Genomic DNA, 226,819 nt, shown 5'->3' with positions numbered 1-226,819 from the left:
CATCAACCCCATGGAGCCCACGATGGCTGAGGACGTGCTCGCGTCCAATGCCAGCGACGGCGAGTGGTGGTACTGGCTGTCCTGGGCCGGCCGGATCGGGCACGCCTCCGACGTGGTCACCGCCGCCGAGCGCATCGCCAGCGTCCTCCACGTCATCCGCCGCTGAATCTAGAACCGCCTTCCCGGCCGGCCGGCACGGGTCAGGCGAACATGGACTTCGGGCGGTCCTGGAGGACACCGTCGACGTACACGTCCACCTTCTCGTCGTAGAAGGCGACCAGCCCGGCGATCTTCTGGGACTCCGGGAGCGGGGTGGGGTACGACCAGACGAGATCCTTGCCCGACTCGTCCTCGCCGACCGACCAGTACACCGCACTCCCCTTGTACGGGCAGTGCGTCACGGTCTCGGACGGGCGCAGCAGGTCCAGCCGCACGTCGGTCTTCGGCAGGTAGTAGCGCGGCGGCAGGCCGGTCTCGAACAGGATGCGCGGGCTGCGCGAGTCGGCGACGGTGACGCCGCCCACCTCCACCCGGACGTGGCGCGAACTGGCCAGGACGTCCACCCGCGTGTACGGGTCGCGGGCGTGCACGAAGACCTCCTCGTCCTCCTCGAACCAGTTGTCCATCGCGTTCCAGTCGAACCGGACGTGACCCCGGATCTGCTCCATCGGCGCGTCGTCCCCGTAGACGAGGGCGGCGCCCGCCCGGCCGGCCACGTCGTGGACCGCCGCGTCGCCCCTGCTCGGCGAGTGCCGCGTCTCGCCGGTGGCCTTCAGCTCCTCGGTGCGGACGTCGTCCGCCGGGAAGTAGTACGTCGGGTAGTAGGGGACCTCCCAGACCAGCAGGGCCCGGGTGGTGTCGGCCACCGCCCGGCCCTCGACGTAGACACGCACGCGCTTGGCCGTCGTCTCCACCCGGACGCGGCCCCGTTTCGTCGGCTCCATGCCTGCGCCAACCAGCGGGCGGATCGTCCTTATTCCCCGGCCTCACAATCGCCATTTCCCGGTGTGCGGGGCGGGGCCGGCCCGCGCTATCGACAGCGAGCGGATAAGTCGCTTACCCTCGGCTAGGTGGGTCTTCGCCTTTACGATACGCATCGCCGCGCCGTCCGCGATTTCGTCCCCCGAATTCCCGGAATGGTGTCGATTTATATCTGCGGTCCCACCGTCGTCGTTCCGCCGCACGTGGGGCAGCTCAGATCGCAGGTGAATTTCGACATCCTGCACCGCTGGCTGAAAATCAGCGGATACGAGGTCCTGCTCTGCCGGAACGTCACCGACATCGAGGACAAGATAATTCACCGGGCCGTTTCCGAGGGGGTTCCCTGGTGGCGGATCACCGATCCCGTCCACCGTGTCTTCGTCCGCACGTACACCGCCCTGGGATGCCTTCCGCCCAGCGTGGAGCCGCGGGCGACGGGACACATCCCGGAGATGATCGAGATGGTCGAGCAGCTCGTCGCGTCCGGGCACGCCTACGAGTCCGACGGCAACGTCTATTTCTCGGTCGGCTCCTACCCGCATTACGGATCCCTCTCGCGGCAGCAGGCCAGGCATCTGCGGACGGCCGAGGAAAACGAGCACGGAAAACGCGATCCGCGCGATTTCGCGCTGTGGAAGAGTGCCAAACCCGGTGAGCCGGTGTGGCACTCACCCTGGGGCGAGGGGCGCCCGGGGTGGCACCTGGAATGTTCCGCGATGGCCCGCAGATATCTGGGCGGGGAATTCGACATCCACGGCGGCGGGGCCAATCTCATATTTCCGCACCACGAGAACGAGATGGCCCAGTCGCGGGCCGCCGGGGATTCGTTCGCACGATTCTGGCTGCACAACGGGCCGGTGACGCACCGGGGCGAGAAGATACGCAAGCACCTGCGCAATCCGCTGGCCGTCCCCGCCCTGCTCGACCGCGTACGACCGGCCGAACTCCGCTATTACCTGGCGGCGGCCCATTACCGGTCGCCGGTGGAATTCAGCCCCGACGCCCTGGACGAGGCGGCGGCGGCCTACCGGCGGGTGGAGAGGTTCGTGCTGCGGGTGGCCGCCGACGCCGCCGCGTCCCTTCCCTCGCAGTTCAGCGAGGCCATGGACAACGACCTGAACGTGCCGCAGGCCCTCGCAGCCGTCCACGGCGCGGTGGCCGAGGGCAACGCCGCGCTGGCGTCCGGAGATCGCGAGCGGGCGGCCGGGAAATGCCGGTCGGTCCGGGCCATGCTGAATGTGCTCGGCCTCGATCCCCTCAGCGATACCTGGCATCGGGAAACGCATCTGCAGGAAGTCGCGGGGGCCGTACTCCGGGTCGTCCGTAATCTCGCCGCCGCCAGCGCCCGGCAGGGAGATCACGAACGCGCGCGGATCATGGAGCAGCACATCGAGAGGGCGCTCGCTAAACGGCGCCAAATCGAGCATGCCGCGCTTATCAGATAGATCTTGATCACCCCGGCCGGGGAGGTGAACGCTCACATCCCGGCCGGGTCCGGCCTCGCCGGCATCCCGGCCTTGGACCGTTCCCAAATCCGCCGCGCCGTCTATTGACCCGTCTCACGATGCGTACAACCCTGGGGTTCACTTTGCCCCGGTTCGTGAAGGGACTCCCGATGACCAGCCATCCATTTGCACGCCGACGGCTGCTCGTGGCGCCGGCGGCGGTGCTGACGCTCGCCTTCCCCCTGGCCGGCGCCGCGGCGGCCGATCCCGCCTACGTCGGCACGTGCACGGTCTCCCAGACGACGCTCGTCTACACGGCGGCACCGGGGGTGGCCAACGAGGTGACCGTTCAGGCTCCCGGGCTCGCCGGTTACTCCCTGGCGGTTCAGGACGAGGCGGGCCCGATCAAGGGCTGCAGCCCCGATCCCCGCAACGGGGAGGCCGTCCTGGTGGGCAACGTGATCAAGAAGATCAAGGTGGTGGCCGGCGACGAGGACGACGTCGTCGTCATCGCGGCGGACATCAACGTCCCCCTGCCCAGCGTGGTGTACGGCGGCGCCGGCGACGACGAGCTCAGGGGCGGGCGCGGCAGGGACGACCTGCGCGGCGGCGACGGCGACGACGACCTGCGCGGCGGGGACGGCAACGACCGCCTGCGCGGTGAGGCCGGCGACGACGTGGTGCGCGGCGGGAACGACGACGACACCCTCGACGGCGGGAAGGGCGCCGACGACCTGAGCGGCAACGCCGGAAACGACGAGGTCGACGGCGGCGCCGGGGACGACGAACTGCGCGGGGGCGCGGGCGACGACGAGCTCAACGGCGGCGCGGGCGCCGACGACCTGAGCGGCAACGCGGGTAACGACGAGCTGAACGGCGGCAGCGGCGGCGACGGCCTCAACGGCGGGGCCGGCACCGACGACTGCAACGGCGGCCCCGGCACGGACACGACCACGGCCTGCGAGTAGCCCGCCTGGCCGTCCTGCGACGCCCGGATGACCGAAGGGCGCACGTTACAAGAACAAGAACTGACGCGCGGAGGATAATCTCGGCCATTTCATGGGAATCATGACGGCACCAACTTACGGACACCGCCGAAAGGAGGGCCCCGATGAAGAAGGTGCAGATCGTGCCGCGACCGCGGCCGCCGAGAACTCCCGCCCCGGTCGACCTGCGCACCCCCTCGGGAAGGGTCCTCCCCTACTAGACCCGCAGTGGCCCCGGGTCAGCTTCTGGCCAGCTCGTAGCAGTGGGCGAAGCCCTCCAGCACGGCGGGCCAGGAGCACCGGACCGGCTCCGTCTCCCTGTTGTGCTCGGCGATCGACTGACGCAGGGCGGGATCGCGGGCCAGCCGTGCGACCGAGGCGACGAGGTCGTCGAACGTGCGGCCCAGCAGGCCCTCCTTGCCCGGCCTGACGAAGTCGGCCACGCCGCTCTGCGCCCGCGCCACCACCGGCACGCCGGCCGCGCGGGCCTCCAGCGCGGCCAGGCCGAACGACTCGCGCGGAGCCGGGGCCACGAACACGTCGGCCGCGGCCAGCAGGTCCTTGATCTGCTCCCGGCTGTACCTGCCCGGCAGCGACACCCAGCCCATCCGGCGCGCCCGCAGGTAGCGCTCCATGCGCCCGCGGGCCGGGCCGTCGCCCACGATCGTCGCGCGCATCGCGATGTCCCTCGGCACGCGGTTGCGCACCGTCTCCAGCAGCTTGAGCAGCCGCAGCGGCTGCTTGCGCGGCGCCAGCCTGCCGACCGCCACCACGTGGACGACGTCGTCCGACGGCCCGTCCCCGGCATCCGGTACTGGACTGTGCCGTACTGAACCGGGCTCGGGCCGCCACGAGGTCACGTCCAGGCCGTTCGACACGACCTGCACGGGCACGCGGGGCCCGGCCACGGCGCGGATGGGGCGCGCGGCGGCCTCGCTGACGGCGGTGAGGACCAGGCCCCAGCGCCGCCACTCGAAGGCCGCCTGCAGGGCCCGGTAGACGCCCCGGGTGACCGGATCCCACATGCTGTGGACGGTCGCGACCACCGGCAGCCCGGCCCGGACCGCCGCGCGCACTCCCATCCACGCGAACGGCGAGACCGCCCCCGTGTGGACGTGCACCACGTCGAACCGTCCGCTCTTCATGATCCGGAGAAGGTGGGCCGTGCCGCGCGGATGGACCGGCAGGTCGAACGGGAGGTTCGCGACCACCCGGTGCACCCCGGGCAGCTGCTCCCCCGGCGTCGCCGTCACCACCTCGACCGTGTGGCCCGCCTCGCGCTGAGCCCTGACGAGGTCGGCGACCTGCACCTCGATCCCCCCGAGCCGGGGCAGATAGCAGTCGCTGACGTGAAGAATCCTCACCGGGTCAGCGTGGCAGAGCACGCCACGCCCATCAAACCGCACGCCATTCGAACCGCTCACGGGGAGGGCAGACGTCACGCGACCCCGGCCACGTGGGATCATGGGCGGAACCGGCCGCGACGGCAGCCGCGGCGGCGCTGACGAGTGGAGCACGCGATGACGACGTTCCGTGGGGCGCGATGAGGACGGCGGTGTTCTTCCACGCCCATCCCGACGACGAGGCGCTGCTGACCGCCGGGACCATGGCCATGCTGGCCAACGAGGGGCACCGCGTGGTGCTCGTCGTCGCGACGGCCGGCGAGCGCGGCCTCGCCGACCTCCCCCACGGCGAGGAGCTGGGCAGAGCCCGCATGGACGAGCTGCACCGCTCGGCCGCGGCCCTGGGCTGCGCCCGGGTCGTGCTGCTCGGCTACGGCGACTCAGGACTGGCGATCGACGGCGGCGTGGCCGACGACCGGCCGGACAACGCGTTCATCGACGCCGACATCGAGGACGCGGCGCAGCGGCTGGCCTCCGTGCTCAAGGAGGAGACGGCCGACCTGCTCACGATCTACGACCCGGCCGGCGGCTACGGCCACCCCGACCACGTGCAGGTCTACCGGGTCGGAAGCCGGGCCGCCGAGATCGCCGGGACGCCCATCGTGCTGGAGGCCACGGTCGACCGCGACCTGCTGCTCAAGGGCGTACGGCTGGCCTCCCGGTTCTACCCCGCGATCGACGTGCGGAGCTTCGAGCGGGCCTACTCGCCCCGCGACGCGATCACCCACCGGGTCAACGTGCGCAAGTACGCCAAGGCCAAGCGGGCGGCGATGGCGGCCCACGCCAGCCAGGCCACCGGCGGCGACGGCGACCGCACGCTGGGCGCGATGCTGAAGATCCCCGGGTTCGCCTACCGCTTCGTCTTCGGCACCGAGTGGTACGTACGCCGCGGGCTGCCCCGCGGCACCCGCCTGCGGCATCCGTTCGACGGCAGCCCGCAGGCCGCCCCCTAAGGGTCGTGATCCTCCGCCAGGAGGAGTCGACCGCCTCCGGGGCCCGGCAGACTGGAGGGGACCGACACCGGACTGGGGGCGTACGCGGGTGAACAGGAAGTGGCTGCAGATCGCGCTGTCTGTGGTGTCGCTCGGGCTCGCCGCGGCGCTGGTGCTCTATCTCCCGGAGATCGTGCACACGCTGACCGGCGCCACCGTGAGCTGGACGGAGATCGGCCACCAGTTCGGCGGTCTCGGGTGGCAGACGATCGCGCTGATGACCGCCTTGTGGCTGGCGAGCCTGTGGGCGTACACGTTCGTGATGACCTCCGCGCTGCCCGGCCTCACGCACATGCAGGCGCTCACGCTCAACGCGGCGGGAAGCGCGGTCAGCAACCTGCTGCCGTTCGGCGGGGCGGCGGGCGTGGCCCTGACGTTCGGCATGACCCGCGGCTGGGGCTTCGCCAACCGGCCGATCGTCGTCTACACGCTGGTCACCGGCATCTGGAACTCGCTGTTCCGGTTCATCCTGCCCGCGGTGGGGATCGTGTGCCTGCTGATGGCGGGCAAGGCCACCAATCCCACGGTCGCCAAGGCGGGCTGGGCCGGGGCCGTCTCGATCCTCGTCCTCGTCGCCGTCGTCGCCACCGCGCTGTACTGGGACCGCGCGGCCGCCGTCCTCGGCCGCGTCCTCGACGGGATCGTACGGCTCGCGCCCCCGCGGTTCCGCCCCGCCGAGCACGCCGCGTCGGCGGCGATCGAACGGCTGCGCAGGGACACGGCCGACATCATCCACAGCCGGTGGGCGGGCCTGTCGCTCGGGATGGTCGCCTTCCTCGCCCTGCAGTGCCTGATCATGGCCGCCTGCCTGGTCGCCACCGACTCCTACCCGGGACCGGCCGAGACCGTCGCCGTCTTCGCGCTGAGCCGCGTCCTCACCACCGCCCTCGTCACGCCCAGCGGAGCGGGGATCATGGAGGGGGGCGTCGCCACGCTGCTGATCGGGGCGTTCGGCCAGCCCGCCGGCGGGGCCACCGCGGCCGCCGTGCTGTTCGGCTTCTGGACCTACACCATCGAGATCCCGTGGGGAGGGCTCGCGCTCGGCGGCTGGGCCCTGCTGCGCAGGCGGGAGTCCCGCGCCGCGAACGCCGAGGCGGGGTCGACCGCCTCCCCACGCGGCACCCGCGTCCGCTGATCAACTGCGGGTCGCCCGCGGATCTCCTAAACTCGCGGGGCGAGAAGGTGAGGGTGTCCGGGTTGGTGAATGCCTTGTGCCCCTACGCGGGCGCGCATACGGTGACGCCTGAGATGGGACGACCAGCAGCGGCCGGCAGGCACGACGCACGACAGCGGAGGAGCGCCCGATGAGCCCCCCGACGAGCCCGGTGACGTTCCGGGTCCTCGGACCGGTGGGGGCGCACGACGGCACCGACGAGCTCGACCTCGGCGGGCTGCGGCAGCGCGCGGTGCTGGCCCGCCTGCTCGTGGCGCGCGGCCAGGTCGTGCCCGTGGACACCCTGCTGTTCGACCTGTGGGACGACGACACCGCCAAGGGCGCCCAGTCGGGGTTGCAGGTCTACATCTCCCGGCTGCGCCGCGTGCTGGAGCCCAACCGTCCGCGCGGCGGGCCCAACCGCCTGCTCGTGACCGTCGCGTCGGGGTACGCCCTGCGCGCCGCCCCGGAGCAGGTGGACGCGCTGCGCTTCGAGGCCGTGGTCCGCTCGGCCGGCGAGCGGATGGAGGACAGCCCCCAGGCCGCCCGGGCCCGGCTGGACTCGGCGCTCGCGCTGTGGCAGGGCACGCCGTACTCGGACTTCGCCGACCAGTCCTGGGCGGAGGCGGAGGTGGCGCGGCTGAGCGAGCTGCGCCTGGTGGCCAGGGAGCGGCATGCCGACGCCGGGCTGCGGATGGGCCTGCACGCCGAGACCGTGCCCGACCTGGAGGCGCTGACCACCGAGCACGCCCTGCGCGAGGAGGGCTGGCGGCTGCTCGCGCTCGGGCTGTACCGGTGCGGGCGGCAGGGCGACGCGCTCGCCGCGCTGCGCCGGGCCCGCACGATCCTGTCCGACGAGCTGGGCATCGACCCTGGGCCGGCGCTGCGGAAGCTGGAGTCGGACATCCTGGCCCAGGACCCCGGGCTCGACCTCGTGCTCCCCGCGCCCCGGCGGCCCGCCGAGATCACCGCGACCTGGCCGCCCCGGCCGGTCGCCACCGGCGACGCCCCGCCGCTGGAGCCCGAACCGTTCGTCGGGCGCGACGCCGAACTGGCCGCGCTCGCCGCCGCCGCGCCCCGCGCCCAGGCGGGCCGGTTCACGGTCACCGTGGTCAGCGGCGATCCCGGCGCGGGAAAGACCACACTGGTGCGGCGGCTGTTCGAACGGCTGGAGGGCGACGGCTGGATCGGGGCGACCGGTGGCTGCCCCGACAGCACGGCGACCCCGCCCGGCTGGGCCTGGGTCGAGGTGCTGCGCGCCCTGGTCGCCCGCAGGGGTGCGGGCGAGTACGCCGCGCTGCTGGCGCCGCTGCTCGACGACGCCGCTCCCGACATCGCCGACGACGAGGCGTCGGGCGGCTTCCGGCTGCACCGGGCCGTCGGCGGCTACCTGTCGGCCGTGGCGCGCGAGGCCCCGCTGCTGATCCTCCTGGAGGACCTGCACTGGGCCGACGACCAGACCCTCGCGCTGCTGCGCGCGCTGCCCAGCCTGCTCGCGGCCAGCCGCGTGCTCGTGGTCGTGACCTGCCGCGACGGCGAGCTGAACGACCAGCAGCAGGACGTGCTGGCCGCGCTGGCCCGGCTCGACCCCGTACGCGTGGGGCTCGGCGGTCTCGACGACGCCGCGGTGGCGGAGCTCGTCCGGGCGACCTGCGTGCACGAGGTGGACGACGAGGTCGTCAGCACGATCGTCGAGCGGGCGGGCGGCAACCCGTTCTTCGTCAAGGAGACGGCGCGGCTGTTCGAGGCCGAGGCCGACATCTCCGAGGTGCCCTCGGGCGTGCGCGACGTGTTGCGGCGGCGGATCGCCCGGCTGCCGGAGCGGGCCCAGCAGGTGTTGCTGCAGGCCGCCGTGATCGGCCGTGACGTGGACGTGGACGTCCTGGTCGACGTGTCGGGCGACGAGGACGCCGTGGTGGACGCGGTCGAGGCGGCCCTGCTCGCCGGGCTGGTGACCGAGCCGGGCCCCGGCCTGCTCAGGTTCGACCACGACCTGGTCAGGGACACGATCTACTCGGACGCCTCCCGGCTGCGCCGCTCGCGCCTGCACGCCGCGGTCGCCTCGGTGATCGAGCAGCGCAGCCCGAACGACGTGGCCGCGCTGGCCCACCACTACGACGCGGCGGGCACAGTGGAGACCGCCGCGAAAGCCGTTCGGTACGCCGGGCTGGCGGCCGAGCAGGCCGAGCGCAGGTTCGCCCACAGAGAGGCCGCCACGCTCTGGCAGCAGGCCATCGCCGCCTTCGACCGTGCGCAGACAGGCCGGGCCCAGGCGGGCCGTGGATCGGTGCGCGACCGGCTGGAGCTTCAGCTGCGGATGATCAGGGCGCTGGCGCTGTGCGGGGACATGACCGCCGCCCGCGCGCACCGGGGGGAGGCGATGTCGGTCGCGCTGCCCCTCGGCGATCTGGAGCTGACCGCCCGGGTCGCGGCGGCGCTCGCGGTGCCGCACAAGGGCATCGCCCGCGACTTCACGCGCACGGCCTGGGAGATCGTCGACGTCACCGAGAAGGCGCTGGTCGAGCTGCCGGAGGGCGAGCAGTCGCTGCGGGCCAGCCTGCTCGCGACGCTGGCCCTGGAGCTGGAGGGGTCGGCCACCGAGCGCGGCTACCAGGCGTCGCTGGAGGCCGAGGAGCTGGCCAGGTCGAGCGGCGACCCCGCGCTGCTGGCGATGGCGCTGAGCGGGCGGCTGCGGCAGTCGTACACGCTGACGCAGGTCGACGAGCGCGAGACCATCGGCCGTGAGCTGCTGCTGGTCGGGGCGGAGTCGGGCCAGATCGCGGTGCAGACCTTGGCGCACCTCGTGCTGCTGGAGTGCGCGGCGGCCCGCGGCGACTTCGCCGAGGCCGACGAGCACCTCGCGCAGGCCGAACGCCTCGGTCGCCAGTACGCCCTACCCGCCCCGGCGGCCGTCGGCGCGTGGTACGCCGGGCAGCGGCTGATGATCACCGGTGACTACGCCGGGGCCGAGCGGGCCTACCGGAACGCGGCGCGGCTGACCGCGCGGGCCGGCATGCTCGAAGGCCGCCAGGACCTGCCGCTGATCGCCACGTTCTGCCTGCACCTGGTGGACGGGCGGGCCGCCGAGATGGCCGAGCCGCTGGGCGAGGCCCACCAGCGCGGCGCGAAGTGGACGCTCGACGCCTACGCCGTGGCGCTCGCCTCGGCCGGACACGTCAGGGACGCGCGGGTGGTGGCCGCGAGCCGGGAACCGGTCCGCACCGACTTTCTCTACGAGCTCGCCCTCATCTGGCGGGCGCTCGCCGGGATGCTGCTGGACGACGAGGGCCGGATGCGGGAGGCGTACGAGAAGCTGGCGCCGTTCCGCGACCGCATCGCCGGGGCCGGCACCGGCGTGGTCGCCCTGTGGCCGGTGGCGAAGACCCTCGGCGACCTCGCCGTACGGCTCGGCCTGCCGGCCCGCGACCACTACGAGAAGGCGCTGGCCGTGGCGGAGCGGGTGGGCGTGCCCCGATGGGTCGCCGAGGCCCGGGGGGCGCTCGCGAACAGGTGAGCAAGCAGGGGAGCGAGCGGGCGAGGCGGAGCTCGCGAAGGCCCCTGTCGCATCGCGAACCCGTCGCCTCTCGTCCTCTCAGGTGTACAGAGGACGGATTGATCACCGGTTGACAATCGGTTGCAATCGGTGCGATGCGGAGCGCTAAGGTGAGGCTTGCCTAATGACTGCCCACCATGACCGGCGGTGAGAGCACGTGCGGATTCCAGACCCCACGGCCGCCTCCGTGTTCGGCCTCCCTCTGTGGCTGGTCGTCGCGGTCGGCGCGGTCGCCCTGTTCGGCGCGTTCCAGGTGTACTACTGGGTCGGCCGCAGGCTCGGCGAGGCGCTCTACCGCTCGCGCGTGGGCCGCAGGGTCGGCCGGGAGCGCATCGAGCGCGTGGAGAACGTGGTGCGCCGGTGGGGTGCGCTCGCCGTGTACGGCTGCTTCTGGGTGCCGGGCCTGCGGCACACGCTGCCGTGGGTCGCGGGGGCGCTGCGGGTGGACTACCGCTGGTATGTGGTGGCCAGCGCGCTCGGCTGCCTGACCTGGGTGCCGGTGACCTCCTTCGGCCTCTACTCGCTCCTGTGGGCCTGGCTGTCGCTGGCGGCCCGGTCCCCCGCGCTGGCCGCCGCCGTCGTCGCCGTCGTGGCCCTGGCCGTCGCCCTCCTCGTACGGCGCCGCAGGAGGAAGGGCAGGGACGGGGACGCGCCCGCCGCGTCCGAAGCCGTGCGATCATGTCGGGATGCGTAACGGGGTACTCATCGCGCTGGCCGCCGCCTTCGTCACGGCAGGGACCGCGGCCGCGCCCGCTCAGGCCGCACCCGCCAGAACCACGCAGGCTCCGCCGGTCACCGCCAGGGAGGCCTACCTGGTGGACACCACGGAGGGAACGGTCCAGTTCGCCAAGCGCGAGACCCGCCGGGTGCCGATCGCGAGCCTGACCAAGGTCATGACCGCCTACGTGGTCCGGCGGCAGGCCCGGCTGGACGACGTGCTGACCATCACCAAGGCCGACGTACGGCACGCGGCGGCCGGCGGGGCCACGACGGCGGGCCTGCGGGCGGGCGAACGGCTCACGGTGCGCGACCTGCTCTACGGGCTCATGCTCCCCTCGGGAGCGGACGCCGCCCACGCCCTGGCCGAGCGGTACGGCCCGGGGACGGCGAGGTTCGTCGCCAAGATGAACGACGCGGCGCGGGCGCTCGGCCTGCGCGACACCCGCTACGCCAACCCGGACGGGCTGCCGTCCAAGGGGTACTCCACCGCCCGCGACCAGGCGGCGCTGGCCGTGGCGGCACTGCGCGACCCCGTGATCGCGTCCGTCGCCAAGACGCCCAAGCGGGTGGTCGGGAAGTCGTCCCTTCACCGGGCACACGTGTGGCGCAACACCAACGACCTGCTGGACGACGGCGCGGTGGGGCTGAAGACCGGCTTCACCAACCAGGCCGGCTACTGCCTGTCGTTCGCCGCCGTCCGGGACGGGCGCACCTACGTGGGGGTCGTGCTGGGCGAGCGCAGCGACAAGGCGAGGTTCGCGACGGCACGCAAGCTGCTCGACCTGGCCGGCCAGAACACCGGCCAGGACGCCGGCGAGGGACCCCTGGCGGGGGCGGGGGTCACGCTCCCCTGAGCAGGCCGTGGCAGGCGATGGCCGCGGCGGCCACCACGTTCAGGGAGTCGACGCCGAGGTCCATCGCCCGTGAGCTCATCGGGATGCAGACGGGCTGGTCGGCCTCGTGCAGCCAGTGGGACGACAGCCCGTCGCCCTCCGAGCCGAGCATCAGCGCGACCCGGCCGGACAGCGGGGCCTTGTCCAGCGGCACGGCCGACTGATCGGGCGTGAGCGCCAGCAGGCGGAACCCGGCCGCCCTGAGCTCCGCCAGGCCGCCGTGCCAGTCGGCCATCCGGGCGTACGGGATCGCGAACACCGCTCCCATCGACACCTTGACGGCCCTGCGGTAGAGGGGGTCGGCGCAGCGCGGCGACAGCACGATCGCACCGACGCCGAGCGCCGCCGCGCAGCGGAAGATCGCCCCCACGTTGCCGTGGTCGACCAGATCCTCCAGGACGAGGATCCGCGGCCCCGCGTCCGCGAGAAGTTCGCCGACCGGGGGAAGCGGGGTGCGCTCCATCGCGGCGAGCGCGCCCCGGTGCACCTGGAAGCCGGTGATGCCCTCCATCACCCGGTCGGAGACCACGTAGACGGTGGCTTCCCCGACCACGTCGGCCAGCGCGTCGAGCCACTTGGCCGTGGTCAGCACCGAGCGCACCGGATGGCCCGCGCCGATCGCCCGCCTGATGACCTTCTCGCCCTCGGCGACGAACAGCCCGCGCTCGCTCTCGACGCTCTTGCGCAGATCGACGTCGCGCAGCCGCACGTAGTCCGACAGGCGCGGATCGGCGGCGTCCTCCACCGGGATGACCACGGGCCTCAGCGTACGGCCAGGTAGAACACTCACGCACACTCGGCGCAAGATGTGGCTTTTGCCAGTATCGTTCCCTAAACCTGTTACGGCCAGTCGATACCGGAGAGAGCACCGTGGGCGGACGGCACCGCACAGACGAACTCGATGGCGGCTTCGACCCCCAGTACGAGCCCCCGCCGCCGCCGCGGCGGCGGGCCGGACGGGGGACGGTGTTCGTCCCGCTGGCCGGAGCGGTCGCTCTGGCCGTGCTCCTCGGCGTCGCCGCGTACGTCGTGGTGAACAAGAGCCCGGGCTGCGCCGGCGAGAAGGTGAAGCTCTCGGTCGTCGCCTCGCCCGACATCCAGCCCGCCGTACAGAAGATCGCCACCAGGTTCGGCAAGTCGGGCAGGGCCGTCGACGGCAAGTGCGTCGCCGTCACGGTCAAGGCCGCCGAGCCGGCCGACGTCGCCAACGCGATGGCGGGCACCGGGCCCACCAGCGGCAAGCTGAACCCCGATCTGTGGATCCCCGACTCCAGCCTGTGGCTGAGCGGCGTCAAGAACGCGCCCGAGCCCGCCGGGAACGCCGCGAGCACCCCCGTCGTGCTGGCCGCGTCCAAGACCGGCGCGGACAAGCTCCAGTCGGCCTTCAGCCCGAGCTGGACCGGGCTGATGAGCGCGGCGAACGCCGCCAACCCCGACGGCCTGGCGCGGAAGGTGCGCGTGCTCGCGCTCGACCCCACGCAGAACGCCGCCGGCCTCGGCGCGCTGCTGGCCGGGGCCGCCGTGCTCCAGCAGGGAGGCGGCAGCGAGGAGACGCTCGTCGGCGTGCTGCGCCAGTTGTCGGAGTCCACCGTGTCGACGCCCGACAGCATGTTCGCCACGCTGACCAAGGCCGCGGCCCGCATCCCGGTCGGCGTGACGTCCGAGCAGGCCGTGTGGTCGTACAACACGACGACGACCCCATCGAACCCGGCGGTCGCGCTCTATCCGGCCGAGGGCACGATCAGCCTCGACTACCCGATCATCGTCACGGCGAAGGACGCCGCGACGCGCAAGGCGGCGCAGGCCCTGGCGAACGAGGTGACCTCGCCCAGCGGCAGGAAGACCGTCCAGGACTACGGCTTCCGCGCGCCCGACGGCAAGGGCGGCAGCCTGCTGAAGCCCGACAACGGCGTGAACGCCAAGAAGCCGGCCGCGATCCCGCTGCCGGACGCCGCGACCGTCACCCGCCTCTCGCAGGCGTGGCACCAGATCAAGCTCGGCACCAGACTGCTCTCCCTCATCGACATCTCCGGGACCATGGCGCTGCCCGCCGACAAGACCGGCGTCACCCGGATGCGCGCGATCGCCGGCCTCACCGTCGAGGGCCTGAAGCTCTTCCCGGACAAGGCCGAGGTGGGCATCTGGGCCTTCTCCGACAACCTGCGCGGCGAGGGCGTCGACTGGAAGCCCGTCGTGCAGATCGGGCCGCTGGCCCAGCAGATCAACGGGGTGACCCGCCGCGAGGTGATCACTCAGGCCATGCGCCAGGCGAAGGCCATCCCCACGGGCAACACCGGCCTGAACGACACCCTGTGGGCCGCCTACCAGAAGATGACCAAGGAGTACGAGCCCGACAAGGTCAACACGATCCTGCTGTTCACCGACGGCGTCGGCAACGACGACCCGAACGGCGGCATCTCCAACGACGAGATCCTGCGGAAGCTGAAGGACGCCTACGACCCCAAGCGGCCGGTGAGCATCCTGATCATCTCGTTCAACACCCAGAAGGACGAGGACCGGACGCAGATGACCTCCATCGCCAAGGCGACCGGCGGCGCCGCCTACTTCCCGCAGACGGTCCTGGAGATCCGCAACATCTTCCTCAAGGGCATCGCACGCCGCCTGAAGTAACAGCGGTATCTGTTTTCCCAGGTCATGCCGGTTGGGCATGACTGCCGGGCATGACCGTGTGAGCCGTAAACGACGCCAGAGGGGACGGCGTCCCACTCGTGTGGGGACCGGCGAGACCAGGTTCCGTCACACGGGGAGGAATGTTCGTTGCCCGCATGGCCCGGCGTCGGGCGAGCCGACGACCACCGACTGCTGGAGGCGCTGCGCCGCGGGGGCGGCGCGGACGCCCAGGCCCCGGCCGCGCTGTACGACGCCTACGCCGACCGGCTGAGCGACTACGCGTACACGCTGGTGCGCGACCTCGACGCGGCGGAGCGTGCGGTGCACGACGCGCTCGTCGCCGCGTCCTGCTGCGCCGGCCGGTTGAAGGAACCGGCCCGGCTGCGGGCCTGGCTGTACGCGCTGACCCGGTTCCACAGCGCCACCCGAAGAGGGGCCGGGCCCCTCACCGGCCCCGTCATGGAGGTGGAGGAGTCCGCCGATCCCCCGCTCGCCACGCTCGTGCGGGAGGCGCTGGGGGAACTCGGCGACCACGAGCGCGAGGTGCTCGAACTCGCCGTACGGCACGGCCTGACGGCGGCCGAGATCGGATCTGTCCTCGGGCTCGCCTCCCGGCAGGTGTCGGCGCGGCTCACCCGGGCCCGCGACCACCTGGAGAACGCCGCCGCGGCCCTCGTGCTGGCCAGGGTCGGCCGGGCCCACTGCCCGGAGCTGTCGGCCCTGGTCGACCACGGCGTGGGCGCCGCCTGGCAGGACGGCCCCCTCGGCCCTCCCCTGCGCAAGCGGTTGAGCAAGCACATCGCGGCCTGTGAGATCTGCCGCGAAGGCCGGGGCAGGCACGTGTCGGCCGCGCGGCTGCTCGACATGATCCCCGTCGCCTTCCCCCCGCTCTCGCTGCGCAGCCGGGTGATCGAGTCCGCGCTCCACGCCGACCGGCGCGACGCGGCCACGACCTCCGCCATCGCCACCGCCACCGCCGAGCTCGACGGGCGCGGTTTCCCGGCGACCACCGGCAGGCGGGCAGAGCGCGGGCGGACAGAGCGCGGGCGGACAGAGCGGGGACGGGCAGAGCGGGCACGGGCAGGGCGCGGGCGGGTCCGCTCCCGCCCGCTGCGGACCGCCCCCGTCATGCTCGCCGCCGTCTGCGTGTTCGGCGCGGCTGGCGGGCTCGCGCTGGTCTCCGGCCAGGCTCCGGCCGAGCGGCTCGAGACGATACGCGTATCCCCGACGGCTGCCCCCCAAGACCCTGCCCCTGAAGACCCTGCCTCCGAAGAGCCTGTGCTGGGCCCGGAGGAGGGCGACCCGCCCACGGCGACGCCTGCCGCATCCGGAGACGAGACACCTCCACCGGACGGTTCCCCCCAATCGGCCGCGACCGCCCCGCCCCACACCCCCGCACCCTCGGGGCGGTCGCGGCCGACTCCCCCGCGTACGCAACGCGCGCCCAGGCCGGCGCTGACGGCGCTGTGCCCCGGAGACCTGGGCGGGGCCGCGGGCGCGTCGATCACGCTGGCCGCGCGCAACGCCGTGGTCGAGTGGACGGCCGTCACCTCGGGCGGGATCGCGGTCTCGCCCCGGCACGGCAGGCTCCGCGCGGGCGCGAGCGGCCGGGTCACGCTCGCCGTCGTCGATCCCGGCGTCGCGGGCAAAGGCGTGGTGACCTTCGAGTCCTCAGCCGGCCGGCCCTCGTGCCGCGTGGCCTGGGACGGCCAGGAGGGGGGCGACGACGCCGACCCGGTGCCGGAGCCGACCTCCGGCCCCACCACGGGTCCGACGACCCGCCCCACGACCGGCTCCTCCTCACAGCCGACGGGCGAGTCGGGCGACGGCCCGCCTCCGGCCGGCGAGGCCGCCGCCACTCCCACTGCCTGACGCATGCGTCACAGGATCACCAGTTGTTACACACTCGGTGGAAGATTGGCACCCGCCAGTAACAATCAGGAGTCGCGAGGTGTCAGCGGAAGTTTGAAAGGGGAAAAACGACGCGACCGAGGATTTGAGGGGGCATTGTGGCCCAAGCATGGCTGCCCGGCGCAAGCCGACTTCCCTCCCCCGGGGACTCCGGAGCGATGCTCGGAGGAGCCCCGAGGACCGTCTGGTTCATCTGGCCCGCCGACCCCCAAGGGGTCTCGGCCAGGTCCGTCGCCCAGCGGCTGATCCAGCTCCGCCGGCCCTCCCACCTGGTGTGGAACCCGGTGACCGGGGAGATCGTCCAGTTGCTCCCGCCCACCAGGGCGGGCGGCGGGCTCGCCGCGGACCGCGGCAGGAACGGACGGATCTGCGTGCAGATCCAAGTCATCGGCTCGGCGAGGGAACCGTTCACCGACACCAAGCTCGACGGCCTGGACGACATCCTGGCCTGGCTCGACTCCTGGGAGGTGCCGCGCCGCTGGCCGGCCGGTCCTCCACTGCCCTATCCGCACTCCCTGGTCGCCGAGCGCAGCAAACGGCTGTGGGCGCGGGGCGGCCACTTCGGCCACTCGCAGGTGCCGGGCACCAGGGAGGGCGACCCGGGATCGATCGACATCGCCCGCATCATCGGCGAGGAGGCGCTCAACCTGGAGGTCCCCCTGTCCAGAGGCGAGCTCAGGCTTCTTCAGCGGGTATGAGCTCCCGGATCACCGCGCACCCACGCCGCACGTCGGCCCGGGACGCGGAGCCGTAACCCAGCACGAGGCCGTGCACCCGAGGCGGCCCGAGGTGGTGCGGTTCGGCCGTGTCCAGGAGCACGCCGCGTTCCCCGGCCCGGCGTACGAGGCCGGGGACCACGCCGGCGGGCAGGGTGACCATGACGTGGAGCCCGGCCGTGTCGCCCCGCACGTACGGCCCGAGCGCCTCGACGATGGCCGCCCTCCGGCGGGCGTACTCCAGCCGCATCCTGCGCAGGTGCCGGTCGAGGTCGCCGCGTTCCAGCAGCGTCGCCACGGCCTGCTGGACCGGCCCCGACGTGCGGTCGGCGAGGTGCATCCGGCGCTCGGCCACGGCGTCGAGCAGGCCGGCGGGGGCGACCAGCCAGCCGAGCCCGACGTCGGGACCGAGCGACTTCGACAGCGTGCCGAGCAGCACCACCCGCCCGGGGTCGAGCCCGTAGAGCGCGGGCAGCGGCGCGACGTCGTAGCGGAACTCGGCGTCGTAGTCGTCCTCGACGACGATCGCGCCGGTCCTGCGCGCCCAGGCGAGCAGCTTCTCCCTGCGCGGGATCGGCAGCCTGCCGCCGACCGGGAACTGGTGCGCGGGCGTGGTGTAGAGCACCCGCAGGTCGTCGGGGAGCGCCTCGACGATCACGCCCTGCTCGTCCACGGGGCAGGGCACGACCTCCGCGCCCCTGGAGGCGAAGATGCGCCGGGCGGCCCGCCACCCGGGCTCCTCCACCCCGGCCCGGGTCCCCGGCCCGAGCAGCGTGGCGGCGATCAGGTCGAGGCCGTTGCCGGTGCCCCTGGTGACCATGACGTTCCCGGCGCCCACCGGCACGGCCCTGGCCCTGCGCAGGTGGTCGGCCAGCAGTTCGCGCAGCTCCGGGTGGCCGTAGGGGTCGGGGAACGCGTTCAGCGCGAGCTCGCCGGCCGAGCGCCAGGCCCGCCGCCACGCCGCCGTGTCGTACCCGAGCACCCACGGCCGCCCGGGACGCAGGTCCACCACTCCCGGGGGCGCCGGCTCGCGGCGGACGGCCCCGCGGGCCTCGGCCGCCTGCGCGACAGGCTTGTCGTACGGCAGGGTGTCATCGGCCACGTAGGTGCCCGAGCCGTGCCGCCCGTCCAGCCACCCCTCGGCATACAACTGCTGGTACGCGTCGGTCGCGACGGTCCTGCTGACCCCCAGCAGGGCGGCGAGGGCACGGGTGGACGGCAGCCGCTCCCCCGCCCTCAGCCGGCCGCCGCGCATGGCCTCCCGCAGCTGGCCGGCCACCTGCACGGCGAGCGGCACCGGGGACTCGCGGTCCACCGCCAGCGGCACATCGATCGTCAGGCGCACAGTGCTCTCCGCAGAAGTGGTCTCTCCGTATCGGCCCAGAGTGGACGTATTCCGCCGGTCCACTTCGCCCTAACGTAACGGACATGCTCTCCACAACCGCCCGTACCACCCTCAGGCGGTCGAAAGACCGCGCCCGGACCGACCGCGCCGACCTGTACGCGATCCTGGACGCCGGCCTCATCTGTCACCTCGGCGTGCTGGCCGACGGGTCCCCCATGGTGATCCCCACCGGCTACGGACGTATCGGCGGCACCCTCTATCTGCACGGCTCCACCGGCGCGACCTCGCTGCGGGCCGCGCTCGGCAACCCGGTCTGCGTCACCGTGACCCACCTCGACGGCGTCGTGCTGGCGCGCTCCGCCTTCCACCACTCCGTGAACTACCGGTCCGCCATGGTCTACGGCCTCGCCCGGTTGGTGGACGACCCCGAGGAACGGCTCGCCGGCCTGCGGGCCATCACCGAGCAGCTCGCCCCCGGTCAGTGGGACGTCGTACGCCTGCCGGACCGCAAGGAGACGGCCGCCACGGCCGTGGTCGCCCTGTCCCTGGAGGAGGCCTCGGTGAAGGTCCGTCAGGGGCCGCCGAAGGACGACGAGGAGGACTACGACCTGCCCGTCTGGGCGGGCGTGCTGCCGCTGGCCGTGTCGTGGGGCACGCCCGAGCCCGACCCGCGCCTCGCGCCCGGCATCCCGGTCCCCCCGCACGTCGCGAACCGTCAGCCGCGGCTGTAAGCGGATTGCAAGCGGTTTCACCGAAACTGCGGCCGACCGTTCGTCGGCAAGGGAGGCCGCATGAGTTCCGCCGAGCACTGGGATGTGCCCGGTTACAGGGTGACGCGGGAGCTGGGCGCCGGAGGCGGCGGCCGCGTCGTCCTCGCCGTCCACGAGGGGTCCGGCGCGCCGGTGGCGATCAAGTACCTGTCCGAGGACCTGCGCCGGGACGAGGGATTCGTCGCCCGCTTCCGGCAGGAGGCCCGCCTGCTCGTCGAGCTGGACGACCCGCACGTGGTGCGGCTCTACGAGTACCTGGAGACCGGGCGGGGCGCCGCGATCGTCATGGAACTGGTCGACGGGCCCACCCTGCGGGCGCTGCTGCGCGAGCAGGGCCCTACGGGTCCCGAGGCCGCGCTCGCGGTCCTCAAGGGCTCCCTGCTCGGCCTGGCCGCGGCGCACGCGACCGGCGTCGTCCACCGCGACTACAAGCCCGAGAACGTGCTGGTCGCCGCCGACGGGACGAGCAAGCTCGCCGACTTCGGCATCGCCGTCCGGGCCGGCGGAGCTCCCGATTCCCCGGCCGGCACCCCGCCGTACATGGCTCCCGAGCAGTGGACGGGCACGGCCGCCTCGCCGGCGTCCGACGTGTACGCCGCGACCGCGGTCTTCTTCGAGTGCCTGACCGGGCACCGGCCATACCGGGCGACCGAGCAGTCCGTGCTCCGGCACTTGCACCGCACGATGCCCGTGCCGGTCGAGGAGGTCCCCGAGCCGCTGCGGCACCTGGTCGCGCGGGGCATGGCGAAGGACCCCGCGGTGCGGCCGGCCAGCGCGACCGCGTTCGTCTCCGAGCTGGAGCACGCGGCGGTCGCGGCGTACGGCCCGGCGTGGGAGGAGCGGGGCCGCCGCAGGCTGGCCGCGCTCGCCGCCACCCTGGCCGCGACGTTCCCGCTGAACCGGACGCGTCCCGCCGAGACCGGCACCTCGCTGTTCACCACGAGGCTGCGGTCGCTCAGGAGCAGGGGTCTCCTGCTCACCGCCGGGGCCGTGCTGGTGGTGGTCGCGGGCGGCGGCATCGGCGCGTACGCCCTCGGCTCGGCCGGGACGCGCACCGTCGCGGCGTCGCAGGACACGAGCCCGGGGAACACGGGCGCGGGGAACACGGGCGGGGGCGACACGGGCGTGCCTGCCACGGCGTCCGCGTCGCCGGTCGTTTCCGAGGAAACACCCGAGGAAACACCCGAGGAGACGCCTCATGAGACTCCGCACGAGACCCCGCACGAGACCTTCTCCGAATCTCCCTCGGCGGCGCCTGCGCGGACGCCCGTGCGGAGCCCGTCTCCGGTGACGACGAGACCCTCCCCGAGACCCTCCCCGACGCCCTCTGCGACGCCCTCTGCGACACCCTCGGTGAAGCCGTCGCCCTCCCCCTCGCTCACCAAGGTCGCCGGCCTGGATGTCGGCGGGTTGTCGTACCAGGCCGGCGCAGGCAAGGACGGCGCGACCGGCACCGGAACGGTCACCGTCAGGACCAGCGGTCCCGGCAAGGTGACCCTGACCGTGCGCTTCACCGCGAACGGCACGGTGACCGCCACCCGCACACTCACCCTCAGCGGCGCGACGTCCTACACCCGCACCGTCTCCGGCGACCTCGGCCACGTCTGCTCGGGCACCTGGGGCATGAGCGCGACCACCGGCCCGGCCGCGCCGGGCGGCGCCCGCGAGGCCACGGCGAAGGCGCCGCCGTGCCCGACCGCCGTCACCGCGCTGAGGGTCGGCACACCGGTCGTGTCCTCGGCCGGGGTCGCGACGGCCACCGTGACGGTGACCACCGACGGCACCGGCCCGGTGGACCTGACTGGCCGGTTCTCCGGGTCCTCCTCGGGCGGCGGCACGAAGACGGTCCGCCTGTCCGGAGCGAGGACCTACACGCGGACGCTGTCGTACGCCTTCTCCCGCCGTCCCTGCGGCGAGACCGTCACGTTCAGTGCCTCGACCGATCCCGCGGCCCCGGGCGGCGCCGCCTCGCGTTCGGCCGCGGTGACCTGCCCCGCCTCGGTCAGCCAGGTACGCGTGCAGAGCCTGGCGATCAGCGGGACGACGGCCACCGCCACCATCGCCGTCACCGCGGGCAACACCTCCGCCGTGCGGCTGGACCTCACCTGGACGACCGGCGGCTCCACGGCGGCCATCCGGACCTTCAACCTGTCGGGCAAGACGAGCTACACCGTCACGGCCTCGTACACCTACTCCCGATGGCCCTGCGACTCCTATGCGGTGACCGCGTCGACCTCCCCGGCCGCGGCGGGCGGCGCCTCCGCGATCACCCGGCAGACGGATTCGTGCATCAAATAGCCTCAGACGATTATTGACAACTCATTCTGACTAAATCGTGACTTTTCATCGCAGTCGCAAGGTCGTCACTAAGCTACGGTCTCGTCATTTGGCGGGGGCCCCAGGCGATGAGGAGACAGACCGTTATGCACGGCCAGACGGGCGCCTGGCGCGTCCCCGGCTATACGGAGATACGTGAACTCGGCACGGGGGGCGCCGGGCGAGTGATACTCGCGCGGCACGACGCCGACGACATCCCTGTGGCGATCAAGTACCTGTCCGACGAGATGATGGCGGACCTCCACTTCGTCGCCCGGTTCCGGCACGAGGCCCGCCTGCTCGCCGCGATGGATCCCAACCCCCACGCGGCGCGCTTCTACGAGTACGTCGAGACCGCGCGCGGCGCCGCCATCGTCATGGAGCTCATCGACGGCGTCTCGCTGCGCGCGATGCTCCGCTCGGAGGGCCCGACCGGTCCCGAGGCCGCGCTCACCGTGCTCAAGGGCTCGCTGCTCGGCCTGGCCGCGGCGCACTCCATCGGTGTCGTCCACCGCGACTACAAGCCCGAGAACGTCATGGTCGAGGCCGACGGCACCAGCAAGCTCGTCGACTTCGGCATCGCGGCGCAGGCCGGCGAGGGGGTCAGTGCGGCCGGGACGCCGCCGTACATGGCCCCGGAGCAGTGGTCGGGCGGCAAGGCCGGACCGGCGAGCGACGTCTACGCCGCCACGGTCGTCTTCTTCGAGTGCCTCACCGGCGGCCGGCCGTTCCGGGCGCAGAACATGGCCGCGCTGGCCCGCCAGCACCAGGCGACCCCTCCTCCGGTCGACGAGGTGCCGCCCCCGCTGCGCGACCTCGTGGAGCGCGGCATGGCCAAGCGGCCGGAGGACCGGTTCGCGTCGGCCGAGGAGTTCGTGCGGGAGCTCGAGGCCGTCGCCTCCGGCGCCTACGGCCCGGCCTGGGAGGAGCGCGGACGGCGCCGGCTCGCGGCGCTCGCCGGGCTGCTCGTGCCGTTCTTCCCGCTGAGGGAGAACGCCCCCGAGGCCGGCACCGCACTGGCCGAGACGAGGCTCGGCGGCCTGCTGAGCCAGACCCGTATGAAGATCGGCCTGACCCTGGCCGGGATGGTCGTGATCGCGGGCGGAACGGTGGCGCTCGTCCAGACCATGAGCAGCGGCACCACCCTGCAGGCCGGGACGACGATCGAGACGTCGAGCCCGCCCGCGGTCGATCCCTCGTCGATCGAGGTGGAGGACGACTCCGGCGACGAGCCCACGGAGGAGCCCGAGGACGCCACCCCCACCCCGGCGGCCACGAGCCCCGAGCCGAGCGTTCCGCCGACGCCGGCCGTGCGGCCCAGCGCGACCGAGCGGACGACCCCCAGGCCCAGCCCCTCGGCGAGCGCGAAGCCGCCGAAGCCCACGCCGACCGTCAGGCGCACCCCGAAGCCGAGGCCTTCGCCCAAGCCCGTGCCCTCGGACGACTCGGTCACGGTGGATCCGCGCGGCAACCCGCAGACGACCACGCGGCCCAGCCCCGTCCAGACCAGCAGGCCGCCCACGACGCGGCCCACCACCCGGCCCACGACGCAGCCCTCCACCAGCCAGCCCTCGCCGACGCAGCCTTCCACGCCGCCCAGCAGCCCCGACGACCCGCCCGTGCTGACGCTTTCGCCCGCTCCTCCTCCGGAGACTCCGACGGGTGGGCTCGCCGCCGCCCTGGTGACGACCGGCCTCGTTCCCGCCACACTGGCCATGGGACGCGTGCGGGGACGGCACCGAAGGCGGCGGTAGATGCGAGAAGGCGTGACGGTCGCGGGACACCGGCTCACCGGCCGCACCCGGCCAAGCGAGGTCGGCACCTGGGCGGACGCCGTCTCCCCCGACGGACGGCCGTCCGGTGTCCTGCGGTTCGATCCCCGGGCCGTCGCGACGGCCGAGGCACGCGAACGGCTCGTCGCGGCGGTCGGCGCCGACGTGCGTCTCCAGGGAGGCGGCCCGATCGGGCTGCTGCCCGTGATCGACCTGGTGGCGGCCCGTGACGAGGTCTGGCTGATCACCGCACGGGCGACGCCGTCCGTCGCCGACCTCATGGCGGCCGGCCGCCTGGACCCGGGCGGCGCGGCGACCGTTCTCCTGGAGACCGCGCAGGCGCTGCTCGCCGTGCACGCCGCCGGGCCGGCCCACGGAGCCCACGGCGCGCTGCACGCCGGGACCGTCGTGATCGGGGAGGACGGCTCGGTGCTGCTCGCCGAACGCGGCCTGCTGCGGGCGCTGCGGGGCGAGCACGCGTCCGCGGAGCAGGACGTCGCGGCCTGGGCCGCGCTCGCCGGCGCGCTGGCCGCCAACTGCGCCCAGGGACACGCCGCGGCGGCGCTGCGACGCGCGTCCGCCGCCGCGACGGCCCACGGGCTGGCCGCCGCGCGAGACACCCTGCTCGCCGAGCGCGACGCGTTCCCCGGCATAGGCAGGGAGCGGCTGGCCCAGGCGGCACACGGCCTCTCCGCGCCCGCGTCCCCCGAACCTCCCGTCGGCGCGGCGGCCGGCTCTTCCGGCGGGGAGGCGGTGACCCTGCTCGACCTCCCGGATGCGGCGGACGGCCCCGGCGACGTGATGATGCGGTTCGGGCCCGGGGTCCCGACCGAGACCACGGCCGCGCAGATCTGGCGGGCCGGGCAGACGTCCGACGCCGTCACGGCCACCCACCCTGGCGGTCCGGCTCCCCGGCGGCGCAGGAGGCGTTCGACGGCGTGGGCGGGGACGTTGCTGCTGGCGATCCTGATCGCGGCGGTGATCCTGTGGCTGCGCCAGGCGCCCGGCGCGCCGCTCGCGGTGAACGACGTCGACGTCAAGGCGCCCAAGAAGACGGTGCGCTGCGACGGCAGAGCCGATTTCGTGGGCGTCGTCACGACCAACGGCGAGGCCGGGACGATCCGCTACCTCTGGATTCGCAGCGACGACCGCAAGCCGCTTGAGCAGGAGCAGCGGGTCTCCTCGGGAGACACGTCGGTGAACCTCCCCCTGCACTGGAAGGTGACCGGATCGGGATCGTTCAAGGGCACGGCCACGCTCCGCGTCCTGTCCCCGACGACGACCGGAAAGGCGATCCAGGACAAGGCAAGTTTCACCTACAAATGCTGATTTCATTAGTGTGGCGCGCATGACGACGACCCCCGCCGGCTGGTATCCGGACCCGTACGGCTCCCCTCTCCTGCGTTGGTGGGACGGCACCCAGTGGACCGACGCCACCCACGCTCCCGGGCAGGAGGCCGGGGCGCCGCCCCAGGCCCCGCAGCAGGCCCCTCAGCAAGCCCCGCAGCAGGCTCAGCAGGCCCCGCAGTGGGCACAGCCCCAGTGGGGACCTGCGAACCAGACGGCGCAGCTTCCGATACCCGAGTTCGGCGCGCCGAGGCGTACGGCGCCGGTCTGGCCGTGGATCGTGGGCGGCGTCGCTGCGGTGGTCGTGCTCGCGCTGGTCATCGGCGGTGCGGTCATCGTCCTGCGCGATCGCGCCGGCACGGCCCTCGCCCGGCCGGACACCACCGCGACGGCCCCGCAGCTCGACCAGACCGTGCCGCCCGAGCAGGAACCGCAGCAGTCCACCCCGCCGCTGCCCCAGCTCCCCCAGCCGTCCGGTGACCGCATCAAGGACCCGGTGACCGGCCTGTCGTACGCGTACCCGGGCGACAAGTGGCAGGTGCCGGAGTCGAAGAACATCAACGACCCCGCCGACCAGAGGATGCCGCTGTGGACGAGCGGCTGCCAGGCGACCTCCCAGGCGAACTACGACGGCAGGGGCGGCGACTGGGTGGGCAGCGTCTACACGGCCGAGGTGCCCCAGATCTTCCCCTACAGCGGCCCGCAGGGTTTGGGGCAGCTGTCCCAGGCGCTGCTGCTCACCTACGACCAGGTCTTCTACGGCATCCAGCACGAGCGCAAGATCCTGCGCAACGAGGCGCTGACCGTGAGCGGCAAGCAGGGCTGGGTCATCGAGTTCGAGATGGACTTCACCAAGGTCGCCGAGGCCAACAAGCTGCAGTGGAAGAAGGAGAAGGGCGCGATCGTCCTCGTCGACCGCGGTCAGAACGCCCGTCCCGCGATGCTGTACGTCTCGGTGCCGGACAACCTGGACCAGTCGGTCATCAAGCGCGTGGAGGACTCGCTTCAGTCTCAGTGACGTCCGCATTACCCTTCAGCATTACTCTTGAGCCATGACTGACCCGCTGGTCTGGATCGACTGTGAGATGACCGGGCTCGACCTCGGCCGTGACGCGCTGATCGAGGTGGCCTGTATCGTCACCGACAGCGAGCTGAACCAGCTGGATGAGGGCGTGGACGTCGTCATCAAGCCCCCCGCCGAGACGCTGGAGCAGATGTCCGAGGTCGTGCGGGAGATGCATACGGCCTCGGGACTGCTGCGGGCGCTCGCGACGGGGGTGACCCTGGCGGAGGCCGAGGCCGTCGTGCTCGACTACATCCGCTCCCACGTGCCCGAGGCCAAGAAGGCGCCGCTGTGCGGCAACTCGATCGCGACCGACCGCGCCTTCATCGCCCGGGACATGCCGCTGGTGGACACGTTCCTGCACTACCGGATGGTCGACGTCTCGTCGATCAAGGAGCTGGCCCGTCGCTGGTATCCCCGGGTCTACTTCGCCTCCCCCGAGAAGCAGGGCGGGCACCGCGCACTGGCCGACATCACCGAGAGCATCCGGGAGCTGCGCTACTACCGCGCCGCGGTCTTCGTGCCGCAGCCCGGCCCCGACTCCGCCACCGCCCGCGAGGTCGCGGAGGCCGTCTCCGGGCCCTGACCCGGAGGGCGAGCGGTATTGAGGGCGCGGAGGACTCCGAAATACCGCTACACTTTCTTCGTACGCCTCGAACGGCGGACATGGTGGGTGTAGCTCAGCTGGCAGAGCGCCAGGTTGTGGTCCTGGATGTCGTGGGTTCAAGTCCCATCACTCACCCCAACGCGAACGGCCGGTCCGTACGGACCGGCCGTTCGTTTTTTTATGAGCCCTTATTCCCCGCGTATATACACTCGGCGTATAGAGTGCGGGCATGACCGTTCCCCTCGCGTTGCTCGGCCTGCTGGAGCGGGAGCCGAGCCACGGATACGACCTGAAACGCGACTACGACACCTTCTTCGGCCGGGGCAGGCCGCTGCCCTTCGGGCAGGTGTACTCCACGCTCGGCCGCCTGGCCAGGGACGGCAAGGTCACCGGGCAGAGCGAACCGGGCGACGGGCCCGACCGCAAGCGCTACGCCATCACCCCCCTGGGCAGGCAGGAGGTCGTCACGTGGCTGGCCGAGCCGGTCGCGGCCGAGCCCTACCTGCAGACGGTGCTGTTCACCAAGGTCGTGCTGGCGCTGATGCTGGGCCGTGACGCCGCCGGTTACCTGGATGCGCAGCGCGCCACGCACATGCGGCGCATGCGGGAACTGACGGAGGTCAAGCGCGGCGGCTCCCTGACCGACGCCCTGCTGGCCGACCACGCCATGTTCCACCTGGAGGCGGACCTGCGGTGGATCGACGTCACCCAGGCCCGGCTGGGGGCTCTGGCCGAGATGGTGCGTGCGTCGTGATCATCGAGGCCCGTGGGGTCAGCCGCTCCTACGGCAGCACGCCCGCACTGCGGGAGGCGAACCTGTCGGTGGCCGCGGGCGAGGTCGTGGCGATCATGGGTCCCAGCGGTTCCGGAAAGTCGACGCTGCTGCACTGCCTGGCCGGCATCTTCACGCCCGACAGCGGCGAGGTCCGGTTCGACGGACGCCGCCTCGACACCTTGGACGACGGCCGACGCAGCGAGCTGCGGCGCACCGCCTTCGGCTTCGTCTTCCAGTTCGGCCAGCTCGTGCCGGAGCTGACCGCGGCCGACAACGTGATGCTGCCGCTGCTGCTGGGCCGTACCAAGAGAAGGCACGCCGAGCGGCGGGCGGCCGAATGGCTGGAGCGGCTGGAGCTGGCCGACCTGGGCGGCCGGCGCACCGGGGAGCTGTCCGGCGGGCAGGTGCAGCGCGTCGCGATCGCCAGGGCGCTGGTCACCCGGCCGCGGGTCGTGTTCGCCGACGAGCCGACCGGCGCGCTGGACACGCTCACCGGCGAGCACGTGATGGACCTGCTGGTGGGCCTGGCCCGCGAGGAGGGCGCCACCGTGATCGTGGTGACCCACGACGCCCGGGTGGCCGCCTGCGCCGACCGGGAGGTCGTGGTGCGCGACGGCCGTGTCTGCGACCCGTACACGACCGGGGCCGTCCGATGATCCGGCTGGGCCTGCGGCTGTCGCTGAGCAGCGGCAGGGAGGCGGCGGCCAGACTGGCGCTGATCGTCGTCGGGGTGGCGGCCGGCGTCGCGGTGCTGCTGGCCACACTGTCGCTGTTCAACGCCTTCCAGGCCACCGACGACCGCCCCTGCTGGGAGTGCACGACCGGCTCCGCGCCCAGCGGCTGGGCCCTCGACGCGACGGCCGACGGCGCGCTGTGGAACTACCACGAGGACTTCTACGCGGGCCGCACGATCAAGAGGCTCGACGCCGCCGCGCTCGGCACGCGGGCGCCGGTCGTCCCCGGCCTGTCCCATATGCCCGGCCCGGGGCAGTATTACGCCTCGCCCGCGCTCGCCGCGCTGCTGGACGCGGCGCCGCGTGAGGAGCTGGCCGCCCGCTTCCCCGGCACGCGCGCCGGTCTGATCGGCGACGCGGCGCTGTCCGGCCCCGACGAGCTGGTCATCGTGGTCGGACGGACGCCGGACCAGGTCGCCGCCATGCCCGGCGCCAGGCAGGTCGACATGGTCTCCGCGGTCTCCACCCTGCCCGCGGTCGACGACAGCGGGGACGTCTACCGGTTCGGCTTCGGCGTCGCCGCCGTCGGGCTGATCGTCCCGCTGCTGGTGCTCGTGGGCACCGCCACCCGGCTGGCCGCGGCGCGCCGCGAGACCCGCTTCGCCGCGATCCGCCTGGTCGGCGCCACCACGCGGCAGGTCAACGTGCTCGCGGCGGTGGACGCCGCGCTGGGCGCGCTGGCCGGCGCACTGGCCGGCCTCGCGATCTTCCAGCTCGTACGGCCGGCCGTGGCCGGGGTGCGGATCACCGGCGCCCGGTTCTTCCCCGAGCTGGTCGCCCCGCACCTCTGGCAGTACGCGGCCGTGCTCGGCGGCGTGCCGGTCGTGGCGGCCGGCGCCGCGCTGTGGTCGCTGCGCCGGGTGCGCATCTCGCCGCTCGGCGTGGCGCGGAAGACCGCCGCGTCCCCGCCGCGAGCGTGGCGGGTGATCCCGCTGCTGGCGGGGCTGGGGATGTTCGCGGGCCCGGTGTACCGGAACGGCAAGCCCGACGACCTGCTGGCAGTCCTCGCGCTCGCGCTGGTCATGGGCGGGCTGATGCTGGCCGGCCCCTGGCTGACCATGGTCGCCGCACGCCTGGCCGCCCGGCTGACCCGGGGCGGGGCGACGCTGCTGGCCGCGCGACGCCTGGCCGCCGATCCGAAGACCGCCTTCAGATCGGTGAGCGGACTGGTGCTGGCGGTGTTCATCGGGACGACGATCGCGGCCCTCGTGCCGGCGGTGGTCGCCGGCCAGCAGAAGGTGGCCGGGGGCGCGCTCAACGACGTCCTCGGCGCCAGGTTCTCCCGGCCCGGCGTCTCCGGCCTGTCACCGCGGGCGGGGACGGAGCTGCTCGCCCGGCTGCGCGCCCGCCCGGGGGTGGACGTGCTGCCGATCTATGCCAGGGCGGACATGGACGTCGTCCCCCCGCGGCCCGACGGCCCGCCGCCCGCGCCGTACGTCGTCGAGTGCTCCGATCTGGCCCGCTTCCCCGTGCTCGGCCGATGCCCTGTGAACATCGACGGCAGGGGCGCCCGGGCGGTGGCGGGCAACTTCGCCCGCATCGTGGGCGCCGACAACCCCCTCACCGTCGACAGACTCCTTCCGCTGGCGGGCCCGGCCAGCCCGGCCGTCTCCGCCGACGGGCTCGACCTGGCGGCCGTCATGATCACCCCGCCCGATCCGGCGACACTGGAGCGGCTGCGCACCCTGCTGGCCGACTACACCGTCGAGGCGCCGATGACCTTCGCCGAGGTCGCCGAGGTCAGGGCGGACCTGTACACCAGGGCGGAGAACGTCGCGCTGGCCATGGTCGGGCTCACCCTGGTCGCCGGCGCCTGCGGCCTGGTGGTGGCGGCCGGCGGCGGGCTGGTGGAGCGCAGGCAGCCGTTCACCCTGCTGCGGCTGGCGGGCACGCCCACGCGCACCCTGGCCGCGGTGGTGCTGCTGGAGTCGGCGCTGCCGCTCGTGCTGGCCGCCGCGCTCGCCGCCGGCGCCGGCTTCGGCGTCGCCGAGCCGCTCATCGACGCCCTCGCGATGAAGAGCGCGTCGATCGCGATGCCGGGACCCGTCTACTTCGCCTCTCTCGGCGGTGGTCTGGCCGCCTCCCTCCTGGTGATCCTCACGACGCTGCCGCTGCTGCGGCGCATGACCACACCCGACAACGCGCGTTTCGAATAGGAGATCGATGAAGATCAGGCCACTGGTGATCGCGCTGGCCTTACTCGCCCCCGCCGTGTCCCCCATGCCCGCCGCGGCCGCCGCTGAGGGCTATTCGGCCACGATCCGGCGCACCGAGTACGGCATCCCGCACATCACCGCCAAGGACTACGGCGGCCTCGGATTCGGGTACGGCTACGCCTTCGCCCAGGACAACCTGTGCACGCTGGCCTCCTGGGTGGTGACGCTGCGCGGCGAGCGCTCCCGCTACTTCGGCCCGAAGGCCGAGTCGGACGACCCGGCCAAGCCGGTCGCCAACCTCGCCAGCGACGTCTACTACAAGAGCGTCGCCGGCTCGGGCGTCGTACGGCGTCTGCTGGCCCGGCCCGCGCCGGTCGGCCCGAGCGACGAGCTGCGCCGCCTGGTCGACGGCTACGTCGCCGGATACAACCGCTACCTGGAGGACACCGGGGTGGCGAACCTGCCCGACCCCAGGTGCCGGGGCAAGGCGTGGGTCGGCCCGATCACCGCCACCGATATGTGGAACAACCTGCTCGACCTCGACCGCATGGTCTCGAGCTCCAGCCTGAAGGAGGCGATAACCGGGATAGCCGAATCCGAAGGACCGAAGCCCAAGCCGGCCGCGGGCAGCAACGGCTGGGCCCTGGGCCGACAGGCCACGCGCGGGAACGGCGGCATGGTGCTGGCCGACCCGCACTTTCCCTGGCAGGGGATCCGGCGTTTCTACCAGGTCCAGCTCACCATCCCCGGCGTGCTCGACGTCTCCGGCGGCAGCCTGTACGGCACCCCGGTCGTCCAGATCGGCCACAACGCCAAGGTCGCCTGGACCCACACCGTCTCCCACGCCCAGCACTTCACCGTCTACCGCCTGAAACTCGCGGACGGCCACAGCTATGTGGTGGACGGCCGTGCGGAGCCGATGGGCGAGCAGGAGGTGGAGGTCACGATGCCGGAGGGCACCGTCTCCGGCCACACGCTCCTCACCTCGCGCTACGGCCCGGTGCTCGCGGTCGGGCAGACCGACGAGGCCGCGTACGCGCTGGCCGACGCCAACGCGGCCAACCTGCGGGCGGCCGACGAATGGCTGGCGATGGCCAGGGCGGGCAGCCTCGACGAACTGCGCAAGGCCCAGCGGACCTACCAGGGGATGCCGTTCGTCCACACCCTCGCCACCGACGCGAGCGGGACCGCCTACTTCGCCGACACCTCGGTCGTCCCCCACGTCACCGACGCCGAGGCGAAGCGCTGTGCCGTGCCGTCGCCCGTTCCCGGCCTCGAGGAGTACATCCTGGACGGCTCGACCTCCGCGTGCCTGTGGGGCAGGGACGGCGACGCCGTCGTGCCGGGCATCTTCGGGCCGGGCAGCCAGCCGAAGCTGACGCGCGCCGACTACGTGGCCAACTCCAACAACACCTACTGGATGACGAACCCGGACAAGCCGCTCACCGGCTTTCCCAAGGCGTACGGCGAGACGGGCACCGACCTGGAGCCGCGCCCCCGGGTCGGCCTCGACATGATCGCCCAGCGGCTGTCCGGGACCGACGGGCTCGGCGCGCCCGGCTTCACCCTGGAGACGCTGCAGGCCACGGTGCGCGGCAAGCGCAACCTCACCTTCGAGCTCATGCGCGACGACCTGCTGAAGCTGTGCCGCACCCACCGCTCTTCTTCGGGCCCTGAGACGGACGTGCGCGAGGCCTGCCGGACGCTGGAGAAGTGGAACGGACGGGCCACCCTGGACGGCGAGGGCGCCGTTCTGTGGCGCGAGTTCTTCATCCGGCTGGGCCGTCCCACCCGACCGGGAGAGCCGGTCTTCAGCCCGTGGCGGGTGCCGTTCGACCCCGCCCGCCCGCTGACCACCCCGCGCGGGCTGAAGATCGACGACCCGGCCGTACGGCAGGCACTCGCCGACGCCGTGCTGTTCTTCCGGTCCAACCGGATCCCGCTGACGCTCACCCCCGGGCAGGCGCAGAGCTACTCCTCGATCCCGATTCCCGGCTGCACCGAAGGGGAGGGCTGCTTCGACCGGGTGCGCACGGGCGGACCGCTGGGCACGGACGGACGCTACCCGGAGGTGAACACCGGATCCAGCTTCATGATGGCCGTCGCGCTCACTCCCGGCGGCCCCCGCACGCGTACCGTCCTCACCTACTCCCTGTCCGCCGACCCCTCCTCGCCCCACCACACCGACCAGACGGCCCTGTTCTCGCGCGGCGGGTGGGTGACCGAGCGCTTCACGGCGGCCGAGATCGCCGCCGATCCGCACCTCGAAACCGTCACCGTCCATGGGGGGCATTGACCCGGGCAAGTCAGTGCACTTTTCCCCAAACGTGGACGTTGCGGGTTATGCTGCCTCACAACCGCCGTGCGGGGGCCTCGGCGATCTCTGATCGTCTTCTACGGAGGCCGGATGAGAATCGACGACCGCACCGCAATGGGGCTGAGCAAGCGGGAAGCCGAGGTCATGGAGCTGATCGCGACCGGTCACTCCAACGGCGAGATCGCACGGCTGCTGTTCCTGAGCGAGAAGACCGTGAAGAACCACGTCAACCGCATCTACGCGAAGCTGGGCGTGGACTCGAGGATGACGGCCATCTGCCGCTGGCGCGGCGAACCCGCGCCACCGGCGCCGTCAGCCCCCGGCCAGATCCCCGGCGAGGACGGCGCGCAGCCCGGCCAGGCCGTACTCAAGCTCGTCCGGCTGGACGGACAGGGCAGGGCGTAGCCGTACGGACCGCTCGCCGCACCGCAGGGCCAGGATCGCCCGTTCCTCCCGGAGCCGGGCGACCAGCCCGCCGGGGTCGGGGACGTCGAAGGCGCACATCAGCCCGCGTCCACGCGCGTTGGCGACCAGCCCCTCGGCCTCCAGACCCTGGAGGGCGCCCAGCAGCTTCTCGCCCAGGATGGCCGCCCTCGGGATCAGGGCGTCCCGCTCGATGATCTCCAGCATCCGGCGGGAACGCACCATGTCGACCAGGCCGCCGCCCCAGGTGGAGTTGATCCTGCCGCTGACCCGGAACACGTTGTCGGGCACGAGGTCCACCCTGCGGCCCGCCATGATGCCGCCCACCTGGACCTTCTTCGCGAAGGCCACGATGTCGGGGGCCAGGCCGAGCTGCTGGTAGGCCCAGGGGGTGCCGGTCAGGCCGACGCCGGTCTGCACCTCGTCCACGACGAACAGGGCCTCGTACTCGTGGCAGAGCGCCTGCATCGCCTGGAGGAACTCGGGGCGCATGTGGTTGTCGCCGCCCTCGCCCTGGATCGGCTCGGCGATGAAGCAGGCGATGTCGTGGCGGAACCGCTCGAACGCCTCCCTGGCCTGTGCCAGCGCCCGTTCCTCCGCCCGCTCGACGTCCCCGAAGTGGACGGCGGGGACGTCGATGCGTGGCCAGCAGAACCGGGGGAACCTGTCGGTCTTGACGGGGTCGGTGTTGGTGAGCGAGAGCGTGTAGCCGCCGCGGCCGTGGAAGGCCCGGGTGAGGTGGAGGACCCGGGTGCCGAGGCCGGGGTGGCGGCCGTGGGCCTCGTTCCAGCGGCTCTTCCAGTCGAAGGCGCACTTGAGCGCGTTCTCCACGGCCGCCGACCCGCCCTCGACGAAGAACAGGTGCGGCAGCTCGGGGTCGCCGAGCACCCGCCGGAACGTCTCCACGAACTCGGCGAGGTGGACGGTGTACATGTCGGAGTTGGCCGGCTTGTTGGCGGCCACCCGGCCGAGCAGTGCGACGAACTCCGGGTCGCCGGCGAACGGGTTCACCCCGAGCGGCGACGACGCGAAGAACGTGTAGAAGTCGAGGTACTTCCGGCCGTCGCGGGCGTCGACCAGCCAGGAGCCGGCGCTCCTGTCCAGGTCGAGCACGAGACGGTAGCCGTCCACGAGCAGGTGCCGTGCGAGGGCGTCGTGCACAGTGGTGGGGTCCATTTCGCCTCCGCGTCACGCTGGGAAACGAGATGATTCCCTCATATCCGGCCGTTCATGTGAAGAGTTTTCGCTCTAATAGCACCCCAAGAGGACATTTTTCAGGCCGTAAGGGTAGGTTCCGCGTCCGAGAAGCTCATCACGGGCGGCCTGCGGCTGAACATCCTCGTCAGCGCGAGCAGATAGACGAAGCCCGCCGCCATCCAGATCAGGCCGACCGTGAACGTGACGCCCGAGAGGCTGGTCCACAGCCAGATCGTCAGCGCGAAGCCCACCAGCGGGACCAGGCCGTACCGGACCAGGTCGGCGGCCGAGCGGCGGCCCCCGTCGAACAGGTAGTGCTTGACGACCGTGAGGTTGACCATGGAGAAGGCGATGAGCGCGCCGAAGTTGACCATGACCACGGCGTTGTCCAGGCTGATGAACAGCGCGACGAGCGAGACCGCCGACACCACGGCCGTCGCGACGATCGGGGTGCGGAAGCGCGGGTGCAGCCGGGCGAAGGCCGCGCGAGGCAGCACGCCGTCGCGGCCCATCGAGTAGAGGATGCGCGAGACGCTCGCCTGGGTGGTCATGGCCGACCCGAAGGCGCCGACCACGTAGATCCCGACGAAGATCGTCTCGAACGCGGCGCCGCCGAGCGCGGACATGATGTCCACACCGGCCGTGTCCGCATCGGCGAAGTCGTCGTACCCGGGGTGGACGAGGCTCCCCATCCACGCGACCAGGACGAACAGCAGGCCGCCGATGAGCGTGGTGAGCACGATGGCGCGCGGGATCGCCCGGCGGGGCTCCTTCGCCTCCTCCGACAAGGTCGAGACGGCGTCGAACCCGAGGAAGCTCAGCGCCAGGATCGCCGCGCCCGCGAACACGCCCGGCCCCGGGGTGAAGGGGGCGAAGGGGGACGGCGCGGGGTGCCCGGCCAGGTGCTTCAGCGACAGCGCGGCGAACACCGCGATCAGCACCACCGACAGCCCGACGACCAGGACGTTGACCCGGTTCATCACCGTGATGCCGACGACGTTGAGCACGAGCACCAGCAGCAGCGCCGCCAGGGTGAAGATCCACTGGGGCACCTCGGGGAACTGGCTGTTGAGGTAGATCCCGATGAGCAGGAAATTGATCATCGGGAGGAACAGGTAGTCCAGCATCAGCGTCCACCCGGTCATGAAGCCGATGTGGCCGCCGAAGGTCTGCTGGGTGTAGGTGTAGGCGGACCCGGCGGTGGGGAACGCCCTGGCCATCCTGCCGTAGCTGAACGCCGTGAACAGCATGACCACGAGGGCGACCACGTAGGCCGCCGGCAGGTGGCCCTCGGTGACCTGGGTGACGGCGCCGTAGGTGGTGAAGACGGCGACCGGGGCGAGGTAGGTCAGCCCGAACAAGGTCAGTCCGGGGACGCCGAGGACGCGCTTCAGTCCGGCGGGTTCGGTCATGCGCCACTCCTGTTGGCTGGGGGGAAGATTCTCACGCCGGCCGCCCACGTGCCGAGGACGGTCGTCGTCTCCGCGATGTCATGGGGGTCCGTCCGCCGGACGTCGCCATCCAGCCAGACCAGGTCGGCCGCCTTGCCGGGGGCCAGGGTGCCGCGCTCCTCCTCGGCGAACGCCTGGTGGGCCACCCCCGCGGTGTACGCCGACAGCGCCTCCTCGATGCCGATGCGCTCCTCGGGCAACCAGCCGCCTGACGGCTCGCGCTCGGCGTTCTCCCGCGTCACCGCGACCGGCAGCCCGGCCAGCGGGCGGTGGTCGCTCACCGGCCAGTCGCTGCCGAAGGACACGCGCACCCCGGCCCGCAGCATCGAGCCGATGAGGTACTGCCGCCGGGCCCGCTCCGGTCCGATCCTGGGAAAGGTCAGCGTCCTCATCGGGGGGTCGGTGCGCGCCCACAGGGGCTGGAGGTTGGCGATCACGCCGAGCCGGGCGAACCGCGGCAGGTCCTCCTCCGCCAGCACCTGCACATGGGCGATCACCGGCCTGCGGTCGCGCGGGCCGTTCACCCGCGTCACGTGCTCGATCGCGTCGAGCGCGGTGCGGATGCCCGCGTCGCCGATCGCGTGCAGGTGCGCCTGCAGGCCCATCGCGTCCACGGCCGTCAGGGCCTCCAGCAGGTCGCCGTACGGCCAGACGGGCATGCCCCGGGTGCAGGGATCGTCGCTGTACGGCGCCAGCAGCGACGCCGTGCGGTTCTCCAGGATGCCGTCCACGAAGAACTTCACCGTGCCGGCCGTCAGCCCCTCGTGCCCGAGCGCCCGCACCCGCTCCCGGTCGGCGGCGAACTCGGCGAGTTGCTCGCGCCACCGCACCGGATCGGCGCGGAAGGCGAGGTTGACCCGGGTCGCCAGCAGCCCGCGGCGGGCCGCCTCCACGTAGGCCTCGACCGTGCCGTGCTCCACCCACGCGTCCTGGATCCACGTGACCCCGGCCTCGGCGTACGCCTCGGTGGCGGTGGCGAGCGCGGTGACGAGATCCTCGGTCGTGCGGGCGGGAGCGGCGGCGAGGACCGCGTCCACCGCGTCCCACTCGATCATGGTTCCGAGCAGCCCACCGTCCGGACGGCGGGCGAACCGGCCGTGGGGCGTGTCGGGCGTCGAGGCGTCCAGACCGGCCCGCCGCATGGCCTCGGAGTTGCACCACAACGTGTGGTAGTCCCAGGCCCGCAGCGCGACCGGGCGGTCGGGCACCGCCTCGTCCAGCCATCGGGCGTCGAACAGGCCGTCCGGGACGATCGTGGCGTCATAGCCGCCACCGATGATCCACTCGCTCTCCGAATGCGCGTCGGCGTGGCGGCGGACCTCCTCGACGATCTCCTCGACCGTGCCCAGCCCTCTGACCCGCGGGCCCATCGCCTCGAACCCGGCGTGGTCGGGATGGCAGTGGCCGTCGCCGAAGGCCGGCAACAGCATCCCGCCGCCCAGGTCTACGCGCAGGTCGACCCGATCGTCATGGCTTCCAGCCAGGGCGGCGGCTCCGAGTGCCTCGATCCGGCCGTCCCGTACGGACAGGGCATCAGTCGTCGTGCCGGTGCCCGTCCAGATGGTGCCGCCGTGGAAGAGGGTGCGGCGAAACAGGGTGCGCGACATGGGCGTCCCGATAAATCGAATGACGTTCGTTTAGTGGGATGAGGATAGGTTGTCGAGAGGCAAAGCGGAAGGGGCTGCGGGCCGAATGCGGCGGCGGGTGGGACGGCCGGTGAAGCCGGTCTTGAGCAGGGAGGCCATCGCGCGGGCCGCGCTGGCCCTCATCGACGACGCCGGAGCCGAGGGTTTCTCCATGGCGGCCCTCGCCGGACGGCTGGGCGTGCGGCCGTCCTCGCTCTACAACCACGTGAGCGGCAAGGACGACATCCTGGCCGCGGTCCGCGAGATCGTCTCCGACGCCATCGACGCCTCGATGTTCGCCGAGCGGCCGTGGGACGAGGCGCTGGTGTCGTGGGCCCACGGTTACCGCGACGCGTTCGCCGCGCACCCGCCCGCGATCTCGCTGCTGGCCACGCTGCCGATCACCGGAGCCCTGCGGACGCTGCGGATGTACGAGGAGGTCGTCGCCGGCCTGCGGCGCGGCGGCTGGCCCGAGGCGACGGTCATCCCGGTCATGGTGGCCGTGGAGTCCTTCATCCTCGGCTCGGCGCTCGACCTGGTGGCGCCGCCCGACATGTTCGACGCCGGGCCGCTGGCCGCGCAGGTCCCGGTCTTCGCCGCCACGGTGCGCGCCCGCGACGACGCCGCGGCCGCGAGCGGACGCCCGCCGGCGGACCTGTCCTTCGAGGTCGGGCTGGCCGCGATCGTGGAGGGGTTGCGGCGGACACTGGACGCCATAGGTGACGAATAAGACGTCCTTGTGTACTTTTGCTTCAGATTCCGTTGTGAGGGCGGATTTCAGCGATCTTTTCTGAGGCAGGGATGATGATCGACCGTACTCGCCTGGCCCGGCTGCTCGACCGCGAGCGCGACGCGTTCCGGCAGCGCAACCCGCGCTCGGCCGCCGCGTACGAGCAGGCGAGAGGCCACCTGTTCGGCGGCGTGCCGATGACGTGGATGAACAAGACGGCCGCGGGCTTCCCGCTCTACCTGGCCGAGGCCCGCGGCGCCCGCGTCACCGACCTGGACGGCCACGAGTACGTCGACCTCTGCCTCGGCGACACCGGCGCGATGGCCGGGCACTCCCCTCAGGCGACCGTGGACGCCGTCGCCGACCGCTTCGGCCGCCGGGGCGGCGCCACCGTGATGATGCCGACCGAGGACGCCGCCTGGGTCGGCGCCGAGCTGGGCCGCCGGTTCGGCGTGCCCTACTGGAGCTTCTCCCTGACGGCCACGGATGCCAACCGGTGGGCGATCCGGCTGGCCAGGGCGATCACCGGAAGGCCCAAGATCCTCGTGAACAGCTACTGCTACCACGGCAGCGTGGACGAGGTGCTGCTCGTGGTCGGCCCGGACGGCGAGCAGGTCTCCCGCGAGGGCAACGTCGGCGCTCCGGTCGATCCCACCGTCACCTCGCGCGTCGTGGAGTTCAACGACCTGCCCTCGCTGGAGCGCGAGCTGGCGTACGGCGACGTCGCGGCGGTCCTCATGGAGCCCGCCCTCACCAACATCGGCATCGTGCTGCCCGAGCCGGGCTACCTGGAGGGCGTCAGGGAGCTGACCCGGCGGTACGGCAGCCTGCTGATCAACGACGAGACGCACACGTTCTCGGCGGGCCCGGGCGGCTGCACGAAGGCGTGGGACCTGCACCCCGACATCGTGACGATCGGCAAGGCCGTCGGCGGCGGCATCCCGAGCGGCGGCTACGGCCTGTCCGCGGAGGTCGCCGCGCGCGTCGAGGCGATGGACGGGCTCGACCTGGTCGACATGGGCGGCGTCGGCGGCACGCTGGCCGGCAACGCCCTGTCGGTCGCCGCGATGCGCGCCACGCTGGAACACGTGCTCACCGACGACGCGTTCGCCGCCATGACCGAGCTGGCGACCCGCTTCACCAAGGGCGTCCAGGAGGTGATCGACGCGCACGCCCTGCCGTGGTCGGTCACGCAGCTCGGGGCGCGCGCCGAGTATCGCTTCGCCAGCCCGGCCCCGCGCAACGGCGGCGAGTCGAACGCGGCGGGCGACCCCGACTTGGACGACTACCTGCACGTCTACCTGGCCAACCGGGGCGTGCTGCTCACGCCGTTCCACAACATGGCGCTGATGTCCCCCGCCACCACCGAGGCCGACGTGGACCTGCACCACGAGGTGTTCGCCGCGGCCGTGGCGGACCTGGTCTCGTGACGGCCGCCGGATGAACGTGGACGAGGTCGACCGGGTCCTGCTGCGCGAGCTGCAGCGGGACGGCCGGGCCTCCTACACCGCGCTCGCCGAGGCCACCGGCCTGTCGGCTCCCGCCGTACGGCAACGGGTGCAGCGGCTGCGCGACGAGGGGGTCGTGCAGATCGTCGGGGTCACCGACCCGATGGCGCTGGGCCTGCCGGTCATGGCGCTGATCGGCGTCCGCGTCGACAGCGACGTGCACGAGGTCGCCGACCGGATCAGCGAGCTGCCCGGGGTGATCTACGTGGTGCTCACGGCGGGCTCGTTCGACCTGTTCGCCGAGGTGGTGTGCCGGGAGCCGGCCGAGCTGCTCGGCGTGCTCAACGACCACGTCAAGCGGGTGCCGGGCGTCACCAGGGCCGAGGTGTTCACCTACTTCGGGATTCACACGCACCGGTTCGCCTGGCCCGGTGTCTGAGGTTCACAGCGTCTGAGGGTCCTACAGCGCCCTCAGGAAGCGGGCGGCGATGGGCACGGCGGCGCCACGGCCGGTGCCGCCGTGCTCCACGAACACGGCGAAGGCGAGGTCGCCCCGGTAGCCGATGAACCAGGCGTGGTCCTGCCCGCCCTGCCCGTCCTCGGCGGTGCCGGTCTTGCCCGCGACCCCCTGCGGCAGCTCCGACCCGGCGGCGGTCCCCTCGACGGTGACCGCGCTCATCAGCGAGCGCAGCCCCTCGGCCACGTTGGACGGCAGGGGCACGCTCTGCCGCAGCTCGCCCTGCGGCGCCTCGTCCGCCAGCGGGCGGGCCGGCCGCCACTCCCCGCTCTCCACGGCGGCGGCGACCAGCGCCATGCACAGCGGGGTCGCCTCGACCGTGCCCTGTCCGAAGGAGTCCTCGGCGAGCGCGTCGGGGATCTCCGGCCGCTGCAGGCTGCCGCACGTCCACGTGTCACCGCTGTCCCCCTGCGCGCGGAAGCCGAACGCCCTGGCCTGATCGACCAGCGTGTCACCGTTCAACCGCTCGATCGTCAGCCGGGCGAACGTGGTGTTGCACGACAGGGCGAACGCCTGCCGCAGGGTGACCGTCCCGTGGTTCTCGTCCTTGTAGTTGTGGATCGGCCGGTTGAAGGGGATCTGGTAGACCGCCGGGCAGTCCACCGTGCTGTCGGGAGACAGCCCGTTGTTGAGCAGCGCCGCCGCCGTGATCGTCTTGAACGTCGAACCGGGAGGGTACTTGAGATCGAACGCCCCCTTGCCGCCCAGCCGGTCCGCGACCGCGAGGATCTCCCCCGTGGACGGCCGTACGGCCACGATGGCGGCTCGCTGCACGCCGTCGAGCGCCCGGGCCGCGGCGGCTTGCACCCCGTAGTCGATCGTGGTGCGTACGCCCACCGGCCGCTTCTCGGGCTTGTAGGAAAGGACGGTCTTCGCCGGCATGCCCGGGTTGTCGACCTCCAGCGCCCATCCCACCGCCACGCCCGTCGTGGGCGCCACCCCCTGGTCCACCAGGTTGTCGAGGTACGCCTCGGCGCCCGAGTTCTGCGGGAACTCCCGCCCTTCCCTCGTCACCGGCCGCAGCGGCCCGGCATCCGGCTCGGTCCTGACGAGACTCCCGCCGGGCTGGATCTCCGGATGCAGGACGGACGGCGTCCAGACGACCTTCCAGGTGAGGTCCCGCACGGCCAGGTGCAGGCTGGAGTCGAAGCGCCAGGTGCCGGCGTCCTGCTCGTCCCGCTCCTGGGTGAAGGGGATCTCGGCTGTGTCGTTCCCGGTGCGTACGAGATTGCCGACCGTGATCCGCAGCGACTTGGAGAGGGCGGCGTCCTCGAACTCGCGGTGCTGGTCCGCGAAGTCGTCCGGGGGTTCGTCCACCAGCTCGCGCATGGCGTCGTAGTCGCTCTTGACCCAGGCCTGGAAGTAGGCGGCGGCCGTCTCGTCGGGAGAGCCCTCCGGGGAGCTCGCGGGAGACGGCTCGGGAGATGTGTCGGGGCGGAGCTGGAGCGTCTGCGGGCCGCCGGGTGCGGGCGTCCCCCGCGGCGCGGCGACGAAGTCCGAGACCGGCTCCTGCCTACCGGACACAATGAGTCCGGCAACGCCGAAGACGAAGATGGCCGCGGCGACCATGACGAGGGCGAGCAGGGCCCTGTTCCGCATACGGTTCTCATATCACGCGAAAGGAGCCATAGGTGGCAAGGAGCAGAGAACCGTTGCCAGGCCGCTATCCGGTGACCTTCGGCGAGGTGGAGCTCCTGCACGACCTCGACCGGCCGGACGGGTGGATGCTGCTCAGGGACGGCGTCCCCCAGTCGTTCGTGGACCTGGCCGATCCCACCTATCTGGACTTCTCGTACACGCAGCTCATGGCCAGCGTGATCGACTGCCTGCCCGACGGCCCGCTCGACGCCGTCCACATCGGCGGCGGAGCGTGCACGATCCCGCGCTACATCTCCGCACGGCGGCCCGGCTCCCGGCACATCGTCGTGGAACCGGACGCCGGGCTGGTCCAGCTCGTACGCGACCAGCTCAACCTCAAGTCGGTGCCCCGGCTGAAGGTCCGGGTGATGGACGGCCGCGCGGCGACGACGGACCTCAGGGACGACTCGGCCGACCTGTTCGTGCTCGACGCGTTCTCGGGCGCGACGATGCCGGTCGAGCTGGCGACCGTCCAGTACATGGCGGAGATCGCCCGCGTCCTGCGTCCCTCCGGCATGGCGCTGATCAACGTGGCGGACGGCAAGGGCCTGCCCTTCGTGAAGCGGGTCGCCTCCACGGTGAGCCGTGTCTTCCCGCATGCCGCACTGCTGGCCGAGCCTGGCATCCTGAGAGGGCGCAGGTTCGGCAACGTCGTCCTGGCGGCCTCGCCCGGCGACCTGCCGATCGAGGCACTCACCAGGAGTGCGGCGGGCGGCCTCACCCAGGCGCGATGCCTGGCGGACGAGGACCTGACCCGCCTGGTCGCGGGGGCCGCGCCCATCCGCGACGGCGACGCCGTCCTCGCCCCCGTTCCCCCGCCAGGGCTGTTCGACTAGTGGGCTTCCCACAAAGCTGACCAGACCGGCCTTCCGGACCTTGGCCGGGTCAGCCTTATGGACGGCGCACTGGCGACCCCCGGATCGTCTGGTCGTCATTCCCGCAGCCGCCGAGCTCTGGTGCGCGCCGGGTGGTAGGTGAAGGCCCAGCGGTCGGTGCCTACCTTGCGGCGGGTGTAGCGGTCGGGGTGGCGGTAGCGGTCGCGGTTGTGGAACTGGCAGGCGGGACCGAGCAGTTTCAGGTCGGTGAGGCCGCCGGTGCTCCAGTTGTCGGCGTGGTCGATCTGGCACATCGTTGCCGGGAGTGGGCAGCCGTCGATCCAGCAGGTGGCGTAGCGGGCGAACACGGCCCTGCGTTGGGCGGGGGTGGCCAGGCGGACCTTGCGGCCCATGTCGAGCACCTGCCCGTCGGCGTCCATCACCAGTCGCATCAGGGTGCTGGTGCGGGCGAGGCGGTGCACGCTGGTGACCGGCAGCATCTGCCCGGTCGCCAGCAACAACCCCGGTGCCGTCCCCAGCCACAGCCCTGGTCCCTGGCACTGCTCACCGCGCACGCCGGCCTGGTCCAAAGGGGTGCCCTGCCCATGCCTGCAGTCCCCCGCAGGCCGATACCCGGCGTAGGCGTGATGCGCGGCAGTGTCCTCGGGAGGAGGATCCGGCTGCGCTGTCGGCAGAGGCGCTGTGGCCGGGGAAGCTGTGTGCGGGGGCACTGTGGACGGCGGCGCTGTCCGCGGAGGCGCTGTGGGCGAATGCGCGCTACCACCGCATGCGGGCCATGCTGCTGCGCGCCTCGGGTGCGTTGCTCCAACGTGGGCCGCACCACGGTCGCAGTCCCCGCCCTTGGCGCGCCCGATGTCGTCGCCCTCGACAGTGTCACCATCCTTGGCAACGGCGGCGCTGTCGACACCAGCACCCGCGGCTGCACCGGCATCTGCCTCGGCAGTGCTGTAATCGGCAAGACGGCAGGGGCCCTCATCCTGGGCAGGGTCGACGGCGTCGGTGCCGGCCACATCGTCGGCACCTCCGGCGTCGCGGGAGGCACAGGCGCTGGGGGCACGGTCGGCGGTGTCGTCGCCCTCGCCAGGAGCGTCAGTGCTTCCGCTGCCGCTGCCGGCATGGGTGCTGGGGGCGCGATCGCCGGTGTCGTCGGCGTCGGCAGGGGCGTCAGCGCTTCCGGCCTCCTCGGCCTCGCCGGGCTCGGCGGCTTCGGGGTGATCGGCGGCGTCGGGACGGGCGGGGTGGGAGTGGGCCGCGTCCTCGGGATCGGTGGGCAGGGATTCGGCGGTGACCAGGACCAGCAGCTCAGTGGCGATCTTCTCCTCCAGCAGCGCGATGAACGCATCCGCGTTACGCACGCTCGGCGGGCGGTCATCACCCTCCGCCCGCGGCTTGGCGTAGGCATCCAGCAGGGCCCGCAGCCGGGCGGCCGCCTCACGCGGCAGGCAGAACTCCCCCTCCAGCCCGCCGCTGCGGGTCGGGCGGACCCGCAAGAACCGCCGCGTGTAGCCGGCCTGCTCATCGCGGTCTTCCCCGTCGGGGTCGAGCACCGCGCGCAGATAACGCCCGGCTTTGGCCACCTCCGCCTTGCCCGCCAGCTCCAGCAAGATCGGCTCAGCCAGGGCGGCCTGCTCATCGTTCAACTGGGCGGTGGCCGCGCAGATCGCCTCCACCACCCCCGCCGCCAACCCCCCAGCGACGAACCTCTCCCGCACCCGCGGCAGACGCGCCAACTCCACGCCCAGGGTGAGCAGGCGGCCCGCCCCGCCACGGTCATTCCTCCGGCCGTGCGCAGCCAACTACGGGTGGAGGCATGCCCATGCTCCTTAGGCCGCCCCACCCCATGCACCCGCCCCACCCGACCAGCAAGAGCACACGTGATCCGATCCCGGACGAACATCAACTCCTCAGCCTCAGCCAGGCACACGTCCACGTCGTCGGGAAGCGGCGCCAGCGCCAACGCCTGCGCCGACTCACGCAGACCACCCACCAACACCCACGACGACCGCACTCGGCGATCACCCGCACCGGCGGCATCCACACCCGGGCTGCCGTCCTGGCTCGCGTCCTGCGGCACCTCGGGGTCGGCGATCGGGAAATGCTCACGGACGGCCGAGCCCTCCGACGACCACAACGGCGAACCAGAGGTCAACCGGTCCCACCAACCGTCAGCGCTGTCAGAGCTATTCGAACGACGAAGGTGCTCAGAATCAGAGTCGAACAGATCCATCACACCTCCAATCAAGAATTCGAAAACCTGTATGAATTCTTTCACTCTGCGTGACCATACGGCAAGTCCACGAGCCGACAAGCTGGAATCACAGGCAGGGCAGGACTAGATCCATTACTCCGCGTCACCGGTGACAGCTCGCTCGTACGCCCGGAGCGTTTCGACGAACATGCGTCGCTGCTCACTCGTCAGCGGTTGCAGTGCGCTGCGCCAGGCATGGGCGCCGCGGGCGAGCCAGGCGTCGACCGCCTCCCGGTTGGCCTCGGCGATGCTCACGATCGTGCGGCGGCGGTCCGCGTCGTCCTCGCGCCGCTCCACGACGCCCTTACGGCTGAGGTCGCCGACCATCAGGCTCACGGTGGCCGGGGCGACCTCCAGCCGCGCGGCGAGTTCGTTCACCGTGAGCGGGCCGTCGAACAGCAGATAGGACAGCAGCGACAGGTGCCGCGGCGCCAGGTCGAGCGTCCGGAGCGACTCGGGGACCGGCATGCGCTTGGCACGGCCCACCAGACGCGGCATCAGCAGCAGGAGGGTTCGGACCCCCTCATCCAGGCTCAGCCCCTCATCCGTTGACATATGTTGATCTCCAAAATAGCTTTGCTATTAAAGCAAATACATTCAAGGTTCAGGAGCCATCGTCGCATGTCCGAATGGAACGACAAGATCATCGAAGAGTTCCGGGCGAACGCCGGCACGGTCGGCGGGCCGTTCGAGGGGACGCCGCTGATCCTGCTGACGACCACCGGCGCCAAGACGGGCGCCGCCCGGACGAACCCGGTCGCATACCTACGTGACGGGGACAGGATTCTCGTGTTCGCGTCCTACGCGGGCGCGCCACGCCACCCGGACTGGTATCACAACCTGCTGGCCGATCCCACGGTGACCGTCGAGGTGGGAGACGGGACGGCGATCGAGACGTTCACCGCCACGGCCGTACCGCTGTCGGGCGAGGAGCGCGACCGCATGTACGCCCGGCAGGCCGAGCTGGCGCCGGTCTTCGCCGACTACCAGGCTCGCACCTCCCGCGTCATCCCCGTCGTCGCCCTCTACAGGCGAGACCACGAGCGCGCCCGGGCGCTCGGCGACGAGCTGGTGCGGATCCACGACGGACTGCGGGCGGAGATGGCCGCGCTGCTCGCCGCGGCCGAGGACGGGCTGACCACGGGCACACCGGCGAACCTGCCGGGGCGTGGCCTGGAGGGAGCGCTGCGGGAGCGCTGCCTGTCCTTCTGCACGGCCTTCCACGAGCACCACGTCAACGAGAACGAGCGGGGCTTCCCCCTGCTGGAGCGGGCCTTCCCGGGGCTGGCCACGACCCTCGACCGCCTGCGCGAAGAGCACGTGCGGCTGGCCCGGATCAGGGAGGACGTGCGCGCAGCGGTCGGCGAGGCGGGCTCCGGCGACCCCGCCGTCCTCAAGGACAGGCTCACGCGCCTGTCGGCCGAGCTGGAGGCTCACTTCGCCCGTGAGGAGGAACAGCTCCTCGCCGCGCTGAACGTGCTCTAGGACCGCCCCAGGACGGCCCCAGGACGGCCGCCCTAGGACCGTGGCGATCCGGCCTCGTGGTCGGCCACGATGGCGTCGATGCGGGCGGCGAGCTTGTAGTCGAGGTCGGTCAGGCCGCCGGCGTCGTGGGTGGTCAGCGCCAGGTGGAGGGTGCGCCATCGGATGTCGATGTCGGGATGGTGGTTCAGGGCCTCGGCCTGCTCGGCGATGTCGTTCACGATCGCGATGGCCGTACGGAAGTCTCGGGCGACCACGGTCCTGCGGATCGTGTCCGCCTCGCGGCGCCACTCGGAAGCCTCGTACATGGAATCAGGACATCACGAAACACGGCTGATTGTGTAGATTCGCCGCGTGAACGAGCAGGTGGACGAGCGGGTGGACGAGCTGCGGCGTGAGCTGTGCGAGTACGGCCGGCGGGCGGCGGCCCTCGGCCTGGTGATCGGGACCTCGGGCAACCTGAGCGCCAGGGAGGGCGATCTGGTCGTCGTCACGCCCTCGGGTGTGGCGCTCGACCGGCTGCGCCCGGAGGACTGCCCGGTGGTCGGCCTCGAAGGGCGGGTCGTGGAGGGCGAGCGCAAGCCCTCCTCCGAGACGCCGATGCATCTCGCGCTGTACCGGGCGACGGGAGCCCGGGCGGTGGTGCACACCCACTCGGTCTTCGCGACCGTGGTCGCCTCGACCATGACCGAGCTGCCGCCGATCCACTACAACGCCCTGCTGCTCGGCGGCGCCGTCCGGGTCGCCCCTTACGCGACGTACGGCACGCCGGAGCTGGCCCGCAACGTCATCGCCGCTATCGAGGGCAGACAGGCCGCCCTGATGGCCAGCCACGGCGCGGTGACGATCGGCGCCGGCCTGGAGCAGGCGTTCGAGGCGACCCGCCTGCTGGAGTGGCTGTGCGAGGTCTACGTCCGCGCCCTCGGCGTGGGCCGGCCCGCGGTGCTCACCGAGGACCAGCTCACCGCCGTCATCGAGCGCGCGTTCAGCGGCTAACCGAGGACCACTTTCCTGGCGAGGCCGAGCGGGAGCCCGCCGGATCCCGCGATCGTGTCGTGGAAGGTCCGCAGATCGCCTTCGTAGTCCGCCCGGATGCGCTCGATCTCCAGCGCGCCCGTGAGATAGGAGGGCGCCTGCGTGGGCCAGGCGCAGTAGCGGCTGACCTCACCGGCGGCGGTGCCCGGCGACAGCGACGCCTTCGTGGTGAGGAACTCCTCCGCCTGCTCGATCGTCATGTCGTCGCAGTGCAGCGCCGTGTCCACCACGATCCGGGCGGCCCGCCAGATGCGGCAGTCGAGGTGGGCGAGCTCGGTCTCCGGCGTGTCGAAGTAGCCCTGCTCGTGCATGAGCTTCTCGACGTAGAGGCCCCAGCCCTCCACGAAGTAGGGCGTACGGAAGATCTTGCGGGCGCGGTGCGGGTTGCCGGCCATCCAGGACAGGTGCCAGTGGTGGCCGGGGTAGGCCTCGTGCACGCTGATCGAGGGCATCTGCGGGCGGGAGTTGGTCCGCAGCCGCTGCCGCACCTGCTCCTCGGTGAAGCCGTCCGGCGTGTACGGCACGAAGAACACGCCGTCACGAGAGGACGACAGCGGCGGCGGGGCGAGGTAGCTGGCCACGGCGATGATGGGCCGCTGGAACTCCGGCGAGGGCTCGACCCGGCACACCTCCCCCTCGGGGAAGGTCACCAGCCCGCGCTCGCGGACGAACTCGCGTGCCCGCAGCGTCTCGGCCTCATACTCGGCGCGCATGGCCTCCAGGGTCGGCGGATGGTCGTCCATGAGCGACTCCATCGCCTCCCGCCAGCTGCCGGAGCCGAGGCGCGCGGCGACCTCCGTCATCCGCGTGTCCAGCTCGGCCCAGGCCTGGCGGCCCTTCTCGTGCAGCTCGGCGGCGCCGTACCCGAGCATCTCCCGCTCGCGCAGCAGCGCGGAGTAGAGCTCCTCGCCCATCCGCCAGGTGCCGCGGGCCTCGAAGCCCTCCAGGAAGCGGACCAGCCCGTCGAAGGCGTCGGCGGCGGGCTCGGCGGCCCGCGCCAGCCGCGCCCGCAGCTGCGGGTCGCCGACCAGCGCGGGCAGCGTCTGGGTCAGGAAGCGGCGTCCCGTACGGGCCTGGTCGAGGCCGCGCTTGACGAGCAGGTCGGCGGCGAGCTCGGGATCCAGGTTGGCCTGACAGGCGGCGAGCACGGCCGGCACCTCCGCCAGCCGCGCGACGGCGGCGTCGACCAGCTCGGCCTCCGGCTTGAGGCGCTGCTGGAACGGCGTGAACATCGACGCGAAGACCCAGCTGAGGTAGGCGGCCGGTTCGCGCCGCCACTCCGGCCAGCGGGCCTGCGCCACGGCGCCGCGCAGATTGGCGGCGACCAGGTCGCGGTCGATCTCGTCCCCCGGGTCCTCGGGAGTCGCCTCCGACAGCTTGCGCAGCCATTCCTCGGCCGCCCGCTCCCGTCCTGTGAAGGCGGCCTCGCTGAAGTCGCCCAGCGTGCGGTCGTACCCGTCGGCCCCGAGCAGGGTCGCCATGACCGGGTTCTCGGCCAGGTACCAATCGATGAACTCGTCCACCAGCGTCATAGCGCCCGACTCTATCCGCGACACTTGGGTAGAAGCCCCCAGATAAGGAGCAATTGGTGCCCCTGCAGATCACCGGCGCCCCCAGCGACCCCGACCTGATCCGCCTGCCGTGGGACGTCCCCCTCGAAGAGTGGCCCGTCCACCACCTGGTGACGCTGCCCCGCGGCATCTCCCGCCACGTGGTGCGCTTCGCCCGGCTGAGCGGCCGGGTGTACGCGATCAAGGAGATCAGCACCAGGTTCGCCAAGCGGGAGTACCAGCTGCTGTGGGACCTGGCGCGGCACGACGCCCCCGCCGTCGAGCCGGTCGCCATCGTCACCGGCAGGACCGCCCCGGACGGCTCCGAGCTGGACTCCGCCCTGATCACGCGGCACCTGCAGTTCTCGCTGCCCTACCGTGCCGTGCTGTCGGGCTCGGTGCGGCCCGACACGCTGATCCGCCTGCTCGACGCGCTCGCGGTCCTGCTCGTACGGCTCCACCTGACCGGCTTCTACTGGGGCGACTGCTCGCTGTCGAACACCCTGTTCCGCCGGGACGCCGGTGCGTTCGCGGCCTACCTGGTGGACGCCGAGACCGGTGAGCTCCACCCGGCGATCAGCGAGGGCCAGCGGGCCCACGACATCGACGTGGCGCACGTCAACATCTATGGCGAGATGCTCGACCTGGAGGCGGGCGGGCTGCTCCACCCGACCATCGACCCGCTGGCCTTCGCCGAGCAGCTCGTCGAGCGCTACCACCGGCTGTGGGACGAGCTGACCGAGGACGAGATCATCGAGGAGGTCGACTGGCACCGCGTGGACCAGCGGGTGCGCCGCCTCAACTCGCTCGGCTTCGACGTCGCGGAGATGATGGTGCGCCGCAAGGCCGGCACCTCCCGCCTGATCGTCCGGCCGAAGGTCGTGGACGCCGGGCACCACCAGCGCCGGCTGCTGCGCCTGACCGGCCTCGACGTGGAGGAGAACCAGGCCAGGCGGCTGCTCAACGACCTCGACTCGTTCCGGGTGTCCACGGGCCTGCGGCACGAGGACGAGGCGATCGTGGCCCACCGATGGCTGGCCGAGGTGTTCCAACCGGTGGTGAACGCGATCCCGGCCGACCTGCGGCGCAAGCTGGAGCCGGCCCAGCTCTTCCACGAGGTGCTCGACCACCGCTGGTACATGTCGGAGGCCGCGGGCAAGGACGTCGGCCTCGAGGCGGCGGTGCGGTCCTACGTGGACAACGTCCTGGTGCACAAGCCCGACGAGAAGGCCGTGATCGTCACCTCGGACCCGCTGTCTCCGTAAGAGAGTCCAGGTAGCGCGCGGCCTCGGGGATCCGGTCCTCGCCGAAGACGCGTATGCCGTTCAGCTCCAGCAGCGCGGTCGTCACGCCCTGCCCGGGAGTGGTCCTCCCCCGGTGGCTGCCGTCGTAGATCCGCAGCGACCCGCACGACGGGCTGCCCTCCTTCAGGATCGCGACCCGTACGCCGAAGGACCGGGCGACGGCGAGGGCCTGCTGCGCTCCGGACAGGAACGCGGCGGTCACGTCGTCGCCCTCCGGCGTCAGGATCCGGGCCGCGCCCGCCAGGACGGCCGCGCCGCCCGCGCCGCCCTCGATCTCGGCGGGCGGCCGGGGGACGGGCAGCCCGCCCTCGACCTCGGGGCAGAACCGCACCAGCCGCCCCTCGGCGCGCCAGCGGGCCAGCAGTTCGTCGTCGCTGGTCTTGGCCCCGCCGTCGTACCGCACCCGGCTGCCGAGCAGGCATGCGCTGACGAGAATCCGCTCCACGCCTCCCATTCTGGCCGCCGTGCGGCGGTACGCGCGCCATCCCCGATACGAGGAAATTTCACGAAAATCGGGATTACCCTTCCGGGGAGAAGAATTCTTATTCTTCGGGTCTAATCCGTTCATCCCCGCCGTTTCCGGCTCGGATGCCCCGTCCACCTGCTCCTCTAGTGTTGGCCGCGCTGTAACGGGCGAGGCGAGGAGTTACGAGTTGATCGGGATAGAGGACTGCCTCTCCGAGGCCATGTCGATCCCGGGCGCGCTCGGCGCCATTCTCGTGGACCACACCAGCGGCATGGCCGTCGCGGGAAAGGGGATTCCCGATCCCGGCAGGGCGGCCGCGGGGCTCAGCGAGGCATACCGCGCCACGCTCGACGGGATCGCGATGGCCTCCCAGGAGACGGGTTTCCGGATCGAGGACGTGATCGTCACCACGGGCTCCGCCTACCACCTGGTGCGACCCATGGAGATGATGTTCGACGGCCCGCTGCTGCTGTGCGTACGCCTGGACGTCGAGCGGTCGAACCTCGCCCTGGCACGCCGGCGGCTGCGCACGATCACGGACGAGCTGGTCGCCTCCTGATGGGAGCCTGACCGGTGGCCGCCCCGACTCTCGACGCCGTGCTCACCGGCCTCGCCCAGAACGAGGCCACCGGCTCACTGCGGGTGGGCAAGGAGGGCACGGTCTACTACGTCCGCGGCCGGGTCTCGTACGTGGAGTGCGCGGCCACGCCCGGTGTGGAGGAGTTGCTCGGCGCGTCGGGCCGGATCAGCGCGAACGGGGTGCGGCACGCGCGGCAGGAGGCCGGTCCCGGCGGCGACGGCGGCGCCCTGCTGGTGGACAGAGGGGTGCTCAGCCGGGGCGAGCTGGAGTTCTGCATGCTGTCCGCCACGCTCGACGCGGCGTTCTTCCTGCTCACGTCGAGGACGGTACGGACCAGGTTCAAGGAGAGCGACGCGCACTGGCTCGGGGTCCACTGGTTCTTCGACGTGCCGGGGCTGCTGCGCGAGTGCGCCAGGCGCCGGGCCCGGCTGGAGCGGGCCTGGCCGTCGGCCGAGCTGGACGCGCGTCCGGTGACGCCCCTGCGGCGGATCCCGGGCACGCACGCGCTGCTCACCCGGCTGCAGTGGGAGCTGCTGCTCGCCGCGGACTCCACCGCCACACCGGTCGAGCTGGCCCGCCGCCTCGGGCGCCCGGCCTACTCCACGCTGCTCGCCGTACGGGAGCTCGCCGCGGCCGGCCTGGTGATGACGGGCGAGACGGCGGCGCTGCCCAAGCGCACGCCCAAGTCGGCCACACCGCCGCCCGCACCGCCGAGGGAGCCGGGGCGTGCCGGCTCGGGAGTCCCCCAGGTCAACGGCGACGCGACCGACGTGAACCTGCTGCTCAGACTGCGTGACGCGCTGGAGGCGCTGTAGTGATCGGGTGGCTCAAGCGGGCCGGAAGGAGTGTCTCGGTGGATCTGCGCCACGACATACACGAGGAACTGATCGTCCTGCGCCGGCGGGCGCCCGAGATCACCGGAGCGCTCACCTGCACGATCGACGGCATGCTCGTGACGACGGACCTGGCCGCCGACACCGAGCAGACGGCGGCGCTCACGTCGGCGCTGCTGTCGCTGAGCCGGAAGATGACCGACCTCGCCAGGATCGGACGGCTGGAGGAGACGCTGATCTCCGGCACCCAGGGACACACCGCGTGCTACGCCGCGGGCCCCACGCTCGTCCTCACCGTTCTCGCAGGCCAGGGAGCCAATCTCGGCCTGCTCCGGATCGAGGGACGCAGGGCGGCGACCAAGATCGCCGCCATCGTCGAACGCGGATGACAATCCAGAACAGGAGAAGAGACATGGCGAACATGGACGTCTCGCTGAAGGAGATGCTGACCATCGACGGCGCGGTCGGCGCGGCGGTGGCCGACTACGGGAGCGGGATGGCGCTGGGCACGCTCGGCGGTTCCAAGGAGCTCGACCTCCAGGTGGCCGCCGCGGCCAACACCGAGGTGGTCAAGGCCAAGCTCCGCGCGATCGACGCGCTCCAGCTCAACGACGCGATCGAGGACATCCTCATCACGCTGGGCACGCAATATCACATCATCCGGCCGCTGACCGGCCGCGGCGGCAAGGGGTTATTCCTCTACCTCGCCCTCGACCGCAACCGGGCCAACCTCGCGATGGCCCGGCACCAGCTCCGCGCGATCGAGGACAAGCTCGAGATCTGAGCCCGCCCTGTCAGCCCCGCCTGTCAGCCCCGTCCGGTCAGCTCCGTGATCGCCTCCGCGATGACGGGCCAGAGCGGGCGGGGCAGGTCGTGGCCCATCCCCGGGAAGGTCAGCAGCTTCGCGCCGGGGATGGCGTCCGCGGTCGCGGTCCCGCCTTCGAGGGTGACCAGCGGGTCGTCCTCGCCGTGGATCACCAGCGCGGGCACCGAGAGCTCGCGCAGTCCCTCCGTACGGTCGCCGGAGATCCGGATGGCGGTGAACTGCCGTGCGGTGCCCGCGGGGTCGAACGCCCGGTCGTAGGCCTCCGCGGCCACCTGGGTGACGCGCTCGACGTCCATCTCGTAGCCGGGGGAGCCGACGACCCGCGCGGTCGCGACGGCGCGGGCGATCGCCTCGTCGCGGTCCCGCGGGGCGGGCGCTATCAGCGCGGTCATGGCCGCCTCGGTCGCCCGCCCGACGCGGGGCCCGGGCGTGGACATGATCGAGGTCAGCGTGCGCACCCGGGCGGGGTGGCGGATGGCGAGGGCCTGGGCGATCATGCCGCCCATCGACGCGCCCACCACGTGGGCGCTCTCCCAGCCCAGCACGTCCATCAGGCCGGCCGTGTCGTCGGCCATGTCGTCCAGCGTGTACGACGGGGCGGGCGCCTGGGCGTCCGCCGGAGTGAAGTGGGTGGACAGGCCCACGTCCCGGTTGTCGAACCGGACGACCCGGTGGCCGGACTCCACCAGCAGCTCGATCAGCCCCTCCGGCCAGCTGATCATCTGCGCTCCGAGTCCCATGATGAGGACGACCGGACGTCCCCCGGGCTCGCCGAACACCTCGTAGCAGATCTCGATGCCGTTCGCCGTCGCACGCATGGGAGGAGAATTTCATTCGGTTTGCCCGGTCGCAAGCGTCGCATGACCGGATCTGTACGGTTGTGTGGTGTGGTGTCGCAAATGACCCGCCGACGGCGGATACTCGTTCTTCTCATCTGCTGCATGAGCCTGCTGATCGTGTCGCTCGACAACACGATCGTCAACGTCGCCCTGCCGTCGCTCGGGCACGATCTGCACGCGCCGGTCTCCGGCCTCCAGTGGACGGTGGACGCCTACACCCTGACGCTCGCGAGCCTGCTGATGCTGGCCGGCTCGACCGCCGACCGTATCGGCCGCCGCCGCACGTTCCAGACCGGCCTGGTGGTCTTCACGGCCGGATCGCTGCTGTGCAGCCTCGCCCCGAGCCTGGGCTGGCTGGTGGCCGCCCGGATCGTCCAGGCCGTCGGCGGGTCGATGCTCAACCCGGTGGCCATGTCGATCATCACGAACACGTTCACCGACCGCAGGGAGCGGGCTCAGGCGATCGGCGTGTGGGGCGGCGTGGTCGGCGTCAGCATGGCGCTCGGACCGGTCGTCGGCGGCCTGCTCACCGACACGGTCGACTGGCGGGCCATCTTCTGGATCAACGTGCCCATCGGCCTGCTCGCGCTGTTCCTGACCTGGCGCTTCGTCCCGGAGTCCAAGGCGCCCTCGGCGCGGAGGATCGACCCGGCCGGGCAGGTGCTGGTCATCGTCCTGCTCGGCACGCTCACGTACGGGATCATCGAGGGCCGGGCCGCGGGTCCCGCCGTGAGCACCGTCTGCTTCGTCGTCGCGGCGGCGGCCCTGGCCGCGCTGGTCGTCTGCGAGCTGCGCAGAGACGAACCCCTCATCGACATGCGGTTCTTCCGCAGCGCGCCGTTCTCGGGTGCGGCCGTCCTGGCACTGTCGGGATTCGCCGGCCTGGGGGCCTTCCTGTTCCTCAACACGCTCTATCTGCAGAGTCATCGCGGGCTGTCCGCCCTCGCCGCGGGGCTGTGCACGCTGCCCGTCGCGGTGACCACGACGATCGTGGGGCCGCTGTCGGGCCGGCTCGTCGGCACCCGCGGCCCGCGCGTGCCGTCCGTCGTCGCGGGTGTGTGCCTGGCCGCCGCAGGGGCGCTGCTGTCGCAGGTGACGCTCACCACGCCGCTCCCCCTGCTGCTCGGGATCTACGTGGTCTTCGGCGTCGGGTTCGGCATGCTCAACCCCCCGATCACCAACACCGCGGTCTCCGGGATGCCGCTCGCGCAGGCGGGCGTGGCCGCCGCGGTCGCCTCGACCAGCAGGCAGGTCGGCCAGTCCCTCGGCGTGGCCATCGCGGGGTCCATGGTCTCCAGCGCTGCGGCTTATCGCGTCAACGCCCTGTACGGGCTGATCGTCCTGGCGGTCGCCCTCCTGACGACCGGCCGCTGGGCCAGGGCCACGGCCGAGCGTACGGCGGCCAGGCTCGCGGAAGGCCCGCAGGTCACCCTGTCACGGGGGTGAAGCCGGCCCTCGAGAGGACCCTGCGGCCCTCGTCGGACAGGACGAGGTCGACGAACTCCCGGGTCAGCGCGAGACGCATGGTCCCGGGGACGGTCGCGATGAGGTAGTCCTCGGCCACCCTGGCCGCCTCGGGGAAGTCCACGCCCTCCACCGCTCCCGCCGCCGCCCTGACGTCCGTACGGTGGACCAGCGCCGCGTCCGCCTCGCCGAGCCGCACCTCGGCCAGCGCCTTGACGGCGTCCTGCTCCTCGGCGGCGGGCGCGACGGTGACTCCGGCGGCGGCGAGCGCGGCGCGGGCGCCCGCTCCGCACGGCGCCGATGCGGCGCACAGGGCCACTCTGACGCCGGGAGCGGCCAGGTCCTTCAGGCCCGCGACATGGGCCGGGTTGCCCTTCGGCACGGCGATCTGGAGGCTGTCGCGCGCGAAGACCCGCGGGCCGGGCGCACCCGACCGGCGCATGGCCGCCGTGCCGGCCGCGGCGAACACGTCGGCCGGAGCTCCACGGACGATCCGCTGCGCCAGCGCGGAGCTGCCGCCGAAGTCGAACCGGACGGCGACGCCGGGGTGGGCGGTCTCGAACGCCTTGCCGAGCGAGCCGAACGTCCCGGTGAGCGAGGTGTCGGCGAACACGGTGAGCGTCTGTCGTCCGCCGCCCCCGCAACCGGTCACCGCGAGCAGCACCAGCGCGAGCGCCACGCGGGCCGGCGGTGTGACATGGTTCACCTTGGGATATATGCCCCAGGCAGGCGTTTAGGGGTCATATCTGGCGAAAGACTCACTATTGGACATAAACCGACCGAGTGAGGAGAGACATCTTGAGCGTCAACCCTTCCTCCAGAATGCGTGAGAGCAGCCAGCCCTGGCTGCACCAGAGGGGCACCGAGATTCAGTCGTTCGGGACCGTGCGGGACTTCCCGGTCGGGCTCCCCAGGGAGACGCGGGAGTACTCCTGTCAGCGGCTCAACCAGATCCTGGCCGACACGCAGATCCTCTACAACCTGTACAAGAAGCACCACTGGCTCATGCGTGGGCCGACCTTCTACCAGTTGCACCTGCTTCTCGACAAGCATGCGAGCGAGCAGCTGCCGATCATCGACGCGGTCGCCGAACGCATCCAGACCCTCGGCGGCGTCGCGGTCGGCGATCCGCGCCAGGTGGCGGAGATGACCGTGATCCCACGGCCGCCGGACGGCGTGGAGGAGGTGCCCGCCATGCTCTCCCGGCTCCTGGAGGCGCACGAGACGATCCTGGTCGCCGCGCACGACGCCGCCTCCCGGGCTGCCGAGATGGGCGACGACGGCACCAACGACCTGCTCGTCTCCGAGGTCATCCGCACGGGCGAGCTGCAGGCGTGGTTCCTCGCCGAGCACCTCGTGGACACGCCGCTCGTCCGCGCCTGACCCGCGTCTGATTCGCGCCTGTGCCCGCCCCGCCCGGGTGTCACCCCGTGACGCTCGGGCGGCCGTTCTCGATGTGTCCCATCAGCCGCCGGGCGAACCCGTCGTGCCCCGCCACCCCGATCGTCAGGTCGTACCACCCGGTGGGCGCGGGCCACTCGACGCGGGCGGTGTCTCCCGGCGCGAGCCGGACCGTACGGGCCGCGCCGCCGTAGGCCAGCGGGGTGACCGACACCTCGGCGGGGAAGGCGCCCGGGTTCGCCAGGGCGATCACGACGGCCCGGGCCGCGGCGTCGATCGCGCCGGTCACCTCGACCGGGTCGGCCGTCCCGCCGCGGAACTCCCTGCGGAAACCGTTCGGCCCGACGAGCACCAGGTCGTACGACGGGCAGGGAAAGTAGACCACCTCCTCCGCCGCGCCGAGCACGTCGAAGTGCATCGGCTTGGCGACTTCGCCCAGGTGGCCGTAGAGGATGAAGTGGGCGGAGGCCGCGCCGGAGTTGCGCATCACGATCTCCACCGACCGCCCGCGCACGACCGCCTCGGCGTCCGGCTGGTACGGCAGCGCGCGGGCGGGCTTGACCCCCGGCTCCTGGACCGGCATCCGCTGCTCGGCCGGCACCTGCGGATACCACCGGTCCCCGGCCGGAGACGGCCGCGGGCCGGCCACGGTCTCCACGGGAGGCGAGGCCGTGGGCGCGGTGAAGTCGAAGGCGGAGGTGAGGTCGCCCGCCACCCGGCGCCGCCACTCGCCGATGGGCGCCGCGATCCCGAACCGGCGCTCCAGGAACCGCACGGTCGAGGTGTGGTCGAACGTCTCGGAGCAGACGTGGCCGCCCACGCTCCACGGTGACACGACGATCATGGGGACGCGGACGCCGAGGCCCATCGGCCGCCCGCCGACGAACTCCTCGGGGGTGCCGTCGGGCGGGACCGGCGGCGGCACGTGGTCGAAGAAGCCGTCGTTCTCGTCATAGGTGATGAACACGGCGGTACGCGCCCAGACCTCTGGGTGGGACCCCAGCGCGTCGAGCAGCCGGTAGACGACCCGTCCGCCCTCCACGGCCGACGACCCCTCGGGGTGCTCGGAGTCGGCCAGCGAGGGCACGACGTACGACACCGCGGGCAGGCGCCCGGCGGCCACGTCGGCGGCGAACCACTCCGCCAGGCCGCCCGCGGGGGCGCGGCGCAGCGCCCGGTCGTAGAGGTCGCGGTCGGCCGGCTCCAGGGCGGCCACCCGCTCCGCCAGCTCCGCGAGCAACGGCGCCGGGTCATCCGCCGCCCGGACCTTCTCGTAGAACGAGCGCATACCGCCCAGCCCGATCCGGTCCGCCACGGCCACGAACGGCCGGAAGAACTCCAGGTTGTTGCACTCGTAGTTGTCCCACTCCTGGTACACCTGCCAGGTGTGCCCGGCCCTCGTCAGCAGCTCGGGCACGGTGACCCAGTCGTAGCCCGGATGCCCCTCCGCCCCCTCGGACGCGACGTTGTCCAGCGCGCGCTGCCGGGTGCCCGGCTCGTAGCCCGTGTATCCCGAGACGTGGTAGTTGCGGTTGGGCGTCGTCGACGTCAGCAGGGAGCAGTGATAGGCGTCGCAGATCGTGAACGTGTCGGCCAGTTCGTAGTGGAAGGGCAGGTCGCGCCGGTCGTAGTAGGCCATCGAGCCGGGCCCCTTGCTGGGCACCCAGGCGTCGTTCCAGCCAATGGCCCAGGCGTTCTGGGTGCCGAGCCAGGTGTGGTCGTGCGTGTCGAGCAGCATCGGGTCGGCCCCCGCCCGCTCGGCCGCCTCCCGTACGGAGAAGGGCAGCACGCCGTCCTGCTCGAAGACCGGCCGCCAGGCGCGGGTGGACACCGCGTTGCGGTCCCCGAACCCCCGCACCCCGCGCATGCGGCCGAAGTAGTGGTCGAACGAGCGGTTCTCCAGCATGACGAAGACCACGTGCTCGACGTCGGCCAGGCTGCCCGGCGGGACCGGCCGGGCCAGCGCCCGGAGCAGGGAGGGCGGCAACGAGGATCCGGCCGGCATGGGCGCCCCTTCAGAGAAATCAGGCGAAACGCCCACAACCTAACAAGGCCTCCCCCGCCCATGCGATTCAGCCCTGACAGGGAAGGATCACTAGAGTCTGCTCGCCATGCATCGACGTAAATTCCTCACGATCGCAGCCCTGTCAGGCCTGGTGCCGGCCTGCGGCTCCGGTTCGGACTCCGCCTCCAGGTCCTCCCAGGCCGCGCTCGATTTTCGCAACCCCCTGCGGGTGCCCCCGCTGCTCCACCCCAAGCCCGGCAAGGACGGTGTACGCCGCTTCGAGCTGTCCATGCAGGCGGGCCGGACGCGGATCCTGCCCGGCAGGCAGACGCCCACCTGGGGCTTCAACGGGGGCTTCCTCGGCCCGACGCTGCGCGCCGGTCGCGGCGACAAGGTCCAGATGGCCGTGCACAACCGGCTCCCCGAGGTCAGCACGGTGCACTGGCACGGCATGCGCCTGCCGGCCCGGATGGACGGCGGTCCGCACCAGCCCATCGAGCCCGGCGCCGTCTGGACGCCGCACTGGACGATCGACCAGCCCGCCGCCACCTCGTGGTATCACCCGCATCCCCACGGCACCACGGCTCAGCACGTCTACCGGGGCCTTGCCGGGATGTTCATCCTCGACGAGGACCTCGATCTCGACCTGCCCGGCGACTACGGCGTCGACGACTTCCCGCTGATCCTGCAGGACAAGAGGTTCGCCGCCGACGGCTCCTTCGACGGCGACCCGCTGAAGGGCACCTTCGGCATTCTGGGCGACCACGTCCTCGTCAACGGCACCTACAACCCTCACCTGAGCGTCACCACCGAGCGGGTGCGTTTCCGCGTGCTCAACGGTTCCAACGCCCGGATGTACACCCTGGTCTTCGCCGACAAGCGCCGCTTCCACGTCATCGCGAACGACGGGGGCCTGCTCGGCGCCCCGGTCGAGGTCGAAGCGATCTCCCTCACCCCCGGCGAACGCGCGGAGATCGTCGTGGCCTTCGCGCCCGGCGAGCAGGTCGTGTTGCGCACGGCCGACAACGGCGTCGACATCGGCGAGGGCGACTTCGACCTGCTGAAGCTCGTCGCGGCCGGCACTCTCAAGCCGGCTCCCGGCGTCCCCGCCCGCCTCGCGCCCCTGACGCCCATCACCGCGCCCGCAGGCGCCACGGTGCGCCGCTTCAAGCTCAGCGGTCATGACGCCATCAACGGCAGGGGAATGGACATGACGCGCATCGACGAGGTCGTACCCGCCGGGGCCGTCGAGATCTGGGAAATCGAGAACAACGTCTACTCCCACAACTTCCACATCCACGAGGTCGCCTTCCAGGTGCTGGACGTGGACGGCTCCGCGCCGCCGGCCTACGCCACCGGCTACAAGGACACGGTCTACGTGCCGGCCAAGAGCGTCGTGCGGCTCGCGGTCAGGTTCGGCGGCTACAGCGACCCCGCCTCGCCGTACATGTACCACTGCCACATCCTCCGGCACGAGGACTCCGGCATGATGGGGCAGTTCGTGATCGTCGAACCGGGCACGGAAAGCCAGGTGAACCGCACCATCCCCGCCCGCTCGGGCCACACCGGCCACTCCGGCCACTGAGGCCGGTCAGACGAGAGCGTGCCTGCGCGCTTCGGCGGTGGGCGGCAGGTGGACGCGGCCCAGCTCCCGCAGGGCCCGGGCGGCCCCGGCACGGCGGGCCAGCGCGAGTGCCTGCCGGGCGAGGTCGGCCGCCGGGTCCCGCTCGTGCGCCTCGGCGTACGCGTGCGCCTTGCGGGCCAGCACGTACGCCGCGAGGTACGCGGGCGCTGCCGGGCCCGGCTCGCCCTCCAGCATCTCGATGGCGCCGCCCGGCCGGCCGAGGTCGACCAGGCAGCCCGCGCACAGCTCCGCGCGCGTCTCGCCCGACTCCTCGATGTATTCCTCGAGGCAGCGGTGGCACAGCTCCACCTCGCCCGCCAGCGCGTGCGCCCGGGCCTCGTGCCGCCGCGACAGCGTCCCGACCTCGGCCGGGACCCCCGGGCGCTCCCGGGCGGCCACGGCCGCCTCGACGATCTCGCGAGGCTCGGCGGCGTCGACCAGCTCGGCCCGCTGGACCAGCGCGGAGACCTCGATGAGCGTGTCGCCGGTCTCGCGCGCCTCGCGGATCGCCCGGTCGGACCAGGCCCGAGCTCCCGGCGCATCGCCCGCCTCGTGCTCCATCCCGCTGATCAGCTCCGCATCCCGGGTGGCGAGCGCGAGCAGCGGCCCCCGCGCGGACGGCCGGGCGTCCCGGCGGAACGCCTCGATGCCCGCGAAGACGGGCCGCAGCGCCGCCGCGAGATCGGCGGGCCGCGCGTGCGGCGCGGCGCAGGCGCCGAGCATCCGCTCGAAGTACCCGACCGTGCCGGCGTCCGCGCGCCAGGGACGCTCGATGGCCCGGCCGACCCGCTCCTCCTCCTCTTCGGAGACGAGGCCCGGCATCAGCGGAATGCCGGTCAGGTGGTGCCACAGGGTGGTTCCCGGCCCCGGCCCGACGAACAGGTCCGCCTCGTCCACGCCGAACGCGCGGCACAGCAGCTCCGCGTGGCCGGGGTCCGGCCGCCGCTCCCCCGCCTCCCATGCGCGCACCGCGTCGGCGGGCAGCCCGGGCTCGGTCTCCCCTGCGGCTTCGGTCAGCCGTTCTTCCAGGTCCCTGCGGCTCCACAGCCGGCCGCGGCGCAGCGCCCGCAGCCGGGCGGCCCACAGTGGGACGTCGATAGTGATCATCAGCGGCACCCCCCGGTTCTGTCGGTGCCGGGCGTTATGTTTGCGGCGTGCTGACCCGACGTATGCTCAACCGCGCGCTGCTCGACCGTCAGATGCTGCTGCGCCGCCACGACGCCAAGGCTCTGGCCGCGATCGAGCATCTGGTGGGCATGCAGTCGCAGGCTCCTCTCCCAGCCTACGTCGGCCTGTGGACCCGCCTGCTGGACTTCCGGCACGAGGACCTGGCCGCGCTGCTCACCGACCGCACGGCCGTGCGGATCGCGCTGATGCGCGGCACCATCCACCTCGTCAGCGCCGACGACTGCCTCGCCCTGCGCCCGGTCATGCAGCCGCTCCTCGACCGGTCGCTGCGCACCTCATACGGCAAACGGCTGGACGGGGTGGATCTCGGCGAGGTGGCGGCCGCCGCCCGCGCCCTGATGGAGGAGCGGCCGCTGAGCTTCGCGGAGCTGGAGGAGCTGCTCGGGCAGCGCTGGCCGGGTCGCGACGCGTTGGCCCAGGCCGTACGCGCGGTCGTGCCGCTGGTCCAGGTCCCGCCGCGCGGCGTGTGGGGCGCCTCGGGCCAGGCACGGCACGTCCCCGCCGAGGCGTGGCTGGGCCGCCCGCTCGGCGACGGCTCGGCCGCCGGCGACATGGTCCTGCGCTACCTGCGCGCCTTCGGACCGGCGTCGGTGAAGGACATGCAGACCTGGTCGGGCCTGACCAGGTTGCGCTCGCTGGTGAAGGACCTCGACCTGGTCGCCTATCGGGACGAGAACGGGGTGGAGCTGTTCGATCTGCCCGGGGCGCCGCTGCCCGGTCCGGACACCGAGGCACCGGTGCGGTTCCTGCCCGAGTTCGACAACCTGCTGCTCTCGCACGCCGACCGGACGCGGGTGATGGCTGAGGAGCACCGCCTGCGGGTCTTCACGGTCAACGGGATCATCCGCGCGACGATCCTGGTGGACGGTTTCGTCGCAGGCCTGTGGCGGATCGAACGGGGGCGCGGGCAGGCCGCGGCGACGGCGGTCCTGGAGATCGAGCCGTTCGAGCCGCTCGGCGCCGCCACCCGCGACGCGCTGGCGGCCGAGGGTGAGGGCCTGCTGGAGTTCGCGGCCGGTGACGCCGCCGTGCGCGACATCCGCTTCCTGGGGTAGGACGCGTCCCCGGGGTAGGACCTACGGGGTGGAGACCCTCTCGGTGGCGGTGGACGCGCAGGCGAGCCCGGAGCGGGTCTTCGCCGTGCTGACCGACTGGCCCCGGCAGCACGAATGGATGGTGCTGACCCGGGCCTGGGTGGTGGCCGGTGACGGGCACAGCAGGGGCAGCAGGCTCGCGGCGGCCACCGGGGTCGGCCCGCTGTCCTTCGTCGACACGATGGACGTCACCGGCTGGCGCCCGCCGCACGAGGTGGAGGTTCGCCACACCGGCCGCCTCGTACGCGGCGTCGGGCGCTTCCACGTGCTGCCCCGCCCGGGCGGCGGGAGCAGGATCGTCTGGGAGGAGAACCTCCACGTGCCCCTCGGCCTGGCCGGGCGGATCGGCTGGCGGGTCGCCGGGCCGGTGAGCGCGGTCTTCCTGCGCGTGTCCCTGCGCCGCCTCACCGCCCTCGCCCTGCGTGCCTAGCCGAGCGCCATGTCGAAGAAGCGGCGCTCCAGGGTGGTGGCCCGGCGGAAGACCTCGAGCACCCGGGCCCGGCCGTTCTCGTCGAGGCCGGGGCCGAGCCGGTCGAGCTCGCCGCGCAGGAAGCCCACCCACGCCTCGAACTCCGGCCCGCTGTGCAGGTCGATCCACTCCCGGTGGACGAAGCCCTCCGGGAGCCCGATGGTCCGGGAGGCCCAGCCGAGGTAGGTCCACTCGGCCACGCACAGCACCGCCAGGATCAGCGGATAGTCCTGGCTGAGGCGCACCTCGTCCATCAGGGCCCGGAACTCGATGGTCACCGGCTCCAGCGTGGCCGGGGCCTGCTCGCCCCCGAGCTCGGCGAGCGCGCGGTGGAAGTAGCTGTGCTCGGTGTCGGCGACGGTCTGCCCGAGGAAGCGGCCCACGGCCACTCGCGCCTCGAAGGTGTCGGCCGCGGCGACCGCGGCGCCGAGCAGCGCCGTGAAGGCGTCCACGAACTGGAAGTCCTGCTCCAGGTAGCGGCGCATGTCGGCGGTGCCGCTGTGGATCGCAGCCGCGAAGGGGTGCGTGACCACCGCCGTCCAGTCGGGCTCGCTCTGCGCCCTCAACCACGCGCTGAACGGCGTCCGCGGCTCCGCTTCCTCACTCATCCGCCATTCCTCCCCGAACGATCCGGCCTGAACGTTTCACGATGATCTCAAAGACCCGCCGTCCGCCTCCACCTGCCCAGCCGGGGTGAGCGACGGAGCGGGCCCGAACCTGTGCGGACGCATCCGTTGACCGGCGGTTGACCGGTCCGTAATTTGATGCGTGGTGTTCCTCCCCATGAATGTCGTTCGCATTCATGAACCCTCCTGTGGGACCAGGAGTCGCCCCCTCGGTCAGGGGTCCTGCACGACATGCAAGGAGCTCGGCTTTGAGAACCAGAACCAGAACCGGAGTCGGGGTGGTCGGCACCCTCGCCGCAGCCGCCGCCCTGGTCGGCGGCGTCTTCGTCGGCGTCTCCAACGCGGCGCCCAGTGCGGGACCCAGTGCGGGCGCCTACCGGATCGTCAACGGCGCCAGCGGCCTGTGCCTCACCGTTCCCGGCGGCAGCACCGCCGACGGCGTGCAGCTCACCGTCTCCACCTGCACCGGCGCGAGCGACCAGACCTGGAACCTGTCGGCCCAGGGCAGCGGCTTCCGCCTGGCCGCCGGCAACAGCGGCAAATGCGCCGGCGTCGCCGGGGCCTCCACCTCCGCGGGCAAGGCCGTCCAGCAGGAGTCCTGCACCGCAGCCTCCTCCCAGACCTGGGAGCTCACCGCCTCGGGCTCCGGCTACGGCCTCATCAACGCCAACAGCGACAAGTGCCTGAACACCAAGGACAACTCCACCTCCTCCGGCGCACCGGTGCAGCAGAACTCCTGCGACTCGGTGTCCACCAAGCAGTGGACCCTCCAACCCGCCGGATCCCAGCCGTCGTCCACCCCCACCGTCACGCCGACGAAGAGCCCGACGCCCACGCCGAGCACCACGCCCACGGGCGGCCCGACCACCCCGCCCACCACCGGACTGGTCGGCTGGGCGACCCAGGGCGGCGGCACGACAGGCGGCGCGGGCGGCGCCACGACGACGGTCACCTCCCTGACCGCGCTCACCGCCGCCGTGAAGGGCGACACCGCGAAGATCGTCCAGGTGAACGGCAACTTCAGCTGCTCCGAGGACGTGCGGGTGGGCGGCAACACCACCGTCCTCGGCGTCGGCGCGAACTCCGGGCTGACCGGCTGCGGCCTGAACATCCGTGACGTCAGCAACGTCATCGTGCGCAACATGAAGATCTCGAAGGTCCAGGCCGGCAACGGCAACGGCGACGCGATCCACCTCGACAACGCCACGCGGGTGTGGCTCGACCACAACGACCTGTCGAGCGACACCAGCCACGGCACGGACTACTACGACGGCCTGCTGGACATCACGCACGGCTCCGATTACGTCACCGTCTCCTGGAGCAAGCTGCACGACCACGTCAAGTGCTCGCTCGTCGGCCACAGCGACGGCAACAGCTCCGAGGACTCCGGGCATCTGCGCGTGACGTACCACCACAACGCGTTCCAGACCTGCGCCCAGCGCAACCCCCGGGTGCGCTTCGGCAACCCGGTCCACGTGTTCAACAACTACTACTACAAGGACCCCTCCTACACCGACTACAGCTACGGCATCGCCTCCACCTGCGGCGCCGGGGTGCTCGTCGAGGGCAATTACTTCGAGAACATCGCCGAGCCCACCCACACCGCCGAAGGCTCGTCGCCGGGCGGGTCGATCGTCGCCCGCAACAACTACTTCGTGAACTCGGGCACGCCGCAGACCTCGGGCAGCGTCGCCTCCATCCCCTACTCGTACACGGTGGACAACCCCAGCGGCGTTAAGGCGAACGTCGTCGCCAACGCGGGCACCGGCAAGATCTAGTTCCAGACGCACAGGTACCGGCACGTCCCTGTGAAGTCCCGGAGGCCGCGGCCGCCCCGCCGCGGCCTCTTTTTCTTTTCCGACGGCACGGCCATAAATGCCGTTGCCGAGAAAGTTTGGCCGGTTTATACGGAAAAGGGCGTTGAAAACGTGACCGATCGCATGATCTCACCAACCAGCCCGGAACTGCGGTTTCGTAACGACGATCGGCGTGACGGCGATTCTCGGTAGGCCGCCAGGCCCGCAACCGCCACGACATTCTGGAGCCCGCATGCCCATTACCGGCGATTCGTCCCGCCCGCTTTCCCGCGTCGCTCTGGAAGGAGGAATACGCGCCGCCCATGGCCGCGGAAGCCTTTTACCGGGCTGGCTGGGGCGCCTGTTCTCGGCGTACTTCGAGGTCGACTTCTCGGCGGTCCGATACCACGCCGATCCCCTCGCCGATCGGCTCACGGCCGCGGCGCGGGCGCGGGCCTTCACCGCCGGGGGCGAGATGTACTTCCGGTCCGGGGCCTTCGACCCCGGCATCCTGGACGGGCTCAGGCTGCTGTGCCACGAGGCGACGCACGTCGCGCAGCAGCACTCCGGCGCACGCGCACTCCAGGCGGGGCGCGGGCTCGTCATCGGCCGCCCGGACGACCCGGACGAGGCGATGGCCGACATCTGCGCCGAAGAACTGGTCGCCCTCGTCCGAGGCGAGCGGTCCGGTCTCGGCACCGGCCGGGCGCGCCTGGCGCACCGGGCCGCCGACCGGCTCCGGGGCCGCGGCGCCCTCGTCCTGCAGCGGGCGATCGGCCTGGAGATCGAGGTGCCCATCCCCATCGACAAACTCACCCCTGCCGAGGTGGCGCAGATCAAGGCCGAGGTCGCCAAGGAGTACGTCGCGGGGCTGCCGAAGAAACAGGGGCACCGCATCGCCGCGGTCGGCATGCGGGACATGAACGGCACGGTCACCTACGGCACCATCCGCAACCCCGCGAACGGCTTCCGGGTGGACGCCGACCACGACGACCGCGTGCTGCCGCCGAACCCGTTGGGAACGGGGTGGCCGATCCGCCAGGGCAGCCGCGACTCGATCATCGAGATCGTCATGGATCCCCCGGCGGTCAGCCAGGCCCAGCTCACCGCGGCCATGAACAACATCGACGCCTTCATCACCACCATCGACGCCCAGACGAACGGGCTCACCACCCGCTGGGTCGGCGCGTTCCCCGCGCTCGGCGGCGCGATGCCCCTTCCGGTCAGCGTGGGGCCCTTCGACTACACCGACACCGGCGCCTACCCGGCGATCCGGCTTCCGGAGCACAACCTTCAGGGCAGCGTCCAGGTCAACATCGGCATCGACCTGCGCGAATACCACAGCCTGCTGAAGTGGTACTCCGACTCGGAGTACGCCGCCGCGTCCCGGGTGACGAACCCGGCCGAGCAGAGCATCTACCGCGACATCAAGACCCACATCCGGGAGGCGGTCGACATCGGGCGGAATCTGGCCGACCAGGCGTACAACGGCGCCACCGCGACACAACGCCAGCAGGCGGGCAACTTCCGCGGGCTGCGCGGCTGGCTCACCCACCTGGCGCTCTACCTCCGCCGTGGCACGCTGACACTGGGGCAGATCGGAGGCTCCGCCAAGAACATCGTGCCCGCTCTCGTCAAGAGCCCGAACAGCGTCCTCACGACCTACGGGATGACCGCCGCGGAGCAGGCGTATTTCACGGCCAACCAGGCCGCCCTGATGAACTCGCTCCTCAACGCCACGGGAAGAGCCGCCGACGTCGGCACGCCCCTCGCGGGTGTCGACGTCTTCGCCGCGGCCCCCGGCGACACCGACGCCGCCACGTTGTCGAACATGGCGGCCGGCGTCGGAAGTGTCGCCCTGGCCGGCGGACCCATCGCCAACCCCACCGGAGTCGGCGCCAGGCGCACGGGCAACGCCGCCGTCCAGGGGCTGCCCACCGTCCCGGCCGGCAACGTGGGCGGCGGCGCGAACACGCGCGGCGGCCTGGTCGTCGAGTTCCGGACCCTGCCCGGCTTCTACGACGGCACGGCCCAGTGGCGAGCCCTCGCGCAGGCGTTCTTCGACGCGGCGGAGACCCGCAACGCCCGCGACGGGATCTCCGACAACTGACCGTACCCCCACCAAGACCGAGCGAACAGAGCGACCCCGGGGCCGACGCTCCGGGGTCGCGCACGCCGTACGCCGAGAGGCGCGTCACGCGTCGAGAGCGGCGCGTTCCGCGTCGGTGAGCAGGCGGGACCGGATCAGGAAACGCACGCCCTCGGGCGCCTCCAGGGAGAAGCCGCTGCCCCGGCCGGGGACGACGTCCACGGTCAGGTGGGTGTGCCGCCAGCGCTCGAACTGGCTCGCCGACATCCAGAACGTGACCGGCTCGTCGACGCCCTCGACCGTCAGCGAGGCGAGCAGCACGTCCGAGGAGCCGGTGCGGAACTCGCCCTCCAAGTAGCACATCGGGGCGCTGCCGTCGCAGCAGCCGCCGGACTGGTGGAACATCAGCGGGCCGTGGGCCGCCCGCAGCCGCCGGATGAGGTCGGCGGCCGCGGGGGTGAGGTCCACACGGGACACCTCGGGCATCAGAAGAAGCCGAGCTTCGAGGGCGAGTAGCTGACCAGCAGGTTCTTGGTCTGCTGGTAGTGGTCGAGCATCATCTTGTGCGTCTCCCTGCCGATGCCCGACTGCTTGTAGCCGCCGAAGGCGGCGTGGGCGGGATAGGCGTGGTAGCAGTTCGTCCACACCCGCCCGGCCTGGATGGCCCGGCCGGCCCGGTACGCCTTGTTGACGTCCCTGGTCCACACGCCCGCCCCGAGGCCGTACAGCGTGTCATTGGCGATCTTGACGGCGTCGTCGAAGTCGGTGAACGAGGTCACCGAGACGACCGGTCCGAAGATCTCCTCCTGGAACACCCGCATGTGGTTGGCGCCTTCGAAGATCGTCGGCTCGACGTAGTAGCCGCCCGACAGCTCGCCGCCGAGGTCGGCGCGGTGCCCGCCGGTGAGCACCTTGGCGCCCTCCTGCCGGCCGATGTCGAGGTAGGACAGGATCTTCTCCAGCTGGTCGTTGGACGCCTGGGCGCCGACCATGGTGGCCAGGTCCAGCGGGTGCCCGCGGACGATCTTCTCCGTACGCTCGACCGCGGCCTCGAGGAAGCGCTGGTAGTGGCCCTGCTGGATGAGCGCCCTGGAGGGGCAGGTGCACACCTCCCCCTGGTTGAGCGCGAACATCGTGAAGCCCTCCAGCGCCTTGTCGAAGAACTCGTCGTCGGCGGAGGACACGTCGTCGAAGAAGACGTTCGGGCTCTTGCCGCCGAGCTCCAGCGTGACCGGCTTGATGTTCTCGCTGGCGTACTGCATGATCAGCCGCCCGGTGGTGGTCTCCCCGGTGAACGCCACCTTCGCGACCCGCGCGCTGGAGGCCAGCGGCTTGCCCGCCTCGACGCCGAACCCGTTGACGATGTTGAGAACGCCCGGCGGGAGGAGGTCGGCGACCAGGCTCATCCAGTAGTGGATCGACGCCGGGGTCTGCTCGGCCGGCTTGAGGACCACGGCGTTGCCGGCGGCCAGCGCCGGCGCGAGCTTCCAGGCGGCCATCAGGATCGGGAAGTTCCACGGGATGATCTGCGCGACGACGCCGAGCGGCTCGTGGAAGTGGTAGGCGACGGTGTCCGCGTCGAGCTCCGACAGGCTGCCCTCCTGGGCCCTGATCGCTCCCGCGAAGTAGCGGAAGTGGTCGATGGCCAGCGGGATGTCGGCGGCCAGCGTCTCCCGGATCGGCTTGCCGTTCTCCCAGGTCTCGGCGACGGCGAGCCGCTCCAGGTTCTGCTCCATGCGGTCGGCGATCCGGTTGAGGATGTTCGCCCGCTCGGCCGCGGGCGTGCGCCCCCAGGCGGGGGCGGCGCCGTGCGCGGCGTCCAGCGCGCGCTCGACGTCCTCGGCCGTGCCGCGCGCGACCTCGGTGAAGGTCTGACCGGTCACCGGCGTGGGGTTCTCGAAGTACTGCCCCCGCTGCGGCGGGACGTACTCGCCGCCGATCCAGTGGTCGTAACGCTGCTCGTACGCCATGAGGGCGTCCGGCTGTCCCGGCGCGGCGTGACGGGTCATGGGATGGACCTCCCGGACAGGATGTGGGGTCTGACGCCCCGGACGTTAGTCGCGGGCACGTTGCCGACACGTTGCGTCCGTGTTCCGGGCCGTTCGGAGGCGTCCTTCCGCACTCAGCCTCCGCGCGGCGCGGTCAGGGCCGTGGTCATGCCCGGTCAAATCTCCCCTAAGATCAGCCGTCATGATTTCGGAAACGTTTACCGCCTCCCGCAGGAACGCCCTGCGCCTGCTGGCGGGCGGCGCCGCCGCGGCGGGGCTGGCCGCCGGACTGCCCGCGTCACCGGCGCGCGCGGCGGCCCGCGTGTGGAGCGTCACCGGCCGCAGCGCGACGTCGCTCAAGTCCTTCGACGACACGCTGAAGCGCTTCATGCAGGCACGGGCGATCCCGCACGCGTCCCTCGCCGTCGTCCGCAAGGGCAAGCTCGTGCTCGCCCGGGGCTACAACTGGACGGCGGACACGTCGTTCGCGGCCGGGCCCACCTCGTTGTTCCGCGTCGCGAGCCTGAGCAAGCCGGTCACCGCCGCCGCGGTCCTGAAGCTGGCGCAGGACGGCAAGCTCAGCCTCTCGGCCAAGGTCGCGCCGCTGCTGGGGCTGAGCACGACCGCCGACCCGCGCCTCGCCTCCGTCACCGTGACCCACCTGCTGCAGCACCTCGGCGGGTGGGATTCCGAGGTCTCGGGCGACCCGATGTTCAAGGACCGGGTCATCGCGACGGCGCTCGGCGTCCCGCTGCCGATCACGCAGGCGCAGATCATCAAGCACACGTCCGGCCTCAAGCTCGACCACGCCCCCGGCACGACGTACGCGTACTCGAACTACGGATACCTCCTCCTGCAGAAGATCATCGAGAAGGCGAGCGGGGTCTCGTACGCGAGCTACGTCCAGAGCAAGGTGCTGACACCGCTCAAGATCAAGCGGATGGTGCTCGGCAGGACCGCGAAGAGTCTCCGCAAATCGGGCGAGGTGCCGTACTTCTCGCAGTACACGGGCAAGAGCGTGATCGACACCTCGAACTCCGTGGTGCCCTTCCCGTACGGCGGGTTCAACCTCGAGAACATGGCCGCGCACGGCGGCTGGCTCGCCACGGCCGTCGACCTGGCCAAGTTCACCACCCTCTTCGACGCGGCCGGCGTGCTGACCTCGGCGTCGATCTCCAAGGCGTTCGCCAAGCCGTCGATCGGCGTCAACTCCGACGGCTGGTACTACGGCCTCGGCTGGCAGGTCCGCCCGGTCACCGGGGGCCGCAACACCTGGCACACGGGGTCGCTGGCCGGCACCTCCACGCTCATGGTCCGGCGCTACGACGGGCTGAGCTGGGTGGTGCTGTTCGACCAGCGCGACGACGCCTCCGGGCTGAACTACGGGGACATCGACTCCCTTCTCCACACCGCCGCGAACTCGGTGACGTCGTGGCCCACCACCAACCTCTTCTCCACGTACGGTCTGTAAATGTGGACCATGTCTGGGACCTGGTGGTCGTCGGCGCCGGGCCGGCGGGCTCGGCCGCCGCGCTGCGGGCCAGGCAGCTCGACCCCGGCTGCCGGGTGCTGCTGCTCGACCGGGCGGCCTTCCCGCGTGACAAGGCCTGCGGCGACGGCATCGCGGCGCACGCGCGGCAGGAGCTCGCGCTGCTCGGGCTGCCCGGCCTGCTCGACGACCACCGGCCCACGCCGCGCCTGTCGGTGACGTCCCCCGGCGGAGCCCGCGTCTCGGCCGTCGTCGCGCGGCCCAACCACGTGGTTCCCCGCCGGGTCTTCGACGCCCGGCTGGTCGAGGCGGCGCGGGCGCGCGGCGTCGAGGTCCGCCGCCACCGGGTGCGTACGCTGACCGCCCTCGGCGAGCACGTCGTGGTCGACGGCCACCTGGTCGCCCGGGCGGTCGTCGCCGCCGACGGCGCCAACTCGGCCGTGCGGCGGCTGATCGGCGTCCCGCCGAGCCCGGACCGGCACACCGCCATCGCGGTGCGCGGATACGCCGACGTGCCGCCGGACGACGACGTGCAGGTCATCGTCATGCAGAGCGAGGCCTGGCCGGCCTACGCCTGGTCGTTCCCGGTGGGCGACGGCACGGCCAACGTCGGATACGGCCTGCTGGTGCCGACGCTCAGACAGACCGCGCTGACAGGGACAGGCCGGCCCGGGCGCGAGATCCTGCACGGGCGGCTGGCCCGGCTCCTGCCCCTGCTGGGCGAGATCAGGTCGCCCGTCCGCGACCTGCGCGCCCATCACCTGCCGCTGTCGACCGGACGGCCGGTGCCGGGGGCGGGCCGGGTGCTGCTGGCCGGCGACGCGGCGAGCCTCGTCAACCCGCTGACCGGCGAGGGCATCTACTACGCGCTGCTGTCGGGGCGGCTGGCCGCCGAGGCCGCGATCGGTTCGCCGGGCGATCCGCTGCGGGCCTACCGGCGCGGGCTGCGCCGGGCGCTCGGACGGCACCTGCGCACCACCGACGCCCTCGCCCTGGCCGCCCGCTCCCCCGGCTTCATCGACGCGGCGATCGCCGTCGCCGCCCGCCGCACCGAGGTGTTCGACCTGCTCGTCGACGTCGGGCTCGGGGCGGGCACCGTACCGCCTCGCCTGGCGGCGGCCGTCGCCCTCCGCTGGCTCAAGAACCTCACCTGAACGGCAGGCCGTACTCCGCGTCGAGATCCCGCACCCGCCGGGCGGCCCGGGCCCGGGCCGGGGATCCGGCGGGCAGCGCGGCGAGCAGCGCCTGCCAGGCGACGATGTCGTCCCTCCCCCACGGCGCGCGCGTCCACCGTTCGAGCAGCGCGGGGTCGCGCCGGGCCGTCAGCAGGTCGCGTACGCCGTCGTCCAGCAGGCGGCGCTGCCACACGACGCCGGGCGCGTCCGAGCCGGGCAGGAGCGGCCCCCGATAGGCCCGCAGCGCGGCGTCGGCGTCGGCGGCCGCCAGGTGCTCGGCGAGCGCCTGGAAGTCGGCCCGCACCGGCACCCGCAGCCGGTAGGGGCGGGAGCCGAGCAGCGGGCCGAGCCGGTGGCGCAGCCGGGACAGCTCCGCGCGGAGCGTGACGGGGTTCAGCATGCGGTCGCCGTACAGCTCCGCGCTGAGCTGCTCGCTGCTCAGTCCCTCGGGGTGGCAGGCGAGCAGCACGACGATCTCGCTGTGCCGGGGGCCGAGCCTGATGCGGCGCTGGCCCTCGGTGAGCACGGCGTCGTCCCGGCCCAGGGCCGTGAGCGTCACGGCGGGCGCGAGCGCCGGAGCCGGGAGCGTCGCCAGATGGGCCTGCGCAGCGCGGGCCGCCGCCTGCACGAGGGCCAGGCTGTAGGGGCTGGCCAGGTTGTCGCCACCGGTGACGTCGACCGCGCCGAGCAGGCGGCCGGTGTGCGGGTCGTGGATCGGCGCGGCGGCGCAGGTCCACGGCTGCACCGGTACGGCGAAGTGCTCGGCCGCGAAGATCTGCACCGGATGGCCGACCGTGATCGCGACGCCGGGGGCGTTGGTGCCCGCGTGGGACTCGTCCCACCGGGCCCCGGCGACGAAGTTCATCCGCTCGGCCCGCGCCCGCGCCCCGCGATGCCCCTCGACCCACAGCAGCCGGCCTGCCGCGTCGCACACCGCGAGCAGGTGCCGCCCGTCGTCGGCGATGCCGCCCAGCAGGTCGCGGAACAGCGGCAGCACCTGGGCCAGCGGGTGCGCGTCGCGATACTCCTCGAGCTCGGCGTCGGTGAGCTCCAGCGGCGCGAGCGCGTCCGGATCGACCGCCCGCGCCGAGCGCCGCCACGAGTCGGCGACCACGGAGCGCACCGGGCCGTCGATCGGGCCGTCGATCGCCCCGGCCGACAGGAAGCGCTCATGGGCGCGGCGCAGCTCGCCGGTGCGCTCCGCCGCGTCGGCCCCGGGCTCAAGCGCGAGCCATGGATTGGTCACGGCGCCCTCACTCTCCGCGTCTTCAGGCGCCATCGTCACCCACGCCCGGGTCATGCGACAAGGCCCGTCAGGCGGATGCCCAGATGTCCTTGTCGATGTCGCCGGCGGCCTGCGGGCCCATCAGGCCGAGCCCGCCGTCCACGAACAGCGACGCCCCGGTGACGTACGACGCGGCCGGCCCGGCCAGGAAGGCGATGACGGCGGCGACCTCGCGGGCGTCGCCGGGACGGCCGAGCGGGTAGCCGGGCCGGGTGTCCGGCCGGGGCGGCCGGTCCTCCTGCCCGGTCATGGGAGTCGCGATCTCCCCGGGGGCCACGGTGTTGACGGTGATGCCGTGCCTGGCCAGCTCCAGCGCGAGCGTGCGGCTGAGCATCCGCAGGCCGCCCTTGGCCGCGCAGTAGGGCCCGGCGCCGAGGCGGGGGTAGTCCTCGTGGACGCTGGTCACGTTGACGATCCGGCCGCCCGCGCCGCGCTCGATCATCCGGCGGGCCGCCCGCTGCGAGCACAGGAACGGCCCGTCGAGGTCGACCGCGAGGACCGACCGCCACCGGTCGTAACCGATCTCCAGCAGCGGCTCGGCCGTGCCGGTGCCGGCGTTGTTCACCAGCACGCCGAGGCCGCCCAGCTCGTCGGCGAGCTCGTCGATCACGGCCGCCGCGGCCACCGGGTCGGTCAGGTCGTGCTGCCGCACGGCGGCCCGGCGCCCCTGCTCTTCGATCTGCTCGGCGGTCTCCCGCGCGCCCTTCTCGTCCTGGTGATAGGTGACGCCGACGTCGAACCCGTGCGCGGCGAGCGTCACCGCGGTCGCCTGCCCGATCCCCGAGTCGGCCCCGGTGACGATCGCCACCTTGTCGTAGTCGAAGCGCGAGATCGGCGCGACCGTTTCCACCATGGGCCCGGCGTACCCGGGAGGCCCTTCTTCACACGCCCCGGCGGGCGCGCGCCATGGCGGCCAGGCGCGTGCGCTGCTCCGGGGTGAGACGCGCCAGCCGCTCGCGCGGATCCGGCCGCGTCATGACCGCGTCGGTGCCGATCAGCGCCTCGGCGTGCTCGGCCACGACGCGCACGGCGTCCTGTGACGCGGCGTCGGCCGCGAGCGGCGCGATCCGCTCCCGGTATCCACCGTCGGCCGCGGAGTCCAGGGCCCGGGCCAGCAGGTCGGCCGCCCGGTCCTCGGTCCAGTGCGTCACGGGCAGCCAGGTCGCCACCCCGGCGCGCTCCAGCCGCTCGGCGTTGTCCGGACGGTCGACGCCGTGGGCGAGCAGCACCTGCGGGGTCGCCGACGACAGCGCCCGGGCGAGCGTGCCGATTCCGCCGTGATGAACGACCGCGGCGACATGGGGCATGACCGTGGCGAACGGCGCAGAGGGCACCCACTCCACCCCCTCGGGCAGCGACTCGGGCTGGAACGACGGGTGCCGGTTCACCAGCAGGGCCCTCCTCCCGATCCGCCGGCACGCCCGCGCCGCCACGTCGTAGAACCGATCGTGCAGGACCTGCCCGGTGCCACCGGTGATCAGCACGGGCGGCTCGGCCCAGTCCGGAACCGGCCCCTCCGCCGTGTCGCCGAGCACGAAGCCGCAGCGGACGACGCCCTCCGGCGCCGGCTGGCCCGCGGCGTCGAACCATTCCGGCCACAGCGCGAGCTGGGTCTTGGCGCTCGTCAGATAGGCGACCCAGTCGCGGACCGGCCGCAGGCCGAACGCCTGGAAGACGTCGTCGTACCCCTGCCCGAGCACCCGCCGGAAGAGGTTCCCGAGCACCGGCAGCGAGACGTACTGGTGGGGCGTGACGGACACCAGCGCCACCGGCACCCCGCGAAGCTCGGCGGCCATCAGCGCGGCGATGCCCGAGGTGTGCCGGGCGACCACCACGGTCTCCCCCGGCCGGTAGTGCGCCTCGATCATGCGGACCTCGTCGGCCAGCAGCTCGAACAGGCCGTTTCGCCGATAGAGCGCGAGCACTCCGTCGGGGTCTTTCAACGGATCGAGCATGTAGCGCCGGGCGTCGTCCAGGTGCCGGTCGTAGCCCTCCGACGTGTCGATCGGCAGGTGCCGGAGACCCGCGGCCGCGATCCGGTCGGCGAACCAGGAGTGCGTCATCACGACGACGTCGTGGCCGCGCTCCGCCAGCTCGCGCCCGATCCGTACGAACGGGAGCACGTCGCCGTTGGTGCCGTGGGTGCTCAGCAGCATCGTGGCCATGCGGATCAGCCGTTCCCCGAGTCGAGCAGGGCGTCGATCTCCTCGTCCGACAGGCCCGCGAGCTCGTCGAGCAGCCCGGCCAGCTCCTCGTCGTCGGTGTCGGCGAGCTGCCGCTCCTCGATCGCCTTGGCGACCTCGGCGACGGTGAACGAGGTGGTGTAGAGCGTGTCGAAGGGCAGCTCGACGCCGAATTCGGCACGCACCCGCGCCATGAACTGCACCAGCCGCAACGAGTGGCCGCCCAGTTGGAAGAAGCCGTCGCTCACCGAGGCCGGCGCCACGTCGAGCAGTTCGGCCCACATCCGCATGACGGTCGCCTCGACGGGACTCGCTCCGGCCACCTCCGTCACGGGACGGGCGGCCCGCATGGCGTCGAGGATCGCGTCGGCGCCGGTCAGCCGGGTCGCGATCCGTTCGACGGCCGCCCAGCCGGCGGGAGCGGCGGTCTCGGCGGCCCGAACGGTCCCGACGGTCCCGGCGGGCCCCGCTGCCCTCTCCTCAGCAGGGCCCGGCACGTGGACGACGGCCGCCGCGTCGGCCGCGTCGAGGACGTACCAGGCCGCCTCCTCGCCGTACGGCTCCACCCTCGCCGGCAGAGCGGCGAGGAAGTCCCTGGCCGGTCGGTTGCGCTCGGTCGCCCGGAAGGCCAGGGCCACCCGGGCCAGCCCGCGCTCCAGAGCGAGCGCCCCCAGGTGTGCGAGCATGCGGTGCTCCACCCCGCGCCCGAGCGCCCGGCAGCTGAGCAGGAACGCGCCGGCGCGCAGCGTGTCCCCCTCCGTCCGCACGTCGGTGAGACCGACGACGCCGTAGTCCCCGAAGCGGTCGCGCACGTCCACGACGAACTTCTCGTCGCCGTCCAGGCGGCGCGCCCCCGAGAGATTGAACTGGTTGGTCCGCTCGGCGAGCTGAGCGGCCCGGGCCTCGTGCTCGGAACCGGCCGGGGTGATGGTCACCCGCAGGTCGAGCGTGGCGAAGAAGTCGGCGAGGGACATCTCGTCCCTGGCCTGCTCGCGCTGCCGTTCCTCCTGGTAGCGGCGAGTGCGCTCGCGGTCGGCCTCGGTGACCGCGGCCAGGTCGAGCGGCCAGCAGTGCCGCAGGAAGGCCGCCGCCTCCGCGGCGCCGGCCGGGAGCCGGAGGGTCAGCACCTCGGGGCAGCCGGCCCGGACCTCGGCGCACTCGACCGGGCTGTCGTCGAGGAAGACGAAGGAGTCGAGCCCGAGGTCGAGCTCGGCGGCGAGCGAGCGCAGCGCCTGGGACTTGGCCTCCCACCCGACGCGCATCGCGGCGACGTCGTCCAGGCCGACCGGCAGCTCAGGATGCCGGGCGAACACCTCGCGGACGTCCTTCTCCTCGTTCTTGCTGCACAGGCACAGCAGCCTGCCCGCGGCGACCTGGCGGGCCAGCTCCCGCCAGATCTCCATGCGCTCCGGGCCGATGACCACGCCGTCGGGGCCGTCCTCGCCGACCACGCCGTCCCAGAGCGTGCCGTCGCAGTCCACGGCGACGACCTTGGGACGCGGGGTGGTCATGGCGTGCAGGCGGCGGACCGCCGCGGCGGCCAGCGCGGCGAAGTAGCGGTCGGTGTAGGGGACGTTGCCGGTCCGGTCGGCGAAGGCGTCGTGGACGGCCTCCGGCTCCGGCTCGTACGGCTCCGCGGAGGTGAGCACGGAGACGGCCCGGTCGCCCTCGAACGCCCGGGCCAGACCGGAGGCGAGGCGCGCGTGCGCCTCGGGCGAGCCGTGCTCGGGCGAGGGAGGACAGACGACGAGCACGTGGGGCGTGCCGGACGCGCGCGCCGAGGTCCGCAGCGCGGCGGCGAGGTCGGTGGCCACGGCCTCCACCTCGTCGAGCCCGTCCTGCTCGGCCATCAGATCCCCGGCGACCAGATCCTCCGCCCGGACCAGCACGACGGCGGCGCCGGCCCGGCCGAGCACGCTGCCCGAGTCGAGGAGCGAGGGGAAGACCTGGTCGTACGGAGCGAAGGCGATGTCCTCCTCGGCGTCCCCCTCGACGTCGAGTTCGGCGAGCCAGAACCGCAGGGCGTCCCCGAGCGGCTCGGCGGTGAAGGTCGCGGCGACCCCAAGCCCGATCTTGTTCACTGCGGTGTCCCTTTCGAGAGCGCGGTCAGTCGCACATGGCGACGAGGATGCGGCGGGAGCCGGTGAAGGGCCTGCGGCCGTGCCCGACCAGCACGTTGTCGATCAGCAGCAGGTCGCCCTCCCGCCAGTCGACGTCCACCGCGTTGTCCAGGCCCCGGTCGCGCACCTGGATCACGTACTCGCCGGGGATCGGGGCGCCGTCGGGGAAGGTCACCGACTGGGGCAGCTCCTCCGGAGGCATGAGCTCGGCGAGCATGGCGGCGGCCTCGTCGCCCAGCGAGGCGGGGTGCCACTGGTCGGCCTGGTTGAACCACACCTCGGCGCCGGTCACGGGGTGCCGGGTGGTGGCCGGCCTGACCTGGGAGACCCGCACGCCGCCGTCGGGCCGCCACTGCCAGTCCGCGCCGATGCGGTCGAGGAATCCGGCCACCTCGTCGCGGTCGTCGGTCTCGAACGTCTCCTGCCAGCTCTTGCCGAGCCCCCGGCCGGCGTGCAGGTTCTGGGTGTAGCGCACGCCCTTGGCGAAGGCCTCCCTGACCTCGTCGTCGAGCGACTCCAGCCAGCGCACGCCGTCCACGACGGGGGTGGCCCCGCCGGTCTCGGCCGCCTTCTCGCAGTAGAACAGCAGCCGGGAGGGCCAGGTGGCGGAGTACGACAGCTCGTTGTGCATGGAGATCGTGTACTCGGGCGGGTACTCGGTCGAGGTGTAGACGTTGCCGCCCACCTTGGTGCGGGGCGAGTTGCCGTGGACGTACGCCAGCCGGTTGGGCAGCAGCATGTCCATGACGCGGTCGAGGGTCTCGGGCGTGACGCCGAACCCCCGGAAGACGAGCGCCTTCTCACGGACCAGCAGGTCGCCCACGCTCAATTCGCGCAGCCGTTCCACCAGCCCCTCGGGCGTGGCGGCGGAGCCGTCCGGAGTTATTTCCAGGGGCTTCCAGAAGTCGTCCATGCGTCCTCCTTCTGCGCGGGATCCGGCCGCGGCCGAGCACGGGGAAAAGTCGAATTAAGGAGGCAGGCGGGCCCTCGAATAGGCGGCGCCCCTGCGGAAAGAGATTCCGGCGGCCAACATAGAACCCGGATCGGGTCACGCGCAAGAAACATGTTTCATCCGGTGTACTCGACGGCGTGAGTCAAATTATCCGACATTCGTCTGTGTCCGCCGGCAATGCCGACGAGCACTCATGTTCTGCCATCCACAGACGATGACGGAAGGTCGATTTCCCAATACTCTTCGCACCTGATCGCAGGTCGAAGCGAGGCTTGCCTTACCCAGCATGCATCCCGTATCGTGAAATAATCACTTTCGTGGGAGCGCTCCCACGCATCTCGGCTCGAAACGCGGCGAGATACGCGGCGAGGTCCTGCGGAATCGACGATCAAGCGTTTTCTGGTTCAACCACTTTTCTGCGTGGTCAGCTGGTCCTGCGCATTATCTGCGCAGAGAGGAGAACGCTCGGTGACGATATCGCCGACGACTGACAACGAGCATCTAATAGCGTCGCTTTCCCCACGCAGGCAGGAGGCCCTACGCCGGCTCCTCGCCGCCAGGGCCGCCAAGGCCGCCGCCGCGAACGCGATCGCCCCGCGCGGCGGGGGACCCGCCCCCTGCTCCTACGAGCAGACCCAGATGTGGCTCGGCGCCCGCTTCGCCGAGGGCGCTCCGGCGCCGAACGCCACGATCGGCCTGCGGCTCACCGGCCCCCTCGACACCGGGGCCCTGACCATCGCCCTGGACAGCCTCGTCGAACGCCACGAGATCCTGCGTACGGTCTACGAGGGCGACGGGCACGAGCCCCGGCAGATCGTCCTCGACCCCGGGCCGGCGCCGCTCGACGTCGTCGACCTGCGGGACCTGCCGGAGTCCGAGCGGGAGGCCCGGGCCCGGGAGATCACGTCCAGGGCCGCCGTCGAACGCTTCGACCTGGAGACCGGGCCGGTCCACCGTACGACGCTGGTCCGGCTGGGCGACGAGGACCACGTGCTGATGTTCGTCTGCCACCACATCGCGTGCGACGGGTGGTCGGTCGGCATCATCGTGGACGAGCTCACCAGCGTCTACGCGTCCGCCCACGAGGGCCGTCCCGCCGAGGTGGCCACGCCCCCGCTCCAGTACGCCGACTACGCGGCCTGGTCGCGGCGTGAGCTGACCGGCGAGCAGCGCGAGGGCCGGCTCGCCTACTGGCGCGACCGGCTCGACGGCGCGAGCGCGCTGGAGCTGCCCATCGCGCGGGACGGCCAGGCCGTCATCGAGGGCAACCGGAGCGACTGCCACCTGTTCACGCTGCCCGACGAGGTCCTGCGGGCGCTGCGGGAAGCCGGCGGCCCCGGAACCACCCCGTTCGTGGCCCTGCTCACGGTCTTCTCGATGCTGCTCGCGCGCTACACCGGGCAGGGCGACCTGACGATCGCCACGGTGGACGGCGGCCGGCGCCGGGTGGAGCTGGAGCCCGTGCTGGGCTGCTTCGTCAACGCCCTGCCGCTGCGCGCCGACCTGTCGGGCAACCCCTCGTTCCGTGAGGCGGCGGCCGGGGTGCGGCGCAGGCTGGGCGAGGCGCTCACCAACCACCTGCCGTTCTCCGAGCTGGCCGGGGCGCTGAGCGACCGGGACGCCCGCAACTTCTCGCTGTCGACCGTCGGCTTCTCGCTGCGCGTCTTCCGCGACCAGCGCGGGCGCTGGCCCGGGCTGGAGGCGTCGGTCTGGGAGCACGAGGTCGACGACTTCACCTACGACCTCGCGCTGCTCGTGCACCTCAACGGCGCCGGCGACCCCGAGCTCTACCTGACCTATCAGAAGGACCGGTTCGACGCGGACGCCGTGGCACGGATGGCCGGGCACTACCGGGCGCTGGCCGAGCGGATCGCCGCCGCCCCGCAGACCCCGCTGGCCGACCTGGAGCTGCTCACCGACGCCGAGCGCGACGTGGTCCTGGGCGCCTGGAACGACTCGGCCCGGCCGTACCCGGACGTGGCCCTGCCCGAACTGCTGGAGCGCCACGCGGACTCCGACGCGGTGGCGGTCTCCTTCGAGGGCCGCACGACCACGTACGCCGAGCTGCACGCCCGCGCCAACCAGGTCGCCCACCTGCTGCGCGAGCGGGGCATCGGCCCGGAGGACACGGTGGGCGTGCTGCTCGACCGGAGCCCGGACCTCATCGCCTGCCTGCTGGGCGTGTGGAAGGCGGGCGCGGCCTACCTGCCGATGGATCCCAAGTTCCCCGCGCAGCGCGTCCGCGACATGCTGTCGATCGCCGCGACCCCGCTGGTCCTGACCTCAGCGGGCTACACCCACCTGTTCGACGGCACCGACGTCGTGGACGTCGGGAGCGGGGTGCTGGACGGCCGGCCCGGCGATCCGGCCGGCGTGCCGTACGACATCGACCGGCTGGCCTATGTGATCTTCACCTCGGGCTCCACCGGCAAACCGAAGGGCGTGCAGGTCACCCACCGCGGGCTGGTGAACCACGTGTGGTGGGCCGTCGAGGACCTGGCGTCCCAGGCCGACGGCGGCGCGCCGCTGTTCGGATCGGTCGCGTTCGACCTCGTGGTGCCCAACCTGTGGGCGCCGCTCGTCGTGGGCCGGCGGGTCACCGTGCTGGCGCAGGACTTCGACATGGGCGAGCTGGGCTCGCTGCTGGTGGCGGGCGGGCCGTACGCCTTCATCAAGTGCACCCCCGGCCATCTGGAGGTGCTCGGTCACCAGATCGACGCCCGGCAGGCCGCCGCGCTCGCCGGGAAGATCGTCGTGGCGGGCGAGGCGCTGCCCGGCTCGATGGCCAACCGGTGGCTGGAGATGCTCGGCCCGGGCCGGCTGATCAACGAGTACGGCCCCACCGAGGCGTCGGTCGGCACGTGCATCTATCCCGTGCGGGACGCCCAGCTCGTGGAGGTCGTCCCGATCGGACGCCCGCTGCCCAACATGCGGATGTACGTGCTGGACGCCAACCGGCGGCTGCAGCCGGTCGGCGTGCCGGGCGAGCTGTACGTCGGCGGCGTGGGCGTGACCCGCGGCTACATGAACCGGCCGGACCTGACCGAGGAGCGGTTCCTGCCGGATCCCTTCCATGAGGGCGGCCGGATGTACCGCACCGGCGACCGGGTGACCTGGACCCGCGACGGGAACGTGGCCTTCCTCGGCCGGTTCGACGACCAGGTCAAGATCCGCGGCTACCGCATCGAGCTGGACGAGGTGCGGGCGGCCGTCCTCGACCACCCCGGCGTGCGCGACGCGGTCGTCACCGTGCACGCGTTCACGCCCGAGGACAAGCGGCTCGTCGCCTACTACGTCCCCACGGGTCCGGAGTTGTCCGAGCTGGCGGACCACTGCGCGGAACGACTGCCGGAATACATGGTCCCGTCGGTGTTCGTGCCGCTGGAGACCATCCCGCTCAACGCCAACGGCAAGGTGGACCGCAAGGCGCTGCCCGATCCGGTGGTCCGGGTGGGCGAGGACCTGGCCGAGCCGACGACCGAGACCGAGATCGTGGTGGCCGGGGTCTGGCGTGAGGTCCTCGGCATCGAGGCCGTCTCGATCGACAGCGACTTCAACGCGCTCGGCGGCCACTCGCTGCTGCTCATCCGCATGGTCGCCAAGCTGCGCCAGGCGCTGCCCGCCGACGGCTACCAGGTGACCGTGCTCGACGCGATCGCCAACCGCACCGTGCGGGAGCTGGCGGCGCTGATCGACGCGGCCCGGCAGGGGCCCGAGGAGCCCGAGAACGGGCCGCGCGGCCTGCTGGTCGAGCTCACCCGGCCGGTCAAGGCGCCGGCACTGTCGCTCGTCTGCATCCCGTACGGCGGGGCCAGCGCGATGGTCTACCAGCCGCTGGCCGACGCGCTGCCGGACGGGCACTCGCTGTTCGCGGTCGCCCTGCCCGGCCACGAGCTGGGCGTCGAGGAGAGCACGATCCCGTTCCACGAGGCCGCGCAGCGGGTCTGCGACGAGGTGATCGACCGCGTGCGCGGCCCGGTCGCGTTGTACGGCCACTGCGTCGGCAGCGCGCTGACCGCCGAGATCGCGCGGCGGCTGGAGGCGGCCGGGCGGCGCGTGGAGGCCGTCTACATGGGCGGCAGCTTCCCGTTCGCCACCCCCACCAAGGGCCTGAACGGCCTGCTCGGGCGCGTCTTCCGCAGTAAGGCGCTGGACAACGCCAACGCGCACGCGAACTGGCTGCGCGCGATGGGCGCCGACCTGCAGGACCTCGACCCCGAGCAGGTCGACCACATCATCCGCACGATGCGGGTGGACGCGCGGGCCGGTGAGGACTACTTCAGCGAGCTCGTGGAGCGGCAGAGCCCGCAGCTGCGCGCCCCGGTGATCTCGATCGTCGGCGACCGCGACGCGCTGACCGACTTCTACCAGGAGCGCTACCGCGACTGGCACTGCGTCTCCGAGACCACGGCGCTCGTCGTGATGGCCGAGGCCGGCCACTACTTCCTCCGATACCGCACCGAGGAGCTGGCCGCGATCGTCACGGGCACCCACGCCGCCCTCGAGAGTCCCGGGGAGTGGCGGCCGCGTCCGCCCGACGATCCCGCGACCTGGTGGCGGCAGGCGCTGTCCACCGACCGGCGGGCCGACGTCGCCGGGCCGCAGCCCAGCCTGGGCCGGTTCTTCACGGTGGCGACCGGTCAGATCGTCTCCATGATCGGCGCCGTGATGACCGAGTTCGCCGTGCCGATCTGGGCGTACCTGAAGAGCGGCTCGCTGGTGCAGTTCGGCCTGTTCGCCATCATCGGGCTGGTGCCGGGGCTCGTCCTCGCGCCGCTGATCGGCGCGCTCGTCGACCGGTACGACCGCAAGCGGGCGATGCTGGCGGCCGACGGCATGTCGCTGGCCGTGCAGGCCGCGCTGCTCGCGCTGATGGCGAGCGACGTGCTGAGCATGCCCCTGCTGTACGGCCTGCTGGTGGTGCTGTCGATATCGGTGACTCTCCAACGGGTGGCCTGGCAGTCGGCGGGTCCGCAGCTCGCGCCCAAGCACTACCTGCACCACGTCGGCGGCGTCGTCCAGCTCGGCAACGCCGTGGCCCAGCTCATGGTCCCGCTGTTCTCCGTGGCCGTGCTGGCGTTGATCGGCATCGAGGGCATCCTGACCGCCAACGTGATCTGCTACGCGATCGCGTTCGCCGTGACCCTGCTCGTGCGCTTCCCGGCCACGATGGCCTGGCGGCGCCGCGAGACGGTCTCCGCCGAGATCCGCAACGGCTTCCGCTACCTGCTGCGGCGGCGGGGCCTGCGGGCCATGGCCTTCACCATGTTCATCGTGAACTTCTTCCTGTTCACCGGGTTCATCATGATCTCGCCGCTGGTGCTGTCGGTCGGGGAGCTGGCCGACACCGGGCGGGTGGCGCTGCTCGCCGGGATCGGGGCGGTCTGCGGCGGTCTGATCATCACGCTGTGGGGCGGCCCGCGCGACCGCAGGATGTTCGGCATGCTGTCGGCCGCCGGCGTGCTCGGGATCTTCTGCGCGATCGCCGGTCTGCGCCCGTCGCTCGTCCTGATCACGGTCGGGGCCTTCGGCATGTCGCTGATGATGACGATCAGCGACGGCATCTGGCTGACGATCATCCACTCGAAGGTGCCCCAGCGCTACCACGCCCGGGTCATCGCGATCAACCGGATGCTCGCGCTGTCGACCCAGCCGGTCGGCCTGGCCGTACAGGCCTGGCTGGTGGGGCTGGTCTTCGAGCCGCTGATGCGGCCGGACGGCCCGCTGGCCGGCACGGTCGGCAGGGTGATCGGGGTCGGCGAGGGCCGCGGCATCGGCCTGCTGTACGTGGTGTGCGGCCTGGCCATCGCACTCACGATCACGCTGGCCCTGCGGCATCCGGCCCTGGCGAGGTTCGACCAGGAGACCCCGGACGCCGAGCCGGACGACCTGGTCGGCCTGGAGGCGCTGCGCAGCCGCCAGGAGGCGAGTGTTCCGGCGCAGCGGGTCCCGGCCGAGCTCTGAGGTGCTCTGACGGATGAATGGCATACGGGCCGCCGGGTACGGCGGCCCGTATGGACGAGAAGAAGATGAACCCGAAGCAGCTCGCCGAGGAGCTGGCGACCAACGCGCAGGACGACCCGCGGTTCAAGAACCGGACGCCCGGCATCCGGGCCACCCGGAAGGGGTCGGTGGAGCAGGCGGACCTCGACGCCGCCGGCATCGTCGGCGGCAAGGGAATCTCGGGCGGCGGCGCCTCCGGAGGAGGCACGCTCGGACAGCCGCCGACCGGGCGGCTCGACGACGACCAGCTCGCCGACACGGTGGCGGGCACCGGCCTGCCGCCCGACGAGGAGGAGGGCGAGGGCGACCAGTGAGTCCCGGCCGGTGAGTTTCAGCTCAGGCGGAAGGTCGGGCGGCCGCCGGGACCCGTCTCGGCGTCCAGCGTCTTGCCGCCGACGGCCTGGGCGACCTGGGCGTCGAGGAAGACGCGCACGTCCGCCCTCTTGATCACCTCGTCGCCCGAGAAGGGCGCGCTCACCAGCGAGAGCTCCAGCGAGGCGGGCTCGCCCGGCTTGGCCGCGATGCGCAGGCCCGCCTCCTCGGGGAGGTACTCCCCCACCATCAGATCGCGGATCGCCTGAACGGCGTGGTCGGTGACTGTCAGCACGACGCGCCTCCTGTGTGTCTGCTCACGCGTCCTCGGGCTTGCGCCGCCGGTTCATGGCGAGCCATCCGGCGTCCCAGGCGGCGTACCTGCGGCGGTCGAGACGGCGGCGGACGAGGGCGAGGCACCCCAGCAGGGCCGTCAGCGACAGCGCCGCCGTGGCCGTCCCCGACGCGACGCCGTCGGCGACCGTGTCGATCCGGCTGCGCGGGCCGTCGCCCGGCCTGCCCTCGCGGTCCAGCCAGATCCGTACGGACGTGCCGGCCTTGGCCGCCGAGGGAACCGGCGCCTGCCCGGTCACCGTGCGGCCGTCGGCGGCCGTCCAGGCGACGCCCGTGCGCAGCCGCGCGGCGGTGCCCTCCACCGCGACCCAGGTGGCCGCCGGCGCGTCCCGCGTGACGGTGGCCGTCACCCACCGGCCGGACTGCTCTTCGGCCAGGCCGCCGCGGTAGACGGCGGTGCCCACGGCGAACGCCGCGACGAGGCTCAGCGCGGCCAGGATCAGGGAGACCAGGACGGCCGCGGACTCGACGCGGTCGGTTCCGCGCCGTAACGGATTGCCGTCGGGCAGGTAGCGCCGCACCCGCATCGTCACCGGGCCAGATCGCATCGCGTCACCCCTCCTTCTCGTGCGCCTTCTCGGACGCCCTCTTGCGCGCCTCGGTGTGCGCCTCGGTGTGCGCGGGGCGTCTCACTCGCCCGGCTCCCGGAACCGCGGCGCGTCGGGCGGAGGGCCGGAGGACTCCTGGATCAGCGCGTTCAACGTGGTGTCGTCGGCGATGGCGTGCTCGGCCTCGGCCGTGTCCTCCAGCGCGGTGATCCGCTCGGGTCGCCGCGCCTCCCGCTCCGCCTCGTCCCGGTCCCGTACGGCCCCCTCGATCGCCTCCAGCATCTCCCGCCGGCTGTAGGAGCCCTCGGGGATCTCGTTCAGGAGGGCGAGGGTCTCGGCCGGCACGTGGATGTCCGCGGCGGCGGCGGAGTAGAGGTCGCGGCGCGTCGCGCGGAGGCGGTCGTGGAAGACCTCGTCCACGACCTGGCGCAGCCGCTCCGTCTCCGCAGGGTCAGGCATGCCTTCTCCTTCCGCTCTGTCCTTACCCCCCGCGGTGCGGATCCCACGCCCTTACGGCCCTTCCCCTTGCAGATCGGCGGCGAGGTCGACGAACTCCTGGATGAGCCGGCCGCGGCGGTCGGCGTCCCACGCGAGGCAGACCTCGTTGGGCGGCAGGTCCCGGACGGGCACGTGCGCCACGTCGGAACGGGTGTAGAAGGTCGCGGCGGACAGCGGAAGGATCACGACGCCACGCTCCGCCGCCACGTGTTCCAGCTTCTCCTCGACGGTGCGCACCGCGGGTTCCGTCCGGGGAGCGTCGCCGGGCCACTCCGGCACCGTGGCGGGGTTCTGCAGCAGGCACTCGCCCGCCAGGTCGGCGACGTCGACGGCGTCCTTGCCCGCCAGCGGATGGCCCGCCGGCAGGACCACGACGCGCGGCTCGGCGAACAGCGGCCGCAACCGCAGCCCGCGCCGGTCCACCGGCAGCCGGACGTAGCCGACGTCGGCCCGCCCGTCCCGGATGACGTCGATCTGGTCGTCCCAGCTCGTACGGAGCACCTCGACGGTGAGTTCGGGGTGCCGGGCGGACAGGGCGCGCACGGCCGGGGTGACGATGAGGCCGGGCATGAAGGCCACGGTGAAGGTCCGGGGGCCGCGGGCGGCCCGGCCGACCCGCCGCCGCAACGCCTCGGCGGCGGCGAGCAGCGGCCGGGCGTCCTCCAGGAGTTGCTCGCCGGCGGGCGTCAGCTCGGTGCCCCGCCTGGTGCGGACGAACAGCTGGGCCCTGAGCTCGCCCTCCAACGCCCTGATCTGCCGGGACAGCACGGGCTGCGCGATGTGCAGCGCCTCGGCCGCCCGCCCGAAGTGCAGCCGCTCCGCGACCGCCACGAAGTAACGCAGCTTGCGCAGGTCCACGTCCACCGGCGCCTCCTCGCAGGACTGATGCCCTGAGGGTATTACAGGCGCCCGGACAGGTCTTGGACGCCCGCCCACGTGCGATCGCAAAGTGGAGACACCTCCGATTCTGGCGAAAGGTCACCACCATGAAGCTTCACGGGCAGCGCGTCGTCGTCCTCGGCGGCACCTCGGGCATCGGACTGGCCACGGCACGCGCCGCGGCCGAGGAGGGGGCCGAGGTCCTCGTGGCCTCCAGCACTGCGGCGGGCGTCGACCGCGCCCTGGCGGCACTGCCGGCCGGCGCCCAGGGCCGGGTCGCCGACCTCTCCCGGACCGAACGCGTCCGCTCCCTGTTCGAGGACCTCGGCGAGATCCACCACCTCGTCTACACGGCGGGCGAACCGCTGGAGCTGACCCCGCTCGCGACGCTCGACCCCGAGCAGGCGAAGTCGTTCTTCACCGTACGATTCTTCGGCGCGCTCGCGGCCGTGCGTGCGGCGGCCCCGCACCTGCGCCCGGGCGGCTCGGTGACGTTGACCACCGGGATCGCCAAGGACCGGCCGGGCCCCGGCTGGGCGGTCGCGGCCGCGGTCTGCGGCGCGATGGAGTCCCTCACCAGGGCGCTCGCCGTCGAACTCGCCCCGATCCGGGTCAACGCGATCTCACCCGGCGTGGTGCGCTCCCCGCTGTGGGACCGGATGGACGAGGCCGACCGCGAGCGGATGTACCGGGAGACCGCCGCCGCCGTCCCCGTCGGCCGGGTCGGCGAGACCGACGAGGTCGCCCAGGCCTACCTGTTCGCCATGACCCAGCCGTTCGCCACCGGCACCGTCATCACGGTCGACGGAGGCGCGATCTTGGTCTGAGTGCCGGTGTGAACGGTCATGATCCTCGGTGTCCGCGCGGACCGTTCACGTACCGGCCGGAGCCGATCAGTATGACGGGAGGAACCCGATTCCGATCACGGGAGGCCCGGCATGTCCGACGCGCTGCTTCGCGACCCCTACCCCGTCTACGCGAAGGCCCGCGAGACCCCCGGGCTGACCTTCCTCCCCGAGATGAACGCCTGGCTGGTCGCCAGGGACGCCGACGTGCGCGAGGTGCTGCGCAGTCCGGAGGTCTTCTCCTCGGCCAACGCGCTGCGCGGCGACTTCGTCCCCGAGCCGTCCGTGCTCGCCGAGCTCGGCAAGGGCGTCGGCGGCGCGCCCATCGTGGTCACCTCCGACGGGGCGGCGCACCAGCGCTACCGGGCCCCGCTCGTCCGGGGGCTGTCACCCGCCCGGATCGCCGCGGTCGTACCGTTCATCCGGGAACGTGCCGAGTCACTCGTGGACGCCTTCGCCTCGGCGGGCCGGGCTTCCGCCCAAATGAGCAGGGTCGAACTGGTCCGCGCGTACGCCAGGAGGCTGCCCGGCGAGGTGATCGGGCGCCTGCTGGGCCTCGACCCCGAGCACGTGACCTTGGCGGTCGAGACCGGCTACCGCGCCGAGGAGCTGTTCTTCCTCCCGGTCGGGGAGGAGGGGCGGATCGCCGCGGCCCGTGAGGTCGTCGCCCTGCAGCATCTGCTCGACGAGTACGCGCGAAGCCGCCGGGAGGACCCCCGCGACGACCTGTGCACCGAGATGGTCCGCGCGCTCGCGCCGGGCGCCGGGCCGTTGACGCGGGAGCAGCGGGCGGAGCTGGTGTCGAACCTGCAGAACCTGCTGATCGCCGGTCACCTGACCACGACGGCCCTCATCTGCACCGCGGTGCTGCATCTGCTGCGGCATCCGGCGCAGTGGGAGCTGCTGTGCGCCCGGCCCGGCCTGATCCCCGACGCCGTCGAGGAGGCCGCCCGGCACGACGCCCCCGTCCAGGCCTTCCGCCGCGTCACGACCCGGCCGGTGACGCTCGCGGGCACCGACCTGCCCGAAGGCGCCGCCGTCCTGGTCGCGTACGGCTCCGCCAACAGGGACGAGGCCAGGCACGACCGGCCCGGCGACTTCGACGTCACCCGGCGCGCCCGGCGTCACCTCGCCTTCGGGCACGGCGTGCACTCCTGTCCGGGGGCTCAGCTCGCCCGCGAACAGGTGCGGATCACCCTGGAGATCCTGACCCGGCGGCTGCCCGGGCTGCGGCTCGCGGAGGACCGGCCGGTCGTCATGGCCCCCACGCTCATCCACAGGGGCCCGGAGGAGCTGTGGCTCACCTGGTGAGGCCGGTCAGGCGAGCCAGTCCAGCCACTCGCCGTGCGGCCCGGCCATCGCGAGCGGCTCGCCGTCGAGCGCGGGCAGGAAGGCCAGCCGCCTTTCCGGCAGGTCGGCCGTCAGCTTCGGAAGAAGCGAGGGCAGCCGGGGCGAGCCCTCGTTGGAGATCCACCGCACCGGCAGGCCCCCTGCCCGCAGACTCCGTACGAGCGCCACGAAGCGGTCCCGCGCCTCGGCGTCCAGGTAGGGCATGACCGCGCTGTGGAAGACGACGACCGTCGCCCCGGCGGGCGCGGCGGCGACGAGATCGGGCAGGGCCGCCGCGGCGTCCCCGCGCACCAGGCGCGGCGGGTCTTCCCGCGCCATCCGCACCGCCCCGCGCAGCCGCGCGAGCCGATCCTCCTGTTCCGGCCAGACCAGGCACTCCAGCCAGCGCGTCGCCTCGTCGTCGCGTACGTCGATGGGATTGAGATCCAGCCCCGCCCGCCACACGACCTCGGGGAGGCGCTCCGGCACCGGCACCTTCCCGTTCGTCCGGCAGGAGAGCAGGACCGGGCTTTCCGCCGGCCCGATCTCGGGCCCGTCGTCGTAGCGGTAGCGGTAGCGATCGGGGTAGAGGCACAGCCCCGCAGAGGCGCCGACCTCCACGAGAGCGAGCGGCTGCGGCAGCGTCGCCAGCACCGGCAGCAGGCTCGCGCACCGGCCCGCCTCGTTCGTCTGCGTCCGCCGGGTGAGCATCGTCTCCCGCACCTCGGCCCAGTGGCTCACGGTCCACTCCCGGAAGCGGCCGAACTCGTCGTACGGCCCGCCGAGGAAGCGCACGGCGGCCAGCAGCAGGTTGGGCTGCCGCTTCGGCTCCGGCAGGCCGTCGATCAGTTCGAGCAGCCCGGGATCGGCGGCGACGCCGAGAGCGAGCGCCTCGTAGGCGGGACTGTGCCCCCTGACCTCCCGCTCCGCGAAGTACCGATACCACTCCGCCGTGTCCATGCCCGCCTCCACGAGGAACGCCGAAGAATCCATGAAACCAGGGCGAACCCCGCCCGCGCCGGGGACCCCGCTCCCGGTGCCGTTTCCGGCGCGAACTCACCGAGACGAACGCGTCGCGGTCAGCGTCCGCCCATCGGGTGACGGCGTCACCCAGGCGATCGCCTGCCAGTGCGCTCCGCGGACATTCGCCGTCATGGCGAGCGCCACGAATACCAGCAAGGCGGACACGGCTATGACACCGGGCTTCTTGAGGCTGTGTGACAAGCAGCGGTCCGCGAAACAGGTCACCTGGCGCTGCGCTCCCATGCCCACACGCGCTCGCCGTCCTCGACCTGGTCGGTGGGCAGCAGGCCGATCCGGCCGGCCACCGTCATGGACGCGTGGTGATCGGGGTGGATGTGGGCCTCGATGCGGGCGACACCGCGCGCCCGCAGCCACCCGGCCAGGGCGGCCGCCGCCTCCGAGGCGTACCCCCGGCCCTGCCAGGGGGTCCCCACGACCCACGCCACCTCGGCCCGCCGCCCCTCGTCCACTACGGTCGCCTGGACGTAGCCGACCGCCCGCCTGTCGGTGTCGCGACGGATGATCCAGTTGAGCCACTCCTGCCGCCCGTCCGGGGACCGGCCGGCTTCGAGCGCGGCATACCGGGCGCGCAGCTCGGCCGGGGTGGGCGCGGCGCCGCCGATGAAGGCGTACAGGTCCTCCCCCGCCAGCACCTCCGCCATCTCGTCGGCGTCCTGCACTGTCAGCGGCCGAAGGGTGAGCCGTCCCGCCGCGATGGTTTCCATGCGCCGAAGTCTCCCCCGTCCCGGCCCCGTACGCCCAAGCGGTTTTCCTGACGGCCGTCCGAAGGAATAGTGGGAGCCGGTCGACGCCCAGGCGGAGGATGGGATCACCCCTCCGTCACGGTGACCGCGGTGGTCACGCGTAACGGCGCCGGCCCGGCCGCCAGTCCGGCCACGTCGGGCACCGCGCCCTCCGCCGCACGGCCCGTGCAATGGAGCGGAAAGGCCCAGCTCACTTACGACGCCTTGGACCTCGATCTGGTGCCTCCGGAAGGTGGAGCGATTCGATCCCACCGGGGATTTCACGCTCGTCGGTTACTATCCGCCGAATCTGGACGCCTCGGTCAAATCACTGGCCACGTGGAACAAGAAGGACGATCCCTCGCCCGCCGACTGCGAATCAGGGCTCGCGCTGCACGAGCTCACCGATCAGGGCTCCCTGCCTCTCACCGCGGGCGGCGGCTTCTGTTTCAGGACGAAGGACAACCAGGGCGGGCACCTGGGTTTCCTGCGCATCCTCACGGCGAAGAACGCGGACAAGAACGGCGCCCAGGTGAGCGCCGTCGTCTGGGGCCCGGCCGACGGCGACTGAAGCCGCGCGCCCTCGGGCAGGAGCCAGGACGACGGCCGGTGAGGCGGTCGCCGCCTTCCTCGCCCGCTGCGCCCGGGCTTCCAGTGAGGAGCACTTGTGCAGCGCCTTGAAGAACAGCGAGAAGTCCCGGGTCGCGGTTAGCGGCGCTCATCCCAGGCGGGCGGCGATCCCGTCGAGGACGAAGTCGAGCCCGATCGCGAAGCGTTCCTCGGGCGGGGGACCGGCCGGGTGGGTGAGCCATTCCGTGAGGTGAGGCAGGCCGCCGTCGGCGGCGGCCAGGTCGCGGAGCGTCGCGATGGCGGCGTACCGCCGGGCGTCGTCGTCCAGGCCGTGACGCCGCTCCAGGCGAGCCTCCTCACTCTCCTGGAGGGCGCTGCCGAGAACGTGCCGGTCGATCAGCGCCGCGTAGGTCATCGCATCGCCGACGGTCGCGCCCTGCCGTACGAGGACGGTGAGCATGAACTCCAGCCGGCGCATCATGTGCGGGCCGGCCGGAGGGCGGGCGTGGACCAGCACGGCGAACCAGGGGTGCCGCGACGTCATCCGCCGGGTCTCCAGCGCGAGCGTGCGCAGGTCGCCGCGCCAGTCGCCGCCGGGTTCCGCGGGAAGCGGGATCTCGGCCGTGGCCGCGTCGAGCATGAGGTCGAACAGGCTCTCCTTGCTCTGCACGTGCCGATAGAGCGCCATCGGCGAGTACGGCCCGAGGCGGGCGGCGACCGCCTTCATCGTCAGGCCGTCCAGTCCTGCCTCGTCGGCCACCCCGATCGCCGCCGCCGTGATCTTCTCCCGGTCGAGCCCGCGCCGCCGCGTCGGCGGCTGGGTCCAGATCAGCGGGAACCCGTTCGTCTCTCCCTCGCTCACATCGTTAGTTTACGCTATACATTTGAGTGTACGGCATAAACTCTCCAGAATCGGAGGCACTGATGACGCAGACGGCGACCGACGCGTACGACCCGCCGGGGATCCGGCTCGGCATCGTGAGGGGCGTCAGCTACGGCCTGTTCGGCCCACCCGGCACGTTCGTCCCCCAGGCCCGATCGCTGGGGGCCGGGATCGTGCGGGCGTACGTGTACTGGAGCCAGATCGAGCCAGAGCCGGGCCGCTACCGCTGGGACGTGGTCGACGCGTTGCTCGGCCAGCTCGACGGCAACGAAGAGGTGTGGATCACGCTGTGCTCCAGCTCCCCGTGGGCGACCCGGACGCCGACCGACTTCCTGCCGCCTTCCCCCGCGCACGACCTGAACGCCTACGCGGAGTTCGTACGCCGGGTGGTGGGCCGCTGCGCCGGCCGGGTGCGCTACTGGCAGTGCGACAACGAGCCGAGCAACACCGACCTGCTGTGGGCCGGGACCGCCGACGAGTACGTCGCGCAGCTCAGAGTCATGTACGCCGCGGTCAAGGAGGCCGACCCCGCGGCCGCCGTGGTGCTCGGCGGGTGCGGCTACGACGTGCTCTCCGGCGAAACGGGAAGCGAGCCGTGGCGCTTCTTCGAGCAGGTGGTCTCCGCCGGCCGTGACGCCTTCGACCTGTTCGACGTGCACCTGTACGGCGACGCCGCCGCGGTCCCCGCCCACATCGAGGCCGTGCGGGAGCTGATGCGGGCACACGACTGCCTCCGGCCGGTGGTGGTGGGCGAGTATGCCGCGCCCGTGCCGTTCGAGTTCCCCGACGCCCAGGCCGCCATGTACGAAGTGCTCGCCGAGGCCTTCGCCGGGGGCGCACAGGTGCAAAGCACCGAAGAACTATCCGCCAGGGCCCGGCAGGACACTCCCGAACGACGGGCCATGGCCGCGTTGTACGCGCGGATGCCGCAACTGCCGGCCCGGCTGCGGATGTTCATGGAGGGATGCCCGCCCGAGCTCGAGGCCAGACGACACCGGATCAACTGCCGCCAGCTCGTCGCATGCACCCTGCAGGCGCTCGCCGCCGGAGTTCACCGCACCCTCTACTGGAACCTCGCACCCGAGGCCCCAGGACCGGCCGACCCGCTGCAGATCATGCATCTGATGTTCGGCAAGCTCGCCATGCTCGGCTACCGGGACGGCGAACTCGCCGTCCGGCATCCGGCGGCGGACACCTTCGCCCTGCTCGCCGCGCAGCTGGAGGGGGCCCAGCGGGTGACCCGCGTGCGGCCCGCCGATCCGCCCGGCCTGTACGCGTTCGAGGTCGAACGCGCCGGACGGGGGCCGCTACTGGTGCTGTGGGACCGGCGCGACATGGTCGACGGGGAGGACCAGCCGCCCGTCCCCGTCTCCTGGCCCTGGGCCGCCTCCACCGCGACCGCCGTGGACGCGTTCGGCGAGCCTCACGCCGTCGAGGTCCGCGACCGGCGGCTGCGCGTGGCCGTCTCCGACACGCCGGTGTTCGTCGGCCCCGCAGACCACCTCTGTCACACAGCAGGATCAAGGTGATGTCGATCACATAAAGGGATCTTGTCGGCATTCGGGCACGCATGGAGATTTGCGGAGGATTCCACACCCCCTCTGGAGGCTCTCCGTGCTGTTACGAGCAGCCATCGCCGCGGTCGCCGTGACCGCGATCGGCGCGGTCCCGGCCCACGCGGCCGCCGGGCCGGCCATCACCGTCGACCAGGGACGGACCCAGCCGGTCTTCTCCTACGCCGACGCCGTCCGCGAGCACGTCTACGTCGAGTCGAGCGTCGACAGCGACTCCGACGGCCGCCTCGACCGGGTCAGGGTCGACATCATCAGGCCCAGGGAGTCGGGGCCGGGGCTCAAGGTGCCGTCGATCATCGACGAGAGCCCCTACTACGACAACTCCGGGCGCGGCAACGAGTCCGAGCGCAAGGTGTACGACGCGGCGGGCGAGCCCGCCAAGTTCCCGCTGTTCTACGACAACTACTTCGTGCCGCGCGGGTACGCCGTCCTCAACGTCGACATGGCCGGCACCACCAAGTCCGACGGCTGCCCGGACGTGGGCGGCAAGGCCGACGTGCTGGGCGGCAAGGCGGTCGTCGACTGGCTGAACGGCCGCGCCCCCGCCTACCACGACGACGGCTCCCCCGCCGTCGCCGACTGGAGCACCGGCAAGGCCGGCATGATCGGCAAGTCGTACGACGGCACACTGGCCAACGCGGTCGCGGCGACCGGGGTCGAGGGCCTGGAGACGATCGTCCCGATCTCCGCCATCAGCTCCTGGTACAAGTACCAGCGCTCCAACGGCGTCATCTACAACTACAACTACATGTCGTACCTGTCCCGGGTGATCGACACCGACCCGGCCGCCAAGTGCGCGGCGAAGCGGGCTCAACTGGACGTCGACGCCGACGACGCGACGGGGAACTACAACGGCTTCTGGGCCGAGCGCGACTACGTCGCCGGGTCGCTTGGCGACGCGTCGAAGGTGCACGCCAGCGTCTTCGTCGTGCACACGGTCAACGACCTGAACGTCAAGCCCGACAACTTCTCGGTGTGGTGGCAGGCGCTCGCCGACCGGAACGTGCCGCGCAAGATCTGGGTCGGCCAGTATCAGCACGTGGACCCCTTCGACTTCGAGGGGCGCCGCGACCTGTGGGTCGACACGCTGCACCGCTGGTTCGACCGCTGGCTGCTCGGCGTGGAGAACGGGATCATGCGGGAGCCGCGCGCCGACGTGCAGGTCGGCCCGGCCGAGTGGATCACGCAGCGCGACTGGCCGGCGCCGGCCGCCTCGACCCACTTCCTCCGCCCGTCCGCCGATGGTTCGCTGAGCCTCAACCCGGGCAAGAACGGCGAGACCGCGAGCTTCACCGACATCCGCCAGTCGGAAGACGCGATGGTCGCCGACGCCGGCACGGCCAAGCCCGGACGCATCTCCTTCACCACCGGTGAGCTGCCGCGCGACCTGCGCATGTCGGGTACGCCCGAGGTGGACCTGCGGGTCTCGCTCGACAAGCCGACCTCGAACCTGACCGCGCTTCTCGTCGACTTCGGCGAGGACACCCGGGTCGACTGGCGCCGTGGACAGGGCATCACCACCCTCGCCGAGGAGGACTGCCACGGCGACAGCACCGCCTCCGACGACGCCTGCTACAAGAAGGTCGTCACCAACCTGGCCACCAGGCCCCTGGAGGTCGTGGCCCGCGGCTGGATCGACGCGCAGAACCGCGACTCGCTCTCCGAGTCGTCGCCGCTGACGCCCGGTGCGTACGCGCAGGTCACGTGGAAGACGCTGCCGCAGGAGTACACGTTCAAGAAGGGCCACAGGATCGGCCTGGTCATCGCCGGGACCGACTCGAACTACAGCGGCGAGCGGGCCACCGGCACGACCGTCACCGTCGACCTGCACAAGAGCCGGGTGGAGATTCCGCTCGTGCTCGGCGTCGGCCAGGCGCTGAACGGCGGCGACATTCCCACGGACAAGGGCACCTGGCACGGCCCCCAGCAGATCGACCTGCCGGTGCCGGACAACAAGCTCTACTGATCCCCTGACCGTCCTCCGGCGCCGGGACCCCCGTCCCGGCGCCGCACGGCGGGTGTTTGGACCTCTCCTGACCGGCAAGCGGGTAGATCCAGGGTCAAGCCGACGGGAGAGGTCACCGTGCGTTTCCACGCCGACCTGCACATGCACTCCAAGTACGCCTACGCCTGCAGCAAGAACAGCGACCTGGAGCAGCTCACCTGGTGGGCCCGGCGCAAGGGCGTCACGCTCATGGGCACGGGCGACTTCACCCATCCGGCCTGGCTGGACAGGCTGCGTACGGCCCTGGTGCCGGCCGAGCCGGGGCTGTTCCGGCTGCGCGACGACCTCGACCGCGCGGTCGCGGCGACGCTGCCGGGCAGCGTGGCCGCCGCCCCCGTGCGGTACATGCTGTCGGTGGAGATCTCCACCGTCTACTCCCAGGGCGGCCGCTCCCGGAAGATCCACCACCTCGTCTACCTGCCGGGATTCGACCAGGCCGAGGAGTTCGACCGCAGCCTCGCCAAGGTCGCCGACCTCGGCGTGGACGGCCGGCCCACCGTACGCATGAGCTCCCGCGACCTGATGGAGGCCGTCCTGGCCTGCGGCGAGGGCGCCTACCTGGTGCCGGCGCACGTCTGGACGCCGTGGTTCGGCGTGCTCGGCTCGAGATCGGGGTTCGACAGCCTCGAGGAGTGCTTCGGCGACCTCACCGAGCACGTCTTCGCGCTGGAGACCGGGCTGTCCGCCGACCCCGCGATGATGTGGCAGGTCTCCGGCCTCGACGGGTATCGGCTGGTCAGCTACTCGGACGCCCACTCGCCGCCCATCGTCGGCCGGGAGACCACGATCTTCGAGACCGACCTGGACTACTTCGCGATCGAGCGGGCTCTGCGCACCGGCGACGGCCTGTGCGGCACGACCGAGTTCTTCCCTGAGGCGGGCAAATACCACGTCGACGGCCACCGCAAGTGCGGCGTGCGGCTCGACCCGGACAAGACGCGCAAGCTCGGCGGCCTCTGCCCGATCTGTGGCAGGAAGCTCACGGTCGGCGTGCTGAGCAGGGTCGAGGACCTCGCGGACCGCCCGGCGGGCGGGAGCCCGCGCGGCGCGGCGGGCTTCCGCAACCTCGTCCCGCTCCCGGATCTCGTGGCCGAGACCCTGGGGGTGGGCCCGAAGAGCAAGAAGGTGGGCGTGGAGACCGACAGGCTCGTGGCCGCGCTCGGGCCCGAGCTCGCGATACTCGGCGACCTCCCCCTCCATGACATCGCCGCCTGCTCGCCGCGGCTCGCCGCGGCCGTCGGCCGCCTGCGGAACGGTGAAGTGACCAAGGACCCCGGCTACGACGGCGAGTTCGGCACGATCCGCACCCTCGACCCGACGGCCTCGCGATCCTGACGCCAGGCCCAGAGAGGCCCACACGCTCCCAGATGACCTGTGCGCTGCCAGGGGCTCGAACTTGGTTCAACTATGCGGCGTGGGCCTCGAACCACAGCGAGCCCACGTCGTGACCGGGGGTCAGACGGACGTCGGCCTCAAGAGCGGCGGCCAGAAGCCGGAGTAGCGGCACCGTCGGCGCCGTTTGATCGCGCACACCTTCTGCGCCCGGACCGCCCGATCGATCTGCCGCTGATCATGCTGTCTCGTCTTATGAAAGACAGTGAGCAACACGATGGTCCTTCGTGAAGTACACCGCGTTACCCGTGCCGCAACGTCCCGAAGACGAACGCGCAGTTCCCAGACAGGACCCTCCAGGTGATCCGACCAAGGCCCGCCGAGCTCCGTGCCCTTCTCCGCGAGCAGACCGGCCACCTCGTCGACCCGCTTGAAATCGCTGTCGCTGAGGTTGTCGAGCCACTGCCGGACTTCTGGCTCGATCTCGAAGCCGTACAGCTCACGCACCGCTGGAGGACCTCCTCTACAGATGGCGCCGAGCGTAGCCAGGCCGCTTATGTCGATTGCCGGATTCCGATTTCTCGACCCGGCCGATCGCCAGAATTGCGGTGGCCTGCGAAGAAAGTGATCCGCACCCTCGGCGACCCAGTGCGTCAGGTTAGAGGTAGGTGACGCCGGTCAGCGCCTCGGCGGCGGTCCACAGGCGCCGCCCGACACTCGGGTCGGCCGCCTCCGTGCTGGGGCGGACCTCCACGACCCGGCCGCGCGTCTCCCAGAGGCCGGACGGTCCGAAGAACTGACCGCCGCGCACGCCGGGCGCGGTCGCGGCGAAGAGCTGGGGCAGGGCCCCCCGCTCGGCCGGCTGCGTCACCAGCAGCCCGATTCTGGCGAAGATCCGCCCGGCCCGGGGGCGGTACTCCCAGGCCCGGGGGGTGAGATTGCTTCGGGACAGCCCGGGGTGGGCGACGACGCTGACGACGGGCGAGCCCGCGGCGCGCAGGCGGCGGTCGAGTTCGAGGCCGAAGACGGTGGTGGCGAGCTTGGAGCGGCCGTACGCGCGACTGGCGTTGAAGTCGCGCCGCGACATCAGGTCGTCGAAGTCGAGGTGGGCGTTCTTGTGGGTGATCGAGCTGAGGCTGACCACCCGTGCGGCGTCCGCCCGGCCGAGGCTGTCGAGCAGCAGGCCGGTGAGGGCGAAGTGGCCCAGCATGTTGGTGCCGAGCTGAAGCTCGAACCCGTCGGCCGTCGTGCGGGCGGGGCCGAGGAGGACCACGCCGGCGTTGTTGACCAGCAGATCGATCGCCGGGAAGCCGGCGGTCAGGTCCTTCGCGAACGCGTGCACGGACGCGAGCGAGGCCAGGTCGAGCTCCCGCACCTCGATCTCGGCCCGGGGCGCGGAGCGCCGGATCGCCTCGGCCTCCCGCTCGGCGGCGACGGTGTTGCGCACGGCCATCACGACGTGCGCCCCGTGCCGGGCGAGTTCGGTCGCGGTGACCAGGCCGAGTCCCGAGTTCGCGCCGGTGACGACGGCGACCCGGCCGTGCTGATCGGGGATGTGACTGGCGTTCCATTCGGTCATGGCGACGACGCTAGGCCGCGGCCGCCGCAGTTCGGTCGTACGCGTCTGCCTGGGAACGGCAGACCTACCTTCGGCGCGGACCGCACCGGCAGACTGTCGTCATGGCCGTCGACCATCCCTACGCCCGTGAACTCGGCGACTTCCTGCGTGCCCGGCGCGGCCGGTTGCGCCCGCAGGACGTCGGCCTGGAGCCGGGACCCCGGCGCAAGGTGACCGGCCTGCGGCGCGAGGAGGTCGCGCTGCTGGCCGGGCTGAGCACCGATTACTACCAGCGCATGGAGCAGGGCCGTGAGGTGCGGCCCTCCGACGAGGTGCTCGACGGCCTCGCCTCCGCGCTCGACCTCGACGACGAGGAGCGGCGGCATCTGTTCACCCTCGCGCGGGCGGCACGGCGGCCGGCGGCGGTCCGCACGCGCCGCGCCCCGGAACGCGTCCCGGACAGCACGCGGCGCCTGCTGCACGTCATGGGCACTCCCGCGGTCGTGCTCGGCCGGCACCTCGACGTGCTCGCGTGGAACACGCTCGCCGAGGCGCTGCTCGGCGATCCGGACACCCTGCCGCCGGGGCGGCGGAACATGCTCATGGCGCTGTTCGAGGATCCCGGGACCCGTGCGCGCTGCCCCGACTGGGAGGCCACCGCCCTGCAGTACATCGGCATGTTGCGGGCCGCCGTCGCGACCGATCCGACCCACCCGCGCGCCACGACGATCATCGGCGAGCTGAGCATCCGCAGCGCGGACTTCCGCCGGCTCTGGGCCCGGCACGAGGTGCGTGAGACGGTTCACGGGACGAAGCTGTTCCGGCACCCCCAGGTGGGCGAGGTCACCCTCGACTGGGACGTCTATCCCCTGCCCGGCAGTCCGGGGCCGGTCCTGCTCGTCTACACGGCCGAGCCCGGCTCCTCCGACGACGAACGCCTCCGGCTGCTCGCGTCCCTGCACGCCACCCGGGAATCGCGCAAAGCCCAGGCCGGACGGCCCGGGCTTCCCGAGGTGCGCGCCGCCAGGGACTCGAACCCCGGAGCCGGCCGTTCCTATCGGCAGGTCTTCGTCTCCGGCGAGCAGAACCCGACCTCGGGGTAGCGCATCGAGGGCCGGTCCAGCAGGGGCTGCGGCCTACCGCCCAGGTGCAGGTCGAAGAAGGCTCGGACGTACCTGCGGGTGATGTCCACCGAGCGGCTTCCAGCGAGCTCGCTGCCGAGGTCGACGCCGATCTGCTGGGCCAGCAGGTCGTAGTCGCTGAAGGACGGGTGCACCGCTCCGGCCACCACCAGCCAGCGCTTCCATCCGGTCAGGTGCGCCCAGTCGCGGTCCCAGGTGGCGTCCTCGCCACCCGGTCTGTGTAGCGGCTGACCCAGGAACAGGAACGGGCGCGCCACCCCGCTCGCCGGGATCGGGGCGAACATGAGGCCGTCCATGTTGATTCCGGCGCGCACCCGGGAGTCCTTCAGCATCGTCTCGGCGGCGCTCGCGCCTCCGAGGGACGTGCCCGCCATCGCGATCCGGGACGCGTCGATCAGGGAGGCGCCCTTCCACCTGGCGTGTGGACCGGTCAGCCGATCGATCACGAAGGAGACGTCGACCGCCCGGTTCTCCACCGCCTTCTCACCGAAGTCGTCGATGCCGTCGAGTTCGCATGCCGCGCAGGTGGCCAGCCGCCCGTCGGGGAACGTGGTGGCGAAGGTCTCGTACGTGTGGTCGATGCCGGCCACCACGTAGCCTCTGCTCGCCAGTTCCTCGGCCAGGGCGGTGAGCGAGCTCCGGGGGTCGGTGAAGCCGGGAGACAGCACGACAAGGGGCAGGGTGTGTGCCCGTCCCGCCGGTTCTGCGCCGCTGAACGCGTGGGTCCGCGTTCTGCTCAGCACGTCGGACGGCACGCCCGTCACCCCCTTGCCCTTCAGGATGAGCTCCGACTCCTTGGGCGTCACGTAGGGCGCACGCCGTCCGTTCCGGGACCTCGCCGGATACCAGAGGGAGACCATGAGCTCCCTCGACTTGGCCGAAGGGACCCAGGGGTCGGGGCGCGAGGTGTCCTTCAGCCACAGGGACGTCGTGCCGACCGGATGGGGACCGGTCGGCTCGGGCAGATACGGCGTGCTGCGCGGCGTGACCGACGAGCCGACGGAGGCGTATCCGGGAGAGGCGGACGCCGGCGTCCAGGAGGCGGGGACCGCCAGGGTGAGCAGTCCTGCGACCGCGGCCAGGCCGGCCCGCAGGATCGGAGTCCGGAGCGTCGGCTTTCCACTGCTCCGACGGCTGGTGGGGGCCCCGGCTCTCGGCGCGGCATGCGGGTTTCTGTATGGCATGGTCTGATCCTGCGAGGCCCGCGCCTGGCGCGGCATCGGCCGAAGGTGCGGTCGGCGCCGCTCGACTAGCACTTTCGGCCGGTTCGGAGCCCCGGCCGCCGCCGGCACGATCAGCGAATGACGAAAGCCCAGGCCGGATGTACCGGCCTGGGCTATCGACAGGGTGCGCCGCCAGGGACTCGAACCCCGGACCCGCTGATTAAGAGTCAGCTGCTCTAACCAACTGAGCTAGCGGCGCAGAGCTCTTAGAGGTTATCGCAGCCCTCACAGCACTCCAAATCAGAGCAGGACAGTCCAAATCAGAGCCGTCGAAATCGGGCTAGAGTAGAACAACATTCGGTATCAGCGGTTGGGAGCGCACATGTGGTTCGCCTCGCCTGACGAGGTCCGGGAGCGGCTGACGGCCGTCGACTACCTTGCCGACGACGGCATCGCGACATCGGTGTTCCTGGCCGGGGCGCTGGGCAAGCCGCTGCTGGCCGAGGGACCGGCGGGAGTGGGCAAGACCCAGCTGGCCAAGGCCGTGGCGGAGGCCACCGGCGCGCGGCTGATCCGGCTGCAGTGCTACGAGGGCCTGGACGAGGCCCGGGCGCTGTACGAGTGGAACTACAAGAAGCAACTGCTGCGCATCCAGGCCGACGACGGGGCCTGGGACGACATCTTCTCCGAGGAGTTCCTGCTCGAACGCCCGCTCCTGAAGGCGATCAGGAGCGAGGAGCCCACCGTGCTGCTCATCGACGAGACCGACAAGGCCGACGTCGAGGTCGAGGGGCTGCTGCTGGAGATCCTCTCCGACTACCAGATCACGATCCCCGAGCTGGGCACGATCACCGCCGCGCGCCGGCCCTACGTCGTGCTGACCTCGAACGCGACCCGCGAGCTGTCGGAGGCGCTCAAGCGGCGCTGCCTCTATCTCCACCTCGACTACCCCACGCCGGAGCGGGAGCGCGACATCCTGCTCGCGCAGGTCCCCGGGCTGCCCGCGAGCATCGCCGACCAGCTCGCCCGCACGGTGGCCACGCTTCGGGCGCTGGAGCTGAAGAAGTCGCCGTCGATCGCGGAGACCGTCGACTGGGCGCACACCCTGCTCGCGCTGGGCCGTACGGAGCTGGACGAGGCGCTGATCGGCGAGACGCTGGGCGTGGTGCTCAAGCACAACTCCGACCAGGTGCGGGCCGCCAAGGAGCTCGGCCTGCCGTCCCGGTCATGACGGCTCCGGCGTCCCTCGTGGACCGGCACGTGGGGTTCGTCCACGCCCTGCGGGAGGCCGGGCTGCCGGTCTCCCCGGCCGAGGGGCTGGACGCGGCCCACGCGCTCATGGTCATCGACCTGACCGAGAGGGAGACGCTGCGTGAGGCGTACGCCGCCACGCTGGTGAAGCGGCCCGCGCACCGGCCGGGGTTCGACCTGCTCTTCGACCTGTGGTTCCCGCCGGTGGCCGGTCGGACCGAGAACGACCCCGCCGTGGAGGACGCCGCGCTGCCCGAGCTTCGCGAGCGGCTGGCGGAGCTGCTGACGGGCGATCCGGCCGACCCGGCGTTCCGGGAGTTCGCCCGGGCGATGGTCGGGCGGTTCGGGCAGGTCCAGGCGGCCCCCGGCAGGCAGTCGTGGTTCTCCTTCCCGGTGCTGCGCGCGCTATCGCCCGAGACGCTGGTGGCCCGGATGCTGAACGCCATGCTCGACGAGCGGGGCGGCCTGCCGGAGAAGGTCGCCCGGCAGCACATCGCGCGGACCATCGAGGCGTTCACAGAGGCCGTCGCCTCCGACGTACGCCGCAGGATCGCCGAGGAGTCGGGCATCGAGAAGATCGCCAGGTCGGCGGCCCGGCCGCCGATCGACCGGGTCGACTTCCTGCGCGCGACCAAGGAGGAGCTGGCCCGGCTCCGCCGGGAGGTCTACCCTCTCGCCCGCCGCCTGGCCACCCGGCTGTCGATCAGGCAGAAGCGGGGCCGGCGCGGGCGGCTCGACTTCCGGCGCACCGTGCGGGCCTCGCTGTCCACGGGCGGGGTGCCGCTCACCACCCACCTGCGCCCGCCCCGGCCGCACCGGCCCGAGCTGGTCGTGCTGTGCGACGCCAGCGACTCGGTCTCGACGTTCTCCCACTTCACCCTGTTGCTGACGTTCGCGCTCCGGGAGCAGTTCACCAAGGTGCGGGCGTTCGCGTTCGTGGACACGGTGGACGAGATCACCGGCCTGTTCGCCCCGGGCGCGGACGTGCTGGACGCCATCGGCCGGCTCACCGAGGAGGCCGACATCGTCAGGTTCGGCCGCACCGACTACGGCCACGTGTTCGAGCGCTTCGCCGAACGCTTCCCCGACGCCGTGGGCCCCCGGACGTCGCTGCTGATCCTGGGCGACGCCAGGTCCAACTACCAGGTCCCGGCGCTGGGCACGCTGAAGCGGCTGGCCGGGCAGGCCAGGCACGCCCACTGGCTCAATCCCGAGCCCCGGGCCCAGTGGGACACCGGGGACTCGCTCGCCACGTCGTACGGCTCGGTCGTCCCCATGCACGAGTGCCGCAACGTCGCCCAGCTCGCCGCGTTCGTCGAGACGCTGGCCTGAATCGAGACCCTTCGCCCGAATCGATTCCGGCCCGTGTCCGCGTGCTCGGCTCACGCGTGCTCGGCTCGTGCGTGCTCAGCTCATGCGGCGCAGGATGCGGGCCGCCGTACGGGCCAGCAGGTCGATCTGCTCCTCGGTCAGCTCCATGGAACCGTGGGTGCGGATCCAGCGGGCCACCCTGCCCGGGTAGGCGACGGTGAGCCCCTCCCCGTGCAGCACGCCTCCCCTGGCCTTGATCTTCCCGCCGTGCACGGCGAGCACCGGGGCGATGGAGAGCTCGATGCCGGTCTCCTTGGTCAGCAGCGCGGCCATCGATCCGGCGGCGGAGATGAGGCCCTTGGCGACCGAGGTGCCGAACTTCTCGTCGAAGAACAACCGCTCGCCGTACCGCGCGATCAGGGTGTCGGGCGACCACGCCTCGTTGTCCACGATCCACAGGCCGCCCGGCCCGATGACAAGGTGGTCGATCGACGCCTCCCCGGGCACGGCCCGGCCGTCCATCACCCGGTAGCCGTGGCGGCGCAGCCCGAGCCGCAGCAGCCGCCCGGTGCGCACCTCGCCGCGGCGCTTGCCCCGCCACACCGCCGTACGCTCGTGCAGACGCCAGGCGATGAACAGGTCGGTGCCGCCCGCGAGGGCCGCCAGCCCGAGGCCGGCGGCGAACATGTTCAGCCCGAGCCGCGGGCCCACCAGGTTGCCGACGACGAACCCCGCGAGGGTGATCGCGGCCCGCACCCGGATCCGGTTCTTGCGTCCGGCGAACCAGAACGTCTCGTACAGGTTCTGCGGCGAGGCGCCGGTGAACTTCTCGTCCTTCGGGACGTAAATTGACCCATTCGGCACGCGAACCCCCCACACTAGGCATGCGGCTTTCTCCGGGATACCCGAGCGGGAATCCCAACCCTCCTAAGGTGAGGGAAGTAGCGCAGTTACGCCAGTGCCGACACTTGACCGACCAGTCGGTATGCTTGAGCCGAGAGACGAAGGAGGTCGGCATGGCCCGCCGCGCAGCTGGAGAGCACCGCGTAACGGGGGATCGCGTGAACGGGGAGCGCCCCGCCGGCGGATCCCTGGAGGAGCCGGTGCGGCAGCGCCTGCTCGCCGAGGCCACCCGGCTGTTCGCCGAGCGGGGTTTCGAGAGCACGTCGGTGCAGGAGATCGTCGCGGCGGCCGGCGTCACCAAGGGCGCGATGTACCACTACTTCGATTCCAAGGACGACCTGCTCCACGAGATCTACGCCCGGGTGCTGCGCCTGCAGATGGAGCGCCTCAACCGGTTCGCCGACGCGGAGGGCCCGGTGGCCGACCGGCTGCACGCGGCGGCGACCGACGTGGTGGTGACCACGGTCGACAACCTGGACGACTCGAAGATCTTCTTCAGGTCGATGCACCAGCTCGCGCCGGAGACGTACAAGAGCGTGCGGGCCGAGCGGCGGCGCTACCACGAGCGGTTCCGCGACCTCGTCGTCGAGGGGCAGCGCGACGGCGTCTTCCGCGACGACATCCCCGCCGAGATGGTCGTCGACTTCTTCTTCGGCTCGGTCCACCACCTCGGCACCTGGTATCACCCCGAGGGGCCGCTGACCGGCCAGGAGGTCGGCCGCCACTTCGCCGACCTCCTGCTCAACTCGCTTCGACCCTGATCACGCGGGCGCCGGGAGGTCCGCAGGACCGGCCAGCGCCTCACGGTGGTCGCCCGGCGTGCCCAGCGCGATCTGATCGGCCTTGGCCCGCTTGAGGTACAGGTGCGCCGGGTGCTCCCAGGTCATCCCGATGCCGCCGTGGAGCTGCACGCACTCCTCGGCGGCGTGCACCGCCACCGCTCCGCAGTGGGCCTGCGCCACCGCGACGGCCACCGCCGCGTCGTCGCCGAGCGGGCCCGCCGCGGGCGCCTCCGCCAGCCGTGCGGCCGCGTTGCGGGCCGCCGCCCTGGCCCCCACGATCTCCAGCCACAGATCGGCGAGCCGGTGCTTGACCGCCTGGAACGACCCCACCGGCCGGGCGAACTGCCTGCGTTCCTTCACGTACGCGACCGTCGTGGTCAGGCACCACTCGGCGACGCCGAGCTGTTCGGAGGCGAGGAGCCCGGCGCCCCGCACCAGGGCCTCCCACACCCACGGCACCCCGAGCCCGTCGGCCCGCGCGACGACCCGCGCCGGCGCCGACGCGAACGACACGGTCGCGATGGGCCGGGTCAGGTCGAGCGAGGTGACCGTCGTCACCCGGACGGCCCCTCGGACGGCTGAGGACGCCTCCACCGCGCACAGCCCCACGCCCTGCGAGAGCCGTACCGGGACGAGCAGGACGTCGGCGACCTCCGCGCCGATCACCCCGGTGACCGTGCCGGTCACCGTGCCGTCCTCGCCGAGGGCCGGCCCGTCTCCATGGCCCGGGGCCGGCGGCGCGTACGGCGAGGCGGCGAACGACACCGCGAGCGCGGCCGTCGCCTCCCCGGCGGCCAGGCGCCTCAGCAGTTCGCCGGCCACCTCTCCCCCTGCCACCAGCAGGGCCTGGGTGGCGAGGACGGCGCTGCTGAGGAACGGCACCGGAGCCACGGCGCGGCCCAGCTCCTCCAGCACGACGGCGGCCTCGCGGGCCGACGCCCCGCCGTGCCGGGAGGCGGCGCCGCCGAACTCCTCGGGGATCAGCAGCCCGGCCACGCCGATGTCGCGGGCCAGCGCCTTCCACAGCTCCGCGTCGTACGGCGTGCCGGACTCCACACGGTCGAGCACGGCGGACGGGGAGCACTTGTCGGCGAGCAGGCCGCGCACGGCGGTCCGCAGCTCCTCCTCCACCTCCGTGTACAGCAGCGTCATCGGGGGAGGTCCTTCCATGCGACGTCCTTGTCGGCGCGTGGCTCGGCGGGCAGGCCGAGGACGCGTTCGGCGATGATGTTGCGCAGGATCTCGGAGGTGCCGCCCTCGATCGAGTTGCCCTTGGCGCGCAGGTAGCGGTAGCCCGCCTCGCGGCCGATGAAGTCGACCTTGTCGGGGCGGCGGAACGTCCAGTCGTCGTAGGCCAGGCCGTCCTCGCGCAGCATCTCGACCTCGATGCCGGACAGCTCCTGGTGCAGCCGGGCGAAGGCCAGCTTCATGCCCGACCCCTCCGGTCCCGGGTGCCCGGCGGCGAGCTGCTCGCGCAGCCGCACGGCCGTCAGGCGCATGACCTCCGAGTCGACCCAGAGCTTGAGCAGCCGCTGGTGCAGGTCGTGGGTGCGCAGCTCGGGCCGGGAGCGCCAGGTCTCGGCGACGACGCCCATCATCGTGCGCCGGGCGGGGGCGCCGCCGATCGCCACCCGCTCGTTCATCAGCGTGGTCTGCGCGACCCGCCAGCCGTCGCCCACCTCGCCCAGCCGCAGCGAGTCGGGCAGCCGCACCCCGGTGAGGAAGACCTCGTTGAACTCGGCCTCACCGGTGATCTGGCGCAGCGGGCGCACCTCGACGCCGGGGGCGTGCATGTCGCACACGAAGTAGGTCAGCCCCCGGTGCTTTGGCACTCCCGGGTCGGTGCGGGCCACGAGGATGCCCCAGCGGGCGGTGTGCGCGCTCGACGTCCACACCTTCTGGCCGTCCACCACCCACTCGTCGCCCTCGCGTACGGCGCGGGTGGCCAGCGTGGCGAGGTCGGAACCGGCGCCGGGCTCGCTGAACAGCTGGCACCACACCTCCTCGCCCGTCCACAGCGGCCGCAGGAAGCGCTTCTTCTGCTCCTCGGTGCCGAAGGCGAGGATCGTCGGGGCGGCCATGCCGAGGCCGATGCCGATCCGGCCCGGCTGGTTGTCGGGCGTGCCCTTCAACTCCCGGTCGGCCACGGCCTGCAGTTCCCGGGGCGCGCCGAGCCCGCCGAGGCCCTGGGGGAAGTGCACCCAGGCCAGCCCGGCGTCGAACCGGGCGCGCAGGAACTCCAGGCGGTCCATGGCCGCCGGGTCGTGCTCCCCGAGGAAGGCTCTGGCGCGCTCGGCGACCGACGCCTCATCCCATGCCACGACACATCACCCCATGTATTTCTTGAGCTCGCGGTAGGCCAGCGACCGCTTGTGGACCTCGTCGGGGCCGTCGGCGAACCGCAGCGAGCGCGCGCCCGCCCACAGCGCCGCCAGCGGGAAGTCCTGGCTGATCCCGCCGGCGCCGTGCGCCTGGATGGCCTTGTCCAGGATCCACTCCACGGTCGCCGGACCGGCGATCTTGATGGCCTGGATCTCGGTGTGCGCGCCCTTGTTGCCGACCGTGTCCATCAGCCAGGCCGTCTTCAGCACCAGCAGGCGCAGTTGCTCGATGCGCACCCGCGACTCGGCGATCCAGTCCTGGATCACGCCCTGCCGGGCCAGCGGCTTGCCGAACGCCTCCCGCGTCAGCACCCGGCGGCACATCAGCTCCACGGCCCGCTCGGCCATGCCGATGAGCCGCATGCAGTGGTGGATGCGGCCCGGCCCGAGCCGGGCCTGGGCGATGGCGAACCCGCCGCCCTCCTCGCCGATCAGGTTGTCCACCGGCACGCGTACGTCCTCGAACACCACCTCGGCGTGGCCGCCGTGGTCGGCGTCGTCGTAGCCGAAGACCGTCATGCCGCGCCGTACGGTGAGACCGGGGGTGTCGCGCGGGACGAGCACCATGCTCTGCTGACGGTGCTTGGGCGCCTCGGGGTCGGTCTTGCCCATCACGATGAAGACCCGGCAGCCGGGGTTCATCGCGCCGGTGATGAACCACTTGCGGCCGTTGACGACGTACTCCCCACCGTCCCTCCTGATGGAGGTCGCGATGTTCGTCGCGTCGGAGGAGGCGACGTCGGGCTCGGTCATCGCGAAGGCCGACCTGATCTCGCCGGCCAGCAGCGGCTCCAGGTACTCCTTGCGCTGCCACTCGCTGCCGAACTCCGCCAGCACCTCCATGTTGCCGGTGTCGGGGGCGGCGCAGTTGGTGGCGGGCGGCGCGATGGCGGGCGACCTGCCCATGACCTCCGCGAGCGGCGCGTACTGCAGGTTGGTCAGTCCCGCGCCGTGCTCTCCGGGCAGGAAGAGGTTCCACAGGCCGCGCGAGCGGGCCTCGGCCTTGAGGTCCTCCAGCAGGGGCGGCGGGCTCCACCCACTGGCGGCCGCCTGTTCGTGGAAGGCGTGCTCGGCGGGATAGACGCACTCGTCCATGAACTCCAGCAGCCGCTCACGGTAGCGGTTCGTGGTCGCGTCGAACCCGAAGTCCATCAGACCTCCATGAGCCCGCGGGCGACGATCGGGGCGACCTGATCGCCGACCTCGGCGAAGCCCTCCCCCACCGTAAGCCCCTTCGTGTATCGGAAATGGATGCCCTCGGCGATCACCGCGAGCTTGAAGCAGGCGAGGCCGACGTACCAGCCGAGGCGGGACAGGTCGCGGCCGGACGCCTCCCCGTAGTGGGCGGCCAGCTCTGAGCTGGGCGGCACCTCCCCGGCCGTGCCCCGGTCGAGCGAGGCGACCTCGCCGTACAGGAGGAACAGCGCCAGGTCGGTGAGCGGGTCGCCCAGCGTGGACATCTCCCAGTCGAGCACGGCCCGCACCTCGCCGTCGGCGATGAGGGTGTTGCCCAGTTTGAAGTCACCGTGGACGATCGCCGGCCTGCCCGACGCGGGCACGTCGCGGGCGAGCCGCTCGTAGAGGTCGTCGATGCCGGGCACCTCCCGGCTGCGCGAGGCGTCGAGCTGCCGCTTCCACCGGGCGACCTGCCGCTCCAGGAAGCCGTCGGGCCTGCCGAAGTCGCCGAGGCCGACGCTCTCGGGGGTGATCGAGTGCAGCGCGGCCAGCACGTCCACCAGCCCGTGGGCGAGCGCCGGGGTGAGCGGCGGCTGCCCGCCCTGGACGTGCTCCATCACGTAGAAGGGCGCGCCGACGATCTCGGGGTCCCGGCACAGGTGGTAGGTGCGCGGCACCGGAACGCCGGTGTCCTGGAGCGCGCTCATGACCCGGTATTCGCGGCCCATGTCGTGCGCCGTCGCCAGGACGTGCCCGAGCGGCGGCCGCCGCACGACGTAGGTGCTCATGCCGTCCCTGACGACGTACGTCAGATTGGACTTGCCGCCCACGATCAGCTCCGCGGTGAGCGGCCCCGCGGTCAGGCCCTCGCGCCGGAGGTGCTCGGCGAGGCGGGTGAGGTCGAGGCCGGGCGGGTCAGCGTTCACGCCGTCAGCGTACCGACCAGACGGTATGTATGTCGACACGGTCACGGCGAAGTGGTCGCGGTGAAGTGGTCCTCGCCCTTTCGCCCCAAGTGGCCATCCGCTCGCGGCGCAGGCCGGCGATAACGTCGGGCGCATGACCGCGAAGATGCCCGCGCCGGCCGTGCTCGACGGCCGCGTCGTACGCCTTGAGCCGCTCACCCCCGGCCACGTGCCCGACCTGTTTCTCGCAGCGCAGGACGAGGAGGTCTGGCGGCACCGGTCGGAACCCGTGCCGCAGGCCGAGGAGGACATGCGCCACCTGGTGGGCACACTGCTCGCCGACCCGCGCACCACCCAGTTCGCGGTGGTCTTCAAGGAGAGCGGCCGGGCGATCGGCTCGACCGGCTACTGGGACGTCGGCGGCTTCGACGAGAGCGTGGAGATCGGCTCCACCTGGTATGGCAGGGCCTACTGGCGCACCGCCGTCAACACCGAGTGCAAGGTCCTGCTGCTCGACCACGCCTTCGCTCTGGGGTTCGTCCGCGTGGTGCTGAAGACCGACATCCGCAACCTGCGGTCGCAGGCGGCCATCGAGCGCATCGGCGGCGTGCGTGAGGGCGTGCTCCGGCGGCAGTACCGCCGCCAGGACGGCACCTGGCGGGACAGCCCTCTTTATTCGATCCTCGACGACGAGTGGCCGGCCCACCGCGCCCGCCTGCTGGCCGCCCGGCAGTAGTAGCACCCCGGCGCCTGTCGATCCGGGGGCCTGTCGTTCGTGTAGGGGGTGAGACCGAACGGACGACCGTGGAGGAGACACGACATGGGCCAGGTCATCGCGATCGAACACCTGACGCTTGACGGTGTGATGCAGGCGCCCGGAAACCCCGAGGAGGACCCGCGCGAAGGCTTCCGGCACGGCGGCTGGGCGAACCGGAGCCAGGACCCGGCCATGCAGGAGGTCATGGGCCGCCACATGTCGAGCGCGTGGTCCCTGCTGGCCGGCCGGACGACCTACGAGCAGTTCGCGGGCTACTGGCCCAAGCAGCCGCCGAACCCGTTCAGCGAGGCTCTCGGCCGCGCCCGCAAGTACGTGGCGTCCACCACCCTGGCCGAACCCCTCGCCTGGGAGAACTCCGTGCTCCTCAGAGGTGACGCCGCTGACGCGGTGAGCCGCCTGAAGGAGGAGCTGCGGGAGAACCTGGTGGTGTTCGGCAGCGGGGTCCTGGTCCGGTCGCTGCTGTCGCGCGGCCTCGTCGACACACTGGTTCTTCTGGTCCACCCGCTTGTGCTCGGCTCCGGCCGCCGGCTGTTCCCGGGCTCGGGCTCGGACCTGTCGGCCTTCCGGCTGGTCGAGTCTGCGGCGACCGAGACCGGAGTGGTCATCACCGTGTACCGGCCCGCTGGACGGTGACTTCGGGCATCCACGCGATCACCCCGGGACGAGCGGCGACCTGACGCCCCTACGAGGCTGCGGTGGGCTCACCTTCCCGAGGCGATGCGGAGCAGCTCGCGGAAGGCGGCGTCGAGCTCTTCGAGGGCCGGCACGCCCCCCGCCCCGACGACCGCGTCGAACAGCAGCCCTTCGACGTAGGCGACCATCTGCCGGCCGTGCCGCACCGGATCGGGCGAGCCGGCGGCGGCCAGCACCGCGACGGCCTGCTCCCGGAACCGGCGCCCCACCTCGTCGTATATCTTGCGCAGTTCGGGGCGCCGGCTCGCCTCCAGCGCCAGCTCGTATCGCGCGATCGTGGTCTCCCGGTGCACGGTGATCGCCGCGTGCGTCGTCCGCGCCAGGAGATCCGCCAGCCGGGCCACCTCGCCCGCGCCCTCGGGCATCCCGCCGCCGGGCGCCGTCGCGGCGGTGAACACGGCCTCCTCGCGCTCGGCGAGCCGGGCCAGCGTGAGCTCCAGCAGCGCCGCCCGCGTGCGCGCGTGGTTCGAGGTGGAGCCCGGCGGCAGCCCCGCGGCCTCGTCCACGGCTCGGTGGGTGAGGCCGCGCATCCCCCGCTCGGCCAGGATCGCGATGGCCGCGTCCGCCACGACGACCGCACGCTGACTGCTCACCCGCTCATCGTAGAGGCGGACTACAGGTGTAGTACGCTCACTACAGATGTAGTGACGAGGAGGCGGGCATGGCGCACGCGGTGGTGATCGGGGCGGGCATCGGCGGGCTGACGGCGGCCCTCGCCCTGGCGCGCAAGGACTGGGCGGTGACGGTCCTGGAACAGGCGGCCTCGATCGAGCCGGTGGGCGCCGGGCTCGCGGTCGCGCCCAACGCGCTCCGGGCGCTCGACGTGATCGGGGTCGGGGACGAGGTCAGGAAGCTCGCCGCCATTCAGGGCCAGAGCGGCATCCGGGTGCCGGACGGCCGATGGCTGGCGCGGACCACCGCCGAGGACGCCGCCGCCCGCTATGGCGACCCCATCGTGCTGCTCACCCGCGCGGCGCTGGTCGGCATCCTCGCCGGACGCCTGCCGCAGGGCGCCCTGCGGGTGGACACGCGGGTCGAGTCCGTCGACCCCGCGACCGGCCGCGTCACCGTGTCGGGGACGGCGGAGACGATCGAGGCCGACCTCGTCGTGGCGGCCGACGGGATCCGGTCGCGGACCCGCTCGACTCTGTTCCCCGGGCATCCCGCACCGGTCTACGCCGGCGTGACGAGCTGGCGGGCGATCGTGCCGCTGCCCGGCGTGACCGGCGCATCGGAGACCTGGGGACCAGGGGTGGTCTTCGGGGTCATGCCGCTGGCGGGCGGTCAGGTGTACTGCTACGCCACCGCGGCGGTCCCGGCCGGCCTGCGTACGGCGGACGAGAGGGACGAACTGCTCCGGTTGTTCGGCCGCTGGCACGACCCGATCCCGGCGCTGCTGGCCGCCGCCGGCCCCGCGGCCGTGCTCCGTCACGACATCCACTGCCTCGACACCCCGCTGCCCGCCTTCCACGCGGGACGGGTCGCGCTGCTGGGCGACGCGGCCCACCCCATGACACCCAACCTCGGGCAGGGAGCCTGCCAGGCCATGGAGGACGCCGTCGTGCTCGCCGAGCGCGTCTCACCCGACGGTGATCATGCTGCGGGGCTGGCCGTCTACAGCAGGGAGCGGACAGCGCGGACGGCGCCGATCGTGCGGCGGTCGCGGGCGATCGGCCGGCTCACGCGGTGGCGCAACCCGCTGGCCGTGGCCCTGCGCGACGGCGCGATGCGCGCTGCGGGCCGGTTCGGGCCCGGCGTCGCGTTGCGGCAGGGCGACCAGATCTTCGCCTGGTCGCCCTGACCCGCCGAGAGGACCTGAGCCGCCGTGGAGACCTGAGCCGCCGAGGAGATGGGCGGCCGCGCAGGTCAGGCCGCCTCGGACGCGACCACCGGGTCGCCGATCCTGTCCGGCCCGGCCGGTACGGCGGCGGGCTTGGAATGGTCGGGGGCGAGGCGGCCGAGCGTGATCGTCCCGGCGATCAGCAGGCCGGCCGCGAGCAAGGCGGGGATCACCTTGTCCACCTCGGTGGGCAGCGACTCGCCCAGCAGCACCGCCCCGGCGGTGACCGAGGTGATGGGGTCGACGACCTGGACCCCGGCGTAGGCGATGCCGAAGTAGCCCACGGCGTACGACTTCTGCAGCAGCACCACGGCGCAGACCAGCAGCACCGGGATGGCGAGGGTGAACCAGTGGAGCAGGTGGCCGAGGTCTCCTTCGAGCCCGCCGCCGACGACCCGGACGAACGTGGACACGGTCGCGGTGACCGCTCCGGCGCCGACCGCCATCAGCAGCGCCTTAGCCGGGCCCCTCAGCCGGCGGGCGGCGGTGAACGTGACGGCGACCACCAGGGCGACGCAGCCGATCAGCTCCAGGGCGTGCGCGTCCGACAGGACGGGAGTCACGTTGTGCGCCGGGACCAGCAGCATCAGGCCGAGCAGGCCGACCGCCACCGCGATCGACCCGGCGATCTCGGCCCGGCGCGGGCGTCTGCCGTGCAGCGTCGCGGCGAGCGGCACCGCGAACACGAGGGTCGCCACACTCACGGGCTGGACGACGACCAGCGGAGCCAGGCTGAGCGCCACCGCGTGCAGGGACGCCCCGGTGAAACCGATGACCCCGCCGATCCACCAGCGGGGCCTTCTGACCAGAGCGAGGGTCGCCCCCTCGCTCACCGCTTCGAACTGCTGCAGCGCCGCGCCCAGGGCGTATCCCAGCGCGCCGACGAGGGCGATGACCACTCCCATCCAGGTCATGCGCGCCCGCCGGTGTGTCGAGAAATCACCACGCAAGCTTAGTGGGACTCGGCACGCGCCACGGGAGCCCGCGACACAAGTGGGGCCTTACGGGCAGATCCCGGGATCCGCGCGCGGCACGGATCCCGGGAACGAGCGGTGTGCGGCTCAGTCGACGCCGCTGGACAGGGCGATGTCGATGACCCCGGTGTTCTCGGTCACCCAGGTGGCGGACAGGCCGCCCTCCTTCACCAGAGCCTCGCCGGTGACCTTGAGCACGCCGATCCGCTTGCCGGCGAGGGCGAGTTCGAGGACGTTCAGGTTCTCGGTCACCCAGGACGCCGACAGACCCCCCTCCTTCACGAACGCCGCCCCTCCGCCCCGGACGACCCCGATGCGGTCGCCGGCCAGGACGAGCTGCTTCACGGCCGTGTTCTCGGTCACCCAGGTGGCCGACAGCCCGCCCTCCTTGACCAGCGCGACGCCGTCCGCCCGGACCACGCCGATGCGGTCGCCGGCCAGCGCGAGCTGCTTGGCGCTGTCGTGTTCCAGCACCCAGTTGGCGGACAGGCCCCCCTCCTTGACCCAGGCCCTGCCGTCGGCCGTCAGCACCCCGATGCGGTCACCGGACAAAGCGAGCTGCTTGACCCTGCCGTCGTGCTCCAGGACCCAGGTGGCCGACAGGCCCCCCTCCTTGACCCAGGCCCTGCCGTCGGCCGTCAGCACCCCGATGCGGTCACCCGACAGAGCGAGCTGCTTGACGCCGCCGTCGTGCTCCAGGACCCAGTTGGCGGACAGGCCCCCCTCCTTGACCCAGGCCCTGCCGTCCCCGGTGAGGACGCCGATGCGGTCACCCGCGAGCGCGATCTGGATGACCCCGTCGTGTTCCAGCACCCAGCTCGCCGACAGCCCGCCCTCCTTCACCAGGGCGTCGCCGCCGACCTTGAGCACGCCGATCCGGGGCGGAGCGACGGCGGCCTGCCCGGTCCCCCGCGTCTGCGACTGTGCGCTCGACTGTGCATTCGCCGAGGCCGTGCCCAGTCCGGCCGGCAGCAGGCCTGCCGCGCAGGCGAGTCCCGCTCCGAGGAGAACCAGGCCGGGACGGGTCGCCGATCGAGTCGTCATGAGTGCCTCCGCGTCGCATCGGGCGGGCCCCCTGCCCGCCGGAATCGATCACGGAGAGACTAGATCCGATCACGCGATGTAATCACGCTTCTTGCATCGTCAGGAGAGTCAGCCACACTGTGCCCACTTCAGGACCACTGGGCCCGCTTCAGGAGCACCGCGCCTGCTTCAGGATCTCTCCGGACACACACAGAAAAGGTGGCCCTCCGGGTCGGCGAGCACCACCCAGTCGCCCGGCTGGAACGCGGGCTTGGTCGCGCCGAGCGCGATGTACTCCTCCACCGCCTTGGCCACGTCGGGCACCCGGAAGTCGAGGTGGAACTGCTTGTCGGGGCCGGGCCAGGAGGGGGCCTTCCGGTCGGGCACGCGCTGGAAGTAGATGCTCGTCGTGCCGTCGCCGATCCCCGCGTACTCCTCCTCGGCGTACTGCACGGGGAAACCGGTGATCTGGGAGTAGAACTCGGCGAGCTTCTTCGGCTCGGCGCAGTCGATGGTCACGGCGACGAGCTTCGCGGTCGTTGTCATGGCGCCCATCCTGTCGCGTATACCTGTCAGGGAGTGTCAGGTAGCCGGGCCGCGGAAATCGGCACCGATAGTGGGACCATGAACCGGGCATGTGGAACCAGTCCGGCAAGCGAGTCGTTGGAGCGGATGTGGCACGGGTAGGCGAATGGATCAGGCGGTTCCTGGACAAACCAGGAAGCGTCGATCTGGCCCCCTTCCAGCGGATCGTGGCCGAGGCGGGCGAGCTGGAGGGCGAGGTCACCCGGCGCGCCGATCTGCGCCCCGCGGCCGTCGATCCCGGCTGGGTCGGCTCCGCCGACTTCTGCGCGGTGATGCGGGAGGCCGCCCGCCGGGCGCTCGGCCAGCGGCCGTACGACGTGCAGCTCGTGGGCATGCTCGCCATGCTGGACGGCCACGTCGTGCAGATGGCCACCGGCGAGGGCAAGACGCTCGTCGGCGCGCTGACGGCGGCCGGGTTCGCGTTGCGCGGCGTCCGGGTCCACGCGGTCTCGGTCAACGACTACCTCGCCCGCCGCGACGCCGAGTGGATGGGCCCGCTGTACGAGACGCTCGGCCTCACGGCCGGGTGGATCGCCGAGACCTCCACCTCCGAGGAGCGCCGGGCGGCGTACGGCTGCGACGTCACGTACGGAGCCGTCAGCGAGCTGGGGTTCGACGTGCTGCGCGACCGCCTGTGCACGGATCCGGCCGAAATGGTCGTGCCCGCCCCCGAGGTGGCGCTGGTGGACGAGGCCGACTCGGTCCTGGTGGACGAGGCCCGCGTGCCGCTGGTGCTGGCCGGCGCGGCCGACCCCGGCACGGCGCTGCCCGAGATGGCGGCCCTCGTGCGGCGGCTGTCGCGCGGCTACCACTACACGATCGACGAGGAGGGGCGCAGCGTCTTCCTCACCCCCAAGGGCACCGACACGGTCGAGAAGGCCCTCGGGATCGACCTCTACGAGCACCCCGGCGTGGTGACGCAGGTCAACCTCGCCCTGCACGCCCACGCGCTGCTGACCAGGGACGTCGACTACATCGTCAGGGACGGCCGGGTCCATCTGATCAACACCTCGCGCGGCCGGGTCGCCGTGCTGCAGCGCTGGCCGGACGGGCTGCAGGCGGCCGTGGAGGCCAAGGAGCACCTGCCGGCGTCGGAGACGGGCGAGATCCTCGACTCGCTCACCGTGCAGAGCCTCATCCGCCGCTATCCGCGGGTGTGCGGCATGACCGGCACCGCGATCGCCGTGGCCGAGCAGCTGCGGGAGTTCTACGACCTCAGGGTCGCGGTCATCCCGCCCAACAGGCCGTGCGTACGGGTGGACGAGCCCGACCGGATCTTCGCGACGCTGGAGGACAAGGAGCGGGCGCTGCTGGAGGAGATCGAGACCCGGCACGCGACCGGACAGCCGATCCTCGTCGGCACGCTCGACGTCGCCGAGTCCGAGCGCCTGGCCGGCGCCCTGGAGTCCAGGGGGCTGAGCGCGGCCGTGCTCAACGCGAAGAACGACGCCGAGGAGGCGCAGATCATCGCGAAGGCGGGCCGGCGCGGCGCGATCACGGTCTCCACGCAGATGGCCGGGCGCGGCACCGACATCCGGCTCGGCGCGGGCGACCCGGACGAGGAGCAGGAGGTCGCCGCGCTCGGCGGGCTCTACGTCATCGGCACCGGCAGGCACGAGAGCAGCAGGCTGGACGACCAGCTGCGGGGCCGCGCCGGACGGCAGGGCGACCCCGGCGGCTCGGTGTTCTTCGTCAGCGGCGAGGACACGATCCTCACCGCGTACGCGCCGGACCAGTCGCTGCCCGCGGCCGGCCGCGACGGCGTCGTGCGGGACGCGAACGCCGCCGAGCTGGTGGCGCACGCCCAGCGCGTGGCGGAGGGCGTCAACCTGGAGATCCACCGCAACACCTGGCGCTACACGCGGCTGCAGGAGCGCCAGCGGGCCGAGGTGCTGGAGCAGCGCGACCGCGTCCTGCACGGCGACACCGGGGCGCGGGCCCTGGAACAGTCCTGCCCCGAGCGCTACCGCGAGCTGTGCGAGACGGCGGGCGAGGAGGCCGTCGAGGAGGCCGCGCGGCAGATCGTGCTGTACCACCTCGACCGCTGCTGGACCGAGCACCTCGGCTTCCTCGCCGACCTCCGCGAGGGCATCCACCTGCGGGCCCTCGGACGGCTGAACCCGCTCGACGAGTTCAACCGCGAGGCCGTTCCGGCCTACCGGGCGATGCTCGACGAGGTCGAGCGGCGTTCCAAGGAGACCTTCGAGAAGGCCGACGTCACCCGGGACCTCGCGGAGCAGGGCCTCAAGCGGCCCACGGCCACCTGGACCTACCTGGTGCAGGACAACCCGTTCGGCTCGGAGTGGGACCGCGTGCTCAAGCGCGTGGCCGGAGCGCTCAAGCGCCGCAAACGGTAGAGAACCGCGGGCCGCCGCACAGCTGTCACTTGCGGTGACGGCCCGGATCGTGCGGGGTGGTGTGGGCGGAACGGCTCAGCGCGGCCTTGGCGCCCACGGCGACGAGCGCGCACACCACGATCGCGACCGAGAAGGCGGGAACGGCCGCCTCTTCCAGCTGCCCGTCCACGGCCGACGCGGGAGTGAAGGCCGGGGAGACCGTCACCTCGCCGGCCCTCGCCCCCTTCACGGTCTGCGTGGCGGCCTTGGCGGTGGTCGCCTCTGCGGTCTTCGGAGCGGTCTTCTGCGTGGTCTTCCCGGCCGCGTCCGCGGGGGCGTTCGCGTCTGTCACTCGGGGAAGCGGGAGCATCTCCGCCGCGGCCGCCCCGGCCTGCGTGTCCGGCGCGGCGGGCGCCGCGGACGGGGAGGTCACAGACGGGGCCACGGGGGCCGGGCTCTCCTTGGCCCCGGGAGTGGACGCGGGAGCGGAGTCCTGCGGCGCGGCGGGAGAGGCGGAGGGCGTGGGAGCCGCGGTCGGGCAGGGCGGCGGCGGCTTCGGGTGGTCCTTGACCCCGTAGGCGCCGGTGGAGAACGGCTTGGGCGCGCCCGTCTTGCCGAGGCCCTTGCCCCACTGGGTGATCACGTACTTCACGGGGATGTGGCCGAGCCCGCCCGCGTCCTCGACGGTGAGCGAGTCGGTGTCCCAGGTGCCGCCGGTCAGGTCGGCGAACGTCTTGCCGTCGAGGTCGAGCATGACCCCGCTGCTGGAGGGAACGCCGGGGCCGCGGTCGCCGACGAAGAACTCGGCCTTCTTCCCCTCGTAGACCACGTAGCCCTTGGTGCCCATCGGCCAGCTCGGGCTGGCGGCCAGGCCCTTCTGCATCGGCTCGCCCGACGCGGGGGCGCCGGTGTCGCCGTTGACGCCCGACCCGTCGTCCCAGAAGTACGACGCGGTCGTCTTGCCGGTGTACAGGACGGTCTGCCCTTCGGCGGTCGGGCAGCCGACCTCGGGAATGGCGGGCGCGGTGGCCGCGTTGGCGCCGTCGGTGGGGGTGTGCTGGGGGCCCGCCGGGGCGGGGCGGGCGGGGGCGTCCTGCCGGTGCGCGGGCACGGCGGTCGTCTGGTGCGTCTCGCCCTTCGCCGGGCTCATCTGCTCCCGGAGGGCGTGGGGGTCCGCGTAGCTGGAAATGGGGGATCTCCTGACTGGTCACGGTTGGGTAACCGGACACTAAGCCAAGAAGACCCCAAATCTCGACATCTCGGGCGAAAGTTTTACTTTCTGGACGAACCTCCCATGAAGTGGCAAAGTCAGATGTGACGCGCCCCCCTTCCCGGGGGGCTGGAGGGAAGGAGGGCACGCCACGTATCGGGATCAGGACGACAGCAGGCGAGCCCGGAGCCCGGCCCCGAAGGCGGTCGCGGTGCCGTTGTAGTCGCTGATCAGGGACGGGCCGGTGGAGCAGTCCCAGGTGTTCCAGGTCCAGCCGAGGTAGGACAGGCCCTTGGTGTCGAACCAGTTCATGACCTGGTCGATGAACCCGTGCGAGCAGGTGTTCTCACCGATCTCCCCGGCCACCAGCGGGACCTGGGCGGCCACCGGCGCGAGCTGGCCGTCCCAGCACGAGGTGCTGACGCAGGAGTTGAAGTTGTACACGTGCCACGCGGCGACCAGGTTGCCGCGCGAGTCCGTGGGCTTGTACTGCAGCCACTGCGACAGGTCGTTGGAGTAGGCCAGGCCGCCGAGCATGATGATGTTGGTCGCGCCGGTGGCCCGCACCGCGTTCACCAACGACTGGAAGCCCGCTACCTGGTAAGGGATGCCGGAGCAGGTGCCGCCGTCGCGCCAGCAGGCCCACCCGGAGGCGGCGCTGCCGGTCGCGCGCTCCGGATAGGGCTCGTTGAACAGGTCGAACACGACCTCGTCGCGGCCCTTGAACGCGTTCGCCACCCCCGTCCAGAACTGCGGGGCGTACTGCGCGTCCGGCATCGGCTTCTGGCAGGAGGCGTGCACGTCGGAGCAGCCCGAGGAGTTGCCGGTGTACTGACCGTAGTTCCAGTGCATCTCGACGATCGGCGTGATGCCCTTGGCGACCAGCCGGTCGACGTACGCCTTGACCTCGTTCTGGTAGGCGGCGCCGCCGTAGGAGGACTGGATGTTGCTCAGGCCGAGCCAGCACTCCTCGTTCAGCGGGACGCGGACCGCCCGGACGTTCCACGTCTTCATCGCGTCGATGGCCGCGTTGTCGACCGGGCCGTCCCAGATGCCGCGGCCCTGGACGCACATGAACTCGCCGCCGGACCGGTTGACCCCCAGCAGCCGGTACGGCGTGCCGGTCGCGGCGTTCACGATCTTGTTGCCCGACACCTTCAGCTTCGGCGCCGCCCCAGTGGAGGGGCTGGGCGACATCGAGGGCGACGGGCTCGGCGACGGGCTCGGCGAGGGACTCGGCGACGGACGGGGAGAGGGAGAGGACGAGGGCGAGGCCGACGGGGACGGCGACGGCGACGGCGACGGCGACTGCGGAGTGCCGTTGCAGGCGACGCCGTTCAGTCTGAAGTCGGTCGGCACCGGGTTGCTCCCCGACCAGGTCCCGTTGAAGCCGATGCTCGTCGAGCCGCCGGTGGACAGGGACGTGTTCCAGTCCAGGGCGGTCGCGGTCACGGTGCTGCCCGACTGGCTCCAGGTGGCCGACCACCCCTGGGTGACCTTCTGACCGCTGTCGGGGAACGTGAACGTGAGCGTCCAGCCGTTGAGGGCGTCGCCCAGGTTCTGGATGCTCAGGTTGGCGGACATGCCGCCCTGCCACTGGCCGGCCGTGTAGGTGACCTTGCACGCCACGGCGGCCTGGGCCGACGGCGTGTTGCCCAGAGCGAGTCCGCCCGCGGCGATCAGCCCCAGTGCGGTGAGGATCGCGCCTCTCCGTCGCATGCTCCGTCCTTCCATAGAAGACCGGAGCGAAGCGTCGTGAACTAGACCGGTTCAGTCAAAGGCGCCGCCCGCGGCCCTCCACCGAGCTGGGCATACGTGCCGCGAACAGGTGAAATTTTCAGCCGGGATCCGGCCCGGCGCGCCGCCTCCGGGCGTCGGCCGCCGGCCGCCGTCAGGGCGCCCCGGCAGCGCTCGACTCTCTGACGAAGTGCCCGCGGCAATGGGTGCAGCAGAAGCCGTGGGTCTGCCCGTCGCGCTCCAGGATCACCGCCTCTTCCAGCGGCACGGTGGCGCCGCAGACCGGGTCGACGACCATGCCGTCCGGCACGTGCGCGGCCGTTCCGGTCTTGGCCTCCTCGATCAGGGCGAGGAAGTCCGAGGAACGCCGCACCCGCCCCGCCAGGCCGTAGCCGCCCTCCGGAAGACTGATGACGTTCACCACGGCACGCGGCTCGGGGCGCCCCTCCGCCTCCGCGAGTTCGGCGGTGATCCGGGAGATGAGGTGTTCGCTCATCTCCTTGCCCCACAGTCCGACGATGACGTTCACCACGTACCAGGGGTCCTGCGAGCCGTCGAGCAGGTTCCCGCCCGCGATCCAGACCTCCTCCTCACGGACCACCACGTGGGAGAGCGAGTCGAACAGATCCATGACACCGGGGTCCGCGGCGGGCGTCGTGCCGTCCCCGGCCGACAGCAGACGCCGCGCCGTGAGCCGCCCGGCGAGCACTCGGAGCTCCCACCCGTCGAACACGCCTTTGGGCACCAACAGCTCGACAAACAACATCGTCGCTCCGTCCTTCCCGAAAAGGGTCGATCGGTGGCGATCTTGCCGCGGCGAATCCTCACTGTCGTCGCCCCGGGGAGGAGTCTCCCGACTACCGCGCCGGACGCAGTGGGCGGGCGCGCTACGCCGTACGGAGTAGTCCGCTCCAACTCGTCCGGCACCTACGAGCGCGCGGCTACGCCTGCTCGCCGCGAAGGACGGCGGCGGGGATCGGGATGGCCGGGAACGGGTTGTCCGGCAGGAGGATCAACCGGCGCGGCGTGCCACCGCGCTCGGCGGCGTCCAAGTGCAGCAGGGCCGTCCCGATGCCCGCCGCTCCCACCATGTATCCCGTGTCGGCCGTGACCTCTCCGGGCCGCAGCCGCCGATATGCCTGGTACCAGCGGAAGCCGGCCTCGTCGCCCGCGGTCGCGCGCCCGATCAGGTCGATCGCAAGCGTGCGTGCGAAGTCGAGGTACGGCTCGCGCCCCGTGGCCGCGTACAGGCCCACGAAGCACTCGATCAGCCCGGCCGTGCCGCAGCACAGGCAGGCCACGTCCCAGTGACCCGAGGGACGGGACGCGGGCACCCCGCTCTGCACGATCCCGTGCGCGAGCCGTTCCACCCAGTCGAGATCGCCCGGGTCGCCGGTGACCCGATGCAGCTCGTGGAACATGCGGGCCACCCCGGCGGACCCCGAGCAGAAGCCGAGGTAGTGGAGCCGGCGCCCCTGCGGGAGATGATGCGGCACGAGCGCGCATCTGTCGGTGACCACGCTGACCGTGCGGACGAAGTCGGCGCCCCTGCGGGCCGCCGCCAGGAACCGCTCGTCGCGGGTCACGCCGTACAGGCGGGCGAGCAGGAACGCCGTGCCCGCCGTGCCGGACAGGAAACCCGGGGTGACGGCGTCCACAGGCAGGTCGGGGGCGGTGTCGTCGCCGAAGCGGTGCCCGGGGACGGCGCGTCCGGCGATGCGCTCCCCCGCCTCGATCGCCACCTCCTCGTACGCCGGGACGCCGAGGATGCCGGCCGCGTGCAGCAGCGCGAGCACGATCCCCCCGTCACCGCGCTGCGCCGGGTCACCGGTCCAGCCGATGCCGTCGCCGAACGGGCGGGCGTCGCGGACGAGGCGGTCGGCGGCGGCGCGGGCCGCCCCGAAGATCTCCTCGTCCCCCGTCGCCCACCCCGTCTCCGCCATCGCGAAGACCAGACCGGCGAGCCCGTGGTAGAAGGTCGGGTCGCGCTGCTCGGGCCAGGTGACGGCGAGCCTGCGGGCTCCCGCGAGCGCGTCCTCCAGGTACGCCTCGTGCCCGGTGGCGGCGGCGAGTTCGAGGAAGAACAGCACGACGCCGGCCGCACCGGCGTAGAGGGACGAGACGTCGCCGGCCCCGGCCGACCGCCCCCGGGGATCGGGGTTGGCCCGCCATCGCCGTCCGAGGTCGTCGTCGACCGCCGCCGACCGCACCCAGCGCGCGGCCGCGACGGCGGCGGTGGCAGGTGTCTCGCGGGGCCAGGCGCTCATCACCCCAGTCTCCCACAAAGCTGGTAGGAAATTAAGGCTATTGTTCTTCCACTGGGAAGCCTACGGGGAGTCTCCCGCCGATCACACCGTCGGCGCGGAAACGTCCGGGTGGCCTGTCGCGAGGACCGGGGTCGGCGGCGGTACGGGCGGGAGTCCGAGCAGCGTCCTGGCGTGGGCGATCGCGGCCGGCGTGTCCGGGAAGACGAGCCCGTCGCGGCGCAGGTGGGCGGCCACCCCGAGCCCGCCGAGGACCTCGTCGTGGCCCGGCCGGATGCCCGACAGCAGCACGGTGATCCCCTTTCCTTCGAGCCGCGTGATCACGTCGCCGAGGACGCCCGCGCCCGTGGCGTCGATCGTGGACACGCGCGACATGCGCAAGATGACCACCCGCACGTCGGCGACCTCCGACAGCTCCAGCAGGAAGCGGTGGGCGGCGCCGAAGAACAGCGGGCCGTCGAACCGGTAGGCCACGATGTGCTCGGCCAGCAGGCGCCGTTCCTCGTCGCCGTGGTCGCCGGTCTCCAGCGGGACCTGCTCGATCTGCGCGCTGCGCGCGACGGCCCGCAGGGCGAGCACGATCGCGACGCCGACACCGACCGCGACGGCGGTGACGAGGTCGAAGACGACGGTGATGGCGAAGGTGAGGACCATCACCGCGGCGTCGCCCCGGGTGGAGCGGGCGATGGCGCGCAGCGACCCGACCTCGACCATGCGGACCGTCGTGGCCAGCAGCACCCCGGCCAGCGCGGCCAGCGGGATGCGCCCGACGAGGCCGCCCGCGCTGAACACGATGACGGCGAGCACGACGGCGTGGGTGAGCGCGGCCAGGCGCGAGCGGGCGCCCGAGCGGACGTTGACCGCCGTACGGGCGATCGCGGCGGTGGCGGGGATGCCGCCGAAGAGCGGGGAGACGACGTTCGCCAGGCCCTGCCCGAACAGCTCGCGGTCGGGGTCGTGCCGCTCCCCCACGCTCATGGCGTCGGCGACCGAGGCGCACAGCAGGCTCTCCAGCGCCCCGAGGGCGGCCACGGCGAGGGCCGCGGGGAGCAGCGAGGTGACGGCGCCCGGATCGAGGAAGCCCGTCGACGGCGCGGGCAGCCCGGCCGGCAGGGTTCCGATGCGGGCGACGTCCAGCCCGGCGAGTTCGGCCACGACCGTTGCGGCCACGACCGTGAGGAAGGAGAACGGCACGGCGGGCCGCCACCGCGACCCCAGCAGCATGACCCCGGCGACCGCGAGCGCCATCGCGATCGGCGCCGGACGGGGGTCGCGTGCGAACTTCGCCAGCGCGTCGCCGGCCGCCTGCCACACCCGCTCCCCCTCGCCGGTCACGCCGAGCGCCGCGGGCACCTGCTGGAGCGCGATGACGACGGCGATGCCCGCCGTGAAGCCCTCGATGACGGGGGTCGGCATGTAGCGGGCGAACCTGCCGACCCGGGCCAGCGCGAGGACGACGAGCACGATCCCGGCGAGCAGGCCGACCGCGAGCACCCCGCCCGGGCCGTGGCTGTGCACGATCGGCACGAGGACCACGGTCATGGCCCCCGTGGGCCCCGACACCTGGAGGTTGCTGCCGCCGAAGACGGCGGCGATCGCGCCCGCGACGACGGCGGTCGCCAGGCCGGCCTGCGCGCCCAGCCCGGAGCCGACCCCGAACGCCAGCGCGAGCGGCAGGGCCACCACGGCGACCGTGAGCCCGGCGATCAGGTCGCGGCCCGGACTGCGGCGGGCCGGTCGCCAGTCGGCGGGCGAGGGCAGCAGCCCCGCGACCCGGCCGTACAGCCGCCTGGCCGTGCCGGTCACTCGGCCGCCTCCGCCCGGAGCTCGGCGAGCAGCTCTCCCTGACCGGTGATCATGTCAGTGAGGATCCGCCGGGCCGCCGCGAGCAGGTCCACCACGTCGGGAGTGGCCAGCGAGTAGACCACCGTGCCGCCCTCCCTGACCGCGCCGACCAGGCCGGTACGCCGCAGCACGGCGAGCTGCTGGGACAGGTTCGACGGCTCCACCTCGATCTCGTTGAGTAACTCGCGGACCGGGCGGGGGCCGTCCCGCAGGAGTTCGAGCACGCGGATGCGCACCGGATGACCCAGGGTGCGGAAGAAGTCCGCCTTGGCCTGGTAGAGCGGGACGGGCATCGGGCTCACTCCGCCTCTCCCGCCGCCTCCGGGCTGATCCCGTGGTCGGCGGCCAGGCGGTTCAGGTTGTCGAGACGGCCCGAGGCGATCTGGACGCCGTGCTCGTCGCCGCTCTCCCGTGCCCGCCGCAGTTCCTCGCGCGCCTCGGCGAGCCTGGCGCGCAGCTCCGCCGTGAACTCGTGCATGTGGTCCTCTCCTCCGTCGGCGGAGCCAGCATATTCGCGATATGAAGAATTCTTCAATTCAACAGCACCGCAGCCGCTTGCGCCGCGGCCGGAGACGGGCTCAGGCGGGGCGCGGTGTGAAGGAGCGGTGGTCGCGCCGGAGCGGATGGCCCTCGGGGATCTCGACCAGCACGATCGGCAGGCCGTCGGGGTCCTCGATCCACATCTCCACCAGCCCCCACGGCTCCAGCCGGGGCGGGCGGGACACCCGTACCCCGGCCTCCACCAGCCGGTCGTGCTCCCTTTGGACGTCGCGCACCTGCAACCAGATCGCCGCGCCCTCCTGTTCGGCGCCGGAGGCGCGCGGGGAGACCTCGAGGAGCCCCTGCCCCAGGAAGAACACCACCCCGGGGTCCTCGGCCGGCCCGAACTCCCGGTTGACGGCCAGGCCCAGGAGGTCCCGGTAGAAGCGGCGGCTCGCGGTCCGGTCGGCCGATCGCAGGAGTATGCGGCTGCTCAGCACTTCCATGTGACCGTGGTGCCCATCCGGGGCATGCGGTTAAAGGATGGATTACGGCAAGCGGCGGCCAAGGCTTCCCGGGCCCTTCGTCCCTCCGTCGAATGACGGACGTCGGTGCCGCCGGAGGGACGCGGACGGCAGGCTGGTCGCCGGCGCCCGTTGAGATCATTGTGGAGGTCCAGATGACTGAAGACACCGCTCCCGCCGGCATGCCGCGGCTGGACAAGCTCGACCGCGAAGAGTGCCTGCGCCTGATCTCTCCGGGCGGCGTGGGCAGGGTCGCCTTCAACAACCCGACCGGGCCCGTGATCCTGCCGGTCAACTACACGATCGAGCAGGGCGCCGTCTTGTTCCGCACCGCTCTCGGCGGCCCGATGGACGCCGACCTGCGCACGGGGATCGAGGGGGCCGACTTCATGGTGGCCTTCGAGGTGGACCACATCGACGAGAGCACCCGGGAGGGCTGGAGCGTGCTCGTCCGCGGCGGGGCCCACCACATCACCGGCGACGTGAACAAGAACGCCGTGGAGTCGTGGGCGGGCGGCGACCGTCCGCTCTACATCCGGATCTCGCCCAACGAGGTCAGCGGCCGCCGCATCCAGCACGCGTGATGGACGCCTGGGTCGTGGCCCGGCCGGGGCCCGTCGCGACGCGGCCGCTGGAGCGGGCCGTGCTGCCGGACCCCGTGCCCGGGCCCGGAGAGCTGCTGGTCCGCGTCGAGGCCTGCGCGGTCTGCCGCACCGACCTGCACCTCGCCGAGGGCGATCTCCCCCCGAGACGCCCCCGTACGGTTCCCGGGCACGAGGTCGTGGGACGGGTGGCGGGGCTCGGCCCGGACACTGCGGGGCCGCCGGTCGGCGCCCGCGTGGGGGTGGCGTGGCTGCGCTCGACCTGCGGCCGGTGCCGCTACTGCCTGCGCGGCGCGGAGAACCTGTGCCCCGCGTCCACCTACACGGGCTGGGACGACGACGGCGGCTACGCGGAACTGCTGACCGCCCCCGCGGCGTACGTCTACCCGCTGCCCGAGGACACCCCGGCGGAGACGCTCGCCCCGCTGCTGTGCGCGGGGATCATCGGATACCGCGCGCTGGTCCGCGCCGACCTGCCTCCGGGCGGGCGGCTCGGCATCTACGGGTTCGGCGCCTCGGCCCATCTGACCGCCCAGATCGCGATCGCCGAGGGCGCGACCGTGCACGTGATGACGAGGTCGGCGGCGGCCGGGGAGCTGGCGCTCCGGCTGGGCGCGGCCTCCGCTGCGGGCAGCGCCGACCCGCCGCCCGAACCCCTGGACGCGGCCATCCTGTTCGCCCCGGCCGGCGACCTGGTGCCGGTCGCGCTGGCCGCGCTCGACCGGGGCGGCACGCTCGCGGTGGCGGGGATCCACCTCACCGACATCCCGGTCCTGAACTACCAGCGCCACCTGTTCCAGGAGCGGACGCTGCGCAGCGTCACGGCCAACACCCGCGACGACGGGCGCGAGTTCCTGCGGCTGGCGGCCCTCCACCACCCGCGGGTCACGACGACCCCCTACCCCTTCGCCGCCGCCGACCAGGCCCTGGCCGACCTGGCCGCCGACCGCGTCGAGGGGGCCGCCGTCCTGCTCATGGACAGGTGACGGGCGGCACCGGCTCCAGGCGGAACAGGCCGCCCTTCACGTCTGTGGGGTCGCCGGCCGGACGCGCCGTCCTGCCGGCCAGCGCCATCAGCACGTCGGTGGTGGTGACCAGGCCCCGCAGGACGTCGTCCGGCCCGAGCACGGGGACCGCGCCGCGGTCGGCGTCGACCATCAGCGCGGCGACCTCGGACAGCGGCGCGTCCGGGGCGACCCGCGGACAGCGCCGCCCCTGCACGAGCGTGCGCACCGCCGTCATGGACTGCTCGGCGGGGCCGCCCGACCAGTGCGCGGCGACGTCCTCCCGCCCGAGCACGCCGACGAGCCGGCAGCAGGCGTCCACGACCGGGAGATGGTGGACGCCGGCCCGCCACATGAGCTCCCAGGCCATCAGCGGTGACTCCTCCGGCTCCACCGTGACGAGCGTCCGGGTCATCACCTCGGACGCGGTCATGGTCTCGACGCTCATCGATCCTTCCCGCCTTCCGCCGGGCCGGCCCGCCGGGGCGCGCCCGCGGGGACGACCCGGTCCACGTCGTCGGTCTCGTACGTGATGGAGGAGTCGACGTCCACCACGCCGTCCACCTGCCAGACCTCCTCTACCAGGGCGCAGAGCTGGGAACGCCGCTCCACGCCGCCGTCGAGGTGGACGATCCCGTCCTCGACCCGTACGGCGCAGTCCCGGGAGTAGCGCGACACCACCTCGATGACGTCGTCGCGGAGTTCCTCTGCAGGCCGGCAGAACGCTCTGATCAGGTCGGACTGTTTGACCAGCCCGGTGATGCGGCCGGTCTGCCCGTCCACGACCGGCAGCTCCTTGATCCTGTTGCGGTGCATCAGACAGGCGGCCCGCCGCAGCGGGACGTCCTCGGTGACCGTGATCGCGGGGCTGCTCATGATCTGGGCGGCCGTGCGGCCCCTCGCCTTCCTGCGCTCCCTGCGGCGGGACGGCCCCTCGATGATCAGGTCGCCGGGCCGCCTGTCGAGGTCCTTGAGCAGCAGGTCGTCGTCGCTCACCATCCCGATCACGCGCCGGTCGCCGTCCACGACCGGGACGGCCCCGACGTGGAACCGGCACATCGCGGTGACCACGTCGGCGAACGAGGCCGTCGCCTCGACGGCGACGACGAACCTGTTCATGACGTCGCGGACGGTCATCGGCATGGCGCCCTCCTTCGTCTCCCCCAGCCTTCGCCAGGAACGACGGCGGGGCGACCGGCGAACGTCCCCCTACCGTGGGACCTATGTCCCGGGGGTGCCGTTCAGCGAAGTTCCGCCAGTACCGTGTGAGATGTGCAGAATGCCGCGATCCTCACCGTCGATGACGACCCTTCCGTCTCCCGGGCTGTGGCTCGTGACGTACGCCGCCGATACGGCGACCGCTACCGGGTGATCCGGGCCGAGTCCGGACCCAGCGCGCTCGACGCGCTGCGCGAGATCAAGCTGCGCGGCGAGCAGGTCGCCGTCATCCTGGCCGACTACCGGATGCCCCAGATGAACGGCATCGAGTTCCTCGAGGCGGCCATGGACGTCTTCCCGCTGGCGCGCAGGGTGCTGCTGACCGCCTACGCGGACACCGACGCGGCCATCAGCGCGATCAATATCGTCGATCTCGACCACTACCTGCTCAAGCCGTGGAACCCGCCGGAGGAGAAGCTCTACCCGGTGCTGGACGCGCTGCTGGAGGCATGGCTCGCCACCCCCGCCGTGACCATGCCGGAGACCAAGGTCGTGGGTCACCGCTGGTCGGCGCACTCGTTCACGGTGCGCGACTTCCTCGCCCGCAACCTCGTGCCGTACCGCTGGCTGCGGGCCGACGAGGCCGAGGGCATGCGCCTGCTGGCCGCCGCCGGGATGAGCGAGGCGGACGTGCCGGTGGTGATCACCACGGACGGCAAGGCCCTGGCGCGGCCCTCGGAGGCCGATCTCGCCGCGCACGTCGGCATGGCCACCACACCGGCTCGGGACGTCTACGACCTCGCCGTGATCGGCGCGGGCCCGGCCGGCCTCGGCGCCGCGGTGTACGGCGCGTCCGAGGGGCTGCGCACCCTGCTCGTGGAGCAGCGGGCCACCGGCGGCCAGGCCGGGCAGAGCAGCCGGATCGAGAACTACCTGGGTTTCCCCGACGGTGTCTCCGGCGCCCAGCTCACCGACCGCGCCCGCAGGCAGGCGCTGAAGTTCAACACCGAACTGCTGACCACCCGGGAGGTCGTCGGCCTCGAACGGAGCGGTTCGGCCACCCTGCTGAGCTTCGGCGACGGCAGCGCCGTGACGGCGCACACGGTCGTGCTGGCGACCGGCGTGTCCTATCGGCTCCTGGACGCGCCCGGCCTGGCCGACCTGACCGGCCGGGGCGTGTTCTACGGCGCCGCCGCCACCGAGGCCCCGAGCTGCGCCGGGGAAGAGGTCTACATCGTCGGCGGGGCGAACTCGGCCGGCCAGGCGGCGGTGTACTTCTCCCGATACGCCCGCAAGGTGCACATCCTCATCCGAGGTGAGGACCTCACCCGGTCGATGTCGCGGTATTTGATCGATCAGATCGAGGCCATTCCGTCGATCGAGGTCCATCCGCGCACGCAGGTGGTCGGCGGCGAGGGGTACGACCACCTGGAGCGGCTGATCCTGTGCGACGGGCGGACCGGCCGGACGACCACCGTGCCGGCGTCGTGGCTGTTCGTCTTCATCGGGGCGGAACCGCGCACCGACTGGCTGGGCGACGTGGTCGCCCGCGACGCGGGCGGCTACGTGCTGACCGGTTCCGACCTGCTCGCGGACGGCCGCCGACCGGCCGGGTGGGCACTGTCCAGGGACCCCTATCACCTGGAGTCGAGCATGCCCGGCGTCTTCGCGGCGGGCGACGTGCGGGCCGGATCGGTCAAGCGCGTCGCCTCGGCCGTGGGCGAGGGCGCCATGGCGGTCTCGCTCGTCCACCGTTATCTGGAGGCTCCATGACCGACCACCCGAGCGAGCCGACGCTGTCGCCTGACGAGTTGCGCACGCTGTTCCTGTTCGAGGCGCTGGACGACGCGCAGCTCGCCCGGTTGTCGGAGGCGGGCCGGGTGGAGCGGCGGCTCGCCGGGACCCGCGTCTACCAGGAGGGCGAGCCCGCCACCTGCTTCTTCGTGCTGCTGAGCGGCACCGTCGCGATGAGCAGGCGGGTGCAGGGCGACGAGGTCGAGGTGAGCCGCACCGGCCAGCGCGGCGTGTACGGCGGTTCCACCCAGGCGTACATCACGGGAGACTTCGCCCAGCTCTACCTGAACACGCTGACCGCGATCACCGACGCCGAGTTCTTCGTACTGCCCGCCGAGGTGATCGGGGCCTGCGTACGCGAGTGGTTCCCGATGGCGATGCACCTGCTCGAGGGGCTGTTCCTCGGCATGCGCGCCACGCAGACGATCGTCGGCGAACGGGAACGGCTGCTCGCGCTCGGCTCGCTGTCGGCCGGCCTGACGCACGAGCTGAACAACCCGGCGGCCGCGGCCGTACGGGCGACGTCGGCGCTGCGCGAGCGGGTGGCGGGCATGCGGCACAAGCTCGCCATGATCGCCGACGGGCGGCTGGACGGCAGCCAGCTGCACGACCTGGTGGAGCTCCAGGAGGACGCGGTCAAGCGGTCGGCCTCCGCCCCCGACCTCACGCCGCTCGCGCGCTCCGACGCCGAGGACGCGGTCGCCGACTGGCTGGACGACCACGACATCGTCGGCGGCTGGGACCTGGCGGCGACGCTGGTGGCCGGCGGCCTCGACGCGGCCTGGCTCGACCAGATCGCCGGAGCGGTGGGCGAGGAGAACCTGGAGGCCGCGGTCCGGTGGCTCACCTACACGGTGGACACCGAGCTGCTGATGTGCGAGATCGACGACGCGGTCAACCGGATCTCCGGCCTGGTCGCCGCCGCCAAGCAGTACTCCCAGCTCGACCGCGCCCCCTACCAGGTCGTCGATGTGCACGACCTGCTCGACGCCACGCTGACCATGCTGCACGGCAAGATCCCCGAGGGCGTCCGCACGGTCAAGGAGTACGACCGGTCGCTGCCGCTCATCCCCGCGTACGCGGCCGAGCTGAACCAGGTGTGGACCAACCTCATCGACAACGCGCTCGGCGCGATGGACGGCACGGGCACGCTGACCTTGCGCACCCGGCGCAAGGACGGCCACCTGATCGTCGAGGTCGGCGACACCGGCCCCGGCATCCCGCCCGAGGTCCGGCCCCGCATCTTCGAGCCGTTCTTCACCACCAAGCCCGTCGGCGAGGGCACCGGCCTGGGCCTGGACATCTCCTATCGGATCGTGGTCAACAAGCACCACGGGGACATCAGAGTGGACACGCGTCCCGGGGACACCCGGTTCCGGGTCTACCTGCCGGTGGACCAGGCGGCCCCGGAGCCCGTTCGATAGGGCCGCCCGTGCGGCCGGGCCGTACAGTGTGGGCATGGGCATGGTCAGCACCGTGGGTCTCGTCCTGCACCCGCAACGCGATTCCAAAGAGGCGATCGACACGATCGTCGAGTGGGCGCGCAAGCGGGACTGCACGGTGCTCGGGCTGCCCGACGAGGTCGGGCGCATCGACTGCAGCGCCATCGCGGTGGACGCCCCGACCCTGGTCAGGCGGTCCGACCTCCTCGTCAGCCTCGGCGGCGACGGCACGATGCTGCGCACGATGCGCCTGATCGCCGGGCGCCCGACCCCCGTCCTCGGGGTCAACCTGGGACGGCTCGGCTTCCTCGCCGAGATCGACGTGGACGAGCTGGCGTTCGCGCTGTCCGCGATCGACGAGCACAGATACACGGTCGAGCCGCGCATGGCGGTCCGGGCGACCAGCCACGACGGCCGGATGGTGACCGCGTTCAACGACATCGCCCTCGTCCGCATCCCTGGCGACGGGCTCGCGGCCGTGTCCGTCTCGGTCTACGGCGAACCGTTCGTCCGGTACGCCGCCGACGCCGTGATCGTCTCCACCTCCACCGGGTCCACCGCGTACAGCTTCTCTGCGGGCGGCCCGATCGTCTCCCCCACCGTCGAGGGCTTCCTCGTCGTCCCGGCCGCCGCCCACTCGGCGTTCAACCGGGCGCTGGTCCTGTCGGCCGACGAGGAGGTGACGCTCGACGTGCTCCCGAGCAGCGGGCAGCTCGCGCTGGAGGTCGACGGCACGATCGGCGGCCACCTGTGTCCCGGCGACCGGCTGACGGTGACCGCGCTGCGCGCCGCCGCCCGCGTGGTGCGGCTCGGGACGACGACCTTCTACGAGCGGGCCCGCCGCAAGCTCCGCGTGAACGGCAGCGCCGAGGCCGACTGACCGGCCGCCCGCAACGCCGCGCGAGCTTATAGACGCGTTCTCCTGACGCGGACGGCCGGGGCGCGGCGCGTGCGTGCCGGCCCCGGAACCGCGTGCGCGCGGCTACAGCAGGCTGTCGATCGCGGACAGCTCCTCGGCGGTGAGCGCCGGCGCCTCCAGGGCGGCGACGTTCTGTTCGAGCTGCCCGACCGAGCTCGCCCCTATCAGCACGGACGTGACCCTCCGGTCGCGCAGGATCCACGCCAGCGCGAGCTGGGCGAGGGACTGGCCGCGCTCCTGGGCGATCTTGTCGAGGCCGCGCAGGGTCTCCAGCAGCTCGGGGGTGAGCCGGTCGCGCTTCAGGAAGTGGCCGATCGCCATCCGCGAGTCGACCGGCACCTCGCCGTCGAGATAGCGCCCGGTGAGCAGGCCCTGCGCCAGCGGCGAGTAGGCGATGCACCCCGCTCCGGCCCGCTCCAGCGTGTCCAGCAGGCCGTCCTCCACCCAGCGGTCGAGCATGGAGTAGCGCGGCTGGTGGATCAGGAGCGGCGTGCCCAGCTCGCGCAGCACGGCGGCGGCCCGCTCGGTCTGCTCGGCGGAGTAGTTCGAGATGCCCACATAGAGTGCCTTGCCCGAGCGCACCGCCGTGTCGAGGGCGCCCATCGTCTCCTCGATCGGGGTGTCCGGGTCGGGCCGGTGGGAGTAGAAGACGTCGACGTAGTCGAGCCCCATCCGGCTCAGCGACCGGTCGAGGCTCGCCAGCAGATACTTGCGCGACCCCCACTCGCCGTACGGCCCGGGCCACATGTCGTAACCCGCCTTCGTCGAGATGAACAACTCGTCGCGGTAGGGCCGGAAGTCGGCGCGCAGGTGGCGGCCGAAGTTCTCCTCCGCCGAGCCGTACGGCGGGCCGTAGTTGTTGGCCAGGTCGAAGTGGGTGATGCCGAGGTCGAAGGCCCGGCGCAGGACGGCGCGCTGCACGTCGTGCGGGTGCCCGTCGCCGAAGTTGTGCCACAGCCCGAGGGAGATCTCGGGAAGCAGCACGCCACTCCTTCCGCTGCGCCGGTACCGCATGTCGTCGTATCGAGCGGGGGCGGGGACGTAGGGGTGCGGGATCATCCGTGGCCTTTCTTGCGCGACTGGGCCGGTCCTTGCCGCGGCCTTACTCAAGGACTACCAGCAAACCGCACATGTCAACGGCTCGCCCACCGCCCTCGGCCCGGTGCGCGCTCGAGGCTGGAGAGCTCAGCGAACGCCTCTCGGGCGGAACTGGACGCTGATGCGGGCTCCGACCACCTTGGCCGACTTCGGGATCGCGTGCTCCCAGGTGCGCTGGCAGCTCCCGCCCATGACGATGAGGTCGCCGTGGCCCAGCTCGTGCCGCACCCTCGGGCCTCCCCCGCCGCGGGGGCGCAGCAGCAGCGGGCGCGGGGTGCCGACCGACACGATCGCGACCATGGTGTCCTGCGTGCTCCCCCGCCCGATGGTGTCGCCGTGCCAGGCGACGCTGTCCCTGCCGTCGCGGTAGAGGCACATCCCGGCCGTGCGGAACGGCTCGCCGAGCTCCTCCTCGTAGTGGGCGTTGAGCGCGTCCCTCGCCTGGGCCAGCACAGGATCGGGAAGCTCCTCGTCCTCCTCGTAGAACTTCAGCAGGCGCGGCACGTCCACGACCCGGTCGTACATGTGCCTGCGCTCGGCGTGCCAGGGCACCGCCTCCAGCAGGCGTTCGAAGAGCGCGTCGGCCCCCTCGATCCAGTGCGGCCGTACGTCGATCCAGGCGCCGCGCTCCAGGGGAGTGCGCCGCACCGACGAACCGAGCGGGCCGACGTGGACGTCTTCGTCCCAGTCCAGCAGCGAAGCCTGAAAAGCCGTCATGACCTCCATCATATTAGAACACCCATTCGATCATGCTGCGGGCGAGAAGGAGTGCCGTCCCAGCCGCCACAGCGCCACGGTCAGCCACACCGCGCCGAGTGCGATCAGCACGCCATGGGCGACGCGGATCGCGGGAGTGCCGAAGAACTGGGGGATGAAGAGCAGGAACCCCGCGGCGAGCGGAGCGGCGCTCCACCGGGGGAGCATCCCCGACCGCGCGGCGGCGATCGCGGCCAGCACCGTGCCGGCCCCGAGCAGCGCGAGCCCGCCCAGGAACATCGCGCCCGCCACCGGGCCGTACCGGAACTCGTCGGCCAGCGCCAGCAGTGACGCGTCGCCGTCCCGCACCGCCCTCGCGGCGATGACGTTCAGCCCGAAGACCTCCGCACCGTAATACGGCAGGGTCAGCCCGGCGCCGATCCACGTCACCACGGCGGCACGCAGAGCGAGCGGACGGTCCAGCACCGGGTCCAGCAGCAGGTGCAGCCCGAGCACTCCCAGCGCGAGCAGGACGAACCCGGCCACCGCGAACAGGTGCGCCGCCACCCAGGCCGGTGACGCCATCGCGGCGGCCCCGGACAGCGAGGTCTCGTCGGAGTACGGCCGGACCACGGGATACAGGACGAACAAGATCCCGGCCCCGAGAAAGGACAGGCCGGTCAGCCGGGCACGGGCAGGCAGGACGGAGGTCATGGCGGCTCCCATCGTCGGAACACGACGAACGGAGCCGTTTCATCGCTCCGCTTCGAGAGCAATGCTCTCTTCACAGAACAACGATGTCAACATGAACCCCTGCTTTCGCCCCTATCAGCAGGGCGAAAGCAGGAGATCCAGGCCGTTCGGATCGACCGAGCTCGTCACAGCACGTCGAGGTCGAGGCCCGGCGGCAGGCCGGTGACGGTGGCGCGGCCCGCCGCGTCCACCGCGACGCTCACCTCCGCGCCCGCCACCCGCAGCCCCCGGGCCGACAGCGCCCCGAGCGGCGCCCCGGCCATGGGCCGCAGCAGCACCCGCCCCGCCGGCACGTCGGGATACAGGCCCAGCGCGGCGTGCGCGATCGTCACCGCCGCGGCGGCCGACCACGCCTGGGGACGGCACGCCGCCGGGTAGGGCATGGGCCTGCCGAGGCCGGGGCGCGGACCCGCGCCGTCCCCGGCGTACAGCTCGGGCAGCCGGTAGCCGAACGCCTCCCCCGCCGCGAGCAGCCCTTCGGCCAGCCCGGCCGCCTGCGGGGCGAACCCGGCCCTGGCCAGCCCGGCGAGCACGATGGCGGTGTCGTGCGCCCAGATCGAGCCGCAGTGGTAGGACAGCGGGCTGAAACCGCCGTCGCCCGACGACATCGTGCGCAGCCCGTAGCCGCCGCTCATCATCGGGGCGGCCAGCAAGCTCGCGACCTGGGCCGACTCCTCCTCCGACAGCAGGCCGGTGCCGAGCAGGTGGCCGATGTTGCTGGTCAGCGCGTCCACCGGCCGCTTGTCGGTGTCGAGCGCGAGCGCGGGGAAACGCCCGTGCGGGCCGTCCACCCAGAACCGGGCGCGGAAGCGCTCGGACAGCGCGTCGGCGTGCTCGTTCCACCGGTCGGCGCCGGGACGGCCGAACGCCTCGAGCAGCGACGCCGCCTTCCTGGCCGCCTCGTACGCGTACCCCTGCACCTCGACGAGCGCGATCGGCGGCTTGGCCTGGCTGCCGTCGCGGAACCGGATGGAGTCGCCGGAGTCCTTCCAGCCCTGGTTGGCCAGGCCGCGGGCGGAGGTGTCGATGTACTCCACGAACCCGTCGCCGTCGGGGTCGGCGAAGTCGGCGAGCCAGCCGAGCGCGGCCTCCATGGCCGGCAGCAGCGCCGCCACCTCGCGCTCGGGCATCCCCCAGCGCCAGGCGTCGTGCAGGAGGCTGATCCACAGAGGGGTGGCGTCGATCGTGCCGTAGTAGGCCGCGGGCAGCCGCAGGCCGTTGCCCTCGACGGTGAACTCGTGCCGCCGCAGCTCGTGCATGATCTTCCCCGGCGCCTCGCCCGAGGCCGGATCCACCCGCCTGCCCTGCCGGCGCGCGAGCACCCGCAGCGTGCCGGCGGCGAGGTCGGTGCCGAGCGGCAGCAGCATCCGGGCGGCCCACAGGCTGTCACGCCCGAAGAGCGTGAGGAACCAGGGCACGCCCGCGCCGAGGAAGGTGTCCTCGGGAGCGCCGGTCTCCGCCAGCCGCAGCGACCGCAGGTCTTCCAGCGACTGGTGCAGCAGCCGGGTCAGCCGCCGGTCGGCGGCGGTGACCTCGGGTCTGCTCCACTCCAGCGCCCTGGCCGGCGCGACGACGACGGCGGCGGGGTCGTCCACGACGACCTCCCAGCGCAGCGTCGCCGACCCGCCAGGGGGCAGGCTCAGCTCCCAGCGCAGCCGGCCGCCGCCGCCGGTCTCCGCGCGGGCGTCCTCGCCCGCGGCCGTGACCCGGATCGCACCGCTCCGCCACGACAGACCCATAGGTCCCGGATCGGGGTGGTCGGGCTCCGGGCCGTCGGGCTCGGCCGGCACGGTGTCGCCGCCCGACTTGACCACCTCGATCGGCGCGAAGTCGCAGCCGAGCTCCACGGTGACCGATGCGGTCACGGCCACCGAGGCGGTGGAGGTGATCTCCACGCGCTCGCTCATCCCGCGTGCGCCGACCTCGCGGACGCGTTCGAGCCGCACGGTGGGATCGGGGTGAGGGTCGCCGAGCCAGCGGGCGAGCGAGACGAACCGGGTGCGCCCGGCCTCCTCGTGGACGTGGCCGATGGCCTCGGGCTCGCGGCCGTCCACCAGCAGCGTCGCCTGCGACAGCGCCCGGTGATCGGCGTGGAAGAGCCCCTGGACGCCGAAGGGGCGGATCTGGCCGTCAGCGCCGCTCAGCGCCCCGGTCGGCGCCATGACGGTGCTGACCAGCTCGTGCAGTGGCGGTTGCAGGCGGTACGCCGCGCCGGCGGCGAACTCGCCGCCCGGACCGGGCGTGGCTCCGACGAGCACCGATGGGCCCTCCTGGATCGAATCGCCCCGGCTTTGACCTTGACATACGGTCGCGGGGGGTGCACATTGCGAAACATTCAGTTTATTTTGATCGATCTAATCATGCCTTACTCCGCCTTGAACGTTCAAACCCCCAGAAGGGCAGACCATGACCGAAAAGGTGACGATCGCCGACGTGGCCCGGCTCGCCGGCGTGTCACGGCAGACGGTCTCGAACGCCCTGAACAGCCCCGGCGTCGTCCGCGAGGAGACCAGGCAGCGGGTGCTCCGGGCGGTTGAGGAGCTGGGCTACCGGGTCAACCAGGCCGCCCGCCAGATGCGCACCGGCCGGTCCCGGCTGATCGCCATCCGGATCGAGCCCGACCGCGACGGCATCAACGGCTCGGTGCTCGACCGCTTCCTGCACGGCCTGACCGAGTCGGCCGCGCGGTCCGGCTACCGGGTGCTGCTCTACACGGCCGACGACGACCAGGCCGAGGTGGACACGTTCGAGGACCTGCTCGGCGCGTACGAGCCGGACGCGTTCGTGCTGACCAGCACCCACCACGGCGACCTGCGCACGGCTTGGCTGCTGGACCACAAGGTGCCGTTCGTCACCTTCGGACGCCCCTGGAGCGCGGATTCCGCGGCCGCGTCCCACGCGTGGGTGGACGTGGACGGAGCGGCCGGCACCGCCGCGGCCACCCGCCACCTGCTCGACGCCGGCCATCGCGTGATCGGCTTCCTCGGCTGGCCGTCCGGCTCCGGGGTCGGCGACGACCGCCGCGAGGGCTGGGCGCGCACGCTCGCCGGGGCGGGCGTGGACCCCGCCGGCCTGAGCCGGGCCACCAGCGACGGCGTCGCGGACGGCGAGAAGGCCGCCCACGACCTGCTGCGGTCGGACCTCGGGGTGACCGCGCTCGTCTGCGCCAGCGACTCGCTCGCGCTCGGCGCGCTGCACGCCGCCCGATCCCCCGGCCTCGCCTGGCGGCCCGGCGGCGGAACGGCGGAACGGCCGGTCGCGGTGATCGGCTTCGACGACACGCCGGTGGCGAAGGCCGTCGGCCTGACCAGCCTGAGCCAGCCGCTGGGGCAGGCGGCCGCGCACTGCGTGGCTCTGCTCACCACACTTCTCGACGGCGAGACGGACCCCGGCGAACCGCCGGCGAACGTGCTGCTCGAACCCTCGCTGGTCGTCCGCCAATCGGCGTGAACCGGCGCGTCCCCCTCAACGAAGATCGGGAATGCTCATGAAGAACAGAACCGTACGGACGGCGGTGCTCGGCGCCGCCTGCGCCGCTCTCCTTTCCTCGGCCGCCTGCGGCAGCGGTTTCGACGACGACAAGGCGGCCGCGCCCGCCCAGCAGAGCGGCGGCCCGGCCGACCTGCAGATCCTCATCGGCTCCTCGGGCGACGCGGAGACCACCGCGGTGAAGGACGCCGCCGCGGCCTGGGCGAAGAAGTCGGGCTCGACGGCGACCGTGACCCCGGCGCAGGACCTCGCCCAGCAGCTCGGCCAGGCGTTCGCGGGCGACAACCCGCCCGACGTGTTCTACGTGGACGCCTCCCGCTTCGCCGACTACGCGAGCGTGGGCGCGCTGGAGCCGTACGCCGACAAGCTGTCCGGGGCCTCGGACTTCTACCCGAGCCTGCGCACCACGTTCACCTACGACGGGAAGTTCTACTGCGCGCCGAAGGACTTCTCCACCCTCGCCCTGGTGATCAACGACGACCTGTGGGCCAAGGCCGGGCTGGGCGAGGGCGACGTGCCCACCACCTGGGACCAGCTCACGGCGGTGAGCGAGAAGCTCAAGGCCAAGGGCGTCACGCCGCTCGCGATCGGCGACACGCGCGACCGGGTCGGGGCGTTCATGGTGCAGGCGGGCGGCTGGATCACCAGCCCCGACGGCAAGCAGGCGACGGCGGACACGCCGGAGAACCTCAAGGCCCTCGAGTACGTCCAGTCGCTGCTCAAGGACAAGCTCGCCCAGTTCCCCAGCCAGCTCGACGCGGGCTGGGGCGGTGAGGCGTTCGGCAAGGCCAAGGCCGCGATGACGATCGAGGGCAACTGGATCAAGGGCGCCCTGAAGGCCGACTTCCCCGACGTGAAGTACAGCGTGCACGAGCTTCCGGCCGGGCCCAAGGGCAAGGGCACGCTGTCGTTCACCAACTGCTGGGGCATCTCCGCGAAGAGCAGGTACAAGCAGCAGGCGATCGACTTCGTCGAGGCGATGACCACCGTCGACCAGCAGATGGCCTTCGCCAGGGCCTTCGGCGTCATGCCCTCGCGGCAGTCGGCGAAGGACGCCTACACCAAGGAGTTCCCCGCCGACGGCCCGTTCGTGAACGGCGCCGACTACGCCCAGGGCCCGGTCAACGCGCCGAAGATGGACAGCGTCCTGGCCGACTTCGACACCGGCATCCAGAAGCTCACCGCCAGCGACCCGAAGGCGCTGCTGGAGCGCCTGCAGAAGAACACCCAGGCCGCCCTCGGCTGACGCGAGACGGAGCGGGCCCCGGCCGGTCACGGCCGGGGCTCCGCCGACCGGAAGGAGTGACCGTGGCCGACACCGCACCCGCGCGGGCCACGCGGCCCGGGCCCCGGGTGAGCGCCTCCGTGCGGGAGAACATCGCGGGCTGGCTGTTCGTGGCGCCGGTGGTGGTGATCCTGGGCCTGTTCCTGCTGCTGCCGATCCTGATGGCGATGTGGGTCAGCCTCACCGACTGGAACGGCCAGGGCAGCCCGTTCCGCTCGGGGGTGCCGTTCGTCGGGGCGGAGAACTACACCCGGCTGTTCACCGAGGACGGCCTGGCCCGCCAGGACTTCATGACCAGCGTGCGGAACAACTTCTACTACGTGGCGATCGTCGTGCCGGCGCAGACGGTGCTGGCGCTGGGCCTCGCCCTGATCGTGAACAGCAGGATGCTGAAGGGGAAGACGTTCTTCCGCGCCGCGTTCTTCTTCCCCTCGGTCACCAGCTCCGTGGCGATCAGCGTGGTGTTCCTGTTCATCTTCGCCAACTCGGGCGCCGTGACCAGCCTGCTGAAGGTGTTCGGCATCGACGGCCCGCAGTGGTTCTCCGACTCCCGGGGCGTGCTCCACCTGCTGCTCGGGGGGCTCGGCCTGGTCGACCCGGCCGCTCCGCCGGCGGCGCTGACCGGCGGCGGGCCGTTCGGGCTGTCGTGGTGGGAGTGGCTGTCCGGGCCGAGCGTGGCCATGTGCACGATCATCATGCTGGTCGTCTGGACGACGTCTGGAACGTTCATGTTGATGTTCCTGGCCGCGCTCCAGGACATCCCGGTGACGCTGGAGGAGGCCGGCATGCTCGACGGGGCCGGGCGCTGGCAGCGGTTCCGGCACATCACGCTCCCGCTGCTGAAGCCCACGCTGTTCCTGGTGCTGACGCTCGGCCTCATCGCGACCTGGCAGGTCTTCGACCAGGTCTACGTGATGAGCCAGGGCAACCCGGCCAAGACCACGCTCACCCCGGCCTTCCTGTCCTACCAGACGGCCTTCCGGAGCTTCGAGTACGGCTCGGGGACGGCCATCTCGTTCGTGTTGTTCGCCATCATCGTCGTGCTCGCGCTGGTCCAGCGGTGGATCATGCGCGACCGCGACCCCGCCCGCCGTACGAGGAGGTCGTGACCGTGAGACGCCGGGACGCCCGCTCGCTCGCCTCCACCTTCGCGGGCTACTTCGTGCTGGTCTTCTTCGCGCTGGTCTTCCTCTACCCGTTCGTGATCCAGGTCGCGAACTCGTTCAAGACCGAGCCGGACGCCGCCGCGAACGCGCTGTCGCCCATCCCCCACCCCTTCTCGGCCGGCGGCTACGAGAAGGTCTTCCTCAACACCGACCTGCCGCTCTGGCTGGGCAACTCGATGCTGGTGACGATCCTGGTCACCGCCGGCCGGGTGCTGTTGTGCTCGATGGCCGGATACGCGCTGGCGCGGATCCGCTTCCGCGGCCGCAAGGCGCTGTTCTCCGCGGTCATCGGAGTGATGGCCGTGCCGCCCGTGGTGCTGTTCGTGCCGAAGTTCCTGGTGCTCAACCAGTTCGGCCTGTACGACAGCTACACGGCGCTGATCCTGCCCCTGATCGTGGACGCCGCGGGCGTCTTCATCATGAAGCAGTTCTTCGAGTCGGTCCCGGTGAGCGTGGAGGAGGCCGCCCGCATCGACGGCGCGGGCGTGTGGCGGACGTTCTGGTCGGTGGTGCTGCCGATGGCGCGACCGGCCCTGATCACCCTGACGATCATCTCCTTCCAGGGCAGCTGGAACGAGTTCGCGCACACGCTCGTGGCGGTGCAGAGCCCGGAGCTGTTCACGCTGCCGCGAGGAATCGCCGACCTGGTCAGCGGCTCGCTCGGCAAGGGCACGCAGTATCCGCTCAAGCTGGGCGCCGCCGTGCTCGCCACGATCCCGGTGGCGGTCATCTTCGTGGTGTTCCAGCGCTACTTCGTACGCGGCGCCAACGAGGGCGCGGAGAAGGGCTGAGGCCCTGCCGGCGTCCCCGGACCGGCCCCCGCCGGGCCGGTCCGGGACCTGTTTCAGCGGCCGCCCAGCAGGCGGACCGGGCAGCCCAGCTCGGCGCCGACCCGGTCGAGCAGTACGGCGAAGCCGTCGGGCGTCCGCGGCCGGAGCCGCCGGAAGAACCCGTTGGCGAGCGGCACTCCCCAGCGAAGGCGCTCGGCCACGTTGCGGACCTGGTAGACCAGCAGCGTGCCGGCCGGATCGGGCGCGAGGCGGTACTCGCCCCGATACCACCAGCCGCCCTGCACGGCCAGCAGGTCCTGGCCCACCTCGACCGTCATCGTGTAACCGGGCGCGGCGAGCACGAACCGGTCCGGCCCGCCCGTGAGCGTTCCGCCGTGCTCCGCCAGCGGAAAGCAGTTGTCACGCCCCACCGGCCCCGGCCGTACGCGCAGGAGCAGGCCGGACACGCGCGCGACCGGCGCCTCGACGACGCCGCGCACCTCGCACAGGAGGGTCCCGGGGGACGTCACGGCGTGCCGATCCGCGTGTTCTGGAACGACGCGAAGCGCCAGCCGTCGCCCTCCCTGACCGCGGTGAAGGTCATGATCGAGTCGCGGCCCGCATCGGCCGCGCCGTCCGGCAGGGCCGAGCCCCCGGTGGTCACGACCAGCGCCGCGTCCGGGCTCAGGAAGCGGATCTTCCGCAGCGGCGGCGCGGCTGCGGGCCCGCCCAGCCGGGACCCCTTCAGCGGGCCCTCGAACAGCGCCCGGTGGCTGTCCTCGATCGCCCGGCGGCCCTCCATGTGGAGGCCGAAGAACGTCACGTAGTCGGCGTCCTCGGTGAACAGCCCGGCGAAGGCGGCGGCGTCCGCGTCGTTCCAGGCCGCGGTCAGCGCGTCGAGCAGGCGGTGGATGTCGTCGGACATGGTCACGGCTCCTCTCGGATGACCGCGAAGCCGCCTATCCTCTGGGGTGCGAGTCCTGATCGGCCGCTTCGCGGTGGTCGGGTCCGGCGCCGGCCGGATGTTGGCGCATCCGGCCGGCGCATCACTGTGGGTCGAGCTGCCCGGTGTTCGAATCGGCGCTCCAGGAGACCCGGCCGGACCGGATCTCGGCGAGGGTCGCGCGGACCCACTCCAGCTCGGCGGCCTTCATCGCCCGGTCGTACTCCACCTCCAGGAGCAGCACGCGCGGCAGGCCCGAGCCGGTGAGCGCCTCGATGTGCGCGTCCGCGGAGACGATCGCGCCCTCCAGCGTGGCGGCCCGGGTGCCCAGCGCCCGCTCCGCCTCGGAGACCGGAAGGCATCCCATCAGCGACACCGCGGCCACGAAGACCTTGGTGTCGCCGTCCGGCTGTTCCAGGAGACGGCGCAGCCGGGTGCCCAGCTCGGCCCGCCCCTCCTCGGTCACCCGGTAGACCGTGCGCTCCGGCCGGCGGCCCTCCCTGCTGGTCTCCACAGGAGCGATGAGCTCCTCGCGGGCCAGCCGGTCGACCGCGTGGTAGAGGCTGCGCGGCAGGCCGCCGATGTAGTCCTTGTGCGTGTCGACGACGAACCGGTGCAGCTCGTAGGGGTGGGCGGGCCGTACGGACAGCAGGGCGAGCACCGTCAGCCCGACCAGGTCCCTGTCCGCTCGTCCTCGCGCCATCACTCCCCCATTGCCTTATTGCAATCCGCACTATAGCGAGACGCACCTCAGGCGGGAAGCCCCTACGCAGGCCGCGCACGCCGACGGAGGCGTCCGACGAGGCGTCGCACCTCCGCCCCACGCACCGGAGACTCGGGACCGAGGCCGCTCCCGCGTTCAGGAGAGACATTTCCCAATAAAACACCATTCGGCAGAACAGTCAGCATTGCCATTTGTTGCCGAACAGATATTCACGGCGGTAACCATTCGGGAGGGAAAACGCGTCCAACACCGTTACACCCGTGACCGCGAAACGGCCCGAGCCGCAGCGAGGAGAAGGTGCACCCGATGAGCGATCAGACGTCCGAGACCCTTGTCGCACCCGACGCGACCCAAGCCGCCACCAGGCACGAGGGCGACGCACGCGCGGCCCGGAAGGCGTCCGCACCCCGAACGATGCCGAAATGGGAATCCGAGGCGCGCAATCGTATTCGCACGGCGATCCGCCGGTACGGCAAGCCGCTCAGCGACCTCGTCGCCCGCGACGCCAACGAGGGCGACACCCGTCTGCTCGTCACCGATTTCCTCTGCGAAGGACTGGGATACGACAAATACGAAGACCTTACGACCGAATACCAGGTCAAAGGGGAATTCGCCGACTACGGCATACGCGTGGACAAGCAGCTCGCCGCGTTCATCGAGGTCAAGCGGTGCACCCAGAAACTGGGCGTCAAGCACCTGCGGCAGGTGCAGATGTACGCGGTGAACGAGGGCGTCGAGTGGATGGTGCTGACGAACGGCCAGGTGTGGCAGGTCTACCACCTCACCGGCGGCCTCCCCGTCGTCATCGACCTGGCCCTGGAGGTCGATCTCCTGGACGAAGGCGGGCCGACCGGGAAGGCCGACGCGCTCTTCTATCTCAGCAAGGAGGCGTTCAAGCGCCGTCTGATAGACGACCTGTGGAAGGCCCGCGCGGCGACGGCCCCGAAGTCCCTCGTCCGAGTACTCCTCACGCCGGTGATCCTCGACGCCGTACGGAAGGAACTGCGGCGGCAGACGGGACACAATGCGGACGACAAGGAGATCGAGCGCATCCTGCAGGCGGAGGTCCTTCGGCCCGATCTCCTCCCATGAGCAGCGGAGGGCGTGAGCGGATGGACCTGTTGCAGATCACGTTCTGGGAGGCGGACGACTACCGGCCGGGCACGAAGGGGCGTGAACGCCGGTGCAGCCGGGGCGGGTCGTCGTGCCCGTCGCCGGCCGAGTTCACCGTCACCGATCGCGCAGGCGCCGCCAACGGCGCCTGCGCGGTTCACGTCGTCGATTACATCAGGGACCGTCTCCGGCACGGCCGCTGACCGCGCCGCGTCCCCCCGTCACCCGGCGGCGGCCGGGTCGGCGGCGAACGCGGCGATCAGCTCGGCCTGGGCGGCCAGAGCCGCGGCGAGGGCCTCGGGGTCGTCGGCGTCGAGCGTCATCGCGCATCCCATGCGGATCGAGTCGAGGTCCACCGGCCCGCGCCTGGTCGCCCACCAGCGGCCGACGTCCGACCGCCAGATGATCCAGCCGGTATGGACCCGTGCGATGTCCTCCAACGTGGTCATGTCACCCATCTCCAACGGCTGCTCGCGGAAGTGGGCCAAGCTAAGCGCTTTTGAAGCGGTTGGAGTATCAGCCAGAGGACGTCCAATCACAGCCAGTAGCCGCGCGAACACAGATTCTCCCGTAGTGTCAGCGTGTCACGCTGACACAGTGTGCATGCGGTCGTGCGAGGAGGGGTGCGACATGCCGGCTAACCACCGCCATCCGCCGAACCGCCGGCTCGCGTGGGAACGCCTGCAGCGCGGGTGGTCCTACGAGGAGCTGTGCGAGCGCATCCGTACGTCCATGCGGTCGTGCGACGAGAAGGACACCGGCCTGACGGCCAACACGGTGCGGCGGTGGGAGACCGGCGAGCGGTGGCCGGATCCGCGCTACCGCAAGCACCTCGTGACGATTTTCGACAAGCCGGCGAGCGAGCTGGGACTGCTCACCCCCGACGAGATGGCCATGCGGCCGGTCACGGAGGTGGTGGACGAGATACGGAGGCTGCTGAGCATGATCGTCGCAGAAGGCATCGACCGCTCCACGTTCCTGCGGGGGCTCCTCGGCGCGGGCGTGCTCGCTCCGCTCCTCGGCGAGGGCGACGAGCGTCTTCCCGCGGCGGTGGAACGCGGGCGCGGGGTCGACGCCGAGTCGGCCGAGGCGTTCGCCCGGGTCGTCGACAAGCAGGCGGCTCTCTATTGGACCTCGCCGCCGGACGACATCTTCCAGGCGTCGGTCGCGCACACCCGGCTCGGCATGAGCCTGCTGCGGGCCGCGCCGGAGGGAGCGGTCAGGCAGACGCTGGCCGAGGCGGCCGCGCGCTCGGCCCTGCTGTCGGGCAGGGTCGCCTTCTTCGACCTGGACGACGGTCCCACCGCCGCGCGGCTGTACCGGATGGCCCTGTCGGCCACCCGGGAGTGCGGCGACCATCCGCTCGCCGCCGCCGTGCTCGCCCACGCGGCGTTCGTGCCGGGGTTCGAGGGCAACCGTACGGACGCCCTGGGCCTGCTGGACGCGGCGTTCGCGCACGCCTGGCACGGCGTCGGCCCGCTGACCAGGGCGTGGCTGCACTGTGTGGCGTCGGAGATCTCGGCCCGCTGCGGCGAGCCGAAGGAGTGCATGCGCCACATCGACCGCGCCGACCAGATGGTGGACGCGGGCGGCGACGACCCCCCGTGGCTGGACTTCTTCGAGCGGGCGAGGCTCGACGGGTTCGCCGGCTACAGCGCGCTGACGGCGGGCAACCACGAGGAGGCGGCCCGCCGGCTGCGCAAGGCGCTCGACGACCTGGGCCCGAACGGCGGAAAGCAGCGCTCGGTGCTGCTCGCCGACCTCGCCGCCGCCCACGCCCTCACCGACGGCGACCAGGCCGCCGAACACCTCAGGCAGGCGGTCGACGCGCTCGAGGACCAGTGGTACGCGATCGGGCACGACCGCGTCCGCGGCGTGCTGAAGGTCCTGCCGCCCGCGGGCCAGACGCGGGCGCTGGACGAACGGCTGACCGACCTCGGCCGGTCCCGGCACCCCGAGCTCACGATGTGACGACGACCCCCGCCCGCCACGCCGCGCGCAGCGCCTCGATCTCGGCCGGGGAGCTCTCGCGGGCGATGTACGGGATGTCCAGCAGGTGGCGGGTCGCGGCGGCGGACAGGCGCGCGCGCACGACGCTGGAGTCGTCGAGCACCTGGCGGTAGAGCGAGGCCCCGTCCATGCAGAAGACGTCGACGAGCACGATCCTCCCGTCCACCGTCCGGCGGACGTTGCCGCGGTTGAGGTCGATCCCGTCCCACCACGGCGTTCGCGCCCGCCATTCCTCGTCCACGGCGAGGGCGGTGCGCCGTACGGCGTCGAACGCCTCGTCGCCCGCCCCCTCGCGCCACCGCCGGGCGACCGCCGCCGCCTCCGCCTCCTCGGCTGGGGCCAGGAACTCCAGGACCGTGAGCGAACCGCCGCCGTCGAGGGCCTCGCTGAGCGCCACCCGCGGCAGGTAGGGATTGCCGGGGCAGCGGCGGCACAGCTCCAGGAAGGCCGGGTACGCCGGATCGAAGGGGCATATGCGGGCCGCGAGCATGCCGCGCGGCGAGCGCAGCCCGACGGCCCAGTCACCCACCCCGCACGGCGTCCAGCCGAGCCTGACGAGATCGGCCAGCGTGTCCCGGTGGTTCACCGTCTCCCATGCCCGGCCGAGCAGCGGCACGAGATCGGCGTCATGATCAGGTGTCACCCCGGCAACTCTAGAGGCTCGTCGCCCGGCTCAGCTTCTCCCAGTCGTCCAGGTCGGCGCGGAGCGTCTCGTGGTGAGCGCGGATGGCGTCCACCGCGTCGTCGCCCAGGGCGAGCCGCAGCGGAGGATCGTCGTGGTCGAGGACCCGGAGGATCGCCTGCGCGGCCTTGGCCGGGTCTCCCGGCTGGGTGCCGTCCATCTCGTCCACCGACGCCCGGGTCGCGCCCGTGGACACCCGGTAGGCGTCGATGGGCTCCGAGCGGTGCATGCGGTGACCGCCGAACTCGGTGCGGAAGGCGCCCGGCTCCACGATCAGCACCCGTACGCCGAAGGGCGCGACCTCGGCGGCGAGCGCTTCCGACAGTCCCTCCAGGGCGAACTTGGCGGCGCAGTAGGCGCCGAAGCCCGGCATGCTGAGCTGCCCGCCCATCGAGCTCATCTGGACGATCGTCCCGCTCGCCTGCCGGCGCAGGTGCGGCAGGACGGCCTTGGTCACGGCCACCGCCCCGAAGAACATGACCTCCATCAGCGCGCGCAGGTCGGCCATGTCGAGCTCTTCGACGGCCCCCACCGACCCGTGGCCGGCGTTGTTCACCACGACGTCGATCCGGCCGAAGGCCGACACGGTCTCGGCCACCGCCGCGTCGATCGACGCGGTGTCGGTGACGTCCAGCCGCGCGGCGCGCACGCGGTCGCCGCCCGTCTCCACCAGGTCCGCCAGCGTCTCGGGACGTCGCGCCGTCGCCATCACCCGGTCACCGGCGGCCAGGGCGGCCTCGGCCAGCTCACGGCCGAAGCCCGCCGAGCATCCGGTGATCAACCACACCCGTCCGGTCATGGTCCCACTCCTCGTTCTCGTGATCAGTGCGACCACTCTCGCCCGTGCGAGCCCCGCCCGGCCAACACACGTTCCCTGCGGCGGTTACAGTCAGAGCCTGTGACCCCCGAGCTGCGCCACCTGCGGTATTTCGTCGCCGTGGCCGAGCATCTGAGCTTCACCGTCGCCTCTCGGGAGCTGCACATCGCCCAGCAGTCGCTGTCGCAGCAGATCGCGGCGCTCGAACACGCCCTCGGCGCACGGCTGTTCGACCGCGACACCCGGGGCACGCGCCTGACCGAGGTCGGCCGCGTGTTCCTGCCCGAGGCGCGGGCCGTGCTCGCCCGCGCGGACGCGGCCCTGGAGACCGCCCGCAGGGCGGTGCGCGGTGAGATCGGCCGGCTTCGGGTGGCCTTTCTCGTCTCCACCGCGAACTACATGATGCCGCCAGTCGTCCGCGCGTTCCGCGAGCGGTATCCGGACGTCGAGCTGCTCGCCGAGGCCGTCGGCATCGCCGATCTCGTGGCGGGCCTGCGCGAGGACCGTTACGACGCGGCGTTCACCCGGCCGCCGCTGGTCGGCGACCTGGCGACCGCGACGCTGGTCGCCGAGCCCGTCTGCGCGGTCCTGCCGGCGGGCCACCCGCTCGCCGGACGGGCCGAGCTGCGGCTCGCCGATCTGGCCGCCGAGCCGTGGGTGCTCACCCCGCGGGGCTCGTGGGAGCCGTGGCACCGGAAGTACGACGAGGACTTCCGCGCGGCGGGCTTCGAGCCGCGGGTGGTGCAGCGGGCCGACGGCGTGCCGAGCCTGCTCGGCCTGGTCGCCGCCGGAGTCGGCGTCACGCGGCTCGCCCGGTCCGCGCACAGCCTCCGGCGCACCGGAGTGGTGTTCGTGCCGCTCGCCGGTGAGCAGGCCGAGACCGTCATGGCCTGGCACCCCGCGCGCGACCGGCGGGCCGTGCGGAACCTGCTCGGCGTGGCGGCGGAACTGGCCGCCTCGATCGACCTCACCGAGGCCGGCTGAGCTCGGTCAGTCGCCGTTGTGCTTGCGGATCAGGGCGGGCAGCTCGGCCAGCGAGTCGACGTGGAACAGGCACGCCCGGGCGGCCTGCTCGTCGCGGAGGATGTGGCCCCAGGGACCCCGCCGTACGAGTGCGGTGCTCAGCCCGGCCTTCTGGGCGGGCCGGATGTCGTTGTCAAGGCGGTCGCCCACGTAGAGGACGGACTCCGCCGGACAGCCGGCCTCCGTCACCACCCGGTCGAAGAAGGAGGCGTCCGGCTTCTCCACCCCCCAGCCGTCGGAGGTGCCGATCACGTCCACGGGTAAGTCGAGGGCGCGCAGGATGGTCTCGGCGCGGGCGGTCTGGTTGCCGGCGAGGCCGACGCGCAGTCCCATCTCCCGCAGCTCGGCCATACACGGCCGGGCGTCGGGGTAGAGGTTCTCCTCGCCGAACGTCTCTGCCTGGCCTTCCCTGGCCCTGCGCTCCCGTTCGGCATGGAGGTCGAACCCTGGCCGGAAATGCTGGAAGGTGTCCCGATAGTCGCCGCCGCGCGCTATCACCGCGCCGAACACGGCGGAGAAGGTGTGCCGCGGGATGCCCAGCCAGTCGGCCCAGGTGCCGTACTCGCGGGTCTCGTCCACCAGGGTCTCTCCGACGTCGAAGAAGACGGCCTCCAGCCGCATCGGTACCTCCCGTCTCTCACGATGCATGCACCTTACGCGGATTCGGCCGGCCTCCACTGCCCGGTTGGACAGGGCCGAAGCCTTAAGGAAACCGAAGAGGATTCGGTTTCGGCATGGACAGGAGACGGGTGCCGGAGACAGGCTGGACGGGTACGCCTCACGAGCCCTGGGAGCCGCGATGAGCCTGTCCGACCTGCAGCCCGTGCCCGCCGACCGGCTCGCCTTCCGGCTGCCGCCGAAATTCGACACCGTGGAGGAGGAGCGGCGCCACCGCAAGGAGCGGCTCGCGGCCGCGCTGCGCCTGTTCGGGAGGTTCGGCTTCGAGGAGGGCGTGGCCGGCCACATCACGGCCCGGGATCCGGAGCACACCGACCACTTCTGGGTGAACCCCTTCGGCATGTCGTTCAAGCAGATCAAGGTCGGCGACCTGATCCTGGTCAACCACGAGGGCCAGGTGGTGGAGGGCCGCCACCACGTCAACCAGGCGGCGTTCGCCATCCACTCGATGGTCCACCAGGCCAGGCCCGACGTCGTCGCCGCCGCCCACTCCCACTCCGTGTACGGCAAGGCCCTGTCGGCGCTCGGCACGCTGCTCGAACCGCTGACGCAGGACGCGTGCGCGTTCTACGAGGACCACGCCCTGTTCGACGACTACACCGGGGTGGTCGTGGAGACCGAGGAGGGCCGCCGCATCGCGCAGGCACTGGGCTCGCACAAGGCGGTGATCCTGCGCAATCACGGGCTGCTGACCGTGGGCGACAGCGTGGAGGCCGCGGCCTGGTGGTTCATCACGATGGAGCGCAGCTGTCAGGCGCAGCTCGCGGCCAAGGCCGCCGGTCCGACGGTGCCCATCTCCCACGAGAACGCCAAGCTCACCCACGGCCAGATCGGCAACGACGTCGTCGGCTGGATCAACTTCCAGCCCCTGCTGGACCAGATCCTCGCCTCCGACCCCGACCTCCTCGATTGACCGGCCTCCCGGGCCCCGGCCGGCGCCGGGGCCCGGAAGGATCGGCTATGGCATCGGCACGGTGTCCTTCCACGCGGTGCCCGCGCTCCGGAAGGCGTTGACCCTGGAGGTGATCTCGGCCGGGGCCACGACCTCGTTCTTGCTGAAGTAGAACCAGTCGACCTGCTGGGTGTAGGCGCGCGGGGTGGCGCTGCCCAGCAGCCCGCCGCCGATGAACCAGAGGTTGAAGTTCACCGACTGCGGCGTCTCGGGGTAGTAGTCGCCGCCGTGCTCGGCGAACAGCGCGCCGTCGATGTAGTAACGCACCGTGCCTCCGGAGACCTGCAGCACGAGGTCGTGCCAGCCGGCGTAGCTCGCCGTCCGCTCGGTGTGCGTGTTGACCGCGAGCCAGGGCTCGTTGCGGTAGGTCTCCCAGGTGGTCGTGTAGATGATCGGGCCCTGCGCGCCCCAGCCGCCGTTCGGCAGGTATTCGAAGTCCTGCTCGCTGTAGTCCGGGTCGAGGTCGTACGCCAGGGGCGTGATGGTGAAGAACGTCTCCACGATGGTGTCGCCGTCCGGGCCGCTGTCGGGGGCGTCGGCGAACCTCACCCGCGCGGCGTACGTGCCCTCGAAGAACTTGCGCTGGTGCAGGAACTCGGCCTGCGAGGTGCCTGCGGCGGTGCCGTCGGTGGCCGCCCGCAGTTGCAGGGCCTTGTTGCTCCCGCTGACGACGGGGAAGCCGACGTTGGACGCCGGCCAGCTCGCCCCGGGGACGCCGGGGCCGCCGCTGTTGGTCCGCACGGTCCAGTTGTGCGCGGCGATCTGCGGATCGGACGAGGAGGCGTAGGCGAAGTCGTCGAAGACGACCCCGCTGCCGCCGCCCGGTCCGCCCGGCGAAGGCGAGATGGAGGGCGACGGGGACGGCGAGGGATCGGTCACCCCGGCCGGCGGCGTGCCCCAGACCAGCGTGCCGCCCTGGTAGACGGCGACCTTGTCCCAGTCGCCGTACGTCGTCCTGGCGGGGCCGAAGGAGTAGTCGTCGCTCTGCCGGATCGTCTGCCAGTCGGACCGGTAGAAGCGCAGTTGCAGGTCGCCGGTCGAGGCGCCGGCCGCCAGGGTGCCGGAGGTGAAGCCGACCTCCAGGTAGCGGTCGGCCGCGGAAGTGCCGGAGATCGTCTGGAAGGTCCCGGTGACGGTCGAGCAGGAGACGACCGCCCACGAGCAGGCGAAGCGGTACTGCTGCGCCGGCGAGTCGGCCGTGAAGTAGTAGCGGATCTTCACGGCGTTCAGCGGCACCGCCGTGGTCCCGCTGTTGACCAGGTCGAACCACGGCTCCACCTGGTCGGCGGTGGCGCCGGTGGCGCTGGTCTTGTAGCGCAGGCGCAGCGACTGGGCCGCCTGCGCGGGCAGGGCCACCGCGAGCGCGGCCAGCAGGACGGCCGCGAGAGCGCCCCATAAGAGCTTTCGTGACACCGCTGTCTTCCTTTCGTGGGGGGTGGACCCTTTCGGGCGGACGCGGAGTTCAGGGGATGACCGGCCCCGGCCGGACGCCCAGGGACTCCAGGTGGGGAGTGAGCCTGTGGAGGAAATCGCGGTAGTCCCCCGCCGTGCCCCACGCGACCTCGGCGAAGGCGCACAGCCGGGGGAAGGCCATCGCCTCGACGTGTTCGGGCGTGGGCATGTACTCGGTCCAGAGCTGGCACTGCACGCCGAGGATCCGGCCGGTGGCGCCCTCGGGGGCCGAGGGCGGCGTGAACCCGTAGACGTCGGCGAGGGAGAGCATCCGGCCGTGCGGCCCCGGGGCGTCGGCCGGATAGTCGAAGTAGGTGCTCGTGTGCGGGGCCAGCACGACGTCGAACCCTTCGAGCGCCGCCCGCGGGCCGCTCTCGTGGTCGAGCCACGTCATCGCCGTCACGCCGGGAGCGCCTCCAGGCCCGTCGTACCAGTGGATCGGGCGCCGGCCCCGGGAGGTCACGTGGGCGCCGACGGTGGCGGTGAACCACGCCCGCGCGGCGTCCGGGCCCGGCAGCCCGAGCTCGGCGATCCGCCGCAGCGCCGCCTCGCTGCGCTCCCACTCGTCCGGGGGGCACTCGTCGCCGCCGAGGTGGACGTACGCGCCGGGGAACAGGTCCATGACCTCGTCGAGCACGTCGCGGCAGAAGCCGACGGCGGCCTCCTCCAGGTTGAGCACGTGCGGACTGATCCCCCATGAGTCCCGCACCGGCAGGCGGCGCGACGGCTGGTTGCCGAGCCAGGGATAGGCGGCGACGGCCGCCTGGGCGTGCCCCGGCATCTCGATCTCGGGCACGATCGTGACGAACCGGTCGGCCGCGTAGGACACGATCTCCCGGACGTCCTCCTGGGTGTAGTGCTCCCCGCTGACCTCGGTGAGCCGGGGATAGCGCTTGATCTGCAGCCGCCAGCCCTGGTCGTCGGTCAGGTGAAGGTGCAGCCGGTTGAGCCGGTGCGCCGCGAGCAGGTCGATCAGCCGCAGCACGAAGTCCTTCGGCATGAAGTGCCGGGCGACGTCGAGCATCACCCCGCGCCAGGAATGCGCGGGCCGGTCGGCGATCCGGCACAGCGGCGCCTCGGGGCCGAGCGCCGCCAGGGTGCGCAGGCCGTAGAAGCGCCCGGCGGGCCCTCCGGCGGCGAGTTCGGCGCCGCCGGAGGTGACGTCGATCCGATACCCCTCCTCCCCGAGGCGGGGATCGTCGGGCGCGTGCCGGACGAGGCCGTCGTGGAGCGTGACGGTTCCCCCGAGCACGGCCACCTCGCGAGGCCGCGGAATCATCATGTGGGTCATCCCTTCACCGCGCCCGCGATCATCCCGGAGGACACGCGGCGCTGGAGCACGAGGAAGACGAGCAGGACGGGGAGCATGAACAGCGTGGCGGCGGCCATGGTGGCGCCCCAGTCGGTGCCGAAGACGTTGCCGAACCCGGACAGCCAGATCGGCAGCGTCCGGTCGCCCTGGTCCTTGATCATCAGGGCGTTGGCGAAGGCGAACTCGTTCCAGGCCGTGATGAAGCCGAACAGCGACGTGGACATCAGGCCCGGCGCGAGCAGCGGCAGCACCACCCGGCGGAACGCCTCGGCCCGGCCGCACCCGTCCATCAGCGCGGCCTCCTCCAGCTCGGGCGGGACGCCCGCGATGAAACCGCGCAGCGTCACGATCGTGAACGGCAGCGTCGTGACGAAGTACACGAGCGTCAGCGTCGGCAGCCGGTCGAGCATGTCCGCGTCGCGGGCGATGATGTAGACCGGCACGAGCAGCGCCGACCAGGGGGCGGTCTGGGCGACGAAGACCATCAGGACGAACCCGCGCCGCCCCGGCCAGCGCAGCCGGGCCACGGCGAAGGCGGCCGGCAGCGCCACGACCAGTGCGAGCAGCACCGCGCTGACGGTGACGGCCAGGCTGTTGCGCCAGAACGTCCAGAACCCCGCGGCCCGTACGGCCGTGGCGAAGTGGTCGAGGGTCGGGCGGGCGGGCCAGAACTCTGGGGTCTCGGTGAGGATGTCCACCGTCGGCTTGAACGCGGTGATCACCATCCAGTAGACGGGGAACACCGACACCGCCAGCACACCCAGGGCGGCCAGATTCAGTGCGGCTCTTCTCACGCTCCCTCCTCCCGGAACATGCGGCGCAGGTGGACGACCAGCACCGCGAGCAGCATCAGCACGGTGAGCGTCGAGACGGCCGACCCCAGGTCGTACCGGTGCAGCGACTGCGCGATCTGGAACGCGTAGACCGGCAGCGTGGCGGTGGCGCCTCCGGGGCCGCCCTTGCTGATCGCCCAGATCTGCGCGAAGCAGGTGAAGACCCAGATGACCTCCAGCGACGTGATCAGGCCGAACAGCGGGCGCAGGATGGGGAACGTGACCCGGCCGAAGACCTGCCACGGCCCGGCCCCGTCGATCCTGGCCGCCTCGTACAGCTCGCCGGGGATGGTCGTGAGCCCCGCGTAGAGGGTGAGCGCCGCGAACGGCACCGACTGCCAGACGACCAGCGCGACCAGGATCGCAAACGTCGCCCCGCCGTCGGCGAACCACGTGTAGTCGCGGAAGGAGCCGAAGCCGAGGCGGACCAGCAGCCAGTTGACCACCCCCAGGCGCGACTGGAAGAGCCACTGGAAGATCGTGGTCGCGGCGAGCACCGGGGTGGCCCAGGTGAGCACCATCCCGCTCATGACCGCCAGCCGCATCCGCCGCCCGAGGCGCGGCAGCATCAGCGCCACGGCCGTGGCGATCACCATGATCAGCACGACGTTGGCGGCGGTCCACAGGAAGGTCCGCCGCACGACCGCCCAGAACTCCGGCCCCCCGAGGGCCTCGGCGTAGTTGGCGAGCCCGGCGAAGTCCGCTCCGCCCCTGATCAGCTCGCCCAGCCGGAAGTGCTGGAAGGAGATCACGACGCTGCGGGCCAGCGGGTAGGCGAGCAGGCACGCGAAGGCGGCCAGGGCCGGGCCCACCAGCAGGTAGGGCCAGAGCGCGCCTCTTCCGCGGGTTCTCCCCTCGATCACGAGGGCAGGACGGGCCGCCGTACGGGCGAGGGTGCGCGCCATGTCAGGACTTGGTGTTGAGGATCGTGGTGATCACATCGGAGGCCGCCTTCGCCTCGGTGGCCGCGTCGCCTCCGGTGAGCACCTTGGTCATGTACTCCTTGATGACGTTCCTGGCCTCCACGGCCGCCCAGTTGGGCGAGTTGGGCGTGGCGTGCCCGACCGCGGCCCCCGCCGCCATCGCCGCGGTGGCCTCGTCGCCGCTCAGCACCCCGGCGTAGGAGGTGCGGTTGGGCACGTAGCTCATCTCCTTGGCCATGTCGAGCTGGAACTTCTCCCCGGCCAGGGCCTTGACCACCTCGTACGCCTCGTCGGGGTGGGCGGACGCCTCGGGGACGATCAGGTCGGACCCTCCGGTGAAGACGGCGCCCGGCTTGTCGGCCGTCTTGCCGGGGATCGGGAAGAAGCCGAGCCTGCCCTTGAGGTCCGGGTTGGCCTTCTCGATCGCGACCGCGCCGCCGGGAGCGGAGATGATCTGCGCGACGTCGCCCTTGCCGAACACGTCGGCCTGCGGCGGCCTGGCCTCGTCGGAGTCCCTGGGCCCCTTGCCGAGCGCCTGAAGGCGCTGGTAGAACGCCATGCCGGCGAGCGCCTGCGGCGTGTCGAGCACGCCCTTCCAGCGGTCGCCCTCCTTGACGGCGAGGTCGCCGCCCTCGTCCCAGACGAACCCGGCGAGGGTGTACCAGTTCTGGCCGGGCAGGTAGATGCCCTGTACGCCGCCCTTGTTCAGCTTCGCGGTGACGTCGATCCACTCGTCGCGGGTCTTCGGCGGGGTGGTGACGCCGGCCTTGGCGAACAGGTCCTTGTTGTAGACGACCACCCGGTTGGCGGCGTACCAGGGGATGCCGTACTGCCTGCCGTCGATCTTCCCCGGCTCGGCCAGGCCGGGCAGCCAGTCGGAGCCGGCCAGGTCGGCGACCTTGCCCGTGAGGTCCCTGACCCCGCCGCTGGCGGCGTACTCGGCGACCTGGGTGTTGCCGACCTCGATGACGTCGGGGGCGTCCTTGCTGGCCAGCGCGCTGGTGACCTTCTGCCCGATGCCGTCCCACTCCTGGATCTGGACGTTCAGGGCGATCCTGGGATGCGACCGCTGGAAGTCGTCCGTGAACCGCTTCACGATCGCGTCCGACAGGCTGTCGCGCATGAACCACACGGTCAGCGTGGTCGTGCCGGTCTTTCCGGATGTCCCGGGCTCGGACGCTGAGCCGCATCCGGCGAGCGCGAGGCTGAACGCGGCCGCCGCGGCGAGGAGGCGTAACCTCATCGGTCCTCCCACTGGTCAGTTATTGGTAAACCGTTGAGAGGAGAGTGGTCTTAACCAATCGGACTGTCAAGGGGCGAAATCTCGGATATTCGCAGGCACAGTGATGGGAGAAGTGGTCAACTACTGGTAAGGTCTGGGACGTGCAGAGACTCCCAGCGGGCCTCAAGCGTGACCGGGTCAGAGACGTCCTGCTCGACCTGATCGCCGACAAGGAGCCCGGCACCGCCATCCCCTCGGAACGCGACCTGTCCCGCGAGCTCGGCGTCTCCCGCCCGACCCTCCGCGCCGCGATCGACGGGCTCGTACGGCAGGGCATGCTCGTGCGGGAGCACGGGCGGGGGACGTTCACCGGACGCCGGAAGGTCACCCAGCCCCTCGCGGCCGGCGACGACTCCTTCCACGCCCCCGCCGCCGAGGGGAACTGGCTCAGCCGCATCCTCGAGTTCGACTCGGCCCCGGCCACCGCCCGGCTCGCGCACCGCCTGCAGGTCTCCCCCGCCGACCCGGTCCTGCGCGTCGTGCGGCTCCGCCTGGTGGACGACGAACCGATGGCGATCGAGCGCATCCACCTGCCGCATCGCCTGGTCGAGTCCCTGCGGCCCGACGACATGGTGTCCGGCTCGTTCTACCGGTTCCTGCGCACGAGATTCGGCATCGACGTCCGCCGCGCCACGCAGAGCATCGAGCCGACCGTCACCGACGAGACCGAGGCCGAACTGCTCGGCGTCCCCCAGCACGCCCCCGCCCTGCTCATCGAACGCACGGCCCGCGAGGCCGGCGGCCGGGTCGTGGAGTTCACCCGGTCCATCTACCGCGGCGACCGCTACCGCATCACCTCAGAACTGCACTTCGACGACACCTCCGGCTGAGCACTAAGGCAGGGGAGCCGCCCGGCGGGGCCGCTCCCCCTCGCCTTTTCCAGCCGTTGCGAGCCTGCTGGGACGCGGGTTCGCTGACAGCGTGAGCGAGGGCTCTTGCCGGGGCTCGGCGCGCTCCGTACGGTCCGGGCATGGCCAGTCTTCCTTCGAGCGAGCCGGCGCAGGCGGTGGTGCGGGCCGCCACAGGCGGCGAAAGGCAGGTGCTGGAGGCGTTCCTCGACCTCCTCCGCGCGATGGTCGTCCGCAAGGCCCAGGGGCTGTCCGAGCAGGACGTACGCCGGCGACACGTGCCGTCGGCGACGACGCTGGCCGGGCTGGTCAGGCACCTGACCGTGGTGGAGCGGAACTGGTTCGCCCGGGTGCTGGCGCAGGACCCGGCCATTGCGCCTCCCTCGGAGAAGGACGCCGACAGGAGCTTCGCGGTCGGCGACGACGACACCATCGAGTCCCTGATCGCGGCGTACGAGCAGGCCTGCGCCGAATCGCGGCGCATCGCCGCACGGTTCCCGCTCGATCACGAGGTGCCGCACGAGCAGGTCGCCTCGCTCTCGCTGCGCTGGATCTACGTCCACATGATCGAGGAGACCGCGCGGCACGCCGGGCACGCGGACATCCTCCGGGAGCTCACCGACGGCGCCACCGGATCCGTCGTCTGAGCACGCGCCCGCGGTGACGCCGGAGCCCCTTCCTGCGGACGGCATTGCGGGGCCCGGCGTCCTCACCGCCGTTCGGCGATCAGCCCGTTGACGTAGACCTCCTTCTCCTGGCCGGAGATCGTCTGGCGCAGGCCACACCTGTGCGGGATCTCGATCCGCGCAGGTCGCCTCGAACCCGCCCACGTCGATGTGGCCGAGGACGAAGTGGCGCCGACGATGTGCGCCATCCCCACCTCCCGCTGCGTACGTGCGCGAATGTTCCCACGCACCCCATGAATGGCGATACGCGATCCTGCGTGTAATCCGCTAATTCCGCGCACCTCGTGTCGTCACCTGTCCTGGTTCGTCGACGTTCACGCGAAAGCACTGGATGGCATGCGTTGCTTGAATCTGCTCAGTAATGCTACAAATCTTGCATCACTGAGCACAGGAGGGCCCGTGAGTCACACCGAGACCGAGATCGCGTCCCAGCCCGCCTGCTGGAGCCGAGCCGCCGGCCTGTCCTCCTCCGGCGCCCTGCCGGCGAGGGGTGAACGGGTGGCGGTGGTCGGCTGCGGCACCTCGTGGTTCATCGCCCAGGCGTACGCCGCCCTCCGTGAGGGCGCGGGGCACGGCGAGACCGACGCCTTCCCGGCCTCCGAGACCCCGATCGGCCGCCGTTACGACCGGGTGCTCGCGCTCACCAGATCGGGCACCACGACCGAGGTGCTCGACCTGCTCCGCCGCATCCGCGAGCAGGGCGGGGAGCGGGCCCGGACGGCCGCGGTCACCGCCGATCCCCACACGCCGGTCATGTCCCTCGCCGACGAGGTCGTCGTCCTCGACTTCGCCGACGAGCGGTCGGTCGTGCAGACGCGGTTCGCCACCGCGCAGCTCGCCATGCTGCGGGCGCACCTCGGCGAGGACCTCGCCGGGGCGATCGCGGACGCGGAGCGCGCGCTCGCCGAACCGCTGTCCCCCGGCCTCGTCGCCGCCGAACAGTTCTCCTTCCTCGGCACCGGCTGGACGTACGGCCTGGCGCGGGAGGCGGCGCTGAAGATGCGGGAGGCCTCGCAGTCGTGGACGGAGGCCTACCTCGCCATGGAGTATCGCCACGGCCCGATCAGCATCGCCGCGCCCGGACGCGTCACGTGGGCGTTCGGCCCGGTGCCGCGCGGGCTGCGGGGCGAGGTGGAGGCCACCGGCGCCACGTTCGTGGAGGGCGGCCTCGACCCCATGGCCGAGCTGATCCTGGTGCAACGGCTCGCGGTGGCCAGGGCGCACGCCCGCGGTCTCGACCCCGACACACCGGCACACCTCACCCGATCGGTCATCCTCCCCGAATCGCCGTGACCGGCGTGATCCTCACCGTCACGGTGAACGCGGCGCTCGACGTCACCTACGGCGTCGACGACGTCGACTGGAACGGCGTCAACCGCGTGCGCGGCGTGCACCGCAGGGCGGGCGGCAAGGGCGTCAACGTGGCCCGCGTCCTCGCCGCCCTCGGCCACGAGGTCCTCGCCGTCGGCCTGGCCGGCGGCCCGACCGGCGACGCCGTGCTCGCCGACCTGGCCGCGGCCGGCGTCCCCGCCGCCTTCACCCCCATCGCGGGGGACACCCGCACCACCCTCGCCGTCCGCGCGTCCCGGTGGACCACGCTGTTCAACGAGCCGGGGCCGCCGGTCACCCCGGAGGAGCTGGCCCGGTTCCTCGCCGCGTACGAGCGGGCCCTCGGCGGGGCGTCCGCCGTGGTGATCTCCGGCAGCCTCCCGCGCGGAGTGCCCGCCGACCTCTACGCCACGCTGGCCGCCGTCGCCGCCCGCCACGACGTCCCGGCTGTGGTGGACGCCGACGGCGCTCCCCTGCGCCACGCCACCGCCGGGCGGCCCGCCGTGCTCAAGCCCAACGCCGAGGAGCTCGTCCGCGCGCTGCGCCCGGACGCCGGGGAGGCGGTGGACGTCGCCGCCGGGGCAAGCCTCCTCAGGGACGAGGGCGCCGGCTCGGTCGTGGTCTCGCTGGGAGCGGACGGCGTGCTCGCCGCGACCCCGGAGGGAACCTGGCGGGCCCGCATGCCCTACCGGGTCGAGGGCAATCCGACCGGCGCCGGAGACGCGCTGGTGGCGGGACTCGCGCTCGGCCTGGTGGAGGGCACGCCGTGGCCGGAACGGCTCCGCCGGGCGGCCGCCCTCGGCGCCGCCGCCGTCGCCGCCCCCGTCGCGGGCGACTTCGACCAGGGCGTCTACCGGCGCGTCCACCCGGACGTCACCGTCGAACCCCACCACCCCTGAAACGGACCTCCGGAGGCCCACCATGCCCCTCGCTGGCATCGGCGACATCATCCGCGACGCGCCCCTGGGCGTGGGCGCGTTCAACCTGATCCAGCTCGAACACGCGGAGGCCATCGTCGCGGGCGCCGAGGCCGCCGGCGTCCCGGTGGTGCTGCAGATCAGCGAGAACTGCGTGCGCTACCACGGCGCACTGGCCCCGGTCGCGCTGGCGTCGCTCGCCCTGGCCCGGGCCGCCGCCGTTCCGGTGGCCGTGCACCTCGACCACGCCACCGACAGGTCCCTGGTGGAGGAGGCCGTCGGCCTGGGCCTCGGCTCGGTGATGTACGACGCGTCCGCCCTGGATCACGAGGCCAACGCGATGGCCACGGCAGAGGTGGCGCGCTGGTGCCACGAGCGGGGTGTGTGGGTGGAGGCCGAGCTCGGGGAGATCGGCGGCAAGGACGGCGTGCACGCCCCGGGCGCCAGGACCAGACCCGACGAGGCCGCCGGCTACGTCGCAAGGACCGGGGTGGACGCCCTGGCCGTCGCGGTCGGCAGCTCGCACGCCATGACCACGAAGGACGCGATCCTCGATCTCGGCCTGATCGCCGAGCTCCACGCCGCCGTCCCGGTCCCGCTGGTGCTGCACGGCTCCTCCGGGGTCCCGGACGAGACCATCCGGGCGGCCGTACGGCACGGCATGAAGAAGATCAATATCGCGACCCACCTCAACAAGGCGTTCACGGCGGCGGTCCGTGACCGCCTGACCGCCGACACGTCCGTGGTCGACTCGCGCAAATACCTCAAGGCGGGCCGTGAGGCGGTCACCCGGGAGGTCGCCCACCTCCTCGGCGTACTGGCCTCTTGACAGAGTCCCGTGAAAAGGCCCACGACAAAGCCTCGCGACAGCGCCTCCCGGCGCACACGGGCCCCGCTGCGCTGACCGGGTGCGCGTGACCTGTGCGCGTGACCCGCGCGTCCGGGTGGTCGCTCAGGCGCGCACGACCTTGACACCCGCGTCGGCGAAGGGAGCCGTCTGCTCCTCGGTCGCCGCGCTGTCGGTGACGAGGATGTCGATCTGGTTCACCGGGCAGATCCGCGCGAACGCCCGCCTGCCGAGCTTCGAGCTGTCCGCCACGATGACGACCTGCTGCGCGCGGGAGGCCATGATCTGGTTGACCGCCGCCTCCCCCTCGTTGTGGGCGCTCGCGCCGTGCTCCCGGTGCAGGGCGTCGACCCCCAGGATCGCCAGGTCCAGGGCGACGCGCTCCAGCATGCCGGCGGCGATCGGCCCGATCAGCTCGTACGACTGTGGCCGGGCGGAGCCGCCCGTGGTGACGACGTGGATCTGCGGGCGGAGCACCAGCTCGTTGGCGATGTTCAGGGCGTTGGTCACCACGGTGACCACCGGGCCCCGCTGGTCGGTGTTGAGGTCGGGGCGCGTGGCCAGGGCCCGGCCGACCTCCGTCAGCGTCGTGCCGCCGTTCAGGCCCACGGTGGCGCCGGCGGGGACCATGGCGGCCGCCGCCGCTCCGATGCGCTGCTTCTCCGGGGCGTGCCTGGCGACCTTGTATCGCAGGGGCAGGTCATAGGTGACGCTGTGCGCCGACGCCCCGCCGCGCGTGCGGGTGAGGAGCTGCTGGGAGGCGAGCTCGTCGAAATCCCGCCGCACCGTGGCGGGCGACACGCCGAGCTGCTCGGCGGTCTCCTCCACGTCGAGGTGTCCATGCTCGGCGAGCAGCTCCAACAAGGTGTTCCACCGCTCGTATCTGCTCACGGCCACTCCTTGCTCCCACCGCTGCCTGCGCGACCCATCATGCCCGGTCCCGGAGGTTCCGGGGCCCCAGGTGCGGCTCCGGGTCAACGGCCTCCCGCGATCTTCCCGCGTACGTCGAGGACGGCCCGGTCGGCGGCGGCCCGGCCGGAGATCCAGCCCTCCCGGTTGCTGACCGCGCCCGCGCCGACCAGGGTCAGCGTCGGGAAGAGCTCCTCGACCCTCGCCTCGACCGCCTGTTCCCGGGCCGCCAGCACCGGCAGCAGGTCGCGCCCGGCATCGGCGGCGGCCTCCCGCACCGCCTCCCCCGCCGCTTCCCGCAGCCGCTCGCCGATCCGCTGGGCGTACGCCGCGAGGAACGACTGCCGGAACGACCGCGTGCGGGAACGGCCGGAGCCGTCCCGGCGCGATCCGGCCAGCCTCATCGCGGTCGTGGCCTGCACCAGCAGGGAGGTGAACAGCACCTCCACCGCGGCCAGGTCCGCGGGGAACCCGAGCACGGTGGCGAACCCGAAATGCCGGCTCCACACCGAGCGGCAGTGGTTGGCCGAGGCGATGACGTCCAGCAGCATCGCCTTCGGGCCCTCGTAGGGCGCGTCGACTCCCAGCCGGCGCCCCTCCGGCCGGCCGGCTCCCTCCGGGCCGGCCGTCCGGGAGGCGAGCAGCGCCGCGTCGATGCTGTGCCGGGCCATCAGCGCCTGGGCCGCGGCGGTGAACGTCTCGGCCTCCGCCTCGAACTCGGTCGACTCGGCCTTGGCCAGCAGGGCCCGCACCCGGGCGAGCATCCGCTGGTCGACGGCGCCGCCGCGGGAGCCGGGCGTACGGCGGGCCGCTCCCGGCAGAGGACACAGCCGCTCCAGCGGCGGCAGCGTGGCCAGCAGGTGGATCACCCGAAGCGCGCAGGCGACCATCACGGTCCGGTCGCCGTCCTCGCGGAGGTACTCCTCGTCGCGGCCCCACCACACCGTCGCGCCGATGGCGTCGAGCTGGTCGAGCCAGCGGTCGTCCACGGTGGCCGCGGCGTAGGCGCGCATCTCGGCCGCGACGGCGTCGGTCACGAGGCGGACGTGCCGGGCCTCCAGCCGCCGGCCCACCAGCCGGACGACGTCGGCGGGCTGCCAGCCGCCGTGCCAGGCGAGCGTCACATGCCGGTTGAGGGCGTCGAGCAGGGCCCGGTCCACGACCTGGCGCAGCCCCTGGCCCTGCGCGAGGACCTTCACGCATCGCCGGAACTCGGTCTCGTCGCGGCGGCGCCGCGCCTCCAGCGCCGCGGACAGCAGTCCGGCCACCAGTTCCTCGGCCGCCTGGCCCGAAGAGCCCGACGACGACCAGGGGAAGCTCCAGGCGGCTCCGCCCGGCCGCCCGAGGCTCCACCGCCGCCGCGTGCCCTCCCGCTCCGCACCGCTCATCCGCTCGCCCTCCCCGATCCGCACCCCCGGAGCGTCGACGGCCGCCCGGTCGGTCGTGCGAGCGATTCTGTCAGCCCCGGCCACCGGCCCCGTGACGTTATCCACAGGTCGGCGGGGGTGGCTCTCAGTGGCTGTCAGGCGGGACCGAGCAGGCGGAAGCGTTCGGCCACGATCAGCGTGTCGTCGTCGACGACCGGTGGTCCGCCCAGGACGGCCGACATTTCCGGGCCGGTCCAGAAGCGCTCGTGCGCGGCCCGCCACTGCGCGACCGTCTCGTATCCCTCGCCCTTGTCGCGGGCGAACGCCTCGTCGACGTCCCGGATCGGCATCACCCGCACCCGCGTCGTCTCCAGCAGCGCCACTCGCCGCCCGGCCGAGTCGATCAGTGCCGTCCATCGGCCGACGGCCGGCAGGGGATCGCCGTAGTGCTCGTAGTCCGCCAGCAGGCCCGCTGTGGCGGTCTTGTCCCCGTTCAGGATCGCGGCCACCAGACGATCGCGCAACGGCCCGGGGAAGGCGAACTCGGCCACCGGAGGCTCCCCCAGGGGGAAGAAGCCCTCCGCTCTCCAGCTCTCGCCGTCGAAGACCCGCAGCGTCACGCCGCTGACGAGCGTCGTCACGGGCAGCCCGGCCGTCAGGTCCGCCACGACCGCGGTGACGGCCTCACCGCCGAGGCGCTCCGCGACCGTGAGGTGCGGCACGATGTCGCCGAACCGGCCTCCGTACGGCGGCGCCTCGGGCCAGCGGCTCGTCACCGCCTCGGTGAGCTCCCGCAGCGGGCCGTCCGGTTCCGGCGCGAGGTAGAGCACGTCCGGGAAGCGGCCGACACCCCCGAACGCGACCTCGAACGGCCGCCGCGCCGCGAACAGCTCCCGCAGCGCGGCGAGCACCCCGTCGTCGAGGCGTTCACGCGGGAGGAAGGGATACAGGACGGTGACGTGCGCGGGCATGCCGTACGCCGCGGAGGAGTCGTAGCGTTCCCGCAGGCCCCGGACCAGGGGCTCGGCCGAAGGGACCTCCACCACCAGGGCGGTGTCACCGATCTTGAAGGGTGCCATGACCCACATCCTCCCGCCGGACGGTCACGCGTACGACCGGACGCCACTGCGGTGAGTAACGTACCGCTCTGGGCATTTACATGGAGGATTCGACCAGATTAAATCTTTATTTCCAGATACGAAGTGATCTGGACCACATTGGTGCCGTGCCTGACTCATGCGAGGAGTGGTGCCCGGATGCTGTTCTCGCTGGCCAAGCGGATGATCTCCGCTATCGGACGGGGATTCGTACGGCTCGGACGGTACTGGGCCGCCCAGTTCGGCCTCCCCTACGCGCTGACCTGGGGTCCCGACGCGCCCCACCTCGCGCGCGAGCAGGAGGAGGAGACCGAGCACTGGGACTGGTCGATCCCCTACCACTGGTACGAGATCTCCCGCTGACCGCTCGCCCGGCCGGACCGGCGTCCGGCGAATGGCCAGCGGATCACGCCTCACCACTCGATGTGCGATCGCGCGGCCGCGTTTTCCCATTCCTGTCGACGGAAGGCGGCGCATTCGCTAAGGCCGGCAGGAAGAAGACCGAAGGCCCGGGTCAGCAGTGCCGACCCAGGCCTTCTTGTGGTGCGCCGCCAGGGACTCGAACCCCGGACCCGCTGATTAAGAGTCAGCTGCTCTAACCAACTGAGCTAGCGGCGCCCGCACCACAAGAGTAGCGGCATCCGGAGGTGCTCCGCGCCACCGGCGCGCTCATCGTGCCCGAGAACGGGCGACCAGATCATGTCCTGCCCTTACGTGTCCGGGATGTTCCCCTTCTCACCTTCGGGTACGTGCAGTGACGACGAAGGGAGTGAGGACCATGACACCGGATCTCTGGTCGTATTCCGACACCGTGTCGGGCACGGGACAGCAGATGGACATCGCCGGATACGACGTGCAGGCCGTGGACGGGAAGATCGGTTCCGTTGACGAGGCCACCTACGAGGCCGGCCAGAGCTACATCGTCGTGGACACGGGCCCGTGGATCTTCGGCAAGAAGGTCATGCTTCCCGCGAGTGTGGTGACGAGGATCGACTTCCAGGACCGCAAGGTCTTCGTCAGCCGCACCAAGCAGGAGATCAAGAACGCGCCGGAGTTCGACGAGACGGCGATGAACGACCCGGGCTATCGGGACCGTGTCGGGGAGTACTACGGACGTTTCCCCCGCACTTCGTCCATGTGAGTGACATTGTGAGTGACATAGGGAAGGGGCCGCGCCGTCACGGCGCGGCCCCTCTCCATGCCGGCGGGCCGGACCCCGCCCGGCCCCTCCTCCGCATGGACCGGGACGGGGCGGTTCTCAGGGCCAGGTGCTGTCCGGCCGCGTCGTCGTCGGGGCGATGATGTGCAACCGCTCCAGAAGCGTGACGAACGTCGAGGCGTACGGCGACGGCGCGGCGACCGAGGCGACCCGGTCCCAGTCCACCTGCTCCCGCATGGCGCGGACCATGGGAAGCAGCGAGCCGTAGTCGCAGGCGTGCTCGGACAACGGCAGTATCCAGGAGATCACAAGGTCGGTGGCTTCGAGGACGGGCAGGCTCAGCGCCGCCGTGTTGATCGGCTCGGCCCGGGCGATCATCGCCTCGGTCACGGGCCTGTCGGCCAGCGAGAAGATCAGGTCGACGAGGACCCCTTCCTCGTCGAACGCCTTGACCAGCCAGTCCTCCGGTGGTTTCGCGGTCCGGAAACCCAGGCTCTCCAGGGTTTTCAGCGCGAGCGGGACGTCTTCCTCGACCAGGGCGAAGTCGACGTCGTGCAGTGATGGCGCGGCGCCTCTCGCGTAGCCGGCGCAGCCTCCGGCCAGGGCGAAACGCACCCCGGCCTCCTTGAGACCGGCCCCGGCGCGCTTGAGCGTCTCAAGAATCGCGTCGGTGACTTCGTGACTGTGACTACCCACTCACGTCGCTTGCCCCGCCATGTTCGCCGCAAACAATCCCGGGTAGGGCGCGCTCATGACCGAGACCCTCCAGGAGATCAAGCGCGAGTACGAGGGGGAGGACAACCGTCCGCTGGCCTCGTACACACGGGTTCTCGCGGTGTACGGCGGGGCCGTCACGGCGCTGCTCGCCGCGGCGAAACTGACGGGCCGCAAGGGCCCCGAGAAGATCAAGGTGATGGACCTCATGCTCATGGGGCTGTTCACCCACCGGCTCTCGCGGACGCTCGCGAAGGACCCGGTCACCAGTCCCCTCCGCGCTCCCTTCACCCGTTATGAGGGCGTCTCCGGCCCGGCGGAGCTCAAGGAGGAGGTCCGCGGTCACGGGCTGCAGCACGCCGTGGGTGAGCTGCTGACCTGCCCGTTCTGCCTGTCCCAGTGGATCGCGACGGGATATGCGGCGGGCACCGTGTTCTTTCCCAGGGTTACCCGGCTGGCCGGGGCGACGATGACGGCCGTGGCCATCTCCGACTGGCTCCAGCTCGCCTACGCACGTCTCATGAAGGCAGCGGAATGAGCGAGCGAATCAGGGGACACAGCGTGATTCGCGAATGCGACCCCGAGCCGCCAGGCGAGGGGGAGGCATGAGTGAGGTGCTCGAGCCTCTGGAGGACACCGACGAGAGCCCGAAGGAGCGCGTCGACCGCGAGCTCGGCGAGCTGCTGCAGGGCCTGCGGGTGGCCGCGACGGGCGTGCAGGTGCTGTTCGCGTTCCTGCTGACGCTGCCGTTCTCCTCCGGCTTCGGCAAGATCGACACGACCGGGAACTGGCTGTTCTATCTGGCGGTCGTCAGCGCGGCGGTCGCGTCGATCTGCACGATCGCCCCGGCGACCCAGCACCGGATCCTGTTCCGGTCGGGGCTCAAGGAACTGCTGCTGCACCGCGCCAACCGGCTGGGCGTGGCCGGCGGGCTGGCCCTGGCCGTGTCCATGAGCTGCTCCACCGCCCTGGTCCTGGACGCGCTGACCAGCCCCGGGCCCGCCGCGCTGATCGGCGCGGGTGTGGCGCTGCTGTGCGCCTGGCTCTGGTTCGTCCAGCCCCTCCTGTCGCTGCGCCTGGTCAAGAACGAGGACTAGAAATCCGAGAGCGCGGCCGCGGGACCCGCGGTCGCGCTCACGTCCGCGTCGCGTCGGCTCCCCGGCGCGTCAGCTCCGTTCCCGCAGGCGCGGCAGGATCTGCGTCGAGTAGAACTCGAAGAAACCGTCCTGCTCCTTGCCGATCTGGGAGATGTAGACCTCGTCGAAGCCGGCGTCCACGTACTCGCGGATCGCGGTGAGGTGTGCCTCCGGGGAGGGTCCGCAGGGCGTCGACTGCGTAGCCGCCTCCTCCGTGACGAGCTGCGAGAGCTGCTCGAAATGCCGCGGCAGCGGCAGGAGCTGGGCGGCCTCGCCCGGGATCCCCTGGTTGGGCCAGAGCCTGTGGACGGTCTTGCGCGCCTCGGCCTCGTCGTGCGCCCAGCACACCTTCAGCCCGGCCGCGCACGGCTTGCCCTCGCCGCCCGCCTTGTGGAACGCCTCGACCATGTCGGCGGCGGGCGCGGTGTGGATGTAGCCGTCGCCAGCTCGTCCCGCGAGCTCGACGGACTTGGGCCCGAAGCCCGAGATGTAGATCGGCGGGGGCTGGTCGGGCAGCGAGTACAGCCGGGCCGTGTCCACCTCGTAGAACTCGCCGTGGTAGGTCACCAGCTCGCCCGTCCACAGCTCCCTGATGACGTCGAGGGCCTCCTCCAGCATGCGCTGGCGCTCCTCGGCCGGAGGCCACTGGTCGCCCAGGATGTGCTCGTTCAGCGCCTCCCCGGTGCCGACGCCCAGGCGGAACCTGCCGTCCAGCAGGATCTGGGCGGTCGCCGCGGCCTGGGCGATGATCGCCGGATGGATGCGGATGATGGGACAGGTGACCGCGGTGGTCACCGGCAGCGACGTGGCCTGCGAGACGGCTCCGATGACGGACCACACGAACGAGCTCTCGCCCTGCTCGTCCAGCCACGGGTGGAAGTGGTCGGAGATCCACAACGCCTCGAAGCCGGCTTCCTCGGCGAGTTTCGCCTGACGTACCAGCTCCTTGGGGTCGTGCTCCTCGCTGGAGAGAAAATATCCGAAAGTGGTCATGTATCACCACATGCCCGAATAGTGTCAAGCAAACGTAACAATGCGTGCTTCGGGGGCAAATTCCAGCGGCGCCAGGACTGGATGATGTTACGAGGCCCTTTGCAGGGGCAGTGGAGGGCCATGGCTACTCTGCTTTGGATCATCGCCGTGGTACTGGTAATCGCCGGGATCTACGTCATCCTGGCCCGTCGGGACATCCTCTGGGGGATCGTCCTCATCGTCCTCGGATTCCTCGTCGGCCCCGGGGGCGTCAGCATCTTCAATCCCTAGCCGCAACCTCACCCACGCTACTCGCGGACACCGAGACGGCGACCGGCCGAAGAAGGCCGGTCGCCGTCTCGCAATCGGAACAGCGAATCAGCAATGGTCGCCGTTCAGGCAGTACACGGTGTAGGAGTGCTTGATGACCGGAAGCGCGACATTACGCACCCGAATGCCTCCGGGAGTGACGCCCTTTTCCGTGCCCGCGTGCGCGTGACCGTGAATGAAAAGATCGGCGCCCTCGGCGTCGGCCGCCTCCGCCAGCATGTAGCTGCCGAGGAACGGATAGATTTCCGGCGGCTCGCCCATCAGCGTGTCTTTCACGGGCGAATAATGGCTGAGCACGATCTTGTGGTCGGCGTCCAGCTCCTTGAGCGCCCGCCGCCACCGCTCGGCGATCTCCTTCGTGTGCCGGACGAACGCCTTGGTCTCCGGCTCTCCGAACTCGCTGGCGCACTTCCCGGCGAAACCGCCGCCGAAGCCCTTGCCGCCGGCGACTCCGAGCCGTACGCCGTCGATGGGGACGACCGTGCCCTCGTCGTCGAGGACGGTGATGCCGGCGTCGCGGAGGAGAGCGATGATCTCCTCGTTGTGGTCGGAGTGGTAGTCGTGGTTGCCCAGCACGGCGACGACGGGGATGGGCAGCCCGCTCAGCTCCTCGGCGACCACCCGGGCCTCCGCGATCGTGCCGTGCCTGGTCAGATCGCCTCCCACCAGCAGCACGTCCGCACGGCGCTCGATGCCCTCGATCTTCTTGCGATAGTGACCGCGCAGATCCTCGCCCAGATGGATGTCCGCGACGGCGGCGATCCGCAGCTCCCTCACAGATGCTCCTCCTCTCCCGGCTCCCGCACCTCCACCAAGGTGATCTCGTTGTGCACCCGCAGGCCCGGAGCCGCCTCCCGGGCGACGTTCTCGATCTGGTGCCGCCGCTCGTCACAGGAGACCTGCCCGCGCAGGTAGACCTCTTCTCCTCGCACATCCACCCGAATGCCCAGTTCGGTGGTCCGTTCGTCCTCCGCGAGAGCCCGCTGCACGCGGGCCGCGACATAGTGCGGCGTCTCCATCTCTTCCCCTCGTTGTCCCCCTCGGTTACGTATGCCTAGCGCTGCCCGGCCCTTTCCGGGCGAAACCACTGGTTTGACGGGCGCGAGGGTGGATATGGTTGTTGGTATTCCTGGTGCCTAAGACGCAGGTACCTCCTTGGCGTGAGCATGCCGTGACGGAGGAGCGTCTTGGGAACGTGTGACCGGACTTCACCCCGCCCTGAGCGGAGCATCGCGGGCACCGGCAGCACCGCTTTCCCCACCTCTTCCACGGGCGCTCCCTCCACCGGCCCCCACGTCGCCGCCCGTCCCGTACGGGTCTCCTCCGACGCCGCCCATCGGTTAGGCGCCACCGTCCTCGCGGGCCGTCCGCCCGCCCTCCACCGTCCCGCCGCGGCCCGCCATGCGTGCGCCGCCGCCGTCGCGGGCCCTTCCGCCCCGGGGACCCGCCGTGGCCGCGTCCGCGCCGGCGGCTCCCGCACGCCGCGACCGGCCGCCGCCTTCGTGCCGGTCGCCGGGCCTGCCCACCTGGACTCCCTGACCCTCGAGCCGGGTACTCGCCACTGCCGCTCTTGGAGGAACCCCCAGTGAAGATCGCCATGGTCTCGGAGCACGCCAGCCCACTCGCCACGCTCGGCGGTGTCGACGCCGGCGGCCAGAACGTGCACGTCGCCGCCCTCGCCCGGGAACTCGCCCGCGCCGGTCACGAGGTCACCGTCTACACCCGCAAGGACCGTGAGGACCTGCCGGAAACCGTCCCCTTCGGCCCGGGGGTGGAGGTCGTCCACGTCCCCGCGGGCCCCGCCTCCGAGATGCCCAAGGACGAGATCCTTCCCTGGATCCCCCACTTCGGGAAGTGGCTGCACGACCGGTGGCTGTTCGACCGCCCGGACATCGTGCACAGCCACTTCTGGATGAGCGGGCTCGCCGCGCTCGCCGCAGCGGAGAAGCTGCGCATCCCGGTCGTCCACACCTACCACGCGCTCGGCAGCGTCAAGCGGCGGCACCAGGGCCCGGCGGACACCAGCCCGCGTGAGCGCATCGAGGCCGAGGCCGAGATCGGACGGCGTGTCGACGGCATCATCGCGACCTGCAACGACGAGATCGACGAGCTGATCCGCATGCGGGTGCCGCGCCGCGCGACCCGGGTCGTCCCCTGCGGAGTGGACGTCACCACCTTCCACCCCCACGTCGAGCCACTGGAGCGGCCGGAGCGCCCGCGCCTGCTGTCGGTCGGCCGGCTCGTGCCCCGCAAGGGCCTGGAGACCACCATCAGGGCGCTGCAGTACCTGCGGGACGCCGAGCTGGTCGTCGCGGGCGGTCCCCCGGCGGCCGAGCTGCACCACGACCCCGAGGTCACCCGGCTGCGCTGGCTCGCGGCCCAGGCGGGCGTCTCCGACCGGGTCCGCTTCCTTGGCCGGGTCGAGCGCGACACGCTGCCCTCGCTGATGCGCTCGGCCGCCGCCGTCGTGTCCGTGCCCTGGTATGAGCCGTTCGGCATGGTGGCCCTCGAGGCGATGGCCTGCGGCGTCCCGGTCGTCGCCTCGGCGGTCGGCGGCCAGAAGGAGACGGTGGTCAACAACGTGACCGGCCTTCTCGTGCCGCCCCGCAAGCCCGCCGTGCTGGCCAAGGCACTGCGCAAGCTGCTCGACGACCCGGTGCGGCGCACGGCGTACGGCATCGCGGGGGCCGACCGCGCCCGCGTGAGGTACGCCTGGAGCCGCATCGCCGCCGAGACCCTGGCCGCCTACGACCGGGCCCTGTCCGCCCGGGAGCTGGAAAGGAGCGCCTCTTGATCCTGCCGACCTGCGAGGTGAGCCGGTGACGTCGACGGCCCTCGTGCTGCGCTCCGACGGCATCGGGGGCCTGCTCACCGTGGTGCCCGCGCTGCGCGCCCTGCGCCGTCACGGGCTGCGCGTCGTCCTGGCCTGCCCGCCGGAGCTGAGCGAGCTCGCCGCGCTGACCGGCGCGGTCGACCGGATCCTGCCCGCGTACGGACTCGCGCCGCTGTCGTGGCCCGGGCCCGGCGAGGAGGACGCCGCTCACCCGCCGCTCCTGCCGGATCTCGCCGTCAACCTGCACGACCGCGGGCCGCGTAGTCACCGCATCCTCCTCGGTGTCGGGACGAGGCGCCTGTGGGCCTACGCCAACCCGGACGTCCCCTGGATCAGGGGGCCGTGGTGGGACCCGGGCGAGCACGAGGTGCTGCGGTGGTGCCGGCTGCTCCAGTGGCACGGCGTGCCGGCCGATCCGGAGGACTCGGCGCTGCCCACTCCCCTGACCGCGAGTCCCGCGCCGGGGGCCGTCGTGATCCACCCCGGCGCGGGCGGCGCGTCGCTGCGCTGGCCCGCTGACCGGTTCGCCGAGGTGGCCCGGGCGCTGACGGACGAGGGCCTGCCCGTCGTCATCACCGGCAGCTCGCGGGAGCGGCCGATGGCCCTGCTCGTGGCGACCCGGGCGGTGCTGCCGCCGCAGATCGTGCTGGCGGGCCGCACCTCGCTCCGGGAGCTGTGCGCGCTGGTCGCCGGGGCCCGGCTGGTCATCAGCGGCGACGTCGCGATGACGCGGCTCGCCGCGGCCTATCGGACGCCCTCGGTGCTCGTGTCCACGTCGGACCGGCGGCACCCGATCCTGCACGAGGCGGACGGCGCCGACCACCTGGACACCGCGGTCCCGGCCGCCCAGGTGGTCAACGCCGCCGTGCGGGCGCTCGGCGCAGGAGTTCGATGACGGCCTCCTCGACCGGCCCGTGGGTGGCGAGCCGGCCCTCGCCGGTGTCCTCGCCCAGCCGTTCGAGGGGGATCGTCCGTCCCTTCTCGTACAGCGCGACGATGCGCGGATCCACGTAGGAGGCGCGGCAGACCGACGGCGTGTTGCCCAGGTACTCCGACACCTCCTTCATCACCCTGGAGACCGCCCGCTTGCGCCCCGCGCCGCTGCGTACGGGGCGGGAGACGGCGAGCCCGACCGCCGCCAGGACCGTGGCGTGCCAGGTGCGGAAGTCCTTGGCCGAGACGTCGGTGCCGAACGCCTCCTTCAGGTAGGCGTTGATGTCGGCGCTCCGCACGTCCACCCAGCCCTCGTCGGTGCGGTAGCGCAGCAGCTCGCCCCTGTGCCCCTTCGACAGCGCCGTCAGCACCTCGCACACGTCGGCGTCGGCCAGCACCTGCTCGCGCTCCTTGCGGCCCTTGGCCAGGTAGCGGCACACGACCTCGCCGTCCCCGCACTTCACGTGCGAGGTCTTCAGCGTGGCCAGGCCGAAGGAGTCGGTGTACTCCTCCCCGCCGACGCGGAAGAAGCCGATGTCGAGCATGCGCGCGGCGGTGGCCAGCACGCGCTCGCGGCTCAGCTCGTCGGCGCGCAGGTCGCGCGCGACGCGCTCGCGGAACGCGGGGAGCCGCTGGGCGATCTCCAGCACGTGGTCGAACTTGGCCTCGTCCTGCTGCCTGCGCCACTCGTCGTGGTAGCGGTACTGCCGGCGGCCCGCAGAGTCGGTGCCCACGGCCTGGAGGTGGCCGTTCGGATGGGCGCAGATCCACACGTCGGTCCAGGCCGGCGGGATCGCGAGGGATTTGATACGGCGCAGTGCGGCGCGGTCCTTCACCGGCCGGCCGGAGGCCCAGGTGTAGCTGAACCCGCGCCCGCGGCGCCTGCGCCGGATCCCCGGCTCGCTCGGGTCGCTCGGCCGCAGTTCGACGGGCGGTGTCTCGAAGACCTTCGCCTTCTCCGCGAGGGTCTTGTCCGCGACCGCCTTCTCCCCGGCCCTCTCCGCGGCGACCCTGTCGGCGACGGCGCTCATCGCAGCAGGTCCCACGCCTGTTCGAGCACGTCGTCCACGCTCACGTCACCCACCCACGAAACGTCCTTGTGGCCGCACTCCCGCATGCCCAGCTTCGAATCGGCGGGCGTCCCGCAGACCGGGCAGCCGGACGTCCAGGAGATCAGCGGCCGCTGGTGTCCCCTGCTCAGCGGACCCCAATTGATCATGTTGCCGCACCAGTAGATCCCCACGGTGGGCGTGCCGGTCGCCGCCGCCAGGTGGCGCGGCCCTGTGTCGTTGGAGACGAGCAGGTCGCAGGCGGCGTACAGCGCGGTGAGCCCGCCGAGGGACAGCTCTCCGACGACGGCCCTCGCCGGGGTCTGCATCTGCGCGACGACCTTCTCGACGACCTCCCGCTCCTCCTCGACGCCGGTCACCACCACGGGCCGTCCGAGGCGGTCGGCGACCTCGGCGAAACGCTCCGGCGGCCATCTCCTGCGCCGGTCCTCCGCGCCGGGGTGGATCGCCACCAGTCCCCTGGGCACCTTGCCGAGCGTGCGGTTCAGCTCGCCCCAGTCCTCCCTGACGACCGCGATCCTCGGCTCGATCTCGTTGGTGGCCGCGCCGAGCAGCCCCGCCACCTCCAGGTAGCGCAGGGTCTCGTGCTGGTAGTGGACGTACGGCACCCAGCGGTCGAGCGGCGCCGCGTCGGGGGTGCGCAGGCCGGCCGTCACCCGCGCGCCGAGACGGCGGATGAACGGGTTGGAGTTGCGCCCGCCGCCGTGCATCTGGACGGCCAGGTCGAACCTGCGCTGCCGCAGGCCCTCGTACAGCTCCTCGGGGGCGGCGGGCCCGTCGGGCGGGGAGGAGACGCCGGAGATGGGCGGCAACGCCACGACCTCGTCCACCGGGCCCGGGCGATTGCGCAGGAACCGCGCGTGCCATTCGCGGCCGAGCAGGGTGATCCTGGCGGCGGGGTACGCCCGCCTGAGCGCCCCGATGGCGGGCAGCGCCAGCAGCAGGTCGCCCAGGGCGTTGGCCCTCAGCACGGCGATCCGCTCGACTCCTTCCACAAGCAGCGGGCTCATGACGCCCCCTCGCCTGGCGGCTCGGGGGCGCATGCGCGAAACGCACTGTGCTTACCGGTTCGCTCGCTTCGCTCGCTCATGGGCACAAGCCGCCCCGCGGACGGACGACCACCCGCTTCGTCCCCTCGTCCATCGGACACCCCCCATTCGTCCGGCCCCGCCGGCTGACCTCCGGCGGAGCGCTCGTGTGGAGCGACGTCTGATCCCGGTTACCCCGGTGCGGCGACCCCAAACCGGCCCACCGGGTCTGCCGTGCCTCTTGTTTCCCCTGCGTCTGCGGGGGTAGCCGCCGATGTATGACGGAAGAGACGCTCAACCGTTTCGGTGAAGTCACAGCCGTCGTCGTCGGGGACGTGATGCTCGACTCGTGGCTGCGGGGCCGCACGAAGCGCATGGCGCAGGAGGCCCCGGTGCCTGTGGTGACCGTCGAGCAGATCGAGGACCAGCCGGGCGGCGCCGCCAACACGGCCGTGAACCTGGCCGCCCTGGGCGCGCGGGTCCACATGGTGGGGGTCACCGGCGCCGACCCCGCCGGGGCGACGCTCAACGCGACCCTGGGACGGCTCGACATCGAGGGCCTGGTCATCGTGCGGAGCTGGCGGACCTCGGTCAAGCGCCGGGTGCTGACCGACGGCCAGATCGTGGCGCGGTACGACGAGGAGGACGAGGCGCCGCTGCCGGAGGCGGCCGAGCGCGAGCTCATCGAGCAGATCACCCGGCTCGCGGCGGACGCGGACGTCGTCATCGCCTGCGACTACGGCGGCGGGGTGTGCACCCCGAACGTCCGCCGGGTGCTGTGCGACCTGAGCATCGACAGGAGCGAGGGGTCGCGCGGCGCGCCGATCCTCGTGGTGGACGCCCACGACGTGGCCGCCTGGCGGGACTGCCGGCCGACGGCCGTGCTGCCCAACTACGCCGAGGTGCGGCGGCTGCTGGGCGAGGGGGACGACCACGACCGGGTGGCGTTCCTGTCCGCGCGCTCGGAGGATCTCATCGAGGCCACCGGCGCCGACCTCGTGGTCACCACACTCGACGGCGAGGGCACGCTGCTGCACCGGCGCGGCAGGCAGCCGCACCGCACGTACGCGACGCCCGCGCCCGACACGATGAGCATCGGCGCGGGCGACACCTTCACGGCGGCGTTCTCGCTCGCCCTGGCGGCGGGCGCGGAGCCCGAGCGCGCCGCCGACATCGGCCAGGCGGCGGCGAGCGTGGTGGTGCGCCGGCAGGGGACGGCCGCCTGCTCCCACGAGGAGCTGCTGCAGGCGCTGCGCCCCGACACCGCGCTGCCGCCCGAGCGGCTGGCCGCGTGCATTGAGCGCGACCGCGCCGAGGGCAAGCGGATCGTCTTCACCAACGGCTGCTTCGACGTGCTGCACCGCGGCCACGTCGCCTGCCTGGAGGAGGCCGCCCGCCTCGGCGACGTGCTGGTCGTCGCGGTCAACGGCGACGACGGAGTGGCCCGGCTGAAGGGGCCGCAGCGCCCGATCAACCGGTGCGAGGACCGGGTGGCAGTGCTCGCGGCGCTGGGCTGCGTGGACTACATCACCGTCTTCGACGAGGACAGCCCGACCGAGCTGCTGCGGCTCGTCCGGCCGGACGTGTACGTCAAGGGCGGCGACTACCACCCCGACCTGCTGCCCGAGGCGGAGCTGGTCAGAGAGCTCGGCGGGGAGGTGCGGGTGCTCGGTTACGTCCCGGACCGCTCCACCACGGCGATAGTGAACCGGATTCGAGGGTAGAGGGGCCTCCATGACCGAAGAACAACGTTCGCCGACCGGCAAGCCCATGGTGGAGGCGACGCCGATGGACGTGATCCACGTCCGTATCGCGTCGTTCGCCCTGGTCTTCTGCTTCGCCGTTCTGGTGCTTTCCTTCGTCGGGCGCATCTGGGTGCTGACCGGGGTCGTCGTGGCGATCATGGCGATCATCGCGATTTACATGGCGTTCGCCGTACGCAGGCAGAAGAGGCTCGGCGGCGGGCCGCAATCGAGAGGATGACGAGGTGAGCCTGAAGGACAAGGTCGTCGTGGTGACCGGCGCGAGCGGCGGTGTGGGCCGCGCGGTGGTCCGGCAACTCGGAGCGGAGGGCGCGAAGGTCGCGCTCATCGCACGTGGAGAGGCGGGCCTCGCCGGCGCCGCCGTGGACGTCGGGGCCGAGGGCGGCACCGGGAAGACCTTCGCCGCGGACGTCTCCGACTACGACCAGGTCCGCCAGGCCGCCCAGCGCGCCGAGGCCGAGCTGGGCCCTATCGACGTGTGGATCAACATCGCGTTCACGACGGTGTTCGCGCCGTTCCTGGAGATCACGCCCGAGGAGTACGAGCGCGAGACCAAGGTGACCTATCTCGGCTACGTCTGGGGCACCCGCGTGGCCCTGGAGATGATGAAGCCGCGCGACAAGGGCGTCATCGTGCAGGCGGGCTCGGCCCTGGCCTACCGGTCGATCCCGCTGCAGTCGGCGTACTGCGGCGCCAAGCACGCGATCGTCGGGTTCACCGAGTCGGTGCGGACGGAACTGCTCGCCGAGGACTCGGGCGTGAAGATCACGGTGGTCCAGCTCCCCGCGCTGAACACCCCGCAGTTCGACTGGGGGCTGAACCGGATGCGGCGGCACGCGCAGCCGGTGCCGCCGATCTATCAGCCGGAGGTGGCCGCCCGCGCGCTCGTCTACGCCGCCGAGCACCCGGAGCGCAAGGAGTACTGGGTCGGCGGGATGACCGCGGCCACGATCATGGGTCAGCGGGCGGTGCCCGCCCTGCTCGACCGCTACCTCGCGAGGACCGGGGTGAAGTCGCAGCTCACCGGCGAGAAGGCGCCGACCGGGGTGTCGAACCTGTGGGAACCCGCGGACGAGGACAAGGACTACGGAGCGCACGGCAGCTTCGACCGGCGGTCGCACGGCCGCAGCGTGCAGCTGTGGATGTCGCAGCACCGCCGCCTGGTCACCGCCGCCGGTCTCGGGCTCGCCGCCGTCGCCGGCCTCGGCCTGCGCCGCCGCTGACATCCCAAAATCGCGACATATCGGGTACGCACCTTTTGCGGCGATACGAAGGGGCGTACCGGGGTAGTCGAGGGCGATGGACGAGCTTGACTACCGCTTCCTGTGCGAACTCGCGGCCCAGCTCCGGGTGGACTCGGTGCGGGCCGCCGCGGCCGCCGGCTCGGGACACCCCACGTCCTCGATGTCGGCGGCCGAGTTGATGGCCGTACTGCTCGCGCGTCACCTGCGCGTGGACGTCGCGGATCCGGCCAACCCGGGCAACGACCACCTCGTCTTCTCGAAGGGCCACGCCTCCCCCCTCCTGTACGCGATGCTCAAGGCCGCCGGGGTCGTCACCGACGAGGAACTGCTGACCTTCCGCAGGCGCGGCAGCCGTCTGGAGGGCCATCCCACCCCGCAGGTGCCGTTCGTCGACGTGGCCACCGGCTCACTGGGCTTCGGCCTGCCCGTGGGGGTGGGGTTGGCGCTGACCGCGCGCAGGCTGGATCGCCTGCCCTACCACGTCTGGGTGTTGTGCGGCGACAGCGAGCTCGCCGAGGGATCGATGTGGGAGGCGTTCGAGCACGCCGGGCACGAGGGGCTCAACAACCTCACGGCGATCATCGACGTGAACCGGCTCGGCCAGCGCGGCCCGACCCGGCACGGCTGGGACCTCGGCGCGTACGCCGCCAGGCTCGGCGCCTTCGGCTGGCACACCATTGAGATCGACGGCCACGACCCCGGGCAGATCGACTACGCGCTCGCCGACGCCCGGGCCACCCGGCGCCGCCCGACGGCGATCATCGCCAGGACCTGCAAGGGCCGCGGCGTGTCGGCCGTGGAGAACCGCGAGGGCAAGCACGGCAAGCCGCTGGAGGACGCCGAGCAGGCGCTCGACGAGCTCGGCGGGCCGCGTTCCCTCACCGTCGAGGTCACTGCGCCCGACGCCGCGGCCACGCCCTACCGGTACGCCGACGGCGCGCTCGACCTGCCGAGATACAAGGTGGGCGAGCAGGTGGCCACGCGGACCGCCTTCGGCGAGGCGCTGGCCGCGCTCGGCACGGCGCGAGGCGACGTCGTCGCGCTCGACGGCGAGGTGGCCGACTCGACCAAGCTGGAGACGTTCGCCAAGGCCCATCCGGAGCGGTTCTTCGAGTTCTACATCGCCGAGCAGCAGATGGTCGCCGCCGCCATCGGCATGGCCGCCCGCGGCTGGACCCCCTACGCCGCGACGTTCGCCGCCTTCCTGACCAGGGCGTACGACTTCGTCCGGATGGCGGCGGTGAGCCGGGCCGGGATCTGCCTGGTGGGTTCGCACGGCGGGGTGTCGATCGGCGAGGACGGACCCTCCCAGATGGGCCTGGAGGACCTCGCGGCGTTCCGCGCGGTGCACGGCAGCACCGTGCTGTACCCCTGCGACGCGAACCAGACGGCCCGGCTGGTCGCGGACATGGCCGCGATGGAGGGCGTCCGCTACCTGCGGACGACGCGGGGCGAGACGCCGGTGATCTACGGCCCCGACGAGGAGTTCCCCGTGGGCGGCTGCAAGATCCTGCGCACCGGCGGCCAGGCGACCGTCGTGGCCACGGGCGTCGCCGTGCACGAGGCCCTGGCCGCCGCCGACCTGCTCGCCGAGGACGGCGTCTCCGTCACCGTGATCGACGCGTACTCGATCAAGCCGCTCGACTCGGCCGAGCTGGTCGAGATGGCCAGGGCGACCGGGAAGGTCGTCACGGTGGAGGACCACTGGCCGGAGGGCGGGCTGGGCGACGCCGTGCTCTCGGCGCTCGCGGACGCGCCGGTGCCGGTGCGCAAGCTGGGCGTGTCGCGGATGCCCGGCAGCGCGACCTCCCAGGAACAGCTGGAGGACGCCGGCATCGACAGGGGCGCCATCCGCGAGGCCGTCCTGTCCCTGCTCCGATGAATACCGCTACCGGTGGCGCTATCGGTGGACGGCGAGGGCGCGGGCCGTCGGCGTCCCCGCGTCCGGCGGGTAGTCCGCGACGTGCCCCTCGTAGAGGACGTTCCCGCCGTGCCTGCCGGGACCGGGCCCGAGGTCGATCAGCCAGTCGGCCTGCCGGATGACGTCCAGGTTGTGCTCGATGACCACGACGGTGTGCCCCCTGTCGACGAGGGCGTCCAGGACCCGGAGCAGTCCGTCGATGTCGCTCATGTGCAGGCCCGTGGTGGGTTCGTCGAGCACGTACGTCGTGGGCCGCTCGGCGTCGCGCAGCTCCTTGGCGATCTTGAGCCGCTGGCACTCCCCTCCGGACAGCGTGGTGAGCGACTGGCCCAGCCGGAGATAGCCGAGACCGGCCTGCGACAGGTGCCGCAGCGCCCGGTCGACGGCCTTGTCGGGCAGCCGGTGCCTGGCCTGGTCGACGGACAGGGCGTCGACGTCGGCGATGGACAGGCCGTCGACGGTGTACGCGAGCACCTCCGGGGTGAAGCGCCGCCCCTCGCACGCCTCGCAGACGACCTCCTGGCCGTCCATGAAGGCCAGATCGGTGTAGATGATCCCGAGCCCGTCGCACTTCGGGCAGGCGCCTTCCGAGTTCGCGCTGAACAGCGCGGCGGAGACGCCGTTGCGCCGGGCGAACAGCCTGCGGATCGCCGGCGCGATGCCGGTGTAGGTGATCGGCGTGGACCGGCGGTTGACGCCGACCGGCCGCTGGTCGATCACGACGGCGTCGTGCTGCTCGACGAGTTCGGCGGCCAGACTGGACTTCCCCGAGCCGGCGACGCCGGTGAGCACGGTCATCACACCGGTGGGGATGTCCACGGTGACGCGCCGCAGGTTGTTGCGCGCCGCCTCGGCGACGGTGATCGCCGCCTTGGCCGTACGCGGGGCCGTCTTGATCGGAGTGGGCCGGGAGAGCGCGCGTCCCGTGGGGGTGCCGGCCCGCCGGAGCTCGGCGAACGTGCCCTGGAAGACGAGCCGGCCTCCGTCGGCGCCGGCGCCGGGACCGATCTCGACGACCTGGTCGGCGACGGCCATGACGGCGGGGTCGTGCTCGACGACGAGGATGGTGTTGCCTCTGTCGCGCAGCCGCTGCAGCAGTCTCGTCATGGACTCGACGTCCGTGGGGTGGAGCCCGGCCGTCGGCTCGTCGAACACGTAGAGCATCTCGGTGAGGCTCGACCCGAGATGCTTCACGATCTTCACGCGCTGGGACTCGCCGCCCGACAGCGTCGTGGTCGCGCGTGCCAGGTTGAGATACCCCAGGCCGATGGCGTCCATGGCGTCGAGCCGTGCGGTCAGCGCGGCGACGACGGGAGCGACGTCCGGCGCGTCGATGCCGCGGACGAGTCCGGCGAGCTCGGCGACCTCCAGCCGGGACAGCTCGCCGATGGTGTGCCCGAGCACGGTGGCGGTGCGGGACGCCTCGTTGAGCCGGTCTCCCCCGCAGTCGGGGCAGACCTGCGACCGGGTGAACCGGCGGATCGTCTCCTGCTTGCGCTCGGACAGGTCTCCTGAGGCGTGCAGGTAGATGCGCTCGAACCGCTCGACCACCCCCTCGTAGTCCTTCGGCAGGCCGCGTCCCCGCCGCCGTGCCAGCCGCGCCGCCGCCTCGCCGCCGTGGAGCAGGGCGTCGCGCTCGTCCCGGCTCCAGTCGCGCAGCGGCGTCTCCGGGTCGAACACGCCGATGTCGGCGTACTGGGAGTACCAGTAGTTGCCGTCGCCGAACCCCGGAAGCCGGATCGCGCCCTGCCGTAGCGACCTGTCCAGGTCGAGGATGCGGTCGACGGCCGTGACGACGACGTCGCCGAGCCCCGAGCACGTGGGGCACATCCCGGCCGGATCGTTGAACGAGAAGTGGTTCGACTCGCCCACGTGCGGCTCGCCGAGGCGGGAGAACAGCAGCCGCAGGTAGGTCCAGGTGTCGGTGATCGTGCCGACCGTGGAGCGGGCGTTGCCGCCGAGGCGCCGTTGGTCGATCACCACGACCGGCGACAGCCCGTCGATGTGCTCCACGTCGGGACGTGTCCACTTCGGCAGCCGGTTCCTCGCGAACGGGGGGAATGTCTCGTTCAACTGGTAGCCGGCCTCCGCGGCGATCGTGTCGAAGACCAGCGACGACTTGCCGGACCCCGAGACGCCGGCGAAGACCACGAGGCGGTCGCGCGGGATGTCCACGTCCACGCCACGCAGGTTGTTGGTGCGGGCCCCTCTGATGGAGATATGTGGTGACGCCATGCTCGTGACCGTACGAGCAATTGTGGCCGGATCCTGACCGCGATTGCGGGCATGATGGGCGGGTGGCCGACGTGACCCGACGCATGCTGGCCCTGCTGTCGATCCTCCAGACGGGACGGCCGTTCAGCGGGGACGAACTCGCCGTACGCCTGGACGTCAGCCCCCGCACCGTACGCCGCGACGTGGACCGGCTCCGGGAGTACGGCTATCCCGTCGAGACCCAACCGGGACCGGGCGGCTACTACCGGCTCGTGGCGGGCCGGACGATGCCCCCGCTCGTCCTCGACGACGACGAGGCGATCGCCGCGCTGCTCGGGCTCGCCACTCTGGCCTCCTCCGGCTCCGGCGAGGACGGGGCGCTCGACGACGCGGCCACCCGCGCGTACGGCAAGCTCGACCAGTTCCTGCCCGCGCGGCTGCGTCCGCGCGTGACCGCGCTGCGGGCGAGCCTGGAGACCGGCCGGCAGCTCGCGCCCCCGGTGAACGCGGCGCTTGTGGCCGGTCTCGCCGAGGCGATCAGCGACCGGGAGGTCGTGCGGTTCGATTACAGCGACAGGCACGGTGAGGAGAGCCGCCGGCGGGTGGAGCCGCACCGGCAGATCCATCTCCTGCTGCGCTGGTATCTGCTCGGCTGGGACCTGGACAGGGACGACTGGCGGGTCTTCCGCCTCGACCGCGTCCGCGACCTGGTGCGCACCGGCGTACGGCACGGCCCCCGCGCCCTGCCGGCCGACGCGGCCCTGGCGTACCTCCGCCAGGGCCTCAACGCGGACCGGAGGCGCGTGCGGCTCGTCGTGCGGGCGCGGCCCGACCAGGTGGCCGACGCGTTGAAGTTCGAGGACGCCGAGATACACCGGGGGCCCGGCGACGGGGAGACCCGGGTCACCGTCTGGCTCGACTCCTGGGAATGGCTCATCCTCGGCCTCGCCCGTCTCGGCGCCGACTTCTCCGTCATCGAGCCCGAGGACTTCCGCGGCGCCTGTGCCGCCTTCGCCCGCCGTCTCCTCGCCGCCTCCGGCCGCCTGGAGCCGCCGTCCACATGAGAGCGCCGCCGGCTGCCCCGTCCAGGGGCGGTCGGCGGCGCACGGGAGAGGTCAGCGAGCCTTGGCGGTCGCCTTGCGGTTGGCCTTCTTGATGGCGTCCACGAGCTCGTCCTTGGTCATCTTCGATCGGCCCGGGATGCCGAGGCGGCTCGCCACGTCGTAGAGATGCTGCTTGGAGGCGTTCGCGTCGACGCCCTCGGCCGTTTTGCCCGGCTTCGGCGTGCCCTTCTTCGCCTGCTCGTCCGACGGTCCGCGCCCCTCCTTCCTCTCCCAGTGGTCGCCCACCTTCTCGAAGGAGTGCTTGAGCGCGGCGAACGCCGTACGGTGGGCGCGCTGGCCCTCGCCGTACGTCTCGACGGCGGAGTCGTGCGCCTTGATCCACGTCTCCTGGGCCTCCTTGGGCGAGCGCTCCAGGGTCGAGGGCAGTTCCTTACGTCCTGGCATGGTCCATGCCTCCCTTCAGACCGTCGCGAGTCCGTCGGAGGGGGTCAGATCAGATGGTGGGGTCGTCGTAGCGCCGCTCCTCGTACACGTGGCGGCGGGTGGCGGTCGCGTCCACGGGGGCGGCGGCGGTGACGGTGGTCCTGCGGCGGACCGTCGTCAGGCGCCAGATGCCGAAGAGCAGCCCGGCCAGACCGCCCACCATGAGGATCACCCCGATCACCTGGATGTCGAGGCCTGCGATGGTGAAGTCGACCGCCCAGGTGAGGATGGCCCCCAGCATGATGAGGATGATGCTTCCGGCGATGGTCATGGCGTTTCCTCCTTCGCCTTCTGCTCTATCCCCTCCACGGATTCCAAACGTCGCATGTGGGTGCCCGTATAGGGCAGCATGCGAGTCATGACCGATTCCCCCATTGTGGTGATGGGACTCATGGGCGCGGGCAAGAGCACCGTCGCCCGGCTGCTCGCCGACGCGCTCGGCCGTCCTATGCGCGACAGCGACGCCGATCTGGAGGCCAGGTACGGCACGACCGCCGCCGCGATGGCCGCCGGTCTGGGCGCGGACGAGCTGCACGCCCGCGAGGCGCTGGTGCTGCGGGACGCGCTGGAGGCCCGCCCCGCCCCTGTCATCGCGGCCGCCGCCAGCACGGTCGAGGACCCCGGGACGCGCCGCGCGCTGGCCCCCGCCTTCGTGGTCTTCCTCGACGGCCCGCCCGAGGTGCTGGCCGAGCGGATGAAGTCGAGCGCCCACCGCCCGCACTTCAAGCCCGACCTGGTGCGCATGCTGACCGAGCAGCGCGATCTGCGGCTGCCGGGGTTCCGGGAGGTGGCGGATCTGACCGTGGACCCCTCCACGCACAGGCCCGAGGAGATAGCGGCCACGGTGCTCGCGCATCTCGACGGCGCGAAGACCCGCTGAAAGGCCCAGGGGAGACGACAGGCCCGCCCGGTCCTGGGCGGTCCCCGGGCAGATGGCAGGGGCGCGTCAGCCGACGGCGATGCGCATCTGGTGCGGGACGACGGGCAGCGGCGACGGGCAGCCCGCCCCGGCGAGGAACCAGACGGTCTTGCCGCCCCGGCCCGAACTGGCCACTCCCCAGTCGTCGGCGAGTTCGTCCACGATGAGCAGGCCGCGGCCGCCGATGGAGTCGAGGTCCGCCTCGCGCTGGTCCGGCACGCCCTCGCCCTGGTCGAAGACCTCGCCGTACACCCAGGTGCCGTTGCTGCCGAGCCGGAGAGTGAAGACGTTCCCGCCGTGCCGTACGACGTTGGAGGCGAGTTCGCTCACGATGAGGGAGCAGTCGTCGACGAGCTCGTCCAGCCCCCACCGGCCGAGCTCGCGGCGGACGAGGGCGCGCGCCTCGGCGACACTCGCGCCGACGGCGGGCAGGAGGCATTCCGCGGTCCAGACGGGGGCCGGGTCGACCGGCGCCGTACCGAAGGGGAGAGTCACGCGCGCCTCCTTAGGCTCATGGGAGCGCTCCCACGGCTCAAGATACGGCACGCAACGCAGTCATGTGAATTCATAGAAACAAGATTGTTTCCGGTCAATGCCCGATCCGTGATGGGCGCGAAGGAGAAAACACCGGCGATGTTCCGCACCGCGCCGGGAGTGCGCACGTCAGCGACACCGCCTCCGGGGCTCCCGGCCCCCGCCCCAGGATCGCGGGACGCGCCCGCATGGCCTGCGTCGCCGTGAAAATAACTGAAATACGCCCATCCTTGACTTCCGATGCACGCAGACCGAATCATCGTGCATGTCCAGCATGCGGCATAATGGCCCGTTCGTCCGGGTGCCCTCTCACCCTAGCGCGATGATCCCCCAGCGGTGGGCGACCCGCTCCCCCGGGGCCAGGCGCACCAGGCATTCGCCGGTCGCGAAGGCGTTCGGCGGGCAGCTCATCGGCTCGACCGCCACCCCGGCCCGCCGGTACGGCTCGGCCAGCGTGTCCCCCGTGAAGACCTGGAGCCATTCGACTCCGGGCGCGGCCCACAACTCCACCCCCCGCGCGCCGTCGGCCGTCCGGAGCCGGGCCCGCACCAGCCCGTCACCGTCGCGCCGCAGGGCGGTGTAGGGAGTGTCGAGCACCGTGCCGCCGATGCGGCGTCCTTCGCGGAAGTCGTACTCCGTGCCCTCGACCGGGCGGCGGCCGACCGGGATCTGCTGCCCGTCCACCGGGGTCCACTCGGCCGCGGGCACCTCCAGCACGGCGTCGTCCACCGTCCCCTCGCCCAGGGTGAGGTAGGGGTGCGCGCCCATGCCGTACGGCGCGACGCCCTCTCCCACGTTGACGGCCGACACCTCGACCTCCAGGCCCGCCTCCCCCAGGGCGTACGACGCGGCCAGATCGAGCACGTGGGGATAGCCGAGCTGGGGGAACAGCCGCAGCCCGAGCCGGATCGAGGCGTCGTCCCGGTCGAGGACCGTCCAGGGCATCAGGCGCGCGAAGCCGTGCGCGGCGTTGCCGGTCCTGGGTTCGGTGATCGCGAGCTGCCTGGTCTCGCCGTCGAAGTCGTACCTGCCGTCGCGCACGCGGTTGGGCCAGGGCAGCAGCAACTGCCCGGCGCCGCCCACCGGCTGCGCGTCCGCGGGATACGACATGACCAGCGGCCGTTCGTTGTACGTCAGGGCGCGCAGGCCCCCGCCCACCTCGGTGACGGTCGCCGCGTATCCGTGCGCGGCGATCGTGTGCTGCGTACCGGTCGGGGGAACGGGTTCGCGAACCGCTGGTTCTGTCATGAGAGGGATTTTCCCACCCGTCCCACGACACTCGCAGTGGGCCCTGCGGGGACGCCTCAGGGCCGGCGTCCGGACGGCAGGGGGCTCGGGTCGCGGCGGGGGTTCTCGGGCCGTGAGCCCGGCGGGGCCGGGCCCACGTCCTGGGCGTCACGAGGAGAGCGTCTGGCCCGCCAGGCCCTCCTGCGCGGTGAGCAGCGCGCGCAGCTCCTCCGCGCTCTCGCCGCAGGCGGTCATGATCAGGCCCCGGTCCATCTCGATCCGGGACAGCGACCTGGTCAGCCGGGTCGCGTACCAGCGGCCGGCGTCGCTCCTCCAGATCGACCAGCGACCGGCGTACTCGCTGCTCAGTTGTCTCCAGGTAGCGTCCTCGGCTGAGAACCGCACTCGTCACCACCTCCAGGCTCTGTGCCGGGAGACAACGATGTGCTCATCCGGACACGATTGGTAGTGAGAAGCGGTCTCCCCCCTCCGGCGGCGGCGCCACCGCGGCCCCGATGAAGATCTCCCGCCGGTTGCGGTGACTTCACCACGACTTGATGCGCGTTCCTCCCGTACCACCCGTCTCATGCCGGGCCGCGGAACGACGCTGGCGTTCGCGGGGCAGGCAGGGCCGGGGCGCCGGGCGGTGCCCTGCGGCAAACGTCCCCTCTCCGGTCACACCGGACATGGTTTTACTACCTTGCCGGGCAGGAAGTCAGGGGAGAGATTCGAGAGGGCCGACATCGAGCGAAGGGAAGGTCACCCATGCCCGGACTCCCACAGTTGCCGTTCGAGCGGCCGGACGTCCTGGGGATATCCCCCGGCTTCGGCGAAATGCGGGCCAGAGCGCCGATCGCCAAGGTCACGACCGCCATGGGCGACGAGGCGTGGCTGATCACGGGCTACGAGGAGATTCGGCAGGTGTTCGCCGACGACAGATTCGGCCGTTCCCACCCCACTCCTGAGACCGCGGCCCGCCTGTCGAACAACGCCCTGCTCGGCGGCCCGTCCGGCGAGTACGCCAGGGAGCGGTCCGTCCACAAGGAGATGCGGCGCCTGCTCACCCCGGCGTTCTCGGCCCGCCGCATGCGGAGGTTGTCGGACCGGATCACGTCGCTGGTCGGGCACCTGCTCGACGGGCTCGCCGAGCAGGGCCCGCCCGCGGACCTGCACGCCGGCCTGTCTCTCCCGCTGCCGATCCAGGTGATCTGCGAGCTTCTCGGCGTGCCGTACGAGGACAGGGACAGGTTCCGGGCCATGGCCGAGGCGATGACCGACCTCACCCACCCCGAGCGGTCCGCCGCCGCCCAGATGGAGATGAACACCTACACCTACGAGATCGTGAAGGCGAAGCGCGACGCCCCGGGCGAGGACGTCTACTCCGACCTGGCGGACGCCTCGCTGCCGGAGGACGACGTCGCGAGGATCGCGGGCGGCCTGCTGTTCGCCGGCCACGAGACCACGGTCAACCAGATCGACTACGGCGTGCTGCTGTTCCTGCGCAACCCCGCCCAGCGCGACGCGCTGCTGAGCGACCCCTCTCTCGTGGACGGCGCGGTCGAGGAGATCATGCGGGTCGCCTCGCCCAGCGAGCACGGGCTGGTGCGCTACGCGCACGAGGACGTCGAGGTCGCGGGGGTGCGGATCCGGGCGGGCGAGCTGGTCATGCTGTCCACCCCGGCGGCCAACAGGGACGAGCGCGTCTACCCCGATCCCGACACGTTCGACATCCGGCGGCGCGATCCCCAGCCGCACGTCGGGTTCGGCCACGGGCCGCACCACTGCATCGGGGCGTCCCTGGCCCGGGTCGAACTGCGCGCGGTCTTCGGCTCCCTCTTCGCGCGCTTCCCCACGCTGGCGCTCGCGGTGCCGTACGAGGAGCTGAAGGCACACGCGGACAGGCTGGCCGGCGGGTTCAGCGCGCTGCCCGTCACCTGGTGAGCGTCAGGAGGCGGACGCGTCCCGCTTCCCCGCCCCGCGGCCCGTCACGCTCCCGGCGCCCACGGTCTCGGCGGTCTGGGCGTCGGCGAGCCGCCGGTACGCGCGGTCGCGCAACCGCAGCACCACCGCCGCGAGCAGCGCCGCGACCAGCGAGCCGGTCAGGACCGCCAGCTTGACCTGGGCGTCGTGGGCCGTGCCCAGGCCGAACGCCAGCTCGCCGATGAGCAGGGACACCGTGAACCCGATGCCGGACAGGATCGCCAGCCCGCCGACGTCCACCCACGCCAGCCCCTCGTCGATGTCGGCGCGGGTGAAGCGGGCGGTCAGCCAGGTGGCCGCCATGATCCCCAGCGGCTTGCCCACGACGAGCCCGACGAGGACGCCGAGCGACACCGGCTCGGCGAGCAGCTTCGTCAGACCGCCCGCCCCGCCGAGCGGCACTCCCGCGGACAGGAACGCGAACAGCGGCACGGCCACCCCGGCCGAGATCGGGCGGAACCGGTGCTCGAAGTGCTCGGCGAGCCCCGGCCCGGCCTCCGGGCCGCCCGCCTTCTCGCTGCGCAGGACGGGCACGGCGAAGCCGAGCAGCACCCCGGCCACCGTGGCGTGCACGCCGGAGGCGTGGACCAGCCCCCAGGTCACGCCGGCCAGCGGGAGCAGCAGCCACCACGAGCGCACCCGCCGCTGCACCAGCACGGTGAAGACGCCGAGCGGCACCAGCGCGGCCAGCAGCGGCAGCACCGACAGGTGCGAGGTGTAGAACACCGCGATGATCACGATGGCGATCAGGTCGTCCACGACGGCCAGGGTGAGCAGGAACGTGCGCAGCGCGGCGGGCAGCCGCCGCCCCACCACGGCGAGCACCGCCAGGGCGAACGCGATGTCGGTGGCCGTCGGGGTCGCCCATCCCCGCACCTCGCCGTCCATGAGCGAGGTGACCAGCAGGTAGAGCAGGGCCGGGACGATCACACCGCCGACGGCCGCCGCGACGGGAACGACGGCCCGGCGGGGATCGCGCAGGTCCCCGGCCACGAACTCGCGCTTGAGTTCCAGACCGGCGACGAAGAAGAAGATCGCCAGCAGCCCGTCCGAGGCCCACTTGGCGAGGCTGAGGTCCAGGTGCCACGCGGCCGGCCCGACCGTGGCCGAGCGCAGCCCCGCGTACGCCTCGGACCAGGGCGAGTTGGCGACGACGAGGGCCGCGACGGCGGCGATCAGGAGCAGCGCGCCGCCGATCGACTCCTTGCGGAGGATGTCGGCGATGCGGCGGGTCTCGGCCCGGGAACCGGGACCGAGGAGGGACAGTCGGCGGGCTGGGGCCACGGGCGCTCCGTTTCCGGGTTCGGTTCGACGACCGCCGACCAGACTTCCCGGCACCCCGCATCCATCCTATGGTGCGTTTGACCGGATCATTGCCCACTGCACCTTTTGTCGCATGGATTTCTCTCGGGAACGGACCGCAGAGATGGACAAAGCCCAGGTCGGCTGTGCCGACCTGGGCTTTCGTCTGGTGCGCCGCCAGGGACTCGAACCCCGGACCCGCTGATTAAGAGTCAGCTGCTCTAACCAACTGAGCTAGCGGCGCCCGCGATGTCCGTAACCTTAGCAGTCTCGCGAAGGTCGCGCACATCGCTCGCTGATCGGAATGTCGTGGCTCAGCTCCGCCAGGCGCCGCTGGAGAACGGCACCGGCTCGCCGCGCAGACCGGGCCCGTCGCCCCACTTCGTGACGACGTACTGGATCGGGATGTGGCCGAGGTCGCCGCTGACGGTCAGCGTGTCCTCGTTCCAGGTGGTGCCGGTGAGCTCGGCGAAGGTCTTGCCGTCGATGTCGAGCATGACACCGCTGTCCGACGGGACACCCGGGCCGCGGTCGCCGATGAAGAACTTGGCCTTCTTGCCCTTGTAGAAGATGTAGCCCTCGGTGCCGAGCGGCCAGCTCGGGCTGGCGAACATCCCCTGCTGCATGGGCTTGCCGATGGCCGGCAGACCCGTGTCGCCCTGGCGGCCCGAGGCGTCGTCCCAGAAGTACGAGCCGGTGGTGCTGCCCTGGAGCAGGACCTCTTCGTGCGCGGGGATGGCGAGGGAGGGCTGACGCGCCGGCATGGCGGCGGAAACGTTGGCGGCCTCGTTGACCGACTGCTCGACGGGCGCGGGCACGGCGGCCACGAGGGACGCGGTGACGGCCGCCGCGCCGACAAACGTGGCCGCGGCGGTGAGGCGTCGGTTGCCACGCAGGTCAAACAGAGTCTTCATCAGGGCTGGGGATCTTTCGTGAGACGACAGAGAATGGCCATGCGTCATCTAGGGACCTGCGTGCGGCAGACCGCGAAGACGGGCCACGTGTCCGGGGAGAAGTCGCTCACCCGGAGGCGTGTGCGCTGAAGCTATGGCGATCGGCCGGAAGGCCGTCGTGAGTCAGACGTGTGATCCGATATGCCTTGGCTCAGAGGTCGTTGTGGGGTCACCCACGGTGATCTCCTCTCCAAGTCCAATCCAGCCACCGGTCGGCGGCAAACAGGACACTACAGGACGAGTCAGGATGGAGCAAAGTAAAAGCCGCATAGCGCCCAGAAGATCTACCTCTGGTCCTGTTTACCCCAAGAGGGCCCACTGATCAGCGCCCCGCCTTTTGCGCTGGTGACGGTGCGTGACGGACGTCCTCGTCCGCGCACGGCAAAGCGCCGCGGCCGTACGGCAAGAGAGCACAAAGGAAATCACCGGAGACGGCGCGATAAAGCAACTCGCCGCAAAAGCGGGACCGCCGGGCAAGAGGAAGACCGCCGGTTTACGAAGGCGAAGATCGAAGGCAAAGACCGAAGGCGAAGGTCGTTTTCCCGGGGCGCCCGTGACGAGGCCCGTCGCCCAGTTCAGACGGGCGACGGGCAGACGGGCAGACGGCCAGACGGGAGGCGGGGAGGGGACGGGCGGGAGGAGAACGGGTACAGGACCCTGGAAATGCCGGAGCCGGGCAGTCCCCCAACTGCCCGGCTCCGGATCAAAGCGGTTCCGCCAGGAATGCCCTCCCCAAAGGCACCGGCGGGTCCCCCGCTTTCCGGACGCGGTTCCCCCATCCGCGTCCTTTATCAAGAAAGTCTGTCGCCCTCTCCCGAGGACTTGCTTCAACACTACAAGGGGCCCTGTCATGAAGTCGTCATAGGCAGGTTGATTTCCGGCCTACATCCGAACGCGCCCCGCCCGCCCGTGCTACCTCCCGAGGTCCAGCCTGACCTCGGTGCCCTTCTGGAGCGACCGGCTCACCGTGCAGTGGCGCTCGTGGACCCGCTCGGCGACGGCCTCGAAGACCTCCCCGGAGTCCTCCGGGGGCAGCTCCACGTCGTAGGTCACGGTGACCGAGCGCAGCAGCGTCGGGCTCTCCTTCTCGGCGGAGACCTCGACGGCCAGCCGTACGAGCCGGTGGCCGCGCTTGGCGGTGAGCGGTTCGACCGTCATGACGTTGCAGCCGCCGACGGCGGCCAGCAGCAGCTCCACCGGGCTGAACAGGCCGTCACCGGAGCCCATCTCGATCTCGGCGCCGCGCTCGTTGCGGGCGACGAACCCGTCCTCGGTCCGCTCGACGCGTACAGAGCCCATGACCTCACCCTACTGGCAGCGCCAGCCGGACGAGCGTCCCTCCGCCGGGAGCGGGGCTGGCCGACACGCTGCCGCCGTGGCTGTCCACGACCTGGCCCACGATGGCCAGGCCCAGCCCCGATCCGGGCAGCGCCCGCGCCGAGGGCGCGCGGTAGAAGCGGTCGAAGACGTGCGGCAGGTCGTCCGCGGAGATGCCGGGGCCGTGGTCGCGCACCGTCAGCACGCCGCCCCGCAGCGACACCTCGACCAGGCCGCCGGCCGGGCTGTACTTGGCCGCGTTGTCCAGCAGGTTGGCGACGGCCCGGGCGAGCCGGTCGGGCACGCCCCGCACCACCGTCGGCTCCGCCGACACCGAGTACGCCGTCGACGGCCAGTGCCTGGCCGCCCTGGCGACCTCCCGCTCCACGAGCTCGTCGAGGCGCACGCTCTCCACGAGCACGGCCGGCTCCTCGTCGCGGGCCAGCTCGACCACGTCGGAGACGAGCGCGGTGAGCTCCTCCAGGCCGCTCATCACGGCCCGGCTCACCTCCTCGTGGACCTCCTGCGGCAGGTGGCCTCTCATCAGCAGCTCGATGTTGGTCCGCAGGGCGGTGAGCGGGGTGCGCAGCTCGTGGGAGGCGTCGGCGACGAGGCGCTTTTGCGACGTGGCGGAGCGTTCCAGGGCGTCGAGCATGGCGTTGAAGCTGCGGGCCAGGCTGCTCAGCTCGTCGTCCCCCGTCACGTCGATGCGGGTGGTCAGGTCCCGGGTGGTCGCCACCCGTCCCGCCGCGTCCTTGAGCGCGTTGACCGGCCGCAGCGCCGCCCGCGCGGCCAGCCAGCCGAGCGCTCCCGACAGCACCAGGCCGCCGAGCGCCACGGCGAGGAAGGGCCAGCCCAGGTCGTCCACGTCGGCGAGAGCGGCCAGCACGCCGTTGGGGGGCGGGTCGCCGTAGCCGCCGTAGTTCTCGTACGTCCCGTAGTGGTCCATCGCCCACTCGACCCGGCGGCAGGTGATGAAGTAGGCGGCCACGATGACCACGATCACGCTCACCGCGCCGGCCAGCGCGGAGGCCATCGCGAGGCGCCAGCGGAGCTTCACCGTTCCTCCCCGGCGGCGGAGGGAGCGGTCGGCTCCCTGAGCGCGTACCCGAGGCCGTGGACGGTGTGGATCAGCCGCGGCTCGCCCGCCGCCTCGGTCTTCTTGCGCAGGTAACCGATGTAGACCTCCAGCGGGTTGGACCCGGGCCGGAAGCCGTAGCCCCAGACGCGTTCGAGGATGACCTGCCGGGTCAGCACCTGGCCGCCGTTGCGGATCAGCAGGTCGAGCAGGGCGTACTCGGTCCTGGTCAGGTCGATGAGCCGGCGGCCGCGCCGGGCCTGCCTGCTGTCGGGCAGCAGGACCAGGTCGGCGAAGCCGGCCTCCGGGGGCGGCGCGGCGCGGCGCAGCAGGGCGCGCACCCGGGCGAACAGCTCCTCCAGCGCGAACGGCTTCACCAGGTAGTCGTCGGCGCCCGCGTCGAGACCGGCGACCTTGTCGCCGATGCCGTCCAGGGCCGTCAGCATGAGCACCGGCAGCCGGTTGCCGTCTCCGCGCAGCGTCCGGCAGACCTCGATGCCGTCCATGCCCGGCATGAGCACGTCGAGCACCACGAGGTCGGGCGCCGCGCCGCCGATGGCGTCGAGGGCGTCGATGCCGTCTCCGGCGGTCGCCACGCCGTACCCCTCCACGCGCAGCGCCCGGGCGATCGCGTCGCGGACCTCGGGTTCGTCGTCGACGACGAGCACCTGTGTCTTGACCACGCCGCCAATTGTGACGTGCGGAGATGAGAGGTTGCTGAGCGTTCGCCCCCGCGCTCAGGCGTCGGGGTGTCTGGACAGATAGTCGACGTAGACCGGCCGGAGCGCGTCGCCGAGCTCGCCCTCACCCGCCCCGATCGCGTCGCTGAGCAACGCCGAGACCCTGCTGAGGTCGTTCGCGGTCTCTTCGCTGTTGCCACTGGCGGCCTCGGCCGCCGGGATGACCTTCAGCAGGTCCCACAGGAATCCCAGATCGCCGTGCCGTACGGCATAGCGCACGGCGCGGTCGTGCAGCTCCTTCGCGGGGAGCGACTCGAGCTCTTCCACATCCATCCGATCTCACCCCCAACTCATCGGTTTCCCCCAGGTTTGCCGCTTATACCCCCGAGGCGGGAGAAAGACCGCCTGAATCGGACGGGCTTTTTGCCGCTCCTCCCCGCCCCCGGCGCAGGCCGCCCATTCCGGCCATCCCGCGAACCGCGCACTCTTTGCCGTGCCGTGGAAGGATTCTTGAGGTGAAGGTCATACTCAAGATCGTCGTGGTGGCCGCGGCCCTGTGGGCGTCCACCAAGCTGGTGGACGGCATCACCGTCAGCGCCGGCTCCACCGCCAAGCAGATCGGCACCCTCCTCGCGGTCGCGCTGATCTTCGGCCTCGTGAACGCCGTCATCAAGCCGATCATCAAGACGATCGGCTGCGCGTTCTACGTGCTCACGCTCGGACTGTTCGCCCTGGTGGTGAACGCCGCCCTGCTGCTGCTCACGAGCTGGCTCGCGGAGCAGCTCGACCTCCCCTTCCACGTCGACGGGTTCGTGGCCGCCTTCTGGGGCGCGATCGTCGTCGGCGTGATCAGCTGGATCCTCAACATGATCCTCGGCGACGACTGACCGGCCCGGGGCGGGTGTGCCATCCGCCCCGGGGTCACACCTGCCGTAAAAGCATGTATTCTTAGTAGGGAATAAGGAGTTCTTGAGAGGGCGGCCGATGAGCGTGGACGTGCACCAGCACCTGTGGACGCCGTCCCTCGTCGACGCGCTGCGCCGCCGCACCCGCCCGCCGCGCCTCGACGGGTGGACGCTCGTCCTCGACGGCGAGCCGCCGTACGAGGCGGATCCGGCCGACCACGACGTGGCGATCCGGCGCAGGCGCAACGCCCACCTCGACCTCGCCCTCGTCTCCCTGTCGAGCCCGCTCGGCATCGAGCACCTGCCTCCCGAGGAGGCGTGGCCGCTCATCGACGCCTACCACGCCGACGCCCGCGCGCTGCCCGCGCCGTTCGGCGCCTGGGCCGCCGCCCCGGTGACCGACCCCGATCCCGTACGGCTCGCCCGCGCCCTCGATGAGGGCCTGGCCGGGCTGCAGCTTCCGGCCACCGCGCTCGGGGACGCCCGGGGGCTGGCCCTGGCCGCGCCGCTGCTCGACGTGCTGGAGGACCGCGGCCTGCCGCTGTTCGTCCACCCGGGCCCCGCCGCGGCGGCGGGCCCGGCGTGGTGGGCCCCCGTCGTGCCGTACGTGCAGCAGATGCACGCCGCCTGGTACGCGTTCGAGGCGTTCGGCCGGCCCCGCCATCCCCGGCTGAAGGTGTGTTTCGCGCTGCTGGCCGGGCTGGCCCCGCTGCACAGGGAGCGCCAGTTGAGCCGGGGCGCCGCCGGGCGCGGCCTGGTGGATCCCGACCTGTTCCTGGAGACGTCGTCCTACGGCCCCCGGGCCGCCGACGCGGTGATCCGCGAACTCGGAATCGACGTCCTCGTCGCCGGCAGCGACCAGCCGTACGCCGAGTCGGCGTGGCCGGACCCCGGCGACCCCGCACAACGAGCTGTCGATCACGCCGTCCGCGTGGCCAATCCCGGCCGCCTGCTGTCCCGGAAGGAGCCGCACCAATGAGCACGCCCACGATCCAGGAAGGCGCGCTCTGTGCCTCCTCGGCCGACCTGACCCCCTTCGGCGACCTGCCCGCCCGGGCGCTCGACCGCCGCGAGCTGCTCGCCCTGGTCGAGGACCTGGCCGCGCGGCCCGAGCTGTGGCGTCACCACCTCGGCTTCGAGGGCGCGCAGGACGGGGGACGCCACTACGTCTCGCTGCACCGCGACTCGTACGTGGACGTGTGGCTGCTGTGCTGGCGGCCAGGGGACGACACCGGCTGGCACGACCACGACGTCTCCTCCGGCGCGGTCCGCGTGGTGGCGGGCGAGCTGAAGGAGTGCAACCCGCGCATCGGCGGCGTCCACCTGGAGACGCCGGTCGTGGCGGGCGAGGCCTTCGCGTTCGGGCCCGACCACATCCACCGGCTGACCGGCGAGGCGCCCGGCTCGGTCTCGATCCACGCGTACTCGCCGCCGCTGTGGCGCATGGGGCAGTACTCCATCACCGACGACGGGACCATGCGCCGCCTTTCGGTCGGCTACGCGGACGAATTGCGCCCGCTCGACCCTGCTTAGGGCGACGCGAGTAGTTCGGTCATCACCGAGGGTGACGCTAGGCTTCTGCCATGACCAGCGTGCTCGATGACTGGCTCCAGCCCCGCCCGGGAGGCGGGGCCGGGGGCGTCTCCGACCGGCTCTCCCGGCTCCGGCCCGCGGCCGGAGACCGGCGGTACGGCGCCGATCAGCCCGATGCCGATCAGCCCGACGCCGGCCTCATCCCCACGGGCCCCCAGACGCGGTTCCGCGAGCGTGTGACCTACGGCCTGCGCACGGCCCTGAACGCGCAGGTGCCGGGCGACCTGGTGGCGGTCAGCCGGATGGACGTCCTGCTGGGGCCCGATCGGCGCGCCCGTCCCGACGTGTCCCTGGTCGACGACCTCGCCGCCTCCGACGACCTGAGGACCTGCTACCTCGCCGAGGAGGTGCGCCTGGTCATCGAGGTCGTCGGCCCCGACTCGGCCGCTTCGGATCGCGACGCGCGGCCGCGGCACTACGCGGCGGCCGGCATCCCCCACTTCTGGCGGGTCGAGAGCACCGACTCCCGGCCCTTCGTCTACTCCTTCGAACTCGACGCCGACGGCGCCGGATATCAGGTGACCGGCGTCCACCACACCCGCCTCGCGGTGGACGCCCCCTTCCCCATCGCCATCGACCTCGAACGGCTGCCGCGCTGACTAGCCCGGCTGCCCCGGCTGCCCCGGGTGTCCCGGCGCCGGGCGGGCGGCGAGCAGACCCGACGCCAGCTGGAGGGCGCACGCCCCCAGCCCGGCGAGCAGGGGCACGGTCCAGCCGCCGGACAGCTCGTGAAGCAGGCCGAACGCGAGCGGCCCGATCGCGGCCAGCACATAGCCGCTCGACTGGGCGACCGCCGACAGCGCGGTCACCGAGGCCGGATCGGGCGCCCGCAGCGTGATGATCAGCAGGGCGAGCGCGATCGAGGCTCCCTGACCGAGCCCGAGGACGATCATCCACAGCCACGGCACGGTGGTGGGCGCGAGCAGCACGCCCAGATATCCGCCGATGGTCAGCAGCACGGCCACGACCACGTGCGGCACCTGGGACCGGGCCCGGCCCGCGTGCAGCGGGACCAGCAGCGCCGCCGCGATCTGCACGAGGTTCGTCAGGCCCAGCAGATACCCCGCCTGATCCGCGGGCAGGCCCGCGGCCTGGAACACGGTGGGCAGCCAGGCCAGCAGGACGTAGAAGGTCAGCGACTGCAGGCCCATGAACGCCATGACCGGCCACGTCGCCGGCGCCCGGAGCAGGGTCGCGTACGGCCGCCCGCCTGGGCCGCCGGGCCGGGAACGGCCGGCCCGCCCCGCCGCCGTCGTCGCCACCGGGTCCTGCACGCCCGGCCTCGCGCGCGCCGCCCACCACACGGCCGCCGCCAGCAGCGCGAGCAGCGCCGGCGACCCCGCCGCCGCCCGCCAGCCGACCTGTCCGGCCAGCGGGACCATCGCCGCCGAGGCCATGGCGGCCCCGCCGACCATGACCGAGACGTACAGGCCGGTGAAGAGCCCGATCCTGCCGGGGAAGTGCTGCTTGACGAGGCCCGGCATGACCACGTTCATGACGGCGATGGCCGTGCCGGCCAGGGCGGCGCCGCAGTACAGCGCCGGCACGCCGTCCGCGCTGCGCAGCGCGACACCGGCGGCGAGGACGAGCAGACCGGCCAGCAGCGTGCGGTCCAGCCCGATCCGGGTGGCCAGCGCGGGAGCGACCGGGGCGAGCAGGCCGAGGCACACCACCATCACCGTGGTGATGGCGCCGCCCGCGGCGGGGCTGAGGCCGAGGTCCCGCATGATGGCCGGGAGGAGCGGCGACACGCCCGCGAGAGCGGGCCTCAGGTTGAGCGCCGCCAGGACGAAACCGCCCACCAGCAGTAGCTTTCCCCGATTGTCGGTGATCGCCCTCATCATTCGCCAAACCCTACCGGCCGGGGTCACGCGCCCCGCACGTCCCCTGCTCGTCCCCCGGCCGTCGCCGGCCGGCGCTAGGGTTCGGTCGGGAGGTGGGCGGTCATGGCGGAGGAGCACGTCCAGTCGCTGGCCAGGGGGCTGGCCGTGATCCGGGCGTTCGACGCGGCGAGCCCGGAGCTGACGCTCAGCGAGGTGGCCCGAAAGACCGGTCTCACCCGCGCCGCGGCGCGCAGGTTCCTGCTGACGCTCGCCGGTCTGGGCTACGTGCGGACCGACGGGCGCCTGTTCTCCCTGTCGCCCCGGGTGCTGGAGCTGGGCTACGCCTATCTGTCGAGCCTGTCCCTGCCCGAGGTCGCGCTGCCGCACCTGGAGCGGCTCGTCGCCGAGGTGCACGAGTCGGCGTCGGTCTCCGTGCTGGACGACACCGACATCGTCTACGTGGCCCGCGTGCCGACGGCCAGGATCATGCGTGTGACGATCGCGATCGGCACGCGCTTCCCGGCGTACTGCACCTCGATGGGCCGGGTGCTGCTCGCGGGGCTCCCCCCGGAGGATCTCGACGCCTACCTCGCCCGCGCCGACCTCGATCGGCTGACCCCGCACACCACCACCTCGCCGGTCGCCCTGCGCACCGCGCTCGACCGCGTACGGGACCAGGGCTGGGCCATGGTGGACCAGGAACTGGAGGAGGGGCTGCGCTCGATCGCCGCGCCGATCAGGGACCGCGGGGGCCGGGTGGTGGCGGCGGTCAACATCTCCTCGCACGCCAGCCGCACCACCCTGGAGTCGGCCCGGCGCGACCTGCTCCCCCCGCTGCTCGCCACCGCCGCCGGGATCGAGGCCGACCTGCGCGCCACCGGAGGCGCGAGCCGCGCACACCCCGGCAGTCCGTGACCGGCACACCCCCACGTCCCCACAAAAGCGACCATCTCTCACCAAGGAACTGACAACGTTGTCTAGGGTCCATGAGATGGGAGATGATCCCTTCGTGGGAGAGACGAGACGCGGCCGTCCGACCATGAACGACGTGGCCGCCGCGGCCGGTGTGGCGCTCAAGACCGTCTCCCGTGTCGTCAACAACGAGCCCGGTGTCAACGCCGCGACCGCCGGACGCGTGCAGGAGGCCATCGAGCGGCTCGGCTACCGCCGCAACGACAGCGCGCGCATCCTGCGCCGGGGCCGCACGGCGAGCGTCGGCCTGGTCATCGAGGACGTCGCCGACGCCTTCTACTCCAGCCTCAGCCGCGCGGTGGAGGACGCCGCGCTGCACCACGGCTACCTGCTGTTCTCCGGGTCGTCCCGGGAGGACGCGGCCCGCGAGCGCGATCTCGTGCTCGCCTTCTGCGCCCGCCGCGTGGACGGGCTGATCATCGTGCCGGCGGGGAGCGACCACGACTACCTCGCGCCCGAGTTCGAGGCCGGGATAAAGGCGGTCTTCGCCGACCGGCCGCCGGGCGCGGGATGCGAGGCGGACACCGTCCTTTGCGACAACGCGGGCGGAGCCCGGACGGGCACGGCCCACCTGATCGCGCACGGCCACCGCCGCATCGCCTTCCTCGGCGACTCCCCCGGGATCTTCACCGCCGCCGAACGGCTGCGCGGCTACCGGCAGGCGCTGGCGGCCGCCGGCCTGCCGTACGACGAGGGCCTGGTGGTCATGGGGCCGCCGGACCCGGCGCGGATGCGGGCCGGCCTGACCCGGCTGCTCGCGGCGTCCGACCCCCCGACCGCGTTGCTGACCGGCAACGGCCGCACCACCGTGGAGACCCTGCGGGCGCTGGCCTCGCTCAGGGACGCCGCCGACGCGGGCGCCGCGGGCGGCCTCGCCCTGGTGGGGTTCGACGACTTCGAACTGGCCGACATGCTGGGCATCACGGTGGTGGCGCAGGATCCCGCCCGGCTCGGCCGTACGGCCGCCGACCTGCTGTTCATGCGCCTGTCCGGGGCCGAGGGGCCGACCAGCAGAATCGAACTGGCTACGCGGCTGGTTCCGCGGGGCTCGGGCGAGCGCCCTCCCCTGCCCCGCCGGGACCGTACGGCGGGCTGACCCGCCCCGGCGGCTCGCCGCGCAGATCACCCCGCAGATCACCCCACAGCGCGAGCACGACGGCGATCACGCCGCAGCCCGACAGCGCGATGGCGAGATGGGCGGGCACGAGTTCGGCGAGGCCGCCCACGGCGGCGGCGCCCAGCGCCTGGGCCGTCATCAGCCCGGAGGTCTGCAGGCCGAACGCCTGCCCGCGCGCGGCCTCGGGAACCGCGTCGAGGAACCGCCGCTGAAGCCCCAGGTTGTAGGCGAGCCCCGCCGCGGCCAGGGCGGCCAGCGCCGCCGCCCCGGCGACCCCCGGTCGGGCGGCGAATCCGAGCAGCGGCGCGCCCAGCAGCAGCGCCAGCGGGAGGGTAAGCCGTTCGCGCGCGGCGGGCGGCGCGAACCTGCCGACGGCGAACTCCCCCACGCCCATGCCCGCCGCCGCGGCGGCCAGCACCACCCCGGCGCCCCACGCCGATCCCTCGCCCGTGAGGTAGGGCACGTAGACGGCCTCCGCGCCGACCGAGAGCATCGGCGGCACCCACCCGGCCAGCAGCAGTCCCCGGACGGCGCGGCCGGACAGCAGTTCCCGGTTGACCCGCAGCGTCGTCCGTACGGCCCCCGCCCGGTGTGCGGCACGCGCCGGACGGTCGCGCAGCCCGAACCGGGACAGCGCCGCGCTGCCCAGCGAGAGCGCGGCGGTGATCAGCAGCGCCCGGTGCGGGCCCGTCACGGCGAGCAGGCCCCCGCCGACGGCCAGCCCGGCGACCTGCGCGCCCGCCGAGGTCGTGGTGAACACGGCACGGCCGAGCACGTACGCGTCCCCCGCCAGCACGTCGGGAAGCACGGCGGCGCGCGCGGCCGAGAACAGCGGTGTGGGCACGCCCGCCGCGAACACCAGCGCGAGCATGACCCCGATCGGCAGGTCCGCGAGGCCGAGGACGAGACAGGTGCCCACGCGCAGGAGGTCGCCGGCCACCATCAGGGCCCTTGGTCGCCACCGGTCGGCGAGCGACAGCAGGAGCATTCCGCCCGCCACCTGCGGCAGAAACCCGATCATGTACGCCAGCGCGGCCAGCCCGGGCGACCCCGTCCGTGCGTAGACCAGCACGGAGAACGCGAGCATCTTCACCGTGTCGCCCAGGACCAGCAGAAGCTGGCTCCCGAACAGCACGCGGAACTCCGCGACGGCGAAGCACGCCCGGAACGTCGATCTCTCCTGGTTCGCGGCCATGGTCTCGGCCCACCTCCCGGCGCCCATGCTCGGCGCGCCGTCTCCGGCCGCGCTAACGTTTCGGAAATGGCCGAAGGGTGAGCAGGTGTACCGGATCGAGGTGAGCCCGCAGGACATCGCCGCCAGCCGTTTCGCGATCTCCCCGCTCAACGAGACCATGCACGCGATGTGGATGCTGTCGGGGCGGACGCAGGCGGGCGTGCACGCGCCCTGGGCCGCGGCGGCGCGTCCCCGGTTCGCCCGGCTGCTTTCCGGCAGCCCGGGAGCGCGGGCGATGGTGGCGCTGTTCCGGCAGGGGGCCTACAACGCCGACTTCATCGCGCCGCCGCCCACCGGCATCGACGTCGCCTTCGCCGAGGAGATCGCGGCGATGCGGGCCACGCCCCTGGAGCGGGCGCGGACCGAGATCGCGATGTCGCTGGACGGGCGGCCGCCTCCGCCCGCCGAGATCATGGCGATCCTCGAGGACGACGGCGTGGTCGCGCTCCTGGCCGACGGGCTCGAGCGCACCTGGACCGAGCTGGTCGCGCCGCAGTGGCCCCGCTTCCGGGCGATCCTGGAGCGCGACGTGATCCAGCGGGCCGGGCGGCTGGCGACGTACGGCTGGGCGGCGGCGCTCGACGACCTCGGCCCGCGGGTCCGCTGGCGACCGGCATCGGCCCGCATCGAGGTGGCGGCCTCCGGCGACCGGGACGAACGGCACCGGCTCGGCGGCCGCGGTCTGCTGTTCCTGCCCAGCCTCTTCGTCCGCAAGGTGATCGCCTACCTCGACGAGGCGTGGCCGTACGCGCTGGTGTATCCGGCACGCGGGGTGGCGGCGGCGCACCCGCGGGCGGGCGGCGCGGCGGCGCTCGCCGGGCTGGTCGGCAGGTCACGAGCCGGGATCCTGGCCGAGCTGGAGACCCCGGCGACCACCACGCAGCTCGCCGCCCGCCTCGGGCTGGCGCTCGGCACGGCCGGCGGCCACCTGACCGCGCTGCGCGCGGCCGGGCTGGTCGCCGGCGTCCGGGTCGGACGGCAGGTCCTCTACCGGCGCACCCCTCTCGGGGACGCGCTGGTGGCCGGCCGGCTCGACTCCTGAGGCTCGGCCCCAGAGAGCCCCGGAGAGCCCCGGAGACTCAGCCCTTGAGCGCGCCCGCCATGAGACCGCGCATGAAGAACCTGCCGAGCAGCACGTAGATGACCATCGTGGGGATGGACGCCAGGATCGCCGCCGCCATCTGCTGGCTGTACGGCGTCGTCACGGCGCCCGCGATGTTGTTGAGCATGACCGTGGTCGGCCAGGAGCTCGGCCCGGTGAGGAAGACCGCGAACAGGAAGTCGTTCCACATCGAGGTGAACTGCCAGATGATCACCACGGCGAACGCCGGGCCGGAGACCGGCAGCACGATCGACCAGAGCGTCCGCAGCATCCCCGCGCCGTCGACGCGGGACGCCTCGATGAGCTCGTCGGGGATCGTGACGTAGTAGTTGCGGAAGATCAGCGTGCAGATCGGGATGCCGTACACCACGTGGGCGAGGACCAGGCCCGGGATGCCGCCGTACAGCTGCACGCCGAGGGTGTCGCCCAGGTTCACCATGAGCTGCACCAGCGGGATCATCACACCCTGGTAGGGGATGAACATGCCGAACAGGAACAGCGTGAACAGCACGTCGGCGCCGGGGAAGCGCCACTTGGACAGCACGTACCCGTTCAGCGACCCGAGGGCGGCGGAGATCAGCGAACCGGGGACCGCGAGCAGGAAGCTGTTGACGATGCCGGGTTCGAGCTTCTCCCAGGCGACGCTCCACGCCTCGGTCGTCCACACCCTGGGGAGGTTCCACGCCTGTGTGGGGTCGGCCTCGGTGAGCGGCTTGAAGCTCGTGACCAGCAGCACGTAGACCGGGATCAGGAAGACCAGGACGAACAGCAGCAGCAGGACGAGCCGCACCCAGGTGCCGGCCCGGCCCTTCTCGCGGGCCGGGGCGGCCGGCGACGTGCGCGGGGCCTTCTCGGCGACGTGCGCGGTCATGAGCGCTTCCCCTTACGGGCGTCCCAGATCAGGTAGGGCACGACGAAGACGGCGACGGACAGCACGATGTAGGACGCGATCGTCGCGCCCTTCGCCGGGTCGTGGGAGTCGTAGACCGCCGTCCACATGAACGTCGCGGGCACGTCGGTGATGATCTGCTTGCCCGACACCGCGACGACGAGGTCGAAGACCTTCAGCGAGATGTGGCCGAGGATGATCAGCGCGGACAGCGTCACCGGGCGCAGCATCGGCAGCACCACGTGCCGGTAGACCCCCCACTCGCTGCAGCCGTCCACCCGGGCGGCCTCCCTCAGTTCCTCGGGCACGCCCCGGAACCCGGCCAGGAACAACGCCATGATGTATCCCGACATCTGCCAGATCGCCGGGATCGCCATGGCGGCCATGCCCCAGTCGGGATCGCGGAACCACTGCCACTGCAGGAAGTCGACCCCCAGGTAGTGGAAGAGCCGGTTGAGCCCGACCGCCTGCTCACCCATCGCGCTGTTCATCAGCCACCGCCAGACCACACCGGTGGCGATGAAGGAGACGGCCATCGGGAACAGGTAGACGGCGCGGAAGCCGCTCTCCGCCCGGATGCCCTTCTCCATCAGGAAGGCGAGGAACCAGCCGAGGACGAGCGCGCCGCCGACGAAGACCACGGTGAACACGATCGCGTGCCGGACCGACAGGCCCCAGCGCTCCTCGCTCCAGATGCCGGTGAAGTTCTCCAGCCCGACGAAGTTGCCGGGGATCTCCGCGATCTCGTCGTGCTTGTCGGTCATGGCGAGCTTGAAGTTCCAGCCCAGCAGGCCGTACACGAAGACCGCGATGAGGATGATCGACGGCGACACCAGGAGTAGCCCGGGCAGCCATCTGCGCACCCGCGTCACTTGTACCTCTCAGAAGTCAAGTACGGCCCACGCCGTCCCAAGCCGTCTCTCGTCCCCCCACCAGCCGCGGCGGGCGCGGCGGTGGGCTGGACTGAGGAACGCACGGAGCGAGGGACGAGCGAGTACGTGACGAGGGGCGCGCACATTGCGCGCCTCCGGCACGACCTGACCGCCTGAAGGCGCCCGTCCGCCCGCCGAGCGAAGCTCGGCCACAGGCACAGCGTGAGCCGTACGAGGAGATCAGCTCACTGGCCGCTGTTCTTGGCCGCCGCGACCAGCGCCTGCTGGAACTTGGCGACGTCCTTGTCCTGCTGGAACAGGCCGACCGCGTCGGTGATGGCCTGACGCCACTGGTCGTTGGCGACCACGCCGTGCTGGATCGAGCCGGCCAGCTTGTCGCTCGCCCACTGCTCCAGGTCCCAGGACAGGTAGTCCTTGTAGAGGGACTGGTCGGCGTCCTTGCGGGCCGGGATCGAGCCCTTCAGCGGGTTGAACGCGTCCTGGCCCTCCTTGCTGGCGGCCACCTTCAGCCACGCGATCGCGCCGTCGCGGTTGGGCGCGCCCTTCGGCAGGGTGAAGCTGTCCGACAGCCACATGAAGGTGCCGTCCGTGCCCGGCGACGCGGCCCAGTCGAAGTCCTTGTGCGACTCCTTGCCGAGGCCGCCCTGCGGCGGGTTGTGGAAGTAGCCGTAGGCCCAGTCGCCCATGATGTTGAAGGCCGCCTCGCCGTCGGCGACCTGCTTGGCCGCCGGCTGCCAGTCGTCCTGCGGGCTGCCCGCGTACGACAGGATGGTCTTGAAGTTCTCCAGCGCCTTGGTCACGTTCGCGTTGGACCAGTCGGCGTTGGCCGTCCACAGGGCGTTGTAGGCGTCGGTGCCGAGCGAGCCGAGCAGCACGGACTCGAGCAGGTGCACCAGGGTCCACTGCGAGCCGATCGACAGCGGGATCTTCCCGGACTTCTTGACCTTGTCGAGGTCGGCGATGAACTCCTCGACGGTCTTCGGCGCGGCGTCGATGCCGGCCTTCTTCAGCACCGAGGGGTTGAACCACAGCACGTTCGACCGGTGGATGTTCACCGGCACGGAGTACACCTGGCCCTGCACCGAGATCTGGTCGATGAGCTGCTGCGGGAAGACCTCCTTCAGCTTCAGCTCGTCGTACAGGAAGTTCAGCGACTCCAGCTTGCCGCTCTTGATGTAGCCCTGGAGCTCGGCGCCGGCGTGGCCCTGGAAGGTGTCCGGGGGCTGGTTGGCCTGCAGCTTGCTCGACAGCAGCGCGCGGGCCTGGTCGCCCGAACCGCCCGCCACCGCGGCGTCGAAGAACTCGAAGTCCGGGTTCTGCTTGGCGAAGATGTCACGCATCGCCTTGAGGCCGTCGGCCTCACCGGGACCCGTCCACCACGAGAAGACCTCGACCTTCTTCTGCGCGGCCTGACCGCCTCCGCTCTCCTTCTTGTCACCGCCACCACAGGCGGAAAGAGTGAGCAGACCTGCAACAGAGACCGCGACGGCCGCCATCCACCGTCGTCTCATCGCAACATTCCTTTCAGGCTTTTAACGAGGATTTCGGGCCCCCGAAGACACATATGGCTGACAACGTTGTCAGCAGGCCCCATCAACCCACTTCGACCGGCACGCCGTCAAGTTTGTGCCGATAACGTCTCTGCATACGGGTCCTGGCGAGGTGTTAGGGGCGTGCGTCAAAGCCGTCGCCGCGAACGAGGCCCGGGAAATTGTCGGCGCACGCGTTCACACTGCAGGCATGACGGTCACACAACAGGGGGGACCAGATCATCTGTCGGAGGACGACCTGCCGGACATGGCGGACGTCGAGTCTCCGCAATGGGCGCGACACTACGGCACGATGGCGGGGCTCGGCTTCCTCACGGTCGCGCGGCGGCTGCCCCGGCTCATCCGGCAGGCGCTGGGCATCGCCTGGGAGGCGAGTCGCCGCGACACCGTGGCCACGGTCACGCTGAGCACACTCGGCGGCGTCTTCACCGCCTTCGGCCTGCTCGCCACGACGGGCGTGCTGACCGCGCTGTTCCAGGCGGGCCCCACCCCGGAGCGGGTCCGGGCCGCGCTGCCCGCCCTGCTGCTCGTGGGCCTGGCAGCCACCGCGCGCACGGCCCTGCAGGCCGGGTCCAACTGGGCCCAGTCCCGGCTCGAACCCCAGGTCAGCCGGATCACGGAAGAGCGGCTCTACACCCTGACCAGCCGGGTCGATCTCGTCAGCTTCGACGACCCCGAGTTCCACGACGCCCTGCAGCGGGCCCGCATCCGTGGCATGCAGATGGCCGAGATGATCGTGAGCACGACCATCGACACGCTGTCGGGCCTGGTCGGCATCGTGGCCGCGGCGGGCGTGCTGGGCGTGCTGCATCCCGTGCTGCTGCCCCTGCTCCTGCTCGCGGTCGTCCCCGACGCCTGGGCGGCCGTCCGGACCGCCAGGATGCGCTACACGACCGCCCTGGTGCTCGTCCCGGCCAGACGGCGCAAGTGGATCATCGAGGAACTGCTGGCGGACAAGGACACCGCGGCCGAGGTCCGCACGTTCACCATGCGCGGCTTCCTGCTGCGGATGTTCGACGCGGTCGCCCGGGGCGAGCAGCGGGTCATGCTCGACCTCGCGCGGCGGCAGACCGTCGCCCGCGTCCTCGGTGAGGCGCTGGGCGGCCTGGGACAGGGCGCGGTCTACGTCGCGCTCGGCCTGCTGCTCGCGGCGGGGGCGGTGCCGCTCGCGGTGGCCGGCACCGCGGTGCTGGCCATCCGGTCCGGTCAGACGTCGCTGTCGAACTTCATGTACGCGACGAACCGGCTCTACGAGGAGGGCCTCTACTTCACCGACTTCCTGGACTTCATCGCGCACGCCGAGGGCCGCATCCCGGCAGCCCGCGATCGGACGGCCCCCGACGGCTTCGGCCGCATCACGGTCGAGGACGTCACCTTCACCTATCCCGCCGCGCCGTCCCCTGCCCTGCGCGGGGTGTCGGTCCGCATCGAGCGCGGGGAGGTCGTGGCCCTCGTCGGGGAGAACGGCTCGGGCAAGACGACCCTCGCCAAGATCCTCGCCGGGCTGTACGAGCCGGACGGCGGCCGCGTCCGGTGGGACGACGTCGACCTTTCCGAGGTCGACCCCGACAGCCTGCGCCGCAGGATCGCGGTCATCGCCCAGGACCACACCCGGTGGCCGCTCACCGCCCGTCACAACATCACGATGGGCATGGAGAAGGGCGAGACCGAGGTGGCCCGCGCCGCCGAGGTCGCCGGCGCCGACCAGGTCATCGCCGAGCTCCCGTACGGCTACCGCACGTTGCTGGACCGCCGGTTCAAGAACGGCCACGAGCTGTCGGGCGGGCAGTGGCAGCGGATCGCGGTGGCCCGGGGGTTCTACCGGGACGCGCCCCTGCTGATCTGCGACGAGCCCACGGCCGCCCTCGACGCCAGGGCGGAGCACGCGTTGTTCGAGCGGATCCGGCGGCACGCCGACGGCCGGACCGTGCTGCTCATCACCCATCGCCTCGCCAGCGTCCGCTACGCCGACCGCATCTACGTGCTCGACCACGGCAAGGTCCGCGAGCACGGCACGCATGAGGAACTGATCGCCCTCGACGGCCTCTACGCCGACCTCTACAACCTCCAGGCGGAGGCGTACCGCACGACGTGAGCCACCTGCCCGGCCCGCTCACGGGCGGGCCGGGCACGGGTGCGTCTCAGGAGGCCTGCTCGCAGTCGGGAAGCATGTCGCGCATGGTGAGCACGTCCTTGTAGTACTGGATCTTCCGCTGGATCCCGCTCTGCTTCTGGCGCAGGTCGGCGATCTGGGCCTCGACCTTCCGGTCGTGCTCCTCCAGCAGCGCGATCCTGTCCTCGATGGTGTGCTCGCCCTGCCGTACGAGCTGGGCGAAGCGCAGCATCTCCGCGATCGGCATGCCGGTGTCGCGCAGGCAGCGGACCATGCCGAGCCAGCTCACGTCGTCCTCGCTGAACCGCCGCTGGCCCGCCGCGTTACGGCCGACCGGCTCCAGCAGCCCGATCCGTTCGTAGTACCGAAGGGTGTCGAGGCTGAAACCGGTCTCCTCGACGACCTGTCCAGGTGTGTACACGGCCACGTCATCGATCCTGTCACATCGCATCTCGTCCAGATGAAGGCTTTCGCGGACACATGGGCCTTTTCTGTAGGTGTTTCGCAAGTGGATCGCAACTCGTGGATTTATAACGGGTCGTGCCACGTACGATCCGGTGCCCGCGTCTCCCGAGGGAGCGTCCGGGCGGCGTCCCCCGATGGAGCCAGTGAAAGATGCCCGGCAAACCCCGCTCGATCGCCGGTTTGGTGACCCTGTCCGCCGCGGTTCTGCTGTCGATTCCGACGACTCCGGCCGCCGCGGCGACACCCGGCGACCGCCTCCCCTGCCGCCCCGGCAGCGGCCCGCATCTCGCCGGCAGGGACCTCGCGCGGATGACGCTGCCCGCCGACCTGTCCTGCGCGGACCTCCGGGGCGCCAAGCTGGACGGCCTGACCGTGCGGAGCGTACTCGTCGGGGCCGACCTGACCGGGGCCTCGCTCAAGGGGGCCCACCTCGGATACGCCCAGATGGCCGGGGCGAGGCTCCGCAAGGCCGACCTGTCGGAGGCCGAGCTCTACTACGCCGACCTGCGCGGCAGCGACCTGCGCGAGGCGACGATGGACGACTCCTCGCCCTACTACGCGCACTTCGAGGGGGCCGACCTGAGCGGGGCCACCATGGCGCGGGCCAAGACGTACGGCGCGCAGTTCGACGACGCGAAGCTGACCGGCGTCGACCTGACCGACGCCGCCGCCTACGGCGCGGACATGCGCCGGGCCGACCTCACGCGGATCAAGGCGCCGAAGGCCAGGCTCTACGGCGCCACCTTCATCAGGACCGTCCTGCGGCAGGCGGATCTCAGCGGCGCGCAGTTGTACGAGTCGGTGATGACCGGCGCGGACTTCAGGGGGGCCGACCTCACCGGCGCCGACCTGCGGGATGTCAGGGACGCCCGGCTGGCCGGGAGCACGGGTGTGCCCAGGTGGCTGCCGGCGCCGGACCCCTCGTGCGAGCCCGGCAGCGGCCAGGACTACCGCGGCTGGGACCTGACCGCGGTCACGGACTTCCCCGACGACCTGAGCTGCGCCGACCTGACCGGCGCCAAGCTGGACGGCGTCGACCTGACGGGGGTCAAGCTGAACCGGGCGATCCTCCGTGACGTCTCCGCCGCCGGGGCGAGCCTGCGCTCCGCGAAGGGCGCCGACCTGCGGGGCGCGCGGCTGCGGCGCGCCAAGCTCGGCAGCGCCGACCTCGTGGGGGCCGACCTGTCCCGGGCCGACCTGTCGGACGCGGCGCTCGGCAGCGCCACTCTGACGCAGGCCAAGCTGGCCGGGGCCGACCTCCGGGACGCGGAGCTGATCAGCGTCACCGCCGACCAGGCCGACTTCACCGGCGCCAGGATGGACCGGGCCTCCCTCCGCAGCGGCAGATATCGGGACGCCGTCTTCCGCAATGCCACCTTGACCGACGCCGACCTCAGCGACACCGAACTGCGGGGCGCCACCTTCGAAGGCGCCGAGGTCACCGGGCTGAAGCAGGACTTCGCCGAGGACATCGACCTGTCGGGGTCCTCCAGCCGCATGTCCGCCGGATGGTTGATCTTCTTCGGCATCGCCGGCCTGGTCGCCTTCTGGATCGTCGCCGGGCTGACCACGGCGAGGGTGCGACGGCGGAGAGCCGCCAGGGAGAAGGCCGCCGAGACAGCGGCCCGGTTCGAGGACGCCAGACGCGTCCAGGAGGAGAACGTGACCCGGCTGGGCGAGGAGATCGACAGCCTGACGGACCGGACCGGCGACGTGGACTGGAACGCGGTCCTCGACGCCTACGACGCGGCGAAGGAGGCGCTGGCGAGCGCCCACGACATGAGCGACCTGACGGACGTCGAGACCATCGTGGCGCGGGGGCGCAAGGCCCTCACCCGCCGCCGGTGAAAGCCGCTTGTGCTGGAGTGCGCTCCAGGCGGCAGGGTGGTCGGCATGAGAATCGCTCTGGGGACGATCCCCTTCGGGACCACTGTGGACGACGCGACCTCGTTCGCCATCCTCGACCGCTTCGTCGAAGGCGGCGGAACGATCCTCGACACGGCCAACAACTATCCGTTCTGGCAGGAGGGCGCGACCGGGGACGAAAGCGAGACCACCATCGGCCGGTGGCTCGCCTCCCGGCGCAACCGGGACCAGGTGGTGATCAGCACCAAGTGCGGCGCCCGCCCGTCCGTGCCCGGCGCCCGTACGCTCGACGCCGCCGAGGGCCTGTCCGCCGGCGTGGTCCGGGCCGCGATCGAGGGCAGCCTGCGGCGTCTCGGCACCGATCACGTGGACGTGTACTGGGCCCACATCGACGACAGGTCCACGCCGCTCGAGGAGACGATCGCCGCCTTCGACGAACTGGTGCTCGCCGGCAAGGCCAAGGAGGTGGGCGCGAGCAACCACGCGGTGTGGCGGCTGGAGCGGGCCCGCTCGTTGGCGGCGGCACGCGGCGGCAGCCGCTACAGCCACGTGCAGCTGCGCCACTCCTACCTCCGCCCGCGCCCCGGCGTACGGCTGCCCGAGGGCGGGCACACCCTGGTCACCGAGGAACTGCTCGACTACGTGCGCTCCGAGGGCGACCTGACGCTGTGGGTCTACACCTCGCTGCTGGCGGGCGCGTACGCCGGCAAGCCGCTGCCCGAGCACTACGACCACCCGGGCACCACCAGGCGGCTGGCGGTGCTGGACGAGGTGGCCGGCGAGCTCGGCGCGACGCGCAACCAGGTCGTGCTCGCCTGGCTGCGGGCGCAGGACATCATCCCGATCGTCGGCGTCAGCTCGGTCGCCCAGCTCGAGGAGCTGCTCGTCGACGTCAAGCTCGACGACGAGCAGATCGCCCGCCTCGACGCCCCCGCCTGACGCCGGGGGTGTGTGCCTGCGGCGGAGAGTCGAAGCCGGCCCCGCCGCAGGCGCTCTTCGGCCGCCAGATCTTGCGGAGCTTTTGAATGAGCGTTCAGGGTCCTGAATATGGCATCAGGAGAGCGGACGTTCACCGAGGACGCCCGCAGGGCGCAGATCATCGACTGCACCATCAAGGCCCTCGCGACGCTCGGCTACCGGCAGGCGTCGATGGCGAGGATCGCCGAACTCTCGAAGATCACCCCTGGGCTCATCTCGTACCACTTCGGCGGCAAGGACGAACTGATCGACGCGGTCGTCGCCCACGTGGTGAAGCTCGCCACCGATCTGATGGTGCCGCGCATCCTGGCGCAGACGACCGCCGCCGACGCGCTGCGCGTGTATTTCGAGACGAACCTCGAGTTCATGCGCCTGCACCGCGAACCCCTGCTGGCGCTCGTGGAGATCATCACCCACGACCGCGACGGCCCGTACGCCAAGCAACAGGAAACCGCGCTCGCCGACATCGAGAAGGTGCTGGCCTGGGGACAGCACACCGGCGAGTTCCGGGATTTCCCGCTGCGGCCGATGGCGATCGCCATTCGCGGCGCCGTCGACGCCGTGCCCGGTCACCTGCTCAACGACCCCGACCTCGACCTCCGCACCCTTGCCGCCGAGCTGTCCACCGTCTTTTCTCTCGCCACCAGGAGAACCCCGTGACCCCGGCGCTGGAGATCAGCCGGCTGACCAAGCGATTCGGCGGCAAGCTCGCCGTCGACGCCATCGACCTCAGCGTCCTCCCGGGCTCCTTTTTCGGACTCGTCGGCCAGAACGGCGCCGGCAAGACCACCACCCTGTCCATGGCCGTCGGCCTGCTGCGCCCCGACGACGGCAGCGCCAGGATCTTCGGCGAGGACGTCTGGTCCGCCCCGGAGCGGGCCAAGGCCATGGTCGGAGTGCTGCCCGACGGGCTGGCCATGCCCGAGCGGCTGACGGGGCGCGAGGTGCTCACCTTTCTGGGCCTGCTGCGGGGCCTGGACAAGGACGTGGTGGCGCGACGGGCCGAGGACCTGCTGACCGTGCTGGAGCTGGACGGCGCGGAGAAGACGCTGGTCATCGAGTACTCGACCGGCATGCGCAAGAAGATCGGGCTCGCCACCGCGCTACTGCACGCGCCGCGGCTGCTGGTGCTGGACGAACCGTTCGAAGCGGTCGACCCGGTGTCCGCCGCCACGATCAAGACGATCCTGCGCGGCTTCGTCGCGGGCGGCGGCTCGGTCGTGCTGTCCAGCCACGTCATGGCTCTGGTCGAGCAGTTGTGCGACCACGTCGCGGTGATCGACAAGGGCACGGTGGCCGCGGCCGGCACCCTGGACGAGGTGCGCGGCGCGCGCTCGCTTGAGGAGACCTTCGTCGAACTCGTCGGCGAGCAGGACAGCGGAGTCAAGGAGCTGTCGTGGCTGTCGCGCTGACCATGGCCCGGATGAAGGTCGCGGTGCTGCGCCACGCCTTCCACGGCGAGCGGGCGCTGACCGCGGGCACGGGCGCGGCGCTCGGCGCTCTGCTCGCGGCGGGAACGGTCTATCTGGCCTTCACCGATCCGGACCTGCCGGCGGCCGCGTACGCGGTCTGGCTGCTGGGCTGGATGCTCGGCCCGATCTTCATGGGCGGTGGCGACGAGACGCTGCGTCCGGAGTACTTCTCGCTCCTGGGCCTGCCGCCGCGCCGGCTGGCGGCCGGGCTGCTGGTCTCGGCCTTCGTCGGCCTGGCGCCGCTGGTGAGCCTGACCGCCCTGCTCGGGCTGCTGGTCGCGGGGGTCCGGCTCGGCGTCGCCAACGCCCTGGTGGCGGTGCCGGCGATGGCGCTGCAACTGGCCGTTTTCGTGCTGTTGTCGAAGGTCTGCGTGGCGGTGGTCGGGCTGGCGCTGCGCACCCGGCCCGGTGCGATCGCCTCGGGCGTGCTCAATGGCGCGATACTGGCGGCGCTCGGCCAGATCTGGGTCTTCTTCGTGGTCTTCGGCCAGACCGGCCTGCCCGCCGCGGTCTGGTACCTGCCCTCCGGCTGGGGCCTGCTGGCCGTACGGGGCGAGTGGTGGGCGCTCGCGGCGCTGGCCCTCCTGGCGCTGCTGCTCCTGGGCGCGTGGGCCGCCCTGCTCAGCAGGCGTGCGGGCGCCGCGCGACCCTCCACGCGGGGCAGGCGACCGATGCGGTCGGCGACCGCCAACGGCGCGATCGTCGCCAAGGAGCTGCGCACCTGGTCGCGCGACCTGGTGCGCAACCACCAGCTGACCTTCGCGTTGTCGTACGGCGTCTGCTTCGCGGCCAGCCCGCTGATCCTCGGCTGGGACGGCATGCTGCCGTACGCGGGGCCGATCTTCATCGTGATGGCCGCGGCCACGACCGCCAACCTGTACGGCACCGACGGCACAGCGCTGTGGCTGACGCTGATGACACCGAGCGCGAGCGGCGTGCGCGGTAGGCAACTGGCCTGGCTGTCGGCACACGCGCCGGTGGCGATCGTGCTGACAGTGGCGTTCACCGCGGTCACCGGTGGACCGTGGCCCCTGATCCTGGCACTGCTGCCCGCCCTGCTGGGCGGCGCGGCCGGGCTGGTGCCGCTGGTCTCGGTGTATGGGCTGGTGCCCGGCACCGACCCGCATCGCCGCGCGGGCAACCCGCTGCGCACCAGCGAGGACGACGGCGGCCTGACCGGGCTGGCCTATCTGATGCTCGCGCTAGTGCTCCTGACGGGCGTGCCCGCGGGCCTGGCGGCGTTCCGGTACGGCTGGGCCGGCGTGGCCGTCGGCGTCGCGACCGGCGTGCTGTGTCACTGGGGCTTCGGCCTGCTCGCCGAACGGCGGCTGCGGTCGCACGGCCCGGAACTGCTGGACGCGATGCGGACCGGCCGCAAGTCGCAGACGACGGTTACGTCCCGCTTCGATCAGCTGTCCACGACGCAGAAGACGATCGCCGGGTGGTGCTTCGGCTTCGGCGCCATCCCGCTGGTCCCCCAGGGCATCGTCGCCGCCGTCTTCGTGGCCAACGGCATGCTGCGCCACAGCTGGTTCCTGGCCACGTACATGCCGCCCGGGCTGCGCTACCCCGTCGCCGCCGCCTTCGTCGTGCTCGGGCTGGCCATGTACGGCACGGGCGTCTGGGTCGTCACGCCACGGTCACCCCGATGAGGCGGGCGGCCGTCGCCGAAGCTCGAGCAGGCTGTCGATGCCGGCCTTGATCTGGTCCTCCGTCACACCGCAGTCGACCGTGAGGTGCTCGATCAGGCTCGGCACGAACGGCGCGAGCAGCAAGTGGGCCAGGACCGTGGGATCCGACTCGGGTCTCATCTCGCGCAGCAGCAGGGACACATGCGTGTGCATGGTGAGGTAGGCGCCGCTCTGGTAGCGGGCTCCCGGTGAGGCGCTCTCGGCCGCCCGCATGATCGCGCCCTGCTCGATGATCCGGTCGGCGACCGTGTGGAGGAAGGCGCGCAGCCGCTCGGCGGGCGGGGCGCCGGGGCCCAGCGGCGGCGGACCGGACATGAAAGCCTGCTGGAAGCGCTGCTCGCCGTCGTCCAGCACCGCGAACAGCAGGCGGCTCACGTCGCCGAACCGGCGGTAGACGGTGCCGACGCCCATCCCCGCGGCGTGCGCCACGGCATTCATGGTGACGGCTTCCGGGCCCTGCTCCGCTATGAGGCGAGCGGTCGCGTCGAGGATCTTCCGCCGGTTCCGAGCGGCATCGGCACGCTCCGGCAGCGCCTGTCCTGTGACGGGAAGCTCAGTGCGGGGCATGTCCCGAGGCTACCGGACTGGAGATCCATTTTCCGGGTTGCAAACCGGATTGTTATCCGATTTACTGCCATCGAACCGGATAGCTATCCGGTTGATCGTCGTCATTCGGAGGAGACGTCATCATGAGTGCCAAGATCGCGGTCATCTACTACTCGGCCACCGGCAACGTCCACCAGCTCGCCAAGGCGGTCGCCGAGGGCGCGGAGAAGGCCGGCGCCGAGGTCCGGCTGCGCCGGGTCCCCGAACTGGCACCGGACTCCGCCATCGACGCCAACCCGGCCTGGCGCGAACACGTCGAGGCCGCCAAGGACGTCGAGGTCGCCACGCTGGACGATTTGATCTGGGCGGACGCCTACGCCTTCGGCTCGCCGACCCGTTTCGGCAACATCGCCTCACAGCTCAAGCAGTTCATCGACACCACGGGCGGCATCTGGCAGCAGGGCGTCATGGCCAACAAGCCCGCCACCGGTTTCGCCAGCGCTCACAATGCCCACGGCGGCAACGAGTCGACGATCCTCGCCCTCTACAACACCTTCCACCACTGGGGTTCGATCATCGTCTCGCCCGGCTACACCGACCCGGTGGTCTACCCCGCGGGCGGCAACCCGTACGGCACCGCCCACCGGGGCGGCGCGGGCACCCCGGCCGAGGAGACTCTCGCAGCCGCCCGCTACCAGGGCGAACGCCTGGCGGACATCACGACCCGCCTCCTGGCCGGCCGGGCTGCTTGAATGGCGGAATGCTGCACGTGCTGATCGTCTCCTACACCGGCTCCGAGGAAGACGCCGCCCCCTTCGTCCGCGATCACGTCGGCTATCTCGAACGACACCACGCGGACGGCGTCTTCCTGGTCTCGGGGCAGACGGTGCCGTCGTCTGAGGGCGGGGCAATCGTGGCGCGCGGCGTGGATCGCGAGACCATCGAGCGGATCAGCGCGGAGGACCCGTTCGTCGTGAACGGCGTCGCGACCCACTCGATCACGACGATCGAGCCCGGCCGCGTCCTTCCGGCTCTGGCACGGGCACTGAGCGCGCAGACAGCTTCGCAGGGTTGAACCCCTTTGTTGCAGACCAGCTCGCCCCCACGCCATCTCCCCGGACGCAATCCAGATAGTGCGGCTCTCGTCATCGATCGCTTACCGAGTACGTCCGCCCGAGGTCGCTTCGTACTGCCATTGCTCCAGCACTTCGCCGCCCATTTTCACGGTGCCGAGGGCACCGGGCCCCGTATGTCACTGGTGCGTTCGCCCGGCCCGAGCCGGAGCCGGCCCGGGTGAGGCTGCGGGACACTGGGACGACGACAGGAGAGGGGGCCGCTGGGATGCGCGTGCTCATCGTCGAGGACGACGAGGAAATGGCACAGGTCGTCGCGGTGGGCCTGCGCCGCGCGCAGATGGCCGTCGACGTGGCGTTCGACGGTACGGAGGCGCTGGAACGGCTGGGCTCCGACGGCGACGCGTACGACGTGGTCGTCCTGGACCGGGACCTGCCCGGGACGCACGGCGACGAGGTCTGCGCGGCGCTGATCGCCGCCGGATGCCGCAGCCGCATCCTGATGCTCACCGCCGCGGGCACGGCGGACGACATCGTGGACGGGCTGGGCCTGGGTGCCGACGACTATCTCCCCAAGCCTTTCGACTTCCCCGTCCTCGTCGCCCGGATCGCCGCTCTGGCCCGCCGCGCGCACCCTGCCGTACCGCCGGTGGTCCGCCACGGCGACCTCCTGGTCGACAGCGCCCGGCGCACCGCCGTACGGGCCGGCCGTCCGCTGGCCCTCACGCCCAAGGAATTCGGCGTCCTCGAACTGCTCCTCGCCGCCGGGGGCCGTGCCGTCTCCGCCGAGGAGCTGCTCGAACGAGTCTGGGACGAGGCCGCCGACCCCTTCACCGGCGCCGTGAAGATCACCATCAGCCGGCTGCGGGCCAAGCTCGGGGCGCCGCCGGTCATCGAGACGGTGGCCAGGAGCGGTTACCGGATCTGAGGGATGGTGCGGGCGAAGTGGCCGGGCCCGTTCGAGCGGTAGCATCCGGCGATCTCCCGCACGGTCCTTTCGGGCCTGCCCGCGGTTGCCCACGTCGGCGGTCCGCCCGGCCGAGCAGCGCGCAGGATCCATCCGAAAGGTCGCCACGTTCACATGCCCGCCCGCACCCCCGCCCGCGACATCGTGCCCGCTGCTCTGCGCCGGCTCACCGGCCTGATCGTTCGCACGAGCCTGCCCCGCCGCACCGTACGGCTGCGGCTGACCGCCCTGTACGGAGGGCTGTTCCTGGTGTCCGGCGCCGCGCTGCTCGCGGTCACGTACGGTCTGGTGGTCGGGGCCGTCGACCGTCCGCCCGCCGTGGTGAAGCTGGCCGTGACGGTTGCCAGCCCCAGCCCGACCGCGCCGGCGGCCCCGGCACCCGGAACCTGGGGGCCACCGCCCGGCGGCGAGGCGACGGACGCCGTGATGGCGGCCGCGCAGAGGGACGTGCAGCGGAACATGGCCCGCCAGAAGTCCGCCATGCTGCACACCCTGCTGGTCCAGTCGGCGATCGCCCTGGGTCTGATGTCACTGGCGTCCGTGCTGCTGGGCTGGGTCGTGGCCGGCCGTGTCCTGCGCCCGCTGCGGACCATCACCTCCATCGCACGGGACATCTCGGCCACCAGCCTGCACCGGCGGCTGGCCCTGGCCGGCCCGCGCGACGAACTGCGGGAGTTGGGCGACACATTCGACGCGCTGCTGGCCCGGCTCGACGGCTCCTTCCAGGCGCAGCGGCAGTTCGTCGCCAACGCCTCCCATGAGCTGCGCACGCCGCTGGCCCGCCAGCGCGTGCTGGGCCAGGTCGCCCTGGCCGACCCCGAACCAACCCTCGAGTCCCTGCGTACGGCCCACGAACGGATACTCGCCGCCGGGCAGCAGCAGGAACGGCTCATCGAAGCGCTGCTCACCCTGGCCCGCGGGCACGCGGGCCTCGACGAGCGCCACCCCTTCGACCTGGCCCGGCTCGTCCGGGAAGCCGTGGCCGCCCGGGCACCCGCGGCACACGAGCGGCAGGTGACCCTGCGCCCCTCGACCGGCGCGGCCGTCTCCTCGGGCCACCGGGCGCTCGCCGAACGGCTGGTCGCCAATCTGCTGGACAACGCGATCCGCTACAACGTGCCCGGCGGGCAGGTGGACGTCACCACCGGCACTCAGGCCGGCCGCGCCGTCCTCACGGTCGCCAACACCGGCCCGGTCGTGCCCGCGGACGCCGTCGAGCGGATCCTCCTGCCCTTCCAGCGCCTCGGCCCGGCCCGTACCGGCCGCCGCGGGTCGTCCCAGGGGTTCGGCCTGGGCCTGTCCATCGTCTCGGCCATCGCATCCGCCCACGACGCCACCCTCACCGTCGTCCCACGGCCCGGGGGCGGCCTGGTCGTCACGGTCGGCTTTCCCATGGCGACGAAACCTCGGTGAAACCGCCCGTCGCGTAGAACGTCCGTCAGCGCCGCCGCACCGAACGCGGCGATGCCCACGGCACGAACGACGCGAGTTCAGGAGCATTCCGCATGAACAACACACCGGCCGCCCCTCAGCCGGACGCGACCACATTGACCGCCACCACACCGGCCGACCGCCGGCCCGGCCGCCGCCGGGTCGGGCTGCTCCGGCAGCGGCGCGCGCTGGCCGCGACCGGGATCGCCGTGGTCGCCGGCGGCGTTCTGGTCACCGGCCTGACCGCGTCCGCCGGCCCGTCGGCGGCCGCGCAGCAGGCCGACAGGCCGGCGGCCTGCGTACCGTACGACCCGACAAAACCCCAGCCGCCCGCGCAGGCCCCGGCCCCGACCTCCGTCAGCACCGTGGAGCAGGTGTACTACTGCATCTTCGACAACTACTACGGCGCTGCCCGGCTCGACGACCGCCCGCTGCTCCAGTACGCCTTCCAGGCCGTCGTCCGGGAACTGCGCAAACGCGGTGCCGACCGGCCGAACGCCGTACTGCCGGCGCTGACCGGCGACCGCGACAAGGACTGGCAGCTCTTCGCCCGGCGGTTCCAGGAGGTGCTGGACGCGGTGCCGGACGACCAGGCGCTGCGCTCCTCGCTCGCCGTCGCCGCGATCCAGGGGATGTTCGCCGCCCTGCACGACAACCACGCCGGTTACTCCCCCGGCGACCCGGGTGCCCCGCAGGACGCCCACCCGTGGGGCCTGGGCATCGGCCTGAACAGGCTCCTCCCCCCGGCCGAGACCGCCCCGGACTTCACCGGGCCGCTCTTCCTCACCACGGTCGGCGCCGGCACCCCCGCCGCCAAGGCCAAGCTCAGGCCCGGAGACGTCATCGAGACGGTGAACGGCGTCCCCGTCTTCACCAACGGCCGGCTCAACCCAGGAGTCGTGGACTCGCTCCATCCGGCGTACCCCAGGCGCACCCCGGTGACCCTCACCGTACGACGGCCCGCCACCGGCCGGACCCTGCACGTGCGCGTCACCCCCGGACCGCTGCCTGCGCAACCTCAGCCGCACGTGACCGCCACCCTGGTGGCCGGCGGGATCGCCCACATCCGCTTCGACGCCTTCTACCCGGGCGTCGCCCAGGAAGCCCTCAAGGCGATCGCCGGCCTCCAGGCGACCACCAAGCTCACCGGCATCATCTTCGACCTCCGTGGCAACCACGGCGGAGTCGGGGAAGAGGGCAACATGCTGATGGGCGCGTTCGTCCACGGCGCCGCGGCCGTCTCCTTCTGCGACGCTGACGGCACCTGCCATCCCCAGCCCGTCAACGACAACACCCCGTTGCTGCACCTGCCCATGGTCACCCTCACCGACGACGGCTGCGCCTCCGCATGCGAGATGTTCGCGACGGGCGTCAAGGACCTTCACCTGGGCACCCTCGTGGGCACCCGCACGGCGGGAGTCAACTCCGGTCCCGCCCACCTGTACGCGCTCAACGACAGCCGGCTGATCCGCCTGCCGTCACAGCACGTCATCGGGGCGAACGGCGAGATCATCGACGGCGTCGGCGTCCCCCCGGACTACTACGCGCCGCTGACCGCGGCGGACGCGTCCACCGGCAAGGACCCGGCCCTCGACAAGGCGAAGGCGATCCTCCGGTCGTAGCCGGCGCAGCGGCCGGCGCCGTCGTGGCCTACGGAACCCGGCAAAGTTCCGCGGGCGCGGCGCGCCCTGCGTGCGGTCGCAAGAACTACTCCCAAGCCGACAGCCCCGGGGTCCTCGTCTCGCGCTTCTGCAGCCAGTCTGCATGGTCGCTTATTGAAGGTGGTCGGAGAGGTAGCGGCGGACGAGACGTTTGCATTCGGCGATGAGGTCGGGGTCGCCGTCGGGGTGGGCGCGGAAGGCCAGCTTGAGCACGGCGTCGGCGGCCTCGACGGCGACCACGAAGGCGCGGGACAGGCCGTCGCCCGGCGCCACGCCGAGCAGGTCCACGAGGAGAGAGCGCAGCCGGTCGGCGACGACCACGTTGTTCTCCAGCGCCTCGTCGAGCATCCGCTGGGTGCCGGGGAAGGCGGGGCCGCCGGGAGCGGCGAGCACCTCGCCGAAGTCCACCACCCCGAAGCCGGGCGTGGTCCGCTTCATGCGTACGAACTCGTCGACGACCAGGTCCACGGCATCCGCCCAGTCGGACGGCGGGGCGGCGGCCAGCCGGGAGGCGATCCGGTCCAGGTACGCCTCCAGGTTCCGCAGCGCGAGCGCGCGGACCAGGCTCTGCTTGTCGGTGAAGAACTGGTAGAAGGTCCCGATCGGCACCTCGGCCCGGCGGGCGACCTCCTTGGTGGTCAGGGCGGCGTACCCCACCTCGTCGAGCAGCAGGGCGCACTCGTCCAGCATGCGCTCGACCCGCTCCTGACTGCGACGCTGTGCGGGCCGTCGGCGCAACGCTCCCCCTGTTGTCATCCCGCCATTCTCTCCCGCTTTTCGGTCAGCCGAGTTAACATGAGTTCTCCTCATATTAGCTGAGAGAGGCGGCATCATGTTCCTCTGGGGTACGGCCACCGCGGCCTACCAGATCGAAGGCGCGGTGAACGAGGACGGCAGAGGGCCCTCCGTCTGGGACACCTTCTCCCACACGCCGGGGAAGGTCCGCGACGGGCACACGGGCGACGTGGCCTGCGACCACTACCACCGTTACCCCGAGGACGTGGCGCTCATGGCCGGCCTCGGCGTCGACGCCTACCGCTTCTCCATCGCCTGGCCTCGGGTGATGCCCACCGGCGCCGGACCGGTGAACCAGGCCGGGCTCGACTTCTACGACCGTCTCGTCGACGCGCTGTGCGAGCGCGGCATCACCCCCGTGCCGACGCTCTTCCACTGGGACCTGCCACAGGCGCTGGAGGACGAGGGCGGCTGGCTCAACCGTGACACCTCCCGCCGTTTCGCCGACTACGCCGCCGTCGCGGCCGAACGGCTGGCCGACCGCGTACGCATGTGGATCACGCTCAACGAGCCGTTCGTCCACATGGTGGAGGGATACGGCCTGGGCATACACGCCCCGGGCAGGGCCCTCATGTTCGACGCGCTGCCGGTGGCCCACCACCAGCTGCTCGGGCACGGCCTGGCCGCGCAGGCCCTGCGGGCGGCCGGGGCGCAGCAGGTGCTGATCACCAACAACTGCACCCCGGTCTGGCCCGCCTCGGACTCCCCCGAGGACCTGGCCGCCGCCGAGACCTACGACATCCTGCACAACCGGCTGTTCAACGACCCGGTCCTCACCGGCGCCTACCCCGACCTGACGGCGTTCGGCGTCGAGATCCCCGTGAAACCCGGCGACCTGGAGACGATCGCCCAGCCCCTCGACGGGCTGGGGATCAACTACTACAACCCCACCCGGATCGGCGGCCCCGGCGGGGACGGCCTGCCGTTCCGGTTCGAGGAGATCTCCGGGGTTCCCACCACCGCGTTCGGCTGGCCCGTCGTCCCCGACGGCCTGCGCGAACTGCTCGACTCCCTCAAGGCCCGGTACGGCGACGCGCTGCCGCCCGTCTACGTCACCGAGAACGGCTGCTCGTACGACGGCGTGGACGACCAGGAGCGGATCGCCTACCTGGACGGCCACATCACGGCGATGCGCCAGGCGGACGTGGACCTGCGGGGCTACTTCGTCTGGTCACTGCTGGACAACTTCGAGTGGGCCGAGGGCTACCACCAGCGGTTCGGCCTGGTCCACGTCGACTTCGAGACCCAGCAGCGCACCCCCAAGGCGTCCTACCACTGGCTGCGGAAGTTCCTGGAGGCTCAGAGCACCGACACGTGAACGTGGTCGTAGTGGTTGGCGGTGATGCCGCCGCGGTCGGACATCATCCGCCACCCGGCGCCGGTGCGCATGTCGTAGAAGCGCTGCTGCCAGATGATGTACATGATTCCGTACTCGCTCGCGTGCTGGATGCACCACTGCGCGAGGGCGTCTCCGCGCTCCTTGGCCACGGCGTCGGGCATCCGGCCGCCGCTGCTCATCATGAAGTCGCAGGCCCGGCCCTTGCCGTGCTCTCCCGGGTCGCCGGGCCGCAGGCAGCCCACGCCGAAGGGCATCGGGAACTGCGACATGATGGCGTTGCGCGTCGAGATCATGCGCTGCGTCAGGCCGCTGCCGGCGTCGGGCGCCTGGAAGCCGTACTTCGCCATCAGGCGCTCGACCTCGCCGCGCCTCGACTTGAGCTCCTTGATGTGCGCCTGCAGCTTGTCGATCTCGTCGGCCGCCGAGGCGGCCGCCTTCTTCTGCTTGGCGACGAGGTCCTTGACGCTGTTGAGCCGCTCGGTCCTGACGGTGCCGAGATAGGCCAGCGTCGCCAGTGAGCTCGGGTCGGCCGACAGGGAGAAGATCCGGGAGGCGTCCGCGCCCCCGCTCATGTACGAGGTCTGGGCGAACGCGGCCACCTGCCGCTGGGCCGCGAGCAGGTCTCCCTTGAGCTTCTTGACCCTGCTGGACGCCTTCTGCGCGGCCCGTTTCGCGTCATCCAGGCTGAGGATCTCGCCGCGGTACTCCTTCTGGAGCGCCGCGGCCTCCTGGGTGAGCTTGCGGAGCTTGGCCTGCTGGTCCGGCTCGGCCTCCGCGGTGAGCGCACCCGAGACGGCACCCGAGACAGATGGTGCGACGAGCAACGCGGTGGTGACCACCGCCAGCCTGGCCCAGCGTCCCGACCGCACGCGACCTCCACTCGGATTCGGCCTGAAACTATAGAAGACGATCTTTACGTCTGCTACCGGAACAGGTGAAACTCTTGGGTCTAAAGCGGACAAGGCCCGGATTTCCCGGGCTGTGACCAATTCGAGACTTACGCGTCGCCTTACCGCACTTGAACGCGATTTGACCCCGGCAGAGATTCGGGAGATCGTCACCCTCCACGAAGGGCTCACCGATGTCCCGACGAGAGATCGTCTCGACTCTGGCCGCCGCGGCTCTCGGCGCGGCGCTCCTGCTGCCGGTCTCCCCGGCCCAGGCCGGCCAGGGCGACCCGCTCCCCCCAGCGGACCAAGCCGACCTCTACCAGCTCGACAGCGCACCCGGCACCTCGGGCACGCTGACCCAGAAGGGCTTCGACGTCGTCCAGCGGCACCTCGCGGGCGACAAGGAGCACGTCGAACTGACGGCGACCCCCGCCGAACTCAAGAAGCTCCAGATCCTGGGCTACCGGCCGCAGCCGGTGCGCAACCCGCAGGGCCAGACCCAGCTGCAGGCCGCGAAGGCGCAGGCGGCCGGCGGATACACCGTCTGGAAGTCCTACTCCGAGAAGGGCGGGATCGCCGACCAGCTCCGGACCATCGCGGACGCCAACAAGGACATCGCGAAGCTGGAGACGATCGGCAAGACCCTCCAGGGGAAGGACATCCTCGCGCTGAAGCTGACGAAGCTGGCCCGGGTGCTGCCCGACGGCGTCAAGCCGTCGGTGCTCTACTCGGCCACCCAGCACGCCCGTGAGTGGATCGCGACCGAGGTCGACATGCGGCTGCTGAAGTATCTGGTGGCCAACAAGGGCAAATCCGACGTCGGCCGGCTGCTGACCACCACCGAGGTGTGGTTCGTGCCGGTCGCCAACCCCGACGGTTACGACTTCACCTTCACCGAGGGCAACCGCCTCTGGCGCAAGAACCTCCGGGACAACGACGGCGACGGCCAGATCACGGGCAACGACGGCGTCGACCCCAACCGCAACTTCCCCACCCGCTGGGGGTACGACGAAGAGGGCTCCTCCAGCGTCTTCAGCAGTGAGACCTACCGCGGCACCGGCCCGGCGTCGGAGCCCGAGACCCGGGCCATGGACGGCCTGCTCAAGCGGCTGCGCTTCAAGGCGCAGGTCAACTACCACTCCTACGGCCCGCTGCTGCTGTATCCCGAGGGCTGGCAGGTCGCCACGAAGACCGCGGACGACCCCGTCTACCTGGCGCTGACCGGCACCGACGAGAAGCCGGCCGTCCCCGGCTTCGACCCCGGGGTCGGCGCCGAGCTCTACACCACCAACGGCGAGACCACCGACCACGCCCACAAGGCGTACGGCACGCTCGCCTGGACGCCGGAGCTGGAGGAGGGCTGCGACGGCTGCGGCTTCGTCTTCCCCGACGACGAGGCGCTGGTGCAGGCCGAGTTCGAAAAGCAGCTTCCCTTCGCGCTCGACGTCGCGAAGTCGGCGCTCGACCCGAGCGAGCCGGTCAGTCACCTCGGCAACACCGTGCCCGACTTCGTCGTGGACGCGTTCGACGTCAGCTACGGCACCGACCAGGTCGTGCAGGTGGACGCCAAGCGCAAGCTCGGGCCGGTGTTCCTCAACTACCAGATCAACGGCGGCCGCACCACGATCGTCCCGACCTCCGAGTGGAAGGGCGGAGAGCGGTACGGCGACGGCTACGACACCTACTTCCACCAGCTCAGGGGCACGGTCAAGGGCGCGAAACCCGGCGACACCGTGAAGGTGTGGTTCCGCTCGCTCACCGAGAAGAGCGAGGAGTTCACCTACAAGGTCGCCGCGGACATCGGCGGCAAGGTCCTGATCGTCGCGGCGGAGGACGTCACGGGCATCAGCCCGGTCCAGGGCGTCACGGAGGCGAAGTACGCCGACGACTACGCCAAGGCGCTCTCGGAGGCCGGCTACTCCTCCGACGTGTACGACGTGGACAGGAACGGCCGCAAGGCGCCCCACCCGCTCGGGGTCCTCAGCCACTACAAGGCCGTCGTCTGGGAGACCGGCGACGACATCATCCCCCGTGCGTCGGGGCAGCCCGGCGGCAGCGCCGCCAATCTGGCCGAGGCCCTGGAGCTGGCGTTCCGCGACTACCTCAACGAGGGCGGCAAGCTGCTCGCCACCGGCAAGTACGCGCTGTACGCCCAGAACACCAACGGCTCCTACTGGTATGAGCCGGACTATCCGGCGCAACCCGAGTGCACGACCCTCAGCAAGCCGCCGTGCCTCTCGCTGAGCAACGACTTCGTGCAGTACTACCTGGGCGCCTACACCTACGTGGAGGGCGGCGGCCAGGACGCCGGCGGGAACACGCTGCCGCTCCGGGGCGCCGGCGGCGCGTTCGCCGGCTTCACCGGCACGCTCAACGGCGGCGACTCGCCCGGCAACCAGAACCGCACCTCCTCGTTCGTCACGACCTCCTCGGTCCTGCCGGCCGACCGGTTCCCGCAGTTCGCCAGCTCTGCCCCGCTGAAGTGGCAGTACGGCGCGGGATCGCCGTTCAGCCCGCACACCGGCTCCTGGAACGTGCAGAGCGGCCAGGCGGACGTGTCCTACAAGCGCCTGACGAGGACGATCGACCTCACCGGCAAGACCAGCGGCGAGCTGTCGTTCTGGACGTCGTACAACACCGAGCCCAACTGGGACTTCCTGACCGTCGAGGCGCACACGGCGGGCCAGGACGACTGGACGACGCTGCCCGACGTCAACGGACACACCTCGCAGGAGGCGGGCGACAGCTGCGCCGCCGGCTGGGTGGACATCCATCCGTTCACCGCCCACTACCAGACGTACGACGGCGCGTCGTCCTGCACCGCCACCGGCACGACCGGTACGTGGCACGCGGCCACCGGCTCGTCCAACGGCTGGCAGCAGTGGTCGGTCGACCTGACGGCGTACGCGGGCAAGAAGGTCGAGGTGTCGATCTCCTACATCAGCGACTGGGGCACCCAGGGTCTCGGCGTGTGGCTGGACGACGTAAGCGTCAAGGCCGACGGCGCGACCCTCACGGAGACCTCGTTCGAGGACGACCTGGGCGGCTGGACCGTCGCCGGGCCGCCTCCCGGGTCGGCGACCGCGCTGAACGACTGGGCGCGCAGCGACCGGTCGCTCGACGACGGCGCGGGCATCACCACCAAGGACACGGTCTACTTCGGCTTCGGCGCCGAGGGCGCGACGACTCAGGCGATGCGGACGGACCTGGTTCGCCGGGCCATGGCGCATCTGCTCGGAGGGTCGCTCCCGTAGGACCCGCGGTCCGGCCCGCGCCGCCCGCCGGCGGGCGGGCCCCCGCGGGCGCTTTGCCTGGGGAGGAGAAAAATATTGGTTTGGATATTTTTGCCGTTTAATAGC

General features: G+C 71.9%; 212 protein-coding genes, 4 tRNA genes and 2 pseudogenes (1 of these 218 cut by a window edge). 112 read left to right on the top strand and 106 right to left on the bottom strand.

Annotated elements, in window-relative coordinates; translation table 11 throughout:
- Positions 1–166, top strand: the 3' portion of a protein-coding gene (locus ABZ860_RS11005; RefSeq protein ID WP_079315904.1) for a hypothetical protein. Its footprint begins 122 nt before the window's first position; 166 of the gene's 288 nt are visible here — the last part of the coding sequence; its start codon lies off the left edge, out of view; its stop codon occupies positions 164–166.
- Positions 167–200: 34 nt separating this feature from the next.
- Here the strand turns inward: ABZ860_RS11005 and ABZ860_RS11000 are convergent, their stop codons facing one another.
- Entirely contained in the window at positions 201–944 is a 744-nt protein-coding gene (locus ABZ860_RS11000; RefSeq protein ID WP_357218168.1) for a DUF427 domain-containing protein, read from the bottom strand.
- A gap of 126 nt (positions 945–1,070) precedes the next feature.
- Here ABZ860_RS11000 and cysS point away from each other — a divergent pair, with 126 nt between their 5' ends.
- Together cysS and ABZ860_RS10990 are read left to right on the top strand one after the other, a co-directional pair.
- On the top strand, positions 1,071–2,426 hold the full coding sequence (gene cysS / locus ABZ860_RS10995; RefSeq protein ID WP_357218165.1) for a cysteine--tRNA ligase: 1,356 nt from the start codon (positions 1,071–1,073) through the stop codon (positions 2,424–2,426).
- Between the two features lie 170 nt (positions 2,427–2,596).
- On the top strand, positions 2,597–3,394 hold the full coding sequence (locus tag ABZ860_RS10990; RefSeq protein WP_357218162.1) for a hypothetical protein: 798 nt from the start codon (positions 2,597–2,599) through the stop codon (positions 3,392–3,394).
- Positions 3,395–3,651: 257 nt separating this feature from the next.
- On the opposite strand, the gene ABZ860_RS10985 is transcribed toward ABZ860_RS10990, so the two are convergent.
- On the bottom strand, positions 3,652–4,776 hold the full coding sequence (locus tag ABZ860_RS10985) for a glycosyltransferase family 4 protein (protein WP_357218159.1): 1,125 nt from the start codon (positions 4,774–4,776) through the stop codon (positions 3,652–3,654).
- 179 nt (positions 4,777–4,955) lie between these two features.
- On the opposite strand from ABZ860_RS10985, the gene ABZ860_RS10980 reads away from it, so the two are divergent.
- The 5 genes from ABZ860_RS10980 to ABZ860_RS10960 all read left to right on the top strand — a co-directional run bounded on the left by ABZ860_RS10980 (position 4,956) and on the right by ABZ860_RS10960 (position 12,087).
- Complete coding sequence (locus ABZ860_RS10980) at positions 4,956–5,768, top strand: PIG-L family deacetylase (protein WP_357218157.1); 813 nt, start codon at positions 4,956–4,958, stop codon at positions 5,766–5,768.
- 88 nt (positions 5,769–5,856) lie between these two features.
- The gene (locus ABZ860_RS10975; RefSeq protein WP_357218154.1) at positions 5,857–6,942 is read left to right on the top strand and encodes a lysylphosphatidylglycerol synthase domain-containing protein; all 1,086 of its coding nucleotides are present in this window, start codon (positions 5,857–5,859) and stop codon (positions 6,940–6,942) included.
- Between the two features lie 169 nt (positions 6,943–7,111).
- On the top strand, positions 7,112–10,474 hold the full coding sequence (locus ABZ860_RS10970; protein ID WP_357218151.1) for a BTAD domain-containing putative transcriptional regulator: 3,363 nt from the start codon (positions 7,112–7,114) through the stop codon (positions 10,472–10,474).
- Positions 10,475–10,670: 196 nt separating this feature from the next.
- Positions 10,671–11,207 carry a VTT domain-containing protein gene (locus ABZ860_RS10965; RefSeq protein WP_357218148.1) on the top strand — a complete coding sequence of 179 codons (537 nt, stop codon included), beginning with the start codon at positions 10,671–10,673 and terminating at the stop codon, positions 11,205–11,207.
- Positions 11,200–12,087, top strand: coding sequence for a D-alanyl-D-alanine carboxypeptidase family protein (locus ABZ860_RS10960; protein WP_357218146.1), 888 nt, complete (start codon positions 11,200–11,202; stop codon positions 12,085–12,087). The genes ABZ860_RS10965 and ABZ860_RS10960 overlap by 8 nt, the downstream gene beginning before the upstream one ends.
- On the opposite strand, the gene ABZ860_RS10955 is transcribed toward ABZ860_RS10960, so the two are convergent.
- A complete protein-coding gene (locus ABZ860_RS10955; protein WP_357218143.1) occupies positions 12,074–12,883 on the bottom strand; it encodes an RNA methyltransferase in 810 nt (269 codons plus the stop codon). The two genes, ABZ860_RS10960 and ABZ860_RS10955, sit on opposite strands and share 14 nt — an antisense overlap.
- Positions 12,884–12,996: 113 nt before the next feature.
- On the opposite strand from ABZ860_RS10955, the gene ABZ860_RS10950 reads away from it, so the two are divergent.
- From ABZ860_RS10950 to ABZ860_RS10940, 3 genes are all read left to right on the top strand, one after another.
- Positions 12,997–14,757 (top strand): substrate-binding and VWA domain-containing protein, encoded by a 1,761-nt coding sequence (locus tag ABZ860_RS10950; protein WP_357218141.1) that lies wholly within the window; start codon positions 12,997–12,999, stop codon positions 14,755–14,757.
- A gap of 147 nt (positions 14,758–14,904) precedes the next feature.
- A complete protein-coding gene (locus ABZ860_RS10945) occupies positions 14,905–16,629 on the top strand; it encodes a sigma factor-like helix-turn-helix DNA-binding protein (RefSeq protein WP_357218139.1) in 1,725 nt (574 codons plus the stop codon).
- 197 nt (positions 16,630–16,826) lie between these two features.
- Positions 16,827–17,366, top strand: a complete 540-nt coding sequence (locus tag ABZ860_RS10940) for a hypothetical protein (RefSeq protein ID WP_357218138.1) — start codon at positions 16,827–16,829, stop codon at positions 17,364–17,366.
- On the opposite strand, the gene ABZ860_RS10935 is transcribed toward ABZ860_RS10940, so the two are convergent.
- The gene (locus ABZ860_RS10935) at positions 17,344–18,729 is read right to left on the bottom strand and encodes a PLP-dependent aminotransferase family protein (RefSeq protein ID WP_357218136.1); all 1,386 of its coding nucleotides are present in this window, start codon (positions 18,727–18,729) and stop codon (positions 17,344–17,346) included. The genes ABZ860_RS10940 and ABZ860_RS10935 overlap by 23 nt on opposite strands.
- An 83-nt stretch (positions 18,730–18,812) precedes the next feature.
- Here ABZ860_RS10935 and ABZ860_RS10930 point away from each other — a divergent pair, with 83 nt between their 5' ends.
- The 12 genes and pseudogenes from ABZ860_RS10930 to ABZ860_RS10875 form a co-directional block, all read left to right on the top strand.
- Entirely contained in the window at positions 18,813–19,460 is a 648-nt protein-coding gene (locus ABZ860_RS10930; RefSeq protein WP_357218133.1) for a pyridoxamine 5'-phosphate oxidase family protein, read from the top strand.
- 60 nt (positions 19,461–19,520) lie between these two features.
- Positions 19,521–21,797, top strand: a complete 2,277-nt coding sequence (locus tag ABZ860_RS10925) for a serine/threonine-protein kinase (protein WP_357218131.1) — start codon at positions 19,521–19,523, stop codon at positions 21,795–21,797.
- A gap of 125 nt (positions 21,798–21,922) precedes the next feature.
- Entirely contained in the window at positions 21,923–23,569 is a 1,647-nt protein-coding gene (locus tag ABZ860_RS10920) for a protein kinase (protein ID WP_357218128.1), read from the top strand.
- Complete coding sequence (locus tag ABZ860_RS10915) at positions 23,570–24,916, top strand: hypothetical protein (protein ID WP_357218126.1); 1,347 nt, start codon at positions 23,570–23,572, stop codon at positions 24,914–24,916.
- Between the two features lie 19 nt (positions 24,917–24,935).
- Positions 24,936–25,952, top strand: coding sequence for a DUF2510 domain-containing protein (locus ABZ860_RS10910; RefSeq protein ID WP_357218125.1), 1,017 nt, complete (start codon positions 24,936–24,938; stop codon positions 25,950–25,952).
- 34 nt (positions 25,953–25,986) lie between these two features.
- Positions 25,987–26,583 (top strand): oligoribonuclease, encoded by a 597-nt coding sequence (orn, locus tag ABZ860_RS10905; protein WP_357218122.1) that lies wholly within the window; start codon positions 25,987–25,989, stop codon positions 26,581–26,583.
- A gap of 83 nt (positions 26,584–26,666) precedes the next feature.
- A tRNA-His gene (locus ABZ860_RS10900) sits at positions 26,667–26,742 on the top strand.
- Between the two features lie 91 nt (positions 26,743–26,833).
- Positions 26,834–27,358 carry a PadR family transcriptional regulator gene (locus tag ABZ860_RS10895; RefSeq protein ID WP_357218120.1) on the top strand — a complete coding sequence of 175 codons (525 nt, stop codon included), beginning with the start codon at positions 26,834–26,836 and terminating at the stop codon, positions 27,356–27,358.
- Complete coding sequence (locus ABZ860_RS10890; protein ID WP_357218119.1) at positions 27,355–28,035, top strand: ABC transporter ATP-binding protein; 681 nt, start codon at positions 27,355–27,357, stop codon at positions 28,033–28,035. Before ABZ860_RS10895 ends, ABZ860_RS10890 begins: the two co-directional genes overlap by 4 nt.
- Positions 28,032–30,269 carry an FtsX-like permease family protein gene (locus ABZ860_RS10885; protein ID WP_357218117.1) on the top strand — a complete coding sequence of 746 codons (2,238 nt, stop codon included), beginning with the start codon at positions 28,032–28,034 and terminating at the stop codon, positions 30,267–30,269. Before ABZ860_RS10890 ends, ABZ860_RS10885 begins: the two co-directional genes overlap by 4 nt.
- Positions 30,270–30,276: 7 nt before the next feature.
- Positions 30,277–32,565, top strand: coding sequence for a penicillin acylase family protein (locus ABZ860_RS10880; RefSeq protein WP_357218115.1), 2,289 nt, complete (start codon positions 30,277–30,279; stop codon positions 32,563–32,565).
- A 138-nt stretch (positions 32,566–32,703) separates the two neighbouring features.
- Positions 32,704–32,991, top strand: a pseudogene (locus ABZ860_RS10875) (response regulator transcription factor); the annotation flags it as partial.
- On the opposite strand, the gene lat reads toward ABZ860_RS10875, so the two are convergent.
- From lat to ABZ860_RS10860, 3 genes are all read right to left on the bottom strand, one after another.
- Positions 32,899–34,185: an L-lysine 6-transaminase gene (lat, locus tag ABZ860_RS10870; RefSeq protein WP_357218113.1), complete on the bottom strand. Its 1,287-nt coding sequence runs from the start codon at positions 34,183–34,185 to the stop codon at positions 32,899–32,901. The pseudogene ABZ860_RS10875 and the gene lat sit on opposite strands and share 93 nt — an antisense overlap.
- A gap of 98 nt (positions 34,186–34,283) precedes the next feature.
- Positions 34,284–35,618 (bottom strand): APC family permease, encoded by a 1,335-nt coding sequence (locus ABZ860_RS10865; protein ID WP_357218110.1) that lies wholly within the window; start codon positions 35,616–35,618, stop codon positions 34,284–34,286.
- Positions 35,615–37,264, bottom strand: a complete 1,650-nt coding sequence (locus tag ABZ860_RS10860) for an amidohydrolase (protein ID WP_357218107.1) — start codon at positions 37,262–37,264, stop codon at positions 35,615–35,617. The genes ABZ860_RS10865 and ABZ860_RS10860 overlap by 4 nt, the downstream gene beginning before the upstream one ends.
- A 109-nt stretch (positions 37,265–37,373) precedes the next feature.
- Here ABZ860_RS10860 and ABZ860_RS10855 point away from each other — a divergent pair, with 109 nt between their 5' ends.
- From ABZ860_RS10855 to ABZ860_RS10845, 3 genes are all read left to right on the top strand, one after another.
- Positions 37,374–38,012 carry a TetR/AcrR family transcriptional regulator C-terminal domain-containing protein gene (locus ABZ860_RS10855; RefSeq protein ID WP_357218104.1) on the top strand — a complete coding sequence of 213 codons (639 nt, stop codon included), beginning with the start codon at positions 37,374–37,376 and terminating at the stop codon, positions 38,010–38,012.
- Positions 38,013–38,086: 74 nt separating this feature from the next.
- Positions 38,087–39,442, top strand: coding sequence for a transaminase (locus tag ABZ860_RS10850; RefSeq protein ID WP_357218102.1), 1,356 nt, complete (start codon positions 38,087–38,089; stop codon positions 39,440–39,442).
- Positions 39,443–39,452: 10 nt separating this feature from the next.
- The gene (locus tag ABZ860_RS10845; RefSeq protein WP_357218100.1) at positions 39,453–39,899 is read left to right on the top strand and encodes an Lrp/AsnC family transcriptional regulator; all 447 of its coding nucleotides are present in this window, start codon (positions 39,453–39,455) and stop codon (positions 39,897–39,899) included.
- Positions 39,900–39,920: 21 nt separating this feature from the next.
- Here ABZ860_RS10845 and ABZ860_RS10840 read toward each other — a convergent pair whose 3' ends face one another.
- A complete protein-coding gene (locus tag ABZ860_RS10840) occupies positions 39,921–41,576 on the bottom strand; it encodes a penicillin-binding transpeptidase domain-containing protein (RefSeq protein ID WP_357218098.1) in 1,656 nt (551 codons plus the stop codon).
- Between the two features lie 32 nt (positions 41,577–41,608).
- Between ABZ860_RS10840 and ABZ860_RS10835 the strand changes: the two genes are divergently transcribed.
- Positions 41,609–42,451 (top strand): fused MFS/spermidine synthase, encoded by an 843-nt coding sequence (locus ABZ860_RS10835; RefSeq protein ID WP_357218095.1) that lies wholly within the window; start codon positions 41,609–41,611, stop codon positions 42,449–42,451.
- 95 nt (positions 42,452–42,546) lie between these two features.
- Here the strand turns inward: ABZ860_RS10835 and ABZ860_RS10830 are convergent, their stop codons facing one another.
- Together ABZ860_RS10830 and ABZ860_RS10825 are read right to left on the bottom strand one after the other, a co-directional pair.
- Positions 42,547–44,247 (bottom strand): DUF222 domain-containing protein, encoded by a 1,701-nt coding sequence (locus ABZ860_RS10830; protein WP_357218093.1) that lies wholly within the window; start codon positions 44,245–44,247, stop codon positions 42,547–42,549.
- A 545-nt stretch (positions 44,248–44,792) separates the two neighbouring features.
- The gene (locus ABZ860_RS10825) at positions 44,793–45,254 is read right to left on the bottom strand and encodes a MarR family winged helix-turn-helix transcriptional regulator (RefSeq protein ID WP_357218091.1); all 462 of its coding nucleotides are present in this window, start codon (positions 45,252–45,254) and stop codon (positions 44,793–44,795) included.
- 66 nt (positions 45,255–45,320) lie between these two features.
- Between ABZ860_RS10825 and ABZ860_RS10820 the strand changes: the two genes are divergently transcribed.
- Entirely contained in the window at positions 45,321–46,184 is an 864-nt protein-coding gene (locus ABZ860_RS10820) for a nitroreductase/quinone reductase family protein (protein ID WP_357218088.1), read from the top strand.
- 32 nt (positions 46,185–46,216) lie between these two features.
- Here ABZ860_RS10820 and ABZ860_RS10815 read toward each other — a convergent pair whose 3' ends face one another.
- Entirely contained in the window at positions 46,217–46,489 is a 273-nt protein-coding gene (locus ABZ860_RS10815) for a 4a-hydroxytetrahydrobiopterin dehydratase (protein WP_357218085.1), read from the bottom strand.
- 46 nt (positions 46,490–46,535) lie between these two features.
- Here ABZ860_RS10815 and ABZ860_RS10810 point away from each other — a divergent pair, with 46 nt between their 5' ends.
- The gene (locus ABZ860_RS10810; protein ID WP_357218082.1) at positions 46,536–47,177 is read left to right on the top strand and encodes a class II aldolase/adducin family protein; all 642 of its coding nucleotides are present in this window, start codon (positions 46,536–46,538) and stop codon (positions 47,175–47,177) included.
- Here ABZ860_RS10810 and ABZ860_RS10805 read toward each other — a convergent pair.
- Positions 47,174–48,748, bottom strand: a complete 1,575-nt coding sequence (locus ABZ860_RS10805; RefSeq protein WP_357218079.1) for a DUF885 domain-containing protein — start codon at positions 48,746–48,748, stop codon at positions 47,174–47,176. The two genes, ABZ860_RS10810 and ABZ860_RS10805, sit on opposite strands and share 4 nt — an antisense overlap.
- 56 nt (positions 48,749–48,804) lie before the next feature.
- On the opposite strand from ABZ860_RS10805, the gene ABZ860_RS10800 reads away from it, so the two are divergent.
- Positions 48,805–50,031 carry a DUF4032 domain-containing protein gene (locus ABZ860_RS10800; RefSeq protein WP_357218076.1) on the top strand — a complete coding sequence of 409 codons (1,227 nt, stop codon included), beginning with the start codon at positions 48,805–48,807 and terminating at the stop codon, positions 50,029–50,031.
- Here ABZ860_RS10800 and ABZ860_RS10795 read toward each other — a convergent pair.
- Positions 50,006–50,515, bottom strand: a complete 510-nt coding sequence (locus tag ABZ860_RS10795) for a DUF523 domain-containing protein (protein ID WP_357218073.1) — start codon at positions 50,513–50,515, stop codon at positions 50,006–50,008. The two genes, ABZ860_RS10800 and ABZ860_RS10795, sit on opposite strands and share 26 nt — an antisense overlap.
- Before the next feature lie 208 nt (positions 50,516–50,723).
- On the opposite strand from ABZ860_RS10795, the gene ABZ860_RS10790 reads away from it, so the two are divergent.
- The 4 genes from ABZ860_RS10790 to ABZ860_RS10775 are packed head-to-tail and all read left to right on the top strand — an operon-like array spanning position 50,724 to position 52,733.
- Complete coding sequence (locus tag ABZ860_RS10790) at positions 50,724–51,095, top strand: roadblock/LC7 domain-containing protein (RefSeq protein ID WP_139576883.1); 372 nt, start codon at positions 50,724–50,726, stop codon at positions 51,093–51,095.
- A 14-nt stretch (positions 51,096–51,109) separates the two neighbouring features.
- On the top strand, positions 51,110–51,931 hold the full coding sequence (locus tag ABZ860_RS10785) for a hypothetical protein (protein WP_357218069.1): 822 nt from the start codon (positions 51,110–51,112) through the stop codon (positions 51,929–51,931).
- A gap of 38 nt (positions 51,932–51,969) precedes the next feature.
- Positions 51,970–52,338 carry a roadblock/LC7 domain-containing protein gene (locus tag ABZ860_RS10780; RefSeq protein ID WP_357218066.1) on the top strand — a complete coding sequence of 123 codons (369 nt, stop codon included), beginning with the start codon at positions 51,970–51,972 and terminating at the stop codon, positions 52,336–52,338.
- A gap of 23 nt (positions 52,339–52,361) precedes the next feature.
- Positions 52,362–52,733, top strand: a complete 372-nt coding sequence (locus tag ABZ860_RS10775; RefSeq protein WP_357218063.1) for a hypothetical protein — start codon at positions 52,362–52,364, stop codon at positions 52,731–52,733.
- A gap of 23 nt (positions 52,734–52,756) precedes the next feature.
- Here the strand turns inward: ABZ860_RS10775 and ABZ860_RS10770 are convergent, their stop codons facing one another.
- Positions 52,757–53,593, bottom strand: a complete 837-nt coding sequence (locus ABZ860_RS10770; protein WP_357218060.1) for an alpha/beta hydrolase — start codon at positions 53,591–53,593, stop codon at positions 52,757–52,759.
- Between the two features lie 42 nt (positions 53,594–53,635).
- Between ABZ860_RS10770 and ABZ860_RS10765 the strand changes: the two genes are divergently transcribed.
- Positions 53,636–55,060, top strand: a complete 1,425-nt coding sequence (locus ABZ860_RS10765; RefSeq protein WP_357218057.1) for an MFS transporter — start codon at positions 53,636–53,638, stop codon at positions 55,058–55,060.
- On the opposite strand, the gene modA is transcribed toward ABZ860_RS10765, so the two are convergent.
- Positions 55,041–55,784, bottom strand: a complete 744-nt coding sequence (gene modA, locus ABZ860_RS10760) for a molybdate ABC transporter substrate-binding protein (protein ID WP_357218054.1) — start codon at positions 55,782–55,784, stop codon at positions 55,041–55,043. The genes ABZ860_RS10765 and modA overlap by 20 nt on opposite strands.
- 116 nt (positions 55,785–55,900) lie before the next feature.
- Between modA and ABZ860_RS10755 the strand changes: the two genes are divergently transcribed.
- On the top strand, positions 55,901–56,461 hold the full coding sequence (locus tag ABZ860_RS10755) for a DNA starvation/stationary phase protection protein (RefSeq protein ID WP_357218777.1): 561 nt from the start codon (positions 55,901–55,903) through the stop codon (positions 56,459–56,461).
- A 40-nt stretch (positions 56,462–56,501) separates the two neighbouring features.
- Here the strand turns inward: ABZ860_RS10755 and ABZ860_RS10750 are convergent, their stop codons facing one another.
- Positions 56,502–58,484, bottom strand: a complete 1,983-nt coding sequence (locus tag ABZ860_RS10750; protein ID WP_357218051.1) for a phosphocholine-specific phospholipase C — start codon at positions 58,482–58,484, stop codon at positions 56,502–56,504.
- 106 nt (positions 58,485–58,590) lie between these two features.
- On the opposite strand from ABZ860_RS10750, the gene ABZ860_RS10745 reads away from it, so the two are divergent.
- Positions 58,591–60,069, top strand: coding sequence for a multicopper oxidase domain-containing protein (locus ABZ860_RS10745; protein WP_357218048.1), 1,479 nt, complete (start codon positions 58,591–58,593; stop codon positions 60,067–60,069).
- Positions 60,070–60,075: 6 nt separating this feature from the next.
- On the opposite strand, the gene ABZ860_RS10740 is transcribed toward ABZ860_RS10745, so the two are convergent.
- Entirely contained in the window at positions 60,076–61,215 is a 1,140-nt protein-coding gene (locus ABZ860_RS10740) for a helix-turn-helix transcriptional regulator (RefSeq protein WP_357218045.1), read from the bottom strand.
- Between the two features lie 47 nt (positions 61,216–61,262).
- Here ABZ860_RS10740 and ABZ860_RS10735 point away from each other — a divergent pair, with 47 nt between their 5' ends.
- Together ABZ860_RS10735 and ABZ860_RS10730 are read left to right on the top strand one after the other, a co-directional pair.
- Positions 61,263–62,351, top strand: coding sequence for a winged helix DNA-binding domain-containing protein (locus tag ABZ860_RS10735; RefSeq protein WP_357218042.1), 1,089 nt, complete (start codon positions 61,263–61,265; stop codon positions 62,349–62,351).
- A 28-nt stretch (positions 62,352–62,379) separates the two neighbouring features.
- On the top strand, positions 62,380–62,820 hold the full coding sequence (locus ABZ860_RS10730; protein ID WP_357218039.1) for an SRPBCC family protein: 441 nt from the start codon (positions 62,380–62,382) through the stop codon (positions 62,818–62,820).
- Here the strand turns inward: ABZ860_RS10730 and ABZ860_RS10725 are convergent.
- Positions 62,817–63,467, bottom strand: coding sequence for a TenA family protein (locus tag ABZ860_RS10725; protein WP_357218036.1), 651 nt, complete (start codon positions 63,465–63,467; stop codon positions 62,817–62,819). The genes ABZ860_RS10730 and ABZ860_RS10725 overlap by 4 nt on opposite strands.
- 266 nt (positions 63,468–63,733) lie before the next feature.
- Here ABZ860_RS10725 and ABZ860_RS10720 point away from each other — a divergent pair, with 266 nt between their 5' ends.
- Both ABZ860_RS10720 and ABZ860_RS10715 read left to right on the top strand, forming a co-directional pair.
- The gene (locus ABZ860_RS10720) at positions 63,734–65,263 is read left to right on the top strand and encodes an RICIN domain-containing protein (RefSeq protein WP_357218033.1); all 1,530 of its coding nucleotides are present in this window, start codon (positions 63,734–63,736) and stop codon (positions 65,261–65,263) included.
- Between the two features lie 271 nt (positions 65,264–65,534).
- Positions 65,535–67,391 carry a DUF4157 domain-containing protein gene (locus tag ABZ860_RS10715; RefSeq protein ID WP_357218030.1) on the top strand — a complete coding sequence of 619 codons (1,857 nt, stop codon included), beginning with the start codon at positions 65,535–65,537 and terminating at the stop codon, positions 67,389–67,391.
- A gap of 84 nt (positions 67,392–67,475) precedes the next feature.
- On the opposite strand, the gene ABZ860_RS10710 is transcribed toward ABZ860_RS10715, so the two are convergent.
- Both ABZ860_RS10710 and adh read right to left on the bottom strand, forming a co-directional pair.
- Complete coding sequence (locus ABZ860_RS10710; protein ID WP_357218028.1) at positions 67,476–67,856, bottom strand: DUF779 domain-containing protein; 381 nt, start codon at positions 67,854–67,856, stop codon at positions 67,476–67,478.
- Positions 67,856–69,379, bottom strand: coding sequence for an aldehyde dehydrogenase (gene adh, locus ABZ860_RS10705; RefSeq protein ID WP_357218026.1), 1,524 nt, complete (start codon positions 69,377–69,379; stop codon positions 67,856–67,858). The genes ABZ860_RS10710 and adh overlap by 1 nt, the downstream gene beginning before the upstream one ends.
- 181 nt (positions 69,380–69,560) lie before the next feature.
- Here adh and ABZ860_RS10700 point away from each other — a divergent pair, with 181 nt between their 5' ends.
- Positions 69,561–70,829 carry a serine hydrolase domain-containing protein gene (locus ABZ860_RS10700; protein WP_357218024.1) on the top strand — a complete coding sequence of 423 codons (1,269 nt, stop codon included), beginning with the start codon at positions 69,561–69,563 and terminating at the stop codon, positions 70,827–70,829.
- A 2-nt stretch (positions 70,830–70,831) separates the two neighbouring features.
- Positions 70,832–72,001 (top strand): geranylgeranyl reductase family protein, encoded by a 1,170-nt coding sequence (locus ABZ860_RS10695; protein ID WP_357218021.1) that lies wholly within the window; start codon positions 70,832–70,834, stop codon positions 71,999–72,001.
- On the opposite strand, the gene ABZ860_RS10690 is transcribed toward ABZ860_RS10695, so the two are convergent.
- The 5 genes from ABZ860_RS10690 to ABZ860_RS10670 form a co-directional block, all read right to left on the bottom strand.
- The gene (locus ABZ860_RS10690) at positions 71,994–73,268 is read right to left on the bottom strand and encodes a GAF domain-containing protein (RefSeq protein WP_357218018.1); all 1,275 of its coding nucleotides are present in this window, start codon (positions 73,266–73,268) and stop codon (positions 71,994–71,996) included. The two genes, ABZ860_RS10695 and ABZ860_RS10690, sit on opposite strands and share 8 nt — an antisense overlap.
- Before the next feature lie 67 nt (positions 73,269–73,335).
- Positions 73,336–74,160, bottom strand: a complete 825-nt coding sequence (locus ABZ860_RS10685) for an SDR family oxidoreductase (protein ID WP_357218015.1) — start codon at positions 74,158–74,160, stop codon at positions 73,336–73,338.
- 28 nt (positions 74,161–74,188) lie between these two features.
- A complete protein-coding gene (locus tag ABZ860_RS10680) occupies positions 74,189–75,472 on the bottom strand; it encodes a glycosyltransferase (protein ID WP_357218012.1) in 1,284 nt (427 codons plus the stop codon).
- 5 nt (positions 75,473–75,477) lie between these two features.
- Positions 75,478–77,571: an HAD-IIIC family phosphatase gene (locus ABZ860_RS10675; protein ID WP_357218009.1), complete on the bottom strand. Its 2,094-nt coding sequence runs from the start codon at positions 77,569–77,571 to the stop codon at positions 75,478–75,480.
- A gap of 25 nt (positions 77,572–77,596) precedes the next feature.
- Entirely contained in the window at positions 77,597–78,523 is a 927-nt protein-coding gene (locus ABZ860_RS10670; protein ID WP_357218006.1) for a TauD/TfdA family dioxygenase, read from the bottom strand.
- 507 nt (positions 78,524–79,030) lie between these two features.
- On the opposite strand from ABZ860_RS10670, the gene ABZ860_RS10665 reads away from it, so the two are divergent.
- Both ABZ860_RS10665 and ABZ860_RS10660 read left to right on the top strand, forming a co-directional pair.
- A complete protein-coding gene (locus ABZ860_RS10665; protein WP_357218004.1) occupies positions 79,031–84,526 on the top strand; it encodes an amino acid adenylation domain-containing protein in 5,496 nt (1,831 codons plus the stop codon).
- A gap of 50 nt (positions 84,527–84,576) precedes the next feature.
- Positions 84,577–84,879, top strand: a complete 303-nt coding sequence (locus ABZ860_RS10660) for a hypothetical protein (protein ID WP_357218002.1) — start codon at positions 84,577–84,579, stop codon at positions 84,877–84,879.
- 17 nt (positions 84,880–84,896) lie between these two features.
- On the opposite strand, the gene ABZ860_RS10655 is transcribed toward ABZ860_RS10660, so the two are convergent.
- The 4 genes from ABZ860_RS10655 to ABZ860_RS10640 all read right to left on the bottom strand — a co-directional run bounded on the left by ABZ860_RS10655 (position 84,897) and on the right by ABZ860_RS10640 (position 87,141).
- Positions 84,897–85,172 (bottom strand): HesB/YadR/YfhF-family protein, encoded by a 276-nt coding sequence (locus ABZ860_RS10655; protein ID WP_139576997.1) that lies wholly within the window; start codon positions 85,170–85,172, stop codon positions 84,897–84,899.
- A 22-nt stretch (positions 85,173–85,194) separates the two neighbouring features.
- The gene (locus ABZ860_RS10650) at positions 85,195–85,779 is read right to left on the bottom strand and encodes a hypothetical protein (RefSeq protein ID WP_357217999.1); all 585 of its coding nucleotides are present in this window, start codon (positions 85,777–85,779) and stop codon (positions 85,195–85,197) included.
- A gap of 81 nt (positions 85,780–85,860) precedes the next feature.
- Positions 85,861–86,238, bottom strand: coding sequence for a hypothetical protein (locus ABZ860_RS10645; protein ID WP_357217997.1), 378 nt, complete (start codon positions 86,236–86,238; stop codon positions 85,861–85,863).
- Positions 86,239–86,289: 51 nt separating this feature from the next.
- On the bottom strand, positions 86,290–87,141 hold the full coding sequence (locus ABZ860_RS10640) for a LysR substrate-binding domain-containing protein (protein ID WP_357217995.1): 852 nt from the start codon (positions 87,139–87,141) through the stop codon (positions 86,290–86,292).
- A 122-nt stretch (positions 87,142–87,263) separates the two neighbouring features.
- Between ABZ860_RS10640 and ABZ860_RS10635 the strand changes: the two genes are divergently transcribed.
- Together ABZ860_RS10635 and ABZ860_RS10630 are read left to right on the top strand one after the other, a co-directional pair.
- Positions 87,264–87,983, top strand: coding sequence for an SDR family oxidoreductase (locus tag ABZ860_RS10635; protein WP_357217993.1), 720 nt, complete (start codon positions 87,264–87,266; stop codon positions 87,981–87,983).
- Between the two features lie 111 nt (positions 87,984–88,094).
- Positions 88,095–89,312, top strand: a complete 1,218-nt coding sequence (locus ABZ860_RS10630; protein WP_357217991.1) for a cytochrome P450 — start codon at positions 88,095–88,097, stop codon at positions 89,310–89,312.
- 6 nt (positions 89,313–89,318) lie between these two features.
- On the opposite strand, the gene ABZ860_RS10625 is transcribed toward ABZ860_RS10630, so the two are convergent.
- The 3 genes from ABZ860_RS10625 to ABZ860_RS10615 form a co-directional block, all read right to left on the bottom strand.
- The gene (locus ABZ860_RS10625) at positions 89,319–90,323 is read right to left on the bottom strand and encodes a DUF2332 domain-containing protein (protein WP_357217989.1); all 1,005 of its coding nucleotides are present in this window, start codon (positions 90,321–90,323) and stop codon (positions 89,319–89,321) included.
- A 251-nt stretch (positions 90,324–90,574) separates the two neighbouring features.
- The gene (locus tag ABZ860_RS10620; RefSeq protein ID WP_357217987.1) at positions 90,575–91,078 is read right to left on the bottom strand and encodes a GNAT family N-acetyltransferase; all 504 of its coding nucleotides are present in this window, start codon (positions 91,076–91,078) and stop codon (positions 90,575–90,577) included.
- 104 nt (positions 91,079–91,182) lie between these two features.
- Entirely contained in the window at positions 91,183–91,311 is a 129-nt protein-coding gene (locus tag ABZ860_RS10615; RefSeq protein WP_357217985.1) for a hypothetical protein, read from the bottom strand.
- A 38-nt stretch (positions 91,312–91,349) separates the two neighbouring features.
- Here ABZ860_RS10615 and ABZ860_RS10610 point away from each other — a divergent pair, with 38 nt between their 5' ends.
- Positions 91,350–91,667, top strand: a complete 318-nt coding sequence (locus ABZ860_RS10610; RefSeq protein ID WP_357217983.1) for a hypothetical protein — start codon at positions 91,350–91,352, stop codon at positions 91,665–91,667.
- Positions 91,668–91,814: 147 nt separating this feature from the next.
- On the opposite strand, the gene ABZ860_RS10605 is transcribed toward ABZ860_RS10610, so the two are convergent.
- Complete coding sequence (locus tag ABZ860_RS10605) at positions 91,815–92,528, bottom strand: TetR/AcrR family transcriptional regulator (protein ID WP_357217982.1); 714 nt, start codon at positions 92,526–92,528, stop codon at positions 91,815–91,817.
- A gap of 62 nt (positions 92,529–92,590) precedes the next feature.
- Here ABZ860_RS10605 and ABZ860_RS10600 point away from each other — a divergent pair, with 62 nt between their 5' ends.
- From ABZ860_RS10600 to ABZ860_RS10590, 3 genes are all read left to right on the top strand, one after another.
- Entirely contained in the window at positions 92,591–94,078 is a 1,488-nt protein-coding gene (locus ABZ860_RS10600) for a hypothetical protein (RefSeq protein WP_357217979.1), read from the top strand.
- Positions 94,079–94,163: 85 nt separating this feature from the next.
- The gene (locus ABZ860_RS10595) at positions 94,164–96,089 is read left to right on the top strand and encodes a Xaa-Pro dipeptidyl-peptidase (RefSeq protein ID WP_357217977.1); all 1,926 of its coding nucleotides are present in this window, start codon (positions 94,164–94,166) and stop codon (positions 96,087–96,089) included.
- A 117-nt stretch (positions 96,090–96,206) separates the two neighbouring features.
- Complete coding sequence (locus tag ABZ860_RS10590; RefSeq protein WP_357217974.1) at positions 96,207–97,463, top strand: endonuclease Q family protein; 1,257 nt, start codon at positions 96,207–96,209, stop codon at positions 97,461–97,463.
- Between the two features lie 120 nt (positions 97,464–97,583).
- Here ABZ860_RS10590 and ABZ860_RS10585 read toward each other — a convergent pair whose 3' ends face one another.
- Positions 97,584–97,967 (bottom strand): type II toxin-antitoxin system RelE/ParE family toxin, encoded by a 384-nt coding sequence (locus ABZ860_RS10585; protein ID WP_357217972.1) that lies wholly within the window; start codon positions 97,965–97,967, stop codon positions 97,584–97,586.
- 151 nt (positions 97,968–98,118) lie between these two features.
- On the bottom strand, positions 98,119–99,039 hold the full coding sequence (locus tag ABZ860_RS10580; RefSeq protein ID WP_357217969.1) for an oxidoreductase: 921 nt from the start codon (positions 99,037–99,039) through the stop codon (positions 98,119–98,121).
- Positions 99,040–99,140: 101 nt separating this feature from the next.
- Between ABZ860_RS10580 and ABZ860_RS10575 the strand changes: the two genes are divergently transcribed.
- Positions 99,141–100,121, top strand: a complete 981-nt coding sequence (locus ABZ860_RS10575; protein WP_357217966.1) for a helix-turn-helix transcriptional regulator — start codon at positions 99,141–99,143, stop codon at positions 100,119–100,121.
- On the opposite strand, the gene ABZ860_RS10570 is transcribed toward ABZ860_RS10575, so the two are convergent.
- Together ABZ860_RS10570 and ABZ860_RS10565 are read right to left on the bottom strand one after the other, a co-directional pair.
- Positions 100,073–101,344: an alpha/beta hydrolase gene (locus ABZ860_RS10570; RefSeq protein ID WP_357217963.1), complete on the bottom strand. Its 1,272-nt coding sequence runs from the start codon at positions 101,342–101,344 to the stop codon at positions 100,073–100,075. The two genes, ABZ860_RS10575 and ABZ860_RS10570, sit on opposite strands and share 49 nt — an antisense overlap.
- A 164-nt stretch (positions 101,345–101,508) precedes the next feature.
- A tRNA-Lys gene (locus ABZ860_RS10565) sits at positions 101,509–101,582 on the bottom strand.
- Between the two features lie 123 nt (positions 101,583–101,705).
- Here ABZ860_RS10565 and ABZ860_RS10560 point away from each other — a divergent pair.
- Positions 101,706–102,554 carry a MoxR family ATPase gene (locus ABZ860_RS10560; RefSeq protein WP_357217960.1) on the top strand — a complete coding sequence of 283 codons (849 nt, stop codon included), beginning with the start codon at positions 101,706–101,708 and terminating at the stop codon, positions 102,552–102,554.
- Positions 102,551–103,906 carry a VWA domain-containing protein gene (locus ABZ860_RS10555; protein WP_357217957.1) on the top strand — a complete coding sequence of 452 codons (1,356 nt, stop codon included), beginning with the start codon at positions 102,551–102,553 and terminating at the stop codon, positions 103,904–103,906. The genes ABZ860_RS10560 and ABZ860_RS10555 overlap by 4 nt, the downstream gene beginning before the upstream one ends.
- A gap of 75 nt (positions 103,907–103,981) precedes the next feature.
- Here ABZ860_RS10555 and ABZ860_RS10550 read toward each other — a convergent pair whose 3' ends face one another.
- A complete protein-coding gene (locus tag ABZ860_RS10550; RefSeq protein WP_357217954.1) occupies positions 103,982–104,749 on the bottom strand; it encodes a nuclease-related domain-containing protein in 768 nt (255 codons plus the stop codon).
- A 197-nt stretch (positions 104,750–104,946) separates the two neighbouring features.
- Here ABZ860_RS10550 and ABZ860_RS10545 point away from each other — a divergent pair, with 197 nt between their 5' ends.
- Positions 104,947–105,549, top strand: a complete 603-nt coding sequence (locus tag ABZ860_RS10545; RefSeq protein WP_357217952.1) for a TetR/AcrR family transcriptional regulator — start codon at positions 104,947–104,949, stop codon at positions 105,547–105,549.
- Here ABZ860_RS10545 and ABZ860_RS10540 read toward each other — a convergent pair whose 3' ends face one another.
- Genes ABZ860_RS10540 through ABZ860_RS10525 form a run of 4 tightly spaced genes read right to left on the bottom strand, consistent with a single transcriptional unit; the run spans position 105,550 to position 110,053 of the window.
- Entirely contained in the window at positions 105,550–106,740 is a 1,191-nt protein-coding gene (locus ABZ860_RS10540) for an acyl-CoA dehydrogenase family protein (RefSeq protein ID WP_357217949.1), read from the bottom strand.
- Positions 106,719–107,891, bottom strand: a complete 1,173-nt coding sequence (locus ABZ860_RS10535; protein WP_357217946.1) for an acyl-CoA dehydrogenase family protein — start codon at positions 107,889–107,891, stop codon at positions 106,719–106,721. Before ABZ860_RS10535 ends, ABZ860_RS10540 begins: the two co-directional genes overlap by 22 nt.
- Positions 107,892–107,897: 6 nt before the next feature.
- Positions 107,898–109,103 carry an acyl-CoA dehydrogenase family protein gene (locus ABZ860_RS10530; RefSeq protein WP_357217943.1) on the bottom strand — a complete coding sequence of 402 codons (1,206 nt, stop codon included), beginning with the start codon at positions 109,101–109,103 and terminating at the stop codon, positions 107,898–107,900.
- Positions 109,103–110,053 carry a phosphotransferase family protein gene (locus ABZ860_RS10525; RefSeq protein WP_357217941.1) on the bottom strand — a complete coding sequence of 317 codons (951 nt, stop codon included), beginning with the start codon at positions 110,051–110,053 and terminating at the stop codon, positions 109,103–109,105. The genes ABZ860_RS10530 and ABZ860_RS10525 overlap by 1 nt, the downstream gene beginning before the upstream one ends.
- Before the next feature lie 133 nt (positions 110,054–110,186).
- Between ABZ860_RS10525 and ABZ860_RS10520 the strand changes: the two genes are divergently transcribed.
- On the top strand, positions 110,187–110,768 hold the full coding sequence (locus ABZ860_RS10520) for a GNAT family protein (RefSeq protein WP_357217938.1): 582 nt from the start codon (positions 110,187–110,189) through the stop codon (positions 110,766–110,768).
- Positions 110,769–110,852: 84 nt separating this feature from the next.
- Complete coding sequence (locus ABZ860_RS10515; protein ID WP_357217935.1) at positions 110,853–111,443, top strand: dihydrofolate reductase family protein; 591 nt, start codon at positions 110,853–110,855, stop codon at positions 111,441–111,443.
- A gap of 68 nt (positions 111,444–111,511) precedes the next feature.
- Here the strand turns inward: ABZ860_RS10515 and ABZ860_RS10510 are convergent, their stop codons facing one another.
- Entirely contained in the window at positions 111,512–112,096 is a 585-nt protein-coding gene (locus tag ABZ860_RS10510) for a TetR/AcrR family transcriptional regulator (RefSeq protein WP_357217932.1), read from the bottom strand.
- Positions 112,097–112,164: 68 nt separating this feature from the next.
- On the opposite strand from ABZ860_RS10510, the gene ABZ860_RS10505 reads away from it, so the two are divergent.
- The gene (locus ABZ860_RS10505; protein WP_357217930.1) at positions 112,165–113,304 is read left to right on the top strand and encodes an FAD-dependent monooxygenase; all 1,140 of its coding nucleotides are present in this window, start codon (positions 112,165–112,167) and stop codon (positions 113,302–113,304) included.
- A gap of 65 nt (positions 113,305–113,369) precedes the next feature.
- Here ABZ860_RS10505 and ABZ860_RS10500 read toward each other — a convergent pair whose 3' ends face one another.
- The 3 genes from ABZ860_RS10500 to ABZ860_RS10490 form a co-directional block, all read right to left on the bottom strand.
- The gene (locus ABZ860_RS10500) at positions 113,370–114,257 is read right to left on the bottom strand and encodes a DMT family transporter (protein ID WP_357217928.1); all 888 of its coding nucleotides are present in this window, start codon (positions 114,255–114,257) and stop codon (positions 113,370–113,372) included.
- A 147-nt stretch (positions 114,258–114,404) separates the two neighbouring features.
- A complete protein-coding gene (locus ABZ860_RS10495) occupies positions 114,405–115,361 on the bottom strand; it encodes a hypothetical protein (RefSeq protein WP_357217925.1) in 957 nt (318 codons plus the stop codon).
- Between the two features lie 168 nt (positions 115,362–115,529).
- Complete coding sequence (locus ABZ860_RS10490) at positions 115,530–115,886, bottom strand: VOC family protein (RefSeq protein ID WP_357217922.1); 357 nt, start codon at positions 115,884–115,886, stop codon at positions 115,530–115,532.
- Between the two features lie 128 nt (positions 115,887–116,014).
- Here ABZ860_RS10490 and secA2 point away from each other — a divergent pair, with 128 nt between their 5' ends.
- Positions 116,015–118,282: an accessory Sec system translocase SecA2 gene (secA2, locus tag ABZ860_RS10485; RefSeq protein WP_357217919.1), complete on the top strand. Its 2,268-nt coding sequence runs from the start codon at positions 116,015–116,017 to the stop codon at positions 118,280–118,282.
- Between the two features lie 25 nt (positions 118,283–118,307).
- Here secA2 and ABZ860_RS10480 read toward each other — a convergent pair whose 3' ends face one another.
- From ABZ860_RS10480 to ABZ860_RS10445, 8 genes are all read right to left on the bottom strand, one after another.
- A complete protein-coding gene (locus ABZ860_RS10480; RefSeq protein ID WP_357217916.1) occupies positions 118,308–119,411 on the bottom strand; it encodes a hypothetical protein in 1,104 nt (367 codons plus the stop codon).
- A 222-nt stretch (positions 119,412–119,633) separates the two neighbouring features.
- The gene (locus ABZ860_RS10475) at positions 119,634–121,190 is read right to left on the bottom strand and encodes a cellulase family glycosylhydrolase (protein WP_357217913.1); all 1,557 of its coding nucleotides are present in this window, start codon (positions 121,188–121,190) and stop codon (positions 119,634–119,636) included.
- 172 nt (positions 121,191–121,362) lie between these two features.
- A complete protein-coding gene (locus ABZ860_RS10470; protein WP_357217910.1) occupies positions 121,363–121,974 on the bottom strand; it encodes a YHS domain protein in 612 nt (203 codons plus the stop codon).
- Between the two features lie 175 nt (positions 121,975–122,149).
- A complete protein-coding gene (locus ABZ860_RS10465; RefSeq protein ID WP_357217907.1) occupies positions 122,150–123,475 on the bottom strand; it encodes a lanthionine synthetase LanC family protein in 1,326 nt (441 codons plus the stop codon).
- 81 nt (positions 123,476–123,556) lie between these two features.
- Entirely contained in the window at positions 123,557–125,278 is a 1,722-nt protein-coding gene (locus ABZ860_RS10460) for a SulP family inorganic anion transporter (RefSeq protein WP_357217904.1), read from the bottom strand.
- Positions 125,275–125,610: a metalloregulator ArsR/SmtB family transcription factor gene (locus tag ABZ860_RS10455; RefSeq protein WP_357218774.1), complete on the bottom strand. Its 336-nt coding sequence runs from the start codon at positions 125,608–125,610 to the stop codon at positions 125,275–125,277. The genes ABZ860_RS10460 and ABZ860_RS10455 overlap by 4 nt, the downstream gene beginning before the upstream one ends.
- 5 nt (positions 125,611–125,615) lie before the next feature.
- Entirely contained in the window at positions 125,616–125,795 is a 180-nt protein-coding gene (locus tag ABZ860_RS10450) for a hypothetical protein (RefSeq protein ID WP_357217901.1), read from the bottom strand.
- 100 nt (positions 125,796–125,895) lie between these two features.
- Positions 125,896–126,303, bottom strand: coding sequence for a VOC family protein (locus ABZ860_RS10445; protein ID WP_357217899.1), 408 nt, complete (start codon positions 126,301–126,303; stop codon positions 125,896–125,898).
- Between the two features lie 173 nt (positions 126,304–126,476).
- Between ABZ860_RS10445 and ABZ860_RS10440 the strand changes: the two genes are divergently transcribed.
- On the top strand, positions 126,477–126,905 hold the full coding sequence (locus tag ABZ860_RS10440) for a pyridoxamine 5'-phosphate oxidase family protein (RefSeq protein ID WP_183540268.1): 429 nt from the start codon (positions 126,477–126,479) through the stop codon (positions 126,903–126,905).
- Complete coding sequence (locus tag ABZ860_RS10435; RefSeq protein WP_357218771.1) at positions 126,905–127,909, top strand: zinc-binding alcohol dehydrogenase family protein; 1,005 nt, start codon at positions 126,905–126,907, stop codon at positions 127,907–127,909. Before ABZ860_RS10440 ends, ABZ860_RS10435 begins: the two co-directional genes overlap by 1 nt.
- Here the strand turns inward: ABZ860_RS10435 and ABZ860_RS10430 are convergent.
- Positions 127,896–128,375, bottom strand: a complete 480-nt coding sequence (locus tag ABZ860_RS10430) for a CBS domain-containing protein (RefSeq protein WP_357217897.1) — start codon at positions 128,373–128,375, stop codon at positions 127,896–127,898. The genes ABZ860_RS10435 and ABZ860_RS10430 overlap by 14 nt on opposite strands.
- Entirely contained in the window at positions 128,372–129,070 is a 699-nt protein-coding gene (locus tag ABZ860_RS10425) for a CBS domain-containing protein (protein ID WP_357217894.1), read from the bottom strand. Before ABZ860_RS10425 ends, ABZ860_RS10430 begins: the two co-directional genes overlap by 4 nt.
- A 129-nt stretch (positions 129,071–129,199) precedes the next feature.
- Between ABZ860_RS10425 and ABZ860_RS10420 the strand changes: the two genes are divergently transcribed.
- The 3 genes from ABZ860_RS10420 to ABZ860_RS10410 are packed head-to-tail and all read left to right on the top strand — an operon-like array spanning position 129,200 to position 133,201.
- Positions 129,200–130,858, top strand: coding sequence for an FAD-dependent oxidoreductase (locus ABZ860_RS10420; protein ID WP_357217891.1), 1,659 nt, complete (start codon positions 129,200–129,202; stop codon positions 130,856–130,858).
- Positions 130,855–132,303, top strand: a complete 1,449-nt coding sequence (locus tag ABZ860_RS10415) for an ATP-binding protein (protein WP_357217888.1) — start codon at positions 130,855–130,857, stop codon at positions 132,301–132,303. Before ABZ860_RS10420 ends, ABZ860_RS10415 begins: the two co-directional genes overlap by 4 nt.
- Before the next feature lie 34 nt (positions 132,304–132,337).
- Positions 132,338–133,201, top strand: a complete 864-nt coding sequence (locus ABZ860_RS10410) for an NAD(+)/NADH kinase (RefSeq protein WP_357217885.1) — start codon at positions 132,338–132,340, stop codon at positions 133,199–133,201.
- 102 nt (positions 133,202–133,303) lie between these two features.
- On the opposite strand, the gene mgrA is transcribed toward ABZ860_RS10410, so the two are convergent.
- The 4 genes from mgrA to ABZ860_RS10390 form a co-directional block, all read right to left on the bottom strand.
- Complete coding sequence (gene mgrA / locus ABZ860_RS10405; protein WP_357217883.1) at positions 133,304–134,299, bottom strand: L-glyceraldehyde 3-phosphate reductase; 996 nt, start codon at positions 134,297–134,299, stop codon at positions 133,304–133,306.
- A 126-nt stretch (positions 134,300–134,425) separates the two neighbouring features.
- Complete coding sequence (locus tag ABZ860_RS10400; protein ID WP_357217880.1) at positions 134,426–135,055, bottom strand: alpha-ketoglutarate-dependent dioxygenase AlkB; 630 nt, start codon at positions 135,053–135,055, stop codon at positions 134,426–134,428.
- A gap of 30 nt (positions 135,056–135,085) precedes the next feature.
- Positions 135,086–135,748 carry a hypothetical protein gene (locus ABZ860_RS10395; protein ID WP_357217877.1) on the bottom strand — a complete coding sequence of 221 codons (663 nt, stop codon included), beginning with the start codon at positions 135,746–135,748 and terminating at the stop codon, positions 135,086–135,088.
- Between the two features lie 164 nt (positions 135,749–135,912).
- Positions 135,913–138,045, bottom strand: coding sequence for a glycogen debranching N-terminal domain-containing protein (locus tag ABZ860_RS10390; RefSeq protein ID WP_357217874.1), 2,133 nt, complete (start codon positions 138,043–138,045; stop codon positions 135,913–135,915).
- Between the two features lie 148 nt (positions 138,046–138,193).
- On the opposite strand from ABZ860_RS10390, the gene ABZ860_RS10385 reads away from it, so the two are divergent.
- The 4 genes from ABZ860_RS10385 to ABZ860_RS10370 all read left to right on the top strand — a co-directional run bounded on the left by ABZ860_RS10385 (position 138,194) and on the right by ABZ860_RS10370 (position 142,518).
- The gene (locus tag ABZ860_RS10385) at positions 138,194–139,237 is read left to right on the top strand and encodes a LacI family DNA-binding transcriptional regulator (protein ID WP_357217871.1); all 1,044 of its coding nucleotides are present in this window, start codon (positions 138,194–138,196) and stop codon (positions 139,235–139,237) included.
- 37 nt (positions 139,238–139,274) lie between these two features.
- Positions 139,275–140,522, top strand: a complete 1,248-nt coding sequence (locus ABZ860_RS10380; RefSeq protein ID WP_357217868.1) for an extracellular solute-binding protein — start codon at positions 139,275–139,277, stop codon at positions 140,520–140,522.
- Between the two features lie 62 nt (positions 140,523–140,584).
- On the top strand, positions 140,585–141,670 hold the full coding sequence (locus tag ABZ860_RS10375) for a sugar ABC transporter permease (protein WP_357217865.1): 1,086 nt from the start codon (positions 140,585–140,587) through the stop codon (positions 141,668–141,670).
- Complete coding sequence (locus tag ABZ860_RS10370; RefSeq protein ID WP_357217862.1) at positions 141,667–142,518, top strand: carbohydrate ABC transporter permease; 852 nt, start codon at positions 141,667–141,669, stop codon at positions 142,516–142,518. Before ABZ860_RS10375 ends, ABZ860_RS10370 begins: the two co-directional genes overlap by 4 nt.
- A gap of 53 nt (positions 142,519–142,571) precedes the next feature.
- On the opposite strand, the gene ABZ860_RS10365 is transcribed toward ABZ860_RS10370, so the two are convergent.
- The 3 genes from ABZ860_RS10365 to ABZ860_RS10355 form a co-directional block, all read right to left on the bottom strand.
- Positions 142,572–143,027 carry a hypothetical protein gene (locus ABZ860_RS10365; RefSeq protein WP_357217859.1) on the bottom strand — a complete coding sequence of 152 codons (456 nt, stop codon included), beginning with the start codon at positions 143,025–143,027 and terminating at the stop codon, positions 142,572–142,574.
- A complete protein-coding gene (locus ABZ860_RS10360) occupies positions 143,024–143,422 on the bottom strand; it encodes an SgcJ/EcaC family oxidoreductase (RefSeq protein ID WP_357217856.1) in 399 nt (132 codons plus the stop codon). The genes ABZ860_RS10365 and ABZ860_RS10360 overlap by 4 nt, the downstream gene beginning before the upstream one ends.
- A gap of 121 nt (positions 143,423–143,543) precedes the next feature.
- Positions 143,544–144,143 carry a PadR family transcriptional regulator gene (locus tag ABZ860_RS10355; protein ID WP_357217853.1) on the bottom strand — a complete coding sequence of 200 codons (600 nt, stop codon included), beginning with the start codon at positions 144,141–144,143 and terminating at the stop codon, positions 143,544–143,546.
- A 327-nt stretch (positions 144,144–144,470) separates the two neighbouring features.
- Between ABZ860_RS10355 and ABZ860_RS10350 the strand changes: the two genes are divergently transcribed.
- On the top strand, positions 144,471–145,256 hold the full coding sequence (locus tag ABZ860_RS10350; RefSeq protein WP_357217850.1) for a type I restriction enzyme HsdR N-terminal domain-containing protein: 786 nt from the start codon (positions 144,471–144,473) through the stop codon (positions 145,254–145,256).
- Positions 145,253–145,480 carry a hypothetical protein gene (locus ABZ860_RS10345; protein WP_357217848.1) on the top strand — a complete coding sequence of 76 codons (228 nt, stop codon included), beginning with the start codon at positions 145,253–145,255 and terminating at the stop codon, positions 145,478–145,480. Before ABZ860_RS10350 ends, ABZ860_RS10345 begins: the two co-directional genes overlap by 4 nt.
- Positions 145,481–145,498: 18 nt before the next feature.
- Here ABZ860_RS10345 and ABZ860_RS10340 read toward each other — a convergent pair whose 3' ends face one another.
- Positions 145,499–145,726, bottom strand: coding sequence for a hypothetical protein (locus tag ABZ860_RS10340; RefSeq protein ID WP_357217845.1), 228 nt, complete (start codon positions 145,724–145,726; stop codon positions 145,499–145,501).
- Positions 145,727–145,907: 181 nt separating this feature from the next.
- Between ABZ860_RS10340 and ABZ860_RS10335 the strand changes: the two genes are divergently transcribed.
- Positions 145,908–147,248, top strand: a complete 1,341-nt coding sequence (locus ABZ860_RS10335) for a helix-turn-helix transcriptional regulator (protein WP_357217842.1) — start codon at positions 145,908–145,910, stop codon at positions 147,246–147,248.
- On the opposite strand, the gene ABZ860_RS10330 is transcribed toward ABZ860_RS10335, so the two are convergent.
- The gene (locus ABZ860_RS10330; RefSeq protein WP_357217840.1) at positions 147,238–147,930 is read right to left on the bottom strand and encodes a hypothetical protein; all 693 of its coding nucleotides are present in this window, start codon (positions 147,928–147,930) and stop codon (positions 147,238–147,240) included. The two genes, ABZ860_RS10335 and ABZ860_RS10330, sit on opposite strands and share 11 nt — an antisense overlap.
- Positions 147,931–147,940: 10 nt before the next feature.
- A complete protein-coding gene (locus ABZ860_RS10325) occupies positions 147,941–148,768 on the bottom strand; it encodes an oxidoreductase (protein WP_357217838.1) in 828 nt (275 codons plus the stop codon).
- 99 nt (positions 148,769–148,867) lie between these two features.
- Between ABZ860_RS10325 and ABZ860_RS10320 the strand changes: the two genes are divergently transcribed.
- The gene (locus ABZ860_RS10320) at positions 148,868–149,770 is read left to right on the top strand and encodes a LysR substrate-binding domain-containing protein (RefSeq protein ID WP_357217835.1); all 903 of its coding nucleotides are present in this window, start codon (positions 148,868–148,870) and stop codon (positions 149,768–149,770) included.
- Between the two features lie 6 nt (positions 149,771–149,776).
- On the opposite strand, the gene ABZ860_RS10315 is transcribed toward ABZ860_RS10320, so the two are convergent.
- Entirely contained in the window at positions 149,777–150,430 is a 654-nt protein-coding gene (locus tag ABZ860_RS10315) for an HAD family hydrolase (protein ID WP_357217832.1), read from the bottom strand.
- Between the two features lie 178 nt (positions 150,431–150,608).
- On the opposite strand from ABZ860_RS10315, the gene ABZ860_RS10310 reads away from it, so the two are divergent.
- The gene (locus ABZ860_RS10310; RefSeq protein WP_357217829.1) at positions 150,609–151,400 is read left to right on the top strand and encodes a class II aldolase/adducin family protein; all 792 of its coding nucleotides are present in this window, start codon (positions 150,609–150,611) and stop codon (positions 151,398–151,400) included.
- A gap of 45 nt (positions 151,401–151,445) precedes the next feature.
- Here ABZ860_RS10310 and ABZ860_RS10305 read toward each other — a convergent pair whose 3' ends face one another.
- From ABZ860_RS10305 to ABZ860_RS10285, 5 genes are read right to left on the bottom strand one after another with little or no spacing between them, the layout of a single operon-like run.
- Entirely contained in the window at positions 151,446–152,852 is a 1,407-nt protein-coding gene (locus tag ABZ860_RS10305) for a cellulose binding domain-containing protein (RefSeq protein ID WP_357217826.1), read from the bottom strand.
- Between the two features lie 49 nt (positions 152,853–152,901).
- Entirely contained in the window at positions 152,902–154,173 is a 1,272-nt protein-coding gene (locus ABZ860_RS10300; RefSeq protein WP_357217824.1) for a beta-N-acetylhexosaminidase, read from the bottom strand.
- 5 nt (positions 154,174–154,178) lie between these two features.
- Positions 154,179–154,997: a carbohydrate ABC transporter permease gene (locus ABZ860_RS10295; protein WP_357217821.1), complete on the bottom strand. Its 819-nt coding sequence runs from the start codon at positions 154,995–154,997 to the stop codon at positions 154,179–154,181.
- Positions 154,994–155,941, bottom strand: a complete 948-nt coding sequence (locus tag ABZ860_RS10290) for a sugar ABC transporter permease (protein ID WP_357217818.1) — start codon at positions 155,939–155,941, stop codon at positions 154,994–154,996. The genes ABZ860_RS10295 and ABZ860_RS10290 overlap by 4 nt, the downstream gene beginning before the upstream one ends.
- A gap of 1 nt (position 155,942) precedes the next feature.
- Entirely contained in the window at positions 155,943–157,202 is a 1,260-nt protein-coding gene (locus tag ABZ860_RS10285) for an extracellular solute-binding protein (protein WP_357217815.1), read from the bottom strand.
- 140 nt (positions 157,203–157,342) lie between these two features.
- Here ABZ860_RS10285 and ABZ860_RS10280 point away from each other — a divergent pair, with 140 nt between their 5' ends.
- Together ABZ860_RS10280 and ABZ860_RS10275 are read left to right on the top strand one after the other, a co-directional pair.
- The gene (locus ABZ860_RS10280) at positions 157,343–158,071 is read left to right on the top strand and encodes a GntR family transcriptional regulator (RefSeq protein ID WP_139577113.1); all 729 of its coding nucleotides are present in this window, start codon (positions 157,343–157,345) and stop codon (positions 158,069–158,071) included.
- Positions 158,072–158,211: 140 nt separating this feature from the next.
- Positions 158,212–158,736: a DinB family protein gene (locus ABZ860_RS10275; RefSeq protein ID WP_357217811.1), complete on the top strand. Its 525-nt coding sequence runs from the start codon at positions 158,212–158,214 to the stop codon at positions 158,734–158,736.
- A 62-nt stretch (positions 158,737–158,798) separates the two neighbouring features.
- Here the strand turns inward: ABZ860_RS10275 and ABZ860_RS10270 are convergent, their stop codons facing one another.
- Positions 158,799–158,963: a hypothetical protein gene (locus tag ABZ860_RS10270; RefSeq protein WP_357217808.1), complete on the bottom strand. Its 165-nt coding sequence runs from the start codon at positions 158,961–158,963 to the stop codon at positions 158,799–158,801.
- A 211-nt stretch (positions 158,964–159,174) separates the two neighbouring features.
- Between ABZ860_RS10270 and ABZ860_RS10265 the strand changes: the two genes are divergently transcribed.
- From ABZ860_RS10265 to ABZ860_RS10255, 3 genes are read left to right on the top strand one after another with little or no spacing between them, the layout of a single operon-like run.
- Positions 159,175–160,068, top strand: coding sequence for an SIS domain-containing protein (locus ABZ860_RS10265; protein WP_357217805.1), 894 nt, complete (start codon positions 159,175–159,177; stop codon positions 160,066–160,068).
- Positions 160,065–161,003 (top strand): 1-phosphofructokinase family hexose kinase, encoded by a 939-nt coding sequence (locus ABZ860_RS10260; RefSeq protein ID WP_357217803.1) that lies wholly within the window; start codon positions 160,065–160,067, stop codon positions 161,001–161,003. The genes ABZ860_RS10265 and ABZ860_RS10260 overlap by 4 nt, the downstream gene beginning before the upstream one ends.
- Before the next feature lie 22 nt (positions 161,004–161,025).
- A complete protein-coding gene (locus ABZ860_RS10255; RefSeq protein WP_357217800.1) occupies positions 161,026–161,850 on the top strand; it encodes a class II fructose-bisphosphate aldolase in 825 nt (274 codons plus the stop codon).
- A gap of 123 nt (positions 161,851–161,973) precedes the next feature.
- Here the strand turns inward: ABZ860_RS10255 and ABZ860_RS10250 are convergent, their stop codons facing one another.
- From ABZ860_RS10250 to ABZ860_RS10240, 3 genes are all read right to left on the bottom strand, one after another.
- Positions 161,974–162,759 (bottom strand): DeoR/GlpR family DNA-binding transcription regulator, encoded by a 786-nt coding sequence (locus tag ABZ860_RS10250; RefSeq protein WP_357217797.1) that lies wholly within the window; start codon positions 162,757–162,759, stop codon positions 161,974–161,976.
- Between the two features lie 83 nt (positions 162,760–162,842).
- On the bottom strand, positions 162,843–164,249 hold the full coding sequence (locus ABZ860_RS10245) for a DUF2786 domain-containing protein (RefSeq protein WP_357217794.1): 1,407 nt from the start codon (positions 164,247–164,249) through the stop codon (positions 162,843–162,845).
- 50 nt (positions 164,250–164,299) lie between these two features.
- Positions 164,300–165,223 (bottom strand): 2'-5' RNA ligase family protein, encoded by a 924-nt coding sequence (locus tag ABZ860_RS10240; RefSeq protein ID WP_357217792.1) that lies wholly within the window; start codon positions 165,221–165,223, stop codon positions 164,300–164,302.
- A 177-nt stretch (positions 165,224–165,400) separates the two neighbouring features.
- Here ABZ860_RS10240 and ABZ860_RS10235 point away from each other — a divergent pair, with 177 nt between their 5' ends.
- A complete protein-coding gene (locus tag ABZ860_RS10235) occupies positions 165,401–165,604 on the top strand; it encodes a hypothetical protein (RefSeq protein ID WP_357217789.1) in 204 nt (67 codons plus the stop codon).
- Positions 165,605–165,782: 178 nt separating this feature from the next.
- Here the strand turns inward: ABZ860_RS10235 and ABZ860_RS10230 are convergent.
- A tRNA-Lys gene (locus ABZ860_RS10230) sits at positions 165,783–165,859 on the bottom strand.
- A 160-nt stretch (positions 165,860–166,019) separates the two neighbouring features.
- Here ABZ860_RS10230 and ABZ860_RS10225 point away from each other — a divergent pair.
- Complete coding sequence (locus ABZ860_RS10225; protein WP_357217786.1) at positions 166,020–166,382, top strand: PRC-barrel domain containing protein; 363 nt, start codon at positions 166,020–166,022, stop codon at positions 166,380–166,382.
- 117 nt (positions 166,383–166,499) lie between these two features.
- Here the strand turns inward: ABZ860_RS10225 and ABZ860_RS10220 are convergent, their stop codons facing one another.
- Positions 166,500–167,096 carry a nucleotidyltransferase family protein gene (locus ABZ860_RS10220; protein WP_357217783.1) on the bottom strand — a complete coding sequence of 199 codons (597 nt, stop codon included), beginning with the start codon at positions 167,094–167,096 and terminating at the stop codon, positions 166,500–166,502.
- A gap of 55 nt (positions 167,097–167,151) precedes the next feature.
- Between ABZ860_RS10220 and ABZ860_RS10215 the strand changes: the two genes are divergently transcribed.
- Together ABZ860_RS10215 and ABZ860_RS10210 are read left to right on the top strand one after the other, a co-directional pair.
- Positions 167,152–167,652, top strand: coding sequence for a DUF1360 domain-containing protein (locus ABZ860_RS10215; RefSeq protein WP_357217780.1), 501 nt, complete (start codon positions 167,152–167,154; stop codon positions 167,650–167,652).
- Positions 167,653–167,719: 67 nt separating this feature from the next.
- Entirely contained in the window at positions 167,720–168,211 is a 492-nt protein-coding gene (locus ABZ860_RS10210; protein ID WP_357217777.1) for a DUF6328 family protein, read from the top strand.
- 69 nt (positions 168,212–168,280) lie between these two features.
- On the opposite strand, the gene ABZ860_RS10205 is transcribed toward ABZ860_RS10210, so the two are convergent.
- A complete protein-coding gene (locus ABZ860_RS10205) occupies positions 168,281–169,243 on the bottom strand; it encodes an LLM class F420-dependent oxidoreductase (protein WP_357217774.1) in 963 nt (320 codons plus the stop codon).
- A gap of 120 nt (positions 169,244–169,363) precedes the next feature.
- On the opposite strand from ABZ860_RS10205, the gene ABZ860_RS10200 reads away from it, so the two are divergent.
- The gene (locus tag ABZ860_RS10200; RefSeq protein ID WP_167530303.1) at positions 169,364–169,513 is read left to right on the top strand and encodes a GPGG-motif small membrane protein; all 150 of its coding nucleotides are present in this window, start codon (positions 169,364–169,366) and stop codon (positions 169,511–169,513) included.
- 87 nt (positions 169,514–169,600) lie between these two features.
- Here the strand turns inward: ABZ860_RS10200 and ABZ860_RS10195 are convergent, their stop codons facing one another.
- The 3 genes from ABZ860_RS10195 to ABZ860_RS10185 form a co-directional block, all read right to left on the bottom strand.
- Entirely contained in the window at positions 169,601–170,329 is a 729-nt protein-coding gene (locus tag ABZ860_RS10195; RefSeq protein WP_357217771.1) for a metallophosphoesterase, read from the bottom strand.
- Complete coding sequence (locus ABZ860_RS10190) at positions 170,326–170,571, bottom strand: BON domain-containing protein (RefSeq protein ID WP_357217769.1); 246 nt, start codon at positions 170,569–170,571, stop codon at positions 170,326–170,328. The genes ABZ860_RS10195 and ABZ860_RS10190 overlap by 4 nt, the downstream gene beginning before the upstream one ends.
- Positions 170,572–170,892: 321 nt before the next feature.
- Complete coding sequence (locus ABZ860_RS10185) at positions 170,893–171,078, bottom strand: hypothetical protein (RefSeq protein WP_357217766.1); 186 nt, start codon at positions 171,076–171,078, stop codon at positions 170,893–170,895.
- Positions 171,079–171,137: 59 nt separating this feature from the next.
- On the opposite strand from ABZ860_RS10185, the gene ABZ860_RS10180 reads away from it, so the two are divergent.
- Positions 171,138–172,346, top strand: coding sequence for a glycosyltransferase (locus ABZ860_RS10180; RefSeq protein WP_357217763.1), 1,209 nt, complete (start codon positions 171,138–171,140; stop codon positions 172,344–172,346).
- A gap of 25 nt (positions 172,347–172,371) precedes the next feature.
- Positions 172,372–173,280, top strand: a complete 909-nt coding sequence (locus ABZ860_RS10175; protein WP_357217760.1) for a glycosyltransferase family 9 protein — start codon at positions 172,372–172,374, stop codon at positions 173,278–173,280.
- Here ABZ860_RS10175 and ABZ860_RS10170 read toward each other — a convergent pair.
- Complete coding sequence (locus tag ABZ860_RS10170; protein WP_357217757.1) at positions 173,240–174,349, bottom strand: DNA topoisomerase IB; 1,110 nt, start codon at positions 174,347–174,349, stop codon at positions 173,240–173,242. The genes ABZ860_RS10175 and ABZ860_RS10170 overlap by 41 nt on opposite strands.
- Entirely contained in the window at positions 174,346–175,398 is a 1,053-nt protein-coding gene (locus ABZ860_RS10165) for a glycosyltransferase family 9 protein (protein ID WP_357217754.1), read from the bottom strand. Before ABZ860_RS10165 ends, ABZ860_RS10170 begins: the two co-directional genes overlap by 4 nt.
- A gap of 296 nt (positions 175,399–175,694) precedes the next feature.
- Here ABZ860_RS10165 and rfaE2 point away from each other — a divergent pair, with 296 nt between their 5' ends.
- From rfaE2 to ABZ860_RS10145, 4 genes are all read left to right on the top strand, one after another.
- The gene (rfaE2, locus tag ABZ860_RS10160; RefSeq protein WP_357217751.1) at positions 175,695–177,140 is read left to right on the top strand and encodes a D-glycero-beta-D-manno-heptose 1-phosphate adenylyltransferase; all 1,446 of its coding nucleotides are present in this window, start codon (positions 175,695–175,697) and stop codon (positions 177,138–177,140) included.
- A 10-nt stretch (positions 177,141–177,150) separates the two neighbouring features.
- Positions 177,151–177,399, top strand: coding sequence for a hypothetical protein (locus ABZ860_RS10155; RefSeq protein WP_357217748.1), 249 nt, complete (start codon positions 177,151–177,153; stop codon positions 177,397–177,399).
- A gap of 4 nt (positions 177,400–177,403) precedes the next feature.
- Positions 177,404–178,402 carry an SDR family oxidoreductase gene (locus tag ABZ860_RS10150; protein ID WP_357217745.1) on the top strand — a complete coding sequence of 333 codons (999 nt, stop codon included), beginning with the start codon at positions 177,404–177,406 and terminating at the stop codon, positions 178,400–178,402.
- 76 nt (positions 178,403–178,478) lie between these two features.
- Positions 178,479–180,305 carry a transketolase gene (locus tag ABZ860_RS10145; protein ID WP_357217743.1) on the top strand — a complete coding sequence of 609 codons (1,827 nt, stop codon included), beginning with the start codon at positions 178,479–178,481 and terminating at the stop codon, positions 180,303–180,305.
- Between the two features lie 18 nt (positions 180,306–180,323).
- On the opposite strand, the gene ABZ860_RS10140 is transcribed toward ABZ860_RS10145, so the two are convergent.
- Complete coding sequence (locus tag ABZ860_RS10140) at positions 180,324–182,579, bottom strand: excinuclease ABC subunit UvrA (protein ID WP_357217741.1); 2,256 nt, start codon at positions 182,577–182,579, stop codon at positions 180,324–180,326.
- 71 nt (positions 182,580–182,650) lie between these two features.
- Here ABZ860_RS10140 and ABZ860_RS10135 point away from each other — a divergent pair, with 71 nt between their 5' ends.
- Complete coding sequence (locus ABZ860_RS10135) at positions 182,651–183,622, top strand: WYL domain-containing protein (RefSeq protein WP_357217739.1); 972 nt, start codon at positions 182,651–182,653, stop codon at positions 183,620–183,622.
- Positions 183,623–183,673: 51 nt separating this feature from the next.
- Here ABZ860_RS10135 and ABZ860_RS10130 read toward each other — a convergent pair whose 3' ends face one another.
- Positions 183,674–184,066: a ChaB family protein gene (locus ABZ860_RS10130; RefSeq protein ID WP_357217737.1), complete on the bottom strand. Its 393-nt coding sequence runs from the start codon at positions 184,064–184,066 to the stop codon at positions 183,674–183,676.
- Positions 184,067–184,115: 49 nt separating this feature from the next.
- A complete protein-coding gene (locus ABZ860_RS10125) occupies positions 184,116–184,376 on the bottom strand; it encodes a DUF6458 family protein (RefSeq protein WP_030505976.1) in 261 nt (86 codons plus the stop codon).
- An 87-nt stretch (positions 184,377–184,463) separates the two neighbouring features.
- Here ABZ860_RS10125 and ABZ860_RS10120 point away from each other — a divergent pair, with 87 nt between their 5' ends.
- Positions 184,464–184,985, top strand: coding sequence for a shikimate kinase (locus ABZ860_RS10120; protein ID WP_357217733.1), 522 nt, complete (start codon positions 184,464–184,466; stop codon positions 184,983–184,985).
- Between the two features lie 66 nt (positions 184,986–185,051).
- Here the strand turns inward: ABZ860_RS10120 and ABZ860_RS10115 are convergent, their stop codons facing one another.
- From ABZ860_RS10115 to ABZ860_RS10105, 3 genes are all read right to left on the bottom strand, one after another.
- The gene (locus ABZ860_RS10115; protein ID WP_357217730.1) at positions 185,052–185,519 is read right to left on the bottom strand and encodes an ATP-binding protein; all 468 of its coding nucleotides are present in this window, start codon (positions 185,517–185,519) and stop codon (positions 185,052–185,054) included.
- A 348-nt stretch (positions 185,520–185,867) separates the two neighbouring features.
- A complete protein-coding gene (locus ABZ860_RS10110) occupies positions 185,868–186,806 on the bottom strand; it encodes an aldose 1-epimerase family protein (RefSeq protein ID WP_357217728.1) in 939 nt (312 codons plus the stop codon).
- A 147-nt stretch (positions 186,807–186,953) separates the two neighbouring features.
- Positions 186,954–187,190, bottom strand: a complete 237-nt coding sequence (locus ABZ860_RS10105; protein ID WP_357217725.1) for a hypothetical protein — start codon at positions 187,188–187,190, stop codon at positions 186,954–186,956.
- A gap of 360 nt (positions 187,191–187,550) precedes the next feature.
- On the opposite strand from ABZ860_RS10105, the gene ABZ860_RS10100 reads away from it, so the two are divergent.
- On the top strand, positions 187,551–188,726 hold the full coding sequence (locus ABZ860_RS10100) for a cytochrome P450 (protein WP_357217722.1): 1,176 nt from the start codon (positions 187,551–187,553) through the stop codon (positions 188,724–188,726).
- A gap of 3 nt (positions 188,727–188,729) precedes the next feature.
- On the opposite strand, the gene nhaA is transcribed toward ABZ860_RS10100, so the two are convergent.
- From nhaA to ABZ860_RS10065, 7 genes and pseudogenes are all read right to left on the bottom strand, one after another.
- Positions 188,730–190,049 (bottom strand): Na+/H+ antiporter NhaA, encoded by a 1,320-nt coding sequence (gene nhaA / locus ABZ860_RS10095; protein ID WP_357217721.1) that lies wholly within the window; start codon positions 190,047–190,049, stop codon positions 188,730–188,732.
- Positions 190,050–190,234: 185 nt separating this feature from the next.
- Positions 190,235–190,311: transfer RNA gene (locus ABZ860_RS10090), tRNA-Lys, on the bottom strand.
- 118 nt (positions 190,312–190,429) lie between these two features.
- Positions 190,430–190,831 (bottom strand): annotated as a pseudogene (locus ABZ860_RS10085) (hypothetical protein); the annotation flags it as partial.
- A 1,101-nt stretch (positions 190,832–191,932) separates the two neighbouring features.
- Positions 191,933–192,319, bottom strand: a complete 387-nt coding sequence (locus ABZ860_RS10080; protein ID WP_193201427.1) for an OsmC family protein — start codon at positions 192,317–192,319, stop codon at positions 191,933–191,935.
- A gap of 4 nt (positions 192,320–192,323) precedes the next feature.
- On the bottom strand, positions 192,324–193,397 hold the full coding sequence (locus ABZ860_RS10075; RefSeq protein WP_357217718.1) for a HAMP domain-containing sensor histidine kinase: 1,074 nt from the start codon (positions 193,395–193,397) through the stop codon (positions 192,324–192,326).
- Positions 193,394–194,098 carry a response regulator transcription factor gene (locus ABZ860_RS10070; RefSeq protein ID WP_357217715.1) on the bottom strand — a complete coding sequence of 235 codons (705 nt, stop codon included), beginning with the start codon at positions 194,096–194,098 and terminating at the stop codon, positions 193,394–193,396. Before ABZ860_RS10070 ends, ABZ860_RS10075 begins: the two co-directional genes overlap by 4 nt.
- Before the next feature lie 54 nt (positions 194,099–194,152).
- Positions 194,153–194,428 (bottom strand): hypothetical protein, encoded by a 276-nt coding sequence (locus tag ABZ860_RS10065; RefSeq protein ID WP_357217713.1) that lies wholly within the window; start codon positions 194,426–194,428, stop codon positions 194,153–194,155.
- A gap of 182 nt (positions 194,429–194,610) precedes the next feature.
- Between ABZ860_RS10065 and ABZ860_RS10060 the strand changes: the two genes are divergently transcribed.
- The 4 genes from ABZ860_RS10060 to ABZ860_RS10045 all read left to right on the top strand — a co-directional run bounded on the left by ABZ860_RS10060 (position 194,611) and on the right by ABZ860_RS10045 (position 197,192).
- Positions 194,611–194,982, top strand: a complete 372-nt coding sequence (locus ABZ860_RS10060) for a phage holin family protein (RefSeq protein ID WP_357217711.1) — start codon at positions 194,611–194,613, stop codon at positions 194,980–194,982.
- Positions 194,983–195,079: 97 nt separating this feature from the next.
- On the top strand, positions 195,080–195,979 hold the full coding sequence (locus ABZ860_RS10055) for an amidohydrolase (RefSeq protein ID WP_357217709.1): 900 nt from the start codon (positions 195,080–195,082) through the stop codon (positions 195,977–195,979).
- A complete protein-coding gene (locus ABZ860_RS10050; protein WP_357217707.1) occupies positions 195,976–196,533 on the top strand; it encodes a cysteine dioxygenase family protein in 558 nt (185 codons plus the stop codon). The genes ABZ860_RS10055 and ABZ860_RS10050 overlap by 4 nt, the downstream gene beginning before the upstream one ends.
- Before the next feature lie 50 nt (positions 196,534–196,583).
- On the top strand, positions 196,584–197,192 hold the full coding sequence (locus ABZ860_RS10045; protein ID WP_357217705.1) for a Uma2 family endonuclease: 609 nt from the start codon (positions 196,584–196,586) through the stop codon (positions 197,190–197,192).
- Here the strand turns inward: ABZ860_RS10045 and ABZ860_RS10040 are convergent, their stop codons facing one another.
- Positions 197,193–198,437 (bottom strand): MFS transporter, encoded by a 1,245-nt coding sequence (locus ABZ860_RS10040; RefSeq protein WP_357217702.1) that lies wholly within the window; start codon positions 198,435–198,437, stop codon positions 197,193–197,195. It abuts the gene before it with no gap.
- 102 nt (positions 198,438–198,539) lie between these two features.
- Between ABZ860_RS10040 and ABZ860_RS10035 the strand changes: the two genes are divergently transcribed.
- Together ABZ860_RS10035 and ABZ860_RS10030 are read left to right on the top strand one after the other, a co-directional pair.
- Entirely contained in the window at positions 198,540–199,331 is a 792-nt protein-coding gene (locus ABZ860_RS10035; RefSeq protein ID WP_357217699.1) for an IclR family transcriptional regulator, read from the top strand.
- Between the two features lie 76 nt (positions 199,332–199,407).
- A complete protein-coding gene (locus ABZ860_RS10030; RefSeq protein WP_357217696.1) occupies positions 199,408–200,484 on the top strand; it encodes a LacI family DNA-binding transcriptional regulator in 1,077 nt (358 codons plus the stop codon).
- Here ABZ860_RS10030 and ABZ860_RS10025 read toward each other — a convergent pair.
- Positions 200,414–201,700, bottom strand: coding sequence for an MFS transporter (locus ABZ860_RS10025; protein WP_357217693.1), 1,287 nt, complete (start codon positions 201,698–201,700; stop codon positions 200,414–200,416). The genes ABZ860_RS10030 and ABZ860_RS10025 overlap by 71 nt on opposite strands.
- 85 nt (positions 201,701–201,785) lie before the next feature.
- On the opposite strand from ABZ860_RS10025, the gene ABZ860_RS10020 reads away from it, so the two are divergent.
- On the top strand, positions 201,786–202,781 hold the full coding sequence (locus ABZ860_RS10020; protein ID WP_357217690.1) for a winged helix-turn-helix domain-containing protein: 996 nt from the start codon (positions 201,786–201,788) through the stop codon (positions 202,779–202,781).
- Positions 202,782–202,818: 37 nt separating this feature from the next.
- On the opposite strand, the gene ABZ860_RS10015 is transcribed toward ABZ860_RS10020, so the two are convergent.
- From ABZ860_RS10015 to ABZ860_RS10005, 3 genes are all read right to left on the bottom strand, one after another.
- Positions 202,819–203,712: a carbohydrate ABC transporter permease gene (locus ABZ860_RS10015; RefSeq protein WP_357217687.1), complete on the bottom strand. Its 894-nt coding sequence runs from the start codon at positions 203,710–203,712 to the stop codon at positions 202,819–202,821.
- The gene (locus ABZ860_RS10010; protein ID WP_357217684.1) at positions 203,709–204,593 is read right to left on the bottom strand and encodes a sugar ABC transporter permease; all 885 of its coding nucleotides are present in this window, start codon (positions 204,591–204,593) and stop codon (positions 203,709–203,711) included. Before ABZ860_RS10010 ends, ABZ860_RS10015 begins: the two co-directional genes overlap by 4 nt.
- Positions 204,594–204,847: 254 nt before the next feature.
- Positions 204,848–206,134, bottom strand: coding sequence for an ABC transporter substrate-binding protein (locus ABZ860_RS10005; RefSeq protein WP_357217681.1), 1,287 nt, complete (start codon positions 206,132–206,134; stop codon positions 204,848–204,850).
- 229 nt (positions 206,135–206,363) lie between these two features.
- On the opposite strand from ABZ860_RS10005, the gene ABZ860_RS10000 reads away from it, so the two are divergent.
- Positions 206,364–208,268, top strand: a complete 1,905-nt coding sequence (locus ABZ860_RS10000) for an ABC transporter ATP-binding protein (protein ID WP_357217679.1) — start codon at positions 206,364–206,366, stop codon at positions 208,266–208,268.
- 46 nt (positions 208,269–208,314) lie between these two features.
- Here ABZ860_RS10000 and ABZ860_RS09995 read toward each other — a convergent pair whose 3' ends face one another.
- Positions 208,315–208,713 carry a MerR family transcriptional regulator gene (locus tag ABZ860_RS09995; protein ID WP_357217676.1) on the bottom strand — a complete coding sequence of 133 codons (399 nt, stop codon included), beginning with the start codon at positions 208,711–208,713 and terminating at the stop codon, positions 208,315–208,317.
- Between the two features lie 188 nt (positions 208,714–208,901).
- On the opposite strand from ABZ860_RS09995, the gene ABZ860_RS09990 reads away from it, so the two are divergent.
- The 5 genes from ABZ860_RS09990 (at position 208,902) to ABZ860_RS09970 (ending at position 214,719) form a co-directional block, all read left to right on the top strand.
- Positions 208,902–210,599, top strand: coding sequence for a pentapeptide repeat-containing protein (locus ABZ860_RS09990; RefSeq protein WP_357217673.1), 1,698 nt, complete (start codon positions 208,902–208,904; stop codon positions 210,597–210,599).
- Positions 210,600–210,644: 45 nt separating this feature from the next.
- Positions 210,645–211,556, top strand: a complete 912-nt coding sequence (locus ABZ860_RS09985; RefSeq protein ID WP_357217670.1) for an aldo/keto reductase — start codon at positions 210,645–210,647, stop codon at positions 211,554–211,556.
- A gap of 108 nt (positions 211,557–211,664) precedes the next feature.
- On the top strand, positions 211,665–212,255 hold the full coding sequence (locus tag ABZ860_RS09980) for a TetR/AcrR family transcriptional regulator (RefSeq protein WP_357217668.1): 591 nt from the start codon (positions 211,665–211,667) through the stop codon (positions 212,253–212,255).
- A complete protein-coding gene (locus tag ABZ860_RS09975; protein WP_357217666.1) occupies positions 212,252–213,007 on the top strand; it encodes an ABC transporter ATP-binding protein in 756 nt (251 codons plus the stop codon). The genes ABZ860_RS09980 and ABZ860_RS09975 overlap by 4 nt, the downstream gene beginning before the upstream one ends.
- The gene (locus ABZ860_RS09970; protein ID WP_357217663.1) at positions 212,992–214,719 is read left to right on the top strand and encodes a hypothetical protein; all 1,728 of its coding nucleotides are present in this window, start codon (positions 212,992–212,994) and stop codon (positions 214,717–214,719) included. The genes ABZ860_RS09975 and ABZ860_RS09970 overlap by 16 nt, the downstream gene beginning before the upstream one ends.
- On the opposite strand, the gene ABZ860_RS09965 is transcribed toward ABZ860_RS09970, so the two are convergent.
- On the bottom strand, positions 214,708–215,325 hold the full coding sequence (locus ABZ860_RS09965; RefSeq protein WP_357217661.1) for a TetR/AcrR family transcriptional regulator: 618 nt from the start codon (positions 215,323–215,325) through the stop codon (positions 214,708–214,710). The two genes, ABZ860_RS09970 and ABZ860_RS09965, sit on opposite strands and share 12 nt — an antisense overlap.
- A 122-nt stretch (positions 215,326–215,447) precedes the next feature.
- Here ABZ860_RS09965 and wrbA point away from each other — a divergent pair, with 122 nt between their 5' ends.
- The 5 genes from wrbA to ABZ860_RS09940 all read left to right on the top strand — a co-directional run bounded on the left by wrbA (position 215,448) and on the right by ABZ860_RS09940 (position 220,397).
- Positions 215,448–216,056, top strand: coding sequence for an NAD(P)H:quinone oxidoreductase (gene wrbA, locus ABZ860_RS09960; protein ID WP_357217659.1), 609 nt, complete (start codon positions 215,448–215,450; stop codon positions 216,054–216,056).
- An 8-nt stretch (positions 216,057–216,064) separates the two neighbouring features.
- Entirely contained in the window at positions 216,065–216,379 is a 315-nt protein-coding gene (locus ABZ860_RS09955) for a YciI family protein (protein ID WP_357217656.1), read from the top strand.
- Positions 216,380–216,645: 266 nt separating this feature from the next.
- Complete coding sequence (locus ABZ860_RS09950) at positions 216,646–217,305, top strand: response regulator transcription factor (protein ID WP_357217653.1); 660 nt, start codon at positions 216,646–216,648, stop codon at positions 217,303–217,305.
- Between the two features lie 153 nt (positions 217,306–217,458).
- Positions 217,459–218,757 carry an ATP-binding protein gene (locus ABZ860_RS09945; protein ID WP_357217650.1) on the top strand — a complete coding sequence of 433 codons (1,299 nt, stop codon included), beginning with the start codon at positions 217,459–217,461 and terminating at the stop codon, positions 218,755–218,757.
- Between the two features lie 92 nt (positions 218,758–218,849).
- Positions 218,850–220,397, top strand: a complete 1,548-nt coding sequence (locus ABZ860_RS09940; protein ID WP_357217647.1) for a S41 family peptidase — start codon at positions 218,850–218,852, stop codon at positions 220,395–220,397.
- 150 nt (positions 220,398–220,547) lie between these two features.
- Here ABZ860_RS09940 and ABZ860_RS09935 read toward each other — a convergent pair whose 3' ends face one another.
- The gene (locus ABZ860_RS09935; protein ID WP_357217645.1) at positions 220,548–221,192 is read right to left on the bottom strand and encodes a TetR family transcriptional regulator; all 645 of its coding nucleotides are present in this window, start codon (positions 221,190–221,192) and stop codon (positions 220,548–220,550) included.
- A 76-nt stretch (positions 221,193–221,268) separates the two neighbouring features.
- Here ABZ860_RS09935 and ABZ860_RS09930 point away from each other — a divergent pair, with 76 nt between their 5' ends.
- The gene (locus tag ABZ860_RS09930; RefSeq protein WP_357217642.1) at positions 221,269–222,549 is read left to right on the top strand and encodes a GH1 family beta-glucosidase; all 1,281 of its coding nucleotides are present in this window, start codon (positions 221,269–221,271) and stop codon (positions 222,547–222,549) included.
- On the opposite strand, the gene ABZ860_RS09925 is transcribed toward ABZ860_RS09930, so the two are convergent.
- Entirely contained in the window at positions 222,531–223,439 is a 909-nt protein-coding gene (locus ABZ860_RS09925) for a hypothetical protein (RefSeq protein ID WP_357217640.1), read from the bottom strand. The genes ABZ860_RS09930 and ABZ860_RS09925 overlap by 19 nt on opposite strands.
- 212 nt (positions 223,440–223,651) lie before the next feature.
- Here ABZ860_RS09925 and ABZ860_RS09920 point away from each other — a divergent pair, with 212 nt between their 5' ends.
- Positions 223,652–226,714: a M14 family zinc carboxypeptidase gene (locus ABZ860_RS09920; RefSeq protein WP_357217638.1), complete on the top strand. Its 3,063-nt coding sequence runs from the start codon at positions 223,652–223,654 to the stop codon at positions 226,712–226,714.
- Positions 226,715–226,819: the final 105 nt, after the last annotated feature.

The sequence above is a fragment of the Microbispora sp. NPDC046973 genome, from assembly GCF_040644495.1.
Classification (GTDB): Bacteria; Actinomycetota; Actinomycetes; order Streptosporangiales; family Streptosporangiaceae; genus Microbispora.
Note: the sequence above shows the minus strand (reverse complement) of the source record. Positions and strands in the feature narration are given on the sequence as shown.

Coding starts and splice junctions, on each gene's coding strand:
- ABZ860_RS09955 (WP_357217656.1), top strand. CDS start 216,065: ATGCTGCACGTGCTGATCGTCTCCTACACCGGCTCCGAGGAAGACGCC.
- ABZ860_RS10750 (WP_357218051.1), bottom strand. CDS start 58,484: ATGCCGGCCGGATCCTCGTTGCCGCCCTCCCTGCTCCGGGCGCTGGCC.
- ABZ860_RS10445 (WP_357217899.1), bottom strand. CDS start 126,303: ATGGAAGTGCTGAGCAGCCGCATACTCCTGCGATCGGCCGACCGGACC.
- ABZ860_RS10435 (WP_357218771.1), top strand. CDS start 126,905: ATGGACGCCTGGGTCGTGGCCCGGCCGGGGCCCGTCGCGACGCGGCCG.
- ABZ860_RS10745 (WP_357218048.1), top strand. CDS start 58,591: ATGCATCGACGTAAATTCCTCACGATCGCAGCCCTGTCAGGCCTGGTG.
- ABZ860_RS10350 (WP_357217850.1), top strand. CDS start 144,471: ATGAGCGATCAGACGTCCGAGACCCTTGTCGCACCCGACGCGACCCAA.
- lat (WP_357218113.1), bottom strand. CDS start 34,185: ATGGACCCCACCACTGTGCACGACGCCCTCGCACGGCACCTGCTCGTG.
- ABZ860_RS10210 (WP_357217777.1), top strand. CDS start 167,720: ATGAGTGAGGTGCTCGAGCCTCTGGAGGACACCGACGAGAGCCCGAAG.
- ABZ860_RS10930 (WP_357218133.1), top strand. CDS start 18,813: ATGCTCTCCACAACCGCCCGTACCACCCTCAGGCGGTCGAAAGACCGC.
- ABZ860_RS10110 (WP_357217728.1), bottom strand. CDS start 186,806: ATGACAGAACCAGCGGTTCGCGAACCCGTTCCCCCGACCGGTACGCAG.
- ABZ860_RS10215 (WP_357217780.1), top strand. CDS start 167,152: ATGACCGAGACCCTCCAGGAGATCAAGCGCGAGTACGAGGGGGAGGAC.
- ABZ860_RS10000 (WP_357217679.1), top strand. CDS start 206,364: ATGACGGTCACACAACAGGGGGGACCAGATCATCTGTCGGAGGACGAC.
- ABZ860_RS10400 (WP_357217880.1), bottom strand. CDS start 135,055: ATGACGGCTTTTCAGGCTTCGCTGCTGGACTGGGACGAAGACGTCCAC.
- ABZ860_RS10205 (WP_357217774.1), bottom strand. CDS start 169,243: ATGACCACTTTCGGATATTTTCTCTCCAGCGAGGAGCACGACCCCAAG.
- ABZ860_RS10980 (WP_357218157.1), top strand. CDS start 4,956: ATGAGGACGGCGGTGTTCTTCCACGCCCATCCCGACGACGAGGCGCTG.
- ABZ860_RS10805 (WP_357218079.1), bottom strand. CDS start 48,748: ATGACGCTGGTGGACGAGTTCATCGATTGGTACCTGGCCGAGAACCCG.
- ABZ860_RS10235 (WP_357217789.1), top strand. CDS start 165,401: ATGCTGTTCTCGCTGGCCAAGCGGATGATCTCCGCTATCGGACGGGGA.
- ABZ860_RS10270 (WP_357217808.1), bottom strand. CDS start 158,963: ATGGCGCACATCGTCGGCGCCACTTCGTCCTCGGCCACATCGACGTGG.
- ABZ860_RS10915 (WP_357218126.1), top strand. CDS start 23,570: ATGCGAGAAGGCGTGACGGTCGCGGGACACCGGCTCACCGGCCGCACC.
- ABZ860_RS10630 (WP_357217991.1), top strand. CDS start 88,095: ATGTCCGACGCGCTGCTTCGCGACCCCTACCCCGTCTACGCGAAGGCC.
- ABZ860_RS10670 (WP_357218006.1), bottom strand. CDS start 78,523: ATGGACGACTTCTGGAAGCCCCTGGAAATAACTCCGGACGGCTCCGCC.
- ABZ860_RS10310 (WP_357217829.1), top strand. CDS start 150,609: ATGAGCCTGTCCGACCTGCAGCCCGTGCCCGCCGACCGGCTCGCCTTC.
- ABZ860_RS10415 (WP_357217888.1), top strand. CDS start 130,855: ATGACCGACCACCCGAGCGAGCCGACGCTGTCGCCTGACGAGTTGCGC.
- adh (WP_357218026.1), bottom strand. CDS start 69,379: ATGACCCGTCACGCCGCGCCGGGACAGCCGGACGCCCTCATGGCGTAC.
- ABZ860_RS10865 (WP_357218110.1), bottom strand. CDS start 35,618: ATGACCGAACCCGCCGGACTGAAGCGCGTCCTCGGCGTCCCCGGACTG.
- ABZ860_RS10200 (WP_167530303.1), top strand. CDS start 169,364: ATGGCTACTCTGCTTTGGATCATCGCCGTGGTACTGGTAATCGCCGGG.
- ABZ860_RS10895 (WP_357218120.1), top strand. CDS start 26,834: ATGACCGTTCCCCTCGCGTTGCTCGGCCTGCTGGAGCGGGAGCCGAGC.
- wrbA (WP_357217659.1), top strand. CDS start 215,448: ATGAGTGCCAAGATCGCGGTCATCTACTACTCGGCCACCGGCAACGTC.
- ABZ860_RS10355 (WP_357217853.1), bottom strand. CDS start 144,143: ATGGCGCGAGGACGAGCGGACAGGGACCTGGTCGGGCTGACGGTGCTC.
- ABZ860_RS10130 (WP_357217737.1), bottom strand. CDS start 184,066: ATGCCAGGACGTAAGGAACTGCCCTCGACCCTGGAGCGCTCGCCCAAG.
- ABZ860_RS11000 (WP_357218168.1), bottom strand. CDS start 944: ATGGAGCCGACGAAACGGGGCCGCGTCCGGGTGGAGACGACGGCCAAG.
- ABZ860_RS09940 (WP_357217647.1), top strand. CDS start 218,850: ATGAACAACACACCGGCCGCCCCTCAGCCGGACGCGACCACATTGACC.
- ABZ860_RS10635 (WP_357217993.1), top strand. CDS start 87,264: ATGAAGCTTCACGGGCAGCGCGTCGTCGTCCTCGGCGGCACCTCGGGC.
- ABZ860_RS10880 (WP_357218115.1), top strand. CDS start 30,277: ATGAAGATCAGGCCACTGGTGATCGCGCTGGCCTTACTCGCCCCCGCC.
- ABZ860_RS09980 (WP_357217668.1), top strand. CDS start 211,665: ATGGCATCAGGAGAGCGGACGTTCACCGAGGACGCCCGCAGGGCGCAG.
- ABZ860_RS10575 (WP_357217966.1), top strand. CDS start 99,141: ATGGCCGTCGACCATCCCTACGCCCGTGAACTCGGCGACTTCCTGCGT.
- ABZ860_RS10650 (WP_357217999.1), bottom strand. CDS start 85,779: ATGCGATCTGGCCCGGTGACGATGCGGGTGCGGCGCTACCTGCCCGAC.
- ABZ860_RS10775 (WP_357218063.1), top strand. CDS start 52,362: ATGGCGAACATGGACGTCTCGCTGAAGGAGATGCTGACCATCGACGGC.
- ABZ860_RS10685 (WP_357218015.1), bottom strand. CDS start 74,160: ATGGTGGAAACGGTCGCGCCGATCTCGCGCTTCGACTACGACAAGGTG.
- ABZ860_RS10080 (WP_193201427.1), bottom strand. CDS start 192,319: ATGGGCTCTGTACGCGTCGAGCGGACCGAGGACGGGTTCGTCGCCCGC.
- ABZ860_RS10755 (WP_357218777.1), top strand. CDS start 55,901: ATGCGTGAGAGCAGCCAGCCCTGGCTGCACCAGAGGGGCACCGAGATT.
- ABZ860_RS10725 (WP_357218036.1), bottom strand. CDS start 63,467: ATGAGTGAGGAAGCGGAGCCGCGGACGCCGTTCAGCGCGTGGTTGAGG.
- ABZ860_RS10570 (WP_357217963.1), bottom strand. CDS start 101,344: ATGCCATACAGAAACCCGCATGCCGCGCCGAGAGCCGGGGCCCCCACC.
- ABZ860_RS09950 (WP_357217653.1), top strand. CDS start 216,646: ATGCGCGTGCTCATCGTCGAGGACGACGAGGAAATGGCACAGGTCGTC.
- ABZ860_RS10820 (WP_357218088.1), top strand. CDS start 45,321: ATGTCCGAATGGAACGACAAGATCATCGAAGAGTTCCGGGCGAACGCC.
- ABZ860_RS10315 (WP_357217832.1), bottom strand. CDS start 150,430: ATGCGGCTGGAGGCCGTCTTCTTCGACGTCGGAGAGACCCTGGTGGAC.
- ABZ860_RS10825 (WP_357218091.1), bottom strand. CDS start 45,254: ATGTCAACGGATGAGGGGCTGAGCCTGGATGAGGGGGTCCGAACCCTC.
- orn (WP_357218122.1), top strand. CDS start 25,987: ATGACTGACCCGCTGGTCTGGATCGACTGTGAGATGACCGGGCTCGAC.
- ABZ860_RS10455 (WP_357218774.1), bottom strand. CDS start 125,610: ATGCCCGTCCCGCTCTACCAGGCCAAGGCGGACTTCTTCCGCACCCTG.
- ABZ860_RS10465 (WP_357217907.1), bottom strand. CDS start 123,475: ATGAGCGCCTGGCCCCGCGAGACACCTGCCACCGCCGCCGTCGCGGCC.
- ABZ860_RS10740 (WP_357218045.1), bottom strand. CDS start 61,215: ATGATCACTATCGACGTCCCACTGTGGGCCGCCCGGCTGCGGGCGCTG.
- ABZ860_RS10505 (WP_357217930.1), top strand. CDS start 112,165: ATGGCGCACGCGGTGGTGATCGGGGCGGGCATCGGCGGGCTGACGGCG.
- ABZ860_RS10515 (WP_357217935.1), top strand. CDS start 110,853: ATGGGCCAGGTCATCGCGATCGAACACCTGACGCTTGACGGTGTGATG.
- ABZ860_RS10770 (WP_357218060.1), bottom strand. CDS start 53,593: ATGCGTGCGACGGCGAACGGCATCGAGATCTGCTACGAGGTGTTCGGC.
- ABZ860_RS09985 (WP_357217670.1), top strand. CDS start 210,645: ATGAGAATCGCTCTGGGGACGATCCCCTTCGGGACCACTGTGGACGAC.
- ABZ860_RS10285 (WP_357217815.1), bottom strand. CDS start 157,202: ATGAGGTTACGCCTCCTCGCCGCGGCGGCCGCGTTCAGCCTCGCGCTC.
- ABZ860_RS10765 (WP_357218057.1), top strand. CDS start 53,636: ATGACCGGATCTGTACGGTTGTGTGGTGTGGTGTCGCAAATGACCCGC.
- ABZ860_RS10385 (WP_357217871.1), top strand. CDS start 138,194: ATGACCGAAAAGGTGACGATCGCCGACGTGGCCCGGCTCGCCGGCGTG.
- ABZ860_RS10025 (WP_357217693.1), bottom strand. CDS start 201,700: ATGGCCGCGAACCAGGAGAGATCGACGTTCCGGGCGTGCTTCGCCGTC.
- ABZ860_RS10055 (WP_357217709.1), top strand. CDS start 195,080: ATGAGCGTGGACGTGCACCAGCACCTGTGGACGCCGTCCCTCGTCGAC.
- ABZ860_RS09935 (WP_357217645.1), bottom strand. CDS start 221,192: ATGACAACAGGGGGAGCGTTGCGCCGACGGCCCGCACAGCGTCGCAGT.
- ABZ860_RS10050 (WP_357217707.1), top strand. CDS start 195,976: ATGAGCACGCCCACGATCCAGGAAGGCGCGCTCTGTGCCTCCTCGGCC.
- ABZ860_RS10480 (WP_357217916.1), bottom strand. CDS start 119,411: ATGAGCCCGGCGAAGGGCGAGACGCACCAGACGACCGCCGTGCCCGCG.
- ABZ860_RS10970 (WP_357218151.1), top strand. CDS start 7,112: ATGAGCCCCCCGACGAGCCCGGTGACGTTCCGGGTCCTCGGACCGGTG.
- ABZ860_RS10860 (WP_357218107.1), bottom strand. CDS start 37,264: ATGTCGCGCACCCTGTTTCGCCGCACCCTCTTCCACGGCGGCACCATC.
- ABZ860_RS10030 (WP_357217696.1), top strand. CDS start 199,408: ATGGGAGATGATCCCTTCGTGGGAGAGACGAGACGCGGCCGTCCGACC.
- ABZ860_RS10600 (WP_357217979.1), top strand. CDS start 92,591: ATGACGCAGACGGCGACCGACGCGTACGACCCGCCGGGGATCCGGCTC.
- mgrA (WP_357217883.1), bottom strand. CDS start 134,299: ATGATCCCGCACCCCTACGTCCCCGCCCCCGCTCGATACGACGACATG.
- ABZ860_RS10380 (WP_357217868.1), top strand. CDS start 139,275: ATGAAGAACAGAACCGTACGGACGGCGGTGCTCGGCGCCGCCTGCGCC.
- ABZ860_RS10425 (WP_357217894.1), bottom strand. CDS start 129,070: ATGCCGATGACCGTCCGCGACGTCATGAACAGGTTCGTCGTCGCCGTC.
- ABZ860_RS10920 (WP_357218128.1), top strand. CDS start 21,923: ATGCACGGCCAGACGGGCGCCTGGCGCGTCCCCGGCTATACGGAGATA.
- ABZ860_RS10165 (WP_357217754.1), bottom strand. CDS start 175,398: ATGAGCCCGCTGCTTGTGGAAGGAGTCGAGCGGATCGCCGTGCTGAGG.
- ABZ860_RS10555 (WP_357217957.1), top strand. CDS start 102,551: ATGACGGCTCCGGCGTCCCTCGTGGACCGGCACGTGGGGTTCGTCCAC.
- ABZ860_RS10990 (WP_357218162.1), top strand. CDS start 2,597: ATGACCAGCCATCCATTTGCACGCCGACGGCTGCTCGTGGCGCCGGCG.
- ABZ860_RS10225 (WP_357217786.1), top strand. CDS start 166,020: ATGACACCGGATCTCTGGTCGTATTCCGACACCGTGTCGGGCACGGGA.
- ABZ860_RS10910 (WP_357218125.1), top strand. CDS start 24,936: ATGACGACGACCCCCGCCGGCTGGTATCCGGACCCGTACGGCTCCCCT.
- ABZ860_RS10560 (WP_357217960.1), top strand. CDS start 101,706: ATGTGGTTCGCCTCGCCTGACGAGGTCCGGGAGCGGCTGACGGCCGTC.
- ABZ860_RS10190 (WP_357217769.1), bottom strand. CDS start 170,571: ATGGAGACGCCGCACTATGTCGCGGCCCGCGTGCAGCGGGCTCTCGCG.
- ABZ860_RS10335 (WP_357217842.1), top strand. CDS start 145,908: ATGCCGGCTAACCACCGCCATCCGCCGAACCGCCGGCTCGCGTGGGAA.
- ABZ860_RS10125 (WP_030505976.1), bottom strand. CDS start 184,376: ATGACCATCGCCGGAAGCATCATCCTCATCATGCTGGGGGCCATCCTC.
- ABZ860_RS10325 (WP_357217838.1), bottom strand. CDS start 148,768: ATGACCGGACGGGTGTGGTTGATCACCGGATGCTCGGCGGGCTTCGGC.
- ABZ860_RS10840 (WP_357218098.1), bottom strand. CDS start 41,576: ATGCGGAACAGGGCCCTGCTCGCCCTCGTCATGGTCGCCGCGGCCATC.
- ABZ860_RS10495 (WP_357217925.1), bottom strand. CDS start 115,361: ATGACGACTCGATCGGCGACCCGTCCCGGCCTGGTTCTCCTCGGAGCG.
- ABZ860_RS10845 (WP_357218100.1), top strand. CDS start 39,453: ATGAACGTGGACGAGGTCGACCGGGTCCTGCTGCGCGAGCTGCAGCGG.
- ABZ860_RS09920 (WP_357217638.1), top strand. CDS start 223,652: ATGTCCCGACGAGAGATCGTCTCGACTCTGGCCGCCGCGGCTCTCGGC.
- ABZ860_RS10065 (WP_357217713.1), bottom strand. CDS start 194,428: ATGGATGTGGAAGAGCTCGAGTCGCTCCCCGCGAAGGAGCTGCACGAC.
- ABZ860_RS10580 (WP_357217969.1), bottom strand. CDS start 99,039: ATGACCGAATGGAACGCCAGTCACATCCCCGATCAGCACGGCCGGGTC.
- ABZ860_RS10960 (WP_357218146.1), top strand. CDS start 11,200: ATGCGTAACGGGGTACTCATCGCGCTGGCCGCCGCCTTCGTCACGGCA.
- ABZ860_RS10700 (WP_357218024.1), top strand. CDS start 69,561: ATGATTTCGGAAACGTTTACCGCCTCCCGCAGGAACGCCCTGCGCCTG.
- ABZ860_RS10340 (WP_357217845.1), bottom strand. CDS start 145,726: ATGACCACGTTGGAGGACATCGCACGGGTCCATACCGGCTGGATCATC.
- ABZ860_RS10440 (WP_183540268.1), top strand. CDS start 126,477: ATGACTGAAGACACCGCTCCCGCCGGCATGCCGCGGCTGGACAAGCTC.
- ABZ860_RS10625 (WP_357217989.1), bottom strand. CDS start 90,323: ATGGATTCTTCGGCGTTCCTCGTGGAGGCGGGCATGGACACGGCGGAG.
- ABZ860_RS10660 (WP_357218002.1), top strand. CDS start 84,577: ATGGACGAGAAGAAGATGAACCCGAAGCAGCTCGCCGAGGAGCTGGCG.
- ABZ860_RS10715 (WP_357218030.1), top strand. CDS start 65,535: ATGCCCATTACCGGCGATTCGTCCCGCCCGCTTTCCCGCGTCGCTCTG.
- ABZ860_RS10155 (WP_357217748.1), top strand. CDS start 177,151: ATGACCGAAGAACAACGTTCGCCGACCGGCAAGCCCATGGTGGAGGCG.
- ABZ860_RS10645 (WP_357217997.1), bottom strand. CDS start 86,238: ATGCCTGACCCTGCGGAGACGGAGCGGCTGCGCCAGGTCGTGGACGAG.
- ABZ860_RS10450 (WP_357217901.1), bottom strand. CDS start 125,795: ATGCACGAGTTCACGGCGGAGCTGCGCGCCAGGCTCGCCGAGGCGCGC.
- ABZ860_RS10005 (WP_357217681.1), bottom strand. CDS start 206,134: ATGAGACGACGGTGGATGGCGGCCGTCGCGGTCTCTGTTGCAGGTCTG.
- ABZ860_RS10925 (WP_357218131.1), top strand. CDS start 19,521: ATGAGTTCCGCCGAGCACTGGGATGTGCCCGGTTACAGGGTGACGCGG.
- ABZ860_RS10710 (WP_357218028.1), bottom strand. CDS start 67,856: ATGCCCGAGGTGTCCCGTGTGGACCTCACCCCCGCGGCCGCCGACCTC.
- ABZ860_RS10045 (WP_357217705.1), top strand. CDS start 196,584: ATGACCAGCGTGCTCGATGACTGGCTCCAGCCCCGCCCGGGAGGCGGG.
- ABZ860_RS10345 (WP_357217848.1), top strand. CDS start 145,253: ATGAGCAGCGGAGGGCGTGAGCGGATGGACCTGTTGCAGATCACGTTC.
- ABZ860_RS10035 (WP_357217699.1), top strand. CDS start 198,540: ATGGCGGAGGAGCACGTCCAGTCGCTGGCCAGGGGGCTGGCCGTGATC.
- ABZ860_RS10850 (WP_357218102.1), top strand. CDS start 38,087: ATGATCGACCGTACTCGCCTGGCCCGGCTGCTCGACCGCGAGCGCGAC.
- ABZ860_RS09945 (WP_357217650.1), top strand. CDS start 217,459: ATGCCCGCCCGCACCCCCGCCCGCGACATCGTGCCCGCTGCTCTGCGC.
- ABZ860_RS10500 (WP_357217928.1), bottom strand. CDS start 114,257: ATGACCTGGATGGGAGTGGTCATCGCCCTCGTCGGCGCGCTGGGATAC.
- ABZ860_RS10240 (WP_357217792.1), bottom strand. CDS start 165,223: ATGGCACCCTTCAAGATCGGTGACACCGCCCTGGTGGTGGAGGTCCCT.
- ABZ860_RS09990 (WP_357217673.1), top strand. CDS start 208,902: ATGCCCGGCAAACCCCGCTCGATCGCCGGTTTGGTGACCCTGTCCGCC.
- ABZ860_RS10255 (WP_357217800.1), top strand. CDS start 161,026: ATGCCCCTCGCTGGCATCGGCGACATCATCCGCGACGCGCCCCTGGGC.
- ABZ860_RS10120 (WP_357217733.1), top strand. CDS start 184,464: ATGACCGATTCCCCCATTGTGGTGATGGGACTCATGGGCGCGGGCAAG.
- ABZ860_RS10475 (WP_357217913.1), bottom strand. CDS start 121,190: ATGCGACGGAGAGGCGCGATCCTCACCGCACTGGGGCTGATCGCCGCG.
- ABZ860_RS10140 (WP_357217741.1), bottom strand. CDS start 182,579: ATGGCGTCACCACATATCTCCATCAGAGGGGCCCGCACCAACAACCTG.
- ABZ860_RS10430 (WP_357217897.1), bottom strand. CDS start 128,375: ATGAGCGTCGAGACCATGACCGCGTCCGAGGTGATGACCCGGACGCTC.
- ABZ860_RS10490 (WP_357217922.1), bottom strand. CDS start 115,886: ATGACAACGACCGCGAAGCTCGTCGCCGTGACCATCGACTGCGCCGAG.
- ABZ860_RS10360 (WP_357217856.1), bottom strand. CDS start 143,422: ATGTCCGACGACATCCACCGCCTGCTCGACGCGCTGACCGCGGCCTGG.
- ABZ860_RS10530 (WP_357217943.1), bottom strand. CDS start 109,103: ATGGACTTCGGGTTCGACGCGACCACGAACCGCTACCGTGAGCGGCTG.
- ABZ860_RS10520 (WP_357217938.1), top strand. CDS start 110,187: ATGACCGCGAAGATGCCCGCGCCGGCCGTGCTCGACGGCCGCGTCGTA.
- rfaE2 (WP_357217751.1), top strand. CDS start 175,695: ATGACGGAAGAGACGCTCAACCGTTTCGGTGAAGTCACAGCCGTCGTC.
- ABZ860_RS09930 (WP_357217642.1), top strand. CDS start 221,269: ATGTTCCTCTGGGGTACGGCCACCGCGGCCTACCAGATCGAAGGCGCG.
- ABZ860_RS10015 (WP_357217687.1), bottom strand. CDS start 203,712: ATGACCGCGCACGTCGCCGAGAAGGCCCCGCGCACGTCGCCGGCCGCC.
- ABZ860_RS10680 (WP_357218012.1), bottom strand. CDS start 75,472: ATGGCCACGATGCTGCTGAGCACCCACGGCACCAACGGCGACGTGCTC.
- ABZ860_RS10300 (WP_357217824.1), bottom strand. CDS start 154,173: ATGATGATTCCGCGGCCTCGCGAGGTGGCCGTGCTCGGGGGAACCGTC.
- ABZ860_RS10145 (WP_357217743.1), top strand. CDS start 178,479: ATGGACGAGCTTGACTACCGCTTCCTGTGCGAACTCGCGGCCCAGCTC.
- ABZ860_RS10040 (WP_357217702.1), bottom strand. CDS start 198,437: ATGATGAGGGCGATCACCGACAATCGGGGAAAGCTACTGCTGGTGGGC.
- ABZ860_RS10885 (WP_357218117.1), top strand. CDS start 28,032: ATGATCCGGCTGGGCCTGCGGCTGTCGCTGAGCAGCGGCAGGGAGGCG.
- ABZ860_RS10100 (WP_357217722.1), top strand. CDS start 187,551: ATGCCCGGACTCCCACAGTTGCCGTTCGAGCGGCCGGACGTCCTGGGG.
- ABZ860_RS10410 (WP_357217885.1), top strand. CDS start 132,338: ATGGGCATGGTCAGCACCGTGGGTCTCGTCCTGCACCCGCAACGCGAT.
- ABZ860_RS10815 (WP_357218085.1), bottom strand. CDS start 46,489: ATGTACGAGGCTTCCGAGTGGCGCCGCGAGGCGGACACGATCCGCAGG.
- ABZ860_RS10170 (WP_357217757.1), bottom strand. CDS start 174,349: ATGAGCGCCGTCGCCGACAGGGTCGCCGCGGAGAGGGCCGGGGAGAAG.
- ABZ860_RS10940 (WP_357218138.1), top strand. CDS start 16,827: ATGCTCGGAGGAGCCCCGAGGACCGTCTGGTTCATCTGGCCCGCCGAC.
- ABZ860_RS10395 (WP_357217877.1), bottom strand. CDS start 135,748: ATGACCTCCGTCCTGCCTGCCCGTGCCCGGCTGACCGGCCTGTCCTTT.
- ABZ860_RS10620 (WP_357217987.1), bottom strand. CDS start 91,078: ATGGAAACCATCGCGGCGGGACGGCTCACCCTTCGGCCGCTGACAGTG.
- ABZ860_RS10540 (WP_357217949.1), bottom strand. CDS start 106,740: ATGGAAGGACCTCCCCCGATGACGCTGCTGTACACGGAGGTGGAGGAG.
- ABZ860_RS10275 (WP_357217811.1), top strand. CDS start 158,212: ATGGCCAGTCTTCCTTCGAGCGAGCCGGCGCAGGCGGTGGTGCGGGCC.
- ABZ860_RS10290 (WP_357217818.1), bottom strand. CDS start 155,941: ATGGCGCGCACCCTCGCCCGTACGGCGGCCCGTCCTGCCCTCGTGATC.
- ABZ860_RS10470 (WP_357217910.1), bottom strand. CDS start 121,974: ATGTTGTTTGTCGAGCTGTTGGTGCCCAAAGGCGTGTTCGACGGGTGG.
- ABZ860_RS09965 (WP_357217661.1), bottom strand. CDS start 215,325: ATGCCCCGCACTGAGCTTCCCGTCACAGGACAGGCGCTGCCGGAGCGT.